The 227,573-nt window shown below is 66.8% G+C and carries 210 protein-coding genes, 6 tRNA genes, 1 other RNA gene, 29 pseudogenes and 1 riboswitch (2 of these 247 running past the window's edge); of the genes and pseudogenes, 106 read left to right on the top strand and 140 right to left on the bottom strand.

Translation table 11 applies throughout. The annotated features are described in order from the left end of the window. Both gatA and gatB read left to right on the top strand, forming a co-directional pair. Positions 1-1,204, top strand: partial view of an Asp-tRNA(Asn)/Glu-tRNA(Gln) amidotransferase subunit GatA gene (gatA, locus tag LXX_RS07085; RefSeq protein ID WP_011186240.1) — the 3' portion only. 344 nt of this gene lie to the left of the window's left edge; the window shows 1,204 of its 1,548 coding nt (coding positions 345-1,548); its start codon lies beyond the left edge, outside the window; the stop codon is at positions 1,202-1,204. After that, complete coding sequence (gene gatB, locus LXX_RS07080; RefSeq protein WP_011186239.1) at positions 1,204-2,703, top strand: Asp-tRNA(Asn)/Glu-tRNA(Gln) amidotransferase subunit GatB; 1,500 nt, start codon at positions 1,204-1,206, stop codon at positions 2,701-2,703. The genes gatA and gatB overlap by 1 nt, the downstream gene beginning before the upstream one ends. A gap of 51 nt (positions 2,704-2,754) precedes the next feature. Here gatB and LXX_RS07075 read toward each other — a convergent pair. Then, positions 2,755-4,450: pseudogene (locus tag LXX_RS07075) on the bottom strand (long-chain-fatty-acid--CoA ligase). A gap of 497 nt (positions 4,451-4,947) precedes the next feature. Between LXX_RS07075 and LXX_RS07070 the strand changes: the two are divergent. Both LXX_RS07070 and LXX_RS15605 read left to right on the top strand, forming a co-directional pair. Continuing rightward, on the top strand, positions 4,948-5,484 hold the full coding sequence (locus LXX_RS07070; RefSeq protein ID WP_041767565.1) for a DUF1697 domain-containing protein: 537 nt from the start codon (positions 4,948-4,950) through the stop codon (positions 5,482-5,484). 130 nt (positions 5,485-5,614) lie between these two features. Continuing rightward, positions 5,615-5,869 carry a hypothetical protein gene (locus LXX_RS15605; RefSeq protein ID WP_011186237.1) on the top strand — a complete coding sequence of 85 codons (255 nt, stop codon included), beginning with the start codon at positions 5,615-5,617 and terminating at the stop codon, positions 5,867-5,869. Between the two features lie 360 nt (positions 5,870-6,229). On the opposite strand, the pseudogene LXX_RS07060 reads toward LXX_RS15605, so the two are convergent. Then, positions 6,230-7,228, bottom strand: a pseudogene (locus tag LXX_RS07060) (IS481-like element ISLxx4 family transposase). Positions 7,229-7,304: 76 nt separating this feature from the next. Beyond that, positions 7,305-8,270: pseudogene (locus LXX_RS07055) on the bottom strand (aldo/keto reductase family protein). Positions 8,271-8,326: 56 nt separating this feature from the next. On the opposite strand from LXX_RS07055, the gene LXX_RS07050 reads away from it, so the two are divergent. Further along, positions 8,327-9,601 (top strand): DNA polymerase IV, encoded by a 1,275-nt coding sequence (locus LXX_RS07050; RefSeq protein WP_041767564.1) that lies wholly within the window; start codon positions 8,327-8,329, stop codon positions 9,599-9,601. 37 nt (positions 9,602-9,638) lie between these two features. On the opposite strand, the gene LXX_RS07045 is transcribed toward LXX_RS07050, so the two are convergent. Beyond that, entirely contained in the window at positions 9,639-10,556 is a 918-nt protein-coding gene (locus tag LXX_RS07045; protein WP_011186234.1) for an endonuclease/exonuclease/phosphatase family protein, read from the bottom strand. Positions 10,557-10,661: 105 nt separating this feature from the next. Here LXX_RS07045 and LXX_RS07040 point away from each other — a divergent pair, with 105 nt between their 5' ends. The 6 genes from LXX_RS07040 (at position 10,662) to LXX_RS07015 (ending at position 14,954) form a co-directional block, all read left to right on the top strand. Further along, positions 10,662-10,955: a spore germination protein GerW family protein gene (locus tag LXX_RS07040; RefSeq protein ID WP_050737881.1), complete on the top strand. Its 294-nt coding sequence runs from the start codon at positions 10,662-10,664 to the stop codon at positions 10,953-10,955. Between the two features lie 69 nt (positions 10,956-11,024). After that, positions 11,025-11,135: riboswitch (TPP riboswitch) on the top strand. A 32-nt stretch (positions 11,136-11,167) separates the two neighbouring features. Continuing rightward, positions 11,168-11,782: an ECF transporter S component gene (locus LXX_RS07035; protein ID WP_011186232.1), complete on the top strand. Its 615-nt coding sequence runs from the start codon at positions 11,168-11,170 to the stop codon at positions 11,780-11,782. 5 nt (positions 11,783-11,787) lie between these two features. Continuing rightward, positions 11,788-13,305, top strand: coding sequence for an ABC transporter ATP-binding protein (locus tag LXX_RS07030; protein ID WP_011186231.1), 1,518 nt, complete (start codon positions 11,788-11,790; stop codon positions 13,303-13,305). Then, positions 13,302-14,081 carry an energy-coupling factor transporter transmembrane component T family protein gene (locus LXX_RS07025; protein WP_041767563.1) on the top strand — a complete coding sequence of 260 codons (780 nt, stop codon included), beginning with the start codon at positions 13,302-13,304 and terminating at the stop codon, positions 14,079-14,081. Before LXX_RS07030 ends, LXX_RS07025 begins: the two co-directional genes overlap by 4 nt. Then, complete coding sequence (locus tag LXX_RS07020; RefSeq protein ID WP_011186229.1) at positions 14,065-14,688, top strand: hypothetical protein; 624 nt, start codon at positions 14,065-14,067, stop codon at positions 14,686-14,688. Before LXX_RS07025 ends, LXX_RS07020 begins: the two co-directional genes overlap by 17 nt. 80 nt (positions 14,689-14,768) lie before the next feature. Further along, positions 14,769-14,954: a hypothetical protein gene (locus LXX_RS07015; protein ID WP_011186228.1), complete on the top strand. Its 186-nt coding sequence runs from the start codon at positions 14,769-14,771 to the stop codon at positions 14,952-14,954. On the opposite strand, the gene LXX_RS07010 is transcribed toward LXX_RS07015, so the two are convergent. The 4 genes from LXX_RS07010 to LXX_RS06995 form a co-directional block, all read right to left on the bottom strand. Further along, positions 14,951-15,304: a metallopeptidase family protein gene (locus LXX_RS07010; RefSeq protein WP_081423114.1), complete on the bottom strand. Its 354-nt coding sequence runs from the start codon at positions 15,302-15,304 to the stop codon at positions 14,951-14,953. The genes LXX_RS07015 and LXX_RS07010 overlap by 4 nt on opposite strands. Further along, on the bottom strand, positions 15,304-15,507 hold the full coding sequence (locus tag LXX_RS07005) for a hypothetical protein (protein ID WP_041767561.1): 204 nt from the start codon (positions 15,505-15,507) through the stop codon (positions 15,304-15,306). Before LXX_RS07005 ends, LXX_RS07010 begins: the two co-directional genes overlap by 1 nt. Before the next feature lie 57 nt (positions 15,508-15,564). Further along, positions 15,565-16,557, bottom strand: a complete 993-nt coding sequence (locus tag LXX_RS07000; protein ID WP_011186226.1) for a hypothetical protein — start codon at positions 16,555-16,557, stop codon at positions 15,565-15,567. A 152-nt stretch (positions 16,558-16,709) separates the two neighbouring features. After that, positions 16,710-16,967, bottom strand: coding sequence for a thioredoxin family protein (locus tag LXX_RS06995; RefSeq protein ID WP_223227610.1), 258 nt, complete (start codon positions 16,965-16,967; stop codon positions 16,710-16,712). Positions 16,968-17,101: 134 nt separating this feature from the next. Here LXX_RS06995 and LXX_RS06990 point away from each other — a divergent pair, with 134 nt between their 5' ends. From LXX_RS06990 to LXX_RS06980, 3 genes are all read left to right on the top strand, one after another. Then, positions 17,102-17,941: an SGNH/GDSL hydrolase family protein gene (locus LXX_RS06990; RefSeq protein WP_041768337.1), complete on the top strand. Its 840-nt coding sequence runs from the start codon at positions 17,102-17,104 to the stop codon at positions 17,939-17,941. A gap of 10 nt (positions 17,942-17,951) precedes the next feature. Continuing rightward, positions 17,952-18,575, top strand: coding sequence for an oligoribonuclease (orn, locus tag LXX_RS06985; RefSeq protein ID WP_011186223.1), 624 nt, complete (start codon positions 17,952-17,954; stop codon positions 18,573-18,575). Between the two features lie 48 nt (positions 18,576-18,623). Continuing rightward, positions 18,624-18,699: transfer RNA gene (locus LXX_RS06980), tRNA-His, on the top strand. Between the two features lie 429 nt (positions 18,700-19,128). Here the strand turns inward: LXX_RS06980 and LXX_RS06970 are convergent. From LXX_RS06970 to LXX_RS16735, 12 genes and pseudogenes are all read right to left on the bottom strand, one after another. Then, positions 19,129-19,473 (bottom strand): histone-like nucleoid-structuring protein Lsr2, encoded by a 345-nt coding sequence (locus tag LXX_RS06970; protein WP_011186222.1) that lies wholly within the window; start codon positions 19,471-19,473, stop codon positions 19,129-19,131. Positions 19,474-20,054: 581 nt separating this feature from the next. Then, positions 20,055-20,921: a hypothetical protein gene (locus LXX_RS06965; protein ID WP_011186221.1), complete on the bottom strand. Its 867-nt coding sequence runs from the start codon at positions 20,919-20,921 to the stop codon at positions 20,055-20,057. A 107-nt stretch (positions 20,922-21,028) separates the two neighbouring features. Next, positions 21,029-22,033 (bottom strand): LacI family DNA-binding transcriptional regulator, encoded by a 1,005-nt coding sequence (locus LXX_RS06960; protein ID WP_011186220.1) that lies wholly within the window; start codon positions 22,031-22,033, stop codon positions 21,029-21,031. Further along, complete coding sequence (locus tag LXX_RS06955; RefSeq protein WP_141692796.1) at positions 22,030-22,704, bottom strand: endonuclease/exonuclease/phosphatase family protein; 675 nt, start codon at positions 22,702-22,704, stop codon at positions 22,030-22,032. The genes LXX_RS06960 and LXX_RS06955 overlap by 4 nt, the downstream gene beginning before the upstream one ends. A gap of 32 nt (positions 22,705-22,736) precedes the next feature. Continuing rightward, positions 22,737-22,898, bottom strand: a complete 162-nt coding sequence (locus LXX_RS14325) for an endonuclease/exonuclease/phosphatase family protein (protein WP_155806803.1) — start codon at positions 22,896-22,898, stop codon at positions 22,737-22,739. Further along, a complete protein-coding gene (locus LXX_RS12695) occupies positions 22,895-23,788 on the bottom strand; it encodes a hypothetical protein (protein ID WP_011186218.1) in 894 nt (297 codons plus the stop codon). The genes LXX_RS14325 and LXX_RS12695 overlap by 4 nt, the downstream gene beginning before the upstream one ends. Beyond that, positions 23,785-25,452 (bottom strand): ABC transporter permease, encoded by a 1,668-nt coding sequence (locus LXX_RS06945; RefSeq protein ID WP_011186217.1) that lies wholly within the window; start codon positions 25,450-25,452, stop codon positions 23,785-23,787. The genes LXX_RS12695 and LXX_RS06945 overlap by 4 nt, the downstream gene beginning before the upstream one ends. An 85-nt stretch (positions 25,453-25,537) precedes the next feature. Then, a complete protein-coding gene (locus LXX_RS16745) occupies positions 25,538-25,738 on the bottom strand; it encodes a TOBE domain-containing protein (RefSeq protein ID WP_370558474.1) in 201 nt (66 codons plus the stop codon). A 376-nt stretch (positions 25,739-26,114) separates the two neighbouring features. Then, positions 26,115-26,537 (bottom strand): annotated as a pseudogene (locus tag LXX_RS16740) (ABC transporter ATP-binding protein); the annotation flags it as partial. 6 nt (positions 26,538-26,543) lie between these two features. After that, positions 26,544-27,611, bottom strand: a complete 1,068-nt coding sequence (locus LXX_RS06935) for an extracellular solute-binding protein (RefSeq protein WP_011186216.1) — start codon at positions 27,609-27,611, stop codon at positions 26,544-26,546. A 293-nt stretch (positions 27,612-27,904) separates the two neighbouring features. Then, positions 27,905-28,654, bottom strand: coding sequence for a helix-turn-helix domain-containing protein (locus LXX_RS06930; protein WP_041767557.1), 750 nt, complete (start codon positions 28,652-28,654; stop codon positions 27,905-27,907). Positions 28,655-28,700: 46 nt separating this feature from the next. Then, positions 28,701-28,763, bottom strand: a pseudogene (locus LXX_RS16735) (hypothetical protein); the annotation flags it as partial. 286 nt (positions 28,764-29,049) lie between these two features. Between LXX_RS16735 and wecB the strand changes: the two are divergent. Next, positions 29,050-30,165: a non-hydrolyzing UDP-N-acetylglucosamine 2-epimerase gene (wecB, locus tag LXX_RS06925; protein ID WP_050737879.1), complete on the top strand. Its 1,116-nt coding sequence runs from the start codon at positions 29,050-29,052 to the stop codon at positions 30,163-30,165. 323 nt (positions 30,166-30,488) lie between these two features. Further along, positions 30,489-31,907 (top strand): glycosyltransferase family 2 protein, encoded by a 1,419-nt coding sequence (locus tag LXX_RS06920; RefSeq protein WP_011186212.1) that lies wholly within the window; start codon positions 30,489-30,491, stop codon positions 31,905-31,907. Positions 31,908-32,089: 182 nt separating this feature from the next. Here LXX_RS06920 and LXX_RS06915 read toward each other — a convergent pair whose 3' ends face one another. The 12 genes and pseudogenes from LXX_RS06915 to LXX_RS06880 all read right to left on the bottom strand — a co-directional run bounded on the left by LXX_RS06915 (position 32,090) and on the right by LXX_RS06880 (position 39,878). Then, positions 32,090-33,268: a hypothetical protein gene (locus LXX_RS06915; protein ID WP_011186211.1), complete on the bottom strand. Its 1,179-nt coding sequence runs from the start codon at positions 33,266-33,268 to the stop codon at positions 32,090-32,092. 147 nt (positions 33,269-33,415) lie between these two features. Further along, positions 33,416-34,723, bottom strand: a complete 1,308-nt coding sequence (locus LXX_RS06910) for a glycosyltransferase family protein (protein ID WP_223227609.1) — start codon at positions 34,721-34,723, stop codon at positions 33,416-33,418. Between the two features lie 38 nt (positions 34,724-34,761). Further along, a complete protein-coding gene (gene xrtR / locus LXX_RS06905) occupies positions 34,762-35,310 on the bottom strand; it encodes an exosortase R (RefSeq protein WP_011186209.1) in 549 nt (182 codons plus the stop codon). Positions 35,311-35,341: 31 nt separating this feature from the next. Then, positions 35,342-35,506 (bottom strand): hypothetical protein, encoded by a 165-nt coding sequence (locus tag LXX_RS15590; RefSeq protein ID WP_176714756.1) that lies wholly within the window; start codon positions 35,504-35,506, stop codon positions 35,342-35,344. An 11-nt stretch (positions 35,507-35,517) separates the two neighbouring features. Then, entirely contained in the window at positions 35,518-35,787 is a 270-nt protein-coding gene (locus tag LXX_RS16730; protein ID WP_370558443.1) for an Ig-like domain-containing protein, read from the bottom strand. An 8-nt stretch (positions 35,788-35,795) separates the two neighbouring features. After that, a pseudogene (locus LXX_RS15585) lies at positions 35,796-36,182 on the bottom strand (hypothetical protein); the annotation flags it as partial. Positions 36,183-36,194: 12 nt separating this feature from the next. Beyond that, a pseudogene (locus LXX_RS16725) lies at positions 36,195-36,338 on the bottom strand (hypothetical protein); the annotation flags it as partial. Positions 36,339-36,350: 12 nt separating this feature from the next. Then, positions 36,351-37,193, bottom strand: a complete 843-nt coding sequence (locus LXX_RS15575; protein ID WP_050737877.1) for an RCC1 domain-containing protein — start codon at positions 37,191-37,193, stop codon at positions 36,351-36,353. Between the two features lie 267 nt (positions 37,194-37,460). Beyond that, on the bottom strand, positions 37,461-38,198 hold the full coding sequence (locus LXX_RS06895) for a hypothetical protein (RefSeq protein WP_041767555.1): 738 nt from the start codon (positions 38,196-38,198) through the stop codon (positions 37,461-37,463). Positions 38,199-38,382: 184 nt separating this feature from the next. After that, positions 38,383-39,048 carry a CPBP family intramembrane glutamic endopeptidase gene (locus LXX_RS13605; protein WP_176714755.1) on the bottom strand — a complete coding sequence of 222 codons (666 nt, stop codon included), beginning with the start codon at positions 39,046-39,048 and terminating at the stop codon, positions 38,383-38,385. A gap of 292 nt (positions 39,049-39,340) precedes the next feature. After that, positions 39,341-39,697, bottom strand: coding sequence for a ribbon-helix-helix protein, CopG family (locus LXX_RS06885; RefSeq protein ID WP_011186206.1), 357 nt, complete (start codon positions 39,695-39,697; stop codon positions 39,341-39,343). Further along, complete coding sequence (locus LXX_RS06880) at positions 39,690-39,878, bottom strand: hypothetical protein (protein WP_011186205.1); 189 nt, start codon at positions 39,876-39,878, stop codon at positions 39,690-39,692. Before LXX_RS06880 ends, LXX_RS06885 begins: the two co-directional genes overlap by 8 nt. Positions 39,879-40,463: 585 nt before the next feature. Here LXX_RS06880 and LXX_RS06875 point away from each other — a divergent pair. Further along, a pseudogene (locus tag LXX_RS06875) lies at positions 40,464-40,895 on the top strand (transposase); the annotation flags it as partial. 110 nt (positions 40,896-41,005) lie between these two features. Here LXX_RS06875 and istB (LXX_RS06870) read toward each other — a convergent pair. From istB (LXX_RS06870) to LXX_RS06855, 4 genes and pseudogenes are all read right to left on the bottom strand, one after another. Next, positions 41,006-41,833: pseudogene (gene istB, locus LXX_RS06870) on the bottom strand (IS21-like element helper ATPase IstB). Then, positions 41,830-43,085: pseudogene (gene istA, locus LXX_RS06865) on the bottom strand (IS21 family transposase). The pseudogenes istB (LXX_RS06870) and istA (LXX_RS06865) overlap by 4 nt, the downstream one beginning before the upstream one ends. A 429-nt stretch (positions 43,086-43,514) precedes the next feature. After that, a complete protein-coding gene (locus tag LXX_RS06860; protein ID WP_011186199.1) occupies positions 43,515-44,705 on the bottom strand; it encodes an ATP-binding protein in 1,191 nt (396 codons plus the stop codon). Positions 44,706-45,626: 921 nt separating this feature from the next. Continuing rightward, entirely contained in the window at positions 45,627-46,514 is an 888-nt protein-coding gene (locus LXX_RS06855) for an SMP-30/gluconolactonase/LRE family protein (RefSeq protein ID WP_141692793.1), read from the bottom strand. 303 nt (positions 46,515-46,817) lie between these two features. Between LXX_RS06855 and LXX_RS16720 the strand changes: the two genes are divergently transcribed. Beyond that, the gene (locus tag LXX_RS16720; protein ID WP_370558442.1) at positions 46,818-46,928 is read left to right on the top strand and encodes a helix-turn-helix domain-containing protein; all 111 of its coding nucleotides are present in this window, start codon (positions 46,818-46,820) and stop codon (positions 46,926-46,928) included. 91 nt (positions 46,929-47,019) lie between these two features. Here the strand turns inward: LXX_RS16720 and LXX_RS16715 are convergent. After that, positions 47,020-47,476, bottom strand: a pseudogene (locus tag LXX_RS16715) (transposase); the annotation flags it as partial. A 621-nt stretch (positions 47,477-48,097) separates the two neighbouring features. Here LXX_RS16715 and istA (LXX_RS06845) point away from each other — a divergent pair. The 3 genes and pseudogenes from istA (LXX_RS06845) to LXX_RS06835 all read left to right on the top strand — a co-directional run. Continuing rightward, the gene (istA, locus tag LXX_RS06845; RefSeq protein WP_041767552.1) at positions 48,098-49,771 is read left to right on the top strand and encodes an IS21-like element ISLxx3 family transposase; all 1,674 of its coding nucleotides are present in this window, start codon (positions 48,098-48,100) and stop codon (positions 49,769-49,771) included. Further along, the gene (istB, locus tag LXX_RS06840) at positions 49,768-50,568 is read left to right on the top strand and encodes an IS21-like element ISLxx3 family helper ATPase IstB (RefSeq protein WP_041767551.1); all 801 of its coding nucleotides are present in this window, start codon (positions 49,768-49,770) and stop codon (positions 50,566-50,568) included. The genes istA (LXX_RS06845) and istB (LXX_RS06840) overlap by 4 nt, the downstream gene beginning before the upstream one ends. A gap of 387 nt (positions 50,569-50,955) precedes the next feature. Then, positions 50,956-51,582, top strand: a pseudogene (locus tag LXX_RS06835) (transposase); the annotation flags it as partial. A gap of 16 nt (positions 51,583-51,598) precedes the next feature. On the opposite strand, the gene LXX_RS06830 reads toward LXX_RS06835, so the two are convergent. From LXX_RS06830 to LXX_RS13580, 3 genes are all read right to left on the bottom strand, one after another. Then, positions 51,599-52,708, bottom strand: coding sequence for an IS110-like element ISLxx2 family transposase (locus LXX_RS06830; RefSeq protein WP_011185382.1), 1,110 nt, complete (start codon positions 52,706-52,708; stop codon positions 51,599-51,601). Positions 52,709-53,332: 624 nt separating this feature from the next. Continuing rightward, positions 53,333-53,566, bottom strand: a complete 234-nt coding sequence (locus LXX_RS13585; RefSeq protein WP_081423054.1) for a hypothetical protein — start codon at positions 53,564-53,566, stop codon at positions 53,333-53,335. Continuing rightward, positions 53,563-53,736: a hypothetical protein gene (locus LXX_RS13580; protein WP_155806802.1), complete on the bottom strand. Its 174-nt coding sequence runs from the start codon at positions 53,734-53,736 to the stop codon at positions 53,563-53,565. Before LXX_RS13580 ends, LXX_RS13585 begins: the two co-directional genes overlap by 4 nt. 508 nt (positions 53,737-54,244) lie before the next feature. Here LXX_RS13580 and LXX_RS16710 point away from each other — a divergent pair. The 6 genes and pseudogenes from LXX_RS16710 (at position 54,245) to LXX_RS16690 (ending at position 56,898) form a co-directional block, all read left to right on the top strand. Beyond that, positions 54,245-54,700, top strand: a complete 456-nt coding sequence (locus LXX_RS16710) for a transposase (protein WP_223227607.1) — start codon at positions 54,245-54,247, stop codon at positions 54,698-54,700. Further along, entirely contained in the window at positions 54,640-55,659 is a 1,020-nt protein-coding gene (locus LXX_RS06815) for an IS30 family transposase (protein WP_223227743.1), read from the top strand. Before LXX_RS16710 ends, LXX_RS06815 begins: the two co-directional genes overlap by 61 nt. A 5-nt stretch (positions 55,660-55,664) precedes the next feature. Then, positions 55,665-55,820: pseudogene (locus LXX_RS16705) on the top strand (hypothetical protein); the annotation flags it as partial. A gap of 49 nt (positions 55,821-55,869) precedes the next feature. Beyond that, positions 55,870-56,100, top strand: a complete 231-nt coding sequence (locus tag LXX_RS16700; RefSeq protein WP_068981818.1) for an ATP-binding protein — start codon at positions 55,870-55,872, stop codon at positions 56,098-56,100. An 85-nt stretch (positions 56,101-56,185) separates the two neighbouring features. Beyond that, a pseudogene (locus tag LXX_RS16695) lies at positions 56,186-56,557 on the top strand (nitrilase-related carbon-nitrogen hydrolase); the annotation flags it as partial. 68 nt (positions 56,558-56,625) lie between these two features. Next, positions 56,626-56,898, top strand: a complete 273-nt coding sequence (locus LXX_RS16690; RefSeq protein ID WP_370558441.1) for a nitrilase-related carbon-nitrogen hydrolase — start codon at positions 56,626-56,628, stop codon at positions 56,896-56,898. Here LXX_RS16690 and LXX_RS06800 read toward each other — a convergent pair. The 9 genes from LXX_RS06800 to LXX_RS06760 all read right to left on the bottom strand — a co-directional run bounded on the left by LXX_RS06800 (position 56,895) and on the right by LXX_RS06760 (position 65,449). Continuing rightward, positions 56,895-57,776 (bottom strand): glycosyltransferase family 2 protein, encoded by an 882-nt coding sequence (locus LXX_RS06800; protein WP_011186194.1) that lies wholly within the window; start codon positions 57,774-57,776, stop codon positions 56,895-56,897. The genes LXX_RS16690 and LXX_RS06800 overlap by 4 nt on opposite strands. Continuing rightward, entirely contained in the window at positions 57,769-58,587 is an 819-nt protein-coding gene (locus tag LXX_RS06795; RefSeq protein ID WP_011186193.1) for a CDP-alcohol phosphatidyltransferase family protein, read from the bottom strand. The genes LXX_RS06800 and LXX_RS06795 overlap by 8 nt, the downstream gene beginning before the upstream one ends. 2 nt (positions 58,588-58,589) lie before the next feature. Beyond that, positions 58,590-59,642 (bottom strand): glycosyltransferase family 2 protein, encoded by a 1,053-nt coding sequence (locus LXX_RS06790; protein ID WP_011186192.1) that lies wholly within the window; start codon positions 59,640-59,642, stop codon positions 58,590-58,592. A 113-nt stretch (positions 59,643-59,755) separates the two neighbouring features. After that, positions 59,756-61,405 carry a S1C family serine protease gene (locus tag LXX_RS06785; RefSeq protein ID WP_011186191.1) on the bottom strand — a complete coding sequence of 550 codons (1,650 nt, stop codon included), beginning with the start codon at positions 61,403-61,405 and terminating at the stop codon, positions 59,756-59,758. 38 nt (positions 61,406-61,443) lie between these two features. Continuing rightward, positions 61,444-62,526, bottom strand: coding sequence for a hypothetical protein (locus LXX_RS14300; protein WP_011186190.1), 1,083 nt, complete (start codon positions 62,524-62,526; stop codon positions 61,444-61,446). Between the two features lie 101 nt (positions 62,527-62,627). Next, entirely contained in the window at positions 62,628-62,879 is a 252-nt protein-coding gene (locus tag LXX_RS06775) for a hypothetical protein (RefSeq protein WP_041767548.1), read from the bottom strand. Positions 62,880-63,084: 205 nt separating this feature from the next. Then, positions 63,085-63,819 carry an ABC transporter ATP-binding protein gene (locus tag LXX_RS06770; RefSeq protein ID WP_011186188.1) on the bottom strand — a complete coding sequence of 245 codons (735 nt, stop codon included), beginning with the start codon at positions 63,817-63,819 and terminating at the stop codon, positions 63,085-63,087. After that, the gene (locus tag LXX_RS06765) at positions 63,819-64,682 is read right to left on the bottom strand and encodes an ABC transporter permease (protein ID WP_041767547.1); all 864 of its coding nucleotides are present in this window, start codon (positions 64,680-64,682) and stop codon (positions 63,819-63,821) included. Before LXX_RS06765 ends, LXX_RS06770 begins: the two co-directional genes overlap by 1 nt. 74 nt (positions 64,683-64,756) lie before the next feature. Then, positions 64,757-65,449 carry an NTP transferase domain-containing protein gene (locus tag LXX_RS06760; protein ID WP_041768316.1) on the bottom strand — a complete coding sequence of 231 codons (693 nt, stop codon included), beginning with the start codon at positions 65,447-65,449 and terminating at the stop codon, positions 64,757-64,759. A 315-nt stretch (positions 65,450-65,764) separates the two neighbouring features. On the opposite strand from LXX_RS06760, the gene LXX_RS06755 reads away from it, so the two are divergent. Genes LXX_RS06755 through LXX_RS06745 form a run of 3 tightly spaced genes read left to right on the top strand, consistent with a single transcriptional unit; the run spans position 65,765 to position 68,604 of the window. Further along, on the top strand, positions 65,765-66,757 hold the full coding sequence (locus LXX_RS06755; RefSeq protein WP_041767546.1) for an ABC transporter ATP-binding protein: 993 nt from the start codon (positions 65,765-65,767) through the stop codon (positions 66,755-66,757). Positions 66,758-66,768: 11 nt separating this feature from the next. Continuing rightward, positions 66,769-68,295 carry a hypothetical protein gene (locus LXX_RS06750; protein WP_011186185.1) on the top strand — a complete coding sequence of 509 codons (1,527 nt, stop codon included), beginning with the start codon at positions 66,769-66,771 and terminating at the stop codon, positions 68,293-68,295. A gap of 30 nt (positions 68,296-68,325) precedes the next feature. Then, complete coding sequence (locus LXX_RS06745; RefSeq protein ID WP_041767545.1) at positions 68,326-68,604, top strand: DUF3039 domain-containing protein; 279 nt, start codon at positions 68,326-68,328, stop codon at positions 68,602-68,604. Positions 68,605-68,611: 7 nt separating this feature from the next. Here LXX_RS06745 and LXX_RS06740 read toward each other — a convergent pair whose 3' ends face one another. Beyond that, on the bottom strand, positions 68,612-69,922 hold the full coding sequence (locus LXX_RS06740) for a nicotinate phosphoribosyltransferase (RefSeq protein WP_011186183.1): 1,311 nt from the start codon (positions 69,920-69,922) through the stop codon (positions 68,612-68,614). Between the two features lie 34 nt (positions 69,923-69,956). Between LXX_RS06740 and murI the strand changes: the two genes are divergently transcribed. From murI to rdgB, 3 genes are read left to right on the top strand one after another with little or no spacing between them, the layout of a single operon-like run. Further along, a complete protein-coding gene (gene murI, locus LXX_RS06735; RefSeq protein ID WP_011186182.1) occupies positions 69,957-70,775 on the top strand; it encodes a glutamate racemase in 819 nt (272 codons plus the stop codon). Positions 70,776-70,817: 42 nt separating this feature from the next. Continuing rightward, the gene (gene rph, locus LXX_RS06730) at positions 70,818-71,573 is read left to right on the top strand and encodes a ribonuclease PH (RefSeq protein WP_011186181.1); all 756 of its coding nucleotides are present in this window, start codon (positions 70,818-70,820) and stop codon (positions 71,571-71,573) included. Continuing rightward, entirely contained in the window at positions 71,573-72,172 is a 600-nt protein-coding gene (rdgB, locus tag LXX_RS06725) for an RdgB/HAM1 family non-canonical purine NTP pyrophosphatase (protein WP_011186180.1), read from the top strand. The genes rph and rdgB overlap by 1 nt, the downstream gene beginning before the upstream one ends. Before the next feature lie 4 nt (positions 72,173-72,176). Here the strand turns inward: rdgB and LXX_RS06720 are convergent, their stop codons facing one another. The 4 genes from LXX_RS06720 to LXX_RS06705 form a co-directional block, all read right to left on the bottom strand. Continuing rightward, positions 72,177-72,890: a DedA family protein gene (locus tag LXX_RS06720; protein WP_050737875.1), complete on the bottom strand. Its 714-nt coding sequence runs from the start codon at positions 72,888-72,890 to the stop codon at positions 72,177-72,179. Between the two features lie 355 nt (positions 72,891-73,245). After that, complete coding sequence (locus LXX_RS06715) at positions 73,246-73,512, bottom strand: hypothetical protein (protein ID WP_050737874.1); 267 nt, start codon at positions 73,510-73,512, stop codon at positions 73,246-73,248. Between the two features lie 81 nt (positions 73,513-73,593). Continuing rightward, positions 73,594-74,577, bottom strand: a complete 984-nt coding sequence (locus tag LXX_RS15555; protein ID WP_176714753.1) for a hypothetical protein — start codon at positions 74,575-74,577, stop codon at positions 73,594-73,596. A 168-nt stretch (positions 74,578-74,745) separates the two neighbouring features. Further along, positions 74,746-74,825: transfer RNA gene (locus tag LXX_RS06705), tRNA-Leu, on the bottom strand. A gap of 103 nt (positions 74,826-74,928) precedes the next feature. Here LXX_RS06705 and prfB point away from each other — a divergent pair. The 8 genes and pseudogenes from prfB to LXX_RS06670 all read left to right on the top strand — a co-directional run bounded on the left by prfB (position 74,929) and on the right by LXX_RS06670 (position 82,188). Further along, on the top strand, positions 74,929-76,047 hold the full coding sequence (prfB, locus tag LXX_RS06700; protein WP_011186176.1) for a peptide chain release factor 2: 1,119 nt from the start codon (positions 74,929-74,931) through the stop codon (positions 76,045-76,047). Between the two features lie 91 nt (positions 76,048-76,138). Beyond that, a complete protein-coding gene (ftsE, locus tag LXX_RS06695) occupies positions 76,139-77,200 on the top strand; it encodes a cell division ATP-binding protein FtsE (RefSeq protein ID WP_011186175.1) in 1,062 nt (353 codons plus the stop codon). Further along, positions 77,197-78,102: a permease-like cell division protein FtsX gene (gene ftsX, locus LXX_RS06690; RefSeq protein WP_011186174.1), complete on the top strand. Its 906-nt coding sequence runs from the start codon at positions 77,197-77,199 to the stop codon at positions 78,100-78,102. Before ftsE ends, ftsX begins: the two co-directional genes overlap by 4 nt. A 73-nt stretch (positions 78,103-78,175) precedes the next feature. Beyond that, the gene (smpB, locus tag LXX_RS06685) at positions 78,176-78,652 is read left to right on the top strand and encodes an SsrA-binding protein SmpB (RefSeq protein WP_011186173.1); all 477 of its coding nucleotides are present in this window, start codon (positions 78,176-78,178) and stop codon (positions 78,650-78,652) included. A 3-nt stretch (positions 78,653-78,655) separates the two neighbouring features. Then, positions 78,656-79,396 carry a tyrosine-protein phosphatase gene (locus LXX_RS06680; RefSeq protein WP_041767543.1) on the top strand — a complete coding sequence of 247 codons (741 nt, stop codon included), beginning with the start codon at positions 78,656-78,658 and terminating at the stop codon, positions 79,394-79,396. A gap of 65 nt (positions 79,397-79,461) precedes the next feature. Further along, entirely contained in the window at positions 79,462-80,091 is a 630-nt protein-coding gene (locus LXX_RS06675; RefSeq protein ID WP_011186171.1) for a DUF5666 domain-containing protein, read from the top strand. Between the two features lie 271 nt (positions 80,092-80,362). Further along, positions 80,363-80,756: a transfer-messenger RNA gene (gene ssrA / locus LXX_RS13565) on the top strand. 433 nt (positions 80,757-81,189) lie between these two features. After that, a pseudogene (locus LXX_RS06670) lies at positions 81,190-82,188 on the top strand (IS481-like element ISLxx4 family transposase). 74 nt (positions 82,189-82,262) lie between these two features. Here the strand turns inward: LXX_RS06670 and LXX_RS13560 are convergent. After that, positions 82,263-82,481 (bottom strand): annotated as a pseudogene (locus tag LXX_RS13560) (transposase); the annotation flags it as partial. Positions 82,482-82,658: 177 nt separating this feature from the next. On the opposite strand from LXX_RS13560, the gene LXX_RS06665 reads away from it, so the two are divergent. Continuing rightward, positions 82,659-84,428 (top strand): DEAD/DEAH box helicase, encoded by a 1,770-nt coding sequence (locus LXX_RS06665; RefSeq protein ID WP_011186169.1) that lies wholly within the window; start codon positions 82,659-82,661, stop codon positions 84,426-84,428. A gap of 10 nt (positions 84,429-84,438) precedes the next feature. On the opposite strand, the gene LXX_RS06660 is transcribed toward LXX_RS06665, so the two are convergent. Both LXX_RS06660 and LXX_RS06655 read right to left on the bottom strand, forming a co-directional pair. Then, on the bottom strand, positions 84,439-85,842 hold the full coding sequence (locus tag LXX_RS06660) for an APC family permease (protein WP_223227606.1): 1,404 nt from the start codon (positions 85,840-85,842) through the stop codon (positions 84,439-84,441). A gap of 117 nt (positions 85,843-85,959) precedes the next feature. After that, entirely contained in the window at positions 85,960-86,982 is a 1,023-nt protein-coding gene (locus LXX_RS06655) for an adenosine deaminase (protein WP_011186167.1), read from the bottom strand. An 80-nt stretch (positions 86,983-87,062) separates the two neighbouring features. Between LXX_RS06655 and LXX_RS16685 the strand changes: the two are divergent. Beyond that, a pseudogene (locus LXX_RS16685) lies at positions 87,063-87,404 on the top strand (DUF2809 domain-containing protein); the annotation flags it as partial. 227 nt (positions 87,405-87,631) lie between these two features. Here LXX_RS16685 and LXX_RS06640 read toward each other — a convergent pair. Further along, the gene (locus tag LXX_RS06640) at positions 87,632-88,873 is read right to left on the bottom strand and encodes an ABC transporter permease (RefSeq protein WP_011186166.1); all 1,242 of its coding nucleotides are present in this window, start codon (positions 88,871-88,873) and stop codon (positions 87,632-87,634) included. Between the two features lies 1 nt (position 88,874). Beyond that, the gene (locus LXX_RS06635; protein ID WP_050737993.1) at positions 88,875-89,750 is read right to left on the bottom strand and encodes an ABC transporter ATP-binding protein; all 876 of its coding nucleotides are present in this window, start codon (positions 89,748-89,750) and stop codon (positions 88,875-88,877) included. A gap of 152 nt (positions 89,751-89,902) precedes the next feature. Between LXX_RS06635 and LXX_RS06630 the strand changes: the two genes are divergently transcribed. Beyond that, positions 89,903-90,271: an ArsR/SmtB family transcription factor gene (locus LXX_RS06630; protein WP_011186164.1), complete on the top strand. Its 369-nt coding sequence runs from the start codon at positions 89,903-89,905 to the stop codon at positions 90,269-90,271. A gap of 6 nt (positions 90,272-90,277) precedes the next feature. Here LXX_RS06630 and LXX_RS06625 read toward each other — a convergent pair whose 3' ends face one another. After that, positions 90,278-91,057, bottom strand: a complete 780-nt coding sequence (locus LXX_RS06625; protein WP_011186163.1) for an inositol monophosphatase family protein — start codon at positions 91,055-91,057, stop codon at positions 90,278-90,280. Between the two features lie 113 nt (positions 91,058-91,170). Between LXX_RS06625 and LXX_RS06620 the strand changes: the two genes are divergently transcribed. From LXX_RS06620 to LXX_RS06610, 3 genes are all read left to right on the top strand, one after another. Then, positions 91,171-91,243: transfer RNA gene (locus LXX_RS06620), tRNA-Lys, on the top strand. 528 nt (positions 91,244-91,771) lie between these two features. After that, entirely contained in the window at positions 91,772-91,975 is a 204-nt protein-coding gene (locus LXX_RS06615) for a hypothetical protein (RefSeq protein ID WP_011186162.1), read from the top strand. After that, entirely contained in the window at positions 91,972-92,568 is a 597-nt protein-coding gene (locus LXX_RS06610; RefSeq protein WP_141692930.1) for a hypothetical protein, read from the top strand. The genes LXX_RS06615 and LXX_RS06610 overlap by 4 nt, the downstream gene beginning before the upstream one ends. 1,032 nt (positions 92,569-93,600) lie before the next feature. Here LXX_RS06610 and LXX_RS15545 read toward each other — a convergent pair. Together LXX_RS15545 and LXX_RS15540 are read right to left on the bottom strand one after the other, a co-directional pair. Continuing rightward, on the bottom strand, positions 93,601-94,131 hold the full coding sequence (locus LXX_RS15545; protein WP_223227759.1) for an AI-2E family transporter: 531 nt from the start codon (positions 94,129-94,131) through the stop codon (positions 93,601-93,603). Between the two features lie 11 nt (positions 94,132-94,142). After that, complete coding sequence (locus tag LXX_RS15540) at positions 94,143-94,712, bottom strand: AI-2E family transporter (protein ID WP_223227605.1); 570 nt, start codon at positions 94,710-94,712, stop codon at positions 94,143-94,145. 242 nt (positions 94,713-94,954) lie between these two features. Here LXX_RS15540 and LXX_RS06595 point away from each other — a divergent pair, with 242 nt between their 5' ends. The 3 genes and pseudogenes from LXX_RS06595 to LXX_RS16675 all read left to right on the top strand — a co-directional run. Then, positions 94,955-96,211 carry an ROK family transcriptional regulator gene (locus LXX_RS06595; RefSeq protein ID WP_050737872.1) on the top strand — a complete coding sequence of 419 codons (1,257 nt, stop codon included), beginning with the start codon at positions 94,955-94,957 and terminating at the stop codon, positions 96,209-96,211. Between the two features lie 79 nt (positions 96,212-96,290). Then, positions 96,291-96,491 carry a hypothetical protein gene (locus LXX_RS16680; RefSeq protein ID WP_370558473.1) on the top strand — a complete coding sequence of 67 codons (201 nt, stop codon included), beginning with the start codon at positions 96,291-96,293 and terminating at the stop codon, positions 96,489-96,491. 31 nt (positions 96,492-96,522) lie between these two features. Further along, positions 96,523-96,702 (top strand): annotated as a pseudogene (locus LXX_RS16675) (Gfo/Idh/MocA family oxidoreductase); the annotation flags it as partial. 355 nt (positions 96,703-97,057) lie between these two features. On the opposite strand, the gene LXX_RS06590 reads toward LXX_RS16675, so the two are convergent. Genes LXX_RS06590 through LXX_RS06580 form a run of 3 tightly spaced genes read right to left on the bottom strand, consistent with a single transcriptional unit; the run spans position 97,058 to position 99,626 of the window. Continuing rightward, on the bottom strand, positions 97,058-97,561 hold the full coding sequence (locus tag LXX_RS06590) for a DUF2017 domain-containing protein (RefSeq protein ID WP_011186159.1): 504 nt from the start codon (positions 97,559-97,561) through the stop codon (positions 97,058-97,060). Beyond that, a complete protein-coding gene (gene clpS, locus LXX_RS06585; protein WP_011186158.1) occupies positions 97,558-97,851 on the bottom strand; it encodes an ATP-dependent Clp protease adapter ClpS in 294 nt (97 codons plus the stop codon). Before clpS ends, LXX_RS06590 begins: the two co-directional genes overlap by 4 nt. Next, positions 97,851-99,626 (bottom strand): glycoside hydrolase family 15 protein, encoded by a 1,776-nt coding sequence (locus LXX_RS06580; RefSeq protein WP_011186157.1) that lies wholly within the window; start codon positions 99,624-99,626, stop codon positions 97,851-97,853. Before LXX_RS06580 ends, clpS begins: the two co-directional genes overlap by 1 nt. A 29-nt stretch (positions 99,627-99,655) precedes the next feature. Here LXX_RS06580 and LXX_RS06575 point away from each other — a divergent pair. Beyond that, positions 99,656-101,037: pseudogene (locus LXX_RS06575) on the top strand (glucose-6-phosphate dehydrogenase). Between the two features lie 32 nt (positions 101,038-101,069). On the opposite strand, the gene LXX_RS06570 reads toward LXX_RS06575, so the two are convergent. Both LXX_RS06570 and LXX_RS06565 read right to left on the bottom strand, forming a co-directional pair. After that, positions 101,070-101,465: a hypothetical protein gene (locus tag LXX_RS06570; RefSeq protein WP_223227604.1), complete on the bottom strand. Its 396-nt coding sequence runs from the start codon at positions 101,463-101,465 to the stop codon at positions 101,070-101,072. A gap of 145 nt (positions 101,466-101,610) precedes the next feature. Further along, positions 101,611-101,799, bottom strand: coding sequence for a hypothetical protein (locus LXX_RS06565; protein ID WP_041767539.1), 189 nt, complete (start codon positions 101,797-101,799; stop codon positions 101,611-101,613). Between the two features lie 91 nt (positions 101,800-101,890). On the opposite strand from LXX_RS06565, the gene LXX_RS06560 reads away from it, so the two are divergent. From LXX_RS06560 to LXX_RS06470, 22 genes and pseudogenes are all read left to right on the top strand, one after another. Beyond that, positions 101,891-103,045, top strand: coding sequence for an SLC13 family permease (locus LXX_RS06560; protein WP_041767538.1), 1,155 nt, complete (start codon positions 101,891-101,893; stop codon positions 103,043-103,045). Positions 103,046-103,136: 91 nt separating this feature from the next. Further along, positions 103,137-103,886, top strand: a complete 750-nt coding sequence (locus LXX_RS06555; RefSeq protein WP_081423103.1) for an SGNH/GDSL hydrolase family protein — start codon at positions 103,137-103,139, stop codon at positions 103,884-103,886. A gap of 468 nt (positions 103,887-104,354) precedes the next feature. Further along, complete coding sequence (otsA, locus tag LXX_RS06550; protein ID WP_011186153.1) at positions 104,355-105,833, top strand: alpha,alpha-trehalose-phosphate synthase (UDP-forming); 1,479 nt, start codon at positions 104,355-104,357, stop codon at positions 105,831-105,833. A 36-nt stretch (positions 105,834-105,869) separates the two neighbouring features. Beyond that, positions 105,870-106,673 (top strand): trehalose-phosphatase, encoded by an 804-nt coding sequence (otsB, locus tag LXX_RS06545; RefSeq protein ID WP_011186152.1) that lies wholly within the window; start codon positions 105,870-105,872, stop codon positions 106,671-106,673. Positions 106,674-106,771: 98 nt separating this feature from the next. Beyond that, on the top strand, positions 106,772-108,466 hold the full coding sequence (gene ilvD, locus LXX_RS06540; RefSeq protein ID WP_011186151.1) for a dihydroxy-acid dehydratase: 1,695 nt from the start codon (positions 106,772-106,774) through the stop codon (positions 108,464-108,466). A gap of 57 nt (positions 108,467-108,523) precedes the next feature. Further along, positions 108,524-110,344 carry an acetolactate synthase large subunit gene (locus LXX_RS06535; protein WP_011186150.1) on the top strand — a complete coding sequence of 607 codons (1,821 nt, stop codon included), beginning with the start codon at positions 108,524-108,526 and terminating at the stop codon, positions 110,342-110,344. A gap of 3 nt (positions 110,345-110,347) precedes the next feature. Next, complete coding sequence (gene ilvN / locus LXX_RS06530; RefSeq protein WP_011186149.1) at positions 110,348-110,857, top strand: acetolactate synthase small subunit; 510 nt, start codon at positions 110,348-110,350, stop codon at positions 110,855-110,857. Positions 110,858-110,920: 63 nt separating this feature from the next. Further along, positions 110,921-111,949 carry a ketol-acid reductoisomerase gene (gene ilvC, locus LXX_RS06525; RefSeq protein ID WP_011186148.1) on the top strand — a complete coding sequence of 343 codons (1,029 nt, stop codon included), beginning with the start codon at positions 110,921-110,923 and terminating at the stop codon, positions 111,947-111,949. After that, positions 111,912-112,539: pseudogene (locus LXX_RS16215) on the top strand (copper homeostasis protein CutC). The gene ilvC and the pseudogene LXX_RS16215 overlap by 38 nt, the downstream one beginning before the upstream one ends. Next, positions 112,439-112,813, top strand: coding sequence for a copper homeostasis protein CutC (locus LXX_RS16210; RefSeq protein ID WP_370558472.1), 375 nt, complete (start codon positions 112,439-112,441; stop codon positions 112,811-112,813). Before LXX_RS16215 ends, LXX_RS16210 begins: the two are co-directional and overlap by 101 nt. Before the next feature lie 111 nt (positions 112,814-112,924). Then, complete coding sequence (gene serA, locus LXX_RS06515) at positions 112,925-114,517, top strand: phosphoglycerate dehydrogenase (protein WP_011186145.1); 1,593 nt, start codon at positions 112,925-112,927, stop codon at positions 114,515-114,517. A gap of 139 nt (positions 114,518-114,656) precedes the next feature. After that, positions 114,657-114,830, top strand: a complete 174-nt coding sequence (locus tag LXX_RS14290; protein ID WP_155806800.1) for a hypothetical protein — start codon at positions 114,657-114,659, stop codon at positions 114,828-114,830. A 59-nt stretch (positions 114,831-114,889) separates the two neighbouring features. Further along, on the top strand, positions 114,890-115,963 hold the full coding sequence (locus LXX_RS06510; protein WP_011186144.1) for a 3-isopropylmalate dehydrogenase: 1,074 nt from the start codon (positions 114,890-114,892) through the stop codon (positions 115,961-115,963). A gap of 22 nt (positions 115,964-115,985) precedes the next feature. Continuing rightward, positions 115,986-117,119: a branched-chain amino acid aminotransferase gene (locus tag LXX_RS06505; protein WP_011186143.1), complete on the top strand. Its 1,134-nt coding sequence runs from the start codon at positions 115,986-115,988 to the stop codon at positions 117,117-117,119. 197 nt (positions 117,120-117,316) lie between these two features. Then, the gene (locus LXX_RS15535; protein WP_011186142.1) at positions 117,317-117,796 is read left to right on the top strand and encodes a ketopantoate reductase family protein; all 480 of its coding nucleotides are present in this window, start codon (positions 117,317-117,319) and stop codon (positions 117,794-117,796) included. 175 nt (positions 117,797-117,971) lie between these two features. After that, the gene (locus LXX_RS15530) at positions 117,972-118,199 is read left to right on the top strand and encodes a ketopantoate reductase family protein (RefSeq protein ID WP_011186141.1); all 228 of its coding nucleotides are present in this window, start codon (positions 117,972-117,974) and stop codon (positions 118,197-118,199) included. Beyond that, complete coding sequence (locus tag LXX_RS06495; protein WP_011186140.1) at positions 118,196-118,981, top strand: fumarylacetoacetate hydrolase family protein; 786 nt, start codon at positions 118,196-118,198, stop codon at positions 118,979-118,981. The genes LXX_RS15530 and LXX_RS06495 overlap by 4 nt, the downstream gene beginning before the upstream one ends. 28 nt (positions 118,982-119,009) lie before the next feature. Then, positions 119,010-120,524 (top strand): glutamate--tRNA ligase, encoded by a 1,515-nt coding sequence (gltX, locus tag LXX_RS06490; RefSeq protein ID WP_041767537.1) that lies wholly within the window; start codon positions 119,010-119,012, stop codon positions 120,522-120,524. A gap of 4 nt (positions 120,525-120,528) precedes the next feature. Then, positions 120,529-121,470 (top strand): NAD(P)/FAD-dependent oxidoreductase, encoded by a 942-nt coding sequence (locus tag LXX_RS06485; RefSeq protein ID WP_011186138.1) that lies wholly within the window; start codon positions 120,529-120,531, stop codon positions 121,468-121,470. 99 nt (positions 121,471-121,569) lie between these two features. Next, a tRNA-Gln gene (locus LXX_RS06480) sits at positions 121,570-121,641 on the top strand. 178 nt (positions 121,642-121,819) lie between these two features. After that, positions 121,820-122,020: a helix-turn-helix domain-containing protein gene (locus tag LXX_RS06475; RefSeq protein WP_011186137.1), complete on the top strand. Its 201-nt coding sequence runs from the start codon at positions 121,820-121,822 to the stop codon at positions 122,018-122,020. Beyond that, the gene (locus LXX_RS06470; protein WP_011186136.1) at positions 122,013-123,221 is read left to right on the top strand and encodes a tyrosine-type recombinase/integrase; all 1,209 of its coding nucleotides are present in this window, start codon (positions 122,013-122,015) and stop codon (positions 123,219-123,221) included. The genes LXX_RS06475 and LXX_RS06470 overlap by 8 nt, the downstream gene beginning before the upstream one ends. Before the next feature lie 408 nt (positions 123,222-123,629). On the opposite strand, the pseudogene LXX_RS06465 reads toward LXX_RS06470, so the two are convergent. Continuing rightward, positions 123,630-124,853, bottom strand: a pseudogene (locus LXX_RS06465) (IS256 family transposase). A 311-nt stretch (positions 124,854-125,164) separates the two neighbouring features. On the opposite strand from LXX_RS06465, the gene LXX_RS06460 reads away from it, so the two are divergent. Further along, complete coding sequence (locus tag LXX_RS06460) at positions 125,165-125,689, top strand: HAD family hydrolase (protein ID WP_223227758.1); 525 nt, start codon at positions 125,165-125,167, stop codon at positions 125,687-125,689. Positions 125,690-125,703: 14 nt separating this feature from the next. On the opposite strand, the gene LXX_RS06455 is transcribed toward LXX_RS06460, so the two are convergent. From LXX_RS06455 to LXX_RS16670, 6 genes and pseudogenes are all read right to left on the bottom strand, one after another. Then, a complete protein-coding gene (locus LXX_RS06455) occupies positions 125,704-126,843 on the bottom strand; it encodes an alpha/beta hydrolase (protein ID WP_011186132.1) in 1,140 nt (379 codons plus the stop codon). Beyond that, positions 126,840-127,388, bottom strand: coding sequence for a hypothetical protein (locus tag LXX_RS06450; RefSeq protein WP_041767536.1), 549 nt, complete (start codon positions 127,386-127,388; stop codon positions 126,840-126,842). Before LXX_RS06450 ends, LXX_RS06455 begins: the two co-directional genes overlap by 4 nt. A 235-nt stretch (positions 127,389-127,623) precedes the next feature. Next, the gene (locus tag LXX_RS14285; protein WP_141692929.1) at positions 127,624-127,848 is read right to left on the bottom strand and encodes a hypothetical protein; all 225 of its coding nucleotides are present in this window, start codon (positions 127,846-127,848) and stop codon (positions 127,624-127,626) included. A gap of 47 nt (positions 127,849-127,895) precedes the next feature. Next, positions 127,896-128,204, bottom strand: a pseudogene (locus LXX_RS06440) (integrase core domain-containing protein); the annotation flags it as partial. A gap of 10 nt (positions 128,205-128,214) precedes the next feature. After that, positions 128,215-129,324 (bottom strand): IS110-like element ISLxx2 family transposase, encoded by a 1,110-nt coding sequence (locus tag LXX_RS06435; protein ID WP_011185382.1) that lies wholly within the window; start codon positions 129,322-129,324, stop codon positions 128,215-128,217. A 289-nt stretch (positions 129,325-129,613) separates the two neighbouring features. Further along, complete coding sequence (locus LXX_RS16670; protein ID WP_223227757.1) at positions 129,614-130,159, bottom strand: IS3 family transposase; 546 nt, start codon at positions 130,157-130,159, stop codon at positions 129,614-129,616. A 614-nt stretch (positions 130,160-130,773) separates the two neighbouring features. On the opposite strand from LXX_RS16670, the pseudogene LXX_RS14855 reads away from it, so the two are divergent. Continuing rightward, a pseudogene (locus LXX_RS14855) lies at positions 130,774-130,911 on the top strand (hypothetical protein); the annotation flags it as partial. 437 nt (positions 130,912-131,348) lie between these two features. Here LXX_RS14855 and LXX_RS06415 read toward each other — a convergent pair. Beyond that, positions 131,349-132,767 carry a hypothetical protein gene (locus tag LXX_RS06415; protein ID WP_011186128.1) on the bottom strand — a complete coding sequence of 473 codons (1,419 nt, stop codon included), beginning with the start codon at positions 132,765-132,767 and terminating at the stop codon, positions 131,349-131,351. A gap of 197 nt (positions 132,768-132,964) precedes the next feature. On the opposite strand from LXX_RS06415, the gene LXX_RS15525 reads away from it, so the two are divergent. Then, positions 132,965-133,186, top strand: coding sequence for a hypothetical protein (locus LXX_RS15525; protein ID WP_223227602.1), 222 nt, complete (start codon positions 132,965-132,967; stop codon positions 133,184-133,186). An 8-nt stretch (positions 133,187-133,194) separates the two neighbouring features. On the opposite strand, the gene LXX_RS16205 is transcribed toward LXX_RS15525, so the two are convergent. From LXX_RS16205 to LXX_RS14850, 7 genes and pseudogenes are all read right to left on the bottom strand, one after another. Further along, positions 133,195-133,743, bottom strand: a complete 549-nt coding sequence (locus tag LXX_RS16205; RefSeq protein ID WP_256031053.1) for a glycosyltransferase family 2 protein — start codon at positions 133,741-133,743, stop codon at positions 133,195-133,197. Positions 133,744-133,849: 106 nt separating this feature from the next. Beyond that, positions 133,850-134,068 (bottom strand): annotated as a pseudogene (locus LXX_RS16200) (glycosyltransferase); the annotation flags it as partial. Positions 134,069-134,185: 117 nt separating this feature from the next. Beyond that, a complete protein-coding gene (locus LXX_RS12680; protein WP_223227756.1) occupies positions 134,186-134,650 on the bottom strand; it encodes an exosortase/archaeosortase family protein in 465 nt (154 codons plus the stop codon). A gap of 161 nt (positions 134,651-134,811) precedes the next feature. Beyond that, positions 134,812-135,305: pseudogene (locus LXX_RS16195) on the bottom strand (UDP-N-acetylglucosamine 2-epimerase). Then, positions 135,271-135,747 (bottom strand): UDP-N-acetylglucosamine 2-epimerase, encoded by a 477-nt coding sequence (locus LXX_RS16190; protein WP_256031079.1) that lies wholly within the window; start codon positions 135,745-135,747, stop codon positions 135,271-135,273. Before LXX_RS16190 ends, LXX_RS16195 begins: the two are co-directional and overlap by 35 nt. A 9-nt stretch (positions 135,748-135,756) precedes the next feature. Then, positions 135,757-135,897, bottom strand: a complete 141-nt coding sequence (locus tag LXX_RS15520; RefSeq protein WP_218060931.1) for a hypothetical protein — start codon at positions 135,895-135,897, stop codon at positions 135,757-135,759. Between the two features lie 405 nt (positions 135,898-136,302). Beyond that, complete coding sequence (locus LXX_RS14850; protein WP_011186126.1) at positions 136,303-136,869, bottom strand: hypothetical protein; 567 nt, start codon at positions 136,867-136,869, stop codon at positions 136,303-136,305. A 298-nt stretch (positions 136,870-137,167) separates the two neighbouring features. On the opposite strand from LXX_RS14850, the gene LXX_RS06395 reads away from it, so the two are divergent. From LXX_RS06395 to LXX_RS14845, 3 genes are all read left to right on the top strand, one after another. Continuing rightward, positions 137,168-137,240, top strand: a tRNA-Arg gene (locus tag LXX_RS06395). Positions 137,241-137,605: 365 nt separating this feature from the next. After that, positions 137,606-138,208: a hypothetical protein gene (locus tag LXX_RS14270; RefSeq protein ID WP_141692926.1), complete on the top strand. Its 603-nt coding sequence runs from the start codon at positions 137,606-137,608 to the stop codon at positions 138,206-138,208. 768 nt (positions 138,209-138,976) lie between these two features. Further along, positions 138,977-139,159 (top strand): hypothetical protein, encoded by a 183-nt coding sequence (locus LXX_RS14845; RefSeq protein ID WP_192807291.1) that lies wholly within the window; start codon positions 138,977-138,979, stop codon positions 139,157-139,159. A gap of 500 nt (positions 139,160-139,659) precedes the next feature. Here the strand turns inward: LXX_RS14845 and LXX_RS12660 are convergent, their stop codons facing one another. Both LXX_RS12660 and LXX_RS06380 read right to left on the bottom strand, forming a co-directional pair. Then, on the bottom strand, positions 139,660-140,301 hold the full coding sequence (locus tag LXX_RS12660; RefSeq protein ID WP_176714824.1) for a hypothetical protein: 642 nt from the start codon (positions 140,299-140,301) through the stop codon (positions 139,660-139,662). 312 nt (positions 140,302-140,613) lie between these two features. Next, positions 140,614-141,918, bottom strand: a complete 1,305-nt coding sequence (locus tag LXX_RS06380) for an MFS transporter (RefSeq protein WP_041768283.1) — start codon at positions 141,916-141,918, stop codon at positions 140,614-140,616. 173 nt (positions 141,919-142,091) lie between these two features. Between LXX_RS06380 and LXX_RS06375 the strand changes: the two genes are divergently transcribed. Both LXX_RS06375 and nadE read left to right on the top strand, forming a co-directional pair. Next, the gene (locus tag LXX_RS06375; RefSeq protein WP_011186122.1) at positions 142,092-142,946 is read left to right on the top strand and encodes a LysR substrate-binding domain-containing protein; all 855 of its coding nucleotides are present in this window, start codon (positions 142,092-142,094) and stop codon (positions 142,944-142,946) included. 37 nt (positions 142,947-142,983) lie between these two features. Next, positions 142,984-143,823 carry an ammonia-dependent NAD(+) synthetase gene (gene nadE / locus LXX_RS06370; RefSeq protein WP_011186121.1) on the top strand — a complete coding sequence of 280 codons (840 nt, stop codon included), beginning with the start codon at positions 142,984-142,986 and terminating at the stop codon, positions 143,821-143,823. Positions 143,824-143,843: 20 nt separating this feature from the next. On the opposite strand, the gene LXX_RS06365 is transcribed toward nadE, so the two are convergent. Next, entirely contained in the window at positions 143,844-144,509 is a 666-nt protein-coding gene (locus LXX_RS06365; protein ID WP_011186120.1) for a hypothetical protein, read from the bottom strand. A 155-nt stretch (positions 144,510-144,664) separates the two neighbouring features. Here LXX_RS06365 and LXX_RS06360 point away from each other — a divergent pair, with 155 nt between their 5' ends. The 6 genes and pseudogenes from LXX_RS06360 to LXX_RS06335 all read left to right on the top strand — a co-directional run bounded on the left by LXX_RS06360 (position 144,665) and on the right by LXX_RS06335 (position 149,098). Then, complete coding sequence (locus tag LXX_RS06360; RefSeq protein ID WP_041767533.1) at positions 144,665-145,333, top strand: glycosyltransferase family 2 protein; 669 nt, start codon at positions 144,665-144,667, stop codon at positions 145,331-145,333. Then, on the top strand, positions 145,294-145,662 hold the full coding sequence (locus LXX_RS06355; RefSeq protein WP_041767532.1) for a hypothetical protein: 369 nt from the start codon (positions 145,294-145,296) through the stop codon (positions 145,660-145,662). The genes LXX_RS06360 and LXX_RS06355 overlap by 40 nt, the downstream gene beginning before the upstream one ends. Before the next feature lie 185 nt (positions 145,663-145,847). Beyond that, the gene (locus LXX_RS06350; RefSeq protein ID WP_011186118.1) at positions 145,848-146,288 is read left to right on the top strand and encodes a single-stranded DNA-binding protein; all 441 of its coding nucleotides are present in this window, start codon (positions 145,848-145,850) and stop codon (positions 146,286-146,288) included. A 10-nt stretch (positions 146,289-146,298) separates the two neighbouring features. After that, complete coding sequence (locus LXX_RS06345; RefSeq protein WP_141692924.1) at positions 146,299-146,790, top strand: DUF6993 domain-containing protein; 492 nt, start codon at positions 146,299-146,301, stop codon at positions 146,788-146,790. 129 nt (positions 146,791-146,919) lie between these two features. Then, complete coding sequence (gene ettA / locus LXX_RS06340; protein WP_041767531.1) at positions 146,920-148,602, top strand: energy-dependent translational throttle protein EttA; 1,683 nt, start codon at positions 146,920-146,922, stop codon at positions 148,600-148,602. A 10-nt stretch (positions 148,603-148,612) separates the two neighbouring features. After that, a pseudogene (locus LXX_RS06335) lies at positions 148,613-149,098 on the top strand (acyl-CoA thioesterase). Positions 149,099-149,120: 22 nt separating this feature from the next. Here LXX_RS06335 and LXX_RS06330 read toward each other — a convergent pair. The 3 genes from LXX_RS06330 to LXX_RS06320 form a co-directional block, all read right to left on the bottom strand. Continuing rightward, complete coding sequence (locus LXX_RS06330) at positions 149,121-149,630, bottom strand: DUF2231 domain-containing protein (RefSeq protein ID WP_011186113.1); 510 nt, start codon at positions 149,628-149,630, stop codon at positions 149,121-149,123. Positions 149,631-149,645: 15 nt separating this feature from the next. After that, positions 149,646-149,927 (bottom strand): Rieske (2Fe-2S) protein, encoded by a 282-nt coding sequence (locus LXX_RS15515; RefSeq protein WP_223227601.1) that lies wholly within the window; start codon positions 149,925-149,927, stop codon positions 149,646-149,648. Positions 149,928-150,390: 463 nt separating this feature from the next. Then, positions 150,391-151,260, bottom strand: a complete 870-nt coding sequence (locus tag LXX_RS06320) for an acyl-CoA thioesterase (RefSeq protein WP_011186112.1) — start codon at positions 151,258-151,260, stop codon at positions 150,391-150,393. 39 nt (positions 151,261-151,299) lie between these two features. Here LXX_RS06320 and LXX_RS06315 point away from each other — a divergent pair, with 39 nt between their 5' ends. After that, a complete protein-coding gene (locus LXX_RS06315) occupies positions 151,300-151,992 on the top strand; it encodes a hypothetical protein (protein ID WP_041767530.1) in 693 nt (230 codons plus the stop codon). Positions 151,993-152,238: 246 nt separating this feature from the next. Here the strand turns inward: LXX_RS06315 and LXX_RS06310 are convergent, their stop codons facing one another. The 6 genes from LXX_RS06310 to aceE form a co-directional block, all read right to left on the bottom strand. Beyond that, positions 152,239-153,474 carry a beta-ketoacyl-[acyl-carrier-protein] synthase family protein gene (locus LXX_RS06310; RefSeq protein ID WP_041767529.1) on the bottom strand — a complete coding sequence of 412 codons (1,236 nt, stop codon included), beginning with the start codon at positions 153,472-153,474 and terminating at the stop codon, positions 152,239-152,241. Between the two features lie 108 nt (positions 153,475-153,582). Next, positions 153,583-153,834, bottom strand: coding sequence for an acyl carrier protein (locus LXX_RS06305; RefSeq protein ID WP_011186109.1), 252 nt, complete (start codon positions 153,832-153,834; stop codon positions 153,583-153,585). 42 nt (positions 153,835-153,876) lie between these two features. After that, complete coding sequence (locus tag LXX_RS06300) at positions 153,877-154,887, bottom strand: beta-ketoacyl-ACP synthase III (RefSeq protein ID WP_011186108.1); 1,011 nt, start codon at positions 154,885-154,887, stop codon at positions 153,877-153,879. An 11-nt stretch (positions 154,888-154,898) separates the two neighbouring features. After that, positions 154,899-155,819, bottom strand: a complete 921-nt coding sequence (locus LXX_RS06295; protein WP_011186107.1) for an ACP S-malonyltransferase — start codon at positions 155,817-155,819, stop codon at positions 154,899-154,901. 85 nt (positions 155,820-155,904) lie between these two features. Further along, a complete protein-coding gene (locus LXX_RS06290) occupies positions 155,905-157,113 on the bottom strand; it encodes a PucR family transcriptional regulator (protein ID WP_011186106.1) in 1,209 nt (402 codons plus the stop codon). A gap of 10 nt (positions 157,114-157,123) precedes the next feature. Continuing rightward, positions 157,124-159,850: a pyruvate dehydrogenase (acetyl-transferring), homodimeric type gene (aceE, locus tag LXX_RS06285; RefSeq protein ID WP_011186105.1), complete on the bottom strand. Its 2,727-nt coding sequence runs from the start codon at positions 159,848-159,850 to the stop codon at positions 157,124-157,126. 212 nt (positions 159,851-160,062) lie between these two features. On the opposite strand from aceE, the gene LXX_RS06280 reads away from it, so the two are divergent. Further along, on the top strand, positions 160,063-160,536 hold the full coding sequence (locus LXX_RS06280; RefSeq protein WP_011186104.1) for a peroxiredoxin: 474 nt from the start codon (positions 160,063-160,065) through the stop codon (positions 160,534-160,536). A 17-nt stretch (positions 160,537-160,553) separates the two neighbouring features. Here LXX_RS06280 and LXX_RS06275 read toward each other — a convergent pair. Beyond that, a tRNA-Val gene (locus LXX_RS06275) sits at positions 160,554-160,626 on the bottom strand. 154 nt (positions 160,627-160,780) lie between these two features. Here LXX_RS06275 and LXX_RS06270 point away from each other — a divergent pair. Further along, positions 160,781-161,200 carry a VOC family protein gene (locus LXX_RS06270; protein WP_041767528.1) on the top strand — a complete coding sequence of 140 codons (420 nt, stop codon included), beginning with the start codon at positions 160,781-160,783 and terminating at the stop codon, positions 161,198-161,200. A 57-nt stretch (positions 161,201-161,257) separates the two neighbouring features. Here the strand turns inward: LXX_RS06270 and LXX_RS06265 are convergent, their stop codons facing one another. The 6 genes from LXX_RS06265 to LXX_RS06245 all read right to left on the bottom strand — a co-directional run bounded on the left by LXX_RS06265 (position 161,258) and on the right by LXX_RS06245 (position 165,697). Next, a complete protein-coding gene (locus tag LXX_RS06265; RefSeq protein ID WP_041767527.1) occupies positions 161,258-162,178 on the bottom strand; it encodes an S-layer homology domain-containing protein in 921 nt (306 codons plus the stop codon). A gap of 12 nt (positions 162,179-162,190) precedes the next feature. Further along, positions 162,191-162,943, bottom strand: a complete 753-nt coding sequence (locus LXX_RS06260) for a hypothetical protein (RefSeq protein ID WP_223227600.1) — start codon at positions 162,941-162,943, stop codon at positions 162,191-162,193. Positions 162,944-164,118: 1,175 nt separating this feature from the next. After that, positions 164,119-164,421, bottom strand: a complete 303-nt coding sequence (locus LXX_RS06255; protein ID WP_041767525.1) for a hypothetical protein — start codon at positions 164,419-164,421, stop codon at positions 164,119-164,121. Positions 164,422-164,578: 157 nt separating this feature from the next. Next, positions 164,579-165,037, bottom strand: a complete 459-nt coding sequence (locus LXX_RS06250; RefSeq protein ID WP_011186100.1) for a hypothetical protein — start codon at positions 165,035-165,037, stop codon at positions 164,579-164,581. Between the two features lie 13 nt (positions 165,038-165,050). After that, on the bottom strand, positions 165,051-165,209 hold the full coding sequence (locus LXX_RS14260) for a hypothetical protein (protein ID WP_155806795.1): 159 nt from the start codon (positions 165,207-165,209) through the stop codon (positions 165,051-165,053). Beyond that, positions 165,206-165,697 carry a hypothetical protein gene (locus LXX_RS06245; RefSeq protein WP_041767524.1) on the bottom strand — a complete coding sequence of 164 codons (492 nt, stop codon included), beginning with the start codon at positions 165,695-165,697 and terminating at the stop codon, positions 165,206-165,208. Before LXX_RS06245 ends, LXX_RS14260 begins: the two co-directional genes overlap by 4 nt. A gap of 180 nt (positions 165,698-165,877) precedes the next feature. Between LXX_RS06245 and LXX_RS06240 the strand changes: the two genes are divergently transcribed. Continuing rightward, entirely contained in the window at positions 165,878-166,270 is a 393-nt protein-coding gene (locus LXX_RS06240; RefSeq protein ID WP_041767523.1) for a DUF3846 domain-containing protein, read from the top strand. 347 nt (positions 166,271-166,617) lie between these two features. Here the strand turns inward: LXX_RS06240 and glgP are convergent. Continuing rightward, positions 166,618-168,256, bottom strand: a pseudogene (gene glgP, locus LXX_RS06235) (alpha-glucan family phosphorylase); the annotation flags it as partial. Positions 168,257-168,312: 56 nt separating this feature from the next. On the opposite strand from glgP, the gene LXX_RS06230 reads away from it, so the two are divergent. Further along, positions 168,313-170,373 (top strand): alpha-1,4-glucan--maltose-1-phosphate maltosyltransferase, encoded by a 2,061-nt coding sequence (locus tag LXX_RS06230; RefSeq protein WP_011186097.1) that lies wholly within the window; start codon positions 168,313-168,315, stop codon positions 170,371-170,373. Further along, positions 170,370-172,571, top strand: coding sequence for a 1,4-alpha-glucan branching protein GlgB (gene glgB, locus LXX_RS06225; RefSeq protein ID WP_011186096.1), 2,202 nt, complete (start codon positions 170,370-170,372; stop codon positions 172,569-172,571). Before LXX_RS06230 ends, glgB begins: the two co-directional genes overlap by 4 nt. Positions 172,572-172,615: 44 nt before the next feature. Here the strand turns inward: glgB and LXX_RS06220 are convergent, their stop codons facing one another. Together LXX_RS06220 and LXX_RS06215 are read right to left on the bottom strand one after the other, a co-directional pair. Further along, positions 172,616-173,569, bottom strand: a complete 954-nt coding sequence (locus LXX_RS06220; protein WP_011186095.1) for a tetratricopeptide repeat protein — start codon at positions 173,567-173,569, stop codon at positions 172,616-172,618. A gap of 23 nt (positions 173,570-173,592) precedes the next feature. Continuing rightward, positions 173,593-175,482 carry a hypothetical protein gene (locus LXX_RS06215; RefSeq protein ID WP_223227599.1) on the bottom strand — a complete coding sequence of 630 codons (1,890 nt, stop codon included), beginning with the start codon at positions 175,480-175,482 and terminating at the stop codon, positions 173,593-173,595. Between the two features lie 140 nt (positions 175,483-175,622). Between LXX_RS06215 and LXX_RS06210 the strand changes: the two genes are divergently transcribed. After that, positions 175,623-177,932: a large Ala/Glu-rich protein gene (locus LXX_RS06210; RefSeq protein WP_011186093.1), complete on the top strand. Its 2,310-nt coding sequence runs from the start codon at positions 175,623-175,625 to the stop codon at positions 177,930-177,932. Between the two features lie 21 nt (positions 177,933-177,953). Then, positions 177,954-178,991 carry an AI-2E family transporter gene (locus LXX_RS06205; protein ID WP_041767521.1) on the top strand — a complete coding sequence of 346 codons (1,038 nt, stop codon included), beginning with the start codon at positions 177,954-177,956 and terminating at the stop codon, positions 178,989-178,991. Between the two features lie 10 nt (positions 178,992-179,001). On the opposite strand, the gene LXX_RS06200 is transcribed toward LXX_RS06205, so the two are convergent. From LXX_RS06200 to LXX_RS06125, 17 genes and pseudogenes are all read right to left on the bottom strand, one after another. Beyond that, positions 179,002-179,733, bottom strand: a complete 732-nt coding sequence (locus LXX_RS06200; protein WP_011186091.1) for an alpha/beta hydrolase — start codon at positions 179,731-179,733, stop codon at positions 179,002-179,004. 15 nt (positions 179,734-179,748) lie between these two features. After that, positions 179,749-180,048: a hypothetical protein gene (locus tag LXX_RS06195; RefSeq protein WP_011186090.1), complete on the bottom strand. Its 300-nt coding sequence runs from the start codon at positions 180,046-180,048 to the stop codon at positions 179,749-179,751. An 18-nt stretch (positions 180,049-180,066) separates the two neighbouring features. Next, positions 180,067-180,780 (bottom strand): lytic transglycosylase domain-containing protein, encoded by a 714-nt coding sequence (locus tag LXX_RS06190; RefSeq protein ID WP_011186089.1) that lies wholly within the window; start codon positions 180,778-180,780, stop codon positions 180,067-180,069. Between the two features lie 71 nt (positions 180,781-180,851). Then, entirely contained in the window at positions 180,852-181,388 is a 537-nt protein-coding gene (locus tag LXX_RS06185) for a DivIVA domain-containing protein (RefSeq protein WP_011186088.1), read from the bottom strand. 12 nt (positions 181,389-181,400) lie between these two features. Then, positions 181,401-182,390 (bottom strand): phosphatidate cytidylyltransferase, encoded by a 990-nt coding sequence (locus tag LXX_RS06180; protein WP_081423101.1) that lies wholly within the window; start codon positions 182,388-182,390, stop codon positions 181,401-181,403. Continuing rightward, positions 182,391-182,945: a ribosome recycling factor gene (frr, locus tag LXX_RS06175; RefSeq protein WP_041768277.1), complete on the bottom strand. Its 555-nt coding sequence runs from the start codon at positions 182,943-182,945 to the stop codon at positions 182,391-182,393. A 50-nt stretch (positions 182,946-182,995) separates the two neighbouring features. Beyond that, complete coding sequence (pyrH, locus tag LXX_RS06170) at positions 182,996-183,709, bottom strand: UMP kinase (RefSeq protein WP_011186085.1); 714 nt, start codon at positions 183,707-183,709, stop codon at positions 182,996-182,998. Positions 183,710-183,822: 113 nt separating this feature from the next. Then, positions 183,823-184,653 carry a translation elongation factor Ts gene (tsf, locus tag LXX_RS06165; RefSeq protein WP_011186084.1) on the bottom strand — a complete coding sequence of 277 codons (831 nt, stop codon included), beginning with the start codon at positions 184,651-184,653 and terminating at the stop codon, positions 183,823-183,825. Between the two features lie 42 nt (positions 184,654-184,695). Further along, positions 184,696-185,592 (bottom strand): 30S ribosomal protein S2, encoded by an 897-nt coding sequence (gene rpsB, locus LXX_RS06160; protein ID WP_011186083.1) that lies wholly within the window; start codon positions 185,590-185,592, stop codon positions 184,696-184,698. Positions 185,593-185,805: 213 nt separating this feature from the next. Beyond that, positions 185,806-186,804: pseudogene (locus tag LXX_RS06155) on the bottom strand (IS481-like element ISLxx4 family transposase). A 76-nt stretch (positions 186,805-186,880) separates the two neighbouring features. Beyond that, entirely contained in the window at positions 186,881-187,165 is a 285-nt protein-coding gene (locus LXX_RS06150; RefSeq protein WP_041767520.1) for an aminotransferase class IV, read from the bottom strand. Then, on the bottom strand, positions 187,162-187,323 hold the full coding sequence (locus tag LXX_RS14255; protein WP_011186082.1) for a hypothetical protein: 162 nt from the start codon (positions 187,321-187,323) through the stop codon (positions 187,162-187,164). Before LXX_RS14255 ends, LXX_RS06150 begins: the two co-directional genes overlap by 4 nt. Positions 187,324-187,345: 22 nt before the next feature. Further along, positions 187,346-188,149, bottom strand: a pseudogene (locus LXX_RS15510) (acetyl-CoA carboxylase biotin carboxylase subunit family protein). 281 nt (positions 188,150-188,430) lie between these two features. Then, a complete protein-coding gene (locus LXX_RS06140; protein WP_011186081.1) occupies positions 188,431-189,708 on the bottom strand; it encodes a DUF6421 family protein in 1,278 nt (425 codons plus the stop codon). Positions 189,709-189,737: 29 nt separating this feature from the next. Further along, entirely contained in the window at positions 189,738-190,169 is a 432-nt protein-coding gene (locus tag LXX_RS06135) for a hypothetical protein (protein WP_011186080.1), read from the bottom strand. A gap of 389 nt (positions 190,170-190,558) precedes the next feature. After that, the gene (gene leuS / locus LXX_RS06130; RefSeq protein WP_370558471.1) at positions 190,559-193,105 is read right to left on the bottom strand and encodes a leucine--tRNA ligase; all 2,547 of its coding nucleotides are present in this window, start codon (positions 193,103-193,105) and stop codon (positions 190,559-190,561) included. Positions 193,106-193,247: 142 nt separating this feature from the next. After that, complete coding sequence (locus LXX_RS06125) at positions 193,248-194,705, bottom strand: anthranilate synthase component I family protein (protein WP_011186078.1); 1,458 nt, start codon at positions 194,703-194,705, stop codon at positions 193,248-193,250. Positions 194,706-194,722: 17 nt separating this feature from the next. On the opposite strand from LXX_RS06125, the gene LXX_RS06120 reads away from it, so the two are divergent. After that, a complete protein-coding gene (locus LXX_RS06120; RefSeq protein ID WP_041767519.1) occupies positions 194,723-195,517 on the top strand; it encodes an aminotransferase class IV in 795 nt (264 codons plus the stop codon). 3 nt (positions 195,518-195,520) lie between these two features. Here LXX_RS06120 and cydC read toward each other — a convergent pair whose 3' ends face one another. Genes cydC through LXX_RS06100 form a run of 4 tightly spaced genes read right to left on the bottom strand, consistent with a single transcriptional unit; the run spans position 195,521 to position 201,307 of the window. Beyond that, complete coding sequence (gene cydC, locus LXX_RS06115) at positions 195,521-197,248, bottom strand: thiol reductant ABC exporter subunit CydC (RefSeq protein ID WP_011186076.1); 1,728 nt, start codon at positions 197,246-197,248, stop codon at positions 195,521-195,523. Then, positions 197,235-198,839, bottom strand: coding sequence for a thiol reductant ABC exporter subunit CydD (gene cydD, locus LXX_RS06110; protein WP_223227737.1), 1,605 nt, complete (start codon positions 198,837-198,839; stop codon positions 197,235-197,237). Before cydD ends, cydC begins: the two co-directional genes overlap by 14 nt. A 22-nt stretch (positions 198,840-198,861) precedes the next feature. Then, positions 198,862-199,881, bottom strand: coding sequence for a cytochrome d ubiquinol oxidase subunit II (gene cydB, locus LXX_RS06105; RefSeq protein ID WP_011186074.1), 1,020 nt, complete (start codon positions 199,879-199,881; stop codon positions 198,862-198,864). Positions 199,882-199,894: 13 nt separating this feature from the next. After that, on the bottom strand, positions 199,895-201,307 hold the full coding sequence (locus tag LXX_RS06100; RefSeq protein ID WP_011186073.1) for a cytochrome ubiquinol oxidase subunit I: 1,413 nt from the start codon (positions 201,305-201,307) through the stop codon (positions 199,895-199,897). A 94-nt stretch (positions 201,308-201,401) separates the two neighbouring features. Here LXX_RS06100 and LXX_RS06095 point away from each other — a divergent pair, with 94 nt between their 5' ends. After that, positions 201,402-201,767, top strand: coding sequence for a BlaI/MecI/CopY family transcriptional regulator (locus LXX_RS06095; RefSeq protein ID WP_011186072.1), 366 nt, complete (start codon positions 201,402-201,404; stop codon positions 201,765-201,767). 4 nt (positions 201,768-201,771) lie between these two features. Beyond that, positions 201,772-202,713, top strand: a complete 942-nt coding sequence (locus LXX_RS06090) for a M56 family metallopeptidase (protein ID WP_011186071.1) — start codon at positions 201,772-201,774, stop codon at positions 202,711-202,713. Between the two features lie 164 nt (positions 202,714-202,877). On the opposite strand, the gene LXX_RS06085 is transcribed toward LXX_RS06090, so the two are convergent. The 5 genes from LXX_RS06085 to LXX_RS06065 form a co-directional block, all read right to left on the bottom strand. Beyond that, the gene (locus LXX_RS06085; protein WP_041767518.1) at positions 202,878-203,801 is read right to left on the bottom strand and encodes an ABC transporter substrate-binding protein; all 924 of its coding nucleotides are present in this window, start codon (positions 203,799-203,801) and stop codon (positions 202,878-202,880) included. 35 nt (positions 203,802-203,836) lie between these two features. Continuing rightward, positions 203,837-204,580, bottom strand: coding sequence for an ABC transporter permease (locus tag LXX_RS06080; protein WP_011186069.1), 744 nt, complete (start codon positions 204,578-204,580; stop codon positions 203,837-203,839). Beyond that, positions 204,577-205,266 carry an ABC transporter permease gene (locus LXX_RS06075; RefSeq protein WP_011186068.1) on the bottom strand — a complete coding sequence of 230 codons (690 nt, stop codon included), beginning with the start codon at positions 205,264-205,266 and terminating at the stop codon, positions 204,577-204,579. Before LXX_RS06075 ends, LXX_RS06080 begins: the two co-directional genes overlap by 4 nt. Beyond that, positions 205,263-206,156: an ABC transporter ATP-binding protein gene (locus tag LXX_RS06070; protein WP_011186067.1), complete on the bottom strand. Its 894-nt coding sequence runs from the start codon at positions 206,154-206,156 to the stop codon at positions 205,263-205,265. The genes LXX_RS06075 and LXX_RS06070 overlap by 4 nt, the downstream gene beginning before the upstream one ends. Before the next feature lie 189 nt (positions 206,157-206,345). Beyond that, positions 206,346-207,002, bottom strand: a complete 657-nt coding sequence (locus tag LXX_RS06065) for a TetR/AcrR family transcriptional regulator (RefSeq protein WP_011186066.1) — start codon at positions 207,000-207,002, stop codon at positions 206,346-206,348. Positions 207,003-207,227: 225 nt separating this feature from the next. Between LXX_RS06065 and LXX_RS06060 the strand changes: the two genes are divergently transcribed. Beyond that, positions 207,228-208,292: an App1 family protein gene (locus LXX_RS06060; protein ID WP_041767517.1), complete on the top strand. Its 1,065-nt coding sequence runs from the start codon at positions 207,228-207,230 to the stop codon at positions 208,290-208,292. Here LXX_RS06060 and LXX_RS14250 read toward each other — a convergent pair. Further along, positions 208,289-208,429 carry a hypothetical protein gene (locus LXX_RS14250; RefSeq protein WP_155806793.1) on the bottom strand — a complete coding sequence of 47 codons (141 nt, stop codon included), beginning with the start codon at positions 208,427-208,429 and terminating at the stop codon, positions 208,289-208,291. The two genes, LXX_RS06060 and LXX_RS14250, sit on opposite strands and share 4 nt — an antisense overlap. A 97-nt stretch (positions 208,430-208,526) precedes the next feature. On the opposite strand from LXX_RS14250, the gene LXX_RS06055 reads away from it, so the two are divergent. Further along, positions 208,527-209,573: an FUSC family protein gene (locus tag LXX_RS06055; RefSeq protein WP_011186064.1), complete on the top strand. Its 1,047-nt coding sequence runs from the start codon at positions 208,527-208,529 to the stop codon at positions 209,571-209,573. Positions 209,574-209,594: 21 nt separating this feature from the next. Here LXX_RS06055 and LXX_RS06050 read toward each other — a convergent pair whose 3' ends face one another. The 5 genes from LXX_RS06050 to LXX_RS06030 form a co-directional block, all read right to left on the bottom strand. After that, positions 209,595-211,367, bottom strand: coding sequence for a proline--tRNA ligase (locus LXX_RS06050; RefSeq protein WP_011186063.1), 1,773 nt, complete (start codon positions 211,365-211,367; stop codon positions 209,595-209,597). Positions 211,368-211,473: 106 nt separating this feature from the next. Then, complete coding sequence (gene ispG / locus LXX_RS06045) at positions 211,474-212,616, bottom strand: flavodoxin-dependent (E)-4-hydroxy-3-methylbut-2-enyl-diphosphate synthase (RefSeq protein WP_041767516.1); 1,143 nt, start codon at positions 212,614-212,616, stop codon at positions 211,474-211,476. Positions 212,617-212,687: 71 nt separating this feature from the next. Further along, positions 212,688-214,019 (bottom strand): M50 family metallopeptidase, encoded by a 1,332-nt coding sequence (locus LXX_RS06040; protein WP_011186061.1) that lies wholly within the window; start codon positions 214,017-214,019, stop codon positions 212,688-212,690. A gap of 73 nt (positions 214,020-214,092) precedes the next feature. Next, the gene (locus LXX_RS06035; protein ID WP_041768270.1) at positions 214,093-215,172 is read right to left on the bottom strand and encodes a 1-deoxy-D-xylulose-5-phosphate reductoisomerase; all 1,080 of its coding nucleotides are present in this window, start codon (positions 215,170-215,172) and stop codon (positions 214,093-214,095) included. A 5-nt stretch (positions 215,173-215,177) separates the two neighbouring features. After that, entirely contained in the window at positions 215,178-216,143 is a 966-nt protein-coding gene (locus LXX_RS06030; protein ID WP_041767515.1) for an FKBP-type peptidyl-prolyl cis-trans isomerase, read from the bottom strand. A 57-nt stretch (positions 216,144-216,200) separates the two neighbouring features. Between LXX_RS06030 and LXX_RS06025 the strand changes: the two genes are divergently transcribed. The 3 genes from LXX_RS06025 to LXX_RS06015 are packed head-to-tail and all read left to right on the top strand — an operon-like array spanning position 216,201 to position 219,207. Beyond that, on the top strand, positions 216,201-217,547 hold the full coding sequence (locus LXX_RS06025; protein WP_081423098.1) for an aminotransferase class III-fold pyridoxal phosphate-dependent enzyme: 1,347 nt from the start codon (positions 216,201-216,203) through the stop codon (positions 217,545-217,547). 9 nt (positions 217,548-217,556) lie between these two features. Next, positions 217,557-218,423, top strand: coding sequence for a hypothetical protein (locus LXX_RS06020; protein ID WP_011186057.1), 867 nt, complete (start codon positions 217,557-217,559; stop codon positions 218,421-218,423). A gap of 13 nt (positions 218,424-218,436) precedes the next feature. Further along, entirely contained in the window at positions 218,437-219,207 is a 771-nt protein-coding gene (locus tag LXX_RS06015; RefSeq protein ID WP_041767514.1) for a lysophospholipid acyltransferase family protein, read from the top strand. 7 nt (positions 219,208-219,214) lie between these two features. Here LXX_RS06015 and LXX_RS06010 read toward each other — a convergent pair whose 3' ends face one another. Further along, positions 219,215-219,688, bottom strand: a complete 474-nt coding sequence (locus tag LXX_RS06010) for an OsmC family protein (protein ID WP_011186055.1) — start codon at positions 219,686-219,688, stop codon at positions 219,215-219,217. Between the two features lie 39 nt (positions 219,689-219,727). Here LXX_RS06010 and gabT point away from each other — a divergent pair, with 39 nt between their 5' ends. From gabT to ald, 3 genes are all read left to right on the top strand, one after another. Beyond that, complete coding sequence (gabT, locus tag LXX_RS06005; protein WP_041767513.1) at positions 219,728-221,083, top strand: 4-aminobutyrate--2-oxoglutarate transaminase; 1,356 nt, start codon at positions 219,728-219,730, stop codon at positions 221,081-221,083. Further along, positions 221,080-222,132, top strand: a complete 1,053-nt coding sequence (locus LXX_RS06000) for an asparaginase (RefSeq protein ID WP_011186053.1) — start codon at positions 221,080-221,082, stop codon at positions 222,130-222,132. Before gabT ends, LXX_RS06000 begins: the two co-directional genes overlap by 4 nt. Before the next feature lie 264 nt (positions 222,133-222,396). Then, positions 222,397-223,512, top strand: a complete 1,116-nt coding sequence (ald, locus tag LXX_RS05995) for an alanine dehydrogenase (protein WP_011186052.1) — start codon at positions 222,397-222,399, stop codon at positions 223,510-223,512. A 51-nt stretch (positions 223,513-223,563) separates the two neighbouring features. Here ald and LXX_RS05990 read toward each other — a convergent pair whose 3' ends face one another. The 3 genes in view from LXX_RS05990 to LXX_RS05980 are tightly spaced (each overlapping or abutting the next) and all read right to left on the bottom strand, a layout consistent with a single transcriptional unit that may run on beyond the window. Continuing rightward, entirely contained in the window at positions 223,564-224,145 is a 582-nt protein-coding gene (locus LXX_RS05990; protein WP_011186051.1) for a hypothetical protein, read from the bottom strand. Continuing rightward, positions 224,142-226,454 carry a transglutaminaseTgpA domain-containing protein gene (locus tag LXX_RS05985; protein WP_011186050.1) on the bottom strand — a complete coding sequence of 771 codons (2,313 nt, stop codon included), beginning with the start codon at positions 226,452-226,454 and terminating at the stop codon, positions 224,142-224,144. Before LXX_RS05985 ends, LXX_RS05990 begins: the two co-directional genes overlap by 4 nt. Further along, positions 226,451-227,573: the 3' portion of a DUF58 domain-containing protein gene (locus tag LXX_RS05980; RefSeq protein WP_041767512.1), read on the bottom strand. It continues 221 nt past the right edge of the window; 1,123 of the gene's 1,344 nt are visible here — the last part of the coding sequence; its start codon lies off the right edge, out of view; its stop codon occupies positions 226,451-226,453. Before LXX_RS05980 ends, LXX_RS05985 begins: the two co-directional genes overlap by 4 nt.

The raw sequence follows: 227,573 nt of genomic DNA, 5'->3' as shown, positions 1-227,573 counted from the left end.
CGATCTGGTGCCGCTCGGCAAGACCAACATGGACGAGTTCGCGATGGGCTCCTCCACTGAGCACTCCGCCTACGGCCCCACCCGCAACCCGTGGGACCTGGAGCGCATCCCGGGCGGCTCCGGCGGCGGTTCGGCCGCGGCCGTCTCGGCGTTCGAGGCGCCGCTCGCCCTCGGCTCCGACACCGGCGGCTCGATCCGCCAGCCCGCCGCGGTCACCGGTTCGGTCGGGGTGAAGCCGACCTACGGCGGCGTGAGCCGCTACGGCGCCATCGCGCTGGCGAGCTCGCTCGATCAGGTGGGTCCGGTCTCCCGCACGGTGCTGGATGCCGGTCTGCTGCACGACGTCATCGCCGGTCACGACGCGCTCGACTCCACCTCGCTGACCGATGTCTGGCCGTCGATGGCCGATGCGGCGCGCGCGGGAGCACGCGAGGGCGCGCTGCGCCGTGTGCGCGTCGGCGTCGTCCGCGAGCTGAACGGCGAGGGCTTCCAGGCGGGCGTCAAGCAGCGCTTCGAGGAGTCCCTGGGCCTGCTGGAAGGCGCCGGGGCGGAGATCGTCGAGGTCTCCGCACCGAGCTTCGAGTACGCTGTCGCCGCCTACTACCTGATCCTGCCCGCCGAAGCCTCCAGCAACCTGGCGCGCTTCGACTCGGTGCGGTTCGGACTGCAGGTCGACCCGGCGGAGGGTCCGGTCACCGTCGAGCGCGTGATGGCGGCCACCCGCGACGCGGGCTTCGGCCCGGAGGTCAAGCGCCGCATCATCTTGGGCACCTACGCGCTCAGTGCGGGCTACTACGACGCGTACTACGGCAGCGCCCAGAAGGTGCGCACGCTCATCCAGCGCGACTTCTCGGCCGCGTTCGAGCGGGTGGATGTGCTGGTCAGCCCGAGCGCGCCGACCACCGCCTTCCGGTTCGGGGAGAAGCTGCACGACCCGATGGCGATGTACCTCAACGACATCACCACCATCCCGGCCAACCTCGCCGGCGTGCCCGGCATGGGCCTGCCGATCGGCCTGGCGCCGGAGGACGGTCTGCCCGTCGGCCTGCAGCTGATGGCCCCGGCGCACGCCGATGCCCGCCTCTACACGATCGGCGCCGCTCTGGAGCGGTTGCTGGAGGAGAAGTGGGGCGGCCCGCTGCTGGCCCAGGCGCCGGATCTGAGCGCCACCGAGATGTTAGCGAGCGAAGAGGGAGCCGTCTGATGGCGAAGGTCGACCTGATGGAGTACGAGCGCGCCCTGGAGCTCTTCGAGCCGGTGCTGGGGTTCGAGGTGCATGTCGAGCTGAACACGAAGACGAAGATGTTCTGCGGCTGCGCCAACGAGTTCGGATCGGGCGCCAACACCAACACCTGCCCGACCTGCCTGGGGCTCCCCGGCGGTCTCCCGCATGTGAACGAGAAAGCGATCGAGTCGAGCATCCGCCTGGGTCTCGCGCTGGGCTGCGACATCGCGGAGTCGAGCCGGTTCGCGCGGAAGAACTACTTCTACCCGGACCTGGCGAAGAACTTCCAGACCTCGCAGTACGACGAGCCGATCGCGCACGACGGCCGGGTGAGCATCGAGCTGGAGAACGGCCGCGAGCTGACCATCGAGATCGAGCGGGCGCACATGGAGGAGGATGCGGGCAAGCTGACCCACATCGGCGGCGCCACCGGCCGCATCCAGGGCGCGGATCACTCCCTCGTCGACTTCAACCGCGGCGGTGTGCCGCTGGTCGAGATCGTCACCAAGATGATCGAGGGCGCGGAGACCGACGCTCCGGAGGTGGGCCGCACCTATGTGCGCGCCATCCGGGACATCGTGAAGGCGCTCGGCGTCTCGAACGCGCGCATGGAGGAGGGAAACGTCCGGTGCGACGCGAACGTGTCGCTCCGCCGCCGCGGTTCGTCGGAGCTGGGCACGCGCACGGAGACCAAGAACGTCAACTCGCTGCGCTCGATCGAGCGGGCGGTGCGCTACGAGATCCAGCGGCAAGCCGCCATCCTGGAGGCCGGTGGCGCGATCGTGCAGGAGACGCGGCACTGGCACGAGGACACCGGCAGCACCTCCGCCGGCCGGCCGAAGTCCGACGCCGACGACTACCGCTACTTCCCGGAGCCGGACCTCGTGCCGGTGGCCCCGAGCCGCGAGTGGATCGAGGAGCTGCGCGGCACGCTCCCCGAGCCCCCTGCGGCGCGCCGCAAGCGGCTGACCGCCGAGTGGGGGTTCACCGCGCTGGAGTTCCAGGATGTCGCGAACGCCGACCTGCTCGACGAGCTGGAGGCCACCATCGCCGCGGGCGCGGCCCCGGCCGCCGCCCGCAAATGGTGGACCGGCGAGATCGCCCGCGTGGCGAACGCCCAGGGCGTTGCGGCCGGGACGCTCGTCGCCCCCGAGCACGTCGCGGAGCTCGCTGGACTGGTCGAAGCGGGCACGCTGACCGACCGGCTGGCACGCCAGGTGCTTGAGGGTGTCATCGCGGGGGAGGGCCGCCCCCAGGAGGTCGTGGACGCGCGCGGTCTCGCGGTCGTCTCGGACGACGGCGCGCTGGTCGCCGCGATCGACGAAGCGCTGGCCGCGCAGCCCGACGTGCTGGCGAAGATCCGCGACGGCAAGGTGCAGGCCGCGGGCGCCGTCATCGGCGCGGTCATGAAGGCGATGAAGGGCCAGGCCGACGCCGCCCGCGTCCGTGAGCTGGTCCTGGAACGGGCGTCACAGTAGCGGAGCGGGGCGTCCCGGCGCTCTCCGGCGGAAAGCAGAGCGCGAGAGCGGTCAGTGCTCGTCCTGCCGGTTCAGCAGTTCCTCGCGCACTTTGCGCCGGATCACCTTCCCGACGATGTTGCGCGGCAGCTCGTCCACCGGGATGACGTGGCGGGGCACCTTGTAGGGTGTCAGGCTGTCGCGGGCGAAAGCGCGGATTGCCTCTTCGTCGAAGGACGCGCCCGCTTCCATGACGACGGCGGCCACGACATCCTCGCCCCTGCGGCGGTGCGAGAGGCCGACGACAGCCACGTCCGCGATGCCCTCGAAGCCGTGGAGGGCGTCTTCGACCTCGGTGGAGGCGATGTTGAAGCCACCGGAGATGATGAGTTCCTTGATCCGGTCCACGATGCTGACGAAGCCGTCCTCGTCTATCGTGACGAGGTCGCCGGTGCGGAACCAGCCGCCTTTGGCGAAGACGCCGGCGGTCTCTTCGGGCTGACGCCAGTAGCCCGAGAACACTTGCGGACCGCGGGCGAGGAGCTCGCCCTCCTCCCCGAACGGCCGGTCGGCGGAGAGATCGTCGGGGTCGGCCACACGGAGCTCCGTGCCGGGAAGGGCTAGACCGACGGTTCCCGCTTTGCGGGTCGCCCCGACGGGGTTCGCCAGGAGGACGGGGGAGCACTCGGAGAGGCCGTATCCCTCCACCAGATAGCCGCCGGTCTTCGACTCCCACAGCTCCACGGTGGTCTGCGGGAGGCTCATGGCGCCGGAGATGGCGATGCCGATTCCGGAGAGTGAGGCTTTGCGCTTCCCGGCGGCCTGAACGAGGCGTTCGTAGATGGGCGGGACGGCCGGGAGGAAGGTGGCGGGACGCTTCTTCACGGCATCCAGCACCAGATCCGGATCGAACGCCGGGAAGAGCACCAGGCGCGAACCCATGCTCATCGCGAAGGTCAGGGAGAGGGTGAGCCCGTAGGCGTGGAACAACGGCAGCGCGGCGAACACGACAGACGTGACGCGCTCGATGGTCGGCACCCAGGCGCGCGCCTACGCCGCGTTCACGGCGAGGTTCAGATGGGTCAGCATGGCGCCCTTTGGCCGCCCCGTCGTGCCGCTCGTGTACTGGATGAGCGCCAGGTCGTCGCGCTCCGGCCGGGGATACGCCGCTTTCAGCCGCCGTGAGGCGGTCAGCGTCTCCCAGCGGACTGTCCCGATCGTCTTCCCCGTCAGCCGCGCGCGCCTTCCGCGCCGCCGGCAGCGGGAGTCGCAGCGCGAACCGCTTCGACGCGGGCATGGCTCGGGTCAGGTCCACAGAGACGACGGTGCCGACGTGGAGGTCCGCCGGGAACTCCTGGACCGTCTTGGCGACTTTATCCCAGACGATGGCGACGGTCGCCCCGTGATCCTCGAACTGGTGGCGCAGCTCGCGCGCTGTGTAGAGCGGGTTGTGATCGACCACCACCGCTCCGAGCCGCAGGACCGCGTAGAAGGCGACGACGTGCTGCGGACAGTTCGGCAGCACGAGCGCCACCCGGTCGCCCTTGCGCACGCCGCGCTGGCGCAACCTCTCCGCGACGCGGGCGATCTGGTCGCCGAGCTCCGCATAGCTGGTCGTCGCGCCGAAGAACTCGAGTGCGACATGTTTGCCGTACGTCGCCACCGACTCATCTATCAGGTGGGCGAGGGAGCCGGCGGGCAGTTCGATGTCGGCGGGCACATCCGGTGCGTAGCCGGCGATCCACGGGCGATCGCTGTAGGTAGTCACAGCCGACAGCCTGATAATTAAGGATGCCCAGGCGGTCCGTGCGGCTGCGGTGCGCCGACCTGCATGCACGGCCTTCTCGATCGGGGCCCCACCGGAGAGGGACTCCCCGCTTCGCCCGGAGGGGATCGCCGCCCTCCCCGGCGGGAGGGGACGTCCTTGTGGTGGGATGCTTGAGTGATGTGGAAGCGTAAGACCGGACGGCCTCGCGACGAGGCACGCACCTATCCCCGTTCCTCCCTGCCCGGTCTCGGCGTCGGCGTTCAGGTGTACGTGCGCGAGCAGGCGCCGCACGCGGACGCCGACTGGGCGGGGGGAGCCGACCGGTGTGATCGTCGCTCCCGGCGATCGCAGCGTGCGGAACGTGTACGGGCCGGTCGACGGGCTCACGACCTGGCTGGTCGCGTTCAGCGAGCCGCAGTGGCGTCGCGACGGGCGCGGCCCGTACGAGAACACGATCCCTCCGGGCTGCTCGTGCCCGCGGAGCCGGCGGAGTAGGCATGCTCGGCGTCGGTCTGGTCCGCGGCATCAATGTCGGCGGGTCCGCCTGTGTGTCCAAAGCGGATCTCGCCGCTGCGTTCGAGGCGGCTGGTTTCGCGGAGGTGGTGACGCTCCTCCAGAGCGGCAATGCCGTGTTCGCGGCCTCCGCGCCGCCGACAGCCCGCCAAGCCGCGGCGGTCACCGCGGCCCTGCGCGCGAGCACCGGAGTGGAGGCCGGGGTCGTGCTTCTCACCGAGAAGCGGTTCCGGTCGCTCGCGGCCGGCAATCCGCTGCTTCCGCTCGGAGACGACGAATCGAAGCTCATGGTGACCGTCCTCGATCACGACCTCCCGGCCGGTCTGGAGGTCCCGGCCGACGATGAGATCGCGCCCGAGGCGGTGCGCCTCGGGCATCGGGCCGTCTACCAGTGGTGTCCGCTCGGGGTGTCGAAGTCGGTGCTCCCGGCGGCGTTCTGGCGCGCGGTCGGTCCGGTCGCCACCGCGCGCAACCAGTGGACGGTGGGCCGCATCCTGAACGAACTCGATCGCCGCGGCTGAACCTTCCCCGGCCACTTCTCCGGACATCGCCCGAAACCCACAATTCTGGCATGTTCCTCGAGGCACTCTTCGATGGCAGGTCACGGAGGATTGCCCTGCCGCTCTGCTGATCGCTCTCGCCCTCCGCGACATGATCGGCCTCGGAGAAGGGTGCGCTTCGGGACTGCCGAGGGTCTCCCTCGTCCCGGCGGTTGTCCCGGCGCTGCCGGACCGCCTTCGCGCGAGCGCGCTGACGACCCGGTCGCTGCTCGAAGGGCAGCGGCTCGCCCTCTTCGACGTGGCCGCCGACCGCCAGCGGCATCTGCCGGCCTCGCTCGTCCAGCCGCCGAACTTCAGTGCGCTCGACCGTGCGATCGAACTCCAGGAGCTGGTGATCATGCACTAGGGCGAAGCCGTGCGCTGGGCGTCCGAGCGCCGCGCAGAGTGTGCTCGCACCTGCCTCGAATGCCCCGCCCGGCGGTCGGCGGACATCGTGGAGGCCGTGCATGGACGCGGGCACGAGCTTCGTCGTCAGGCCGCTTCCTTCCGCTTGGATCTCGCTGTGCTGCCGCTCGCCGAGGAGGTCGTGTGGACCGTCGGACCGAACATCGTCGTTGTCAGCGCGTCCCTGCGCGACGACTCGGCGGCGTTCCGCGACTCGTTTGGACGCTTGTCGCGGCGCTCGTTTAGACGACTCGCGTCGGTGGCGAGACCGTCTTCGCCGGGTCGGTCTCCGCGACATCCCCCACTGCTTCATCGATCCGCGCTAGGTGTGATGTCCAGGGAGGTTGTTGTCGATTCTGCTAATGGGTGGGGCTCTGATGGCGGAGTGGTGCTGGTGATGATTGTAGAAGTGGGGCCAGCCGGGGAGTGCTTCTCGTCGTTCGGCCTCTGAACCATAGAACTGGGCGTAGGCCCAGCCGTCGGCGAGTGTGCGGTGGAAGCGTTTGATCTTCCCGTTGGTCTGTGGTCGGTATGGTCGGGTCTTCTTCGCCCTGATCCCGAGCTCTGTGCAGGCGTCTCGCCAGGCGTAGGACTTGTAGGCGGAGCCGTTGTCCGAGAGGACGAGTTCGACGCTGACATCCCGGTCGGCGAACCAGGCGACAGCACGCCGCAGGACACCGATCGCGGTGTCCGCCTTCTCGTCGGAGCAGATCTCGGCGTAGGCGACGCGGGAGTGGTCGTCGATGATCGTGTAGACGAACACGGTGCCCAACCGTGGCTCGTAGCGGTGGTTCCTGCTCTTCGTGCGGGTGGCGGTCGCTTCCCGGTTGCGTTCGCCCTGGACGCGGCCGACGAATCGTCAGCCGCCGCCGTTGGGGATGTTGCCGAACTTCGTCACGTCGACATGGATCAGCGATCCAGGGTGGTCGTGCTCGTAGCGACGGATCGGCTCGCCCGTGACCCGATCAATGGTGCAGAGCCGGTTGATGCGGCAGCACACCAGGACGGCGTGGACGGTCGAGGCGGGAAGGCCAAGCTCGCCGGCGATCTGCACCGGCCCCAGGCGTCGTCGCCACCTCGCCCGCACGATCCGCTTGAGCACGGGCAACGGCGTCCGCGTTGGCATCGATCGTGGGCGGCTAGACCGGTCGGTCATCCCTCCCGTGCCTTCGGCGCGGAACCTCGCCGCCCATTTCCGCGCGGTAACGGGCGAGACCATAAACATCTTCGCTGCGACGGAGACCAGCCAATGGTCCTCGACGATGAGCCTGGCAAGGCGCAGACGAGCGCGCGGTGTGAGAGCAGCGTTAACGTGGGACACGAAGGCCTCCTGGATCGTGAAGCGGTTGAACTGAACAGCTCCACTTCACAACCGGAGGCCCTCGCCCCTCAACTCCTCACGACCGTATCGCCGAAACAACCCCCCTGGACATCACACCTAGCGCGTCCTCCGGCAGCCGCACCCCAGCGGCTGCCGCGTTCGCGGCGACCTGATCGGGGCGGGACGCTCCGACGATGGCACCGGCCACGTTCGGGTTCTGCAAGACCCAGGCGACGGCGAGCTGCGCCATCGTGACGCCCAGCTCGTCCGCGATCGGGCGCAGGCGCTGCACGCTCGTGAGCACATCGTCCCGCAAGAAGCTCTTGATCGCGCTGGTGCCCCCTTTCTCATCGGAGGCGCGGCTGCCGGCAGGAGGCTGCTCGCCGGGCAGGTACTTGCCGGTGAGCACGCCCTGCACCATCGGCGACCAGACGATCTGCGAGATGCCGAGCTCGGCGGAGGCCGGAACGACCTCCTTCTCGATGACGCGCCAGAGCATCGAGTACTGCGGCTGGTTGGACGATGAGCGGGATGCCGAGCTCCTTCGCCAGCGCGTGCCCCGTGCGCAGCTGCTCCGCCGTCCACTCGCTGACGCCGATGTAGAGCGCCTTGCCAGCCCGGACGATGTCGGCGAACGCCTGCATGGTCTCCTCCAGCGGCGTCTCGTGGTCGTAGCGGTGCGCCTGGTACAGTCGACGTAGTCGGTGCCGAGGCGGACGAGGGAGCCGTCGATGGACTCGAGGATGTGTTTGCGGGAGAGACCGGTGTCGTTCGGCCCCTTGGGACCGGTCGGCCAGTAGACCTTGGTGAAGATCTCCAGGGAGGCGCGGCGCTGACCGGTCAGCGCATCTCCGAGCACCTGCTCTGCCGCAGTGTTGGCGTAGGCGTCGGCGGTGTCGAAGGTCGTGATGTCCGCGTCGAGCGCGGCGCGGACTCACTGCGTCGCGGTGTCGTTTTCCACCTGGGAGCCGTGGGTGAGCCAGTTGCCGTGGACGATTTCCGAGATCTTGAGGCCGCTGTCGCCGAGGTATCTGAATTCCATGGGGATCACGCTACCCGTACGGAGCCGTTGTCGGCCCTTGGTGGCATTCTGGTGGAGTGGGACGAGCGGATGGCAGCGACCGGCAGGTGACGACCGCCGAGATCGACGACGACGACGCCACCATCTTGCACGTCGACATGGACGCCTTCTTCGCTGCGGTCGAACTGCTCGATCGGCCGGACGCGCGCGGGAAGCCCGCGATCGTCGGCCACGCGGGCGGGCGCGGTGTGGTCACGAGCGCGACCTACGAGGCGCGGAAGTTCGGCGTCCGCAGCGCCATGCCGGTCTCACAGGCGCTTCGGCTGTGCCCGACGGCGATCATCCTGCCGCCGCACTACGACAAGTACACGGAGTGCTCGCGCAGAGTGATGGGCATCTTTCACGAGATCACGCCGCTGGTGGAGCCGCTCAGCATCGATGAGGCGTTCCTGGACATCGCCGGCGCCCGCCGTCTGCTCGGTCCGCCTCGGCGCATCGCCGAGCTCATCCGCTCGCGCGTGCGGGAGGAGACCGGGCTCACCTGCTCGGTCGGCGTCGCGGGGACGAAATTCCTGGCGAAGCTCGCTTCCGGCCGCGCCAAACCCGATGGCCTCCTCGTGATCCCGCCCGCTGACGCCATCGCCTATCTGCGGCCGTTGCCGGTCGGCGCGCTGTGGGGCGTCGGCTCGAGCACACAGGCCTCGCTGGAGCGGATGGGGATGCGGACGGTCGCCGATCTCGCCGACGCCCCGCTGCCGGTGCTCGAGCGTGCGGTGGGCAAGGCCTCCGCGCACCGTCTGCACGAACTCGCGAACGGCCGCGACGCGCGGACGATCGTCACGGAGTCGCGTGAGAAGAGCATCGGCCACGAGAACACGTTCCCGGTGGATGTGGACGACCCCGGCGAGCTCCGCCGGGAGCTGCTGCGGCTCTCCGGCCGTGTGGGAGAGCGGCTGCGGAAGCACGGGATGGCCGGCCGCACCGTGGCGATCAAGGTTCGCTTCTCCGACTTCCGCACGCTCTCGCGCTCCCGCACGCTTAAAGAGCCGACCAACGTCGGGCGGCGGCTGTTCGAGGAGGCGTGGGATGTTTTCGAGGCGATCGGCATCCACCTCCGCGAGACGCCGATCCGGCTGATCGGGGTGCGGGCCGAGCAGCTGGCGGACACCGGGGGAGACGCGCTCGCGCTCTGGGACTCGGATGAGGAATGGCGTCAGACCGAGCGCGCCCTCGATGCCGTGAGTGCGCGTTTCGGGCACGGGGCGATCGGACCGGCGTCGCTCGTGCGGCGGACGCAGCAGGCGGAGGAGGCCGAGCGGGAGGGGCGGAACCCGCGCTGGCTGAGCGAGTGAGCCCGGGTCGAGTGTTCCGGCGTGGGCTGCGCGTCCGTCAGCGCAGACCGACGAGGATGCCGCGGTGATCGCTGCCGTTCGCCGGGAGCACGGTGCTGACGGAGACGGTGAGGCCGCGGGTGAGGGCGTGGTCGAGCCGGGCGACGGGGAAAACCGCCGGCCAGCTGAAGCCGAGGCCGAGGCTGCTGTCCGGCTGCTCGTCGAGCTCGGCCAGGAGAGGGCTGAGCGAGTGGTCGGTGCTGGCGGCGTTGAAATCGCCGATGACGAGGAGATGCTCGGCCGTGTCGGCGGCGATCGTGTTCCGCAGTTCGGCCAGCATCCGGTCACGCTCCTGGTGTTCGCCGGGACGCATCGATGCGAGGTGGACGGTGTAGACCCGGGTCGTGGCGCCCGGCGTGGCGACATCGACACGGAGGGCGCGGTTCCAGCCGAGGCCGAGGCTCAGCGGCTCTTCGCCGGTCAGTTCGTATCTGCTCCAGAGACCGACGGTGCCCACGACGATGTGGTGGGGGTAGCGGCCGGCGAGGGCGGATTCGACGGCCGGGCGCGTCGTGGCGTCGAGCTCTTGCAGGGTGATGAGATCGGGAGAGCGCGAAGCGAGGCCCTCCGCGATCGCGGATGCCTGCGGGTTCTGTGCCCGGATGTTCTCACTCACGACCGTGAACCGTGGGGCGCCGCCATTCATCGCCGGCAGCGCAGCGACGCCGAAGGCCGACCACCAGACGGCCATCGCCGCCGCCACGGCCAGCCCGGCGACGAGTGAGAGCCGCAGCAGCGCGACCGCCCCGAGCACGATGAGGAGCGCGCCTCCCCAGGGCAGGAAAGTCTCGACGAGGGATGCCGATCCGGCGATGTCGGGCAGCGTCCTGTGCCACAGCAGCAGAGCGCCGACCGCGAGTGCCGCGATCCCCGTCAGCAGACCGCGCGGGCGGAGGCGGGGAGGGCGGAGGGGCACGGGACGATTATCCCTAGCCGTTCCGTGGAGAAACCGGTGCGAAGGCTGGGTGCGCCGTGAGAACCAGCCTGGCCGCTCGGAGAACCAGCGGGGTACGGTGAGGACATGAACATCTCACTCAAACTCGCGGAGACGTTGAGCTCCTCCGGTGTGAAATCTGTTTACGGGGAGCCGGTCGTGGTGGATGGCACGACGATCGTCCCGGTCGCGGCGGTGAAGTTCGGCTTCGGCGGCTCTGTGGGCGACGACGAGGACGGCCCCGGCCGCTCCGGGGGTGGCGGTGGGGGCGGCGTGGCCGTTCCTTTCGGCGCTTACGTGAGTGATGAGGCCGGAGTGCGGTTCCGGCCGAACCTGATCACTCTGCTGGCGGTCGGCATCCCGTTCGTCTGGGTGGCCTGACACGGATGGTCGCGGGTCATCCGCGCTCTCAAGAAGTAGGGACTCCTCCTTCCGAATCCGACTACACTGGCTTCTGAACACGGGAGTCCGGTGAGCCGGGCTGAGAGGAAGCTTATCCAAGCTTCGACCGTCGAACCTGATCTGGGTCATGCCAGCGCAGGGAGGCTACTCGCGATCCCGTGCCCTCGTTTCTGGAGAGAAGGGGCACGAAAGTGCATGCAACTGTTCCACCCCTCGTAGCCCGCCCGGTGCGCGTCGTCCGCTGGCGGGTCGTCGACATCGTCGTCGCCAGTGTGGTCGCCGTCGCATCCGGTGTCGTCTTCTGGGCCTGGGGCCAGGCCTGGAACCCGTTGTCGGGCCCGGTCACGGCTCTTCTGCCCAGCTTCCAGGGCATCCTGAACGGCCCCTGGCTGTTCGCCGGGGTGCTCGTCGCGCTCATCGTGCGGAAGCCGGGCGCTGCACTCTACGGCGAGGTGGTCGCCGCCGTCGTCTCTATGCTCGTCGGGACGCAGTGGGGTTTCGCGACCCTGTTCTCCGGCGTCGTCCAGGGGCTCGGCGCTGAGATCGTCTTCGCACTGTTCCTCTACGCCAAGTGGACGCTGCCGCCAGCTCTCCTCGCGGGCGCGGGGGCGGGACTCGCCGAGTCGGTGCTCGACCTGTTCTATTCGTATCCCGGGGTGGGGCCGGGCTTCGCCATCGTCTACACGGTCACGACCACGACCTCCGGTGTCGTCGTCGCAGGTCTCGGGTCGTGGGCCCTCGTCCGGGCGCTGGCGAAGACGGGAGCGCTCGACCGGTTCGCGACCGGGCGCGAGGGCCGGGTCTGAGCGCGGTGCCGGAGACGACCCCGGCGAGGCCACCCGCGGTCGCGGTTCGGGCCGACGATTGGGGCTGGCGCTACGCCGGACGGCGCGCCTGGGCGGTGCGCGGTCTGACGCTGAGCGTCGAGCCGGGCGAGCGGGTCCTGCTCCTCGGCGCGTCCGGCGCGGGGAAGTCGACGGTACTCGGGGGGCTCGCTGGCGTGCTGGGCGGCGACGATGACGGCGAAGCGGAGGGCGACCTCCGGCTGGACGGGCGGCTGCCCGCGGCTGCGCACGGACGCGCCGGACTTCTGCTCCAGGACCCGGATGCGCAGGTCATCCTCGCCCGGGTCGGCGACGATGTCGCCTTCGCGTGCGAGAACCTGTGCGTGCCCCCGGCGGACATCTGGCCGCGTGTGAAGCGGGCGCTCGGCGAGGTCGGCCTCGATGTGCCGCTGAGCCATCCCACGGCGGAGCTCTCCGGCGGGCAGAAGCAGCGGCTGGCGCTCGCGGGGCTGCTCGCGATGCGGCCGGGGCTGCTGCTGCTCGACGAGCCGACGGCGAACCTCGATCCCGAAGGGGCGCGGGGGGTTCGGGAGGCCGTCGGCTCGGCCGTCGCTGCGAGCGGGGCGACCCTGATCGTCGTGGAGCACCGCGTGGGCGTCTGGCGGGACCTCGTGGACCGCGTCGTCGTGCTCGCCGCAGACGGCGGGACGCTGGCGGACGGCGTGCCGGACCAGGTGCTGGCGGACACCGCGGGTGAGCTCCGGCGGGCGGGAGTCTGGCTTCCGAGCCAACCGCTGCCCACGGCGCCTGTCGGGGCCGAGGGGGCCGGCCTCCTCACTGCCCGCGACCTCCGGGTCGGACGGGGGCGGGGGGCGACGGGCGGAAAGCGCCGAATCCGGAGGGCCGCCCCGGTCCCGCCGCTGCCGCTGCGCGCCTCCCTCGACATCGCAGAAGGATCGGCGCTCGCGCTCACCGGGCGCACTGGCGCGGGTAAGTCCACCCTCGCGCTCGCGCTCGCCGGCCTGGTGCCACCGCTCGGCGGAACGCTCACCGCTGAGCCCGCCCTCGCGGACGGCGCCGGACCCGACCCGGCATCCTGGCGCTCGGGCCAGCTGCTCACCCGCATCGGCAGCGTCTTCCAGAACCCGGAGCACCAGTTCCTCGTGGCGACGGTCCGCGACGAACTCGCCGCCGGCCCGCGCGCCCTGCGGCTTCCGGATGCGGAGGTCGCCGCCCGCGTTGAGGGCCTGCTGGACAGCCTGGGCCTCGCCCCCCTCGCGGACGCTAACCCGTTCACCCTCTCCGGCGGGCAGAAAAGGCGGCTGTCGGTGGCGACCGCGCTGGCGACACGGCCCCGCATCCTGATGCTGGACGAGCCGACGTTCGGACAGGACGCGAACACCTGGCGTGGACTGGTCGCCACCATCGCCAGGCTGCGCGAGGAGGGGCACGCGGTGGTCGCCGCGACACACGACCTCGACTTCGCGGCGGCGATCGGTGCGGGGGAGCTCCGTGTGGATGCGGCGGCCGGAGCCATCGCATGAGCGTCGCGGAGCCGGTGCGGCAGGGACCGCTCGCAACTCTGAATCCGGTCTCGAAGCTCGGCGCGGCGTTGATCGTGACGACCGTGCTGCTGCTGTCGATCGACCCGGTCTCCGCTGCGGTCGCGCTCGGACTGGAACTGGCGCTGCTGTGCTTCGCGCGCCTCCCGGGTCGCGCAATGTTGCCGCGGCTGGCCCCGTTGCTCATCGCAGCGCCGCTCGCCGGGCTCACAACCGCGCTCTACGGGCGGACCAGCGGGACGGTCTACCTGCACTGGTGGGCGGTGGAGGTGAGCGACGGGTCGCTGCTGCTGGGGATCTCGACGGTGCTGCGCATCCTGGCGATCGGACTGCCTGCGGTGCTCCTGTTCGTCACCATCGATCCGACCGACCTCGCAGACGGGCTCGCTCAAGTGCTGAGACTGCCGGCGCGTTTCGTGCTCGGGGCGCTCGCCGGGCTCCGGTTGGTCGGGCTGTTCGCGGACGACTGGCGTGCCCTGACACTCGCGCGGCGGGCACGCGGAGTGGCCGAATCGGGTGCGGTACGGCGCTTCCTCGGGCAGACCTTCGCCCTGTTCGTGCTGTCGATCCGGCGCGGCGCGAAGCTCGCGACAGCGATGGAGGCGCGCGGCTTCGGAGCCCCCGGACCGCGTACCTGGGCGCGACCGTCCGTGTTCCGTGGGCGGGACGCGGCGGCACTGGCGATCGCAGTGCTCGTCGCGGCCTCGGCGGCCTCGGCGGCGATCGCAGTGGGGAGCTGGAATGTCCTGGGGGGCTGAACGCACGGCAGCCCGGGACACGCTGCTCGCCCGCGTCGCGGCGGCGGCGGATGGCGTCCGCATCCCGGTCGTGCTCATCGACGGCCCGAGCGGTGCGGGAAAGAGCACGCTCGCCGACCTGCTCGTCGCGTGCTGGCCGGGCGGCGAAACCGTGCGCCTCATCCGCATGGACGACCTCTACCCGGGCTGGGGCGGCCTCGACGCCGCGAGCGCCGGTCTCTCCGAGACCCTCCTCGGGCCGCTCGCGCGCACCGGCCGCGGGCGTTGGCGGCGCTGGGACTGGGCCGCAGGGGAGCCCGGCGAGTGGCAGAGTGTCGAGGGGCCGGGGCCGGTCGTGGTCGAGGGGTGCGGCACGCTCGCGCGGCGCAGCGTCCCGTGGGCGCACCTCCGGCTCTGGCTGGACGCGGACGACGCGCTGCGGAAGGAGCGCGCGCTCGACCGCGACGGCGAGACATTCGTGACGCACTGGGATGGCTGGCAGAGAGACTTCGAGCGCTACCTCGCCCGCGAGGACCCCCGCGCCGCCGCCGACTTGCGTCTCGACGTGACCGGCTGGCCGCTCTTTTTCTCTTGCCACCCGCCCGCGGGGACTACGGTGGCGCCATGAGCGAGACACACCCCGACCCGGAGTAAATCGTCGAGTACGCGGACGGCCCGCTGGCCGGCACCGCCGAGCGCCGCTATCTGGTGGGAGGGAAGGCGGATGAGCGCCTCAGTGCGGTCGCCGCGGTCGAGGGGCTGGAGTCCCTGTTCTGGTACGTCGCCGGTGAGGAGCGCACGGTGAACGGCGAGCGCCATGTGATGTACCGTTTCGATGCGGTGGACAGCGACCCGGTGGAGGCGGATCGCGACGACCGGAATCCGGTCTTCTAGGCCCAGCCGAGTTCGTGCAGGCGGTCGTCGTCGATTCCGTAGTAGTGCGCGATCTCATGTACGAGCGTGATGTGGATCTCCTCGCGCAACTCCTCCTCGTCGGCGCAGATCGCGAGCAGTGACTCCCGGTAGAGGATGATGCGGTTCGGCATCTCGCCGAACCCGTAGCGGTCGCGATCGGTCAGTGCGACGCCGTCGTACAGGCCGAGGAGGTCAAGCGTCCCGTCCTCTGGACGGTCGTCGACGACGAACACCACATTGTCGAGTCTGTCGACCATCTCGTCGGGCAGTCGGTCCAGTTCATCGGTGACGAGCGCCTCGAAGGCGTCCTCGTCGAGGTCGAGCGGCATCATCGGGCTCCGGCGACCGCGGTTCGCGCGATGCGTTGCTCCTCCATGCCGCCGTGGCGGAGGCACGACCTGGCCTCGCCGTCCGGGCTGAGCTCCATCCGCTCTCGGAGGCGATTGCAGACGGCGGAGGGGACGCTCTCGGCCACCGGGCGGGTGACGCTGCCCACGAGATGCGTGTCGTGGATGACGAGGCCGGTGCTCACTCGCGTGAGTCTACCGGCCCCGGGTCAGCGCTCTGTTCGACCGGTCAGCGCCAGCGGTCAATACCAGCCGACCGGCTGCGAGTGACCCCATGCCGAGCACGGCGTGCCGTAGCCCCGTTCGATGTAGTGCAGACCCCACTCGATCTGTGTGGTGGCGTTGTCGGCCCAGTCGGAGCCGAAGGCCGCCATCTTGCTGCCCGGGAGGGCCTGCGGGATCCCGGTTGCGCCGCTCGATCCGTTGGACGCTCTGTAGTTCCAGCCGGACTCCTTCTGCCACAGGTCGCTGAGGCACTGGAACTGGGCATCGCCCCAGCCGTAGGCGCCGGCGGCGAGACGGCGGGCCGTGGTCTTCGCGCCCTCCGGGGTGTTCGCGGCGGCCGCTTCTGCGAGACGGTCGGCCTCCGCGCCGGCCGCAGCGAGCGCGGCGCTGGCTGCGTTGGTCCTGTCGATGCTGACACGGAGCTGGGAATCGTCCAGCTTCGTGTAGCCGGTGAGGCTGGCCATCATCGTCTTCGCCGCGCTCGCATCCGCCTTCGCGGCGTTCGCCTGCACGGTCTGCTCGGCGCCCGCGAGAGCGTTCTTGGCTTCGGTTTCGAGCCGGTCGCGCCAGATGCCCTTGTACACCGAGAGCTGTTCGCGGTGCAGCCCGGTCGAGTCGGAGAGTTCGCGGGTGGCTCGTTCGCTCGCCTGCTGCTGTGCGATCGCCGGGGCGATCAGGCTCGTGGAGAGGAGGACAGCCACGGTCCCGGAGACGACTTTGGCGAGAGGGGTGTTGGTCTTGCGGAAGGTGGAACGAAGACTGCTGAGCATAAGCTTCCTGGGTTGGGCTTCCCTGCCCGCCGGTACACGCCCGTTCGGGGCGCGGCACGGCGATGAGCGCTCCCGCGGGAGCGCTCGCTGACAGGCTGGAACCGCACCGGTACGCGCGGAAGCCCCGGCTGACGGGGTCCGTCCGAGGCGCGGCGTGTGGCGCGGGTGCGAGGCACCGGGGTTTCGGGGCGTCGCTCTCCCGGGATGGTTGGGGTGGGGAGGGGCGACGTGGTGCAGCACGGACGGCGATCTCTGCCGTCGGCTGACGACCTTAGGCGCTCATCCTGGACAGAACAGGCACGAACGCTGAGAAGGCCGTGTGCGCAACGGCAAATCCGCTTCGGTCCGGATGCGGAGGGGAGAGGGACCGGATCTCCGGTGCCGGGCGTGCCTCAGACCGCCCTCGCCGCCGCCAGCACCTGCTGCAGCGTTGGGACGCCCTCGGCGTGGAACACCTCCGTGCCATCGGCCGCGTTCACGATCACAGTCGGCGTCGAGCGGATGCCGTCAGCCTCCGCGAGTTCGATCGAGCGAGCCACATCTCGCTCCGTCACCGACAGCCGCGGGGCGATGCGTGCGGCCTCCGCGATGACAGCGCGCGTCCGCGTGCAGGGCTCGCAGAACGCCGAGGTGTACAGAGTGAGAGCCACTCCCGCGGTGACGGAAGGGTCAACGGCCGGTGTCGCATCCACACAGTTCAGTGTACGTCCGGCGAATTCCCGGTGGCCATTGGGGGATGCCCCCACGCCGTCCGATCGCCGCCCGGGCGACCGACAATCGTCTTGTGAGCCGAACCGTTTTCACCCGGTATGTTGCCCTCGGGGACTCGATCACCGAGGGGCTGTGCGATGCGGCGCCTGGTCGGACGGGGAGCTGGCTGGGCTGGGCGGATCGCCTGGCGGGCATCCTCGACGTCGATGCGCGCCTCTCCGGCGGCACGGTCGAGTTCGCCAACCTCGCGGTGCGTGGCCGTCGCATCGGAGACGTGGTCGACGAACAGATCCCTGAGGCCGTGCGGCTGCGTCCCGACCTCGTCTCGGTGCTCATCGGGGGCAACGACCTGATGAGTCCGGCCGCCGACCCAGACGCCCTGGCTGCGAAACTCTCCGATGGGGTGGGTTGGCTTCGCGCGACCGGGGCGACGGTGCTGCTGGCGAACCTCTTCGACCCGCAGTTCGCCTTCTTCTTCAAGCCGTTCCGCGGTCGTGCCGCGGTGTTCAGTGCGAACATCTGGAGTATCGCGCGCGACCACCGCGCGCAGGTGCTCGACATCTGGGGCGTGCGCGAGTTCCAGGACCCCGGGATGTGGGCCGCCGACCGTATGCACTTGAGCGCCCGCGGGAACCGGCTTCTCGCGAGCCGGGTCGCGCAGACCCTGGGCGTCCCCTCCGCGGAGAGCACGGCCACAGACGGGGCCGGGCCGTTCGAGCCCGAACCCGCCGATGTGCCGTTCCGCACCTGGCTGCGCGTCTACGCGCTGCCGTGGGCGGTCCGGCGAGTGCGCCGTGTCTCGCTGGGCGATGGCAGGGGGCCCAAATGGCCGGAACCGCTGCCGGTGGGCGCCCTCCTGCCGCGGAGCCCCGGGTTCGGATCGCCGCCGCAGGCCCTCGGGGGCCCGCACTAGACTCGTCTGTATGGCAACCTCCTCGGATCGACTCGTCTGGATCGACTGCGAGATGACCGGCCTCGACCTGGCGGTCGACGAACTGGTCGAGATCGCAGTGGTCATCACCGATTTCGACTTGAATGTCCTCGATCCGGGGCTGAGCATCGTCATCAAGCCGGATGCCTCCGCACTGGACAATATGAATGACTTCGTCCGCGAGATGCACACCACGTCGGGCCTCATCGAGGAGATCCCCGGCGGCGTCAGCCTCGCGGAAGCGGAGTACGAGGCGCTCGAGTACGTCCTCAGGTTCGCACCGGCTGCCCGCACGGCCCCGCTCGCCGGGAACACCATCGGCACCGACCGGATGTTCCTCGCCAAGTACATGCCGCGCCTGGACACACATCTCCATTACCGCAACGTCGATGTCTCCTCGATCAAGGAGCTGGCTCGCCGCTGGTTCCCCCGCGTCTACTTCAACGCACCCGAGAAGAACGGCGGCCACCGCGCTCTCGCCGACATCCTCGAGTCGGTGCGCGAGCTCGACTACTACCGGAAAGCCGCCTTCGTCGCCGAGCCCGGGCCGACGACGGAGCAGACACAGGCCGCCTCCGCGACCATCGTGGAAAAATGGACCGCCCGAATGGGCTAGACTCGTTGGGTTGCCTCGAACGGGACGAAGAACCGTGCGAGAGACATGGTGGGTATAGCTCAGCTGGTAGAGCGCCTGGTTGTGGTCCAGGAGGTCGCGGGTTCAAGCCCCGTTACTCACCCCATTGCTCATTGTCTGGGCTGAGGTCAGAACGACTCGCACACGGCTGGTCGGCCATCACAGAAGGCGATGGCTGACCAGCCGTTTTGCGTATATATCTCTGGCGCACTTCGCTTCACGGATCGCGCGTTTGAACGGGACGCTAGCAGTCGCTGGGATGGCGAAAACTCGCGTTCGGTTGCCGCGCACACGCAAGCCCGTGCGGTGACCCGTCCGAAAAGCATCCTTTATGGACGTCTGTGCGGCGGTGCCATCCGCCCCCGATGACTCGGAAGCGTTTGGCGGGATTGCTTCCCAGCCGTTTGCGAGCACATATCGGGTCGAGCGCGACACGCTCTTTTTCTCGATCGCAGAGGGCGAAGCGGTGACGGACACAACCGCCGCACAGGAATTGTCGAAAAGGGACCGACCGCCGGCTTGAGCCGGAGTCCTCTCAAGCGTGAGCGGCCTCATAGGCCGCCAGAATCGCAACCGGAATCCGGCCACGGTCCGGCATTGGGGTGCCCTGCTCACGCGCCCACGCTCGAATGGCCGCAAGATCGCGACGTGCGGGCTTCGCGCCGACTGTGGACGAGCCACCGCGCCGGGCACGAGGCTGGGGACGAGCGGCCGCAACATAGGCGGCCAGCGTCTCGCGCAGCGCCGCAGCGTTCGCCGCCGACAGGTCGATTTCGTAGTTCACATTGTCCAGCCCAAACGTCACCGTCTCGCCGCCGCTGTCGCCAAGTTCAGTGCCGTCCAGATCGTCGACAAGCTGATAGATGACTTTCTGTGCCATAAGGATTCCTCTTTCGATTGTCAGTAACGTGTCACAGTGTAGCCAAGAGGGAGAGCTGTGCAATCTGCTTTCGTTCGTGATTGTCGCGTATTTCACTGCGGCGACGGTGAAGGAAGCGAATCGGATTGATCTCGTCAAGCCAAGCTCGGCCGCTCTCTCTTGGGCGGAAACCACGATTCATAGAGACGATGGTTCTCTGCGAGGCGGTCGTCGTCCAGTGTATACTGCCGAATCGCGACGTTGCGCTTTCGAGAAAGCGATGAATCACGTTTCTGTTGATTTCCCGTTGATCGGAGAGTGGACGGAGCGCAACTTTCTGCCTGTCTTTATGCGGGCCATCTGGCCCGCAATTTCGATGTTCACGAACTCTTGTCTCTGCTGAGGGAGGAGGGCGTCAGAACACGCCGGTCCCCGCGTCCCACAGTCTGGGGTCGAGACGGGCAGCGTGAGCGCCGAGCACGGTGGCTCGATCGCGACCCGGGCCTGAAGGATCAAGAGAGCGATCTCCACCGTGCTGCCCCGTTCGGGTACACGATGCTGAGCGAGCACCCCGGCACGGTGGGAACCGGTGGAGCGCTCCTCTACATTCTGTCGGGGTCCAGGTTCAGCTCTGTCCCCTCGAACATCCACCGGCTGGTTCCCGACGAGGGCAGGTCCGGGTTCAACCAGATCAGATACTCCAAGGGGATGCCGAACCAGTCGGCCACATTCCCGGTCAGGTCGGCGGCCGCGACCGTGTACTTCCGTGGCGCCCCGCTGCCGGTGGTCGCGGTAAACACACCGGTCGCGCCCTCCCGTGCCCCGTTGTCCGCCGGCCGCACATTCGATTCGCGCACGGGGACCGAACACTGCACCCGGTTCACGGCCAGCACTTTGTCCGGCCCGAGCTCTTGGGGCACCCCGTCGAAGGACGCGGCGGAGGAATACGTCACGAGCGTCGTCAGATGCGACGGCTGCCCCACGCTCCCGAGCGAAGCGGTGACGCTCCGCGTCGCAGCGGTCGGCCCGCCGAGCGCCTGGTCGCCGACCCCGTGGTAGGTCATCCCGTCACCGACCTGCGGCGGGATCTCAAGCAGCGTGACGGACACCGGCACCGACACCGTCGAGGTGAATCCCGTGTATTCGGCCCTATAGGTGTTGTCCCCGTTCGCCAGCATCCGGTAGCGGAAGTGGATGCTGCCTTTCGGCGATGTGACATCCCCCTCTGCCACGACCGTCCCAGCGGCCACCGATGTGAGCGTCGGTGGTGGAACCGGCGCCGCCGTCGGCTCCGGCGTCCCCTCCGCCCGCGGCGAAGCGCTCTGTTTGTGCGTCGTATGCCGCGTCGGCGTCGGCGTCGTGGCTGTGCCCGCTCCGAACAGGGCGCACCCGCTCAGCATGCCAACGGTCACGACAGCGACCCCTGCCGTTGCGAAGCGCATAGCGTTGCGCTTGTGAGTGTGGTTCATGGTTTCCCTCTGTGAACGACCCTACAGGGGACTGTCTGAGCGTTCGACATTGGCGGTCCCCTGAGCCCCCGCCCGGGCCGATCCGACGACCGTGGAAGGGACCGGGCTCATCGTCTCCGGGCCGCTGCGACCGTGCGCCCGCGGACAAGCTTGCCGGCGAGCCGGTGGTGCTTCAGCGGGAGGTCCGGGTCGTGGTCGCGCTGGATGAGCTCGTCGGCGACGGTTCGGCCGATCGTGACAAGCGGCTGACGCCAGGTGGTCAGGCCGAGGACCTGAGAGGCGATCTGCCCGGTCCCGTCGTAGCTGGTGAGCGAGATGTCCCCGGGTACGTCGACGCCGCGGTCGCTGAGCATCTCCCAGGTCGTCAGCAGGGTGGGGTCGTTCGGGCACATGATCGCCGTGACTCCGGCCAGCGCGGCTTCGAGGGCGTCGGCGGCGGGGGCGTCTGTGTCGTGCGAGAGCGGGATGGGGACCGGCTCGATCCCGAGCGCGGCCAGTTCCTTCCGCATGCGGAGGGTGCGGGTGCCCCGTGTGGTCGAGCGGGCTCTGGACACCGTGACCACGCCCACCCGGCGGTGCCCGTTCTCGGCGAGGAGCTGCGCGAGCCAGCGGGCGCCGCTCCCGTCGTCGGAGACGGAGCCGACGCCGGGGATCCGCAGCGCCGGGCCGGCCAACATGGTGGGAACCGTCGCCGCCGCGGCCTGGATGTCCTCGTCCTGAACCCGGCCTGAGGCGACGATCAGGCCGCGCGGTCGCAGGCCCATGACGGCGTCGAGCGCCCCCGCGGTCGAGCCGCCGCGGGGTGTCGCGGTCGCCACGGCGAGTTCGTAGCCGTGCGCTTCGAGCGTCTCCTGGATCACGGTGATCAGCTCGCCGTAGAACGCGAGCTTCGCGGTGCGGGCGAAGAGCGCGATCGTGCGCGATTCGGACGATTCCAGCCCGTGGGCTCGGATGTCCTTGATGTATCCGATCTCCGCGGCCGCCGCCTCGACGCGGCGGCGCAGTTCCTCCGACACACCGTACTGCCGGAGCAGCGCCCGGCTGGCGGCGGACTTGGAGACGCCGGCGCGCGCGGCGACGTCGAGGATCGAGACCCGCTTCCTCTCCGTCACTCCGGGCTCTCCACCGTGTAGTCCACGACGTGGCCGAGGTGGTCGCTCGGCCACGCGCCGTCCCGGCCGGGGTCGCTGAGCGTCCAGGCGGCGCCCGGGCGCAGTCCCGGCGAGTGGAACTGGTAGTCGAGCGTGTAGTCGAGGTCGCCCGTGCTCCCGGGCAGGAGCGGGGCGGCCTGCTCCGCGTAGGCGCGCGGACCATCGCCGACGAGCGGGTTGCGCTCCAGGATGGTGGCCCCCGACCCGAGCCGCGGCGCGGCGCGCCAGGCATCCGCGAGGCCCCAGCCGATGATCCGCCGGTACTCTAGGCCGTCGGGAAGGAAATTGAGGTCGCCGGTCAGGATGTGTGGCTGTCCCGGCCAGGCGCCGAGCCGCTCCTCGACGGCCGCCAGCTGTTCCAGCCGGATCTCGACGCTCCGGCGGATTCCGTCGTCCCTGACGCCGTCGAGCGGCAGCCGGCCGGCGCCGGCGGCGCGGTAGTCGCGGTCGAGGCCCAGGCGGCCGGCGCGCTCGGTGTTTCGGAGGTGGAGGGAGGTGAACCGCAGGGGCAGGCCGTTGCAGGGGATCGTCGCCGTGGCGAGCCGGCGCTCCGCTCCGCCCAGCGGGTCGGGGAGGTCGATCGTCTCGGCGTCGGCCGGGGCCGTTCGGCTCAGCACGGCGGGTAGCGACACCGTTGGGTCGTCCCCGCCGACGGCGGCGACCGTCAGCCCGAGCGCCTCAGCGAGGGCCCCGCATGCGTCGCGTCCGTCTCCTGGAGGAGCACGATGTCGGGTGCCGCGGCCCGCAGGGCACCGGCCAGAAGCGGGACGCGCTCCAAGCGGTCCCGCCACAGGACGTTCCAGGTCGCCGCACGGATGGTTGTCACGATGGATCCTTTCGTGGTGTTCGCGTGCGCAGGCGTGCGTAGGAGCGGTCATCCGGCGCCGCCGATCCCGAGCGGAGGGCCTTGCCCATCTCCCAGAGCGCTCCAATGCACGCCGGGTCGGTCGCGATGGCCGCGTCGAGCTCGCTCTGGGCGGCGTCGAGCGTCGGGGCGGCGGTCAGGAAGCCGTCGCTGGCGAGAACGACCCAGCACGGATGCGGGACGGGGAAGACCTCGACGAACACGTCCGGCACGCGGGTCCCGTCGAGGACGCCGTAGCCGTAGGGGACGGTCCGGTTGGCGAGCGCCGGCTGCACGGCCAGGAGCGGCCGGGCGGCGGCGAGGCCGGGATCGGCGTCCCTCAGCTGCGCGAGGGACAGCATCCCGTCGGTAAGGTGTGCGCTGTTCACCGCCGCGCGGTACCGGGCCATCGCGACGTCCACGTCCTTCCGGCCGGGATGCTGTTTCCCGTTGATGGCGATGTGGATGTCTCCGACGCGCCAGACTTCGTTGCGCTCGGCGGAGTAGATGGCGGCGACCGCTCCGGCCGGCCCGGTGTGGGCGACGTCGAGCGCGGCGAGCCGGCGGGTGATCGCGGCGCCGGCTTCGTAGGCGGTCGCCCGGGCGGGCAGCGCGCCGATCGCCGCGGCCGCGGTGGCGGCGAACGCGCGGCCGCTCGGCGCCTGCCCCGGTTCGCGGAGGGGGGTCGACATCCCATCGAGCACCGCCACGTGGCGCGGGGTGACGACGATGATGTCCTCGCAGCGGGATGCGTCGCTCTTGCCGCGCACGAACACCTCCGTGAGGCCGGCCGGCGCCCCGCCGCCGGTGACGAGGAGCGCGGTCGTGTCCGTCCCCGGGCTCAGCCAGGGCGGGTCGGTCACGACGCTCACCGTCCCGTCTCCGGCCGGCCGTGGAGCTGCCGGGCTGAGCGGGCGGCCATCCGGTCGGCGAACAGGACCACGACGACGGCCGGGACGGTGCTGATGACGACGTAGCTTGTCGCGATGCCGGCCAGTCCGGGGGCGTCGCTGGCGGCGAGCGAGCCCATCGTCACGCCCAGCGGCTGGTTGTTGACGTTGTAGAGCATCACTGAGACCGTGTACTCCTCGAAGGTCTGGTTGAAGCCGAGTGCGGCGACTTGCAGGAGGACGGGCAGCAGCAGCGGCAGAGAGAGGCGGAGGAAGCGTCGCGCCGATCCCGCGCCGAGGGAGCGACCCGCCTCGTCCAGCGCCGGGTCGATGCCGGTGTAGCTCGCCCGTACGAAGCGGATCGCGGTGGGCAGGAGCATCACGGTGTAGGCGAGCGGGAGGATCCAGTATCCGCCGATGAGAACCTGGCCGCCGACCAGCGGGGTGGCCGTCCCGAAGGCGATGGTGAACCCGAGCGCCAGCACCACGGCGGGCAGGAAGTACGGCAGGAACAGGCTCACCTGGATCGCGTCCGTGAGCGGGCCGGGTCTGCGGTGCAGCAGGTAGGCGAGGACGGTGCCGATGACGCCGGCGGCGGGGATCGCGACCGCGATCATCGCCAGTGAGTTCAGCAACGGCTGTGCGACCGCGGGATTCGAGAACACCTGGACGTAGTTCGCGACCGTCAGGCCGGCGCCGAAGTCGAGGGTCCGAATTGCCGACGCGGGCAGGAGCGACAGGTAGACGGTCGCCACCAGGGGCAGCAGGTTCACGACGGCGAGCAGAGAGGCCACACCGTGCGCTCCCGCCCGCAGGAACGGGTTCCGGATGCGGATTGGCCGGAACGGCTGCGCGAACTTGCTGCCTGCGCGTGCGGAGCGGCGCTCGGCGCGCAGCGCCCAGATCAGCGCGCCGACCGTGATCGCGGAGAGGGCGAGCCCGAGGACCGCCGCCATATCCGGCCGCCCCAGCTTGCTGAGGGCGAGCACCAGCGGCCCGACCATCTGGAAGCCGCCGCCCCCGAGGATGTTCGGCGCGGCGAAGGAGCCCACCGCGCCGGTGAACACCATCAACGTGGTCGCCAGGGGCATCGGGCGCAGCAGCGGCAGGACGACCCGGAACAGCGCGTATCCGGTTCCCCTTACGAGGGAGCGCGCCGCCTCGACCATCGAGAAGTCGATCCGTCGCAGCGCGGGGCGGAGGAAGAGGAAGTGGTAGCCGGTCATCGTGAACGTGTGGACCACGAGCACGGCGGCCATGCCGGAGAACCAGGTTCCGGGCAGCCCGTGGAAGACCCGCTGGAGCACGCCTGTGAGGAGCCCGTTGCTTCCGTAGACGGCGTTGTATCCGGTCACGGCGGACACCGAGCCGAACACCAGAGGAACGGCGAAGGCGAGCGTGAGGAGCCCGCGGCCGCGGAGGCGGACCGCGTCGAGGAGGAACGTCTGGGCGATGCCGAAGATGTTGACGGTCACGACGGAGATCACGGCGACGATGAGCGTGTCCCGGATCGCGGCGAGGACGCGGGCTGAGCCGAACACCTGGGTCAGGGTCTCCGCGAGCATGCCCTGCGCCGGGCTCAGCACGGAGCCGACGACGGCGAGGTTCGGGTAGTACAGGAAGGCGACGACGAACCAGCCGATCACGACCAGCGCCGCGCGCTCCCGCCGATGAGGCCGACGAGCTGGCGGCGCGACCGGTGCGCTCGGACGCCGTGGCCGTCGACGGCGGTCACGCCGCCAGCCATATCGCGTCCTCTCTGTCGAATCCGCAACTCACGGCGTCCCCCGGGGCGAGCGAGCCTCCGGGCGCCGAGCCGGTGAGTCCGGTGAGGGTCGTTCCGTCCACCGTCACGGCGAACCGGAGGAACGGCCCGAGGAAGACCACTTCGGTGATCGTGCCACGCGCGGTGTGCTCGGCGGCGGCGTTCACCCGCAGCCGCTCCGGCCGCAGGTGGAGCCGGTGGCCGGGGACCGGGGCGACGCCGAAGCGTTCCAGGACATTGTCGGCCACGGCGTTCGCGCTTCCCACGAAGTCGCAGACGAAGGGGGTCGCCGGGGGAGTGGTAGACGGTGTGCGGGGTTCCGACCTGCTCGAAGCGGCCGTCCCGCATGACGGCGACCCGGTCCGAGAGGGCGAGAGCCTCCTCCTGATCGTGCGTCACGTACAGAGTCGTGATGCCCAGTTCGCGGTGCATGCTCTGGATCTCGGTGCGCAGGTGCAGCCGCAGTTTCACGTCGAGGTTAGACAGTGGCTCATCCATCAGCAGCAGCGAGGGCTCGGTCGCCAGCACCCGGGCTATGGCGACACGCTGCTGCTGCCCGCCGGACAGCTCCGCCGGCATCGCCTCGGCGAAGGAGGCCAGCCCGGTCGTGTCGAGGGTGTCGGCGACCCGTCGCGAGATCTCCTCTAGCCCGAGGCGTCGTGCGCGGAGGCCGAACTCGACGTTGCCACGCACGGAGAGGTGTGGGAAGAGAGCGTAGTTCTGGAAGACGAAGCCGACTCCGCGGTTCTCGGGGGCGAGGCTGGTCACATCGACGCCGTTCACCTCGATCCGTCCGGAGGCCGCCGGGACGAACCCGGCGACCGTCCGGAGCAGGGTCGACTTGCCGCATCCCGATGAGCCGAGCAGGGTGACGAACTCGCCGCGCTCGATCCGGAGGTCGATGTTCGAGAGCACGGGATCCGCGCCGCCGTACGAGACGGTGAGGCCGGAGAGGGCGATGGTCATGCCCGGTCAGCCCTGCACATCGAGCTGGATCTTCTGCAACCAGTCCGAGAGGCGCTGGGACACCACGCCCCAGTCGATCTTCTGCGGGGTGACCTGGCGCAGTCCCTGCTCGGCCCCGGGGAGCCGCTTGACCGCATCCGGGTTGAGGGGGGTATCGTTCTTCGTCGCGGTGACGAACCCGACCTGGAAGCTGTCGGAGCCGAACCAGTCGATGAACTTGCGGGCCGCGGCTGCGTTCTTCGTGTCCTTGACCATGCCGACGCCGCCGTTGACGAACGGGCTCCCGCCGACGGCGTCGACGATCCTGAGGTCGATGGTGTTGTCGGAGGTGCCGGTTTGAATGCCGCCCAGCCAGCTCACCACGATCGGCTGAACGCCGGACCTCACCTGTGCCCAGTCGAACGGCGCGCCGGCGGCGGTCTGCTTGGCGTTGTGGAGGATCGCGGCGAGCGTGTCCCAGCCTTTCTGCGACACCGTGCCGGTCGTGTGATCGGCGTAGCGCCACAGGATTCCCACGGCTGCCGCCTGGCCCGTCTGGCTGGTGAGGGCCGGGAAGGCGAACTTGTCCTTGTACTCCGGCTTGGCCAGGTCCGTCCAACTGCTCGGCGCCTGGGCCGCCGTCATCGTGGACGCGTTGTAGGCGATCGCGATCGGGGTCTGCGTCAGCAGTGTGAAGTCCTTGCTTCCGGACGCGAAGGCGGACGGGATCTTGCCGGCCCAGTCTGGAGCGAAAGGCTGGAGCACACCCGCCTGGTCGATCCGGTTGAGCTGCGGTGCCCCGAGGACGACGACGACGTCCGCCTGCGGGTTGTTCTTCTCGGCGATGAGGCGGGTGGCGAGATCTCCGCCCGCCCCGTTGACCAGCTTTACGTCCAGGCCGAGGTCCGATTTGGCGTGCTTGGTGATGTAGCCCCCGCGCACGGGGTCGCCCTGCGGCGTGTAGACGACGAGCTTCGTCCCCGCTGAGGAGCCCTCGGCGGAGCCGGGGGCCGGCGAGGTCGCCGAGCATCCGGCGAGGGCGGCGACCGCCGCCGCCACGGCGGTCGCGGTCAGGGCCCGTACAACGAACTTCATGATCTCCCTCTCTTGCCGGACGACGAGCCCGACAGGAGGACGTTCGCCGCGGCATCCGTCTCGGCGGCCAATGCCGGGTGACGGGAGGGTTATCGAACGGGAAACGATCCCCTCGTTTCGGGGACGTTCCCTACGCTGTCGAGGCGGTAGCGGTCGTCCGCGCATTCGATCGGCCGACCGGTGGTGTCGTCGCTCTCCCGCCGCACCCGCAGCAACTCATGACCGCCGGCCCAGAAACACCGTTCATCGGACAGACTCAAAACCGGGGCAGGCTCCCACACGCTCCTGAACGTTCATTTGCAGGCGACCTCGAACAGCTCCCGCCGGCTGGTGAGGCCGGTCTTCTGGAGAGCGTTGTGGAGATGACTCTCGACCGTGCGAACGCTGAGTCCCAGTTTCACTGCGATCTCAGCGTTCGAGCTGGCCCCCGCCAGAAGTGCGATCTCCCGCTCCCGGCGGGAGAGGGACGTGCCGGGAGTGGTCGTAGGCAAGACGGGGATGTCGGAGGGACCGCGAGACTTTCTATTCAGCAGGTCGAAGGCCTTCTTGAGGGGCTCGGCAAAGTCCGGCCGGTTCCGCTCTTGCTGTATCCGGCAGGACAGAGCCATGAGAATGAGTGGCAGGTCCGTGTCCGCCGGATAGTCGATTGCGAGCGCGGTGAGCTTCCCCGGGTCGTCGAATGAGACTCGAAGCAGCCGGATGAAAGCGGACGGGAAACTGCGGCTGGTGATATGAACGATCTCGGTGAGCAGGTCGAGCCCTCCCTGTGTAGGCCAGGTCATGAGAGTGATTCGCACCATGAAGAGCGAGGCGAAGACGGATCCTCCCGTGAGCAGTTCGCGACACAGGCAGAGCAGGGTGTCGATCGCGGCAGGTACGTCTTCGCCAAGCAGGTAGCGGATAGCTTTACCGAGCTCTTCCTGCATGCCAGGAAGCGTCTGCAGGGGAAATTGCAGCGAGTCGGCCTCGGCTAGGAACAGCTCCGCGAGACGGCGTTCGCCCACAAAGAGGAGGCCCCAGCTGGCGGCCCTCGTCAACGTCAAGGCGTTTCTTCCACAGCCGAAGCGTCTCAGCGTTCACACCGAGCTTCCCAGCGACGTGCTTGATCACAGCGTGATCGGTCTTGTGATCAGAGCGAGCCTCACTCAGCATCCGCAGCGCACGCTGACGGAACTCGTCCGGATACGATCCGGGCATAACTCCATCCTCCAAAAGAAAAAACAGAACAAAACCCACGGCGAATCAATCTAAGAGGGCAGGTCACATTTCACCTATCCGTGCAGCAGTCCCGCTTGTTTTTCATAAAGTTCGGTATTATCATGAGGAGATTCGATACCTTGCCTGCGGAAAGAGGAGGTTCAGGTGTAGAAGGGCTGGTCGAGACGGGTGTGAGGTCCCTGTGTGTGATGGTGGATTCGCGAAGGGATTAGGAGTCAGAGTGCGGGTCGCGGTTGTGGTAGGTACCCGACCCGAGATTATCAAGCTTTGCCCGGTCGTCCGCGAGTTGGGAAACCGGGCAATTTTGATCCATTCTGGACAGCACTACGATTCGTTGATGGCGGGGTCCTTCTTTGAAGAATTCGGGATCGGGGCACCTAACTTTATCCTCGAAGGCGTTGGCGGTGAGAATCGCACGAGACAGATCGCGTCAATCATGCAACAGTTGTCTGATATTTTCTCCCAGGAACGCTATGGTGCTGTCATTGTGCAAGGCGACACAAATACTTCTTCCGCAGCTGCCCAGGCCGGAAATTATGCCGGTATACCTGTAGTTCATGTCGAAGCGGGGCTTCGCTCTCACGATCGGGCGATGCCCGAAGAACTCAATCGGCGTGTTGTGGGCGTCCTTGCCGATATCCACTGTGCTGCCACAGCCGTGAACGTCGATAACCTTCTCGCTGAAGAGGTGCCCGCGGAACGGGTCATCCTTACCGGAAATACCATTGTAGAAGCGACGACTTGGTCGCTTTCTCGCCCCGAGCGAGATTTGCCAGTTGACCACCAACTGTTGTCCACCGGTATCCTCGCGACCATCCACCGGCCTGAGAATACCGACAGCCCTGAGGCTCTACGCCGCATTGTCGAGGCACTCATCGGGCTGGACGCTCCGGCTTTCCTCATCGCCCATCCACGCACTCGCGCTGCACTCGCAAGGTATGGGCTGCTCGACATCGCCGAGGACGGCCTCGTCTTGCTGCCCCCCGTCTCCCACAGGCAGATGCTGAGCATGATGGAGATCTCTCGGCTGATCGTCACTGACTCGGGTGGGTTGCAGGAGGAATGCACAGTCGTGAAGACCCCGCTGATCGTCGTGCGCCGATCCACTGAGCGCCCCGAATCAATTACCGCTGGTTTCTCCCAGCTCGTCACCCCTGATCAAGACCTCGCGGGTGCCCTCCGATCCGCGCTGCACTCCTCCGTGCTGTCCCTCGCCGCGCGGCCGTCGCCATATGGCGACGGCCGCGCCAGTGGCCGCATCGCGCGAATCGCGATCAACTTGGCTGACTACGGCCACGTTATTCATCCGGAACAGTTCACGCTCGCCAACGTGTAAGCCCAAGCCGGCGCTTATCGAAGAAATAAGGAGAAAAGAATTTGTATGGAAGCGGTTCGGATGCTGGCATTATCAGTATGGGAATTGTCGGGGGTTCCCTGGCAGCCACGGGCAGCGGAGCATTTATTCCTCTCGTGATCATTGCCTGTGTCGGAATAGTCATGGGTGTGCTGTTGCTTATTCGCAGAGGGATCCTCGCCCGATCTGCCAAGGGTGATCTGCGTTGACCGCTTGAAGCTACTCGTTAACCCACTTTCGGTCGTGGTTCTAGATGACGAATCGGAGCACCATGGCACGCACCCATCGGATGGTGAGAAATTGCGATGGTCACACTGCTGAACGCGTTCACTGCCTGCATGGGTGTGATGTTCTTCTCCTACGTATTTTTTATACTTTTCCCCTTTCTGCAGCACAGAAAGCTCACCCCGGGGAACCCAGCAGCCTTCAGTTTTCATCTCTTCATCCCGTGCCGGGATGAAGAGATGGTTATCGCGACCACTATTGAGCGTGCGCGATGTGATTTTCCGGACGCGCACGTTTGGGTCATCGATGATGACAGTGACGACAACACGGTTACGATCGCTTCCCGCTATGCTGCCGATCCGTTCGTACATATCGTTCGACGCCGTCGACCGGAGGCGCGAACCGGTAAGGGTCATGCGCTGAACGCGGCGTATATGGAACTCAACAACTGGCTTCCCGCGCAGTTCGATAGCGAAAACACCATCGTCACCGTCATCGACGCTGACGGAGAAATGGCCGAAAATGCGCTCCACGTCGTCTCCTCCAAGGAGGTCTTTGGTAATCCGAATATTGGAGCTGCTCAGATCGCGGTCTGGATGAAGAACCGCAATGACGAGGTTCCTTATCCAGGCCGCGGACGTCTCTCCAACATGAGAGCACGGTGGATAATTCGAATGCAGGATATTGAATTCCGTACCGGCAGTGCTGCGATGCAATCTTTACGCGCACGAGCCGGCACCGTCGGACTCGGTGGCAACGGACAGTTCACACGACTGAGCGTTCTCGACGCGATCTCGCTGCGACAGGGCCGACCATGGAACGGGGCACTGCTGGAAGACTACGAGCTTGGATTGCAGGTGTTATTTACCGGATCAAAGATAAAACACGTCTACGACACGCACGTCTCTCAGGAGGCGGTTCCCTCCATTCGACGTTTTCTAACCCAACGGACCCGGTGGGCTCAAGGCAACATCCAATGTGTCCGATACATCCCACAGATCGTGAGGTCACAACACTTTAGTTCAGCTGGTGTTATCGAGACCTGCTATTACCTGGTCCTTCCTTTCCTGCAAATGCTAGGCATGATGGCGTTCCTAACCTTGGCGGGCATCGGTATCTTAGAAACAATTACTACCCCAGGATTGAGCTTACCGTTGCTCGAAAAAATCGAATTCGACGCCTTCCTTTCACTGCTTTTCGCGATCATGCCATTCATCCTTTGGGGTCCCGTCTACAAAATCCGCTGCGAGCCCAAAACTTCAGTGGTGCGCTCGATTCTCTACGGGTTCGGCGTCTGGATATACATCTATTACATCTACATCTCTATTACTCGCGCTTTCCTCCGGATCGCGCTCCGCCGCAACAGCTGGTCCAAAACCCTCCGCAACGAGAAACGCACGTCACCGACCGATCTGACCCCACCAAAAGTAGGCGAGAAAACCTGCCAGGGAAGCTCGGAATTTTTAAAAGTTGGTCGCGCATGTCACCGTCACCGGTGAGGAACATTGTTGCAGGATGTCGCAACGCTCACCGATTCCGAGGGCAGCACGTCACCTTTACCGTATATGCCACCCAGGCCAGCAACCCTCCGTGGACTGTCGATTAACGGTGTGTGGGGTCCGGTGGCTCATGAGTGGATGATGTTGGTCTCCGAGGTCGCAGGCCGTTCCATTCGCTCGGTTCACTGAAGTGATTCCCAGCTGAGCAGGTCAAAGCTCGGGCCGATCGGCACGTTGGCGTTCTGGTATTGCGCCACCCGAGCGATGACGGCGCATGATGCACCGTCGGCGGGACATGCCGGGTCGGTGAACAGTTCCGCGTTGAGTTCCCCGACGGAAAGCCAGGATGTTGCGAAGGCGCGGAGGTTCTGCGACCAGATGATTCGGGAGGAGGCGGTTTGGTTATAGGAGCCTCCGAGAAGCAGGCAGGACCGGGAGAGTCCGTCCTGGACGACCAGCCGCAGCGAGGTGATGGCTGGGGCGGAGGACCGGACCGTCTGGAAGAAGGAGACCATGTTCGCCTGGTAGGTGCCATATTGACCATCTGCTTGAACCTGCGCGAGCGGTTGGTCAAGCGCCGGCGACCACAGATACGCCCCCGACGGTTGAACCGTGTTCAACACGCGTGACAGTGCAGCGAAGTAGGCCACGTATGCTGCGCGGACGACAGCGCTGGCTATGCCGGCCTGATCGTTGCGCATCAGCGTCGGCAGAAACCCCTCCCAACTGATATACCAGTTGATGGTCACGCTCGGATACGCCCACCGGAACACAGTCGCGAGCTGGGCGCTAAGTGCGATGTGTGCGGCGGTGACCGCACTGTCGGTGATGCCCTGAACATACGGGTTCCACCCGGACGTGTTTGCCGAGCTGCACTCCGCCTTCATGGCAGTGATGCCACGTCTGTTGCCACAACTGGGTTCACCGATCGTTCCGACGTAGACGCTTCGGAACGCCGGCGTGGGCCCGCCTGGAAGGAAAGGGGCGACATGGTCGAGCACGCGGCGGGAGAGCTGCGGGGTACTCGTCCCGTCGTCGACGTCGGTCAGGACCAGATCCCGGTTCGGGTTCCCGGCCAAGTAGTCGGCGCGTAAACGGGCGAGGCTGTGATCCAACTCCGGTAGCACGGTGGCGTCATAGTGGGATCGGATGTCGGTTGTCGACACCTGCAGCATCAGCGATAGGTCCGCTGTGCTGTTCGCAGGCTCGGCGGCGGCAGGCTCGGCGGTCATGACGGGGGACTCCATCAGGGCTAGCACGGTAATCACGCAGCATGCGCACCACTGAACACACCGTCCGATGTGAATGGTCTCCATGAACATAGTTTCTCCCGAAATCGCGGTGAAACGATGAATGCTCATCGCTCTTGATAGAGCGGTTCGGGTCCACGATAGCTCACCGGGAAAGGGAGACGCTATTGGATTGTGGGCTCACCGTACACCGGCGAACCGCGGGTGTACGGATGGTGGGGGTAGCCACCGGGTAGGGCGGCGGCCACCCCCGTCTGGTCAGCGTGCGGGCGCGAGCGGTGTCGGGGGTGTGTCGTCGTTTTCGACGGTGCGTTTTGTCTTGTCCCAACCTGTTCGGCCGCGGAGGATGCGCCAGAGAGCACCCCATGCGCAGATAAACGAGAGGTAGTTCATCACTAAGAACGCGTGCCCGAGGACCAGGCACAGCCAGAACGAGGTACGCCGGTCGCGGCGGAAGTAGACGACAGTGGTCATGATCGCCGGGGCGAAAGTGAGCAGGTACCAGAGTGTCACGCCGACGACGAGGGCGACGGGGCCGGTGACGAAAGAGAAGATGCTGCCGGCGCGGATAATGAACAGATACAGGGTGAAGTGGAACAGGATCGACCAGGGCAGGTCGATCAGCCATGGGACGAGCAGGTAGGCGGTGAGCTCGAGAGCGCGCGCGTTGCTGAAGTTGTGGTTGCGCCAGATGTCGGGCAGCCGTTTGCCGGCGGTCATGTGGCCCTGGTACCAGCGTCGACGTTGGACAATCAGCCGGCGCAGGCTTTCTAAGCCTTGTTGGTCGACGGAGGCATCGGGAGTGGTGGTGAGTTTCCAGCCGTCGCTGAGGAGGGTGATCGCCAGGTCGAGGTCTTCGGTGAGGGAGTCTGACCAGGGCTGGTTCTTCAACGCTAGCAGGGCGGAGAGCCGAGTGAACTGGCCGTTTCCGCCGAGGGAGACGGTGCCGGTCTTCGCCCGGCCGAACTGGGTGACGGCCGACATAGCCCAGAACTGAAAGTCTTGGAACCAAGTGAGGAAGTTCGTCGCCCGGTTCCGGATTCGCACCGCGAGTTGGACACCGGCGACCTGGGGGTCTTCGAAGAGAGGGAGGATGTGGCTGAACGCCCCGTTGGAGAGACGCCCGTCGGCGTCCATGACGAGGATGAGTACACGTTCGGGGTTCTCACCGCGCTCGGTGACGAGCTTTTTGATCAGTTCGTACGCCTGGTTGAGGGCCACACCCTTGCCTTGGCGGGCGTTGGGCAGCTCACGGCGGAGCACGATCACCTTCTCTCCGCCCTCTTCACGGGCGATCTGCGCGGTGGTGTCCTCGGAGCCGTCGTCGATCACGATGGTGGTGGTAGTGCGTGTGTTGCCAACGAGGGTGGCGACGGTTCGGCCGATGACGGCTTCTTCGTTCAGGCAGGGGATCATCACGTACACGTCGAAGGTATTCGGTGAGTCCTCGAACGGGTCCGCGTACGCGGTGTTCCCTTGGACGGCGAGCGAGGTCCCGGACTTTTTCAGTTCGTGCATGCCGGCGAACATGGCGGCCAGGTAGTACACCAGCGACAGACAGATCACCAAGGTGGTAATAGAGCTGAGGATCGCGAAGAATGTACTCACAGCGCGGCTCGCCGTCCTCGACGATGTCGGCGGATGACCATAACGAAGAAGAGGAAGAGGATGGACGCCAGCCCGGAGACCATCAGGAAGCTGCCGCCGAGGCTATGCCACCACTGGAACGCGTCGGCACCCCAGTGCGAGAGCACGTAGGCCAGGCCGAGGAGGCGGATCTGGTTGAGCATGGCTAGCAGGATGACGGAGATCGCCGCGGCCACCAGAGTGCGGATCGTGCCGAACCGGGACATTATCAGGAACACGGCAGCCAGCATCAGGATGGGGCCAGCGTAGAGGGCAATCGAGCATTCCGAGGTGATCACCATCCCATACCATCGCCCGGCAACCTGGTAGATGGTGCTCGGGTTGCCGCCGGTAGCGGCGAGGAACGTATCCCCGGCGAAGGTGTGGGCGATCAACCAAGTGGTGACGGCCGCTTCCAACGTGCGGATGGTGTGTTCGTTGAGCATCACCAGCGCACCGATGGTGCCGATTCCGGCAGCGAGCAGCATCTTGGCGATGCATACGAGGACGGCGAGCAGCCGCGACATCAGATCTCCCTACAGATTCGAGGTACGCGGGTTACGCGTCGGCGCGGCTACGTCGCATCGAGGCGGTGCGCAGGGCAAACAGACCTGCAATAACCAGTCCGGCACACACGGCGGTGGTGGCGAAAGTGTCCAGGCCGGTGCGGGCGAGGGTACCGGCGACGACTCCGCCGCCGAGGGGTCCTCCGAAGCTGTACATGATAGTACTCCTTATCCTTGAACCGGCCAGAGAAAGTCAGGACCGTTCAGTGGTGATGCTGCACTGGCGGTGAAGGCAGCCGAGGCGGGGCTTTGGCCGAGTTCTTTAGTCTCTTGAAGGAATGCGTGGATCGGGTATGTTCCCGCTTTTGTAGACGTGAGTTGCACAGCACAGGTCCCATTCGCTGTTGTCGTGCAGGACGACGCGGAAAGGCTCGCGTCAGACGGGCTCTGGAAGGTGACAAGAGCCCCTGACGTGGTCTGCCCCGCCGCGACCTTCACGGTAGCCGTCAGCGTGTACGCGTCCGTTCCGTTCTGGGAAGCGGGTGGCGGTGACCGGCACCCGCCGTGCGGCGCCGGTGGATGACCAGCATCGTCACGGCGGCTCCCAGGCCGAGCGTAATCAGGCCGAGTGCGACACCAGGGTTGATCACGGGCACGTCGAACATATCGGTGTTTGACCCTTGCACTTGCACGGGGGTGGTGGAGGCGGTGGTGGTGCCGTTGCCGAGCTCACCGTCGTTGTTATGTCCCCAGGCCCAGACGGTGCCGTCGGAAGCGAGTGCCAGGCTGTGGTAGCCGCCGGCGGCGATAGCGGTGATGGTTCTCCCGCCAAGCCCTTGCGCTTGCACGGGGGTGGTGGAGGCGGTGGTGGTGCCGTTGCCGAGCTCACCGTCGTTGTTATGTCCTCAGGCCCAGACGGTGCCGTCGGAAGCGAGTGCCAGGCTGTGGTAGCCGCCGGCGGCGATAGCGGTGATGGTTCTCCCGCCAAGCCCTTGCGCTTGCACGGGGGTGGTGGAGGCGGTGGTGGTGCCGTTGCCGAGCTCACCGTCGTTGTTATGTCCTCAGGCCCAGACGGTGCCGTCGGAAGCGAGTGCCAGGCTGTGGTAGCCGCCGGCGGCGATAGCGGTGATGGTTCTCCCGCCAAGCCCTTGCGCTTGCACGGGGGTGGTGGAGGCGGTGGTGGTGCCGTTGCCGAGCTCACCGTCGTTGTTATGTCCCCAGGCCCAGACGGTGCCGTCGGAAGCGAGTGCCAGGCTGTGGTAGCCGCCGGCGGCGATAGCGGTGATGGTTCTCCCGCCAAGCCCTTGCGCTTGCACGGGGGTGGTGGAGGCGGTGGTGGTGCCGTTGCCGAGCTCACCGTCGTTGTTATGTCCCCAGGCCCAGACGGTGCCGTCGGAAGCGAGTGCCAGGCTGTGGTAGCCGCCGGCGGCGATAGCGGTGATGGTTCTCCCGCCAAGCCCTTGCGCTTGCACGGGGGTGGTGGAGGCGGTGGTGGTGCCGTTGCCGAGCTCACCGTCGTTGTTATGTCCCCAGGCCCAGACGGTGCCGTCGGAAGCGAGTGCCAGGCTGTGGTAGCCGCCGGCGGCGATAGCGGTGATGGTTCTCCCGCCAAGCCCTTGCGCTTGCACGGGGGTGGTGGAGGCGGTGGTGGTGCCGTTGCCGAGCTCACCGTCGTTGTTATGTCCCCAGGCCCAGACGGTGCCGTCGGAAGCGAGTGCCAGGCTGTGGTAGCCGCCGGCGGCGATAGCGGTGATGGTCCGTGTGAGGTTAAGTGCGACGCAGGTTCCACCGTGGGTGGTGCCCGTGGCGGGGAGAGGGGTAGGGGTGGTGCAGAAGGTGCTGATGTTCCAGGTGTCACCAGTGTTGTGGGTGGTGGCGGCCCAGGAGACCGCTACGGGCGACACGGTGGCAACGAGGGCGCAAAGACTACCTAGCACCCATGTGAAGATTCTCTTCCACAACCACCACCGTCGGGGAAAAGTGCCTGCGCGCTCTGACGGCATGCCGATAACAGCGTTGAGCGAACAGACATCATTCCCGAACATCAGCAACTCGGCTTATCGCAGAAGTAAGAATTTGTACCAATCGAGACTTCAACAACTTTCCTCCAGAAGGGGCCCAGGCATAACCGCTAGCTCAAGCAACCACGTCACAACATACTAATACTGATTTTATGAAAAACAAACTAATAATACTGACTTTATGAAAAACAAACGGGACTGCTGCCCGGATAGGGGGTCTGTCCCAAGGAGTCGAGAAGGCTTGTGGCAGCGTAAGAGAGCTGAGAGTGAAGGAATGACTCGGGCTCTTCTACCAGCCAGATCGAACTCCGGGATCTGTGCCGGGTTGTCATTGCTGTCTTTGAGAACCACCTTGTCGATAATGGTCTTCTGCCAGCTCGTCTGCTTGCTGTAGGTGATCTCGACTGCGCTTTTCCCTCGGCCTCTGACCACGCCCGCGTTCAAACCGCTGTGCCCGGAGCGCGTGTCGATGGTGCCCTGCGCAACCGGCCGGTCGGGGATGAACACCGGCGACCAGTGATCCCACAGGTCGACGGAGATCGACAATTTTGCGGCGGACAGCCCGTTCGGACTCACCGGCGCATCGCTCCAGGACTGCACGGGAACCGAGTCGTACTCGCCCCGGGCGAAAGCGACCGATGACGCGCTCCCGTCGACGTCGGTGACCTTCACTGTGCCGTACAGATCCGCCCCACTCGACCCGTCGACATAAAGCACCTCGATCTGCCGGACGACGATGAGTGGCTTCAGCACCACAGAAGCCGTCGCTGCCTCGGGCGTGGCACTCGTGGCGACCGAGGCGTGCGCCGGAGGAAACACCATCGCCAGGATCGCGAGGGAGCTGGCGAGCAAGCAGTGTCCGATGGCGACACGGACTACTGCGAACATTGTCTTCCTCACTATTTTTGGTTAGAACGAGATGTTCTTTCCTATGGTATCCACCGGAGGTTCAGTCGGTGGGTTCGTGGTGTACTCACTCGCCGTTGGCGCCTGCTGTTGCGCACCCGCTGACTTCTTCCATCGTCTCGCCGTCGCACTCCACTGGTTTCAAAACCACGAATGTGGATACACCCTAGGCGGTGACAGCGCCTAGGAGGTGAGTAAGAAGCACAGTGATCGGGCCGCCGAGCAGGAAGTTGTTCATCCCGTGCATAAGGAGCACATGCCAGATGTTCCGTGTCCACAGGTAGGCAAGGTTCATCACTAGGCCGGCGCCGGCGAACGTGAGAGTCAAAAGCCACTGACCACCGAAGTTGTTGATGTGGACTGCTCCGAACACCAGAGCGTTCACAACGGTGAGGCCGGCGGCGAGGGCAAACCGGTTCCATACCGGGAATTTCAAGAGCAGGGTGTGTCTGAACGTGAAGTCTTCGATCAGAGCCGTGACGACCGGGTTCAATGACGCGAACAGCAGGACCGCGAACGTCAGCGAAATTCCCTCACTCGGGTCGTTGGTGGCTGCACTATCGCCTACTAGAGGACGGAGCAGAGCACCAAGGACCGTCACGACGACCTTAAACACCACCATCCCAAGTATCACAATGCCGATACTTCGCCAAGGAGCCCTCCAGAACGCACACCAATGCCGAGCAAGCAGCTCCCGGTTAGCGATCACCAAGACCGTAAACAGGACGATTCGTAGCGATGTATCCGAGATCGCCGCCACGGACGTGTCAGCAGTACCTAGGGTCACCAGCCAGCTACCTATGAAAATCCCTGGAACTGCGAGTAACGCCACCCAGTCTCGACCATGCCAATCGAATCTTGTCGGCAAGGGCTCAGCCCGGACTTTGCTCAGGAAACTCCGATCATCATGGCTTCGGCTCTTTACAGAGAGGTTATTTGTACCCATGAAGCCAAATATGACTTATTTACTGTTCGCCTGGCAACAGATCAGTCTGACCCTGACCAAATGTAGGCGCCGCGGCCATCCAACCCGGTCAGAGTTGCTGTTCCGTGATGCGCGTGGGAGCCGCCGCAGGTAGTTCGGTTCAGTAGCGGCATCGGCCCGGACCACCTACGTCGCCAGCTCAGCTGACGAGCTTGCGCTCGAGCAGATACTCGTGGATCGCCTCCCGCACGATTGCGGACTGCTTCTTCCCGCTACGCTTGACGAACTCATCCAGCGCCTCGAAGTCCGTCTGCGGGATCGCACCGCGCACCACTGGAGACGGGCCCTGCGGGTCGTGGCTCACCCGCGGGCGACCCGGCCGCCGCATTGCCGCCTCAATCCCCTCCTCGGACCCGTACTCCCGCAACAGGAACTCCCGGCCGAACCGGGCAGCGTCCTCGCCGGTATGCACTTCACGGGGTGGACCCAGCGGCACATCCGGGTCCGTCAGTCGCGCCGCGAGGGCATCGTAGTCGATCTCGTCCTTCTCAGCCATTGGGGTGCTCCTCTCGATATCGCCCGAACTGGGCGCCCAGCTCCATCACATGGAAGATCTCAGCCTGCTCACCCGTGTCCGGATACTCATGCACCAGGATCTCCACCTCACGTTCGGTCTGCGCGTGCGGGCACCCGATGAACAACACGATCCGCCCACGCGCCGGCTCCTCCGGCAGCACCGAGTAGTTCGGGTGAACATCACGTACACCTAATCCTCGCGCGGGACGCCGTGTTTGAACGCAGAGTCCCACCATACCGGTGCCATAAGCCAAGGCTACCATAAAAAGCCTATTAATTATAGCGGTTTAATTTATCTTATAATCTACCTTATGTCAGGTTGATAACCGGGTGGATCCGCGGAAACTGCGATTCCGGCCTCGCGGTTACTCTCCCCAACCGGCTACATGAGCGTGGACTTAGGGCCGGTCGCTGGCGGTGGCGGGGTGTATGGCCACACAGGCCGCGGCTGGAGCAGAAGAGTCACCGACCCTCAGCAGTCTCACCGCACCGAACCAGACAACCAGATAGAGTAAGGCTTTGCCCTATGCGGTAGAACCAGCACAAAATTAAACCCTGAGAGCCGAGGCTGGTGCTTAGGGTTCTGGGAGTCATCCACTACCCGTCCAAATCCGTGAATTAGCCCGGGGATGATTTGGCACCGTTAGAGTCTTGAGGCCGAGCGGTCCGAACGTGCGACGTGCGGATAGGTGAAGTGTTGAGGCGATGACTTCAGTCAGATGCCACCAACTCGTGCAGCAGTCCCATGCGCGATCAAAGACGTGTGGTCGAACAAGATCGTTGGCTACTCCATCGACACCCGCATGAACTCGTCTCTGGCTCGGGCAGCGATGCGGAACGCGATCGCGCTGCGCTCACCGGACGGCACGATCTGCCACTCCGACAGGGGCGGCCAGTTCCGCGCGAAACGCACCCAGAACCTGCTCACGAACAACGGCCGGGTCAGGTCCATGGGGCGGTCCTATGGGGCCGGGGACAACGCGAGCATGGAGAGCCTTTTCAGCCTGCTTCAGAAGAACGTGCTCGACACCCGACGCTGGGATAGCCGCGAGAACCTCCGCCTCGCGATCGTCACCTGGATCGAGACCAAGTACAACCGCAGGCGTCGGCAACGCGGCCTCGGCAAACTCACCCCCGTCGAGTTTGAGATGATCTACAAGGACGCAGAAGCGGCCTGATCACCCCAAACCCCGCCGTGAAGCATAGCTGCGATACGTTCGGCCGGGTGTGTCAATGCCGAGTGAATTTTCACCCTCTGGTGCTGTTTGAATCTTGACCCCCTTGGGGGTCAGTTTTGCTCGGCGCGGTCTTTGGTGATGAGGTCGCGGCGCCCGTGTGTGCGGTAGGAGTCTCCGCTGAGGGTGAGGACTTCTGAATGGTGAACGAGCCGGTCAATATCGCGGCTGCGACGACGTCATCGCCGAAGGTTTTGCCCCAGCGCCCGAACGGGAGGTTGCTGGTGACCATGATCGATCCCTGCCCGTAACGGGAGGCGACGAGCTGGAAGAACAGGTTCGCGGAGTCGGTGTCGAAGGGGATGTAGCCGATCTCGTCGATGATGATGAGCTTGTAGCGGCGGATCTTCTTCAGTTCCGCTTCGAGCTGTCCCTGGTGGTGAGCGAGAGCAAGGTGGGCGATCCAGTTGTTCGCTGTGTCGAACAGGACCGAGTAGCCGGCGTGCGCGGCCTTGACTCCCAGCCCGATCGCAAGGTGGGTCTTCCCGATCCCGGGAGGTCCGAGCAGGATGACGTTCTCCTGCTTCGCGACGAAGGTCGAGGTGGCCAGGTGGGCTAGCAGGTCTTTGCGGAGGCTGGGGAGGTGGTCGAGGTTGAAGTCCTCATCCGAAAGAGTTCCGAGACGCTTCTCCGTCAGTGTTTTGAGCGCGGGAAAGTGGGCGGTGCGGATTCGCATGGTCGTGCCCGCTGATTCCCGGTCCGCGAGCTGGCGTTCCAGGACCGCGGCGAGGTATTCCTCGTGGGACCAGTTCTCATCCCTGGCGAGGGTGGCGAGGTCTTCCCAGACCCGTCCGATCGATCGTCGGGGTTTTCAGCGCCCGGGTGAGGTAGGCGACCTTGGAGCTGATCTGCTCGCCGGTCTTGGTTGCGGTGGGGGTCATCGTGCTTCTTCCGTGTTGGTGATAGATGTGGGGTCGAAATCGACGCCGAAGAGGGCGTCGTAGTCGGTGAGGGCGCGAATCGCGACGGGGTGCCCGTCCTGATGCCGGCGCGGTGTCTGCGTTCGTTGCGAGTAGAACGTTGCGCGCAGCTGCCCTGCAGTGTGCTTGTGGTCCGGATCGGTGATCACCTGGTGGCGGCCCAGCAGCGTTCGTGCCGGCCGATCACGGTCCCGTTGCTGGCGATCGTGACCGCTTCCCCGGTAGCGACGAGGTCGGTGTTCTTGCCGATGTGGCGAGGATCGGCGGAGTAATCGTTGCCGTCGACGTGGACGTGATAGTCCCGGGCCAGGCGGATCCGGTTCCGCAGGCCCGTCTGCGGCGCCAGGCGCGGCAACGGCAGCATTCCTTGCCTGTCGGTGTCGAGCAGATCGATCGGGCGTGTCCCGGTCGAGCGGACGCGGCGCGTGTTGGCCCGGATCAGCCAGCCGGTCAGCTGCTCGTTGAAGTCCGCCGGTGACGCGAACTGCCGCCCGGGAAGGAACGAGGTCTCCAAGTAGCCGTTGGCGCGTTCGACCATGCCCTTGAACTCCGGATCCCTCGCCGGTGCCAGCAGGATCCTCGTCGCGAGGGTGCCGGCGAACGCCGCCGCCGGGGTCGTGAGTTTGCCCGTCCCGCCGATCGCTGCCTCCCGATCCCAGACCAACGTCTTCGGAACCCGGCCGACCTGTTCGATCAACAACCACATCCCCGCCAGAACGTCCCCGGCCTGCCGCGACGGAATCATCGTCGCCAGGATCGTCCGCGAGAAGCCGAGCGTCATCACCAGCACCGGCAGCACGCGTTCCTGCCCTGGCGCGACGAACACCGGTGTCTCCGGGAACCACAGATCACACTGCGCGATCTCGCCCGGCTGATACGAGGTCCTCTGCACCGGATCGACACCCTGATACTCCGGTCGCAACGCAGAGACCCTGGCGCGGAAGATCGACGCCGAGTGCTGCCACCCGACCCGTTCCGCGATCACCGTCGACGGCATCCTCGGGAACTGGGCCAACAGAGCCCGAATCTGCGGTTCAAACGGATCAACCAACGACCCCGCCGGCGGCCGCTGATACTCCGGCGGCCTGTCTGATCGCAACGCCGCCCGCACCGTGTTCCGCGAGATCCCCAGACGCCGGACTATCTCCTTGATCGGCAAACCCTCGGCTGCATACAACCGACGAATCTCCGCCCAATCTTCCACCGCGATCACCCTCCCAAGAGTGCCGAAAGGGTCAAGATTCAGACGGCACCAGAGGGTGATTATTCACTCGGCAGCGACAATGAGATCCCGGCGGGTGCCGTACGGGATCAGCTGCACACCAAATGCCAGCTCGTGGGCGACAAGCGCCGGCATGTACAGATCGGCGGCGTTCACGTTCTGGGATTCACTGGTTGGTCTTCAACTGTGCGCGGCGGTAGTCGGCTAGAGCGGATTGTGCGGTGTCGGGAAGGGGCTGGGTCTCGGGCCAGTCAGCTGCCACGAGGCCGACCCTGTGGGCGACGCGGACATCGTGGGCGAGAATCTCCCAGCTGGGCGCGCCGATGTGGGGAGCGCACCGATGCGCTCTGGGGGCATCGTCTTCGCCGGAGGCGGGTTGGTTCGTTGTCGGCCGCGGCCGCTGACCTCCCCAATGCCGATTCAGACTTCCGGTTGGCGCCGGATGTAGTCGTCCATGTCAGGAACGGTGAAGGCGACGTAGCCGCGCTCAGGGGCGAAGATGTGGCCGGCCGCGATCAGGTCGCGCCGGGCCACCGACAGATCCGAGGAGCGTCGACGCCCCAGCCGCACCACCAGATCCGCGATCGACGACGGCCTGCCCTCGTCCACGACCATCGCCGCCATGAACTCGCGTTGCGCCGGCGTCGAGCGCTCCCATCGGGACCGGTACAGCCCCTCGTCGACTTCCCGCTGCGCTTTCGCGATGCCGTCCGTTGCCGCCTTGAGCGGGATCCTCGCGCCCGACCGCCCTTCCCAGGAGTAGTGCCCGGCGACCTGGACGAAGTATGGGTATCCGGCCGCGTGCTCGACGACAGCGTCGAGCGCATCATCATTCCAGTACACGCCCTGTGCCCGCGCCGGCACCGTGAACGCGTCCCGGGTGTCCTGCTCGTCCAGCAGCCCGATGAATCGGTAGTCGTAGAGACGCTCTGCGTAGCTGGTCGCATCGGCGAGCACTGCCGGCAGCGACGGCAGGCCGGCGCCGACGAATACCACCGGAACCGGGAACGGATCCTGGCCGAGCTCGTGTAAGGCCACGTTGAGCGTACGCAGGTCCTCGAGCGGCGCATCCTGCAGCTCGTCGATCGCCAGGAGCAAAGCGATCCCGTTCTCCCTCGCGGCCGTCCCGATCGCGGTGAGAACATCCACCAGGTCGGCCGGCAACTCACCCGTGTCGGCGACGCCTCGCTCCGGTTCGATGTTGAACCCGAAGGTCGCGTTGCCCTGGGGATCGAAGCGTAGCTGGAAGCTGGTGAACACCCGCATGGCCCGCTGCACGAAGTCCTGTCCGCGCTCGGTGAGGGTGCGCATGTCTCGAAGTGGTCGGTAGAGCGCCTGAGCGATGGCCTTGCCCAAACTGCGGTCGGGGGTTGCTTCGATCTTGACGATCAACCAGCGCTGTTCGCGTGCACGGAGGACGAACTCGTTGAGCAGCGAAGTCTTCCCCACTCCACGTAGCCCGAAGAGCACCTGAGGCCGCGGGCCCTCTCCAGTCCCGGTCGCCTGAACCAGTGTGGTGTCGAACTGAGCGAGGAGATTTTCTCGGCCGGCAAGTAGCGGAGGGACGCGGCCGGCACCGGGCCGGTATGGGTCGTATGTAGCGTCGCTCATGGCTGTCCTTCCGTCTATGCAAGACTAACTGTTTATAACACAATTCTTTTATACGGCTTTAGACCCTATTAGCCCCGGCGGTGCGTGCGTGGTGGAGTACACGCTCGGACCGCCACATCGAACGGTGCCTCTCGCTGTACGGATGCCGTACGCCTCGGGGCGGCGGCGGATTCTCTCTGGGATTGGCTGCTAGGCTGCGCCGGCGAACTCTCCCTACGCGCGACCACCCACTGGGGCGGCCCCTCTCGCCCGTGATTCACAAGCGTACTGCCTCGTGTTCACGAGCCCTGGAACCCCTTTTTGGTCGAATCAAGGGGTTCCCCGACCATCCCAGGAAAAGCCCCACCCGATGGTCAATTGCGGGCGTCAGTTACTGGAACCCCTAGGAATTCCAGTTCCGGCGGCTTGCTGAAATATTTGTCAAGGGATTGCCCGAAACGGCGACTTCCGACCTCCTTGTGTGCGCGTGGAAGACTCAACGGATCGCAACACCTCACCTGAGACACACCGGGTTCAAATCAATCGGAATCTGGTTCGGGCCTTGTGTAGATTTCCAGCAGCAGAGGCGATCACGGCACCAAAACAGCGGATCGAACCCGCGTCATCCCCCGCCGTGGTCGCGGGCACCCCTAGGCTCTCATCGCCGCCGGGGCCGTCTGGGTCCTGCAACAGCTCGCCGGGGCCGCAGCATCCGCGACCGCAGTCGCTCTTGTTCATCGCCGGCGAAGGGCTCCTCGCCAGTGGAACCCCACTCTTCCTCGGCCGCCTCGCGGTTGATCTCGCTGTTTGGCAAACGGCCACGCACAACGCTCAGCTACTCGCTACAGAGACGTCATGGTGCAACGCCCCCTAGAATCCGTCGTGCTGACGGCGCGGTGGACGCGGTCGGAGAGGTGAGCGGCTGAAGCGCCTGCTACTTCATCAGAAAGGCACGGCGACGTTGTAGATGTAGCGTCCCGTTTGAATCGTCTCGGACGAGCCATCCAGCTTCCATCGGGTGATCCGATTGCCATCGGCGACATAGACATCGGATTCGCTGTTCACCGCAACGGACCCGGCTCCCCCTCGATAGGAGATGGTGGTCGGTGTGAGATCCTTCCCGTCGAGCGACATTGTGTAGACGGCGGGCTTGGGGTCCCCAGGCTTCGGGTTCTTAGTTCCATCGTCGAGTATGACGATCCGACCCCTCGCAGGATCGGCCGCCAGACTCGTCGGACGCGGCAGGTCCGCTCGGAGGACGGTCACGTTTCCGGTTGAATCTATGCGTACGACCTCTCCCGTGGTCGAACGCGTGGCGAGAATGCCCCCGTCATGATCCCGGGCAAGAGAGGTGACTTTGCCGATCGAGGGGACAACCACGGTGAGGTCACCGGCATCACTCAGGCGAAAGAGGCTCCATGCGCCACCTCCGCGCTGTGAGGAGTCGACAAAGTAGATATTCCCAGCGTCGTCTACTGTCAGAGCGCGCGGCGATTCACGATTCGACAGGAGGGTTCGATACTTGCCTCGATCGGAACCATCAGCCGCGACCTCGATGATCCGCCCTTTGCCGGCTTTCCCCCAGGTGGCAGCGACAACGGTGCCACGGTTTGGTGCAAAGGCGAGTTGCGAGACCTCCTGCCACAGATTGCTTGTCAGCGAGACGGGTTCGGCTCCAGGGTCCACCCTCATGATGTGGCTGTTCTCAACCGAGAACACGACACCTTCCGGCAGGGGTTCAGCGTTCGCGGCCGATGAGACCGAGAACGTCAGGGCTATCGCGATAAAGAAAGCGACGATGAATCTCAGTGAGATTTGCACTCGTAACACAGTTCACATCCTTGGAATGTACGTCTCCCACCCCGATTACCCGGGAGGTCCCGGAGATCTTTCGACAGAGCAAATTCGACCCGCCCTGCGGCAAGATCATATCAGGATGGCCACGCTACTCGAATCCCCCTTCCGGGCCGAGGCTTAGGCGCGCTATTGCACACCAGTGTCCGCGCGGTAGGCCCCTAAGCCGTCGTGACCGCCTTGCGGGCGCTCTGATTCCAAACCGCGTTCTCTATCGTTTCACCCTTAAGCAGGCAGAAACCCAAACTCGGGCCACGCCAGGTCAAACTCGCGAGGCAGATGTACGAAGAAATCGGCACCGACGGCAAACGCGCTCACACTGTCCAGCAGATCGCAGAAGAGTTTGGCGTCACCCGCCCAACCATCTACCGACACCTCACCTGCAACTGACCCGACCCCTACATGTCGGTCTGAGACAGCTCTAAGAGTACCGGGCCAACGTGAACGTGAGTCGCATCCTGCGATCTCCACCGTGGCGAGGGACAGTACGATCACGGGATAGAGCCGCATCCAACGGGCGTGAGGACCACTCGGCGAGCTCGCCGGCGACTTTCTCCGTGATTCGGCTAATGGTGTCTTTGGACACTTTCGCTCCGTAGACCTCGTCGAAGTGCGTCGCGATCTCTCCGGATCGTTAAACCTCTCGCGCTGAGGGAGAGAACGATCTGGTCGATCCCGTCCAGCCGCGTTTGGGGACGATGACCGGCTCGAACGACCTGTCACGATCCCTAGGACCTCGATCTGCACGGGACCGATCTCGGTGAACACAGTCTTCGACCTGGTCCTATTCCGCATATTCTCACCCAGCGGGGCTCCGCCATGCTCGTGGCCGAGGTGCTCGCCCAGCTCGGCGTTCAGCGCCGCCTCGAGGACGTTCTTCGTGAGCTGGTTCTCAGCAGTCCTCCCGGTCCGACCAGGCTCACGCCCTGCTCCTTCGCCTGCACGAGCAACCGCTCGGCGAGGGCCTTCTGATCGATGATCTCTCCCATCACAAGATCGATCATCTGGTCGTTCAACAGTTCGGTCGTGTCAGTCACGGCCATCTCCTTTCGAATCAAGCCAAACCCGCACACACCGTTAATCAGACAGTCCCACGGTGAGCGAGCACGCTGCAGGTCAACGTTTCTTGTTGAACGGCGGGGTGATGGCCCGGCAGGTGATGGGGCCTCCGCCCAGCGCTGATCGACTGTCGATGACTCTCTCGTTGTCGAGGAGGATTCGGCACGAGATCTGTGTACAGGGGGCACGGACGCTTTGATCTCAGCCGGTTGCCCGGCCGTCACCTGTGATTCGACCCTCCATTTAGCTTTTCTCGGAGCTCCGATGGTGTTCACGGTTGCCACATCACCCTTCGACACTGACGTGGAATCCTCGCCCCGAGATGGGGCATCGAGGTAGCTGACCTCGTGAAGTGACTATGGCAGCTTGAGTGGAGACCACTGGGACGGCTTGATTCGCTACCACCTTTCGACTTGCCGGGTGATCGTGACGGTTTGATCGGTGCCCACCCCACCGTTGGAGCATCTGGCGTGATGTGATGCCAGCGGTGAAGGGCAGACATGAGGTTGCGGATGGAGTTGTTCGCCAGGATCCGGTGTGATGCGTGGGTCGAGGGTCTCTCGATCCGGGAGCTCTCGCGGCGGCACGGGGTGTCTCGGGAGACGGTGCGGACGGCGTTGTCGCAGGCGGAGCCGTCGCCGAGGAAGGTCCCGGTTCGGGTCGCGTCCCGACTGGAGTCGTTCAAGGCGGCGATCGATTCGATGCTGCTTGAGGACACGACGTCGCCGAAGAAGCAGCGTCACACGGCCCGACGTGTTCTGGCGCGGTTGGCGGAGGAGGACGGCGCGGTCGAGTTGTCGTACTCGACGGTCCGGGATTATGTTCGCCGGCGCCGGCCGGAGATCGATGTTGCCGCCGGTCGACGCTTGGAAGTGTTCGTCCCGCAAGAGCACGCACCTGGCGCTGAGGCGGAAGTCGACTTCGGCGAGGTCTGGGTGATCTTGGCTGGGGTGAAGACGAAGTGCCATATGTTCGCGTTCCGGCTTTCGCACTCGGGGAAGGCGGTTCACCGCGTCTACTCGACCCAGGGGCAGGAAGCATTCCTCGAGGGCCACATCGACGCGTTCGAAACCATCGGCGGGATCCCGTCCAAGCACATCAAGTACGACAACCTCACCGCCGCGGTGACCGCGGTGATCTATGGCAAGGGTCGCCGGCGGGCGGAGAATGATCGCTGGGTGCTCTTTCGTTCCCACTACGGGTTCGACGCGTTCTACTGCCAACCCGGGATCGAGGGAGCACACGAGAAGGGCGGGATCGAGGGCGACGTCGGCCGGTTCCGACGCAACCATCTCTCACCGATGCCGGTCGTGTCCTCGTTGGCGGAGCTGAATGACCGCATCCGGGTTTGGGACGAGGCGGATGACAACCGGCGGATCGCGGACCGGATCCGCACAGTCGGCCAGGACTTCGCCGCTGAGCGGGAACAGCTCGTCTCGTTGCCTTTTGACCGGTTCGATCCCGGCCTGCAGTTGGCGCCGCGAGTTGACCGGTCGAGCCTGATCACCGTCCGGATGGCGAAATACTCCGTCCCCGCCCGCATGATCGGTCGGCCGGTGCGGGTGTCGTTGCAAGCGTCGGAGGTGATCGTGTTCGACGGACGCACCGAGATCGCTCGCCACCCCCGAGTCGCGGCCGCGCATGGGCAGAGCGTGAACCTAGACCATTACCTCGAGGTGCTCCGCGGCAAGCCGGGCGCGCTACCTGGCTCGACCGCACTGGCACAGGCACGCGCCGCGGGGACATTCACCGCTGAGCACGAGGCGTTCTGGGCGGCAGCGCGCAAGACCGACGGGGATGCCACCGCGACCAGAGAACTGATCGATGTGCTCCTCCTGCATCGATCCATGACGGACGCCGACGTGGTCGCCGGGATCGCGGCCGCGCTCACCGTTGGCGCTGTCACCGCGGACGTCGTCGCGGTCGAGGCACGCCGGCACGCCGCTGCGGGTGGTCGCGATTCGAACCGTCATCTCGTTGAACATCCATCCACCCTTGAGCGGCGGGTTGTCAGCCTCACTCAACGTTGGCTTGCCGACCCGACTGCTGTGATCGCTGGCCTGCCGCCGGACAAACGTCCGCTGCCGTCAGTCGCCGGCTATGACGAGCTGTTGACTCGCCGCACACCCCAGTTCCCTGCAGTATCGAATCAGAAGGAAGACACCGGCACATGAGTCCCATTACCACCACCCTCCGACGTCGTCGCGGGTTGACCGAGGAGGCCGCGACCGCGGCCGTCGATCAAGTCTGCCGGCGGCTGCGCCTGCCCACGATCCGCGCCGTCGTCGACGAGGCGGTCAAGGTCGCCGAGAAGGAGCAGCTGTCTTACCAGGGGTTCCTCGCGGAGTTGCTGATGGCCGAGTGCGATGACCGCGACCGCCGCTCTTCCGTCCGCCGCGTCTCTGCCGCCGGCTTCCCGAGAGACAAATGGTTGGGCGATTTCGACTACGACGCGAACCCGAACATCAACCCCGCCACCATCAACCAGCTCGCGACCGGGGAATGGATCCGCAAGAGCCAACCCCTCTGCCTGATCGGGGACTCCGGAACCGGGAAGTCTCACCTGCTGATCGGGCTCGGCACCGCTGCTGCGGAGAAGGGCTACCGGGTCAAATACACGCTCGCCACGAGGCTCGTGAACGAACTCGTCGAGGCCGCCGACGAGAAGCAGTTGGTGCGTACGATCGCCCGTTACGGCCGTGTCGACCTGCTCATCATCGACGAGCTCGGCTACATGGAGCTGGACCGCCGCGGTGCCGAGCTCCTCTTCCAAGTCCTCACCGAGCGTGAGGAGAAGAACTCGATCGCGATCGCCTCCAACGAATCGTTCTCCGGCTGGACCAAGACCTTCACCGACCCCAGACTCTGCGCCGCGATCGTTGACCGCCTCACCTTCAACAGCACCATCATCGAGACCGGCACCGACTCCTACCGTCTCGCGCACACCATGAACCAGCTCCAAACCGTCTAACCAGCCCCGCCAGGTGGTAGTGAATCAAGCCGTCCTAGCGGTAGTCATTCGAGTTGACATAGACACGCAGTACCATTCGCGCACTGGTGAGGTTGCGGAGGATGCCCTCCTGCGGATCCAGGTACGGGTCGGTGAACTCAGCCACGCCGGGTGCGAACGCGGGCCTGCGCACGCGCGACCATACGGCGCGGTTCTACCCGGGGCAGTATGCGTGGCTCACGGAGAAGCGTCTCGGAACTCTTTCGGATAGGGCCTGCATGCTGCACATCCTTCCTGCGGCAACCACCATCACCACAGGTCAAGAGTCACCAGAACCTGGGTCTGTCGGAGTTTTGGTGTGAATGGTCTGACATGCCGGCCTTGTAGGGGGTGGTGGGAAGGGTCGTGATGACCGAGACGATGGATGCCGTGGATGCGGCAATTGAGGATGATGACCGGCCGACGGTTGCGGAGTTTGAGCTGGCGTGGGACTTGGTGCGCCCGGCGCGGGAGCAGGGCGCGTCGATGTCGGCGCCCGGGTTGATGCGCGCGCTGACAAAGAGCGTGCTGGAGACCGTGCTGGATGAGGAGTTCGCCGAGCACCTCGGATACGGCAAGCATGACGTGGCCGGGTATCACACCGGCAACTCCCGTAACGGCACGAGGTCAAAGACCGTGATCACAGACGCGGTCGGCCCGGTTGTGATCGAGGTCCCGAGGGGCCGGGAGGGTTCCTTTGAACCCAAGATTGTCCGTAAGCATCAACGCCGGCTGGGGCAGGTGGACGAGATTATCCTGTCGTTGACTGCCCGCGGGCTGACCACGGGAGAGATTTCCGCCCTCTTCGCCGAGATCTATGGCGCCTCCGTATCGAAGGACACGATCAGCCGGATCACGGACAAGGTGTCCGAGGAGATGACGTCCTGGCTGACTCGTCCGCTGGGATCGGTATACGCGGCGGTGTTCATTTCCTTGATGCTCTGATGGTGAAGGGGCGGCCCCGGGCAGGCCGCGAACCGGCCGTTCTATGCCGCGGATGCTCTCCTAAGAGTCAAGCGGCGATTTTCCTCGGTTTGGTATTCGGGGCGATGTGTTTGATGCCGGGGTTGAGGAGGAAGTAGACCTCGCGGGCGAGGTATCGCTTGAGGCAACGGATGATCTCCATCTTCGAGTGGCCTTCCGCGGTCTTCTTCGCTGCGTAGGCCTTCGTTCTCGGGTCGATCCGGAGCCTGCTGATCACGGCGAGGTGGAGGGCACGGTTGGCTTGCCGGTCGCCACCACGGTTGAGTCGGTGTCGCTGGGTCATTCCGGAGGACGCGGGTAGCGGGGAGACGCCGCAGAGCATCGCGAACGCGGCTTCGGACTTCATGCTCTCGGGGTTGTCGCCTGCGGTGACGAGCATCTGCCCGGCGACTTCGATGCCGATTCCGACGCGTTCGAGTAGCTGGGGGGCGAGGGACTCGACGATGGGGTTGATCAGGTCGTCAAGGTCGACGATCTCGTCGGTGAGCTCGATATAGCGGCGGCCGAACGACTTCAACGCGACCCGGTAGGCGACAACGGGATCGGTCGCGTTCGAGGTGTCAGGACGCCAGGCAGCGAGATGGCGGATCAGCTGCATACGGGTGAGGTTGCGTACCTGGTCACGAACCTCGTCGGGTGCGGCGACGATCGACATCCGCAGCAGCTGCAATGTGTTGCGGCGTTCACGGACCGCCTGGGCTCGCGCAACCCGCAGGATTCTCAGGGCCTCGACCGCGCCGTCCTTGGACTTCGGGATCGTTGTACGGCGCTCGTGCAGTGCGGCGCGGGCGGCATTGATCGCGTCCAGGTCATCGTCTTTCCCTTTCCGGCGTCGGTCTGACCGATCCGGCCGGTCGACCTCGAGGATCGTCACCTCGTTCTTCGCGAGATGCCGGGCGAGGCCAGCGCCGTAGGAGCCCGTCCCTTCGATTCCGATCCGCACCAACGCGCCTTGACTGCGCACCCATGCCAGCAGGGCCCGATAACCCGCGCGAGTCGTGGAGAAGCTGTGGGTTCCGAGGATTGTCCCGGTCTCGTCGACGACCGCGGCGACGTGGATCTCCTTATGGGTGTCGACGCCGGCGAACACCGACGTTCGTGATTGAGGTTGCTTGCCGGTGTCGGGGATGATGGTCATGTCGTGCTCCGATCTGTTCGCATGGGCGGGGAACGGCACCGCGCACCACCAGACCGGCGGACAAGACAGTGATGAGCACCTGTTGGCGCAGGCTCTCCTTAAGTCACTCCGGCGGTGAGGCGTGACGCCTCACCGGATGTTCTCAGGGGACCGACAGATCCGTGGAAAGACAGCAGATGTCGATCGGCGTGAGAGTCAGGAACCCCTGAGAACACGCGGCACCAGCATCCTTGCGCGTCCATCGCTGTGAGGGTCAGGACCCCCGAGAACACCAGCACGAACAGTCTCACTATCTGCGTGCAGGATGCACCCGGTGACGTCACCGCGGCGAGCGACGGCGTTTCGGATGGCGTCGACGGCGAGCTTCGCGGTCATCCGGTCGCTGATGGAGTACCCGACGATGCGGCACGTCCTTGATCGCACAGCAGTACAGCTTGCCTTCGCTCGTCCAATGCTCCGTGATGTCCGTGAGCCACACACGGTTCGGCGAATCAGCGCGGAACTGCCGCTGCACGTGGTCATCGAACACGGGCGGCCCGGCCTTCTTGCCCTTGCCTCGCCTTCGTCGTCGCGCGGACGAGAGGATCCTGGCTTGCGAGCACAGCTTCCACGCCGTCCGCCGGCTCATCCGCCAGCCCGCGCGACGGGCTTCATCGGCCAGGTATTGGTAGCCGACGTCGGGTCGTCGTGGTGAGCGTCGTGCAGGGCGTTGATGCGGTGCGCGCGGAGCACGTCAGCTTCCCGGACAGGGTCGTTGCGCCATCGGTAGTACGGCTGACGGGCGAGCTTCAGAACCCGGCACGACACCGTCACGGGGATTCCCGCGTCGGCGAGCTCGGATACGAGCGGGTATGTCATTTGGGGGAGCCACCTAGTTTCAGGTTCGCCTGCGAAAGATACGCCGCCGCACGGCGAAGGACCTCGTTCTCCTGCTCCAGCAACCGAATCCGTTTCCGCGCCTCCCGCAACTCCGCCGCGTCGTCCGCGGCGACATCGTCACGGAACTCTCTGGGATAAACAGCAGGCATAATGACATCCTCCCCGTTAGCACCCCACAGCACTAACGATCAGTTGTCACCAATTCGCTCCTCACGCCCATGTGTGGTGGTGGAACGACCAGCGCTTCCACGGAGAACTCGACATACGCACCCCGATCGAGGCCGGACAAGCCCACTACACCGAAACCGAATCACCCTTAAGAGCAACCGTTTCTCAAGACTCCCAACAGGAACCAAACCCAGGGCGAATCACACCACCCCTTTACCAGCACCTCCCTCACAAGACACTTCTTGTGAGGGAGGTGCGCTCCACGGTGCCGCCGTAGCATGCGTCCCTTCAGTTACAGGGGGAGGAAAAAGGGGTGAGGCTGAGCGGGCGATGGGAGCGGTGGAGGGCGTGAGGATCGGAGGCGTGAGCAGTCAGGCAGGTGAGTTCTGAGAATATGAGGGAGACAGGAGTGAAAAGAAGCGGTGTCGGGTGCATCTTGGGTTCTAGCGGTTGTTGCAACATCTGGAGTTTCTAGGAGTTGCAAGGACCGTGTCCCGTTTAAGGCGCAGTGCGGGGAAGAGGAAGTACACCCAGGCGGAGCGTGAAGCCTTCTTCGTCATTTTCAAGGAGTCCAGGAGTACGACGATCGCGGCGAGGGAGCTAGGGTTCAACCCCGCGACGTGCGCGCAATGGGTTCGCAAGGCGGGCCTGGCTAGTCACGGCTACACCGGCGGCGGCATGAGCGCGCACCCATGCAAGGACGAGTACCTGGAGCTGCGGAGCAGCGGGCTCTCGCGCCGCGAAGCGGTGGGACGAGTCGGAATCAGCCCGAACACGGGATACCTCTGGGACAGTCGAACGGGCGACGCATTTATCCAGATGGTCGCGTGGTCGATTACAAAGACAGGGTGCCTGTCGTTGTTGATCCTGTTCAGCGGGCGTCGATGCGTTCGCTCGAAGCCGCACTCCACCCACGATTCCTCTCCCTGCAGGAGCGTGAGCTGATCCGGGACCTGACCAGGGCCGGCCTTTCGTTGTGTCGGGTCGCGGCCAAGCTTGGTCGCTCGGTGTCGACGATCAGTCGAGAGATTCGCCGGAATCAGCTTCCTGGAGAGGGCGGCTACCATCCATACGTGGCGCATCGGAAAGCGGCCAGCCGCCGACCGCGACCGAAAGCCACGAGGCTGGTCCGCAATCCGCAGCTGCGCAGTTACGTTCAACGGAAGCTGACGCTACGTTGGTCGCCGGAGCAGATCAGCCGGTCGCTGATCCGCGAGTTCCCCGGCGATGCGGAGATGCGCGTGGCGCACGAGACGATCTATCAAGCCTTCTACGTGCAGGGCCGTGGACAACTCCGCCGCGAGCTCACGATGGTGCTGCGGACCGGCCGGGCCAAGCGGAAACCGCATCGTTCTGGCGCCGCTCGCAGACATCGTTTCGCGGATCCGATGGTAATGATCTCCGACCGTCCCGCCGAAATCGAGGACCGCGCCGTTCCCGGACATTGGGAAGGCGACCTCATCATCGGCGGACACCGCAACAGCGCCATCGGCACCCTCGTGGAACGCTCCACCCGGTTCGTGATGCTGATCCATCTCCCCATCGATCGCACCGCAGAATCCGTCCGGGACGGACTGATCAGCGCCGTCAAGACACTCCCACGCGAACTCCGTCGCTCGATCACCTGGGACCAGGGCTCGGAAATGGCAGCTCACAAGTCGTTCACGATAGCCACCGACATCCCGGTCTACTTCTGCGACCCCGCGAGTCCCTGGCAACGCGGCAGCAACGAGAACACCAACGGACTCCTTCGCCAATACTTCCCCAAGGGAAAGGGAACAGACCTCGCCCGATTCACCGCAACCGACCTGACGAACGTCGCCCACGAGCTCAACACCCGCCCACGCAAAACGCTCGGCTGGGAAACCCCAGCCGAACGCCTCGCTAAACTACTCGCCAGCTAATCGTCGTGTTGCAACAACCACTGAATCCGCCAGTGCCCGACCATCCCATCCAGGTTCTCGGTGACACGGTCCGTCTGGGGCAGGCTGTGGACAACCTCGTCTCGAACGCGCTCAAGACTCCGGCCGGTGGGACGGTCACCGTCGCTCTGCGGGAGACGGGGGAGGAGGTGGTGATCACTGTCACCGACACCGGCATCGGCATCCCCGGCGGTGGAGCTGAGCAGCCTCTCGCAGCGCTTCTTCCGCGCGTCGACGGCGACACGCAACGCGGTTCCGGGGGTGGGCCTCGGGCTCACGATCACGAAGGCGATCGTGACGGCGCACGGCGGTCGTCTCGATATCCAGAGCGAAGAGGTCGGCACCTCGATCAGCCTGCACCTGCCCGCGGAGAAGTCCGCGCCGGCGAAGCAGGCGGCTCCCGAGGTCGAGGCGGCCACGTGAGCGGCGCCGGGGTCGCCGTCGTCCAGTTCGCTCCCACCGACCCGCTCACAACCGGGGAACTGTCGCGGCGCTGCTCGCCGACGCGGTGGAACGAGGAGCGCGGCTCGTCGTCTTCCCCGAGCACTCCTCATACTTCGCGGACCCGCTCGGTCTCTCTTTCGCCGACAACGCCGAACCGCTCGATGGCGATTTCGTCCATTCGCTCGCGGATGCGGCCCGCCGGCACAGGGTGTTCGCCATCGCCGGACTGGTCGAGCGGACGGGGGAGCCTCACAAGTTCTCCAACACGCTCGTCGCCGTCGACCCGTTGGGGGCGACGGTGGCGGTGTACCGCAAACAGCACCTCTACGACGCGTTCGGCTCTTGCGAGTCCGACTGGGTGATCCCGGGAGACCTTGCCCGGCCGGAGACGTTCGACGTTGACGGCCTCCGGGTCGGGATGCAGACCTGCTATGACCTCCGCTTTCCCGAAGTGACCCGCCGCCTCGTGGATGCCGGAGCGCAGCTCGTCGCCCTTCCCGCCCAGTGGTGCGCGGTCCGCTCAAAGAGCAGCACTGGGCCACGCTGCTCGCCGCGCGCGCCATCGAGAACACGATCTACATCGCCGCTGCGGGCCATCCTCCGTCATCCGGTGTCGGCGCCAGCCGGATTGTCGATCCGGTGGGGGTCACGATCGCCGGCATCGGTGAGGAGACCGGCGTCGCCGTCGCGAACGCCTCGCCCGAGCGTCTCGCAGCCGTGCGCGAGAGGAACCCTGCGCTGGAACTGCGGCGCTACCGGGTCGAGCCTGCCGGCTAGACGATCGGCGGCCGGCCGGCGCGCGTCATCCGCCACACAGTCCGCCAGCTCAGGGGCTTCCGCTCGCCGGGATCGGCGCGCCAGCCCTCCGCCCAGCCACCGAACCAGGCACGGAGGACAGCAGGTTTGCGGAACCAGCGCAGCAGCTGGATGCCGGTCCACGAGCCGACGTACAGCGGTACGAGCACCGCGGGCAGGTTCCGCCGTGCGAGCCAGACACGATTGCGCGCGTTGAGCCGGTAGTAGTACGAGTGCCGAGTGGGGGAGACAGCGGGGTGCTCGGCCACCAGGTCGCCGGTGTACCAGACCCGCTTGCCCTGATCCCAGACCTTCCACGCCAGATCGATGCCTTCGTGGGCGTAGAAGAACGGGTCGGCCCAGCCACCGGCGGCGTCGAAGACCGTCCGGGGGAGCAGCACGGCCGCTTCCAGGACGGAGAACACGTTTCCGGACTGCGCGGCGTCGCCCTTGCGGATGCGCGGAATCCAGCGGCGTGGCGCGGGCTTCCCCTCCGGGTCGCGCAGTCGTGGCTGGAGCATTCCGATGCCCGGGTCGGCCCGGATGAGCGCTACCCCGTCGGCCAGGAACGTCGGCTCCGGGAGGGCGGCGTCGTCGTCCAGGAAGAACAGCGTCTCGCCCTCGACCAGCGGCACGCCGCGGTTCCGGCCGGCCGGGATGCCCAGGTTCTCCGGCAGTGCGAGGGTCTTGACGCCCGCTGGCAGCGCGGGCTCCGCGGTCGCCGGGTCCCAGCCGTTCCCGACCACGACGATGTCCGTACACACGCCGGACTGCGCCAGGACGGACTCGACACCACGGCGCAGCTCCACCGGCCGCGTGCCCTGTGTGAGCACCACGACGGCGATCGCCGGGTCAGACACGGACCCGCTTCGACGCCATGATCGTCACGAAGTGCCCGATCAGAGCGAGCAGGGCGAGCGGAACCAGGGCGGAGAGGAGGATGCGGTCCGCCAGCACCGGCCCGATGACGAGCCCGGCGATCGCGGACACGAAGATGAGCATGGTCAGCTCGACCGAGTGGTACAGACGGTGGAATGGCACGAAGCGTGCCGCCCGCCGCAGCCTGGCGATGAGGCCGTGGGTCGGCGCGTACTCGAATTGCGTTTCCGTGAGTTTCGGCAGCCCGGCGTTGGCGCGCGCGACGCGCACCATGTCGTTGAGCGCCTTGTTCAGCACGACGATCAGCGCGAGCAGCGTGCCGAGGGTGGTCCAGAGGAAGTCCGCCGGCGTCTCGAAGGGGTAGCCCGCCGCGCGGATGCCGAGAGCGATCGCGATCAGCGTCTCGGTGGAGTAGTGCCCGACATTGTCGAGGAAGACGCCTGCGGGTGAGGAGGTCCCGCGCCAGCGGGCCACCTCGCCGTCGCAGCAGTCCACCAGCATCTGTGCCTGGCCGAGCACGAGGGCGAGGGCGGCGCCGCCGATGCCCGGGATGAGCAGGCTCGCGGCGGTCGCCCAGCCGGTGAGGATCATCAGGCCGGTCACGCCGTTGGCCGAGATCGAGGTCCTCAGCAGCGACCAGGTTAGGTAGGGCGAGAGGTTCCGCAGGTAGAGGGAGGCCGTCCAGTGTTCGGCGTTGCGGCGGCCGCGGACCTCGGGCGGCTGTGCGACCGCCCGGAGCTGGGCGATCGAAGACGGCCGTGCGGGTCGCGCGCCGGAACCGGGTGCTGACATGCCTACCTTCCCGTGTGGGCCGTGATGTTGCGGGTGAGCGACAGGTATCCGAGGATGAAGCCGATCCCCCAGCTGAAATGGATGCAGGGCAAGACTACGAGAAACCAGAGCAGGGACAAAAAACCGTCCCTGCGGCCCCAGAGCAGGGCTGACACCACGACGAGGACGAGGTAGGTCTCCGGGACGGCCAGCCCCCACAACAGCCAGGGTGTGCCGCCGAGCGCCGCCTGGACGACGCCGCCGATCCCGAGCAGCACGCCCAGAGCGAAGCCGAGCACCATCACCGGCGGGGCGAAGTAGCGGAGGCCGTTCGACGCGGGGAAGCGCCGCGCCAGTTCGCCGCGCCAAACACCCGTGGAGAAGAACTGCCGTGCGAGGCGATACAGGTTCGGCCGGGGACGGTAGGTGACCTTGAGACGCGGTGTGAACCACACCGTGCCGCCGCTGTGCCGCAGCCGCCGGTTGAGTTCCCAGTCCTGCCCTCGCTTGATCTCCTCATCGAACAGCCCGACCTCCAGAAGCCGGTCGCGGCGGAACACACCGAGGTAAACGGTCTCCGCCGCGCCTGCTTCGCCGCCGACGTGCAGCTTGGTGCCGCCGAGGCCGACGCGGCTGCCATACGCCCGGGCGACGGCACGCTCGAACGGGGTGGTGCCCTGGGCATCCATCAGACCGCCCACATTGTCCGCGCCCGTCTCCAGGATGGTCTCGACAGCGATGCGGGCGTAGTCCGTGGGGAGCACGCTGTGGGCGTCGACGCGGACCACGATTGGATAGTGCGACTCGCGGATGGCGAGGTTCAGCCCGGCCGGCGTCGAACCGGCCTCGTTGCCGACCACGCGGATGCGGGAGTCGACAGCGGCCAGCTCCTCGACCAGTTCGGTCGTCCCGTCGATGCTCGGGCCGAGCGCGATGGTGACCTCGAACGGGCCGGTGTAGTCCTGGGCGAGCAGACTGTCCACAGCGGCCCGGACGTGGGTGGCTTCGTTGAGCACAGGAATCACATAGGAGACACCGGGGAGGGTTCTCGTGCTGTCGTGCTGCATTCGGTCCATTCATCGTTCTCGGTCGGCTGTGAGTTTATCAGCGGGCCCCGTGCGAACGCCTGGCGGACGTGCGAAAGCCGCCCGGCGCGACGGGCGCCGGGCGGCTTTCTTGCGGGCGGGACTCAGCTGGCCGGGAGCGAGCCGACGGTCACCGAGGTGGTTTTGGTCTGACCGTCGCGGATGTAGGTGAGGTCTGCGCTCGCCCCGGCCGCCAGCGCCCGGACCTGAGCGGTCAGGTCGGTGGCGCCGGTGATCGGCACACCGTTGAAGTTGACGATCACATCGCCGGCCTTCAGACCGGCGGAGGCCGCCGCGCCGCCGCTCGTGATCTCCTTGATCTGTGCGCCGACCGTGGCCGCTTTGCTGTCGGAGCTCGCGTCGGCGACGGAGGCGCCGAGCAGACCGTGTGTGGCCGAGCTTTTGTGGATGATCTCGTTGGAGACGCGCTTCGCCAGGTTGGACGTGATGGAGAAGCCGACGCCGATGCTGCCGGACTGGCTGCTGTTGCTGCTGCCCCCGGCGTTCGCGATGGCGACGTTCACGCCGATCAGCTGGCCCTTGCTGTTGAGCAGTGCCCCGCCCGAGTTGCCTGGGTTGATCGATGCGTCGGTTTGGATGACCGGCAGCGCGATCGTGCTGGTGCTCTTGGACTGCTGTTGCGACGAGTCGCCGCCCTGTCCGGGAAAGTCGAAGTTGAACGGGCTCCTCTGGCTGCTGCCGTTGCCGCCGTCGCTCTCGGTGGACTTCGGCGCGGCCGAGGAGGCGATGCTGATGGAGCGGTTGAGCGCTGAGACGATGCCGTCTGTCACGGTGCCGGAGAGACCGAGCGGAGCGCCGATCGCGATCGTGGTGTCGCCGACGTTGAGTTTGCTGGAGTCGGCCCACTCGATCGGCGTCATCCCGCTGGCTCCGTCGAGCTTGATCACGGCCAGGTCGGTCGTCGGGTCGGTCCCGACGATCTTCGCGGTGTAGATTTTGCCGTTGTTGTCGGTGACGGTGACGTTCACGTCGGAGGCCTGGCCATCGAGCGTGATGACGTGGGTGTTGGTCAGCACGTACCCGTCCGCGGACAGGACGATGCCGGAGCCGGTGCCGCCCTCGTTCGACGAACTGACCGAGATGGTCACGACGCTCGGGGTCGCTTTGGCGGCCGCCGCGGTGATCGTCGTGGCGTTGTTGGTGTCGTTTACCGTGATGTTCTGCGGTCCGGAGACCGTCTTGATAGTGGCGTTGTTCGAGGTCGCCGCGTACAGGCCGATGCCGGCTCCCGCTCCGGCGACACCCCCGATCAGCGCTCCGATGGCGAGTGTCGCGATGATGAAGCCGGTGCTGTCACGTTTGCTCTCGGGCTTCGGAGCCGTGTGCGCTCCGGGGACGCCGGGTGCGGCGGCGTAGCCGTGCTGGTGGCTGTGGGGGGCCGGGGCGTATGGCTGGGCAGGCTGCCCGAAAGCGCCATCGCCGTAGTCGGCCTGCTGCGTAGGGGGCTGCTGCCCGGGGATCTGCTGTGCGGTCGGCTGCGGAGACGCCGCGGGGTCCGTGGCTGGGGTCTGCTGGGCCTTCGGCGCAGTCCAGGCCGCAGTGGCGGCGGTGGGCTGAGCTGGAGCCGCCGCTGCCGGGGGCGTCGCCGTCTGCGCAACCGTCTCGGCTGCTGGTATCGGCGTTGCGGCCTCTGGCGTCGCTGCGGGGCTGTGAGCGCCCGTTTCCACGACCGCCTCGGCATCGGCGTCGTGCTGTCCCTTCGCGGGCTCCGGAGTGATCGGGGTGTCGGTCATGGTGAGCTGCTCCTTCCAAGCAAGGACAGCTTGGAATGTCAACCTGAGTGTTCTATTTGCGAGTCCTGTGGGCGACCTTCCGCCTCCCGATGACTCTCCATAACATCGTGAACGAACCCGGTGCGAACGGCCCATGTCATGCGGTCGACCGCATGCGAGAGAGGCGTGCCGGCCACCGGCGGAGGGTGGCCGGCGCTCGTGGTCTGCGCGGCCGGGCGCGATCGCTCCCGGGCAGGGCGGCTCGGATATCGCTCCGGACTCGGCGGCGGTTCGAGGGTGGGCGCTTCCTTGCGCGACGGCACGGCCGCGCGCAGCACCCGTCCGGCGCGCAGAACACCGCCGCCGGCCGCAGCTCCCAGGCGCCGGACCGCTCCCGGAGCGTCGCCGGGTGACAGCGCCGCCGGGATCTCCGCCGGAGGAGGACCGAAGGCCAGTCGGGAGTTCGCCACGACACGGCGGCCCAGGATGTGGTTTCCGGTCCCGCCGATCACCGCACCGATCCCGAACGGAATGGCCTTCCCCACGAGAGACGCCCCGCCGCGGAGGGCGAACTGTCGGATGAAAGCGCTGCGCAGCCGATCCACCAGGGGGCCGACGACGATCTGCGGCAGGGCCGAGGTCACGAGCTCTCCCCAGTATGCGCTGCGCGCCGCTCCCTCTCCTGTCAGCTGACCGCCGAACTGCCGCACGAGGTCCGAACCCTCGCGTCCGAGCATCATCGTCAGCACGAGGGCCCGCGCCCGGGATGGATCGCCGACGGCGATGCCGTGCAACTCGCTCAGCGACTGGGCATAGAGGGCGGTCGACTCGAGGAAGCCCGCGGTCTCGAGCCCCGAGAGCGCCAGCGTGACGCCCGTGCCGATCGCCGGGATGACAGCGGTCGCTCCGACAGCCGCTCCGCCGGACGTGACGGCGGCCAGGTAGCGCCGTTCTAGCATCCTGGCCAGCTCTACGGCCGTGGCGTCCGGGTGCCGTCGGCGCAGCGCTCGCAGATGGGCCACGGCCGCAGGGCGCTGGATGGCGAGGAACCGGTCGAGTGCTGTGTCGAGTGCGTGCGGAGTGTCGCCGCCGCGAGGCGGTCCGCCTGTGACCGAGACGAGGGGTAACTGCGTGCGGGCCATCTCCCGAGTTTATGCTCGCCGCGCGCTCAGCCGAACCCCGAGCCGAGCGTCGGGCCCGCCGCACTCCTCCGCAGAGGCGGGCCCGCCCCGCTCGATCGTCCTCAGAAACTGATCTGCCAGAGGTACTCGCGGCCGTCCGGCGGAAACCAGCGCACGACGAGGACGGTGTCCCGCTCGGGATGACCGCCGCTGACGCTCGCCCGGACGGCCTCGCCCGGCCGGATGGAGGTAGGGGCGCTGACTCGCAGAGAAGCGTTGCCCGCGATGCTTACGGTCACACCGCGCAACTCCTCGCGGCTCGTGTTGACGATCCGGTAGTGCGGCGCGCCGCTCCGGTCAACGGACCAGGGCACGCGGTACGCGATCGTGCGAGGCCGAGGCGGTGGAAGAGGGTCCCGAAGATTCCGAAGGTGTCTCATACCGAGCAAACTAAGAGCCCACTCCGACACCCCCGCCCCGTTTTCGGGCATATAAGCCCGAACTGTGGACAACTCGCCAGATTTCTTTTCTGTGGAGGACTTTCCTTGTCGCCATAAAAGCGGTTTGATCAGGGATTCTCTAGACTTCGTAGTCCCGGTTGTACAGCTCCAGAACCTCGTCGATCGGTCCGTCCAGAATCAGCTTTCCTTTGTCCAGATACAGTCCGCGTGTGCAGAAGCGCCGCAGGTCTTTCTCATTGTGCGAGACGAAGAACAGGGTCCGTCCGCCGGCGAGGAGCTCTTCGATCCGGCGATAGCACTTCTCGCGGAAGCCGCGGTCGCCGACGGCCAGCACCTCGTCCACGAGCAAGACCGGCTCCTCGAGCTGCGAGATGACCGAGAACGCGATGCGCACTTTCATCCCGCTCGACAGATGCTTGTATGGCGTGTCTACGAAGTTGCCGATCTCGGCGAAGCCGATGATCTCATCGAAGCGCGCGTCGATCTCGGCGCGCGACATCCCGTGCAGGCCCGCGGTCAGGTAGACGTTGTCGCGCACGGTGAGGTCGTCGACGAACCCGCCGGTGATCTCGATGAGCGGGGCGACCCCCTCGCCGACCGTCACCCGCCCCTCATCGGGGAGCAGGACGCCCGCCACGAGCTTCAGAAGCGTCGACTTCCCCTGGCTGTTGCGGCCGACCACGCCGATCGACTCGCCGGCGTCGACCCGGAAAGCGACGCCGCGCAGCGCCCAGAAGTCGTCCGGCCGCACACGACGTTGGTGCGAGCCGAACAAGTCCTTGAACGACCGGCGTCCACCGCGGTTGCGGCGGAATCGGACCCCGAGCCCGGTGACGTCGATGACACTGCCCATCAGATCTCCTTCAGCACATCGCGCTCGTAGCGTTTGAACACCAGCCAGCCCACGATGAGGAACACCACCGACATCCCGGCGCTCATGCCCACCAGATACCAATCGAGTTCGCCGGCGAAGAAGGTGGCCCGGTAGAGGCTGAAGATGCCGGTGAGGGGGTTGAACCCTGACCAGAAGTGCAGCGAGAAGACGGTGTCGCTCCCTGCGTCCGGGTGCTCGGCGAGGTACGAGGCGCACTTCCTGGCGGCTATGCCGGTTCCGCATCCGCCCGGCAGATCGCGCGCGCTGTAGATGATCGGCGAGGCATAGAAGAGGAACCGCAGCCCGAGCTTCACGACGCGCTCCAGATCGCGGAAGAGCACGACCAGTGGGGCGACCAGCAGACCGACGCCGATGGTGAGCACCGACTGGATGACGACGGCGAGCGGAAAAAGCAGGGCGTCGATGTTCGCTCTCGCGCCCGTCGCGATCGCGAAGATCCCGAGCACCGGGAGGGAGAGCAGGAATTCGATCCCTTTGGAAGCGACGATCCGGTTGACCCAGATCGTTCGCGGGATCATCGTCGAGCGGATGAGCTTGGCTTCGCGCAGAAAGGCCCGTGTGCTGTCGGAGACGGCCCCGTTGAACCACATCCACGGAAGCAGCGCCGCCAGCAGGAAGACGATGTACGGGTCCTCGCCGACGCCGCGGTGAAAGATCACCGTGAAGACGAACCAATAGATTGCGCTCATCACGAGCGGGTCCAGGATCGACCACACATAGCCGAGCGCGCTGGTGGAGTAGCGGACTCTCAGATCGCGCTTGGTCAGTAGCCACAGCGAGTGCCGGTACCGCGTGAAGCGGGAACGCCGCACGGGGCGCATGTCAGCGGTTGTTCTGGTCACGAAAACCCATCGTCTTGATCGAGGCCGTGCGCGAGATCACACGGCGGCTTCGACTATACGAAAAGATTCGCGCGCTCCAGGTCCTCCTGGAAGTCGACCTCGACCGCGTACAGGTCGGAGATGTCCACCGGTTCGACCAGCAGGCGGTCTTGCTCGATGGACAACTCGATGCCGCGCTCGAAGTAGTCCTGGTCTCCGACGCGCTGCAACTGGCGCAGCAGGCCGGCCTTGTCCTTGGCGGAGATGTAGTTGATGCCAACCGCCTCGCCGAGGCCGCCCTTGACGGTCTTGGACAGCTCGTGGATGTAGCCCTCCGGGCCGGTGGTGTATTTGACCTCCTCGTCGGCGACGGACGAGGTGTTGACCGTCACGAAGGTCTGGGCGCGGCTCACCATAGCCGCGCCGCGGACGAGGACGGCCGGGTCGAACACGACGTCGCCGTTCATCCAGAGAACGCCGCCGGGGCCCGACGCCTGCAGGGCGCGCATGAGGCTCTTGGAGGTGTTGGTCTGGTCGTACTGTTCGTTGTAGACGAACTGCGCGTCCGGGAAGGCTTCGATGATGTGCTCGAGCTTGTAGCCGACGACGATCGTGACCGTGACGTCCCTGCCGAAGGCGGCGTGGATGTTGTCGAACTGCTGCTGCATGATCGTGCGGCCGTCGCTCAGCTCGGTCAGAGGCTTCGGAAGGCTCCGGCCGAGGCGGCTGCCCATACCGGCCGCGAGGATCACTACCTGGGTCGTCACAATCATCTCCTTGAATCCGCGCGATGAACCGGCGCGGCTGGTGGCTGGCATTCGCGTCGATCCGGGGAGTTCACCCGGAGTTCGCGCGCTGTGTACATGTCGACAATTCCGTTACGCCTCCGTTATGGTACCGGTGGCCCATCAAGCGGTGGCAGAGGTTACGCCAGGTCGTTGTGGGGTCGTTATGTTCCTCACAGGATTTTCCTAGGCAGGTATTCGCGGTTCCAGGCTGCGTGCGAGGACATGCGCCGTGTGCTGAGTTGGTACGGTTGCGAGGTGAGTTTCGAGCGCGTGAGCGACACGAGGGGGGAGCGCATGGCCGAGGCCAGGACCGAACAGCCCGCGGCCGAGCCGCTGGATACGAAGTCTGCCGGTGCGAGCGCCGGCCATGCACCGCAGAAGAGAACTGCCTCCAAGACGGCGGCTGCCGTCGCCGGTGCGAGCGCCCGGACAACGGCCTCGCGGAAACGGAGCGCTCCGAAGAGCCCGGCCGCGCCCCGCACCAAAAAGAATACCGATGCTGTCGCTCCTGCGGCGCCGGACCGGCTCCTGACGGTGCTCACCCTCAACGGGCTCCGGAAACGCTACGGTTCGACTGTCGCCGTGGACGATGTCAGCCTCGAGGTGCGCGAGGGCTCCTTCTTCGGCATCGTCGGACCGAACGGCGCGGGTAAGACGACGACGCTCTCCATGATCACCGGTCTGCTCCGTCCCGATGCCGGGAGTGTCGTGGTACGCGGAGTGGATGTCTGGGCCGAGCAGGTGCGCGCCAAACACGTCATCGGCGTCCTGCCCGACAAGCTCCGGCTCTTCGACCGGCTGACAGGGGCCCAGTTCCTGCACTACGCCGGCACCCTGCGCGGGCTGAACGCGAAGACCGTCCGCTCCCGCACCGCCGACCTCGCCGCCGCTTTCGGCATCGAGGACGCCCTCGGCCGCCTTGTGGCCGACTACTCCGCCGGGATGACGAAGAAGATCGCCCTGGCGGCTGCGATGATCCACTCACCGCTCCTGCTCGTCCTGGACGAGCCGTTCGAGTCCGTCGACCCGGTCTCGGCCGCGAACGTCATCGACATTCTGCAGCGCTACACGGACGCGGGCGGCGCGGTGGTGCTCTCCAGCCACGGGATGGATATGATTCAGCGCGTCTGCGACAGCGTCGCGATCATCGTGGGCGGACGGGTGCTCGCCGCGGGCACGATCGACGAGGTGCGCGGGGAGCAGACGCTCGAAGAGCGCTTCGTGGAACTCGCGGGCGGGCGCAAGGCGGCGGAGGGCATGGAGTGGTTGCACAGTTTCTCCGAGTGAAGCTCGCCCTGATGGGGAATGCCTTCCGGCGTAGCCCCTGGCAGGTGTCTGGCCTCGTCCTCGGTCTTCTGTACGGTCTTGTCTTCGCGGTCGCCGTCGTGGCGGCTCTGGTCGGCGCCCGGACGCTTCCGGATGCGGCCGGTGTCCACGGTCTCCTCGTCGTCGCCGGGTCGATTGTCGTGCTCGGGTTCGTGCTCCTGCCCCTGCTTTTCGGTCTGGACGACGCTCTCGTTCCGCAGAAGTTCGCTCTGTTCGGCCTCCCGGCCCGGACGGTGGCTCTCGGTCTGCTGCTCTCCGGGCTCATCGGTGTGCCGGGGTTCGTGCTCATCGTGTGCGGGTTGGCGACCGTCGTGACCTGGTCGCGCGACGCCGGTTCGACGAGCCTCGTGCTGGTGTGCGCCGCCGTCATCGTGCTGACCTGCGTGCTGGCGTCCCGCGTCGCGGCGGCGGCGTTTCCGTCCGCCCTCCGCCCGCGCGGGGTGAAGGCGATCGGGGTTCTGCTGCTCGCCCTGCTCCCGCCGGCCGCCCTGCTGCTGGTCGTCGCCGGGGGGCGCGACCTCCTCGGCGCTGTGAACGGCCTCAGCGGCTGGCTGCAGTGGACGCCGCTGGGAGCGGTGTGGAGCGCTCCCGGTTCAGCGGCCTCCGGAGACATCGGCGCGGCGCTGTTCCAGCTGCTCATTGCGCTCGCCACGCTGGTCGCGCTCTGGTTCGGCTGGCTGGCGCTGGTGGGCCGTGCCCTGACCGCGCCGGCGCGGCAGCCGGAGGCCCGCGACGAGGGGGGTCTCGGCTGGTTCGCGCGCATCCCCGGCGGCGCCACCGCTGCCATCGCTGCCCGCTCGATGACCTACTGGGGCCGGGATGCGCGCTATTGGGTCGCACTGCTCATCGTCCCCGTGTTCCCTGCGATCGCCGCCGTCGCCCTCCTCCTTGCCGGTCTGCCACCGCACTACGTCTCGCTTGTGCCGCTGCCGCTGCTCTGCCTGTTCCTCGGCTGGACCGGCCACAACGATGTCGCTTTCGACAGCACGGCGGTCTGGCTGCACATCGCCTCCGGCACCCGGGGCTTCGCCGACCGGCTCGGCCGGACGCTCCCTGTGGCCGCAGTCGGTGTCCCGGTCGTCGCCATCGGCTCGCTCATCACCGCGGCCGCCTACGGAGACGGGGCTATCCTCCCCGCCGTCGCGGCCCTGAGCGGCGCCCTCCTCGTCGTTGGGCTGGGGCTCTCGAGCGTCACTTCGGTTCTGTTCCCCTACCCGGCCACCCGGCCGGGAGACAGTGCGTTCACGCAGCCGCAGCACTCCGGTGCGTCGGACGCGCTCATCCAAGCGCTCAGCCTGTGCGCGGTGCTCGTGCTCTCCTCGCCGGTGCTCGTGTTCCTGGTGCTCGGCATCCTCATCGGCCCGTTCTGGTTCGGGGTCGCGCCGGTGGCGGCCGCGCTCATCGGCTTCGTGACTCTGTTCGGCGGCGTGTGGCTGGGTGGGCGCGCGTTCGACCGGCGTGGCCCGGAGCTCATGGCGTTCGCTCAGCGCAGTGACTGAGCCCGCTCGCGACCGGCCTACACTGGGGGGATGGACCACGCCAGCATCTCCGAACCCGGCGGCATGCCGTCTGGCGGCGGCGCCACGACCCTCGATCGCGAGCTGGAGGAACTCACCCAGAGCATCGAGCCCGGCGACCATGAGCGCTTCTCGCACTACGTGAAGAAAGAGCAGATCCTCGAGTCGGCGATGACCGGGAAGCCGGTCAAAGCGCTGTGCGGCAAAATGTGGACACCGGGCCGCGACCCAGAGAAATTCCCGGTCTGCCCGTCCTGCAGGGAGATCTACGAGAAGCTGCGAGACGAGTGACGGGCTCTCACTCGAAGATCGTCGGCAGCGCCGGGTCGCCACGGCTCAGGCGGAAAGCGTGATCCGGAAGTTCCCGCACTGCCATCGCCCGGTGGCTCCGGGCGCGGCGCACACCCTCTGCGCCCAGATGCTCGCGATGCACCTCCCCGTTGGTGACCAGCGGCACCAGTAGAGCCCGCCCGCTGCCGTCCGGGACGTCCCCCTCCTTCACGAGGTGGATCGCCTCGGCGAGGGCCCGCCCGGACGCGTCCACCCGCCGCACCGGGTGCTTCCTCCCGCCGACGCTCGCCTTGCTGTCCGACTTCTTGGCCACCGGGGTCCACTCGCCGTCGCCGTTCTGGCTGCGGTGGGCGACGAGCTTGTAGACCATCCCGGACGCGGGGGAGCCGGAGCCGGTGACGACCGAGGTCCCGACACCGTACGAGTCGACCGGGGACGCTGAGAGCGCCGCGATCGTGAACTCGTCGAGGTCGTTGGTGACCGTGATGCGTGTGCTCGTCGCACCGAGCGAATCCAGCTGTTCCCGCACCTGGCGGACGAGGGCCGGCAGATCGCCCGAGTCGAGCCGCACGGCCCCGAGCCGGGTGCCCGCCACGCGCACGGCCGTTTCGATCCCCCGCTCGACGTCGAAGGTGTCGACCAGCAGTGTCGTCCCGGAGCCGAGCGCGGCGATCTGGGCGCGGAAAGCGTCCTCTTCGCTGTCGTGCAGGAGGGTGAAGGCGTGTGCGGCCGTCCCCATCGTCGGCACGCCCCACGATCGGCCGGCCTCCAGGTTCGAGGTCGCTCCGAAACCGGCGATGTAGGCGGCCCGGGCGGCGGCGACGGCGCTGCGCTCGCCGGTGCGGCGCGATCCCATCTCGGCGACCGGGCGGCCACCGGCCGCCGTGACCATGCGAGAGGCCGCGGAAGCCACAGCCGAGTCGTAGTTGACGATGCTGAGGATCAGGGTTTCGAGGATGACCCCTTCGGCGAACGGCGCCTCTACGATCAGGAACGGTGACCCGGGAAAGAACACCTCGCCCTCGCGGTATCCCCGGATTGTGCCAGAGAAGCGGTACCCGGCGAGCCAATCGACCGTCTCCGGGCGCACGATCGCGTTCTCGCGCAGATAGTCGAGCTCCTCGTCGTGGAAGCGGAACTCCCGCAGCAGTCCAAGGAGGCGTCCCGTCCCGGCGAGGACGCCATAGCGCCGTCCCGGCGGCAGACGCCGTGTGAACGCCTCGAAGACGCACTCGCGGTCGTGGGTGCCCGCCAGCAGCGCGGCATCCACCATGGTGAGTTCGTAGCGGTCGGTCAGGAGCGCGGAGGACTCGGTCACTGCTCAACCCTAGCGACGGGTAGGCTGGACTGCTGTGACGGATGCGCCGATTGGGATCTTCGACTCGGGTGTCGGCGGCCTGACCGTCGCCCGGGCGATCCGCGACCAGCTGCCGAATGAGTCGATCCTCTATGTGGGCGACACCACTCACTCGCCCTATGGGCCCAAGCCGATCGCCGATGTGCGCCGATATTCGCTTGAGGTGCTCGACCTCCTCGTAGAGCAGGGCGTCAAGCTGCTCGTCATCGCCTGCAACACTGCCTCCTCCGCCGTGCTGAGGGACGCACGCGAGCGCTACGCGGTCCCGGTGGTGGAGGTCATCCAGCCGGCCGTGCGGCGCGCTGTGGCTGCGACCCGCACCGGACGTGTCGGCGTGATCGGGACCGTGGGAACCATTGCTTCCCGTGCCTACGAGGATGCCTTCGCAGCCGCGCCCGACCTGCGTCTCTTCCCGCGGGCGTGCCCGCGGTTCGTGGAGTTCGTGGAGACCGGCGTCACGAGCGGCGATGAGGTCCTGCGCGTCGCCGCCGAGTACCTTCAGCCGCTCCGAGACGCCGATGTGGACACCCTCGTCCTCGGCTGCACTCACTATCCGTTCCTCGAAGGCGCCATCTCCTACGTTATGGGGGAGGGCGTCTCGCTCGTCTCCAGCGACATCGAGACCGCGAAGGATGTGTACCGCATCCTCGTCAGCGGGGGGTTCGAGCGTCACGATTCCGCGCCGCCCACGGTCCGCTATGAGGCGACCGGCCTCGATGCCGAACACTTCCTGCGCCTCGCTCACCGGTTCATCGGCCCGGAGGTCTCCCAGGTCGACCTGGTGCAGACGGGCGTGATCGACCTGTCGCTCTGAGCGCGCTTCCGCGCCGTCCGCCCACACCCAAGGAGAGTCACCGTGACCGACACCATCCGCGCCGACGGGCGCACCGCCGACCAGCTGCGACCGGTCACCATCGAGCGCGCCTGGAATCGGAAGGCGGAGGGCTCCGCCCTCGTCTCCTTCGGTGGCACGCGCGTGCTGTGTACGGCCTCGTTCACCAACGGCGTCCCGCGCTGGATGTCGGGCAAAGGCCGCGGTTGGGTCACTGCCGAGTACGCTATGCTCCCGCGTTCGACCAACGATCGCATGGATCGGGAGTCGGTTAAGGGCCGCATCGGTGGGCGCACGCACGAGATCAGCCGGCTGATCGGACGCAGCCTCCGCGCGGTGGTGGACATGAAGGCGCTCGGCGAGAACACGATCGTGCTCGACTGCGATGTCCTCCAGGCCGACGGCGGCACGCGCACCGCCGCGATCACCGGCGCTTATGTCGCGCTCGCCGACGCGCTCGAGTGGGGCCGCGAGCACCGTTTCATCGGGCAGAAGGCAGCCCCTCTCCTCGACTCGGTCTCGGCGGTCTCCGTCGGCATCGTCGACGGCTCCCCGATGCTCGACCTCGCCTACACCGAGGATGTCCGCGCCGAGACCGACATGAATGTCGTCGTCACTGGCCGTGGCCTGTTCGTGGAGGTGCAGGGCACCGCCGAGGGCGCACCGTTCGACCGCAGCGAGCTGAACGGCCTTCTCGATCTGGCGCTCGCCGGCACGACGGCGCTGGTCGCTGTCCAGTCCGCCGCTCTCGCCGCCCCGGCGCCGGGGTGCGAGGGCTGATGGTCCGCGTCGTCCTCGCCACCCACAACCGGAACAAGGCGCTCGAGTTCCAGCAGATTTTGGGGGATGCCGTCCCCGGCCTCCAGATCGTCGGCTATGACGGTCCCGAGCCGGTCGAGGACGGCATCACCTTCGAGCAGAACGCGCTCATCAAGGCGCGCGCCGCCGCCGAGCGCACCGGGATGATCGCGCTCGCCGATGATTCCGGCATCTGCGTCGACGCGATGGGCGGCGCTCCGGGCATCTTCTCCGCGCGCTGGGCGGGGCGCCACGGTGACGCACAGGCCAATCTGCGGCTCCTCCTCGATCAGCTCGCCGATCTGCCGGACTCCTCCCGTGCCGCGCACTTCACCGCCACGCTCGCACTGGTCACACCGGAGGGCGAAACGACCGTCGTGGAGGGTGTCTGGCCCGGCCGGATCGCCCGCGAGGCCCGCGGTGGCCACGGTCACGGCTACGACCCGATCTTCCTCCCCGACGGCCACGACGTGACCGCGGCGGAGCTGGGGCCGGAGGCGAAGAACGCGGAGAGCCATCGGGCCCGCGCGTTCGCGGCGATCGTGCCGGTGCTGCGAGCGCTGAGCCGGCCCGGGAACTGACCGTTCAGGCGTCCGGCGTCGGCTGTGTGGACGCCGCCGTTTTGGCCTGTTCCTCCTCGGCCAGGCGCTTCTTCTTGGCTTTGCGTATCGTCTGGACGTAGTGGAAGAGCGTGGGGATGAGCGTGATGACGACCGCGCCGATCAGGATGATGTCGATGTACTTCGAGACGAACGTGGCGACGGGCGGGATGTATCCGATGAGGTACCCGAACAGTGTGAGACCCGCGCCCCAGATCAGCGCTCCGATCGCGTTGTAGAGCGAGTACTTCTTGTAGCTCATGTGGCCGACGCCGGCGGCGACCGGCGCGAAGGTGCGCACGATCGGGACGAACCGGGCGACGATGATGGCCAGGGCGCCGAAGCGGTCGAAGAAGAGGTTCGTGCGGCGCACGTTCTCCATGCTGAACAGGCCGCTCTCCTTGCGCTCGAACACGCGTGGTCCAGCCTTGTGGCCGATCAGATAGCCGACCTCGCCGCCGAGGAAGGCCGACATGGCGATGAAGAGGAAAACCCACCAGATATCGACGCCGAAGACCTGCGAGGTGTTGGTGAGCAGCCCCGAGATCACCAGCAGCGTGTCGCCCGGGAGCAGGAAGCCGATCAGGAGCCCGGTCTCGGAGAACACGATCCCGCAGACGACCAGGAGAGCCCACGGCCCCGCGGCGGAGATGATCGTCTCGGGTTTGAGCCAGGGGATGAGATCAGCGTGATGGATCAAAACTCTCCAGGGTGGGATTCGGGTGGCTGTGCCCGAGTTTAGTGGGCCGAAGCTGCGCGAAGCGTGCGAATGCCGCCCCGTGGGGAAAGATCGTCCTGCAGTCTGACGGCGGCCGGCCGGGGGCGCCCCAACCGGGGGAAACTGTATCCTCGGTCGTTGCTGTGAAATCGATGATTTTTCGCGGAAGTATGGTCGATCAGGGTGTGGTCGAATCTAGTCGAGTTGTGTCTCGAACCGATGTTCGTGGTCCCGTGGTGACGCCGATTGCGACGGTTGCAACCCCTGTCGAACCGGAGGGGCTTGCGTAAGATCGCTGCGGATCTTGGGTTCGGCCACTCGGTCGTGTGGCGGGCGCTCAAGCGTGAAGATGTCGAGCTTCGGGCGAGGGGCCGACGGAGTGGGCTTCCCGATGTGTGCGGATGGGTCCCATGATCAAGAACTTCAGTCCGTTCCAGATCAGCAGCAGGAAGAGCAAGTAGAGCGCTTTGCTCCATCCGTGTTCGATGAGCGTGGCACACATGGCTGCCGCGAAGATGTGGATACCGCCGAGGAGCATCGCGGGAACTGCCCACTTGAGTCCGCGCCGGGTGCGTATCTTGTCGAGGAGGATGTTCGTCGGCATCTTTTCTCGGTCACGGTAAGCGGGTCGCACAGCATGAGTGACATCGCCCCGCTGAGCGACCCTCCTACCGGTCGTCGGTCCTTATTCTGAGACGACAGTCAGGCTGAGCGAGGTTTCCTCGCCCTGACCCTTCAGTACCAGTTCGTGCGCCCCCAGGGCAATCGGATTGGTCACCGACCAGTTGCCCTGCGCATCCGCCCACGCGTCCCCGAACATCTGCGGCGAGTTCTTCAAGGTGATGATCACCACGGAGCCGGGGCGAGCCGTGCCGCTGATGGTGATTTCCGGTCCGACGACCGTTGCGCCATCGACCAGGTTGGTCACGACGAGGGTCTGGCCCGGCTTCGCGACCGGGGGCTTGGATTTGTCTGGCACCGTCACGCTGAAGGTGACTGGTTCCGTCATCGAGTCCAGTCCGTTCGGGGTCCAGGTCATTCCCAGGGCCCACAGCTGGTGCTGGCCGGTGGTGAACGGGAGTTCCGCGGGGGTTGTCAAGGACCAGTTGCCGCGATCGTCGGCGATTTCAGACCCGTAGTAGATTCCTCCTGCCCATGGCGACGAACCCTTTCCGATCGCCACTTCTGTGCCCGGCTTCGCCGTGCCGGTGATCGTGAGCTGAGGCCTGGTGATCGTTGCGCCGTTTGTCGGGCTGGTTACGGTGAAGGCCACTTGTGAGCCCTGGGCCGATGACGCCGAGCCTGTCTTTACTTGTGGCGATGACGCGGCTTGAGCGGGCAACGCCAAGCTGAGGCTGCCTCCGGTGAGAGCGAGAAAGAGTGTGCTAGCCAGCAGTCTGCGACGTGTGTTCGACATGATCCTCCTAATGAAAGTTCCTGATTCAGGACCAGGGCGCGGCGGCAGTGGTTCTGCCGTCGCACTGACGAATGTAGTGAAGCGATCGATGGGGCACATCGACCATTCGGTCGAGATGCGGATCGGCCAGAAGCAAATCAATGCCGCCTGATTGCCGCTCAATGACAGGGGCAGTTTCAACCCACCAAAGAGGACCTCCTCGTCGGAACCGAACCTAAGCAGCTCCACTCCAACGCACGAGGTCTTCACCACCCCTCAACGACTACAGCGAATCGTCACACCGACTCAACCAGTCTCTGGGCAGTACATCGAGACGAAGCCGTCGCCTGGGCACACGCGAAGACCACCCCGAGTACAGGAAGCGATGTTGTAACCCGAGAGCTGTTTCTTCGGTCCCGGGTGACAACAGCCATCGTTACGTGCGGGAGAAGGGACTCGAACCCTCACGCCGAAGCACAGGAACCTAAATCCTGCGTGTCTGCCAGTTTCACCACTCCCGCGGCGCGCGCTGGGCGCGGCTACGACACTAGTGCATCCACCCCGTGGCCGCCCCGGACCGGGTTCGCCACCGGGTTCCGGCCCCCCGGGTAGGCTGTGTACGCCATGATTGAACTCGACCTCACCGCGCAGATCGCCGAGCTGCGCTCCACCCTCGCCGACATCACCGCTGTTGTGGACGTCGACAAGCTCCGCGCTGCCATCGCCGACCTCAGTGAGCGGGCGGGAGCGCCGGACCTCTGGGACGACCCCGTGAACGCGCAGAAGGTCACCAGCGCGCTCAGCCATCGCCAGTCCGAGCTCGCCCGCATCACGGCGATCCAGCAGCGCCTCGACGACCTGGAAGTGCTCGTCGAGCTTGCCAACGAGGGCGACGATGAGGAATCCGCCGCTGAGGCCCGCGCCGAACTCGAAGCCCTGCAGAAGGCGCTCGGCGATCTCGAAGTGCAGACGCTGCTGAGTGGCGAGTATGACGAGCGCGCCGCCATCGTCACCATCCGCTCTGGCGCCGGAGGCGACGACGCCACCGATTTCGCCGAGATGCTGCTGCGGATGTACCTGCGCTGGGCCGAGCAGCACAAGTACCCGGTCACGGTCATGGACACGTCTTACGCGGAGGGCGCGGGCATCAAGTCCGCGACCTTCGAGGTCGATATGCCCTACGCTTTCGGCACGCTCTCGGTCGAAGCGGGCACCCATCGCCTGGCTCGCATCAGCCCGTTCGGGTCGGCCGACAAGCGTCAGACGTCGTTCGCGGCGGTTGAGGTCATCCCGCTGATGGAAGAGGCCAATCAGGTGGACGTCCCCGAGGGCGACATCCGTGTTGATGTCTTCCGGTCTTCCGGTCCGGGCGGTCAATCGGTCAACACGACCGATTCGGCCGTGCGCCTCACCCACCTCCCGACCGGCATCGTGGTGTCGATGCAGAACGAGAAGTCGCAGATCCAGAACCGGGCCGCGGCGATGCGCGTGCTCCAGACCCGTCTGCTCCTGCTTCAGAAGGAGGAGGAAGCGGCCAAGAAGAAAGAGCTCGCCGGGAACATCACCGCGAGCTGGGGCGACCAGATGCGCTCCTACTTTCTGTACGGTCAGCAGCTGGTCAAGGATCTCCGCACCGGGTATGAGTCGGGCAACCCGGCGACCGTTTTCGACGGCGACCTCGACGGCTTCATAGCCGCGGGCATCCGCTGGCGCGCGGGGAGCAAAGCGGAGGCTCAGGGGTAGCGACGCTGGCGCGCAGCGCACTGTCAGGCTTCCGGTCTGTGGGCATGTCGCACTGTTGGATTCGGCGCTGGATGTCTAGTCTCTAAAAGTCATGATCCGCTTCGAACACTTATCCAAGCAGTATCCGGGCACCTCGCGCCCGGCGCTGGGTGGCATCACTCTCGAGGTGTTGCGCGGCGATTTCGTCTTCCTCGTCGGAGCCTCCGGGTCGGGCAAGTCGAGCTGCCTCCGCCTGATCCTCAAAGAGGAACGCCCCACCAAGGGCCGCATTCATGTGCTGGGGCAGGACCTCGGGGCGATCTCTTCGCACAAGGTGCCGTACTTCCGCCGCAACATCGGCGTGGTCTTCCAGGACTTCCGGCTGCTGCCGAACAAGACGGTCTTCCAGAACGTCGCCTTCACACTCCAGGTGATCGGAAAATCCCGGGGCTTCATTCAGGAGGCGGTGCCTGACGTGCTCACGATGGTGGGCCTTGAGAGCAAAGCCCAGCGTCTGCCGCACGAGCTCTCCGGCGGCGAGCAGCAGCGTGTGGCGATCGCGCGGGCCGTCGTCAACAAACCGCAGATCCTCCTCGCGGACGAGCCGACGGGGAATCTCGATCCGGCGACCAGCGCCGGGATCATGGCCGTTCTCGAACGCATCAACGCCGGCGGGACGACCGTGCTGATGGCCACCCACGAGGCCGCCATCGTCGACCAGATGAAGCGGCGTGTGATTGAGCTCGTCGGCGGTCAGATCGTCCGCGACGAGCGTCACGGCGGCTACGGCGTGACCGCGAGCATCCCGCTGCCCCGGATGGACGAGGCGCCCGGACGGCACGCGGTCCAGCAGGATGCCCCGGTGGCGGCTGCGGTCCCCTCCCTGTCCCCGCCGATGACACGGCCGCACACCCCGCTCTCGAACCCGCAGGCGCCGGTCACCGTTTCGCAGACCAGACCTCAGCCGGCGCCACCAGCGTCACCGCTCGCCGCGCCGCGGGCTGCTGCCGGGGAACGTCAGCCGGCTCCACCAGCCCCGCTCGCGACGGCTCCGACGTCCGCAGCGTCTGAGGACCTGCCCGAGCACCTCAACTTCACCGCCAACCTCGACCTCCGGGGTCTGCGCGAGAATCCGGACGGCGACAGCGCGCAGAAGGTGGGACCCACGAAATGAGATTCGGGCTCATCTGGTCGGAGGTCGGCAATGGCCTCCGGCGGAATCTCTCCATGGTGTTCTCCGTCATCCTGGTCACCTTCATCTCGCTGACTTTCGTCGGCACCGGCGCGCTTCTGCAACTGCAGATCGGCCAGATGAAGACGTACTGGTACGACCGCGCCCAGGTCGCCGTCTACATGTGTACGGGGACGGACAACTGCCAGGCTGGTGCGGCGACAGACCAGACCATCGCCGCCGTCAAGAAGCAGCTGGAGTCCCCGGAGCTCGCCCCGTACATCCAGAAGTTCTACTACCAGGATCAGAGACAGGGCTACGAGCAGTTCAAAGAGCAGTTCAAGGGGAACCAGATCGCCGACTACGTCACGCCGGAGATGATCCCGCAGACGTTCTGGGTGAACCTCAAGAACCCGAACCAGTCGGACGTGCTCACCGAGACCCTCTCCGGGGCGGCGGGCGTGCAGAGCGTCGTCGACCAGCGCAGCTACCTCGACCAGATCTTCAACATCCTGGGCGCGGCGAGCACGACAGCGCTGGTGATTGCCGCCCTCATGCTCGTGGCTGCTGTGCTGCTCATCGCGACCACGATCCGGCTGTCCGCGTTCTCGCGTCGGCGGGAGATCGGGATCATGCGGCTCGTTGGCGCGTCGAATCGTTTCATCCAGACGCCGTTCATCATCGAGGGTGTCGCGGCGGCGCTCATCGGGGCGCTGCTGGCCGCCGGCGTTCTGGTCCTCATCGTGCAGGTTTTCGTGCGGGGACCGCTGCAGTCCCAGATCCCGTCGATCAACTTCGTTTCGATGGCGCAGGCCTGGCCGGTCGTCCCGCTCATCGTCCTCATCGGAGTGGCGCTGGCCGCCGCTTCCGCGAATTTCGCCATCAAGCGCTACCTGCGCGTCTGAGGCGGATAGACTGGTCCGCTGCCCGTGCGCTCTACGCGGGCGCATCTCCGCCCTCGAAACGTCAGGAGCAGCCGTGGCCAAGGAACGTGGTCAGAAAGTCGTGGCCACCAATCGCCGGGCGCGTCACGACTACACCATCGAAGACACCTATGAGGCTGGGCTCGTGCTGACCGGAACCGAGGTGAAGTCGCTGAGACTCGGGAGGGCGTCGCTGGTCGACGGCTATGCGTTCGTCGACGGCGGCGAGGCGTGGCTCGACGCGGTCCACATCCCGGAGTACGCCGACGGAACCTGGAACAACCACGCGCCGCGCCGCAAGCGGAAACTGCTCCTCCACAAGGCGCAGATCCTCAAGATCGAGAGCAAGGTGAAGCAAGGCGGGTACACGATCGTCCCGCTCCAGATCTATTTCAACGATGGCCGGGCGAAGGTCGAGATCGGTGTCGCGAAAGGCAAGCGCGAGTATGACAAACGGCAGGCCCTGCGCGAGCGGCAGGACAACAGGGAAGCGCAGCGGGCGATGGCCAGCAGGAAGCACCTGGGGGAGTAGAGCATGAGCACGGCGGCGGAGCGCATTCCGGTCAACGGCACTCACAACTTCCGCGACGTGGGCGGCTACCCCAGCGAGGGCGGCGTTGTGCGCAGCGGCAGACTCTTCCGCTCCGATGGCCTCGCCCGCCTCGGCGAGGCGGGTAAGGCATCGCTGCGCGAGTTCGGTGTCCGGGTCGTGATCGACCTGCGCGACGATTTCGAGGTCTCTCTGATGCCCGACGACCTGGACGGGCTCGCTGTCGAGGTCCTCCGCCTTCCGGTGTTCGAGGGCTCGGGTGCGTCGCAGTCGGCCCTCGGCGCGACGCTGGCCGACCTCTACGAGAAGATCCTGCTGGACCACGGGGACGTCCTCGCCACCGCGCTGCGCGAGATCGCCGGTGCCGGCGACGGGGCCATCGTCGTCCACTGCACTGCGGGCAAGGACAGGACCGGCATCGTCGTCGCTCTCGCCCTGCTGTCCGTCGGTGTGGACCGCGCGACGGTCGTCGCCGACTACGCACGAACGGAGGCGAACCTCGACGGACCCTGGCTCGAGGGGATGCTGGCTCTCGCCAGCAGCTACGGCGTCGAGGTCACACCCGAACTGCGCGTCATCATGGCCGGGAGTCCGCCGGAGGCCCTCGAGGGCGCACTCGATCTGATCGAGCAGCGCTACGGCAGCGTCCGCGCCTACCTGCTGCACGCGGGGCTGGACGAGATCGAGCTGGCGGTGTTGCGTTCCGTTTTGGTAGAGCCGACCTGATTCTCACATCGAAGTCATAACAGGCTTTCAGCCCGGTTGCGGCTAAATGAGGTGACCTTGTGGATATGGATGACGCCCAGCCCACCGGACCGTTGCCTGGACAGCAGTCCGCTCCGCCGGCCGAGGGTCCGGTTCCGCCCGGCGCTGTGCCATCGAACGCCGCTTCGTCCAGTGCCACCCTCGCGGAGCCTTTCTACAAACGGCACGGACTCGCTTTTGCGATTTCGACGTTTGCTCTGGGCGCCGTGGTGGTTTTCGGGCTGGCCGGGGCTGGGGCGTTCGCCGTCGGCACCATGATCTTCCACAATGCTCATGCCGTCCACGAGAACGACGGGCGGCTGGCCGGTCCGCTCCTGCCCGGCTGGCAGGGCAACGGCAACGGCAACGGCAACGGCAACGGAGAGCAGATTCCACGCGTCGGGGGCGTTGTGTGGGCCACGGTGAGCAGCATCTCCGGCGACACCTGGAAGGTCGAGACGCTCAGCGGGGAGACTCTGACAGTCACGACCACGTCGTCCACCAAGTACGGTGTCTCGGGACAGCCCACGGACGTATCTGGTTTCGCGAAGGGCGATGAGGTGATCGTCGTGGGCAAGCGCAGCGGCGGCGTCGTGGCGGCCACCCGCATCCTGAAAGTCGACCTCTTGCCCCAGCACCAGTCGGCCACGCCCAGGCCGATCGAGCCGAGCCGCTGATCCCGCAGCCCTTCTCGATCCACCCGTCAGGATGCGGCGAAGCGGAATGCATCTGGACCGCGCGATCTCGCTCGGATCGGCGCTGAGTCACTCCACCGGCAGATGTCGGATAAGGCCCCCGCTCGGCGATGCTGATAGTCTCCGTTGTCCACCGATCGCTCATAGAGCAGTGGATCTGGCGGTGTTGTAGAATGAGGTACTCGCCACGACAGTGGCAAGCACCTCGAAAACTCAACAGCGCGACGACGACCCGGCCTTCTGGCCGAAGCATGGGGATGATCGGTTTCGACATTGTCTGCGTGAGTATGAGAAGCGGGTCGAGGACGCATGGTTATCTCGTTAACGATCCATGCAAAAAATAAGTGCCAATTCCAAGAGCACTGTCTCGGCCAAGGCCGACTTCGCCCTCGCGGCGTAAGTTCACCTCAGCCATCTGAAGAGGCCGTCAGACCGGGAACTGTTCTCTACCCGGAGCCTGGCGTCAGTGAGAGAACTCGCTTCTGCGTTGAGTATCAGGGCGCAGAGGGACTTCAACTGATACTAGGCCCGCCGGAACAGGTGCCAGCGACACGTTCCGGGGCCGAGAAAGCGACACACTGGCTACGCCCGTAGAAGGCATATGACCACAGCAGTGGACGGGGGTTCGATTCCCCCCATCTCCACCATCGGCCGTCGTCGCGCGTTGAGAGAAAAAACCTCGTTCGACCGGGGTTTTTTGCCGCGCATGACAACCACGTCACCTGAGCCAAAGCGCCCGGCATCTGCACGTATGGCGATCCTCGCGACGACGATTCGGTCTCGTTTCTGGACTGATTTTGGGTGTTCTCGCGACTGTGGTCGCTGTGGGTTGTTCGAGGCTGCGAATAAGCACTCTTCTGTAGAGGTGCCATTTCTTATCACCATCAACGTTGTCGATGACGCGATACGTGCGGAATCTGGTGCTGGTCTGATTCTTCCAGCGCTAGCGGCGACTCGGTCTAGGTGTGATGTCCAGGGGGGTTGTTTCGGCGATACGGTCGTGAGGAGTTGAGGGGCGAGGGCCTCCGGTTGTGAAGTGGAGCTGTTCAGTTCAACCGCTTCACGATCCAGGAGGCCTTCGTGTCCCACGTTAACGCTGCTCTCACACCGCGCGCTCGTCTGCGCCTTGCCAGGCTCATCGTCGAGGACCATTGGCTGGTCTCCGTCGCAGCGAAGATGTTTATGGTCTCGCCCGTTACCGCGCGGAAATGGGCGGCGAGGTTCCGCGCCGAAGGCACGGGAGGGATGACCGACCGGTCTAGCCGCCCACGATCGATGCCAACGCGGACGCCGTTGCCCGTGCTCAAGCGGATCGTGCGGGCGAGGTGGCGACGACGCCTGGGGCCGGTGCAGATCGCCGGCGAGCTTGGCCTTCCCGCCTCGACCGTCCACGCCGTCCTGGTGTGCTGCCGCATCAACCGGCTCTGCACCATTGATCGGGTCACGGGCGAGCCGATCCGTCGCTACGAGCACGACCACCCTGGATCGCTGATCCATGTCGACGTGACGAAGTTCGGCAACATCCCCGACGGCGGCGGCTGACGATTCGTCGGCCGCGTCCAGGGCGAACGCAACCGGGAAGCGACCGCCACCCGCACGAAGAGCAGGAACCACCGCTACGAGCCACGGTTGGGCACCGTGTTCGTCTACACGATCATCGACGACCACTCCCGCGTCGCCTACGCCGAGATCTGCTCCGACGAGAAGGCGGACACCGCGATCGGTGTCCTGCGGCGTGCTGTCGCCTGGTTCGCCGACCGGGATGTCAGCGTCGAACTCGTCCTCTCGGACAACGGCTCCGCCTACAAGTCCTACGCCTGGCGAGACGCCTGCACAGAGCTCGGGATCAGGGCGAAGAAGACCCGACCATACCGACCACAGACCAACGGGAAGATCGAACGCTTCCACCGCACACTCGCCGACGGCTGGGCCTACGCCCGGTTCTATGGTTCAGAGGCCGAACGACGAGAAGCACTCCCCGGCTGGCCCCACTTCTACAATCATCACCAGCACCACTCCGCCATCAGAGCCCCACCCATTAGCAGAATCGACAACAACCTCCCTGGACATCACACCTAGTTGGGGTGGTGTTAGGAGCAGTGATCGGTCTTGTGGTGTGGGTACTCCGCCGCCGCTGACACTTGCCGGACAAGTTCGCATCGCAGTACGGCGCGCTTCGCCGCGCGCAGTTCCGCGGACTCCGAGAACGCGACATCTGGCCGACGCCCATTGCCGATATCGTCTTGACGGATCCAGTTCGACAACGTGAGGGGATGGATACCAAGTTCGACAGCGGTCTGTTTGGCCTGCTTACCAGCACGAACGAGCGCGACCGCTCGAGCACGGAACTCCTGCGGATATGGACGGGGCATGATGACAAGCCTCCCGGATCAGGCCACCAGTTAGCCACCGAAACGGGAACCCTTTTCGTATCCAGGACATCCTCAGCCAGCGAGGCTGTCGCAGGAACCTCCGCCGGGCTTCTGCGTCCTCGGCCCAGCGTCACCCGTCTCACCCCATCCCCCTCCAGGGGCTACCGTTGAAGGATGATGATGCCTGCAACCGGGAGCGGCGAGGCGGAGACCGCCGCCGACGCACTGACCTTCGCCGATCTCGGTCTGGACCGGGCTGTGCTCGCCGTCCTGAAGGATGTCGGCTACGAGACGCCGTCCGCCATCCAGGCGGCGACGATCCCGCTGCTGCTCGAGGGGAGGGACGTGGTCGGGCTCGCCCAGACCGGGACCGGGAAGACGGCGGCCTTCGCCCTTCCCATCCTGTCCCGCCTCGACCTGTCGCAGAAGAGCCCGCAGGCGCTCGTGCTCGCCCCCACCCGCGAGCTGGCGCTGCAGGTGGCGGAGGCGTTCGAGAGCTATGCGACGCATCTGAAAGGCGTTCATCTGCTGCCGGTGTACGGCGGCCAGGGTTACGGAGTGCAGCTCTCCGCGCTGCGCCGAGGCGTGCATATCGTGGTGGGCACGCCCGGCCGCATCATGGATCACCTCGACAAGGGGACGCTCGACCTCTCCGGGCTCAAGCACCTCGTGCTCGACGAAGCGGACGAGATGCTGAAGATGGGTTTCGCCGAGGACGTGGAGAAGATTCTCGCCGACACGCCCGATGACAAGCAGGTCGCGCTGTTCTCCGCCACGATGCCGGCGCAGATCCGCCGCATTTCGAAGAAGTACCTGCACGATCCCGAAGAGGTCACCGTCAAGGCCAGGACGACGACGTCGGCCAACACAACGCAGCGCTATCTCGTCGTTTCGTACTCGCAGAAGGTTGACGCGCTCACCCGCATCCTCGAGGTCGAGAACTTCGAGGCGATGATCGTCTTCGTCCGGACGAAGAACGAGACGGAGACGCTCGCGGAGCGGCTCCGGGCCCGCGGTTACTCGGCGGCGGCGATCAGCGGCGACGTCGCGCAGGCCCAGCGGGAGCGCACGGTCGGCCAGCTGAAATCGGGCAAGCTCGACATCCTGGTGGCCACGGACGTGGCGGCGCGCGGGCTCGACGTCGACCGCATCAGCCATGTCGTCAACTTCGACATCCCCGTGGACACCGAATCGTATGTGCATCGCATCGGACGGACCGGCCGCGCCGGGCGCAGCGGCGCGGCGATCAGCTTCGTCACCACGCGTGAGCGCCGGCTCCTCACCGCCATCGAGAAAGCCACCCGTCAGCCGTTGACCCCGATGCCGCTCCCGAGCGTCGACGACGTCAACGTCACCCGCCTCGCCCGCTTCGACGACGCGATCACGTCCGCCCTCGCCCAGCAGGACCGCATCTCGCGGTTCCGCGACATCATCGCCCACTACGTGGCCCATCATGACGTGCCCGAGGCGGATGTGGCGGCTGCGCTCGCTGTCGTCGCCCAGGGCGAGGAGCCACTGCTGCTCTCCGCCGACGATGCGCTCACCCAGCGCATCGAGCGGGACGCACGCGACGACCGGCTGGCCCGGGCCGGTCGTGACGACCGTGGCCGGGGCGAGCGCCCGGTGCGCCGCGATCGCGGCTACAGGCCGATGGCACCCTATCGCATCGAGGTCGGCAAACGGCAGCGGGTGGAACCGCGCCAGATCGTCGGAGCGCTCGCGAACGAGGGCGGGCTGAGCCGCGACGACTTCGGCCACATCCGGATCATGCCCGACTTCTCGATCGTGGAGTTGCCGGCGGATCTCCCCGGTGACACCCTCGCGCGGCTGACCGGAACGCGCATCAGCGGCAAGCTGATCGAACTGCGGCCGGACCGCGGCGCGGGAGCGCGGCGCAAACCGGACGAACGCGGGGAACGTCCGCCGCGCAAGCCGCGGCGTCGCTGACCAGCCCGGTTCAGTCCTTCGCGATGGCCTTGTTGAAGCCGGTCACCGGCTGGTTCTCGTCGAAGGCGGTGACGGGGCGGCGGAAGCCGCGGGTGAGCACCACCAGGTAGACGAAGCCGATCGCGGCCCAGACCAGGCCACCGACAAGCGCGTCCACGTGCAGGTTCGCCCACAGGACGCCGGTCAGCACCATGCCGACACCGGGCAGCGCGATGAATGTGACGATATCCTTCGCCGTGCGCCGGCGGCCCTTCTGGATCGCGAACCAGGCGATGACCGAAACGTTGACGAAGGTGAACGCGATCAGCGCGCCGAAGTTGATGAACGCGGCAATCAGCTTCAGTGTGAAAGCGGCAGCGAGCAGGCTGATGAGGCCGACCAGAACGATGTTGAACGTGGGGGTGTGTGTCTTCGGGTCGATGTGGCCGAAGAGACGCCGTGGGAGGACGTTGTTGCGCCCCATCACGAGGAGCATTCGGGACACGGAGGCGTGCGAGGCGAGTCCGGAGGCCAGCGTTGCGCAGAAGCCGGCCGCGGTCAGCGCGGCCTGGAGCACAGGGCCGCCGACCTGGAAGCCGATCTGCGGCAGTGTGCTGTCCTCGATCGCCTCGACGGGGAACGCCGATGAGGAAGGGAACCGCAGCTGGGTGATGTAGGCGGCGACCAGGAAGATCGCTCCTCCGGTGACGACCGTGAACAGGATCGCGCGCGGCATGATCGCCGGCGACGTCGCCTCTTCCGCGTACATGGTCACCGCGTCGAAGCCGATGAAGGAGAAGCACACGATCGTGGCGCCCGTCAGGACAGCGCCTATCGTGACGCTGTCGTGGAGGAACGGGTGCAGAGAGGCGACGGTTCCCGCTGCCTCGCCCTGCGCCAGCTGGGCGATGACGAGGACGACGAACACTGCGATGACGACGATCGAGAACACGAGCAGGAGCATGTTGAGATTCGAGGTGCCACGCATGGTCAGGAAGATGATCGAGGTGACGACGGCGCAGTAGACGACCACCCAGATCCAGCCGGGGACACCGGGGAACAGGGCCTCCAGGTAGCTGCGGATGATGAGGCAGTTGACCATCGGCAGGAGCATGTAGTCGATGAGCGAGGTCCAGCCGACCATGAAGCCGACGTTCGGGTGGACGGATTCGCGAACATAGGTGTAGGCCGAGCCGACGCTCGGGAGGGCGCCGGCCATCTTCCCGTAGCTGACAGCGGTGAGCATCATCACGGTCAGGGCGATCAGATACGTGGACGGAACCACATCGTTCGTTTCCCGCGACACCATGCCGAAGGTGTCGAACACCACGGTTGGCGTCATATAGCCGAGTCCGAGGCCGACGATGGCCCAGAGTCCGAGAGTGCGCTTCAGAGTCCCGTTTCGGGGTGTCGATGGCGCTGAGGTGCTCGACAAGGTCTCTCCTTCGGGAGCGGTTCGGGGCCGCTGGAGGCTCATTATGCCAGGCGGCCGGGTGTCAGCGGTGGGAGGCCCGCGGGGCGAGGACGGCACCGGCGCCGGCCGGCGATCCGGTCATCCGCGCCATGCCTCCACCGCGTCCAGCAGCTCGGTCCGGCGCTCCTTCGTCGCGAAAGACGCCTCAATCGAGGTGCGGGCGAAGCGTTTTGCCTGGTCGGCGGTGACGCCGAGCGCGTCACGCACAGCGAGATAGTTGTCACCGATGTAGCCGCCGAAGTACGCGGGGTCGTCCGAGTTGACGGTGACGCGCACACCGGCCTCGTCCAGGCGCAGCAGTGGGTGTCCGGCGAGGTCGGCAACGGTGCGCAGCCGCACGTTCGAGAGAGGGCACACCGTGAGCGGTGTGCCCTCCGCCGCGAGCCGGTGCAGCAGCTCCGTGTCCTCCACAGCGCGGATACCGTGGTCGATCCGTTCGACGCCCAGCAGATCGAGCGTCTGGTGGATGTAGGCGGGCGGGCCCTCCTCGCCCGCGTGCGCGACGGCGCGCAGGCCGGCGTCGCGGGCGCGGGCGAACACCCCGGCGAACAGTTCCGGCGGGTAGCCGACCTCGGCCGAGTCGAGACCGACGCCGAGCAGCGGCTCCGGGCGAGTCAGCGCGGCGCTGAGCACGGCGTCCGCGGACTCGACCGGCTGGTCGCGCAGAAAGCAGAGGATCAGGCCGCCTGTGATGTCGAGGTCGCGCCCGGCCTCCGACAGCGCCCCTCCGATGCCGTCCACGACTGCCTCGATCGGGACGCCGCGGGCCAGATGCGCCTGCGGGTCGAAGAACAGCTCGGCGTGCCGTACGCCCTGGGACGCAGCCCTGCGCAGGTAGCGGCGGGTCAGCTCGGCGAAGTCCTCCTCCGTGCGCAGCACCTCCATGGTCGCGTAGTAGAGGTCGAGGAAGGACTGCAGATCGTGGAAGTCGTACTGCGCCGCGAGCTCGGCGACGGAACCGTAGGGGAGGGCAACACCGCCCCGGCCGGCGAGTTCGAAGGCCAGCTCCGGTTCGAGGGCGCCCTCAATGTGGAGGTGGAGTTCGGCCTTGGGGAGCGAGAGGAGGGCGGCGTCGGAGGGCGGCGCTGGCTGTGCGGTCATGCTTCCGATCCTCCCACCGGGTGAGGCTTCTCCGTCATCGGGAGGACGCGAGCGTTCGCGTGGATCGGTAGCGTCGGAGGATGATCGCCCCTGCTCACCGCCGTGCCGCCGCTCGAAGCCGCACCGTGCTCCTCGCCGTCGCGGTCTCGACCGTCGCGGTCGGTCTCCTCCTCCACTTCGCCACCGCTAGCGCGGCGGGCGCGTTCGCCGCCGATGCTGTCTACGCGGTCCTGCTCTTCGCCCTCCTCGCTCTGGTCGTCCCCCGTTGGTCTGCGCTCCGCATCGCCGCTGTGGCTTTCGCCGCCTGCGCGGCGATCGAATTCGCGCAGCTCACAGGCGTCCCCGCCTGGCTCTCGACGGCGATCCCCGGCGCGGCGCTTGTCTTCGGCACGACGTTCCAGGTCACGGACCTGATCGCTTACGCTTTCGGCGCGGCGCTCGCCGCCGCCGTGGACGGCAGGCTCGGGAAGCGCGCAGCAGGGGCCCCTGAGCTCTGCGGCGGAATCTTACCCGTGTATGCCCCGCCGCGCCCGCCAGCGGAACACCGAGCCGATGACGGGTCGCACCGCGGTGGAGGCGAGCCGGGTCAGACGCTCTCACGCACGGCTGCGGGAGATGTCGTGGCGCTGGCCGGAGACGGCGACAGGGTTCATGTTCCGGCCGGGGCCCGATCGGTGCGGCGGCCGAGCACCTCCCGGATCTTCACCTTGTTCGAGTACTCGATCGATCCGTACCGGAAGAGCCGCACCGCGAGACGCATCACGACCGCGGCGAGCACGAATAGCTCGACGACGATGATGATCGACTGCCACAGCGGAAGGGAGCCGAAAGCGTTCAGGAGGAGTGCGGTGATCGGCGCTGTGAAAGGGAAGTAGGCGAGGATCTGCACGATCGGAGACTGCGGCGAGCTGATCGCGAAACCGAACGAGTACAGCGGGATGACCACGGCGAAGATCATCACGGAGAACACCGGCGCCGCATCCTTCGCGGTTGGCATCACCGCCCCGACGGCCACCAGCGTTCCCGTGAAGAGCGTGAACCCGCCGATCAGGATCAGCGCGCCCACGACCATCTTCTGCGGATCGAACACGAGCCCGCTCAGATCGACGTTCGGGATATTGAGCTGGTCGCGGAAGAACAGGTATCCCACCAGCAGGGGCAGGGCGAACACCGCTATCTGGATGAGCCCGATCGCAAACAGCGAGATGACCTTGCCGATCAGGAGGTTCGTCGGGTTGATCGTCGTCAGGATCATCTCTGTGACGCGGTTTTCTTTCTCCTCCAGCGTCGAGTTGAGCATCTGGTTGCCGAGGAAGACGATGACGATGAAGAACGCCGCGAGGAAGAGGAGGGCGGGCAGGATAGCCTCGAACCCGGGTGCGATCTCGCCATCTTTGAACGTCGTGGTCGTTGTGCTCACACCGCCGCGCAGCACGGCGGCGCTTATCGGATCGGCCAGCCGCTTTTCCACGCTGGCCGACAGGAGCGACTGCGCGACAGCGGCGTACTTGTTGTTTTCCAGCAGGCCGACATCGGTCCCCCACACCCTGACCTTCTGCGTGGCCGGATCGGCAGGGTAGTCGATGTAGGCCGCGGTGCTGCCAGACTGAGCCTTCTCGACGCCCTCCGCGCTGTTTGGAATCTCCTGGCCGCCGTACTCGCGGGCGAGCGCAGGGTCCACGAGCCCGGATGCGTCGCTGTAGAGGAAGTCGAAGCGGGCGTTCTTCTGCTGGTCTGCGGTGTTCGCGGTCGCTGCGTTGGAGGCTATGACGAGAGCCACGAGCCCGAACACGAGGATCGGCACGATGAGCGTGACCGCCCAGAACTGGCGTTTGGAGATCGTTCGCAGGAACTCGAACGCGATGACGGTGGACAGATTGTGGCGGGCCATGTCAGTTCTCCTCGCGGCTGTCGGCGCCATAGACCTCGACGAAGATGTCATCGAGCGATTTGCGGGTGGGGGCGAAGCGGGTGACGCGGACTCCCGCGTCCAGCAGTCCGTTCAGGATGCCGGCCGTGTCCGCATCGTTCGCGACCTCCAGCTCCGCGTGGCCGGCGGCGTCTGCGGCGATCCGGTAGGCGGGGGAGTCCGGAACGGCCCCGTCGTGGTCGACGTGGATGATCGTCCCGCCGAACTGCTCCTGCACCTCCTCGACGGTGCCGTACGCCCGTGAGACACCGTCCTTCAGCAGGATGACGCGGTCGCAGAGCCGTTCCACTTCTTCCATCTGGTGCGTGACCATCATCACCGTGGAGCCGGCGCGTTTCTGGTCGTCGATGATGTCCATGAGCAGGCGGCGGTTCACCGGGTCGAAGCCCTTGGTCGGCTCGTCCAGGATGAGGAGTTTCGGCTGGTTCATGATTGTCACGCCGAGCTGCACCTTCTGCTGCTGGCCGCCGGAGAGCTTGTCGAGCCGGATTTTCTCCTTCTCGCCGAGGCCGACGCGCTCCAGGTACTCGCGCGACCAGCGGCGAGCGTACTCCCGGCCGAGCCCCTTGAGCCTGCCGAAGTAGACCATGACGTCGATCACGGACTCCTTCTTGTAGAGGCCGCGTTCTTCGGGGAGGTAGCCCAGCCGCTCGCCCGCCTCGGGGGCGAACGGCTTGCCGTCGATGTGGAGGACGCCCGCGGTTGGCTGGTAGATGCCGAGCAGCGCGCGGATGGTGGTCGTCTTGCCCGAGCCGTTGCTGCCCAGGAAGCCGAAGGTCTCACCGCGGGCAATGTCGAAGGAGAGGTCGCGGATCACCGTCGTGCGCCCGAAGTCCATCCGGAAGTTGGCGATGTGGACGAGGGAGCTGGCGCTGGAGGCGGGGGCGGCTGTACTCACTCAACCGAGCCTAGGAGACGGAGCGGGTTGTGTCAGGCTATCGCGCAGCCTATTGTGATGAATAAATATTTTGATAAAGGAACTGATTGACTATGAAAGCCGAAACCGGTCTGGACGATCGGCTCGACCGGGCCTTCCAGGCTCTCGCCGACCCGGTCCGCCGAGCGATGATCGGCCGCCTCAGCCGGGGGCCGGCCACCGTGAACGAACTCGCCGAGCCGTTCACGATCAGCACGCAAGCGGTCTCCCGCCACATCCAGGTGCTTCAACAGGCCGGACTCGTCACGCGCAGCCGGGACGCCCAGCGCCGGCCCGCACACCTCGCCCCGGACGCCCTCGAGGAGCTGACTGGGTGGATAGACCGCTGCCGCCTCATCCACGAGCGGTGTTTCCGCTCGCTCGACACTGTCGCTGAGGCGAAGAGCGGCGGGGGACCGGAGGAGACACTCAGGAGCGAGTGATGCCCCCTACGCCAGGGCCTCGAGCAGGGCGGGGTGCAGCAGCCCGTTGGTGGCCAGCGAAGAGCCGTTCCCCGGCCCGGGGGCGCCTGTCACCGAGGTGAAGGCGCCGCCGGCTTCCTCCACGATCGGGATCAGTGCCGCCAGGTCGTACGTCTTCACGTCGAACTCGGCCACCGCGTCCAGCACACCCTCGGCGAGCAGCATGTAGGACCACATATCCCCGTACGCTCGATCGCGCCAAACCCGGCGGGAGAGCGCAATGATCTTGTCCAGGTAGCCGGCCCGGTCCCACTGCTGGATGCTCTGGAAGCTCAGCGACGCGTGCTCCAGATCAGAGACGCCGGAGACCCGCAGACGCCGCGGCTCGGAGCTGTCGGCATCCACCGTCCACGCGCCCGCACCGGCCGCCGCCCACCAGCGCTTCCCGAGGGCGGGTGAGCTGACGACGCCGACGACCGGCTCGCCGTCGATCGCGAGGGCGATGAGAGTGCCCCACACCGGCACTCCCCGAAGGTAGTTGGATGTCCCGTCGATCGGGTCGATGATCCACTGCCGGGCCGTGTCGCCCGCGCTGCCGAACTCCTCGCCCAGGATGCCATCGCCCTGCCGCTCCGCCGCCAGCGCGTCCCGCAGCGCCCGTTCGACCGCGAGATCGGCCTCGGTGACGAAGCTGTGGTCCGGCTTCGTGTCGACGTGCAGGTCGCGCACACTGTAGTGCCCGGAGGAGAAAGCGTCGGCGGTGTCCGCGAGGCGGAGGGCGAGAGCCAGGTCGTCGTCGAGGTTCACGCACTGAGCCTAGCGGTGGCGGGCTGAGACACGCCCGGGCGCCGAGTCCCGATTGGCGGACGGTGCTGGGCGGATGCTAACGTTGGACCTCGGTCCGGACCTTTGGACCGAATGCGCCTCTAGCTCAATCGGCAGAGCAATTGACTCTTAATCAATGGGTTCAGGGTTCAAGTCCCTGGGGGCGCACCGATAAAAAGTCCGGTCAGATGTTAAATCTGACCGGACTTTTTGTGTTGTCGGGTGACGCCGCGTGGCGCAAACCCACGGAATAAACCTCTTGTGCTGTCGCAGTTCCGCTCCGGTTTGGCCGCCCAGGCGGATGCAGGCTCGGATGCTTCCCATAGTCGGTCCGCTTTCATGGTTCCTGTTTGGTCGCGCGTACGCGGGCCGTCGTCAGAGTGTCTCACCAGACTGAACCGGCTCCCACGTCACGTAAAGAAGTCCCCGCTTGGATGTCCTATCTGGGTCTGCTCTTATCGGTGGCGCGAACCGCACTCACGTTGCCTTCCATTTCGTGCCCCTTGGTCGCTCGTGCCCCGTGGCCGCTTCGTTTTTTGGGTGCGCCGAGGACCCATCGAGACGCTCCGGCGCTAGCATTCGAGGATGACTTCTCGGCACTCGGACCTCGCGCCGTACTTCGAGAGGGCGCTCTCCATCGAACTCGCCGCATATTGAGAGATATCCGATGTCCCCGTTGCTGAGGTAGCGAAGCAGGTGGGTGCTGCTCGTGGGCTCGCTTTCCATATCTTCAATGGCAAGCGCCAGCCGGAGGCCGTCGAGCTGAGGGGAATCTGCGAGGCGCTCGGCGTCGACCTGGAAGAGATCCTCGCCGCTGTGCGCATCCGGGCTGGGCGGCTTCTCCACGCAGACAAAGCGCGTGCCGCGGAAATGGACCGACGAGCGAAGGACATCTTTTGACCAGAACCAGCACCAGCACGCCCATGAGTCGCGGCGAGCGGGTCGGACATATCCTCTCGGAAGCACTCGGTCCAGCGCCGCTGCTCACGATTGCCTTCGTGGAGGCTCGTCTCCAGGTCGGGTCGGCCGCGGGATGGTGGGCCCTGCTCCCCATCCTGGGTGTTGCGGTGCTCCCCTATCTGGCGATGATCTGGCTCGCGCATCGCGGACGGGTGTCTGACCGTTTCGTGGGGAAGCGGTCTCAGCGGCTCCCGATCCTTCTCGGCGCGCTCGTCGTCGTCGCGGTGATCGTGATCCTTCTCGCTGCTGAAGCGCCGTGGGAGGCTACCTCCCTCACAATCGCTTCTGCGGTCGGGCTCGTCGTGGTCATGGCAGTGAATGTCGTTTGGAAGATGTCTATCCATATGGCCATTGCTGCGTTCCTGTGGGCGTACCAGCTAACCGTCCTGCCGGGCTGGTTGGTTGTTCTTCTCGTTCTCGCGGTCGTCGCGCTTGGGTGGGCCAGGATCGCGGCGCGCGCCCACACGCTCGCGCAGGTCATCGCCGGGTGCGGTGCCGGTCTCGCGGTCTTCGGCGTGTACATGCTTCTCTGAGCACGCGGCAATCACCCACGATGCGACCGCAGACACCCTGACGAGTGCGAGAGAACCGTAGCTGAGCGCATCGAGCACGCCCATGAAGGTCGCCGCTGCGCTGGGGTTCGGGAATGAGAGCACCTGCATAGGTGCCGCCACGCCGATCCCGGCCATCGCAAGCGCAACACCGTCACGATCCGCGCGAGTACGGACCGCCACGGTGTCACGATCGCACCTATGAGGGCGGGGGCAAGGGCCACCGCTATGGCCGGTAGGGCAGGAGCGTCGGCGCGACTGCTGTCACTACCGCTGCCAGACCGGCCATCGTTTTCTTCACGGTGGTCGCCTCATCTGCCCTGCCGTAGCGTCGGGGCCTTGCCGTTCGATTCTGACGAGGCTCAACCCGTCGCCGTCGTCCCGGTGACAACGGCGACGGGTGGAGACAGATCATCGCCCAGGCCGTCCGAGTCTGAGCACTGCGCGCGCGGCGGAGGACCAATCTCGGTTAAGGAAGACCCGGCCGGCGTTCACGTGAGAGGATGTGGCCGCACGAACGACCTCCGCGTCAGTCGTGCTTGTCGGAAACACGGCCCCGACCTCCCATCCGTCAATGTAGACGGTCACGACGAACATGCCGTTTTCCAGACGTTTCGGCACCAGGGTCGCTTCGAAGAATCCCGAGTGGACACCGGCCGCGTCCAGGAGATTCTCGCGCGCAGGCACTCGCTCGGTGGAGGGATGCAGTTCTGTTCTCAAGAGTGCTCCGCGCCAGTGCCTTTTCACCATGGAACCGCACCATACACACCGGCTCAAGGCGTGACCAGACCGGCGACCCGGTTGAATCGCCGATGCGACGTCTTCGTGTCGCGGCGCGTTCGCTCACTCCGCGTCCGCCTCATCCGTGGGCCGTGCGTCGCCCCTGTGTTTGCGTGGGTGCGTCTCGATGGTTGATCTTCGTGGGGGCGCGGCCTTCTCCGATCACGGGCGCCGGTCGGGGCTGAACAAGGGGGTCGGCTGAACAAGGGGGTTGTACACGCCGGGCGCCCGTTTCTACGTCCGTTCTTTCCGCCGCATGACGACCTCTTTGATGATGAGCATGACGCCCGCCGAGATCGGGATGGCGACGAGCGCTCCGGGCAGGCCGAACAGCGTCGAGCCGGCGAGGGCCGAGATGAGCACGATGGAACCCGGGACCTGCACGGCCTTGCCCATCACCCGGGGCGTCAGGATGTATGCCTCGAGTTGCATGTAGATCAGCATCAGAACCAGAACGACGATGCCGCTGACGGGGGAGTGGATGAAGGCCAGCGCCGACATAGCGATGGTGGTCAGCACGGTTCCGATGATCGGGATGAGGGTGATGAAGAAGGCGGCCAGGGCGATGAGGAAAGCGCCGGGGACGCCCGTGGCGATGAGCAGGAGGAGGCTGTAGACGGCGTTGAAGAAAGCGAGGACGACCATGCCGCTCAGGTACTTGCCGAAGTTCTTCAGGATGCGCTCGGCGTAGCTCTCGAACTCTTCGCGGTGGGAGCGGCTGACCAGACGGTACAGCGACTGCTTGGTCGCGTCGTAGGAGGCGATGAAGTAGATCGTCAGGATGGCGATGAAAAAGCCGGTGGTGAAGCGTTCAGCACCGAGATTCCCAGCCCGAGGAGACCGCTTCCGACGCTGGCCCAGGTTTGCGGGTTCTTCGCCTGGTCGGCGATCCAGGTGAGCGTCTGGCCGAGGACGCCGTTGCTCGTGGTGTTCGCACTGTCGAACCAGCCCTCTGAGCGCAGCCTCGCGATCTCGTGCGGGACGACCGTGCCGAGGAAGCCGATTTGCTCGACGATGAGGGGGACGACCACCCAGACGATCGCGACGAGGGCGGCGACGATCAGCAGGATGACCGTCACGATCGCCCACGCCCGCTTCATCCCTCGCCGCTGGAACCACCGGATCAGCGGATCGAGGCCGACGGTCGCGAACATCGCGAGGAACACGGAGAAGATGATCGAGCGCAGGCCGTAGAGCATCGCGCCGGTGACCGCGGCCCCGAGTGCGCCGAGGGTGAGAAGGTAGCCGAACAGCAGCGGACTGCGCTTGATCAGTGGCGCGTCCGCGCGGGAGGCCGATTCGGCGGGTGTGGGCGTGGGGTGGGCCGGGGGCCGGATGAATCGCATGGAGCGCACCTTTCTCGTCGGTCCGCTTTCCGGCGCACCTCTTGCGCCGAGCGTAAGGCGGGGTGTCGGCGGGGACAAGGTGACACGCGCCCCGGCAGCCGGGCCGGATGCTCCCGGATCTAATACGCAAGCGGTCTTGTTTGTAATGCACACAGACTTGACCGCTTTCTTTCTCCCGTGCTCTACTGAGCGCAGCCAATTAAAAAAGTTTGTTTCTTTGTAAAGGGCAGAATGAGGTCCCGATGGTGTCCGGTAAGAGCGAGGTGCGAAAGGTGAACACCAGTGTCGCGCGCGTCGCGGTCGCCCTGCGGGACGGGGGGTGGGCCACGGTCGCCCGGCTGGCTGAGCGCACCGGGCTGTCCCGCCCCACGGTGGAGACGGTGCTGCCATTCCTCCGGGAGGAGGGGCTGATCGGGATGGTCGATGAGTACACTCCGGGCGGACGTGGTGCGGGCCGGCCGGCACGGATCTTCAAGTTCGTAGCCGACGCGGGATATCTGGTCGGTGTCGACGTCGGAATCCACCGCAGCCGCGTCGTCGTGGCGGAGCTCGACGGCCGGGTGGTTGGCTGGCACGAGCGCGATGTGGACGGGACGTTCGGGGGAGCGGAGCGGCTCGACGGGGTGAAAGACGCCGTGCGGGACTGCTTCGCCGCCGCGGGACTTGACCTCCGGCGATTGCGGCAGCGCTCCGGGATGGCGGTGGCGGTCTCCGGAATGGTCGGTACGGACGGTCGGCTCGTCGTCTCGCGGAACTTCCCCGATTGGGAGGGCGTGGACATCGCCGGGCACCTGCGCGACGAGTTCGGCTGCCCTGTCGCCATCGAGAACGACATGCGGCTCGCGGCCCTGGCCGAGCACCGGATGGGTGCGGCACGGCTCGTGGACGATGTCGCCTATTTCTTCGCCGGGCACCGGATTTCGATGGGGCTCATCATCGATGGCAAGCTGCGTCGCGGCCGGCACAGCGCGGCGGGTGAGATCGGCGAGATCGTCTTCTCGATGCAGGTGGACGAGTCCGGGCAGCTCCGCTGGGAGACGGCGTCGACGGCCGAAGAGGTTTTCCGGCTCGCGGTCGGCGGGGACCAGCGGGCGCGGGAGGAGATCGAGCGCTTCGTCGGCGGCCTCGCCACCGGTGTCGCGACGGTCACGATGGCCGTCGATCCGGATGTGGTCGTGGTCGGCGGCGGTCTGTCGCGCGCCGGTGAGGCGCTGCTTGCGCCGCTGAGAGCGGCCGTGATGCGGGAGATCAGCCTGCCCATCCGTCCGTCGATCATCCAATCGGAGCTGGCCGCCGAGGCGGTCGTTCTGGGGGCCCTCGTGCTCGCGGCCGCCGAGACGACGCAACGGCTCTTCCCGGCCCGCCGGCTGCTGGAGCCGGAGATCGATGTGGCGGGGTCGCACCTGCTCGCGGCTCGGCTGGGCCGGCCGGTCGCGGCGGAGGTAGACGACGGCTCCGGAGGGTTCCTCCACCGCACCCACGAAGGGATGGCGTCATGACACGGAGACGGCCGCTGCGCCTTGCGGTGATCCGAGCGAGGCCGCCCGTGAGCGAGCCGCGGAGCGGTTCGGCTCGCCGCTGATCTTCTCCGGCCATCGTGAGTTCATCGCCGCTGTGGCGTCCGGAGCGGCGGGTGCGGTGGACGCTGTCTTCGTCACCTCGCCCGATCACGCCCACGCCGAGGTCGCGGGCGATCTGTTCCGTGCGGGCATCGCGGTGTATCTAGCCGCTCGCGATCGACTTCGCGGACGCCGATGCCATCCTGGCCGCCGTCGCTGAGACCGGGACCCGGCTCTATGTCGGGCACAATATGCGGCACATGGCTGTCGTGCGGACGATGCGCGACATCATCCGGCGTGGGGAGATCGGCGAGGTCAAGGCGGTCTGGTGCCGCCACTTCGTCGGGAACGGCGGCGACTACTACTTCAAGGACTGGCACGCCGAGCGGGCGAAGTCGAACGGGTTGCTCTTGCAGAAGGGCGCGCACGATATCGACGTCATCCACTGGCTCGCCGGCGGCTATACGGAACTCGTCACCGGGATGGGCGGTCTGACCGTGTACGGCGGCATCCCGAGGAGGAGAGCCGAGCTCGCTGTTGCCGCGAGCAGAGTGATCCGCTTCATTGCGTTCCTTCGTGAGTCCGACCGGCGTAATACTAAACTGGCTTTAAAGAAACCTAGACGCGAAGCCCGGATCTGTCAACCGGTCTTCCCCACCTCGGCCGCCGGCGCCCGTCTCCGACGCGCGACGGACGGCGAGGTGCGGATGTCGATGAGGGGGGAGAGAGTCGCGAGGATGCCGGTGAGAGCTCCTTCCTCAGCTCCCGGCTGTCAGCCCGGGACCATCAGCGCGTCGAGCGCAGCGCCAGCACCAGCGACTCCTGCACTCCGGCGAGCCAGTCGTAGACGGCCCGCCGGAAGGCGGAGTCCGCGTCGTGGATGTCGCCCTCGTCGCCGTCCTGCACGATCCCGAGCCGTGCCGCGAGCACGAGCCGGATGTCCGTCAGCGTGCGCAGCCAGGCAGCGGCCTGCGGCGCGTCGAGACGGACCTCGATCGCGCCGGACCCGCCGCCCAGCGTCTCCATCACCACTTGCGCAGTGAGCGCCTTCCGCTCCGCGAGCCCACCGGCCGTGAAGCGCCGGAACTCCGCGGACGCCTCCGCATCGCCCGAATAAGCGTCCGGCAGCAGGCGGATGAACGCCGGGTCCTCCCGCGGATCGCCCGCGCCGCTCGCCGCGTCCACGGCGAGTTCAGCCGTCTCCGCGGCGAGCCGGGCCAGGATCTCCGCTTCGTCCGGCTCGAACCGGGCGCGCAGCGTTCCGTCCCGTGTCCGGCGGAACGGCCTCACGAGTCCGCCTTCGTCAGGGTCGCCCAGAGCCCGAAGCCATGCATCGCCTCGACATGCCGTTCCATCTCCTCGCGGGTGCCGGTCGCGACGCCGGCTTTGCCCTCGGTGTGGACGAGCAGCATCAGCCGTTCGGCCTCCCGCGCCGGGTAGACGAAGTAGCTTTCGAAGACGTAGGTCACATACGACATCAGGTTGACCGGGTCGTTCCACACGATCGTCACCCACGGCTCTCCGAGCCTCAGCCGGGCCTCGAGCCCGGTGTCCCGCTCCGGCCGGGCGAGCGCGGCCATCAGGCGCTCAGCTCCGCGATCGCGTCCGCCGCCCGCACGAGCGCGAGGTGCGTGAGCGCTTGCGGCGTGTTACCCGCCTGCGAACGGCGTGTCATGTTGTACTCCTCGGACAGCATCCCGACATCGTTGGCGAGGCCCAGCAGCCGGTCCATCAGCGCCTTCGCGTCGTCGGCCCGGCGCGAGCGCGCGTACTGCTCGACCAGCCAGAACGAGCACGCGAGGAAGGGGTTCTCTCCCGGCGGCAGCCCGTCCACGCCGCCTTCGGTCCGGTAGCGCAGCAGCAGCCCCTCGTGCATCAGATCTTGCTCGATCGCGTGGACGGTGCCGAGCATCCGCGGGTCCTCGGCGTCGCAGTAGCAGACCTGTGGGAGGACGAGGAGCGAGGCGTCCACCCGATCGCTGCCGAAGCACTGCACGTAGGCGCCACGCTCCTCGTCGAAGCCGTTCGCCTCCAGATCCGCACGGATCTCGTCGCGCAGGCGCTTCCAGCGAGCGACCGGCCCGCTCAGCCCGTACTCCTCCACGCCGCGGACCGCGCAGTTGAACGCCGCCCAGACGAGCGCTCGAGAGTGCGTGAACACCTGCGGCTCCCCGCGGATCTCCCAGATGCCGTGGTCGGGGTTCCGCCAATGCTCCTCGAGGTAGCGCATCAGCGCGCGCTGCAGCGCCCAGGAGAACCGCGTCTCTTCGACCCCGGCCGCGCGGCCGCGATCCAGCGCGATCATCACTTCGCCGATCACATCCGCCTGGAACTGTGTCGAGGCGTCGTTTCCGACTCGCACCGGATGCGCGCCCCGATAGCCCGGCAGACTGTCGATCTCCCGCTCGGCGAGGTCGCGCTCGCCGCCGAGCCCGTACATGATCTGCACGTCGCCCGGGTCGCCGGCGACCGCTCGGAGCAGCCAGTCCCGCCAGAGACCCACGTAGTCGTGGTACCCGTGCGAGAGCAGAACCGCGATCGTCAGGGAGGCGTCCCGCAGCCACACATAGCGATAGTCCCAGTTCCGCTCGCCGCCGAAGCTCTCCGGGAGCGATGTCGTCGCCGCGGCCACGATGCCGCCGGTGTCCAGGTGGGTGAGCGCGCGCAGCAGGATGAGCGAGCGCACGACCTCGTCGCGATAGGGACCGTCGTGATCGCAGCCGGCCGCCCACTCGGTCCACCACGACCGGGTGTGCGTGAGCGCCTCCTCGACGTCCGGCGCGTCCGGCGCAGCGCGGTGGGAGGGGAACCACGTCATCGACAGATCGACCGTCTGCCCCGCCTCGACTGTGAACCGGCTCTTGTGCGCGTGGTCGCTCGGCCGCAGCGCCGAGCCGCGGAACACCAGGCCGTCGGGACCGGCGACCGCGACGAGTGCGTTCGGCTTCGCCGTCTTGTCCTGGCGCACCCACGGCACAGCCGTGGCGTACCCGAACCGGATGCGCAGATCCTCCCGCATCTCCACCGTGCCCCGGATGCCACGCACCCGCCGCACCACATCCGCCCGGTGATCGCCCATCGGCATGGCGTCGACGACCTCCACCTCGCCGGTCGCTGTGCGCCAGCGGGTGACCAGTGTCATTGTGTCGCCCGCATAATGTCGCGTGTTCGTCGCCTCCGGATCGGACGGCGCGAGCAGCCAGCGGCCGTGGTCCTCCGTGCCGAGCAGGGCCCCGAACGCCGAACCCGAGTCGTAGCGGGGCAGGCACAGCCAGTCGATGCTGCCGTCCCTGCCGACGAGCGCTCCGGTGAAGCAGTCACTGATCAGGGCGTAATCCTCGATGGGGAGCGACATATCCCCAGTATGGCCGTACTCTGAGGGGCATGGCGCAGTCCGTGGGCACTCTGGTGATTCTCGGAGCGAGCGGCGATCTGTCGTCCAGGCTTCTTCTGCCCGCCATCGGCCAGCTGCTCACGAACCATCCCGAGCGCCGCTTCCGGCTGATCGGGTCGGGCGTCGAGGAATAGACCACCGCGCACTGGCGGTCGGTGGTCCGCGCGTCGTTCGCGACCTCTCAGGCGGAGGGCGCTGCGGTGGACGCTCTCCTCTCGGACACGATGTGCCTCTCCGCCGATGTCACCGACCCCGGTGACCTGGGCCGCGTCCTCGCCGCCTGCGAGGGTGCCCCCGCTCTGTACTTCGCGCTTCCTCCGTCGATCATGGCCAGGGCTTGCGCGGCGCTGGGGACGATCGACCGGCCCGCGGGGCTGACCCTCGCACTGGAGAAGCCGTTCGGCACGGACCGACGCAGCGCCGTCGCGCTCAACAAGCTGCTGGCGACGCTGGCGCCGGAGGAGCGCATCCACCGGATCGACCACTTCCTCGGCCGCTCCACAGTGCTCAATCTCATCGGGCTGCGCTTCGCCAACAGCATCCTGGAGCCACTGTGGAACGGCGATCACATCGAGCGCGTCGATATCGTGTACGACGAGACGCTGGGACTCGAGGACCGTGCCCGTTACTATGACAACGCCGGGGCCCTGGTCGACATGATCCAGAGCCACTTGCTTCAAGTCATGGCCGTGCTGGCCATGGAGCCACCCTCCACCCTGGGCGCTGTGGACGTCCGCGAGGCCAAGGCGGCTGTCATCCGGGCCACTCGGGTGTGGGGCGGCCGTCCGAAGGAGTCGAGCCGCCGCGCGCGCTACACCGCCGGCGCGGTCGAGGGTCGCGAACTCCCTTCCTATTCCAGGGAGCCGGGCGTCGACCCGGCCCGCGGCACCGAGACGAGACGCTCGCCGAGGTGACGGTCCAGATCGACACCTGGCGCTGGGCCGGCGTGCCGTTCACTCTCCGCTCGGGCAAAGCGCTTGGCACGCGCCGGCGGGAGATCGTGGTCACCTTCAAACCGGCGCGGCGCATCCCGGCCGGGCTGACGGGCACCACGGAGCCGGCCAAGCTCCGCATCATGCTCGCGCCCGATTCGATGTCCCTGGAGCTCAACGTCAACGGCCCAGGCGACCCGCGCGAGGTCGAGCGCGTCGCGCTGACCGCGGACTTCGGGGCTGGCCAGTTGCAGGCATATGGCGAAGTCGTCGAGGGCATCCTCGACGGGGACCCGCCGCTCTCGGTCGGAGCACACACGTCGGTGGAGTGCTGGCGCATCGTGGCTCCCGTGCTGACGGCGTGGGGCAAGGGCGAAGTTCCCTTGCAGACCTACCGCGCGGGCTCCGGCGGTCCGGGGTCCTGGCGGCCGGTCGGCTGAGCCGGGGGACCGGGTGAGGCGGGCTGAGCGGGCTACGCTGCGGGGCGCTCCTGGACAGCCGGGATCTCCCCGGTGACCGGTTTGCGCAGATCGGTCCACACCGTGATCGGCGCGGGCTCCCACGTCATCGCGGCGAACTCCTCTTCGGCGGCTTCCGCTCCCGCGGCGATCACCGGCACGGGTTCTGTGGGCGCGCGGTGCTGCGGCTCGGCGGTCTCGCCTGTTTCCAGCCGGGTGCGAGCTTCGACGATCGCCGCGGTGATGCCGACCGCGACAGACTGGGAGAGCACCGAGTGGAAGACGGTGTCGGTGTCGTCGGCGCCCCGGCGGACGACCGTCCACTCGCCCTTCTCGCCGATCAGCTCGGAGACCTTGCTGTGTACGAGCGCGAGGATTTGTGCGTCTGTCAGCTGGGGGACCGGCGCCACTGGCTTACGAATGGCGACGTGGCTCCTACGACCAAACATCACACGACCCCTTCCCGGTTCTCCTGTCGGGACAAGTCTCCCGGCGGAAGGATCGCAGAGCGTGCGGACACGCCGTACGATCAGCGGAATCGTGCTGATTTCTGCGCTAGTCGCGCAGTTTGGCCTCCCGGGAGTCCTTCACAACGGTTCCGATGGCGATGGCGAGGGTGATCGCGGAACTGATCCACATGAGCGGGACGCGCCAGTCGCGGGCCCCCCTCCTGGTCGACTGGATCGTCGTGAACAGGCCGATCGCCGCGCTGACGACGGCTCCGTTGAAGATGAACTTGCGCATGCGCGTCCTTTCCCTCGTCGTTAGCGTACGCTTCCGTGGGGCGACTGTATCGGCGGAGTCCGCGAACGTTCAGGGGCAGGAGAGGGGCCGGATGCGAACCGGGATCGTGGGTGCCGCGCTGGCTGTGCTGGGCGGCATCGCTGTCGCGACGGGACTGCTGCCGCTGGCCGACGCCGTGGTGCTCTGGGACCGGGTGTGGCCCATCCTGCTCTTCGTCGTCGCGATCACCATCGTGACCGAACTCGCCGCGGAGGCGGGCGTCTTCACCGCCGTCGCGCAGCAGACCGCGCGCTGGGGACGCGGACGGGCCTGGGCGCTCTGGCTGCTGGTGGTGCTGGTGGCGGCGCTCAGCACAGTCTTCCTGTCGCTTGACACCACCGCTGTGCTTCTGACGCCCGTCGTGATAGTCCTCGCACGACATGCTGGGCTCGACCCCCTGCCGTTTGCGCTGACGACCGTGTGGATGGCGAACGCCGGTTCGCTGCTGCTCCCGGTCTCCAACCTGACCAACCTCCTCGCCCAGCACGCGATGGGGAACCCGTCGCCTGTCCAGTTCGCCACGCTTCTGCTCATCCCGGCGCCGGTCGCGATGACCGTGCCGATGGTTGTGGTCTTCATCCTCTCCCGCCGCTCGCTCCTCGTCCGCTACGAGACCGGAGAGGTGGAGACCATCGCGGACCCCGTGCTGTTCTGGATCAGCGCAGGCGTCGTCGTTGCGCTCATCCCGATGCTCGTCTCCGGGCTCCCGGTGTGGCTGCCGACGTGCGCCGCAGCGGTGCTGCTGGCGGCGGTCTTCCTGGTCCGCAACCGCTCGGCGCTGCGCTTCGGACTGGTGCCCTGGCAACTCCTCCTGCTCGCGGCGGGGCTATTCCTGTTCATTGAGGCACTGCAGGCGAACGGGCTCGGGACGCTGCTGGCGCGAGTCTCCGGCGACGGCGATTCCCCGCTGGCCCTGCTGCGGCTCTCGCTGACCGGCATGGTCGGTGCGAACGCGATCGACAACCTCCCGGCCTACCTCGCGCTGGAGCCGGTCGCCGGTTCCCCCGTGCGGCTGGCAGCGCTGCTCATCGGCGTGAACGCGGGGCCACTCATCACGCCCTGGGCCTCGCTCGCCACCCTCCTCTGGCATCAGCGGCTGACGTCGTTCGGCGCCGGGATTTCGTGGTGGCGCTATGCGCTGCTCGGCGCGATGGTGGCCCCGGTCACTGTCGTGCTCGCCACGCTCGCTCTCGCTGCCACCGGCTGAGGCCGGCCTGGGGTGCTCAGCGTGCTCCTGCCGGCCCTCGCAGAACGGTCGGGCAGAGAACTTCCGAGACTCCCGCGGTAGCGTGTGAGTGATGCGAAACGGAGCCTTTTCCACTGTCCTCGCCGCTCTCTTCGCGGCCTTGGCGCTGCCTCTGGTGTCCGCCTGCTCCGCAAAGAACGAGTCCGCGGCCCCCGCACCGGCGCCGTCAGCGCGCACGGCCGCTCCCGCACCCTCACCTGACGCCTTTTTTCAGAAACCGCTCACGGCAGTCACCCGCTACGTCGCGCTCGGCGATTCGTTCGCGGCCGGGATGGGTGGCGGCATCGAATACGGCAAGTGCCGGAGGAGCCCGAAGAGCTACCCGGAGATCTTCGCGCGCGACACCGGCGTCGACCTCGTCGTCAACGCCGCCTGCGCGGGGGCCACGACCAGGGATCTGCTGAAGAACCAGCTCATCGCCCTCGACGATCGCACCGAACTCGTCACGCTGAGCATCGGCGGCAATGACCTCGGGGTCGCCGAGGCAGCCTCCAACGCGCGCATCGTCGTGACGGGCTACGCCCTCCTGTACGACAACTCGGACCAGAAGGCTGCGGACTTCGAGATGGCGACGGCCGTCAACGCCGCCGTTCTCGGCCTCAACCAGACCATCAGCGACGCCGTGGAGAAGCAGAACGCGGCCGGACTCCCCCTGGCCTACATCGGAGTGGACTTCACCGGGCATGGAATCGGCTCCGGGACGCCGTGGATCAGCCGGAGCGGGCCAGCCGCCTTCCACCCGACCGTCGACGGGTACGGCGAGTACGCGCGCGAACTGGTCTGGCTGCTCGGGCGCGCGTAGACACCCACACCGTCTTCGCGTCCAGCTCGGCCGCCAGCTGCGCCAAACGCTTACGTTTCACCCGCTGGTCGCATCCCCAGACGAAGTGTGTGAGTGGCAGGACGGGGTATGACGCTGAGCGCCGGGATGCCGAACCGCTCCGGCAGTACGCTCAGCCCCGCTGCCGACCGGGTGCTCTCGTCGCGTGCGACCATCACGTCGACCCGTCGAAGCCGAGTTCGGCCGCGACGCGAAAAGCCTCCGCGACGCCGTGCGGAGAGACGCCGGCCGTGCTCATGCCGATGCGCATCACGGCCCCACTCGAACCACCCGGATGTGAACTTCTCATGACCGGACGGCGACCGATCCCGTGTACTTCCCGCACGCGCTGGTACTGTGACGGATATCCGCTGCCATGTCGCGTCCCGAGGGAGTTGACAGACCATTAACCTGTCCCCGGTCAAGAAACCGTCCGCCAGCTATGACCTCGTGATCGTCTCGAACCGGTTGCCCGTCGACCGTGTGGTGGACGAAACAGGCGAATCGAGCTGGCGCCCGTCGCCCGGCGGCCTGGTCGCCGCCCTGAAGCCGGTCATGAGGGCGGAGGACGGCGTCTGGATCGGCTGGGCCGGTGTCGCCGGAGAGGAGGTCGAGCCGTTCGAGGTGGACGGCATCGCCATCCTGCCGGTGCCGCTGAGCGAACAGGACCTGCAAGAGTATTACGAAGGCTTCTCCAACGACACGCTCTGGCCGCTCTACCACGATGTGATCGCACCGCCGAGCTACCACCGCGAATGGTGGGAGACGTACGTCGCGGTCAACCGCCGGTTCGCGGCCGCCGCCGCCGCGGTCGCAGCGAAAGGCGCGGTCGTGTGGGTACACGACTACCAGCTTCAGCTCGTCCCCGAGATGCTGCGGGAGTCGCGTCCGGACCTTGTCATCGGATTCTTCAACCACATCCCGTTCCCGCCCTATGGCATCTACTCGCAGCTGCCCTGGCGTCGTCAGATCATCGACGGGCTGCTGGGTGCGGATGTCGTCGGCTTCCAGCGCGTCGCCGACGCCAGCAACTTCTCGCGTGCCGTCCGCCGGCTGAAGGGCTACGAGACGCGCGGGCCGATCATCGATGTGCCGATCGAGAGCGACGACCCCGAGGCCGGATCGCACCGTCACGTCACGGCCAACCGCCACGGCGGGCTCGTCCGGACGGTCCTCGCGCGCGCATTCCCGATCTCGATCGACGTCGAGCAGTACCAGGAACTCGCCCGCCGCCCGGAGATCCGGGCCAGGGCCGCTGCGATCCGCGAGGAGCTCGGCAACCCCGAGACGATCATGCTGGGTGTCGACCGCCTCGACTACACGAAGGGGATCGGCCACCGCCTCAAGGCGTTCGGCGAGTTGCTTCGCGACGGTCGGCTCGATGTCGAGAAAGCGACCCTCGTGCAGGTCGCGAGTCCCAGCCGCGAACGGGTCGAGACCTACCGCCAGCTCCGTGACGAGATCGAGCTGACGGTCGGCCGGATCAACGGCGATTACTCCACCCTCGGTCACACCGCCGTCGCCTATCTCCATCACGGCTATCCGCGTGAGGAGATGGTCGCGCTCTACCTCGCGGCCGATGTCATGCTCGTCACGGCGCTGCGCGATGGAATGAACCTGGTCGCCAAGGAATACGTCGCCACCCGTGTGGACGAGGACGGCGTGCTCATTCTCAGCGAGTTCGCCGGCGCGTCCGATGAGCTGCGCCAGGCGCTCCTCATCAACCCGCACGACATCGAGGGGCTCAAGGACGCCATCGCGCAGGCCGTCGAGATGCCGCGTCGCGACCGCACCCGCCGGATGCGCGCCCTCCGCAAGAAGGTGCTCACCAACGATGTCGCGCGCTGGTCCGCGTCCTTCCTCGACGCGCTGATCCGCCGTGCGCATGGCGACCACCCGCTGCAGAATTCGCCGGTCAACCGGCGCTGACCCGCGTTCCCCACCCTGAACTCCACCGGAAGAAGCATGACCAGCACCGCATCCCCCCAGCCGTCCACCTCCGCCGACCTCGCCGCCGCGGTGAGCGCGCTTGCGGGCACCGAGCGCCTGCTGGTCGCGCTCGACTTCGACGGGACGCTCGCGCCGTTCGTGGACATTCCGAAGGCTGCCCGCGCCCTCCCCGAGGCGAAGGCGGCGCTCGATCGATTGGAGCAGATGCCGGGCACCCGGGTTGCCTATGTCTCCGGACGGCCGCTGTCGAGCCTCGAGACGGTCACCGAGGCAGATGGAGACGCGCTCCTCATCGGCTCCCACGGCGTCGAGATCCGTTTCGGCCGTGAGGGTGTCTCCCTCGACCTCGCCACCGAGGAGCGGGCGGCTCTCGATCGCCTGGGCGAGGTCCTCGGCGCTCTGGTGCAGAGCGTTCCCGGCACGCGGCTGGAAGTGAAACCCGTGGGCTTTGGCGTGCATTACCGACTGCTGGAGGGTGAGGGAGCCGAGGACGTCGTGGCCCGTGCCCGTGCTGCGGCCGCGTCCGTCAGCAGCGATCTCACCATCCGCGACGGCAAGGACATTATCGAGTTCTCGGTGTGGGACGCCGACAAAGGCGATGGCATCGACCGGTTGCGCGAGTACACGAAGGCGACGGCTGTGCTCTTCGCCGGGGACGACGTGACGGATGAAGACGGCTTCCGCGTCCTTGTGCCGGGGCGGGGCGATGTCGGCGTCAAGGTCGGACCAGGTGAGACGACGGCGCAGTACCGCGTGGCGGATGAGCGCGCGATCGCCGCTCTGCTGACACTGCTGTCGGAGGCGCGCGCCGCCCGCTGAGGCGTCGCGATTCCTCCACAGACGGGCTCACGGTGCCTGTTCTCCACCGATCCGGCCATATGGACGAGGCAGCATCCAAACAGTCTTAGAGTTGTCCCATGCCTCAGATCGATTGGAAACCGCGTTCGCGCGTTGTCACGGACGGGATCGAAGCCACCACGAGCCGCGGGATGCTCCGTGCGGTCGGCATGGGGGACGCCGACTGGGAGAAGCCGCAGATCGGCATCGCCTCGTCCTGGAACGAGATCACGCCGTGCAACCTCTCGCTCGACCGGCTGGCCCAGGGCGCCAAAGAAGGCGTCCACTCCGGTGGCGGTTATCCGCTGCAATTCGGTACCGTCTCGGTCTCCGACGGTATCTCGATGGGGCACGAGGGAATGCACTTCTCGCTCGTCTCCCGTGAGGTCATCGCCGACTCGGTCGAGACGGTCATGATGGCCGAGCGGCTCGACGGCACCGTCCTCCTCGCCGGCTGCGACAAATCGCTGCCGGGCATGCTGATGGCCGCGGCCCGTCTCGACCTCTCCGCGATCTTCCTCTACGCGGGCTCCATCGCGCCCGGCTGGGTCAAACTCAGCGACGGCACCGAGAAGGACGTCACGATCATCGACTCGTTCGAGGCTGTCGGTGCGTGCAAGGCCGGCAAGATGAGCGAGGAGGACCTCAAACGCATCGAGTGCGCCATAGCCCCGGGTGAAGGAGCCTGCGGCGGCATGTACACCGCGAACACCATGGCGTCCGTCGCCGAGGCACTCGGGATGAGCCTGCCCGGCTCGGCTGCGCCGCCCTCGGCCGACCGGCGGCGCGACTCCTTCGCCCACCGCTCCGGCGAGGCTGTTGTCTCCCTGCTGAAGCAGGGCATCACGGCTCGCGACATCCTCACCAAGAAGGCGTTCGAGAACGCCATCGCGGTGGCGATGGCCTTCGGCGGGTCGACGAACGTCGTGCTTCACCTGCTCGCCATCGCGCGCGAGGCCGAGGTTGACCTCACCATCGACGATTTCAACCGCATCGGCGAGACGGTTCCGCACATCGGCGATCTCAAACCGTTCGGCACGTACGTCATGAACGACGTCGACCGTCACGGTGGTGTCCCGGTCGTCATGAAGGCGCTCCTGGACGCGGGCCTGCTGCACGGGGACTGCCTCACCGTGACCGGCAAGACCGTCGCGGAGAACCTGGCGGAGATCGACCCGCCCGCACCGGACGGCACCGTCCTGCGCTCGCTGGACAACCCCATCCACCCGACAGGGGGGCTCACAATCCTCAAGGGCACGCTCGCTCCGGAGGGCGCCGTTGTCAAGACGGCTGGTTTCGACGCCGAGGTGTTCGAGGGCCCAGCGCGCGTGTTCGAGCGCGAGCGCGCCGCTATGGACGCTCTCACCGCGGGCCGGATCAACGCCGGCGATGTGGTCGTCATCTGCTACGAAGGGCCGAAGGGCGGTCCCGGGATGCGCGAGATGCTCGCGATCACCGCCACCATCAAGGGTGCAGGCCTCGGCAAGGATGTACTACTCTTGACGGACGGGCGATTCTCAGGCGGCACAACCGGCCTGTGCATCGGCCACATAGCACCCGAAGCGGTGGACGCTGGTCCCATCGCATTCGTGCGCGATGGTGATTTGATACGGGTCGATATCGCGGCTCGCTCCCTCGACCTACTGGTCGACGAGTCAGAGCTGACCGCCCGCCGGGACGGCTGGGCGCCTCTTCCTCCGCGCTATACCCGTGGCGTTCTCGCGAAGTACTCCAAGCTCGTTCGCTCCGCTGCGGAGGGTGCGGTCACCGGGTAGTCCTTCGCCCCACTCCAGCACTATCAACCATCACGTACGCAAGGGACCGATGAAGGCATGTCCTCGGATGCGAACCACACGACCGCGTCGCCCAGCACGGTGGCGCTCTCCGCGTCGACCGGCACAGCGGCGCCCGAACAACTGACCGGCTCCGAGTCGGTCGTCCGCACCCTCGAGCTCCTCGGCGTCACCGATGTCTTCGGACTCCCCGGCGGCGCCATCCTGCCGATCTACGACGCGATCATGGACTCGGACACGATCCGTCACATCCTGGTCCGGCACGAACAGGGCGGTGGCCACGCGGCCGAAGGGTACGCTGCCGCCTCGAACAAGGTCGGCGTCGCAATGGCGACCTCCGGCCCCGGTGCGACGAACCTCGTCACGGCGATCATGGACGCCCACATGGACTCGGTTCCGGTGGTGTTCATCACCGGCCAGGTCTTCTCCACGCTGATGGGCACGGACGCCTTCCAGGAGGCGGACATCGTCGGCATCACCATGCCGATCACCAAGCACTCCTTCCTCGTCAAGAGCGCCGAGGAGATCCCGGTGACGATCGCGGCGGCGTACCACATCGCCGGCACCGGCCGTCCCGGCCCGGTGCTGGTCGACATCACCAAAGACGCCCAGCAGAGCAGAGCACCGTTCGTGTGGCCGCTTAAGGTCGACCTGCCGGGCTACCGGCCGGTCACCAAGGCACATGGCAAACAGATCCTCGCGGCGGCGCAGCTGCTTGCCGAGGCCAAGAAGCCCATCCTGTACGTGGGCGGGGGCGTCATCCGCTCACGCGCCTCGCAGGAGCTGCTCGAGCTCGCCGAGACCACCGGCTTGCCGGTCACGACCACGCTCATGGCCCGCGGGGCCTTCCCCGACACTCATGCGCAGCATCTGGGGATGCCGGGGATGCACGGGACGGTCCCGGCCGTCCTCGCCCTGCAGGAGTCGGATCTCATCGTGTCGCTCGGCGCGCGGTTCGACGACCGTGTGACCGGCAAAACCAGCCTGTTCGCTCCTCACGCGAAGATCGTCCACGTCGACGTCGACCCCGCCGAGATCTCCAAGATCCGCGTCGCCGACGTCCCCATCGTCGGCGACGCCAAAGAGGTCATCGTCGGTCTGACCGTGGCCTACCGGGACGTCGCTAAGGACGGCGAACCCGACCTCGCCGAGTGGTGGACCTACCTGAACGGCCTCCGTGAGGAGTTCCCCCTCGGGTTCACGCCCACCAGCGACGGCCTCCTGGCCCCGCAGCACATCATCCAGCGCATCGGCGAGCTGACGGGACCGGAGGCGATCTACGCCGCCGGTGTCGGCCAGCACCAGATGTGGGCCGCGCAGTTCATCAAGTACGAGCGTCCCAACTCGTGGCTGAACTCGGGCGGCGCGGGCACCATGGGCTACTCCGTGCCTGCCGCGATGGGAGCGAAGGTCGCCCAGCCCGACTGCGTCGTGTGGGCGATCGACGGCGACGGTTGCTTCCAGATGACCAACCAGGAGCTCGCCACCTGCACGATCAACGACATCCCGATCAAAGTGGCGATCATCAACAACTCGTCGCTCGGGATGGTGCGGCAGTGGCAGACGCTGTTCTACGACGGCCGCTACTCCAACACCGACCTCAACACCGGGCACGACACTGTGCGGGTCCCTGATTTCGTGACTCTGGCCGAGGCGTACGGCGCTCTCGGCATCCGCGTCACGAAAGAAGACGAGGTGGACGACGCCATCAGGCTCGCCCTCGAGACGAACGACCGCCCGGTCGTCATCGACTTCGTCGTCAGCGCCGACGCGATGGTGTGGCCGATGGTCCCTCAGGGCGTCAGCAACAGCTATGTCCAGTACGCCCGCGACCACAGCCCGTCCTTCGGAGAGGAGTGACCGATGAGCACCCACGTTCTGAGCCTCCTCGTGGAGGACAAACCGGGCTTGCTGACCCGTGTCGCCGGCCTGTTCGCCCGGCGCGGCTTCAACATTCACTCGCTCGCGGTGGGCACGAGCGAGGTCGACGGCCTCTCGCGCATCACCGTCGTGGTGGATGTGGACGAGCTGCCGCTCGAACAGGTCACCAAACAGCTCAACAAGCTCATCAACGTCATCAAAATTGTGGAGCTGGAACCGGCGCAATCGGTGCAGCGGGAGCATCTGCTCATCAAGGTGCGTGTCGACAACTCCACCCGCTCTCAGGTGCTGGAGGCGGTCACCCTCTTCCGTGCCCGCGTCGTCGATGTCGCCACCGACGCGCTCGTGATCGAGGTCACCGGCGACAGCGGCAAGACCCAGGCGCTGCTCAAGGTGCTCGAACCGTACGGGATCAAGGAGATGGCGCAGTCCGGCCTCCTCGCGATCGGCCGTGGCGGGAAGTCCATCACCGAGCGCGTCTACAAAAACTGACCCGCCCTCCGGCGGCGAAAGAACTGACACGTCGAACCACACTCACAAAGGAGAACCCAACAAGTGGCTGAGATCTACTACGACAACGACGCTGACCTCTCGATCATCCAGGGCAAGAAGGTCGCCGTCATCGGCTACGGCTCGCAGGGTCACGCGCACGCGCAGAACCTCCGCGACTCGGGCGTCGAGGTCGTCATCGGCCTCAAAGACGGCTCGAAGTCCACGCCAAAGGCCGAAGAGGCGGGCTTCCGCGTCCTCAGCGCCGCCGAGGCTGCCCAGTGGGCCGATGTCGTCGTCATCCTCGCACCAGACCAGGTGCAGCGCACCCTCTACGCGGACGACATCCGGGCGAACCTCGAAGCGGGCAATGCGCTCGTCTTCGGGCACGGCTTCAACATCCGCTTCGGTTACATCGAGGCGCCCGAGGGTGTCGACGTGATCATGGTCGCTCCGAAAGGCCCCGGCCACACCGTGCGCCGCGAGTACGAGGCAGGCCGCGGCGTCCCCGTCATCGTCGCCGTCGAGAAGGATGCGACCGGTGCCGCCTGGCCACTCGTCCTCTCCTACGCCAAGGGCATCGGCGGACTGCGCGCCGGCGGCATCAAGACCACCTTCACCGAGGAGACCGAGACCGACCTGTTCGGCGAGCAGGCCGTGCTCTGCGGAGGCGTCTCGCAGCTCGTCCAGTACGGTTTCGAGACCCTGACTGAGGCCGGCTACCAGCCCCAGGTCGCCTACTTCGAGGTGCTGCACGAGCTCAAGCTCATCGTCGACCTCATGTGGGAGGGCGGCATCGCCAAGCAGCGCTGGAGTGTCTCCGACACCGCCGAGTACGGCGACTACGTCTCGGGACCGCGCGTGATCGGCCCGCATGTCAAGGAGAACATGAAGGCAGTGCTCTCCGATATCCAGGACGGCACCTTCGCGAAGCGCTTCATCGCCGACCAGGACGCGGGCGCGCCCGAGTTCCTGGCCCTGCGCGTCAAGGGCGAGCAGCACCCGATCGAGGCCACCGGCCGCGAACTGCGCAAGCTGTTTGCCTGGAACGCCTCGAATGACGATGACTACGTGGACGGCGAGGTCGCGCGCTGAGCGCACGCTTCCCATCAGCCGGGGGTGCCGCACCGAGCGGTGCGGCACCCCCGGTCATATCAGCGGCCCTGTCGTTTCAGCGATCCTGTCAGGTCAGAGCCTTTCGCCGTTCGGGAGTGATCAGTCCATGAGCACAGCCGCCCTCGAGATCGCTGTCCAGGATGCCGCGGGTGTTCGCATTGCCCTCGCCGGGGGCGCTGACCGGGTGGAATTGTGTACAGCCCTCGCCCTCTGCGGGTCTCGTCCGGATAGCGGGGGCGGAGGCGCTCGAGCGAGGCCGCGAGGGTTTCGTCCACGTCCTCGTCCGTCCGCGTGGCGGCGGCTTCGTCTACGACGCCGCCGAGGTGCAGACGACGGAGGCCGACATCCGCTTCGCCCGTGAGGCCGGCGCCGGCGGCGTCATTGGCGCGCTCGACGGGGAGGGGTGTGTCGACACGGCCGCCGTCGCCCGGTTCGTGGCGGCGGCAGACGGCATCGACGTGACGTTTCATCGCGCGATCGTCCGCGGTCGCCGACCCGCTGGCGACCGCGGACGATCTCGTTGCGCTCGGGGCGACCCGCATCCTCACCTCGGGTGGCGCTTCGGCTAGCGTCGGGGGCGTCGATTCGCTCCGGGCGCTGGCCCAGCGGGTCTCCGGCCGGCTGCAGGTCATGGCCGGTGGAGGTGTGCGCGTCGAGGACATCCCGGCCCTCCTTGCTGCGGGCGTAGACGCGGTGCATCTCTCCGCTCGCCGCACGGTGCAGGGCGCGCCGAGCGGCCCCGGCGGAGGCGCGGACGCCTACGACATCACCGACCCGGTCGTCGTGCGCGGTGCGGCGGACGCCTTACGGCAGGGACGGCAGGGGGACTCGGGTCGTCGCTGACGGCCCACGTAACCGGGCGAAAGGTCCCTTCCGCGTCCCGCTAGAGTTGAAACGCGCACCGCCGTCCGCTGCGCTTCTCCTCCCAGCCAGCCCCTCCTCTGAAGGAACACTGTGACAAAGCCGGTCGTGCTGATCGCCGAAGAACTCTCGCCCGCCACCGTTGACGCCCTCGGGCCAGACTTCGAGATCCGCGACGTCGACGGGACAGACCGGTCCGCGCTGCTCTCCGCCGTGGTCGACGCCGACGCGATTCTGGTGCGGTCGGCGACGAAGGTGGACGCGGAGGTCATCGGCGCTGCGCCGAAGCTCAGGGTCATCGCGCGCGCGGGGGTCGGCCTCGACAACGTCGACATCAAGACCGCGACTAGCGCTGGTGTGATGGTCGTCAACGCGCCGACCTCGAACATCATCTCGGCGGCGGAGCTGACGGTCGGGCACATCCTGAGTCTCGCGCGCCACATCCCGGCCGCGCACAGCGCACTGGCGCAGGGGCAGTGGAAGCGCTCGAAGTACACCGGCGTGGAGCTGTACGAGAAGACAGTCGGCATCATCGGGCTCGGCCGGATCGGTTCCCTCATCACTGCTCGACTGCAAGCGTTCGGGGTCAAGGTGATCGCGTTCGACCCCTACGTGACGAGCGCGCGGGCACAGCAGCTCGGCGTCCAGCTGGTGAGTCTGGACGAGTTGCTCGCCGAGTCGGATTTCGTCACCATCCACATGCCGAAGACGCCGGAGACGACCGGCATGATCTCGGACGATCAGCTCGCGCAGATGAAGCCGACCGCGTTCCTCGTCAATGTCGCGCGCGGCGGCCTGATCGACGAGGACGCGCTGCACCGCGCCCTCGCCTCGCAGAGCATCGCGGGCGCCGGCCTCGACGTGTTCGTGAGCGAGCCGCCGACGGACTCGCCGCTGCTCGGTCTCGAGAACGTGATCGTCACGCCGCATCTCGGGGCGTCGACGGGCGAGGCGCAGGAGAAGGCGGGCGTCTCGGTCGCGAAGTCGGTGCGCCTTGCGCTCTCGGGCGAGCTGGTGCCGGACGCGGTCAACGTCGCGGGCGGGATCATCGACCCGTACGTGCGTCCGGGCATCCCGCTCGTGGAGAAGCTCGGCCAGGTGTTCTCGGGGCTGGCGCACAGCCCGGTCACGAGTGTCGACGTCGAGGTCCGCGGCGAAATCGTGGAATTCGACGTCAGTGTGCTGAAGCTCGCCGCGCTCAAGGGCATCTTCACGAACGTCGTCTCCGAGACGGTCTCCTATGTGAACGCACCCCTCCTCGCCGACCAGCGCGGCATCGAGGTGCGCCTCCTCACCGACTCGGTGAGCGAGGAGTACCGCAACCTGATCACGATCCGCGGGGCGCTGAGCGACGGCACGCAGCTCTCGGTCTCCGGCACCTTGACCGGAACCAAGCAAATCGAGAAGGTCGTTGAGATCAACGGCTATGACGTGGAGGTGCCGATCGCCGAGCACCTGATCGTCATGGTCTACGACGACCGCCCCGGCATCGTCGCGGTGTACGGCCGCGAGTTCGGCGAGGCGAAGATCAACATCGCCGGCATGCAGATCGCCCGGACCTCGGCCGGCGGAAAGGCGCTCAGCGTGCTGACCGTCGATTCGTCCGTCCCCGAGGGGCTGCTCGAGAAGGTGCGCGTCGCGATCGACGCCGACCTGCTCCAGGAGATCGACATCACCGAGTCGTGAGCTCTGCGGCCGTGTCGTGATCTCTGGGCAGCGGACCGGGAGAGCAGTCCGCCCGCTGGCGGCGGGGCGCTCTCGTCCTGGACGCACTCATGGCCGTCCAGGCTGAGGATGAGACGGCTCCCGGACGCGCGCGGCGGGGTTGTCTCCGTTGCTGGGGGCCGCCCGCCTCCTGCCACCCGCTTCCGGCCTCCTGCTGAAGGCGTCGCTCGCCTCGGTGCGGCACGTGTTCGACAGGGGGATCGCGACCACGGCCTCTCGGCGTCGCCTTGACGTTCGCTACGACGGCGCTGACCGTGGCGACGCCGATCCGTGACAGGGAGCGGCGCTAGTGTTGACCCGTACTGTCCGCCCACCGATCAGCGTAGGAGCGTCATGAGCAGAACCGTCCAACTCGTCGTCATCCCCGGGGACGGGATCGGACCGGAGGTGATCGCGGAGGCGGTCAAGGCGCTCGATGCGGTCACGGCCGGGAGTGGGCTGGCGTTCCAGAAGACGTATTTCTCGCTCGGCGCCGACCGCTACCTCGCCACCGGAGATGTGCTGACCGACGACGATCTCGCGGCCATCCGGGGACACGACGCCATCCTGCTCGGGGCGGTCGGCGGTCGGCCGGGCGATCCACGCCTTGCGGGTGCGAACGTCGAGCGCGGGCTGCTGCTGAGGCTCCGGTTCTCGCTCGACCACTACGTGAATCTGCGGCCGACCACGCTGTTCCCCGGTATCGCCAGCCCGCTCGCCGCCCCCGGCGAGGTCGACTTCGTCGTCGTGCGCGAAGGCACGGAGGGGCAGTACGTCGGCAACGGCGGAGCCATCCGGCCGGGGACGCCGCACGAGGTCGCCAACGAGGTGTCCGTGAACACCGCCTACGGCGTCGAGCGCGTCGTTCGCTACGCTTTCGAGCAGGCCGGGCAGCGGCGGAAGAAGCTGACGCTCGTACACAAGACGAATGTGCTGACCTTCGCGGGCAGCCTGTGGAAGCGGATCGTGGATGCCCTGGCCGCCGAGCATCCCGAGGTGGCTGTGGACTACCTTCACGTCGACGCAGCGACGATCTTCCTCGTCACCGATCCTGCTAGATTCGATGTGATCGTCACGGACAACCTCTTCGGCGACATTCTCACCGACCTCGCCGCCGCGATCAGCGGCGGCATCGGACTGGCCGCCTCGGGCAACATTAACCCCGTGGGTGAGTTCCCGAGCATGTTCGAGCCTGTTCACGGATCGGCTCCCGACATCGCCGGCGAGCAGAGAGCCGACCCCACCGCCGCGATCCTGTCCGTCGCGCTCCTGCTCCGCCATCTCGGCGAGCGGCCTCTGGCGGAGCGCGTCGAGCGGGCGGTGACCACCGACCTCGCCGCCCGCAGCGGCCAGATGGCCACCGCAAGCCAGACGCGCACGACGAGCCAGATCGGCGACGCGATCGCTGCCCTGGCGGCACAGAATTGACGTATTCCAGCAGAGGACTCCCATGAACGCTTCGACCAGCATCTCCCTCACCAGCGGCCCCACCGAGACTTCCGGCCTGCTCTGGAACGTCGCCAGGAACGAGGCGGCGCGCACCGCTGCTGAGCGCGCGGAGATCCTCGCGGACCCCGGTTTCGGCAACTACTTCACCGATCACATGGTCGATCTGTGCTGGTCCGCGAAGGGCGGCTGGCACCGGCCGCGCGTCTCCCCTTACGGACCCATCCCGCTCGACCCGTCTGCCGCTGTGCTGCACTACGCTCAGGAGATCTTCGAGGGGCTGAAGGCGTACCGCCACGAGGACGGTTCGATCTGGAGCTTCCGACCGGAGGCCAATGCGGCCCGCATGCAGCGTTCGTCCTACCGGCTCGCGCTGCCCCAGCTGCCAGTCGAGCACTTCCTCGACTCGCTCAAGCAGCTCATCGCGGTCGACGGCGACTGGGTTCCGGATACGGAGGAGACGAGCCTGTACCTGCGGCCGTTCATGTTCGCCAAAGAAGCCTTCCTGGGGGTGCGCCCGGCGAACAAGGTGGCGTATTACCTGATCGCGAGCCCGGCGGCAGCCTACTTCCCGTCCGGTGTCGCTCCGGTTTCCATCTGGCTCTCCGATCGCTGGTCGCGTGCTGGGAAAGGCGGAACCGGAGCGGCGAAGACCGGCGGCAACTACGCATCGAGTCTCTTGCCGCAAGCCGAAGCGCACGAGCACGGGTGCGCCCAGGTGCTTTTCCTCGATTCGGTGGAGTCTACGTACATCGAGGAGCTCGGCGGGATGAACGTGGTGCTCGTGTACAAGGACGGCACCCTCGTGACCCCCGACTCCGACAGCATCCTCGAAGGCATCACCCTCGACTCGGTGCTCCAGCTCGCCCGCGACCGCGGCCACCGGGTGGAGCGCCGGCGCGTGACCATCGGCGAATGGCGGGACGGTGTGGAGTCCGGCGACATCGTCGAGGTGTTCGCCTGCGGCACAGCCGCCGTCATCACCCCGATCGGCGAACTCAAGTCGGACACGTTCGCGGTCGGCGACATCACCGCAGCGCCGGGTGCGCTCACCCTGTCTCTGCGCAAGGAACTGACCGACATCCAGTACGGCCGCGAGCGCGACCGCCACGGCTGGATGTACCGCCTCGATGCCTGAGCCCGCACCGCTTCCGCACCGCAGCCGAGAATGGAGGACAGGCCCCACTCGCCCGGACGTCCTCCGTTCTCTGCCTCTCGCCCCTGCCGCCTCGGTAGCTCCTCCTCTCCGCTCCCGGAGATCGGCTGTCCTCACCCGCGGCGAGCGTGAATGCGCGGCTTCGACAGCGACGAGCGGGAACTGACTACCATCGGGGCATGAGCGAGAACGTGTTCGCCGTCGTCGGCCCCGGCGCCGTCGGCGGGCTGTTCGCCTGGCTGCTGAGCAGGGCCGGTCACGAGGTGGTGGCGGTGGGGAGGCCCGAGACGGTCGCCGCCATCCGCGACGAGGGGATCGCGCTGCGCAGCGCGACTTTCGGCGTCGGCGTCGAACGGGTCGCGGCGGCGACCGAGGTGCCGGAGGGGGCGAGCGTGATCCTCGCGACCAAGGCTTACGGGCTCGCGGACGTGCTGCCCGTGATCGCGGCCGGCCGGCCGTCGGAGGTGGTGTCGTTCCTCAACGGGGTCGAGCACCGGGAGATGCTCCGGGAGGCGCTGCCGGGGGGGGGGGGGGGGGGGGCGTCACCGGCGCTTCGGTCGCGGTGTCGGCGCTGCGAGTGTCGCGGACCGTCATCGACCATCGCAGCCCTTTCACGACTGTTGAGGTTGCGGAAGACGCCGGAGGCTTCGCACCGGTGATGGCGCTCGCCACCACCGGTCCGAAAGTGCGGGCCGGCGGCGCCGAGGCCGAGGTACTGTGGCGGAAATTCCGTCTGCTCGGCGCGCTCGCGCTGCTCACCTCCTTCTGGCGTCAGCCCGCCGGTCCAGCCCTGACCGAGGATCAGGAGCTGACGAGGCGGTCATCGCGGAGATCGTGGCCTGCTCGGCTGCCGAGGGCATCCCGGCCTCCGCGCACGACCTCCTGGGTGCGCTGCATAGCGTGCCCGGCGGTATGCGGACTTCGCTGCAGGAGGACCTTGCGGCCGGCCGTCCCAGCGAACTCGACGCCATCGGCGGGGCGCTGCTCCGAGCCGGGGCGCGGCACGGCTTTCCGACCCCGGCCCTCGCCCGGATCGTCGTGACGCTAGGCTCGAACGCGTGAAGATCGCACGGTTCAGCCACACCCGCACCGACCAGACCACCGCATCCATCGACTACGGCATCGTGGACGAGGACGCGATCGTTGTCCTCTCCGGCGATCCGATGTTCGCGGGTTTTGACACGACCGGCGAACGCGTGCCGCGCGGGAGGGTCGGTTCGCTGCTGGCGCCGGTCATACCGCGCTCCAAAGTGGTCGCGGTGGGCAAGAACTACCGCGAGCACGCGGCCGAAATGGGCGCAGAGGCCCCGGTCGAGCCGCTGTTGTTCCTCAAGCCGAACACGGCTGTGATCGGGCTGGGCGAAGCTATCGTCCTCCCGCCGCAGTCCGAGCGCGTCGACTACGAAGGCGAGCTGGCGGTCGTGATCGGCAAGATCGCCCGGAATGTCGCCGAAGAGGACGCAGCCGGTCACATCTTCGGCTACACCGTTGCGAACGATGTGACGGCTCGTGACCTGCAGCAGAGAGATGGCCAGTGGACGCGCGCCAAGGGCTTCGACACTTTCTGCCCGCTCGGGCCGGTCATCGAGACCGAGCTCGATCCGGAGGCGTCCCTGCGCACGCGCGTTAACGGCGAACTGAGACAGGAGGCGCGGATCTCGGAGATGGTGCATGGCATCCCAGCGATCGTCGCCTACGCTTCGAGCGTGTTCACATTGCTGCCGGGGGATGTCATTCTCACCGGCACACCGTCCGAGGTCGGACAGCTGCACGCGGGCGACACCGTCGAGGTCGAGGTTTCCGGTGTCGGGTCGCTCGTGAATCCGGTGTGGGCGGCCAAGTAGAGCGCCGCGCCGATAGGATTGCCGAGGTATGTCTGACACTCTGCACCCCTCTTCCACTGCGACCGGAGTGGATGTCCGCGTCCGGTTCTGCCCGTCGCCCACCGGCACGCCGCACGTCGGCATGATCCGCACCGCCCTGTTCAACTGGGCGTACGCCCGGCACACCGGTGGCAAGTTCCTCTTCCGCATCGAGGACACGGATGCGGCGCGTGACAGCGAGGAGAGCTACGGCCAGATCATCGACGCGCTGCGCTGGCTGCGACTCGACTGGGACGAGGGGGTCGAGGTCGGTGGCCCGCACGCGCCCTACCGGCAGTCGCAGCGCTCCAGCATCTACCGCGAGCTGATCGAGAAGCTGACGGCGAGCGGCCACATCTACGAGAGCTTCGCGACGGGCGAGGAGGTCGAGGCGCACAATATCGCGCTCGGCCGCGACCCGAAGCTCGGCTACGACAACTTTGAGCGCGATCTCACCGACGCCCAGAAGGCCGCTCACCGCGCTGAGGGGCGCGAGCCGGCGCTGCGCTTGCGCGTGCCGGACGAGGACCTCAGCTTCGACGACCTCGTGCGTGGGGAGATCACCTTCTCAGCCGGTTCGTTCAGCGACTTCGTCGTGGTGCGGCCGAACCGGCAGCCCCTCTACACCTTCGTGAATCCGGTGGACGACGCGCTCATGGGCGTCACACATGTGCTCCGCGGGGAGGACCTGCTCTCCTCGACTCCGCGGCAGATCGCGCTCTACCACGCGCTCATCGAGACAGGCGTGACCACCTTCGTCCCGCGTTTCGGGCACCTGCCGTACGTCATGGGCGAGGGGAACAAGAAGCTCTCCAAACGCGATCCGGAGTCGAACCTCTTCCACCACCGCGACCGCGGGTTCATCCCGGAAGGGCTTGTCAACTATCTGACGCTGCTCGGCTGGTCGCTCAGCCATGACCGCGATGTGTTCTCGATCGACGAGATGGTCGCGGCGTTCGATGTCGGGGACGTCAACCCGAACCCGGCGCGCTTCGATCAGAAGAAAGCGGAGTCGATCAACGGCGACCACATCCGCTTGCTGGAGGTCGGTGACTTCGCGGAGCGGACCATCCCGTACCTCGTCGCCGCGGGCGTGCTGACCGAGCCGATCACCGAGACCCAGCGCGCAGTGCTCGCCGAGGCCGCACCGCTCGTCCAGGAGCGCGTGCAACTGCTCGGCGAGACCCCCGGGATGCTCGGCTTCCTCTTCGCCGAGGCCGCCTCCGTGACGATTGAGGATGACGCCCGCGCCTCGCTGCCCGCCAACGCGGGCGAAGCGCTCGCCGCCTCAATCGGCGCCCTGGAGCTGGTTCCCGAGGCGGAGTGGGCGCATGAGGCCATTGAGGCCACCCTGCGTGACGCACTCGTGGAGACGCTGGGGTTCAAACCGCGTATCGCCTTCGGCCCGCTACGTGTCGCCCTCTCCGGGCGCCGTGTCTCGCCGCCCCTCTTCGAGTCCATGGCGATCCTGGGCAAGGCCGAGACCCTCGCGCGTCTTGTCCGGCTCTCGGCGGCACTCGGGTAACGCCGTGACGACGGCCGGCTTTGAAGTCATCGTTGTGGGCGGCGGCCCAGCCGGCCTGAGCGCCGCGCTGAACCTCGCCCGGGCACGCCGTCGCGTTCTGGTCGTGGACGGCAACCGTCCCCGCCACGCTGCTACCCTGCAGGCGCACGGCTTTCTGACTCGCGACGGCGTCCCCCCCTCCGAATTGCGCCGGCTCGGCCGCGAGGAGGTCGACAGCTACGCGAACGCCGTCATCGCCTTCGCCCAGGTCGATGCGATCGAGGTGGAGGGCGGTGGCTACCGTGTGCGCGGACGGGGCGTGAGCGGCGCTCCCGATGTCGACGCCTGGGCCGAGGACGTCGTGCTCGCGACCGGGCTCGTGGAGACTCTGCCCGGCATCGTGAACCTGCGAGCCTTCTACGGAACCCAACTGCACAGCTGCGTCGAATGCGACGCGTTCGAGAAGGCCGGCGAGCCGCTGGCGCTGATCGGCGAGACACCCGATCTGGCCGAGCGGGCGCTGCTCCTCAGTCAGTGGACCGACGATCTCCTTGTGCTCACCAACGGCGTCGCCCGGATCGGTGAGGTCGAGGAGCGCGCCCTCGCCCGGCTTGGCATCGCTATCGAGCGGTGTCCCATCGCGGAAGTCACGGGGGAGAGGGGCGTCATGACCGGTCTGCGCCTGGCGGATGGATCGTTCATCGACCGCGCCGCCGGATTCGTGCGCTCGGTGTGGACACCGTCGCTGGCCTTCCTCGACGGTCTCGAATTGGACCGCGGCCCCGATGGCTGCCTGCTGACGGATGCCCAGGGGCGTACATCGCTCCCCGGTATCTACGCGGCGGGCGAGACGACTGCACCCGGCCCCCAGCAGCTTGTGATCGCGGCCGGATCGGGGGCGGTGGTCGCCGCCGCGGTGAACCGCGACCTCATCGGGATCGCTGTCGGCGACGCCCGCATGCTGTAGGGCACAATGTGACGCGCGCGGACTGTCCGGCTGTTTTTGGGAAGGGCGCACCGATAGGCTAAAGTTGATTCTTGTGCCCGGGTGAGAGCCCGAAGCCGGTGGGGTATGGTGTAATTGGCAACACGGCTGATTCTGGTTCAGTTGTTCTTGGTTCGAGTCCAGGTACCCCAGCAGTGAATCGCTAGAATTCTCTAGGAAGTCCAGCTTCCTCCTCACTCCGCAGAGTGGCCCGTTGAGGCCGTTGGTGACCAGAAACCCGCGTAGAGCGCGTTTCACGGTCGTTTCCGTTGGCGAGGTACGCACTCGACCCGGCACGTTCGCGCCGGTACGGGTTACGCACCTATCCGTCATGGAAGCTGTTGCGCATGTCGAGGTCGAGCCCGCGTTCCTGACCCAGGCCGAGGTTGCGGTGCTTCTGGGTGTGCCGGAGCGCACGCTGGAGGGGTGGCGGCTGACGAAGTCTGGCCCGCCGTGGTTGAAGTTCGGGCGGCACGTCAAGTACGACCGTGTGGACGTGCTCGTCTGGGCGCGGGAGCAGCGTCGTGGCTAGGCCGAAGATCGCCGCAGGCGAGGTTGGTCAGGTTCAGGCGACACCGCTCGCGAACGGGAAGTGGCGTGCGCGAGCCCGGATGCGCAACGACGCGGGGGAGTTGGTACAGCTCCGCGCCGAAGGCGCGACCGAGGCAGCCGCCCGTGAGGAGCTGTTGGCGCGTGCGAAGGCGCTGACGACGCACACGAAGGCTATCGTCACCGACACCTCGACCATCGCGGAGGTAGCGGAAGCGTGGCTGCCCACGATCCGGGTGCGGGCCGAGAACGGCACGCTCTCGTGGTCAACGTACGAGAACTACGAAACCACCGTCCGCCTCACCCTCGTTCCCGTCTGTGGTGGGGTCCGGCTGGACGCCCTCACGGCCGGACGCTGTGACCGGATCATCCAGAACCTCCTCAGCGACCGGGGCGTCTCTGCGGCGCGAAAGGCACGGTCGGTACTGTCTCTGATTTGCGGGTTCGTCGTGCGGGACGACGCGATGTTGACAAATCCCGTTCGGGACGTGACCCGGTTGCCGCCGGAGAAGAAGACCGCCATGCTCACTCCGGAGCAGGTACCCGCGATCCGCGAACTCATGACCCGCTGGCGAGAAGATTCAGGGATGGGGCCGCGCCCGAACTGGCGCGCACTCGTGGACGGCATGGACATCATGCTCGGCACCTCCGCCCGGGTGGGGGAGTGCATCGACCTGCGCCGCTGCGACGTTGAGATGACGACCGCACAGCCGACGATCCTGATCGACGGCACGGTCATCCAGAACAAGGAGCAGGGCATCCGCCGCAAGGACGCCCCCAAGTGGACCCGCCAGCGCCGCTGCGTCGCCCTCCCGGCCCTCGCTGCCGAGGCGGTGCGTCATCGTCTCGCGCTCGCGGAGAAGGGGCCGGAAGCGCTGCTGTTCCCCACGAAGACGGGCAAGCCCATGAGCGTGTCCAACTACAAGCGACTGCTGCGCTCGTTCAACGACGACAACCGCGATGCACTCATCCGGCTCGGCGTGGATGTAGACGAATACTCCACCCACATCTACCGGCGCACGACCGCGACCCTTGTAGAGCGTGCGGCCGGGATCACCATCGCCTCGCGCCTGCTCGGGCACGCGAACGAGCAGATCACCCGCACGTCCTACGTGGTGACGGTGGAGCAGGTTGATCCGGTGACCGTGGACATTCTCGACAGCATCCTCGGGCCGAACGTCTGAACCGAGCAGGTTCGCATCGGCTGCGGTAGTGCCAAATTGGCAACACTGCAGCCTTCGCCTGGTGGTGCCGATTCGGCACAACCAGGGTCTCTCTTATGGTGGTGGCGATTCGCCACCACCCCGAGCCCCGTGCCTGTAGAGACTATGGGGTTGTGCTGCGTCAGCAGAACGGCATGTTCTGTCATCTGCACCTCCCGGGTCTACTGTCCTCAGACAGGTCTCAACGCCACGCATGCGCGCAAAGCTTCGCGCCCGTCACGAGATAGGTGTGCAGCCAATACCCCGAAAACGGGCGAGATTGGCCATTTTCGCCGATATTCGGAGGCGACTAACAGGTAGGGCCGCGCGCCGGGTGACGTCCCGTTTCGTGGTGGAGTTTCTCAACACTGTGTGGGTCAGCTGTTCTGATTATGCCGCGGTGAGTTCGGGGATGGTCACCTCTTCGGGTTCGGTGAGTAGGAGCGCTATGGAGTGCTCTGGGAAGTAGCGGTGGTCGGCGCCTTCCCATTCGTCGTGTTATTCGATGAGGACGTGTCCGGCCAGGCGCAGCAGCGCGGCGGGGTTCGGGAACGTGCCGACGACATCGGTGCGGCGTTTGATCTCCTTGTTGACGCGCTCCAACGGGTTCGTCGACCAGATCTGACGCCAGTGCTGGAACGGGAACTGGCAGAACGCGAGGAGATCGTCCTGTGCGTCTTCGAGCATGTCGGCGACTTTCGGGTGCGACCGGGTCAGCATGCGGACGACCTCGTGGAACTGGGTGAACACGTGCTCCGTGTCGGGCTGCGCGAAGATCGTGCGGATGATCGACGCGACGATCGGGCCCGCTGTCTTCGGGACCGCGATGAGCACGTTCCGCATGAAATGGACCCGGCAGCGCTGCCAGCTGGCGCCGGCGAACACGGTCTGGATCGCGGCGGTCAGTCCGGTGTGTGCGTCATTGATCACGAGCTTCACTCCACCCAGACCGCGCGCCTTGAGGGAGCGAAGGAACGTCGTCCAGAACGGCTGCGACTCAGTCTCCCCGACCTCGAAGCCGAGCACTTCCCGCCGCCCGTCGGCGGCGACGCCGACCGCGACGCCGACCGCCTGGGAGACGACGCGGCGGCCGACACGGGCTTTGCAGTAGGTCGCTTCCAGAAACACATACGGGTAGGTGGTGTCCGCCAGGGGGCGGTCACGGAACGCGGCGACGTCCTCGTCGAGATTCGCGCAGATCCGCGACACCTCGGACTTCGAGATGCTCGTGTCCGCGCCGAGCGCTTTCACCAGATCGTCGACCTTCCTCGTGCTCACGCCGTGGACGTAGGCCTCCATCACGACCGCGAACAACGCCTGATCGACCCGGCGGCGCCACTCCAGCAGCGAGGGGAAGAACGACCCGGTCCGCAGCTTCGGGATCCGCAGGTCGAGATCCCCTGCGGTCGTCGTGAGTGTTCGCGGACGGGAGCCGTTGCGCTACGTCACTCGATCCGGGGTGCGTTCGAACGGGGAAGCGCCGATGAACGCGGTCGCTTCCGCGTCGATCAGCTCCTGGTAGAGCGTTTCGGTCGCGACCCGGACCCGGTCGGTGACGTCGGTGAGTTTCAGTTCCCCGAGATGGTCGAGGAGGGCAGACTGATCAAGAGCCATCGTGCGTTGTGTCCTTTGTGAGTAGCTTTAGCCGGTTCTCACTGACCATCGCACGATGGCTCACCAACGTCTACGACGCCGGCGACCCAGCCAGAACCCCCACCACTCCACGGGACGTCACCCTTTTGCCCTTTTGTCATCGAAGTCGGTCGTGTCGGCGTGAGCGTTTCATCCGTGGGAGTATGGCCGTCTATGTTCCGCGGTGTATTGCTTGATTTTGATGACACGATCCTGGCCACGACCGTTGCGCAGCGACCGATACTCGATGCCGAGTTGAGGCGGTGGGGGTAAGCGACGCTGACATCAGCGCGATGCACGCGCGGTGGGGGAGCCCGCTTCGGGAGCTTGTCGCGCCGATGATCTCCGAGGATGCGTATCCGCGGTTCGTCGAAGGGCTGATGGAGCTGCTGTCATCGACCCCTCCGAGTGCCTGCGCGGGCGCAGCGGAGTTTCTGCAATCGGCTCGTTCTCGGGGGCTGCCGGTCGTGATCGTGACCTCGAACGAGTCGGCGCTTGCCGGGCGGGACCTTCAGACGCTCGGTCTGGCAGGTCTCGTGGATGCCGTCTTCGGCTCGGACGTGACGGCGTTCCACAAGCCCGATCCACGGGTCTTCGATGAGGCAGCGGCGCTGCTGTCCTCAAAGTGGGGAGTGGACATCGGCGACTGCATCTATGTCGGAGACAGCTTGACCGATCACGCCTCCGCTCAGGGACTCTGCGCGTTCGGCGCGGTCACCAGCGGTGCCACGACCCGCACGCAATTCCTCGAAGCGGATGTGCCCGACCACTGGGTCCACGACTCGCTGCACTCGCTGTCACAGAACCTCTATCGCTGACCCGGCTGGTGAGTTCACGGGAGAATCTTGTGCTCGTGCAGCCAAGACGAGATCGTGCGGTCGAATCGTTCCGGTGACGCGTTCCACTCGAGCTGGTGGGGGACAGGTTCGAGGATCTCCAAGGTCGCGAAATCGGGGTTCGCGTCGATGAAGCGCTGGGTCAACGCGATCGGGATGTCGGTGTCTCCGTCGGAGTGGATGGTAAGTGTCGGCACCTGAAGGCGGTCCGGTGTCGACCAGTCGAGCGCGTCGAAGTCGATCGGTTCCGACAGCTTGGACCACCGGCTCAACGGTGGGGTGGCGAGCGCCACCGGCACGAGGCGGGCGATCGGTGCGGGCAGTCCGGCGTCGCGGGCGGCTCCGGTGACCGTGGCCCTCATGTCCGTGGCTGGTGAGGCCAAGACGATGCCGGAGATGAGCGCACGGTGGCGTGAGCGTTCGGAGAGGAGCAGAGCGATGGAGCCGCCCATCGACCAGCCGAAGAGGATAATGCGGCGGGCGCCGTGGGCGACGGCGTAGTCCAGTGCGGCTTCGACATCCCTCCATTCCCGTTGTCCGAGGTAGCAGGGGCGGTCGCCGTCGCCGAGGTTGTCGCTGTCGCCGTAATACGACGGGACGAGTGATCTCATGCCGAGTTGGAGCGCGACGGGGACGGTGCGCAGGGCGGAGAAGCGTGAGGTTCGGATCCCATGGACGTGGATGGCCCAGGTATCCGCATTCTCGGGGCCGGGGAAGAGCCAGGCGGGCGCAGCACCGTCCTCGGTCGGTATCTCGACCTCCTCGACATCAACGTGGACATCCTCGGCGCGGCCGAAAGCATGCCCGGACCACCGTCCGCGGGTCATCATCTCGGCACCGTGTCCGGTGGTGTGGACGATCTCCCGCTCGACCACACCGGCGATCTCGTCCAGTCGGGTGACCGATCCGACGCGGAGGTGCCCGGTGTTGTGCCAGAGCCCGTGTTGACCGGGTGCCTGTGTGGTCGGGGTGAGCGGCAGCGTGATGTGCGTGCCCGCCTCGTTGACCTTCGCGTCGACGAGCTTCGCCGGTCGGGGCATGACGACCCGCCTGCCGAGGTAGGCGAGCCCGGCGCAGGCTACCCCGGCCACTGCAGCCACCGCGATCCCGGCGCTCACGAGTGGAATCGCGTTCATCGAATCTCCTTGTCTTGTTGGGAAGAAAAGCTTTCGTTCGGGTCTCGGTCGTTGCCTGCGGCGGAATCGATACGGTCCTGGCCGAGCTTACGGGCGAACGCCCCCTCGATCCGCTCAACCGTAGCTGCCCCGCGTGGCGTCAGGGTGAGGTCGTTGAAGACTTCGAGGTCGCGGATGCGGACGATGCTGTTGTAAGTGTCGACCACGGGTTCGGCGGATCTGAGCGCGGCGATCAAGCCGACATCCACAGTGTTGCCTTCTGCGCGTCCGACGATCAGCGTCATCTGGGCTGAGCGTAGACGCCACAGGGGGTCCAGGCGCTTCAATGCTCGGCGTGTGAAGACAAGGAAGAAACCCGAAGCCAGGAGCAGGACGCCGAGATAGAAGAATATCGTGAATGCTACCCAGAAGGGTGTTCGGGATTCGAGATCGCCGATCAGGAAATGGGAGAACGTCATGTAGGTGGCATCTGACGTCATCGCGATGATGACAGCGACATAGCCAACCTTGTAGAGCCGGCAAGAATGCCGAGCCTCGGCGAGCACGGATGGTTCGCAAGGAAACAGCAGCGATCACGAGGATGCCCATCAGATATACGGTCATACAGAGCCAGCACGCGGTTTGAGTGATCCGCTCTATGACGAAATCCTGCGAAGTTCCGCCTCGATCCTTGATCGCGAAGAACAGGATCGTGACGGTTGCGACAAGCATCACGGGAAAGGTGACTGCGATTCGAGATGACGTCTGGCGCGTCAACTGTTCCATCGCGCGCAACATGCATCAGAACGCGCATGTTGCGGATATCGCTTCCGCAAGTGCCCAGTTGTTGTCTCCCGCCAGCAGTGCGTCGATCGCGTTCAGTGGCACAACGAACCCCAAGGTCAAAAGGCCTGTGATCGCATAGCCGGAAGCGAGCCAAGCGGGTCGTCCGCGTGTACTATGCACCATTGATGGAGCGCGGAACGCGAACAGCGTGGCGACGATAATGAGCGCGATCGTCGACATCGCCTGCATCTATCGGGCGTGAGGAACGATTTGGTGACAGGTTGGGTTTAGGCCGCGAGTGTTCGTGGCGTTAGGGGTAGCTTGGCTTCGAACTCGATGGGCTTCAACCCGCCGAGGGTGTCTTGGCTTCGCTGCCGGTGGTATTTCCGCTCGATCCAGAGCACGATCGCCAGGTGCAGTTCCTGACGGGTCGCCCATCGGCGCTGGTTGAGGACGTTGGTTTGCAGCAGCGACCAGAACGACTCCATGGCGGCGTTGTCGCCAGCGGCGCCGACACGTCCCATCGAGCCGACCAGGCCATGGTGGGCCAGCGTCCGGAGGGCTTTCCGGCTTCGGAATTGGCTGCCGCGGATGCTCTCCTAAGAGTCAAGCGGCGATTTTCCTCGGTTTGGTATTCGGGGCGATGTGTTTGATGCCGGGGTTGAGGAGGAAGTAGACCTCGCGGGCGAGGTATCGCTTGAGGCAACGGATGATCTCCATCTTCGAGTGGCCTTCCGCGGTCTTCTTCGCTGCGTAGGCCTTCGTTCTCGGGTCGATCCGGAGCCTGCTGATCACGGCGAGGTGGAGGGCACGGTTGGCTTGCCGGTCGCCACCACGGTTGAGTCGGTGTCGCTGGGTCATTCCGGAGGACGCGGGTAGCGGGGAGACGCCGCAGAGCATCGCGAACGCGGCTTCGGACTTCATGCTCTCGGGGTTGTCGCCTGCGGTGACGAGCATCTGCCCGGCGACTTCGATGCCGATTCCGACGCGTTCGAGTAGCTGGGGGGCGAGGGACTCGACGATGGGGTTGATCAGGTCGTCAAGGTCGACGATCTCGTCGGTGAGCTCGATATAGCGGCGGCCGAACGACTTCAACGCGACCCGGTAGGCGACAACGGGATCGGTCGCGTTCGAGGTGTCAGGACGCCAGGCAGCGAGATGGCGGATCAGCTGCATACGGGTGAGGTTGCGTACCTGGTCACGAACCTCGTCGGGTGCGGCGACGATCGACATCCGCAGCAGCTGCAATGTGTTGCGGCGTTCACGGACCGCCTGGGCTCGCGCAACCCGCAGGATTCTCAGGGCCTCGACCGCGCCGTCCTTGGACTTCGGGATCGTTGTACGGCGCTCGTGCAGTGCGGCGCGGGCGGCATTGATCGCGTCCAGGTCATCGTCTTTCCCTTTCCGGCGTCGGTCTGACCGATCCGGCCGGTCGACCTCGAGGATCGTCACCTCGTTCTTCGCGAGATGCCGGGCGAGGCCAGCGCCGTAGGAGCCCGTCCCTTCGATTCCGATCCGCACCAACGCGCCTTGACTGCGCACCCATGCCAGCAGGGCCCGATAACCCGCGCGAGTCGTGGAGAAGCTGTGGGTTCCGAGGATTGTCCCGGTCTCGTCGACGACCGCGGCGACGTGGATCTCCTTATGGGTGTCGACGCCGGCGAACACCGACGTTCGTGATTGAGGTTGCTTGCCGGTGTCGGGGATGATGGTCATGTCGTGCTCCGATCTGTTCGCATGGGCGGGGAACGGCACCGCGCACCACCAGACCGGCGGACAAGACAGTGATGAGCACCTGTTGGCGCAGGCTCTCCTTAAGTCACTCCGGCGGTGAGGCGTGACGCCTCACCGGATGTTCTCAGGGGACCGACAGATCCGTGGAAAGACAGCAGATGTCGATCGGCGTGAGAGTCAGGAACCCCTGAGAACACGCGGCACCAGCATCCTTGCGCGTCCATCGCTGTGAGGGTCAGGACCCCCGAGAACACCAGCACGAACAGTCTCACTATCTGCGTGATGGACGAGCCTGTCGAGGTTCCCGTCCGCGGCCCACGCGGCCATGTTCAGTGCTTGGAGCGGCAAGATATCGGCTTTGAGTGTCGAGGCGACGTTCCACCCGACGATGCGACGGGAGAACACGTCGGTGACGAACGCGACATAGGCGAACCCGGACCACGTCCGTAACATATGTCACGTCGGCGACCCAGAGCGTGCGGGGCGCGTCTGCGGTGAACTGTCGCTGCACGAGATCCTTGGGCTTCTCGTCCGTCGGGTCGGGTTTCGTGGTGAAGACTTTCTTCGACCGTTTCACCCCGCGAACACCCGCGATCCGCATGAGCCTGCCGGTCTGATCGCGTCCGATCACCCAGCCCTGCCGGCGCAGTAATGCGTGCATCTTCCGGACTCCGTAGACGCCGTAGTTCTCCGCATGCAGCCGCACGATCTGCGGGATGAGCAGCTCGTCCCGCAGCTGCCGCGCAGACGCCGGGAGCGCTTTCGCGGCCCGGTATCCGCGGGCGGTACAGAGGAACCCCACCTCGGCTTGCCGCATCACACGGCAGACGAGCTCGACCCCGAAACGATCACGCATCTTGTCGACGAACGCGATCATCTCGACGAGGGGCGGCCGAGCTCGGTCGCGAAAAACACGCTCGCAGACCGGAGGATCTCGTTCGCCTTCTCCAACTCCGCGACCTGCTTCTTCAAACGCTTGATCTCCGCCTGCGCCTCACTCGAGGCCCCGGCTGGCGGCCCTCGTCAACGTCAAGGCGTTTCTTCCACAGCCGAAGCGTCTCAGCGTTCACACCGAGCTTCCCAGCGACGTGCTTGATCACAGCGTGATCGGTCTTGTGATCAGAGCGAGCCTCACTCAGCATCCGCAGCGCACGCTGACGGAACTCGTCCGGATACGATCCGGGCATAACTCCATCCTCCAAAAGAAAAAAACAGAACAAAACCCAGAGCGAATCAAGGTACACCGGTCTGCTTGCCCCGATAACGATCGTTTGCGGGACGGCTCGGTCGACGTCGGCGCCGACGTCGACACGCCGACGATTCCCGTCCCGAAACCCAGACCCGAAACCGATTCGGCCCGAAACATTCGATAGACCGTTTTCGGGATGCGCGGTCGAATGGAATCGAGAGCCCGCGAGAAGGGAGCCCATCATGCAGACGTTTGACGTCGAGGACCGTTGGCCCGAGCTGTTCGTGCAGCTCGACGACGTGCAGCGGAACGCGGTGCGCCAGTCTCTCGCGTCCGCATGGCACGAGGGTTGGGAGCCCAACCGTGAGGACGTCGAGAACCTGACCGACGAGGCCCGTGGTGCGATCGACGGCGAGGAGTACATGCGCCGCGTGCGCCAGGCCGTTGAGGAACGCCCCACCGTGCAGAAGAGCTTTATAGAGGCCGGCTTCGATGGGGCTGGGCGCTCCGTAGGCAAGGGCCTGATCGATGATCTTGAGTGCCTCCCTCCACCGACCGGAATCGAGGAGGGCGAGCACGCGAACGTACGAATGCAGCAGGATCGCGCTGTGGTCCAGCAGGGCCAGCGCTTCGTCGAGCGACTCTTGGCTGGCGGACAGCGCCGCCGGGGTGTCGCCGCGGCCGAAGCGGACGAGGGAACGGACGAAGCTACGGCACCGGTTGACGACGTGCAAGCGCGACGAGGGGATACTCTCGGCCCATGCGTGGGCTTCGTCGAAATGACCCGCGACCAGATTGGCGTACGCGTAGGTTGCGATCAGCAGATCAGACCCTGGTATCGCGAAGGTCTACTTGTCACCCTCTCGAAGCGATCCGTTACCGGCTGCGGTCCCACCATGATGAGCTCGAAAAAGATCCTTAGGGTCTCGGTCCACTCCGTATACAGGCTCAGGAAATTTGCCAGATCGGGCCCCTCGGCGGCGACCGACGGGCACTCGTACCGGACGGTCTGAGCCCAGGTCATCCGGAGGAACTCGTAGTCGAAAGCCTCGGCCGCGTCGACTGCCGTCTCGAGTTGGGTCTGCTCGAACACTCCGCGGATAACGTGGTCGCTTGTCGGGGAGCGCATCAGCACGCCCAGGTAGTCCAGCGCGCGTGTGACCGTGGGCTCTCGCTGCCAGTCGAGCTGCGTCGCGAGGGCGGCGCGCTGCATGTTGTTGCGATGTGCCTGGACGGAAGAGAAGACAGAATCAAAGGCGCCCAGGGCACCCGCTGGGGAAACCGGCTCGCCCTTCTCGATGCGTGCCGACTCTCCGGCAGTGCTGCCGAAGTAGTCGTACAGAGCAGGCGGCTGGAGCCCATAGGCCGCAGTCTCACGCATACCGTACACAGTGAGGAACCCCATCGCCTTCAGCTGTCGCAGGATGGGAAGCGGAGGCAGGGCACATGCCTTTTTTCCAGATCGATGTGCGAAAGCGAGGTCTTCGAGCGCTTCGAGTTCGTTCAGACCGAGCGGTGTCATCGCAGATTCAAGCCACGCCTCCGCGAGGGGGCTCCAGAGATTCGAAGCCCTCATAGACCATCTGCCGTTCGACAACGTGATGAGTTCCGCTAACCGGGCTCCGTTGGAGAGCGCGAGAATGAGCCCGGTGATACCCCCGGACTTCGTATAGATTTGGGAGATGATCTCCAGGCTCGGTGCCCCTCCGAGACTCTCCTGCACGAGGAGGACCGTGGCCGCATAATTGATCGGACGAAGTTCGACCCGCAGACCGGGGTGCAAGGTGTAATTGATTTTCGCGCTTTTGAGGGCGTGAAATCCGCGTGACTGGGAGAAAACTGTGGGTGTGGCGGTGCGCTGCAGCACCGCCTGCAAAACGCTCAGCGTTGGACCGTCCATGAAATCGATTCCGTCGAGAACGACGACGCGGCGCTGGTGAGCGATGAGATCATCAGAGATCACGTCAATGATACCGCCCACAGTGCGCGTTGCGTTGCGCGTTGCGTTCGGAGTGCCCGGGAAGATCCCCGCTTCATAGAACGGAAAGAAATCGATGTCCACGGCGTAGGACCTGCCGTTGAAACGAATGACCGCGTATCCCTCGGCCTCAAGCTGTTTCACCAACCGGCTGAGAACGGTGCTCGCCCCCATCCCCGAAGTCGCCAGGATTTGAGCGGAGCGCCCATCGCGTACGGCCTGAGTCAGGATATTCAACTCATTTTTGAATAAGAACATGGCGACATTTCGGAGAAACCGATCGTATTCAGCTTTTTTAGTAGTCTTTTGCGATGGGGCTGGCTGTGAGGTTCTCTTCGTTTCTGCAGGTTTTCAACCATCCATTTCGTCGTGTTGCGATGCGTCAGAAAGCGCGGCATAGGGTGATGTAGATCTGGCCGACATATACCCAGTGTCCGATTCCGTAGAGAGCGGCGGTGGGCCAGGAGATGGGCTTGTCGCAGCGGATCTTGTACAGCAAACCCCATATCGCGAAGGGGCTGACACCCACTATGCAGATGAGAATGCAGAATTCCACCGCGTTCACGGCGGAGAAGGTCGACGAGGTGAGGTGTTGGAACGCCGGCGCCGTGCTCAGAATGAGGAAAGTCGCCCATACCAGCATGCCCAGCATCTGCATGAACGGGAGGAGGAGGTAGTAGCAGCTCTAGAGAACGCCTGCGGACTGGAAACGTGGTGATCGAATGATCTGATGGATGTATTTCAGGCATTGGATGTTTCCCTGGGTCCATCTGGTGCGCTGGGTCAGCAAACGCCGCAGTGAGGGCAGCGCTTCCTGCGAGACATGCGTCTCGTCGATGTGTCGGATCTTGTAGCCGGCGAGGATAACGTGCACACCAAGTTCATAGTCCTCCAATAAGGAACCGTGCCAGGGCTCGCCATATCGCTGATCGATAACATCGAGGGCGGAAAGCCGGGTGAACTGGCCGTTGCCACCCAGGCTCACCGTGCCGGTGCGTCCACGAAAGGCTTGCATGCCAACGATGACGGACCGAAACTCCAGATCCTGCATTCGGATGAGGTACCGGGCGAAAGCATTGCGCACTCGGCCGGCTTGGGGAAGCGGGCGGGTGTCTGTTCGGTTCTTCATCCACACCGAGATCTGAACTGCGCCGACGCAATCGTCGCCGAAGGCGTTGTCGCCACTCACCGCAGCGAATGCGTTCCGGGCCATCACGCCGTCCGCATCGAGCACGCACACGATGACGGTCGGTAGACGAAGGGAGCCATGCGTCCAGCAGACGGTAGGCGGCGTTCAGCGCGGCTCCTTTTCCGAGACGGGCGGCGGGGCGGCGGCGAGCGACCACATGCACCTGGGGGTGCTTGATCGCCCACCTTTGCGCGATCGCGAGGGTGTCGTCATCGCTATCGTCATCAATGACCCAGATGTGTACATCAGGGAAGGTTTTGCGTGCTCGTTCAATCGTCGTGCCGATCACGGCGCCTTCGTCTCGGCAGGGGATGCACAGATGCCATTGGAAGGTCCCGGCGTCTCCAGGTCTCTCCCGATTAAGCCGCATGAAAGAGAACGAGATAAGGATGACGTAGGAGAGTAAGGTCACGACAAGAAACGTGGAGACGCTGCCCAACGCAAGAGTCATCAGAGCGGACCCGTCACGTGCGAGCGCTCGTCTTCGTCACGGCCAAGACCGTCTCCGTTCGGGCGTTGGTGCGGCCTCTCTGCGCCGGGTGGTGACACCGACGAGAACGAGGAGCGCCGCCACAAAGCCAGCCAACCCGATCACGGTGCCGACGATCTCATAGCCGTTGTGCGCCCACGAGACAGTGAACGCCACAACGGTGAGCAAGCGCACCTGGTTGGCGACCAGGATGATCGGCGCGGTTGCTGCTGTACCGAGACACCAGCAAGTCCACTGCACTCGGGGGAACTGCAGGATGATGACTGAAACAATCAGCAAGGGCAGGCCCATCAGGGCCACGGAGCATTCTGGGGTGACCTGGAATCCGATGATTCCTGTGGAGCCAATCGGCACGAAGTAGACGTCGCGACGTGAGAACGAGGTTCCCCCCGTCCACGGACGCAGTAGCATCGTCGTCAGCTGCGCCTCCCACGACTGAATCTCGTCAAGGTGCGTCGCCATCACCAGGCAAGCCAGCGTTCCCACCCCGAGGACGAGGGCACGGACGAAACGGTCGAGGGTCCTCTTCTTGTGTTGGCGGGTTCGCATCCGATGGTCCTGACGCGGGATTTGGTTTGGCGGGCGGTTACCGTGCGGAGTGGGCGCGGGCAGCTCGAAGAGGTTCATCCCTTCGCCAGTTCGAGGGCGAGATCGGCGATCCGGGCACTAGCTGTTCCGTCTCCATAAGGGGAGGGCGTCTCGCGCAGGCGCTTGGTGAGCTCGGTGTCGGCGAGCATGCTCTGTGCCGTTTCTGCGATATCCAGTGAAGTCGTCACCAGCCGTGCGAACCCGGCATCCATCGACTCGGGCCGTTCCGTGGAACGTCGCACCACGACCAGCAGCTTCTTCAGCACAGTACACTCCTCTTGGAGGACGCCGAAGTCCGAGACCAGCAGCCGCGCATGAGATGCCAGTCGCAGGAACTGGCCGTAATCACCGAGGGAATCACGCGGATGCCGACGAGTTCCTCATCGAGCCGGAACCTCTTGATCGCCGCGCGAGTGCGTGGGTGCGCAACGAACAGCACCTCCGAATCGATCTGCCGAAGACCACGCAGTACCCGGGCAAGTGCGTCGGCGCTGTCAGTGTTCTCCGGCCGGTGAATGGTCGCGAGCACGTAGTTGTCTTGCGGTGAAACGACATCCTGGCGGTCCTTGGTTTCCGGAGAGCGGCCGAGGGTTGTGCATAACGGTCTCCACTACGGTGTTTCCTGTCAGAGAGATGTTCGTTGAGGGAATGCCCTCGTTCTGAAAGTTCTGCACGTTCAGGAGCGTCGGAGCGCAATGTCGATCGGCCAGGGCATCGGCGATGATGCGGTTGGACTCCTCCGGCATGTCACGGTCGCGGGAACGCAAGCCCGCTTCTACGTGTATCACCGGTATACCGAGGTAGCTTGCCGCTTGAACGGCCGCATTCACGATGTTGGTGTCTCCCTGCACGATGACGGCATCGGGGTGGTCGATCATGAACTCGTGGGTGAGGGCGATCGTCATCGATCCGATCTGATCGCCGCGCGAGCGAACGGGCGGCTGCACCAGCGAAACCTGCGGGGGTTGCAGTTCGAACTGCTAAAGTAGCTGCCCGAACAGCTCACGGTCGTAATGCTGGCCACTATGCACGACCCAGGCGTGCGGGCCCAGCTTCTTGATGAGCAATGCAAGCTTCACGATCTCGGGTCGGGTTCCGACCACAACGGCGATCCGGCTCATAGGTATTCCTTTCGACGACGGTGCTGGCCAGCGATCCAGCACGGTGGTGTGAGTGCGGGACACCGAACTCCGAGCCAGGGGGACGCCGAGCAGGCCTGACGTTCAGCGGTGGGCGCGGAGAGTACCAAGCGCCGGTGATGTCCCTGTCGCGCAGGCCACCCGTGCTCTCGTGATCAGAGAGTCCTGTCTCTGCGGGAAAGGAGGTCGCGGAGTGCGATCGACCGTGGCCTGCGCGTCAACGGCGTCTGGCGTGTGCTGGCTGGAGGTGCGAAGAAGATCTCCAGCACCCGTCTCTCATTCGCCAAGGAAGACGTGCTCCCCGCAGAAGGCTGTCAATGGATCCAGCGAAGATCGGAGCATTGTCCCGACCCTTGGTGGTGTCCGGTCAGGAGGATCGGGATCCTATCAAGGGCGAAGACTATGTGTGTAAGCGGGAGATCCACGACGAAAGCGCCAGCCTCTCGACCGCGCCCGACAGAGCCACACCAGACCGGCCACAGTCGCGGCCAACCCCACGAAGATCGGTGAACACCAGGACACCAACGGAGTCGGGATCGGAGCTGGTTCGACGGTGACAGAACGGTAAATGTAACCGTCTGTGTTCCAGGTTTTTTCCCATCGCACCGTGAAAGTCTGTTTGTCGACAGGGACGTTCGTGAAGGTGATCGACCATTGACCGGAGGGTTCGGTCGTCACGCTCCTCCCGGTTGGCAAACCGAACTGGTCTTTCGGGTAATAACTGGGCAATACGGTGATGGGAGAACTGCTTGGTCCGGTTCCACTCAGTGTGACTGTTGTCCCCACGGTGGCGCCCTCAGCAGGCGAATCCACCGTGACATCGCTTGTCACCGATCCGGCCGTGAGAATCGAACCGCTGGATTTGGTCGCGCCACCGATCTTTGAGGCTGCGATGTCACTGGTGCTCGCGGCGGCCGCCATAGGAATTGCGACGACGAGGGAGAACGTTGCCATCGATTGTCACGATGCTGCGAGTCAAAACGTTGCGAAACTTCATGAGCAGTAGCGTCCCTGTGGCAGCCTCGATTTCAGCACCCGGATGGATGGAACTCAGTACATCGAGCAGCACAAAACCGCACCAGGTTGGAGCCTGCCCCGAGTGGCGGGGCAGAAAGGTGCGTCCGATGAACGCTTACGTGCTCCCAAGTGAGGACCGCATCCGCTCGGCGATGGACAGCTTCCCCGCATCCTCGTCCCGCTTCGCGGTCGGCTGGCTGGAGAGAGGACGCTGACCGCCTAGACTAAATCGGTCGCCCCTATAGCTCAATGGATAGAGCAACGGCCTTCTAATCCGTAGGTTGCAGGTTCGAGTCCTGCTGGGGGCACCCCATGAGAGGCAGCGCCTCGTCTGTCGGTGGATGCACGATCAGCGCCATAAACAAGCGAGTCCTCGCTCTCGCGTTCGTGGGGGTGCTCGCGCGGGCGGCCGTCGTATCCCTTGGTGGAGAGGTCTACCACGCGCCGTAGCTAAGCCGGGCCTGCATCCTTCCCTGTCGCCCGAAACGGAGGACTTGTCGCCCCGGCTGGGACGGTTCGAACTGGTCCTCCAAGAAACTTGGGGTTTTCCTTCTTGCAGTGGGGGTGGTGGGGTGGGATATTCAGCGCATCGGAGTCGGCTGGCCGGCGTTCTGGTTCTTTTGGGGAAGGAGTTCTTATATTGCATGGGTTAAGGAGGGGGCGGGTTGCTCTCGTGGCTGTGGCCGTGTTTCTCGCGGTTGCGGGAGTGTGCGGCGTGTCCGCTGCGATGGTTTCGGGTGCGCAGGCGAGCACCGTTCGTCACTCAGTTACGGATGATCAGTCTGATGATAATTTTTCTTTTGACCTTCCTGGCACGGTGACGGGCAAAGTCGTCGATACCGCGGGTGTTCCTGCGAACCTTTTACATGGTGTCGGGAATGCGATGGGCTCTACTGAGGTAGGAGGATCTGTTCTCAGTACCTTTGAGACAGCAGATGGTATGCAGACGCTGATTAGCGTGCCATCAGCAAACGCTCCGCAGGAGTATCGATTCCAGGTGGCGCTTCCGGCAGGTATTAAGGCCGCGGGTTTCCGGGACGGTGGCATCGCTTTCGTTGACGACAATGCCAGTGCGGTCGGCGCGTTGCGGCCCCCCTGGGCGTTCGACGCGAGGGGGGCCGCCGTCAAGACGTTCTTCCGAGCGGACGGTCAGGTAGCAGTTCTGAGCCTGAGGGTCACCCCAGACATGGTCTTCCCTGTTGTTGCAGGCATTGATGAGGCTGTGCAGGAAGACGTGAATCATTCCCAGCCCATTGATCCTGGGACGGGATTGTGACTGTTCTCATGCGGAATAATGTCTTTCTGAGCCGGGTTTTCAGCGGGTCTTGGTCCGCATCTCGGCAACAGTCTTCGGAACTCACTGGGCGTTCTTCCGACCATTCGGGGCGGGCTCGAGGTCGGGTTTTGAAGACGGTGACGACGATGGCTTTGGTGGCGGTTTTGGTTCTCTCCTCCGCGCTGTCCGCTTCCGCGATTGAGCCGCAACGTCAGTACACCCCTGTGATGGGGGGGGGGGGGGGGGAACAGCGTTGATTTTCCCCCAGGGAAATAATCGGAATCATCTATGTACGGCAGGTTTTGTGGTGAAGAAGAGGGGTTTCTTCGCGAACATCACCGCTTACCGGCGGGCGATCCGCTATGTGGTCACCGCGGGTCACTGCGGCAACATGGGCGACATCGTGAGGGTGGGAGGGACCAATACCGGTGAGGTTGTCTGGAAGTTGTCGATATCCGATCTGCTGCTCATCCGTGTTTTGCCAGTGGTTCGTGAGAGTGTTCATTGCACCGCCCCGTCGGCTGGCATCCACTGCAACTTTATTTTGCGCTCTGAACCGCGCGCTGTGGGACGGGTGTTGACAGACACTCTCCGAGTGCGTGGGCTTGGGGGCCGTTCCCATCACTGATTTCCGAGACGGAGCCCCCCGCGGGAGTGGAGGATTTCTGCACCAGCGGCGCTTGGACGGGTGTGAACTGTACCTGGAGGATTGCGGGGATTCCCGACGGCGAGATCCGGGAAGCCGGTGAGCACGGGGCCAGGACAACGGTGAATCAGCAAATTGAAGATGGTGATTCAGGAGAACCGGTTTATAAAGACGGTATTGTTTATGGAGTTGTTGGTTCGAATCTTGTGGACGATGAGACTCATGAGGTAACCATGACTTATATCAGTGCGGGGCAGTTTATGCTCGAAACCAATAGCGGCTATTATCTGGCTCCGCCTGACTGATAGGGCCAGCGAAGAGTGCTCATGATGCGTTTTTGTGAGGAAAGTGCTCTCGTATCTTCAGCTCTAGCCTGATACCGAAGTGTCGGATTCTGAGACAAAGTTCTCTTCTGTGTATCCCATTGGCGGTCGCGGGTACGGACTGTCCCGTAGTCACGACCGCCAATGTTCTGGCCCAGTCTGAGGGGATGCCGCCATTTTCGCTCTCCAGACAGCAAACCCCTGCCCCGCCCGGCACAACCGGAAGCTGTGCCGGGCGGGGCAGGTTTGTCCTGGGCTTGGCAGATTCGGTTTTAGCCAGCCTTCCGGTCGCCGCCGTTCTTATGCGGGAGGTGGTCGAGGGGGAGGGCCGCTTCTCGCCGGTCGCCTCGATATCGTCCGTGTGGACGATGCCGTCAGACCCGAGAGAATCCAGATCGGTCGGAGCGCGCTTGGAGGAGCAGTAAGGAGTTCGAGTTCGGAATCGCGATGAAAACCCGTTCTGACGCGGACCGTCGACGTGTTTAGGGGGCTTTGGTTTTGTGGGTTGCTTGCTGTTGCACGGCGATACGGTGTTCGGCGTCGAGGCGGGCTGTGAACCGGACCAGGTAGACAGGGTTCGTGGACAGCAGGAGGGTGTTGTTTTGGGCTTTGAACCCGGGCGGGTTGGCCACGTCGGCTTTCAGACTGATGCTGGTGCCTTCAGCGGAGGCTGACCAGTTAGTTGATCCTTCGAAGCCGATGCCTTGCCCGGCGAGTACGCCGCCTTTGGTGTGACTGATTTGGTGGGTTTCGGATTGCCCGATAGCGAATGAAGATGACCATTCGGGTGTGGTGGCGTTTGCTTCGAGGATGCGTTTTTCGTGGACACCGGCTGCTTGGGACCGGTCAAGGGTGCCTTGGACGAAGACGCCGGGGCGGCGGATGAGGGCGATGATCGCCTGGTTGAGTTCGTCGTCGTCGTACCCGAACATGTTCAGCCGGAACGCGAGGGTCTCGGCTTGCAGGATGTTGAGGAGGATGCTGTGGATGTCATCACGGCCGACGAAGAATAGGTAGTGGTCACCGTACCCGGGTTGCAGGGTGCCTTCGGGGGTGAATTGGCCGAATTGGGCCAGACGTGGATCGTCCATGAACTTTTCCATCACATGGTTGAAGGCTCCCAATGTGTGGAGGCTTCCAATTTTGGGCATAATTATCCAGTGCGCGCCTATTATAGCGGAGAGATGTGACAGTGGTGTGATTTCTTTTTCCGCGTGTCAGGCTGAGGCGGTGCCGGTGTTCTCGGCGGGGGCGCATCCGGTGGCGTGGGCGAGTTGGCGGGGTGTAACACCCCGGTGATCGGGTCGGGGATCGGGGTGGACAGCTTCCCGCTTGTTCTCCAAGGTGAGTGCCCGTGTGATGCCTGCTCTCTCCGCTGAGCTACGGGGGTGCGTCGTCCACGATACCGTGGCCGCGCCGGCCGCCCGTCTGGGGCGCTACAGCGTCGCGCCGGCTTTGCCCGCCCGGGTCACGATCGCCACCACTGGCATCCGTCCGCTCCGCCGGAGCCGGAGCCGGAGGTTCGTTCGCCGAGCGATCAGCAGTCCCACCACGATCGCGGTCGCCGCGGGCACCAGGCCGGAGAACGCCATCGCGCTGTGCGGTCCGAACGCTTCCACGATCCACCCCATCAGCGGCCCGTCGAGAGCTTGCCCGCCGAGCAGGACGAGGATGTAGAGCGAGATCGCCCGCCCGCGGATCTGGACGTTCGACGACATCTGCACGAGCGAGTTCGCTGCCGTGATGAACAGCAGGTTCCCCACGCCGATGCCCACTAGCAGGATGCTGAACGCGACCTCGTCCGGAGCGAAGCCCGCGAGCGCCTGCACGATGCCGAGCGCCGCCGCTGTGCCGATGACCATCGAGAGCCGCACCGAGGTCCGGCGGGTGGAAGAGAGCGCGCCGGCCAGCGCGCCGGCCGCGACGAGGGCGTTGAAGATCCCGTAGCCCTGGGCTCCTGCGTCGAAGACGTCGTTCGCGTACGCCGCGAGGAACACCGGCATGTTGAACGCGAAGACCGCGAGCACCGCGACCATGACGACGGTCCAGAAGATCACGGGCTTGCGCCGCACGTAGCGGATGCCTTCCGCCAGCTGCCCCTTCCCGCGGGGCGCAGCGGGGGAGCGGTGCAACTCGCCCTTCCTCAGGGTGAACAGCGCGGCTACGACCGTGAGGCAGGCGACCGCGTTGATCGCGAACGACCAGCCGCCGCCGACCGCCGTGATCAGGAGGCCCGCCAGCGCCGGGCCGATGAGCCCGCCGAGCTGGAAGATCGAGGAGTTGAGGCTGATCGCGTTGCGCAGGTGGCGCGGGCCGACGAGTTCGTTGACGAACACCTGCCGTGCCGGGTTGTCGACCACGGTCACGAGTCCGAGTGCGAAAGAGATGAGGTACACATGCCAGACCTCGACCCTGCCGCTGAGGGTCAGGGCGGCGAGGAGGGCCGCGAGCGCCGCCGAGGCGGACTGCGTGACGATGAGGAGCCGCTGCTTCGAATGCCGGTCTGCGATCACGCCGCCCCAGAGCCCGAACAGAAGCATCGGGGCGAATTGCATGAAGACCGTGATGCCGACGGCCGCGACGCTCCCGGAGAGCTGGAGGACGAGCCAGTCCATCGCGATCCGCTGCATCCACGCCGCCGTGTTGGCGACCAGATTGCCGGCGGTGAATCTCCGGTAGTTGGGGACTCGCAGCGAGGCGAACGTCTCGCGCCACGGCGGGCGGGCGCTGAGGGCGGGCATGGGACCGGTGGGCGGGGCCGCCGCGGCGGTGGAGTTCGTCACGAGTGTCTTTCTTGCGTTCCTGGTTCCGTATGGACATGCGTTGAGTTCTGACTTCCAACCTAAGAAATCCGCGATATTGTTGCAGCGAATTCAACCTATAACTCCCATTGATTTTCTGAATGGATGGTGAGATGTTCGATCCGGTCCTCCTTCGCACCTTCCTGGCCGTCGCCGATCTGCGCAGCTTCACGCGCGCGGCGGGCCGGCTTGGGATCAGCCAGCCGACGGTCAGCCAGCATGTCCGCCGCCTGGAAGAAGCGGCCAAACGGCAGCTCGTCGCGCGGGACACGCGCGAGGTCCGGCTGACGGACAACGGGGATGCGATGGCCGGTTTCGCCCGCACTATCTTGGCCGCGCATGCCGAGGCCGATCGCTATTTCAGCGGTTCGGCGATGCGCGGCCGGTTGCGGTTCGGCGCCGCCGACGATCTGGCGATCACGACGCTGCCTCGCATCCTTCGCCATTTCCGGCAGCAGAACCCGCAGGTCAACCTGGAGCTGACCGTGGACCAGTCGGTTCCGCTGCACCGCCGCCTGAAAGCCGGCCAGCTCGATCTCATCTTCATCAAGCAGAACCCCGGCACGACCGAGGGAACCGTCGTCGCGACGGACGAGCTGGTGTGGATGGGTCAGGAGAAGACCGCGCTGGAACCCGGGCAGCCGATCCCCTTGATCGTCTACCAGGGACCGAGCCTCAGCCGTCAGATCACCATCGACGCGCTGGAGTCGGCCGGGCGCACCTGGCGGATCACCTGCAACACACGTGAGGTGAACGGCGTGCTCGCGGCCGTGCGCGCGGGTCTGGGAGTGGTGGTCTTCCCCCGCTCGCTGATCCCGACCGACCTCATCAAAGTCACCAACCGCTTCGAGCTCCCGGAGCTCGGCCACGTCGACTTCACGCTGCTGTCGAATCCCTCCGCCGCGCGCGAGCCGGTGCATGCCCTCACCACTGCCATCCTCGCCCGAGCCGTCACCCGCGTCCTCTGACCGCGCTCGCGGGCCAGCGAGGGGCTACTCTGGCCCCATGCGCGATCTCCAGGCCAGAATCATCCACGAGCTGAATGTCAGAGCGACCATCGACCCCGCCGCCGAAGTGGTCGAGCGGGTGGATTTCCTCGTCCGGTACGTCAGAGCGGCCGGGGCCTCCGGCTTCGTGCTCGGCGTCAGCGGCGGACAGGATTCGTCGCTGGCTGGCCGGCTCTGCCAACTGGCCGTCGAGCGGCTGGCTGAGCAGGGCGTGGCGGCGGAGTTCATCGCGGTCCGGCTGCCCTATGCCGTGCAGAACGACGAAGACGACGCGCAGCTCGCCCTCAGCTTCATCCGCCCCGAGCGTACGGTCGCCGTCAACATCCAGCGGGGGGTCGAGGGCGTCGGGAACGAATACCGGGATGCGTTGGGCGAGGATATGACCGACTTCGCCAAGGGCAATGTGAAAGCCCGCGTCCGCATGGTCGCCCAGTACGCCATCGCCGGTCAGCGTCGCCTGCTCGTCGTCGGAACCGACCACGCCGCCGAGGCCGTCACCGGTTTCTACACGAAGTACGGTGACGGTGGAGCGGACCTGCTTCCCCTGAGCGGGCTCAGCAAGCGCCAGGGCCGCGCCCTGTTGCAGCATCTCGGCGCCCCGGCGCGCCTCTACGAGAAGGCCCCGACCGCGGACCTCCTCGACCAGAGCCCCGGTCAGACGGACGAGGCCAATCTGGGCCTCCGCTACAGCGACATCGACGACTTTCTCGAAGGAAAGGATGTCGCCGAGAAGGTCGCTATCGCAATCGAGGCCCGGTACCTCGCGACCGAGCACAAGCGGCGCGTCCCGGCGAGCATGTTCGACGACTGGTGGACCGGTGGCGGCTTCGGCCGATGAACGCAGCGCCCGGCCACCGCTTATGCCGCGGGCTGGTCCCGTTGCGGCGTCGGCGCGGTGTCGCCCTTGTCACTCGATGCCGCCGCCGTGAACGGGGCGGCCGGTGCGGTCGCGGTGCTCGCGTACAGATCGTGGTGCTGCTGGGCGACCCAGGCATCCTGTTTCGCCATCAGAGATTGCTCGGTCTGGACCGTATCGAAACGCCAGCGTTCGAGGTCGCTCTGGAAAATCTTGCGCGCACGGCCCGGTTTGTTCTGCCACTCGATGAGCCGGTCGCGGAATTCGGCGATCGCCGGGTCGAGCTGGTAGCCGAACGTGGCCGAGGCCCGCTTCATCTCGGCCAGCTGGTGCGCGGACCAGTTCGCAGCGACGCTCGCGCCTTTCAGCGGGAGCAGACGGACCAGGATGTCCGCCTGGCCGACGGCGCGGTCGGAGAGCACCTGCTCGCCCGGCGTCAGCGAATTCCACACCGACGCTTCGGTGGCCGCGTCGATCAGCGCTGCGATGGCGCTCGCCTTCTGCTGGCGGTCGGTCTGGCGGAGGAGTCCTTTGAGAGCGCTGCGGCCGATCCACGCGGCCAGCAGTCCGGAGACGGTCAGCGTGATCGCGAGGACTGCGGCAGAGAAGATCGCCGGCCGAGCGGCCGGGGAGAGAAGCCAAGCGACGAAGTCATTCCACCAGTGCATGCCGCGATGCTAACCTCGCCGCGGATGTCTGTCCGGCAGCTCGACCGCTGTGTCGCACATCCGTTCTCGATTTACAAAAGACGCGCCGAATCTGAAATATTCATGGCTACCCGCTAGCGGGTGAGCACGACCCTCGTCCGCAGGCAGGAGCCGCTATGACTTTCCTCGCCCGTCGCCCCGATGTGACCATCGCCATCCCGATGTACTGTGCCGGTCATTACCTCGAACAGTGTTTGCGCAGCATCGCCGTCCAGACTTCGGGCACCCGGGGGATAGAGGTCCTCTGCGTGGACGACGGCTCTCCCGACGACACCGTCGAGATCGCAACGCGCCTGATGACGGAGCTCGGCCTCCGCGGCGAGGTCTGGAGTCACCCGCACACTGGCACTCCCGCGGCCGCGCGCAACGAAGGTCTCGACGCCGCGAAGGGCCGGTACCTCTACTTCGTCGATGTGGACGACTATCTCGGCCCGGATGCGATCCGCTCGATGCTCTCCCTGGGCCGCCGGGGACGCGCGGACATCATCGCCGGCAAATACGTCGGCGTCGGACGGGGCGCGCCGCAGCACATGTTCCGGGAGACTCGCGCGCGCACGGACCTCACGCGGACCTCCGTCCTCGACTCAATGAGCGTCCTGAAGATGTACCGCACCGGCTACGCCCGCTCGCTCGGCTACCGCTTCAATCCGGACCTCGTCATGGCCGAGGACCATCCGTTCGCGATGGCGGCGTATGTGCGGACGGATCGCATCTCTATCCAGGCGTCGACCGACTGTTCTACTGGGTGCGTCACACCTCGCCGCACGGCGCCGCTCAGCACCTGACCGGCCATGTGCATCCGGTGGACTCCTTCTACGCGTACTTCTCCGAGGTTTTCGAGGTGCTGCGGGACACGCCTTCGGCGAGTCGGTCCCGGGCGCGCTACGCCCACCGGAAGTACTGGAATCGCCTGTTTTCGTTCGACATCCCGACCGAGATGCGGCGCAAACGGGATGCAGCCGGCCGGCGCGCGTCGATCACCAAGGCCCGATCGATCATGCAAGAGAACGGTGGCGAGGAGACCGAGGGGCTCTCGGCGAAAGCCTTGACGATGCAGGCAGCGCTGCAGCGGGGGGATGTGGCGTCGGTGGAGCTGGCGGCCCGGCCGGACTGATCCGTTCCGGGTGGCCGATCCGTCACACGATGCCTTGCCCCTGACCCGGGTCGCCTCTGCGTCCTCCCCAGCCGGACCGAATCCGCCTCTTCTCCACAGACCTTCGCTCGCCCCCGCGTGGAGCGTGGTCTCGGGCCAGTCTGGAGTCAGCACCCGCACCGAGCGGCTGCCGGAGGAGGAACGCAATGACCGATAACCTGGCCGTCCGCGGAATCGTCGCGACGGAGCCGAGGCACCTGACGTCGGAGGGCGGCATCCCGATCACGAGTTTCCGGCTCGTGAGCACGCGCCGGCGCTTCAATCGCAAGACATCCTCCTGGAAAGACCGCGAGAGCAATTGGTACACGGTGTCGGCGTTCCGCCGGCTTGCGGTGAGCGCGGCTGCGTGCGTGGCGAAAGGCGATCCGGAGGTCGTGTGCGGGAGGCTCAGCATCCGCGAGTGGATGGGCGAGAAGCACGGCGTGACGGTGGAGATCGAGGCGGACGCGATTGGGCACGATCTGGCTTGGGGGAGGAGCGTGTTCTCGCGGACGGTGGTGGAGCTGTCCCTGGACGGCGGGAGAGCGGAGAGAGCCTCTCCGTCTCCGGAGGGCATTCCCGTCGATTCCCCAGGCGCCGGCCCTTAGGATGCGAGATATGACGCGCCCGATCGCTCTCACCCGGACCGCCATCGTTTCGGCTTCGCTCGCTCTGGGGCTCTCCGTGCTCCTCGCTGGCTGCGCCCCGCAGCCGGCTTCCCCGGCGGGATCGGTGGGCCAGGCCCAGGGCGCCACCCCCGTGCCGAGCGCCGCGCCCACGCTTGTCCCCGGTGGAACAGCGGAACAGAACCTGCCGTTCTTCGACCACATCAACCGCGCGACCCTGGCGGCGAATCCCGAGGCGAAGGGGCGCGATTTCATCGATGCGCTCGTCGCCGCCGGTTTCGCGAAGGCGGACATGCAGGTCACCGTGGACACGACGACGATCGGCCTCAAGGCGAACTCCATCCAGTTCTCGGTCAAGCTGGGCGACTCATGCCTGATCGGACAGAACGGAGCCGATGCCGGCGGGTACAACAGCACGGTCGCGGCGCCCATCCCGCCGACCGGGGCCTGCTTGGTCGGGCAGACTCGCGCGATCGACTGGTAGGCGTGATCGCCGGGTGAGCGCGATCCGCCCCCACGAGGGATCGGCCGGCGTCCGAGCGTACTCGGTATCCTCGTACGGAGCTTAGACACGAATCCGTTCGTGCCCAGGAACAGGAGTTGAGGGAGAAGAGTGGCCGAATACATTTACTCGATGGTGCGCGCGCGCAAGGCGGTCGGCGACAAAGTGATCCTCGACGATGTCACGATGGCTTTCCTGCCCGGGGCCAAGATCGGCGTCGTCGGGCCCAACGGTGCCGGTAAGTCCACGATCCTGAAGATCATGGCCGGGCTTGACACACCCTCCAACGGCGAAGCGAAGCTCACGCCCGGGTACTCGGTCGGCATCCTCATGCAGGAGCCGGAACTGGACGAGAACAAGACGGTCCTGGAGAACGTTCAGGAGGGTGTCGGCGAGATCAAGGGCAAGATCGACCGCTTCAACGAGATTTCGGGGCTGCTGGCAGACCCCGACGCCGACTTCGACACACTGCTGGACGAGATGGGCACACTCCAGGAGCAGATCGACGCCGCCGACGCGTGGGACCTCGACTCCCAGCTCGAGCAGGCGATGGATGCGTTGCGCTGCCCGCCGGGGGACTGGCCGGTGAACACCCTCTCCGGCGGTGAGAAGCGCCGCGTCGCACTCTGCAAGCTCCTCCTCCAGAAGCCCGACCTTCTCCTCCTCGACGAGCCTACTAACCACCTGGACGCCGAGAGCGTCCTGTGGCTGGAACAGCACCTGGCGAAGTACCACGGCGCCGTTCTCGCTGTGACCCACGACCGGTACTTCCTCGACCACGTGGCCGAGTGGATCGCCGAGGTCGACAGCGGCCACCTGTATCCGTACGAGGGCAACTACTCCACCTACCTCGAGAAGAAGCGGGAGCGCCTGGAGGTTCAGGGCAAGAAGGACGCGAAGCTCGCCAAGCGGTTGTCCGAAGAGCTCGACTGGGTCCGCAGCAACGCGAAGGGCCGTCAGGCCAAGTCCAAGGCCCGTCTGGCCCGGTACGAGGAGATGGAGGCGGAGGCCGAGCGCACCCGGAAGCTCGACTTCGAGGAGATCCAGATCCCGCCGGGACCGCGTCTCGGCCAGATCGTGATCGATGCGAAGAACCTGCGGAAGGGCTTCGGCGAGCGCGTTTTGATCGACGGGCTGACTTTCACTCTCCCGCGCAACGGCATTGTCGGCGTCATCGGCCCGAACGGTGTCGGAAAGACGACACTGTTCAAGACGATCGTCGGGCTGGAGCCGCTCGATGGCGGTGAGCTCAAGGTCGGCGAGACCGTGCAGATCTCTTACGTCGACCAGACCCGCGGCGGCATCGACCCGAACAAGAACGTCTGGGAGGTCGTCTCCGACGGTCTCGACTACATCCAGGTCGGCAAGACCGAGGTGCCCTCACGCGCCTATGTCTCCACCTTCGGGTTCAAGGGACCGGACCAGCAGAAGAAGTCTGGCGTCCTCTCCGGTGGTGAGCGCAACCGCCTCAATCTGGCGCTGACGCTCAAACAGGGCGGCAACCTCCTCCTCCTCGACGAGCCGACGAACGACCTGGATGTCGAGACGCTGTCGAGCCTGGAAAACGCACTGCTCGAGTTCCCCGGCTGCGCGGTGGTCATCACCCACGACCGGTGGTTCCTCGACCGGATCGCGACCCACATCCTCGCCTACGAAGGCACCGAGGAGAACCCGGCCGACTGGCACTGGTTCGAGGGGAACTTCGAGGCGTACGAGGAGAACAAGATCCAGCGCCTCGGCCCGGACGCGACCAAGCCCCACCGTTCCGCGTATCGCAAACTCACCCGTGACTGAGACGACCGGGATGCGACTGCACGTTCCGATCAAACTCCGCTGGAGCGACCTCGACGCCTATGGTCATGTCAACAACGCCGAGATGCTGCGCCTCCTCGAGCAGGCGCGCATCGAGGCGTTCTGGCTGACCGAGGACCAGACCGGCAGCGGCTAGGCAGTCGGGGGATCGACCGCCATCCTCGACGGCCGGCCGGGGGCGGACACGCTCACGCTGATCGCACGGCAGGAGATCGAGTACCTCGCGCCCCTCCCGTACCTGCGTCAGTCGCTGGACGTTCAGCTCTGGCTCGGCCGTCTGGGCGGTGCGAGCCTCGATGTCTGCTACGAGGTCTGGTCGCCGGAGGGCGTGGAGCCGCGGACGCTGTTCTCGCGTGCCGTGACCACGATCGTGCTGGTGGAGACGGCCAGCCAACGCCCGCGGCGGATCGACGACCGCGAGCGCGCGGAGCGGACGCCCTACCTGGGCGAGCCCGTCGCGTTCACCGAGCGCGGCTGACCGGCCCGCCGGTCCTGTCCGCTCAGGGCGTCGGCGTGGCCGGTAGCGGTGTCGGGCTGAACGAGTTCTCCCAGATTGCCCGCGAACCGGCCTCGCCGATCAGGATCATCTCCACCGTCGAGCCGATCGCGAGTCCGAGCGCGATCGCGGCGAGCACCACGGTCGCCGCCCGGCGCACGGCCACCGGGGGTCGTCTCGGCGAGCCCTCCCGGTCGAAGAAGGAGAACCACGACCATTGCACGGCGGCGAACACGAACACTGCGATGACACACGGGTAGAGCATCCGTCCGAGCGCCGCGTGCTGTTCGATCAGCGGTGTCGACGGCACACGCTTCTGAAGCCACTCGCCGGCGTCTGTGACGATCGGCACCAGGACCATGTTGAGCAGGGCGAGTAGCGGTGTCACGATGCCCAGTCGGCGCCGGGCGGCCGGCCAGATCGGCACGAGAACAGTGCAGATCGCAGCCAGCGGCACGAGCACGACAACGAAATGGACCAGAAGCGGGTGCAGGGGGAGCCCGTTGATTTCCACGCCGTGACCTCCTGACTAGGCGGTGACCGTGACCGTGTCGCCCGAAACGGACGCCGTGAGCTTCTTGATGGGATCGCGTGCCGGTCCTCTCAGGGCATCGCCGGTGCTGGCGTCGAAGCGCGAGCCATGGCACGGGCAATCGAATTCTTTGCCCTTGGGGGCGACCGTGCAGCCCTGGTGGGTGCAGACCGCGCTGAACGCGATCACGTTCCCGGCGGTCGGCTGCGAGACGACGACCGGTGTGGAGCCGATGGAGGCGGACACCGCGCCCCCGACCGGGATGGCGGACAGCGCCACCGTGGTCGTTCCGCCAGAGCCTCCCGTTCCTTTCGTTTCTCCGGAACCGGAACCCGATCCCGAGTCGCCTTCTGTGGTTCCGGTGGTGCAGGCGGCGAGCAGGAGCGTGCCCGCGCCGGCAGCGGTTGCGCCGCCGATCTACATGAGGGCGCGGCGAATGAACGGAGTCGAGTCGGACATGGTGTTCCCTTCGGCATATGGAATGTCGTTCTTACCGTATCCACAGCAGCTCTCCCGGAAAGGTTCATCCGGTGTGTATGAACCTTTTCATAGCCGATTCCGTGAGAATCAGGAGGGGCGGGAATATGAGGTCGTACCGAGCGCGCTGAGCGCCGACCTCGTTCTGACGAGTGAGACCTGGGCGCCCATATCGATTCGCGTTGCCGTTGCACCCGCCCGGTGGCGACGGCCGCACCTGGACCGATGGCCAGATCGTGCTGCTACGCAGCGCGATCGAGTGAGATCACTCGATCGCCACCCGGATCGTCGCCTCCTGGGCGACGCTCGCCACGAGCCGTCCATCGCGGCTGTAGATCCGCCCGAGGGCGAGTCCGCGACCGCCGCTGGCGCTCGGTGACTCCTGCGCGTACAGCAGCCACTCGTCCACACGCGCTGGCCGGTGCCACCACATCGCGTGGTCGAGGCTCGCGGCCTTGAGGCCGGGCGTCGCCCAGGCGATGCCGTGGCGGCGCAGGATCGACTCCATGATCGTGTAGTCGCTGGCGTAGGCCAGCGCGGCCGTGTGCAGCGTCGGGTCGTCCGGCAGGTCGCCGACCGCGCGGAACCACACTGCTTGGTGCGCGACGTGCTCGCCTTCGACGCTCAGGTACACCGGCGAGGTGATGTGACGGGTGTCGAATGGACGCTGGCTGCTCCAGTACTGGGCGACCGGGTGCTGCGTCTCCTCCAGCGTTTCGGCCGAGCCCGGCAGCGTCTCGGGATCAGGCACCCCCTCGGGCATCCCGACCTGGTGCTCCAGACCGGCGTCCTCGGTCTGGAAGGACGCGATCATCGACAGGATGGGCAGCCCGTTCTGGTGTGCCTGCGTGCGCCGCGTCGAGAACGAGCGGCCGTCGTGGATGCGGTCCACGGAGAAGGTGATCGGCAAGCCGACGTCGCCCGGACGCAGGAAGTAGCCGTGCATCGAGTGGATGGGGCGTTCGCCGGAGACGGTCCGGCTCGCCGCCACGATCGACTGCGCGAGCACCTGACCGCCGAAGACACGTCCACGCGGCATCCACTGCGAGAGCCCGGTGAAGACATCCTCGTTGGTGCGGGCGCCGGCGTCCGTCAGATCGAGTGCGGCCAGCAGGGATGCGAGGCGCTCGGTCACTGTTCCTCCGTCCGGTTTCTCTAGTAGCTTAGAGGGCAGATGAGCCAGTCGTTTTCTCTCCAAGACAGCCTCGCCGCCCTCGACCTGCAGACCTATCTGTCGCGGGCCGCCCGTGTCGAGGAGGGTTCTGCGCGTCTGATCGCGGGATCGGGTGTGCTCGCGGTGTACACCGCGAGCCTCTACCCCCGCGGGCTGCTCGACCAGACTCCGACCGTGCTGGGCCTGCGCACGTTCGTCACTGCTCCGGAGGTGTCCTTCGACGCGGTCGTGCCGATCCGTTCCCTCCTCGACCGGGTCGCGCGCGTGGGCGAAGCTGCGGACGCGGCGGGTGCGGACGGAACGGGTGAGCCCATAGAAATCCAATTGCCCCTGGAAGTGTCCACCGTCACCTGGGTGGGGATCTCCCCGCCCCGCGGCGGCTGGCGCAAAGTCGGTGAGACGAGCGCTGCCTTGCTGGCGGAGACCGCCCGTGCCGGTATCGCCGAGGTCGCGGACGCGCTCCCGCCGGGCACGGGCGAGTCGCTGGTTCAGCGGGTCCGCGCCGAGGTGTGGGGCCGCGAGATCAAAGGACTCGAGTACGTGCCCGCTGGCGCCGCGTTCGCCGCGGAGAGCCTTGGTTTCCTCGCCGTCGACGAGGAGGTCAGCATCCTGGAGACCGGCCCCTGGACCCGGCTTAGCACCAAGCGCGGTCACACCCTTATCCGTCGCCAGGCTTGGACCCTGCGCCTCTGACCCGCCCTCCTGCGCCGACGAGACCGGAGGACATCCCGCCGGTCGTGAGCTGAACCTCCGGGACTTGGACTGAGATGTTCACTTCTGGCTCTTGGGGGTCGTTCGTTTGGATGGGTGTAGTTCGTTAACTTGCTGCGTGACCCGCTACGACCTCACTTGGCCAGTCCAACAAACCGAGCCAGGTCAGCTCGGCCGGGAACTCCTCCCTTTCTCGCGTTTCCGATCTGAGGGGAATGTCCAGTGCGCTCAGACCGAGCGGATGGCGACGACGGCGTTGTGGCCGCCGAAGCCGAACGAGTTGCTGATGGCGAGCTGCGGACCGTTGCCGAGCGGCTGGGACTCGCCCGAGACCTGCAACGGGATGGCCGGGTCCATCTCCGTGATGTTGATCGTCGGCGGGGCGATGCGATCGCGCAGCGCGAGGACGGTGAACACAGCTTCCAGCGCACCGGTTCCGCCGAGCAAATGGCCCGTTGACGCTTTGGTGGCGGAGACCGGGACACTGTGGACGCGGTCGCCGAAGACCTCGCGCAGAGCCACATACTCCGACGGGTCGCCGACCGGCGTGCTCGTCGCGTGCGCATTGATGTGCGTCACCTCATCGGGCGAGGCGCCCGCCTGCTCCAGCGCCATCCGCACAGCCCGGCTGGCGCCGCGGCCCTCGGGGTCGTTCGCGGTGATGTGGTACGAATCCGCCGTTACACCGCCGCCGACGACTTCCGCGTAGATACGGGCGCCGCGGGCGAACGCATGCTTCTCGGTCTCGAGCACGAGGCTCGCCGCGCCCTCGCCCATCACGAAGCCGTCCCGGTCGATACTATAGGGCCGGGAAGCGGTGGCGGGGTCGTCGTTGCGGCGCGAGAGGGCCTGCATGGAGGCGAACGACGCGAGCGTGATCGGGTGGATGGCCGACTCGCTGCCGCCGGTGATCACGATGTCGGCCAGCCCGGCCTGCAAGTGCTCGTAAGCGTTGACGAGCGACTCGGTGCTCGACGCGCAGGCGGAAGCGACGGTGCGGGCGAACGCGCGCGCCTCGAAGTGCATGGAGACGGCGGCTGCGGCCGCATTCGGCATGAGCATCGGGACGGTCATCGGCAGAACACGGCGTGGCCCGCGCTCGCGCAGCGTGTCCCAGGCGTCCAGCAGGGTCCACACGCCGCCGATGCCCGTGGCGTAGTCGACGCCGAGGCGTTCCGGGGCCACCCGGGGGGAGCCCGCATCGGCCCAGGCCTCCATCGCGGAGACCAGCGCAAACTGGCTGGAAGGGTCCAGCCGCTTCGCGACCGGGCGCTCGAGCACGGCGGACGGCCGTACCTTGGCTTCGGCGGCGAAGGTGATCGGCAGTTCCAGCTCGGTGACCCAGTCGTGGGTGAGCGAACGGGCTCCGGACTCGCCGGCCAGCAGCGCGGCCCAGCTTTCCGGAGCGGTGCCACCGAGCGGCGAGGACGCTCCGAGCCCGGTGATCACGATCTTCTTGGTCATAACGGCAACTCCGTGTAGTAGGAACATCGGCGCATCGCAAGCGCCGCCGCCCGCGCGGGCGGAGCGGTGTCACGCCGCCCGCGCGAGAGAAGTTTCTTCTTGCGGCGCTTAGGCGTCCTGCGCCTTGACGATGAACTCGACGGCGTCGCCAACGGTCTTGAGGTTCTTGACCTCCTCGTCCGGGATCTTGACGTCGAACTTGTCCTCGGCATTGACCACGATGGTCATCATCGAGATGGAGTCGATGTCGAGGTCGTCGGTAAACGACTTGTCCAACTCAACCGTTTCGGTCGCGATTCCAGTCTCGTCGTTGATGAGCTCGGCCAGGCCGGTAAGAACTTCTTCGGTGGACAATGCCATAATGTTTTCTCCTTGAGGGATGTCGTTTGACCGTGGAACAGTCTAGGGCAGCACGACGACCTGGGCGCCGAACACCAGACCGGCGCCGAAGCCGATCTGCAGCGCAAGGCCGCCGGAGAGCTCCGGGTTCTCCTGGAGCAAGCGGTGGGTGGCCAGCGGGATGGATGCGGCCGACGTGTTGCCTGTGGTCTCGATGTCGCGGGCGATGGCGACCGTCTCCGGCAGCTTCAGCTGCTTGGCGAACTCGTCGACGATGCGCATGTTCGCCTGGTGCGGGATGAAGGCGGCCAGGTGCTCGGGAGCGACCCCCGCCGCGTCCAGAGCCTGTTTGGCCACCTTCGCCATCTCCCAGACGGCCCACCGGAACACGGCCTGCCCGTCCTGGCGCAGTGTCGGCCACGGCTTCTCGCCGTCGCGGAACTCGGTGAGCGTGCTGCCCATCCCGACCGCTCTGGCCTTCGACCCGTCGGAGCCCCAGATCGTCTTCGAGATGCCCGGGTACTCGCTCGGGCCTATGACGACAGCGCCCGCACCATCGCCGAGCAGGAAGGAGATGGTGCGGTCGGTGGGGTCCACGACGTCCGAGAGCTTCTCGGCGCCGACCACCAGCGCATAGTGCGCGACACCGGTGCGGATGAGCGCGTCGGCCTGGGCGATGCCGTAGGCGTACCCGGCGCAGGCCGCGTTCATATCGTATGCGGCCGCGGGGTTCGCGCCGACCCGGTCGGCGAGCACAGCGGCCAGCGACGGCGTCTGCTGAGGGTTCGAGATCGTCGCGACGATGACGGCGTCGATCAGCTTCGGGTCGACACCCGACTTCTCGATGGCCTCGGTCGCGGCCTCGGTGGCGAGATCGACGGCGGTCAGCCCGCGGCTAGCGCGGGTGCGCGTGACGATGCCGGTGCGCTGCCGGATCCACTCATCCGAGGAGTCGATCGGGCCGACCAGGTCGTCGTTTGGAACCACGAGGTCGCCGCGCGCGGCGCCGATCGACAGGATGCGGGTGTGCTGCGGGCCGTGCGACTGCTGCAGCGTGGGGCGGTTCTGGGTCATCCGGGTCTCTCCTAGGCAGCCTGATCGATGAGGTCGAACGCGGCAGGCAGGTCCTCCGGCGTCTTGATGGCGACGGAGGGCACGCCCTTCAGGTCGCGCTTCGCGAGCCCGGTGAGCGCACCGGCGGGGGACAGCTCGATCAGGCCGGTCACCCCGGCCTCCTGGAACGCTTGCATAGTGAGGTCCCACCGCACCGGCGAGGAGATCTGTCCGACCAGCAGCCGGAGGAACTCGGCGCCGTCCGCGACCTCCGAGCCGTCCTTGTTCGTCCAGAGGCGCAGCGTCGGGTCACCCGTGGTCAGTGTCGCCGCGAACTGCTCCAGCACGGGGACAGCGGAGGCCATGTACCGAGTGTGGAAAGCGCCCGCGACCCGCAGCGGGATGACCCGGGCGCGCGCCGGCGGCTCCGCAGCGAGCGTGGCCAGGGCGTCGAGTGGTCCGGCGACCACGATCTGCCCCGCACCGTTGTTGTTGGCGGGGGAGAGGCCCAGCTCGTCGAGCTTCGCGAACAGCTCGGCCTCATCGGCTCCGATGACGGCGCTCATCCCGGTGGGCGAGGCCGCGGCGGCGCGCGCCATCGCGGCTCCGCGCTCGCGGACGAACGCCACAGCGTCGGTCTCCGACAGCACTCCGGCCCCGGCGGCGGCGGTCAGCTCGCCGACCGAGTGGCCCGCGATGCCGCCGATCTTCTCGCGGCGGCCATCGGCCAGCAGCGCCGAAAGCGTCAGCAGACCGGCCGACACGATGAGTGGCTGCGCCACCGCAGTGTTCCGAATGGTCTCCTCGTCACTCACCGTCCCGTGTGCGACGAGGTCTATCCCCACCGCGTCGGAGATGCCGGTGAGCTGATCGCGGAACGGCGCTTCGGTGAGCCAGGGATCCAGGAAGCCGGGGGTTTGAGAGCCCTGACCCGGGCACAGGATGACAATCACGAGTTTCAGTCTGCCAATCTTCCGCCGCGCGGATGTGTCCGATAAATCCAAAGTATTATCGAAGGCTTTGTGGGAGTCTGCAAAATCAGGCGCGACGCGGCCCGTCCGGCTCGTTGATCGAGCCCACGATGAGCGCGGCCTGCAAGATGAGAGCCTCACGCGCACCGGTGGCGTCCCAGCCGATCACTTCGGAGACACGCTTCAGCCGGTAGCGCACGGTGTTCGGATGCACGAACAGCTCCCGCGCCGTCGCCTCCAGCGACCGGCCGTTGTCGAGGTAGCACCACAGTGTGGTGAGCAGTTCGGTCGAATAGTCCTGCAGCGGCCGGTAGACACGGCTGATGAGCGTCACGCGGGCAAGGCCGTCGCCGGCGAATGCACGCTCGGGGAGCAGATCGTTGGCATGCACCGGGCGGGGGCAGTTGCGCCAGGCTTTGGCCACGGCGAAACCGGCGAGGGCGGCCTTCGCGCTCTTGGAGGCGTCCACCAGGCTCGGGACTTCGTGGCCGAGCACGAGGTGCCCGGAGCCGAAGCCCGGCTCCAACTGCTGCGCGATGTCCATGAAGGAGACCGCGGGAGCGGTGCCAATGGCTTCCTCCGGAGCGCTGTCGCTCGGCCAGGCACGGCCGATGACGAGCACGAGCCGGCTGCCCTGCACCCCGATCAGTACATCGGCGGACATGTGCCGGGCCGTTCTCCGCAGCTGGTCGACATCCAGCAGCTTCGGTGCGGTTCCGACGAGGACGCTCACCTCGCCGTGGCCGTTCCAGCCGAGCGCGGCGATGCGGCTGGGCAGCTCATCGTCGTACTCACCGGTGAGGATGCTGTCGACGACGAGCGCCTCCAGGCGCGCGTCCCACAGTCCTCTGGCCTCGGCAGCGCGGGCGTAGACGTCCGCGGCGGCGAAGGCGATCTCCCGCGAGTAGAGCAGGATCGAGTCCTTCAACGGTTCGTCGTTGGAACTCTTGACGCGCTCTTCGACCACCTCGACGGTGATCTTGATCAGCTGGAGCGTCTGCTGCAGGCTGACGCTTCGGAGCAGCTCGCGAGGAGCCGCCCCGAAGACGTCGGCCGCGATCCACGGTGTCGAACGCGGGTCGTCGAACCACGAGATGAACGAGGAGATGCCGGCCTGAGCCACCAGGCCGACCGCGCTGCGGCGGCCGGGGGGCATGTCCCGGTACCAGGGGAGCGTGTCCTCCAGGCGCTTCAGCGTTGTCGTGGCGAGTTCGCCCGAGATTTTGCGCAGCCACGCAAGGGTCTCGGACGTTGTCCTCTCCGGTCTCGTCGGCACGGGCCCGGGGTCAGGCGTCGCCGCCCGCGGTGCCGGTGGTGCCCGCGTTCACATCGTGCAGGAGGTACTTCTCGATCGCCCAGGCCGGGGCGTTCGGGTCCACCTTCCCCTGGGCCGCGAGCAGCTCCAGAGTGCGGACGACGAGCGAGGGGCCGTCAATCTTGAAGAACCGGCGGGCGGCGGCGCGCGTGTCCGAGAAGCCGAAGCCGTCGGCTCCCAGCGTTGCGTACTCGCCGGGGACGAACGGCCGGATCTTGTCGGGGACAGCATGCATATAGTCGGTGACCGCGACGAATGGACCTTCGGCGCCCTCAAGTTTGCGGGTGACGTAAGGCACCTGCTTCTCCTGCTGCGGGTGCAGGAAGTTGTGCTCCTCCGCTTTGAGGCCGTCGCGGCGCAGTTCGCCCCACGACGTGACGCTCCACACATCAGCGGACACGCCCCAGTCCTGCTGGAGGAGGTGCTGGGCCTCCAGAGCCCACGGCACGGAGACGCCCGAGGCGAGCAGCTGGGCCTTGGGACCACCGCCCTCGCCCTCGCTGAGCTTGTGGATGCCGCGGACGATGCCGTCCACATCCACATTCTCCGGCTCGGCGGGCTGGACGATCGGCTCGTTGTAGACCGTCAGGTAGTACATGACGTTCGGTTCGGGGTGGGACTTGCCGTACATCCGCTCGAGGCCGGAGCGGACGATGTGGCCGATCTCATAGCCGTAGGCGGGATCGTAGGAGACGACGGCGGGGTTCGTGTTCGAGAGCACGAGGGAGTGGCCATCGGCGTGCTGCAGACCCTCGCCGGTCAGCGTGGTGCGCCCGGCGGTCGCGCCGATCATGAAGCCGCGGGCCATCTGATCGCCCGCTGCCCAGATCGCGTCGCCGGTGCGCTGGAAGCCGAACATCGAGTAGAACACGTAGACCGGGATGAGCGGCTCGCCCTGGGTCGCGTACGACGTTCCCACGTTGGTGAACGCGGCCAGCGCACCGGCCTCGTTGATGCCGACGTGGATGATCTGCCCCTGCGGGCTCTCCTTGTACGCCAGCAGCAGCTCGCGGTCGACCGACGTGTAGTGCTGGCCGTTCGGGTTGTAGATCTTCGCATTCGGGAAGAACGCGTCCATCCCGAAGGTGCGGGCCTCGTCCGGGATGATCGGGACGATGCGGTGGCCGAAGTCCTTCGCGCGCAGCAGATCTTTCAGCAGCCGGACGAACGCCATCGTGGTGGCGATCTCCTGCGTGCCGGAGCCCTTCTTGGCGATCGCGTAGGCCGAGTCGTCCGGCAGGCTGACCTGCGTGTACGTCGCCCGGCGCTCGGGCAGGTAGCCGCCGAGCGCGCGACGGCGCTCGTGCAGGTACTGGATGGCCTCGTCCTGCGGCCCCGGGTTGTAGTACGGCGGCAGGTACGGGTTCTCTTCCAGCTGCGCGTCGGTGACCGGGATGCGCATCGCGTCGCGGAACGTCTTGAGGTTGTCCAGCGTCATCTTCTTCATCTGGTGGGTCGCGTTGCGGCCCTCGAACGACGGACCGAGTCCGTAGCCCTTGATGGTCTTGGCGATGATGACGGTGGGCTGGCCCTTGTGCTCGACGGCCGCCTTGAAGGCCGCGTAGACCTTGCGGTAGTCGTGGCCGCCGCGCTTGAGGTTCCAGACCTCGTCGTCGCTGAAGTCCTTCACGAGTTCCAGCGTGCGCGGGTCGCGACCGAAGAAGTTCTCGCGCACATAGGCGCCGTTCTCGGTCTTGTAGGTCTGGTAGTCGCCGTCGGGCGTCTGGTTCATGAGGTTGACCAGGGCGCCGTCGGCGTCCCGCGCGAGCAGGTCGTCCCACTCGCGGCCCCAGATGACCTTGATGACGTTCCAGCCCGCACCGCGGAAGTAGCTCTCGAGCTCCTGGATGATCTTGCCGTTGCCGCGCACCGGGCCGTCGAGGCGCTGGAGGTTGGCGTTGATGACGAAGGTCAGGTTGTCGAGCTGCTCGTTCGCGGCTACCTGCAGCTGACCGCGCGACTCGACCTCGTCCACCTCGCCGTCGCCGAGGAAGGCCCAGACGTGCTGGTCGGACGCATCCTTGATGCCGCGGTTGGTGAGGTACTTGTTGAGCTGCGCCTGGTAGATCGCGTTGATCGGCCCCAGGCCCATCGACACGGTCGGGAACTGCCAGAACTCCGGCATGAGCCGCGGGTGCGGGTAGGAGGAGAGCCCGCCGCCGGCGTGCGACTTCTCCTGGCGGAACCCGTCGAGCTGGTCGGCGCTCAGACGGCCTTCCAGGAAGGCACGGGCGTAGGTTCCGGGGGAGGCGTGGCCCTGGACGAAGATCTGGTCTCCGCCGCCCGGGTGGTCCTGGCCGCGGAAGAAGTGGTTGAAGCCCACCTCGTAGAGCGCCGCGCTGGACGCGTACGTGGAGATGTGACCGCCGACGGCGATGCCGGGACGCTGCGCGCGGTGCACCAGGATGGCCGCGTTCCAGCGAATCCACGCTCGGTAGCGGCGCTCGATGTCCTCGTCGCCGGGGAAGTCCGGCTCGTTCTCGGGGGAGATGGTGTTGATGTAGTCGGTGGTCGGCACCATCGGCACACCGAGGTGCAGTTCCTTCGAGCGCTTCAGCAGGCTGAGCATGATCTCGCGAGCCCGCTCATGGCCGTGTGCCGCAACCAGTGCGTCGAGGGATTCCTGCCACTCGGCAGTCTCCTCCGGGTCCGAATCGATGTTACTCATCGAGTACGGGTCCTGGTCGTTTACAGTCACCCTCGACCTCTTTCTTGTGTCGGATGGATCGTGGAAGGCGCGCATCCTCTATCGGATTGCGACAAAGCGGGCACCATCGCTCAGCCTAGCCGCATCTCGAAGCGGACGGTGACCGTCGCTGTGTTGGCGTCCGCGGAATGGGGGTCTATGCTATGTCCTCGTGTTCCCGCGGGAGACCGTACGCCGCAGGACTGAAAGGACAGCTGCACGATATGGCTCTGGAGAACGACACCCAGGCTCCCGACTTCGAACTGCCGAACCAGCACGGCCAGGCCGTCCGCCTCAGCGACTTCCGGGGCAGAAAGGCGGTCACGATCGTCTTCTTCCCGCTCGCGTTCTCGGGAACCTGCACCGGCGAACTGTGCGAACTGCGCGACAATCTCGCCCTCTTCGAGGATCACCGAGTCGAGCTTCTCGCCGTCTCGGTCGACTCCAAGTTCACCCTGCGCGCGTGGGAGGAGCACGAAGGCTACGGCTTCAGCCTCCTTGCCGACTTCTGGCCACACGGCGGGATCGCCAAGGAGTATGGCGTCTTCCTGCCGGAGAAAGGCTTCGCGAACCGCGCGACCTTCGTCATCGACGAGAGCGGCATCATCCGCGCCTCTTTCATCACCGCCCCCGGCCGAGCGCGTTCGATCGACACCTACCGCACGGCCCTGGACCTCCTGCCCGCACACGTCGGCTGACAGCGAGCGGCGCACGGTGGGCCTTGCCGGGTTCGAACCGACGACATCCACGGTGTAAACGTGGCGCTCTACCAGCTGAGCTAAAGGCCCGTGATCTCGCTCAGCCTACCGAACTTGATGCTGTGCGAGCGGCGATGACACTCTGACCGGCAGGCGCCCCAGCCTCTCCCGCGTCCGCGCTTCCAGGGCTACGCTGGGCGAGGCCGGACACACAGGCCGAGAACACGATGAAGGAGAGTTCCTCATGCCGTCCATCCTGAACCCCTACCTCAATTTCCGCACTCAGGCCCGGGAGGCGCTCGATTTCTACCAGTCCGTCTTCGGCGGGGCTCTGCAGACCAGTACGTTCGCCGAGTTCGGGATGAGCCAGGACCCGGCCGATGCGGACCTCGTCATGCATGGGCAGCTCACGACGGACGCCGGTTTCACGATCATGGCCGCCGATGTCCCCTCGCACATGGAGCTGAGGGAGGGATCGCAGATCTCGGTGTCGATCAGCGGTGACGACCACGACCAGCTCGCCGGTTATTACACCAAGCTTGCCGCGGGCGGAACGGTGCTCGAACCGCTTTCGACGGCGCCGTGGGGCGACAACTTCGGGATGCTCGCCGACCGGTTCGGCATCCAGTGGCTGGTGAACATCGAGAGTTCGCCGCAGGTTTGAGCGCGTTCGCGCTCGTGCCTCAGGCGGCGTAGGTTCGCCCCCGGACCCCTGGACGTACTATTTGGCCAGCTCGATTCGGTACAGGATCGTCGCGAACTCTTCCCGCGTCGCCGGCTTAGACGGAGAGAAATGCGATCCCGGGTCATTCAGCAGTCCGTTGGTGCGGATCCAGTTGATGGGGACGGAGAACTTGTGACTCAGCGGAACATCCACCCAGGTGTCCTTGCGAGGCGCAACGAGCCTTTTGTGGTTATAGGCGCGATACACGAATGCCGACAGCGCTTCGCGGGACACCGGATCGTTGGGTCGGTACTGTTTCCCGCCGCTCACGGCCCACCCGGTCGAGGTGCCTGAGGTGTACATCCAGGCGATCTGCTTGTAGAACTTGTGCGTTGTCGGGACATCCAGGAACGGCGATTTCGCCGGGGCCGTGTAGGCCGCAGGAGCACTTGCCCGATACATGAATGCCGCAACGTCCGCTCGGCTCAGAGTGCCCTTCGGGGCGAAGACCCTCCCCGAAGACGTGGCCGTTCCCGTTGTGATGCCGGCCCGGTAGAGCCACTCGATGGACAAATACGTGTTCGCCGCGGAGAGGCTGACGGGCACGTCCTTGAACGGCGATGCCGAACGATTCGCAGACGAGTACACCGTGCCGTTCACGGTAACGGCAGAGACGCCATTGACCTTCACGATCGGACTCCAATAGTCCTTGATGGGGGAGACCTTGTTCGCTTTCGCTGCGGTCTCGTCCGAGAAAGAAGGTCTATACACCCTGATCTGATATTCCCCGGCAGACAATCGGGCCGATTGGTAGGTGGTCGAGGTCGGATAGTCCACGAGGAAAATGCCGTCCGGAAGCAAGAACATTCTGCCGTCGAGCTTCATGTAGACCTGAACGCGGTTCGTCCGCCAATTTCTGACCTCGGGAGCCGTATCCCGGGAGCATTTGATGACGGATTTCGGTGCGACGACCGGCACCGTCGCCGCTACCTATACCTTCATCCCTGCTGCGACGGTGTAAGACAGCTTTCCGTTCACGGTGAGCGGCTGAAGGGAGTAGTTCCAGTTCTCGTCGGCCGTCAAAAGGACGAACCAGTATTTACCGGCCGGAAGACCCTGAAGGCTGAAGTCTGAGGATCCGAACCAGCGCTTGTTGGCTTCGTTGTACGCGTACACCCATCCGGCATAGCTACTGGGGAGCTTCTGCCCGGCTGCGGTGGTCACGTCGAAATGCACACGAGACGTCGGAACAACAGCTTTGACGATTCCCGTCACATCCCGCGAGGTAGCGTCGAAGATGGGCGAGGTGAAGACATCGGCGATGTTCTCGGGCTTCGTTCCCGGTGGGGAGAAGTAGTAGATCTTGTACTGCCCGGCTGGAACGGTCGCCGACCACTCTCCCGTCGAGGGATTCGGAACGATGAACTTCTCCACGCGCACGTCGGTTCCGACCACTCTGTTCACGGAGACCGTGATGTTGCTCAACCAGGCCCCGAATCCCGCGGGAACAGTCACCTTCCCGGAAATCGTCCGCGACACGACCGGATCGGCAAGAGGGACGGGGACGGCACGAGCGCCCGGGCTCGGTGTCTCTGGAGAAGCATCGGGCGCCTCGATGGGATGAAGCGCGATATCGAGCTCCTCCCGATCCGCTGAACGCGCGTCGACGGTCTGGCCCTCGGGATTCTGCTCGCTCGTTCCGTAGATTCCGCCACTCAGCCGCTCGGAGGAGGGTCCCGTCACGGTCACCTCGACACGGTAGATTCCCGCAACCAAATCGATCTGATATCGACCGGTCTCGGAAGGAATCGCGACTCCAGCGGGCGCGCCGTCGGCAGCCCGAGCCTCCACCGTCACATCGCCAGCGCTCCAGGCGCGCACTCCTTCCGGCAGGGAAATGGTCCCGCTGATGGTGTGCAGGCTGAGGGGTTCATCGGCGTGCGCGGGTGACGCCGCTGCGAGCACTCTTGGCAGGCGAACCGAGCCAAGGCTTCCAACGGACATGTGTCTTTCTCCTCCAGACGCGGCCCTCGAACTCATCGCGATCGACCGCCATGGCATGCCAGCGTCTCGACTCATATTATCCATATCACAACGTGTTCACGTCTGGTGGGAATGCGCCGGTGGCAAGGGCTCCCGTATGTTGACGCTAGAAGACAGGGTTTGAGGAGTGCCACAGCAGGATCACACGGTGAGGTTGCTCTGGTGGGGTCGGTAGAGTGTGATGTGCGCCGGTCGAGTTCTTGGGCGAGACGAGCGCGGGCGCGGCGGCAGTAGCGCCACAAGTCTGGCTGTCTGCAATCACTTCGGCGGGGGAGTCGTCATCCAATTGTGGCTTCATCCCGGGGAACACCATCCGCGGCCTCGTCGAAGACGATCGAGTCAGCCGATCGGGATGCCGTTGCTTCACCTTTGCCAGGAACGGGCGTTGCTGCGTCCCGGTCGGCGCATCCCGCTGGTGGAGTCAAGACCGCTGGCTGGTGGAGTCAAGACCGCTGGAAGGGAAGGCGATCACTATGCTCGCCGCCGCCGTCGTCGTACCAGACGAAATCGACGGACCGGACGAGTTCACGCTGTGCGGTCGGAAGTTCTCTTCTGTAATCTGTAACTTGCAAGAAGACTGTCCCAGCCTCATTCATCGAGCACATGCGCGTATGCGAGCGAGGAGATGAAACCCCCAATCCTCAAGTGGAAGCTCTCCGATGCGGCGGAAGTCTGTAGCATCGAGAAACTCGGTCACGCTGGTATAGGCGTCGATCAGTGAGCCGGTTCGTCCAAGTCGCGCGATGGGAACTTGAAACGGCGGTGGGAGCCGCTCACTAGGTTTCCGGTGGCGGTGGGGAACAAGCCATCTGCAAGTTCCGTCAAAAAACCCGTTACAACCTGACATAATGTGCATTATCAGCAGTTTTGTTGGCTTAATTTAGTGGAACCGATCTGGACATCCTCGACCGACAAGCAGGAGCTTGCCGGTCAGGCGGGCGACATCGCCCGCTGACGGCCGCCCCGATCCCAGCGAGCATCCCCTGCAGCAGCGTCATCGACCCGGCCACCGAGTAGACCGCGCCAGTCATCAGCGCGCCGCCCGGCAGCAGCGGCGCGATCGCCTCCAGCGTCGGCAGCCGACGCTCGTCGAGGCGAGTGCCCTGCATCGCGCGGATCCGCGCCTGCAGCTCGAGCACCCGCTCCCCCGCGTCGACCACGGCCGCCGCCTGACCCATCCCGGTTCCCCTTCCACGCTTGGTCGTCGTACCATCGAACATATGTTCGATAATCGGAGGTGTCTATGATCGCGCAGACCACCGATCAGCTGGAGCCGATCGCGCTCTGGCTGGACTCCCACGACGTCCCCGCGCGCATCGTCTCGCGCGGCATCCGCTACCAGGTCACGGACACCCTGACCCCGCTGGTCGAGGACGTCCCCGACGTCGACCTTACCCATCCCGCCAGGCACGTGACGGGGTGGCAGTTCCAGGCGACCAGCTGCGACAGCTGCCAGACCTCGACGCCGCCGCGGCGCTTGGCGCGCGACGCCGCGACCGTGACGGGCGTGGCCAGCACCCGGGACGACGGATGCCGGATGTCTCGGCGCCACACGCCTACCGAGGTCACGGCGAGCAGCAGCACCGCGGCCACCGGTGCCAGGGCCACGGCCGGCACGACGGGGATGCCGAACAGCATCAGCGCGATCGTCAGTTCCGCAGCGAGCACGACGATCGCCACGACGGCGACGAGCTTCCGGGATCTCCACGTTGCCCGCGCGCCCGCCCACGCCAGTGACCAGGCCGCCGAGCTCGGCGCGTCCGGGATCTGGAAGGTCCACGTCGTCAGCTGCACCGGCGAGCCGTTCCTAGGCGCGTGCTTTCTTGATCGCGGCGGTGGTGAACTCGTCGAGCTCCTTGCCGGTGATCTCCTCGCCCCAGCCGGCGCGCGCCATTGTCACCACCATCAGGTCGCCGACCGCGGTGTAGCGGAAGTCCATGCTGCTCGTCACGTAGCCGGAGGTCACCTCCGTGGTGAAGCTGAACCCGCCGTCGCCGGCGGTCGGTCGGCACCGTTGATCGTTGTCGACGGCGTCTTGCCCTCGCACTTGGCCGCCGCGGCGCGCATCTTCGCAGCGACGTCCTTGGAGCCGGGGACCTTCCCGAGCTGCTCGCTCATCACGGAGGATCCGCGGGTGAACATCGCGGAACGGCTGTAGGGCAGCTTCTCCGTGTCGAGGCCGAGCGCGGTGGAGAAGTTGCCCGCGCACACGCCGCCGCTCGAGTTCTTATCCTTCGACGTCTCCGCGCTCGTGTCCGTGTACGCGCTCCACCCGCCCGTCGTGATGTCCCCCACGGTCAGCAGCTTCGTGTTGAGCTTCGCACGCTCCTCCGGCGTCAGCGCGGGCGCGCAGCCGGCGAGCACGGCGAGGAGCGCCACGGCCAACGCGGAGGCGAGGAGTCGAGCAGCAGGCTTCATGAACAGCATACCTTCGAGAGCCAGCGACAGCATCACAGGTGAGCATATCCAAGATTCCAGATAGGGTGTCCGGCTGGGCCGGCCTGTGCTGGCGCCGAGATGGCGGGTCGCGGCCGCCGCCCCATCGAGGGGCGCCGTCCGCGAGCAGCGGCTGTGGAGGTCGGCAGCTGCGGGATCCCGCGGCGAGCTCCTGAAGTAGAACGGAAGGGAGAGCACATGCTTTCAGAGATTCTCATCGACCCGCACGGGGGCATCAGCAACGTCTGGTGCAGCTTCACATCGGAGGGCCAGCGGCAGGACTGGATGCGCGGCCACATCGGCGCTGACCTCTACGGGTTCATCAGCCTGCCGGAGGACATCGACGTGTGGGTGGACGACGAAGGGCTCTACCGCGGTGCGCCCGTCAACGTCGAGCTGACGCGGATGATCGACAAGCACCGCCCAACGACGCCGATCCACGGCAACGGGCTTATCCTCGGCGTCAACCAGGACGGCGATGTCGTCTCTCTGACCCTGGACCAGCAAGCCAGCGTCGTCGCCTGGTGGCGCTCCGTCACCACGAACGGCACCGACCCGGACGCGCTGCGCCCGCGCATGGCGCTCGTCTAACCCCTCACCCATGAAAAAGGTCCGGGGATCGAAACACGGCTAATGCTTCGATCCCCGGACCAGAAATAGACACCGAAAGGCTATCAGAAATGGCACGCAAGACCAGCAAGTTGTTTTGGCGGTGGACTGGGGCCAGACCTGGCCTCTATCCGACATCATGTGGGACGAGGACGAACGCCCGGACTGGTCGAACCTGCTGCCTTCGGAAGTGTTGGAGCGCCTGCGCGCGTGGGCTCGTTATTTCAACAAGAACGCCGATTTGGACTCCGCGAGCTTTGGCAGTGAGGAGTCTCGGAAGTGGTTCGACCTGGAGGGAGTGGCCCTGCTCAACCTGCTTCAGGACACGGTCGGCCACCTCTATCGGCTCTATCGGCGGGATGCGATTTGCCGGCGATCACGAACTGCACCGGCCGCTCGGCGTGGAGCAGGATGTTCCTCAGCCGCTCGGGGTCGTGCAGCATGAGTGTCAGGCGCTTGTAAGTCGGGACGCGGCGGGCGAAACCGATCGTGAGGACGTCCGGGTCGAGCAGGCCGGCCATCCACGCCGGTGCGGCACCGCCCGGATTCTGTTCCTCCCAGGCGGCGGCAAGGCGGCGGCGGGCGTCCTGTACGAGCTGCCCGCGCATCCGGCCGCGGACACCCCAGAGATCGGAGTCGCTCAGCGCGCCCGCGTTCGCCCAGTCGGCGTGCGTGGTGTCGTCGACGCCGAGCTTCTCCACGGCGAGCGCGCGGAGCATCGGGTCCGTCCAGGTGGGCGCATGGACGCCGTTGGTGATCGAGTCGATCGGAACCTCCTGGTTGTCGAAGCCCGGGTAGAGGCCGGCGAACATCTTGCGGCTGACCTCGCCATGCAATCGCGACACCCCGTTCGCGTGCTGGCCGAGGCGCAGGCCCATCACCGCCATGTTGAACACATCGGGCGAACCTCCCGGATAGTCCTCGGCGCCAAGCGCGAGAATCCGCTGGGCGTCGAGCCCGGGCAGCAGGGGGGCCGAAAAGAAGCGCTCCACCAGCGTCCGGTCGAACCGGTCGATGCCCGCCGGAACGGGCGTGTGGGTGGTGAACACGGTCCCAGCGCGAACGACCTGCAGGGCCTCATCGAAGCCCAGCCCCTCGCCGACGAGGTCCGAGATGCGCTCGAGACCGAGGAAGCCGGCGTGCCCCTCATTCGTGTGGAACACATCCGCCTCTGCCGCACCGGTCAGCTCCGTCCACGCTTTCACTGCGCGCACCCCGCCGATCCCGAGCAGCAGCTCCTGCAAAAGCCGGTGCTCGCCACTGCCGCCGTAGAGCCGGTCGGTGACCGAACGCAGGCTCTCCGCGTTCTCCGGGATGTCGGTGTCGAGCAGCAGCAACCGCACGCGCCCGACCGCGGCCTGCCACACGCGGTCGTGCAGCTCGCCGTCCGGCAGGGCCAGCGTGATCTGCGCCGGCGTGCCGTCCGGGTTCCGCAGCACGCTCAGGGGCAGCCCATCGGGGTCGAGCACGGGATAGCGCTCCAGCTGCCAGCCGTCCGCGGTGATTGCCTCTATAGAACAGCCCGACGCCGACAAGCGGCACGCCGAGATCGCTGGCCGCCTTGAGGTGGTCCCCGGCGAGGATGCCGAGGCCGCCCGAGTACTGCGGCAGCGCAGCGGCGATGCCGAACTCGGGCGAGAAATAGGCGATCGTCTTCGGCGCCGGCTCCCCCAGCGATTGATACCAGCGCGGGTCGCGGAGGTACGTACGCAGATCGTCGCGGATGCGCTCTGCCCCGTCGACGTAGTCCGGGTCCTCCCCCAGCTCCGCCAGTCTCGCCGGGGCGACCGAAGCGAGCAGAGCGATCGGATCGTGCCCCACCTGCTGCCAGAGCTCCGGCGCGATCCGGGCGAACAGCTCCCTGGTGGGCTCGTGCCAGGACCAGCGCAGGTTGCCGGCGATTTCCTCGAGCGCGGAGAGAGTTTCGGGGAGGACAGCTCGGACGGTGATTCTACGGATGGCCTTCACTTGGACGAGCATAAGGGAGTCGCCTGGTGGAGAGGCTATGAGTGTACGGTCGGGGTGTGGCAAAGAGCGCAGCGACCAGACCAGAGGACCCCGCGGCTCCCGGCTACGAGCCCCGCCTCCCCCGCATCCCGATCCTGGGGCTGCGGCCCCAGGTCGACGAAGGTCACTGGGCCGCCACGGCCTTCAGCGGCGAGGTCGTCCCGTTCAGGGCCACGGCTTTCCGCGAGGGCCACGACCGCATCGGCGTCGACCTGCTGCTCCTCGACCCCATCGGCGAGCAGACCGAGCACCGCATGCACGCCGTCGCGCCCGGCACCGACCGCTGGGAGGTCGAGGTCCTGTTGCGGCAGGAGGGGCTCTGGCAGTACCGCGTGCAGGCCTACGACGACGAATACGCGACCTGGCGGCACAATGCGGAGGTGAAAATACGCGCCGGGATCGATGTCGAGCTCATGCTGCGCACGGGTCACGATGTGCTGGTCCGCGCGGCGGCTGACAGACACCGCAGCACCGCCGAGCGCCGGCGCCTCTCGGAGGCCGCCACTGCGGTGGCGGATGCGGCGAAGCCGGTGGATGAGCGTTTCGCCGCAACCACGGATGACCGGATCGGCCGCATCCTGGCCGAGCGCCCGCTCATCGCGCTCCCCTCGCTCTCGGCCACCCGCACGGTCCTGGTCGAACGTGCCCGGGCCGGCGTCGGAAGCTGGTATGAGTTCTTCCCCCGCTCCGAAGGCGCCAGGAAGCTGTCCAATGGCTCCTGGCGCTCCGGCACGTTCCGGACCGCGGCCAAACGGCTGCCCGAGATCGCCGCGATGGGCTTCGATGTCGTCTACCTGCCGCCCATCCACCCGATCGGCCGCACGTTCCGCAAAGGCCCCAACAACACCCTCGATGCCGGAGCGGCCGACCCCGGATCCCCCTGGGCCATCGGCTCCGCAGACGGCGGCCACGACGCCATCCATCCCGAACTCGGAACGGAGAAAGACTTCGTTCAGTTCCTCGGTAAGGCCAAGCAGGTGGGACTCGAGGTGGCACTGGACCTGGCGCTGCAGGCGTCCCCCGACCACCCGTGGGTGACAGAGCACCCAGAGTGGTTCACGACACTCCCGGACGGCACCATCGCCTACGCGGAGAACCCGCCGAAAAAGTACCAGGACATCTATCCCCTCAACTTCGACAACGACGACGAGGGACTTCGCGCCGAGATCCTCCGCATCGTCCACCACTGGATGTCGCTTGGCGTCCGCATCTTCCGCGTCGACAACCCGCACACCAAGCCGCTGCGCTTCTGGGAGTGGCTGATCCACACCATCAATGCCACCGACCCGGATGTCGTCTTCCTGGCGGAGGCGTTCACCCGCCCGGCGGTGCTGCAAACCCTCGCGAAGGCGGGCTTCCAGCAGTCGTACTTCACCTGGCGGAACACCAAGGCGGAACTGGAAGAGTTCTTCACCGGGCTCGCCACCGAGACAGCCGACTTCCTGCGCCCGAACCTCTTCGTGAACACGCCGGACATCCTGACCGAGTACCTGCAGTTCGGCGGTCCCGCGGCGTTCAAGATCCGCGCCGCCCTCGCCGCCACCGTCGCGCCCACCTGGGGGGTCTACTCCGGCTTCGAACTGTACGAGAATGTCGTCCGGGGCGGCGCCGAAGAGTACATCGACAATGAGAAGTACGAATTCCGGCCGCGCGACTACACCCGGGCGCAAACGCTCGGCCGCTCGCTAGCGCCCTATCTGACCATGCTCAACCGGGCGCGCAGCGAGCACCCCGCCCTCCGCCAGCTGCGGAACCTGCGGGTGCATTGGAGCGACGACGACGCGGTGCTCGTCTACTCCAAGCATCTGCCGGGCGCGTTCACCCGCAGCAACCGGCCCGACACCGTGATCGTGGTCGCCAATGTCGATCCGCACTCGGTGCGGGAGACGAATGTTCACCTGGATGTCGAAGCCCTCGGCCTCCCCGCCGGCTCACCGTTCGAGGTCAAAGACATCGTGACGGGACAGCGCTGGACCTGGGGCACCGACAACTACGTCCGCCTCGACGCTTTCACCGAGCCCGTCCATATCCTCGTCGCGAAGCCGCTGGACGCCCGAACGACGGAGCCAGCCCGATGACCCCCCTCCCCGAGCGAGCCGCCGCCCTGCCCGGGATCGACGACGCCGTGCTGCACGCCGTCGCCACCGGCAGCTATCACGATCCGCACTCCGTGCTCGGCCAGCACCAGGTGGCCGCCGCCGGGATTGCCGACCCGGTCACGGTCATCCGCACCCTGCGCCCACTGGCCGAAGCCGTGTTCGCCGTACTGCCGACCGGGGCGTACCTCGAGCTGGCGCACCTCGCGCACGGCATCTGGCAGGGTGTGGACATCGCCGGCCCCGGTGCGTACGAGATCGAGGCCCGCTACGCCGACGGCAGCGCCTGGTCCGCCGACGACCCCTACCGTTTCCTGCCGACCATCGGCGAGCTCGACCTCCACCTCATCCGCGAGGGCCGCCACGAGCGGCTCTGGACGGCGCTTGGCGCCCGGTTGCGCGACCTCGGCGGCGTCACGGGCACAGCTTTCACTGTGTGGGCGCCCCACGCTCGGGCCGTCCGTGTCGTCGGGGACTTCAACGGCTGGGACGGAACGCTGCACTCCCTGCGCAACATGGGCTCCTCCGGAGTGTGGGAGTTGTTCGTCCCCGGGGTCGGCGAAGGCGCGATCTACAAGTTCGACCTGCTCGCGCAGTCCGGCGATTGGGTGCGCAAGATCGACCCGATGGCGCAGCTGGCCGAGACCCCGCCGGACACAGCCTCCCGCATCGCCGTCAGCCGGCACGAGTGGCAGGACGGCGAGTGGATGCGCCGCCGCGCGGCCAGCGATCCGCACACCGGTCCGATGTCGATCTACGAACTCCACTTCGGCAGCTGGCGTCCGGACCTCGGCTACCGCGAGGCGGCCGACCAGCTCATCGACTACCTCGGCGCCCTCGGCTACACGCACGTCGAGTTCCTGCCGCTCGCCGAACATCCCTTCGGCGGCTCCTGGGGATACCAAGTCACCGGATACTACGCGCCGACGAGCCGCTTCGGGAGCCCCGACGATCTCAAGTACCTCATCGACCGCCTGCACCGCGCAGGAATCGGGGTACTGCTCGACTGGGTTCCCGGCCACTTCCCCAAAGACGATTGGGCGCTCGCCCGCTTCGACGGCCAGCCGCTCTACGAGCACGCCGACCCGCGACGCGGCGAGCACGCCGACTGGGGCACCTACGTCTTCGACTACGGCAACTCGCAGGTGCGAAACTTCCTCGTCGCCAACGCGCTCTACTGGCTCGAGGAGTTCCACATCGACGGTCTGCGGGTGGATGCCGTCGCGTCGATGCTCTACCTCGACTACTCCCGGGACGCCGACGGATGGGAGCCCAACATCCACGGCGGGCGGGAGAACCTCGAAGCGATCGCCTTCCTGCAGGAGGTCACCGCGACCGCCTACAAGCGGAACCCCGGCACGATCGTGATCGCGGAGGAGTCCACGAGCTACCCTGGCGTCACGGCTCCCACCTCCTCCGGCGGTCTGGGCTTCGGCCTCAAGTGGAACATGGGGTGGATGCACGACTCGCTCCAGTACATCCGCGAGGACCCCCTGTATCGGAGCTGGCACCACAGCAGGATCACGTTCTCGTTCGTGTACGCGTGGAGCGAGAGTTTCCTCCTGCCGATCAGCCACGACGAAGTCGTTCACGGGAAAGGGTCGCTCCTCGGCAAGATGCCCGGCGACCACTGGCAGCAGCTCGCGAACATGCGCGCCTACCTGGCGTTCATGTGGGCGCACCCGGGCAAGCAACTGCTCTTCATGGGCCAGGAGTTCGGCCAGCCCTCCGAGTGGAGCGAGGAGCGCGGCCTCGACTGGTGGATACTCGATCAGCCCGCCCACCGCGGCCTGTGGAACCTCGTCTGCGAGCTGAACGCCGTCTACCGCGGCGCCCCCGCACTCTGGGCCCACGACAACGACCCCTCTGGTTTCGAGTGGCTGGACGGATCGGACGCGGCCGGCAACGTCCTGGCTTTTCTGCGGAAGGATGGGCGCGGAGAGCCCATCGCGGTCATCCTGAACTTCTCGGGCGCCCCGCACACGGAGTACCGGGTGGGACTGCCTTTCGCGGGCGGCTGGGAGGAACTGCTCAACACGGACGCGGACGTGTTCGGCGGCTCCGGAGTCGGCAATTTCGGCGGGGTGACCGCGGTGGAGGAGCCGTGGATGGGAAGTCCGGCCTCGGCGGTGTTGACGCTGCCGCCGCTCGGAGCGCTCTTTCTCAAGACCGGGCGCTGAATAAGACCCGGCAGCCGTTCGCCGCTGGCCCCGGGGAGTGGACGTCAGTACAGCAGCGATGCCAGCCGAGCCCGGGCCTTCGCGACGCGCGGGTCCTCCACGCCGACGATCTCGAAGTAGTCCAGGATGCGCGTGCGCACCGCTTCCTTGCCCGCCGCGTCCAGTGTCGGGAACAGGGAGAGCAGCCGGTCGAAGGCGTCTTCGATGCGGCCGCCCGAGAGATCCAGGTCGGCCACCGCGAGCTGCGCGTCCGGGTCGGACGGTTCGTTCGCCCCGGCCGTGCGAATGTCCTCCATCGTCTTGCCGACGAGGCGCGAGAGCAGGCCGACCTGGGCGAGCCCGGCCACCGCCATCGCGTCCCGCGGGTCCTGCGCGATCGCCGTCTTGTACTCGGCGATGGCCGTCTCGTAGTCGCCGCGATCGATCGCCTCGGAGGCCGCCGCGTGGTGCGGGGGTAGCGGCTCGGGATCCGGCTCCGTGGCCGGAGCGTCGGACGGGGCCGCACCGGTCTCGACGGCCGCTGCGACGGTCACGCCGTTCTGCGCGGCGAGCGCCAGGAGCTGTCCGAACACATCCTTGATCTGCTCCTCCGGCAGCGCCCCGGCAAACAGCTGCACCGGGCGTCCCGCGACGATCGCCGCAACGGTCGGCACGGACTGAGCCTGGAAAGCCTGGGCGAGCTGCGGGTTGGCGTCCACATCGACCTTCACGAGCACGAGCCGCCCACCGAACTCTGCGATCACCCGGTCGAGGACCGGAACAAGCTCGCTGGCCGGTTCGCTCCACTCCGCGACGAGTTCGACGACGACCGGAATGCGCGCCGACAGCTGAAGGAAGTCATCGATGTTCGCATCGGTGCCCTCGAAGAACAGGCTCGGCAGGGCGATCTCCTCGCCGATCGCTGTGGGGCCAGCCTCACCCGGCGCCGGCCGGTTCACGAGTGCGCTGAGGTCGACGGCGCCGCGGAGATTCGTCGGAGTGGGCGGGATCTGGTTCATGGGTTAAAACAATACGCTGAGCGCTACGGCACCTGGGCGGCGGAGATGAGGCCCTGAGCGAATCCGAGCAAGCGGATCTTCTCCTTCGATCCGGCCGCCGGCACGGAGAACGCCAGCTGGTAGCCGTAGGTGGACTGGATGGCGGTGTTCGAGGCGGTGACGCCCGAGAGCGCGGCAACGGTCGGACCGGCGATGACCTGAGCCCCGGCCTCGAGCACCCGGTGTAGCTGGACCTCTTCGGGATCGACCCACACGATCGCGCCGGAGTCGTTGGTGGCCATCGAGATGACCGGGCCCTTGCCCTGCTGACTCGTCCACGCCAGAGAGGAGGTGTTGCCGGCCTCCTTCTGGAGTTTGGCCGTCTCCTGCTGCTTCCAGGCCTGGCCGACCTGCTGGAGGAGTTTGTCGTCCGCCAGGTCGAAGCTCTCCGCCCATTTGCTCGAGGCGCCGTTCAGGAGGATGTCGCCGTAAGCCGCGCCCACCTGGTCCGGGCTCACCTTCAGCAGCTTCGAGTCCGGTGGGACGACCGCCGCCCCGATGCTCGCCGGGGCGAGGTTCGGAACCTTCACGTTCGGCTCGAGCGTGATCGCGTACTGAACCAGGTAGTTATCGCGGGGCGTCTCCTGCACCAGGGCCAGGGCGATCGGGGCTTGCGCCTTCCCATCGGCGGCGGCCGGCATCCTCACCACAGCGTTGACCGTCCGCGGCCAAGTGTCGGTCGCCTGCGGCAAGGCCAGCTCGATCGGGCCGTCCGGAATGGCGGATGGCACCGGCTCATCCGCTTTTTTCACCCTGATAGTGTAGTTCGCCTGTCGCAGTTGCAGCGCCGGCCCGGCGAAACGGGTCTTGGCGAGGGGGAGGTCCGCCGTGGAGTCGGCTTTGGCCGCGACCGCGGAGATGCGGCTCAGGATGCGCTTCAGCTGCGGCTCCGTGACCGCCGGGGGGAGCTGATCGACCGGTTTGGCCGTTCTGGTCGCACTCGGTGTCGGAATGTCGGTCGTGTCCGCGAACGCCCCGCCGCCGACCGCACCGAGAGCGAGCGCCCCGGCCAGCGCAGCCGGGAGGACCACCCGCGAGCGGCGGTTCGAGCGGCGGCCACGGGAGCTCTCGAAGGAAGGGGGCGACGAGATCGGCTTGTACGTCGGGGTCTTCGGAAGTTTGGGCATCTTGGGTCCGCTCTTGCGGCGCGGGCCGCGCGACTTCCGGTGGGCGTAGAGAGCCCACAGGTAGAGCACGATCCCGATCACCAGCAGCACGAGGCCGCCGATGATGAGCGGGAACGCCCACGGCGTGCTGGTGTCGACCGGCCAGGTGACGAGGATCTTATTGGGAGCCGGCTTCGCGCCGTCCGCCGCGACGATGACGCTCATACCGGGGGGGAGGTTCATACGCGTGGTCTGGGCGTTCGCTCCGTCGGACTCCTCCAGCCACAGATCGGAGCCGGCTGGATTCGGGCCGGGCGTCGCTGAGGCGACGGAACCGGACGCAGCGCCCGCCGGGGTCGGAGCGGGCGATGAGCGCTCCGCGCCGGCGACCGCGGGCGTGACCGTCTTCGTCGTCAGCCGGCCCGTGGCCGTGTCATATCCGATGGCGACATACTTCTGATCTCCGAGCCAGACTTCCACATCGGCTGTGCGCCCGTAGGCGACGACCTGGGAGGCAGGGTCCTTCGCACCCGAGACGGAGAGCGTCTGCTGCCCGGGGTGCGCGTTCAGTACCGCGCTGTTGAGCACGATGTAACGGGCATCACCTGAGACCGTTGCTGTCGCCGTGAGCTGTGAAGGGGGCACGAAGATCGTGCGCTGGGCGATGCCGGCGGCGATCATGACGGCAGCGATCACGAACGCGACGATGGCGAATACGAAACGCAAACAGAACTCCTCGTGTGCCCGGACGGGGAACGGAACAGTCACAGAAAGATACCGGAGCACCCTGAAAGGCGTCTAACCGTCCCCTTGCACGCTACCGCAAGTCCCGTGCGCGTATCCTACCGACGGTATGATGTCTCCGGCGTGCGTTGCCCGCACCCCACAGACCCTTCAGGAGTAACACAGTGGCCACCGACGAATCGGACTTCACGCAGGTCTTCCGCGGTTACGACAAGGACGAAGTCGACAAGACCGTCCAGGACCTGCGCGGCGAGCTCATCAAGTCGAACACCAAGAGCGCCGATCAGTCCAAGGAGATCAAGCGTCTCCAACTGCGCATCGAGGAGCTGAACGCCGAGATCGAAGAGGTCGGCAGCCCCACCTACTCAGGGCTCGGCACCAAGCTGGAGAACACCCTCCGCGTCGCCGAGGAGCAGTCCACTCGTCTCATCGCGCAGGCCGACATCGACGCCGAGAAGCTGCGCGCCGGCGTCGCCGCCGAGGTCGAGAAGGTCAAGCGGTCCGCGGCCCAGCAGGCCGAGCGCATGCTGGCCGACGCTCAGGCGCGCGCGGCGACGCTGCTCGAGGACGCCCAGATCGAGTCCAACGATCTGCTCACCAAGACGCGCACCAGCAAAGAGACGTTGCTCACCGATGCCATGCGCGAGGCAGCCGCGATCCGCGGCGCCGTGGCGACGGAGGCCGCGGAGCTGCGTGCGACCAGCAAACGCGAGGCTGCGGCCGTCCGTGCCGAAGCCGACCGGGAGGCGGCCGAGCTGAAGGCGGTCGCCTCCCGCGAAGCGGCCGCCGCGCGCGCCGAGGCGGCCGACCTCGAGCGGACCATCGTCTCCCGGCGCGGCGAGCTGGAGAAGGCCCTCGCCGACGACCGCCCCGCCTTCGAGCGCGAGACCGCTCAAACGCTTCTGGAGCTCGAGCGCCATGTCGCCGAGACGAACGACTCCCTCGCCGCCGAACAGACCCGGGTCCGCGACAGGCTCACTGCCGACGCCGCGCAGGCCCGCGCCGATCTGGCCGCCGAGGTCGAGATGCAGCGTGCCGACCTCGCCGCGAAAGCAGCACAGACCCGAGCCGATCTCGCCAACGAGGACGCCACCACCCGCCAGGCTCTCGCCACGGAGGTGGAGCAGACCCGGAAGGCGCTGGCCGCCGAGGTCGAGCAGACGAAAGGCGCGCTCATCGCCGAGGTCGAGCAGACCCGCGCCCGCCTCGCCGAGGAAGTCATCACCGCGCGCGCAGAACTGGCCGAAGAGCTGGAGAACACCCGGGCAGAACTCGCGGAGGAAGTCACCACCACGAAGTCCGCGCTCGACCACGAAGTCACCCGCGCCAAGTCCGCCCTCGCCGAAGAGCTGTCCCGCGAGCGCAGCACCCTCACCGCGGAGGTGACCACCACACAGGCACGTCTCGCGGCCGAGGTCGATGAGACCCGCTCCGCGCTCAACGCCGAGGTGAGCACCACCCGTTCGGCTCTTGCCGCCGAAGTCGAGCAGACCAAGTCCCGGCTGAAGGCCGAGGTCGAGCAGGCCAGGTCGGCGCTGGAGGCCGAGCTCAGCGGCACCAAGTCGCGGCTCGCCGCCGACATCGAGCAGACCGCCGCCAAACTCGCCGCCGATCGCGAGGAGAGCCGCTCGGCGCTCGCGGAAGAGACAGAGCGCACCCGCGCCACCCTCGCAGAGGATATCCGCCGCACCGCCGTGGAGCTGGAGAACCAGCGCGCCACCACAGCGAACGAGCTGGCGGACGACATCGAGCAGCAGCGCCTCGAACTGGCCCGCGAGGCCGAGCAGACCCGCATCTCGCTCGCCGACGAGACCGAGCGGGCCCGCGTCGCCCTCGAACGCGACAGCGCGCAAGCTCGAGCCGAACTCGCCCGTGAGATCGCTGCGGGCACGACCGCGCTCAACGCCCAGCTCGCCGAGCGCCAGGCCGCTTTCGACCAGGAAGCCGCGGCCGCACGCGCCGCTCTGGACGCCGAACTGGTGACCCTGCGCACGACAACGCTCGAAGAGGTCGACCGGCACACGCGGGAGGTCGAGCAGGCCCGGATCGACCTCGAGGTCGAACTGCGCGCCCGCCGCGACGAAGCCGAGAAAGAGCACCTCAGCCGCCATCAAGAGGCCGTCGCCCAGACGCAGAAGTACCTGGATGAGGCGAATGTCCAGCTCGCGGAGGCGGTCAAGCGCACCGCGCAGGCCCGCGCCGAGGCCGAAGCCCATGAGTCGGAGGCTCGTGAGACGGTCAAGTCGGCCCGAAAAGAGGCCGAGCAGACCGCCGCTGACATCGTCCACGACGCCGAAGAGCGCGCTGCTTCTCTGATCGGAGATGCCGAAGAGCGGACGCAACGCCTGGTCTCCGACGCCGAAGAACGTCTGTCGCAGATTAGGATCGAGCGCGAAGCCGTCGCCGGCTATTTCGAGAACCTGCGAGGGATGCTGCAGCAGGCGGATCACGTCAGCGCAGTCCGGCAGGACTAGCAAGCCAGAAGGGACGCATCAGTGAAGATCCAGAACCCATTCCGCGTCGGTCTCATCGGGGCTCTCGGGGTAGGGCTCGGGATACTCATCCTGACCTCCATCGTCAGCCTCGCGACGATCATCACCTACATCGGTGCCGCGCTTTTCCTCGCGCTCGGCATCGAGCCGCTCATCGTCTTCCTCGAGCGCCGCAAGGTTCCGCGCTGGCTCGCGCTGATCACCACCCTGGTGATCGTGATCGGAGCTTTCGTCGGCCTGATCTGGGCGATCGTCCCGGTCGCCGTCGGCCAGGCAACTCAGCTGGTTCAGAACACCGTCTCCTGGGTGAGCAACGGTGACGCCGAGAAGTGGTTCCTCACGCTGCAGCACCAGTTCCCGACGATCGTCAACCAGCAGAACATCGACGCTGTGACCCAGTGGCTGCAGCAGAACCTCCCCGACATCACCTCCAAAGTCCTGCAGACCGGCATCGGGATCGTCCAGGGCGCCTTCGGCGTGGTCATCGTCATCATCCTGACGATCTACTTCACCGCTTCCCTGCCGTCGATCAAGCGCGCGGGATACCAGCTTGTGCCGGCCTCCCGTCGCTCCCGGTTCGCGGACATCGGCGACCAGATCACCGATTCCGTCGGCAAGTACGTGATGGGTCAGGTCGTGCTCGCACTCGTCAACGGCGTGCTCTCCACGATCTTCCTGAGCGTCATCGGCGCCAAGTTCCCGATTCTGCTCGCGTCGATCGCCTTCTTCTTCTCGCTGATCCCGCTGGTCGGAACGATCACCGGCTCGGTCATCATCGTGTTCGTCTGCCTCTTCTCCGGACCGCCGACCGCGATCGCCGCCGCTGTCTACTACATCGTCTACATGCAGGTCGAGGCGTACGTCCTCAGCCCGCGCATCATGAACCGGGCAGTCTCGGTCCCGGGCGCGGTCGTCGTCGTGGCCGCTCTCGCCGGCGGCACGCTGCTCGGCATCCTCGGTGCGCTCGTCGCCATCCCGTTCGCAGCCGCCATCCTGCTGATCATCAAGCAGGTCCTGGTCCCGCGCCAGAACGAGCTCTGACCGCGTAAGGCTACGGAGCCGGCGGCCAGTGCGTCGGCAGCGGAACCGCCGCCGGGTTGAGGCGTGCCACGACCTCATCGAGCACACGCCGGGTCTGGTTCTCCCCCACCCAGAGGTGCTTGCCGCCTGCGACCGCCACCAGCTCGATCTGCGGCAGCGGACGAAACCGCTCCGCCGCCTCGGCGGGTCGCAGATAATCGTCATGCTCCGGGATGAGCGCCACGATCGGCCGCTGGTCCCCCGCCCAGGCCGCCAAGTGCTCCGGTTTGGCACGGTGCAGCGGTGGCGAGAGCAGGATGACGCCCTCCACCGGACAGTCACGGCCGTGCAGGAGAGCGAGTTCCGTCCCGAACGACCAGCCGAGCAACCACGGATGCGGAAGCCCGCGCTCGGCGACGAACGTCATCGCCGCCTCCATGTCGTACCGCTCCTCGATCCCGTCCCCGAACTCACCCTGGCTGCGCCCTCGGGGCGAGGAGGTCCCCCGCGTGTTGAACCGCAGCACGGCGATGTCCGCGAGAGCAGGCAAGCGACAGGCCGCCTTGCGCAGGATGTGTGAGTCCATGAACCCGCCCGCGGTGGGCAGCGGGTGCAGGGTGACGAGAGTCGCGAGCGGGTCCCGCTCCAGTGGGCTCGCCAGCTCGCCCAGGAGCGTCAACCCATCGCGGGTGCGCAGTTCGATGTCCTCGCGCCGTGCCGGCAGCTCGACGCCGCCACGGATCTCGACAGGGGCCGTTGTCACTTGCTCTCCTCTGCGTCACACGGCTCGCCAGCACGAGATGTGCCAGTGCCGACGGGCGGCCAGGTCGGCCGCGTCTCCCAGCACACCGTCTGCGCGCCACGCCACGATGTGCGCCACACCGGGCACGATCCCACGGCCGCATCCGGGGCAGCTGTAGTTCTTCTGCGCTTGAGCGGCCGACACCGGCTGCACGTTCCACTCCGTGCCGCGCCGTGTCTCGATACGCCGCCAGCCGGCGAGCAACCGGTCCAGACCGGTCTCCTCGTCCTCGTGACCGCCGCCGGAACGACGACGAGAAGGCCTGCTGCGGGACATTCCCCCAGTCTAAAGCGCTCAGTACCAGCCGTTGGACTGGGAGTGGCTCCACGCGCCGCAGGGGTTTCCGTAGCGGCCGGAGATATAGCCGAGCCCCCAGGTGATCTGCGTGGCGGCGTTCGTCTGCCAGTCCGGCCCGGCCGAAGCCATCTTGCTGCCGGGGAGGGCTTGCGGGATGCCATACGCGCCGCTTCCGCTGTTGTGGGCGTACACGTTCCAGTGGGATTCCCTGTTCCACAGGGAGACGAGGCAGGCATACTGGTCGTCGCCCATCCCCCGCGCCTGGAGCATCTGGTACGCGATGGCCTGGGCGGAGCCCGGGTCCGGGGAACCAACGGCGGGAGCGCTGCTCGACCCGGCGGAAGACGGCTTCTGCACCGCGGTGGCAACGGGAGTAGGAGCCGGTTCCGGTTTCGGTTTTGACTTGACCCCGACCGCGTCGCGTGTGACGGTCAGACCCTGCGCGTCCGGAGCGGTCAGGCTCTGCACGGGAGCGTCGCCATAGCGCGACGTCTGGCCGATCGCCCGCAGTGTGTCGGCGTACGCGGGCGAGGCGGCCGAGCCCGAGTACGGGTCAACGACGTTGACGAGGGCGAAGCCGACCGCTGCGGTGAAGGCAAAGCTCCAGACCGCCGTGCGCGAACGGATGTGTGGACGCTGAGAACGCTTAAAAGCGAAACCGACCGGATTGGCCGGGTTCAGCGGAACGATCTCGGTTGTCTCTGTACCCACGATGACAACACCATAACGAAGAAGTCCTGACTTTCCAAGAACCCATGCCCATCCTCAGAGAACAGCCAGACTCAGCGGACAGCCAGCATCACATCGGTGACGCTGTCCAAGAGGAGGTCGACCTGGGCTTCGCGGTAGCCGCCGCGCTGCTCGCGGAACGTCACCGTCCTCACTTCCTCGATGCTCATCGGACGTCCTTCCTGGAAGTACTTCACCAGGCGCGCAGAGAACCGGTCCACATCCTGCCGGTTGTACCCGAGAGCGATAAAGCTCATCCGCTGGAAGCGGCGGCCCAGCGGCCGCTCGAGCCGGTCGATGATGACCTGCGCGGTGGCGCGCGCCTCCTTATACCAGACCGCATCGCCCTTCGCAGCGCGCGCATTCTCGCGCTCACGGGCAGCGAACGCGTCCTCCAAACGTTCCAGAGCCGCATCGACATGCGGGGGGGAATAGCCGCCCTTCCTCATGGGGAACGCTGTTCGGCGGATCTCCTGTGCGGTCAGTCCGGTGACGCCATCGTAGGCGTGCCGGGCCGATGCGAGGAAGTCGTCGACCTCGTCGATGTCGTATCCGAGCTGCTTCTTGGGGCTCCGGGGAAAGGTGCTCACCGGTCCATTCTGTCAGGAGAAGATGAGGAAGAGACCATAAGCCGCCGCCGCCGAGGGCAGGATGCTGTCCAGACGATCCAGGAACCCCCCGTGGCCCGGCAGCCACGAACTCATGTCCTTAATGCCGAGATCCCGCTTGACGAGAGACTCTGCGAGGTCTCCGGAAGTCGCTGTGAGGAGCATCACGAGACCGAAGACGATCCCGAACCACCAGGTCTGCCCGAGCATGAAGACCGACACCAGGACGCCCGCGGCCACCGCGGTGACGCCCGCGCCGGCGAACCCCTCCCAGGTCTTCTTCGGGCTGATCGTCGGCGCCATCGGATGCCGGCCCCAGGTCAGACCGCTCACGTAGGCTCCGGTGTCCACCGCCACGACGAGGATGACGAACCCGAGCACCCACCACTCGCCGTGGTCCTGCGCGAGCAGCAGAATGGCGTAGCTGGCCAGCAGCGACACGTACATCTGCACGAAGACGCTCCAGGTGAGATCCTGGACGAGTTCACCACCGCCGCGCCCCGCCGCGCCGGCGAAAGCTTCCTCGGCGAGTCGGCAGACGATGACCAGGGCCACGCCCGCGGCGAGGGAGACCAGCTGCCCGCCCGCGTTCAGGAAAAACGACGCCGGGACGATCGCGACGGCGCCGATCACTGTCGGGATGCGTGGCACCCGCCGGCCCGCGCCCCGGAGCGCCTGTGTCAGCTCGAAAGCGGCGAAACCCGCCATCGTCACATCGAAGACGAGAAAGAGCTCCTTGATGAAGATCAGGCTCACCACAACGAGCCCGCTGACCACCAGGCCAATCAGGATCGCGAGGATGAGATTGCGGCCGGTGCGCTGCTCGATCTTCTCACTCGTAGCGTCCAGCCGCGCCTTGCGAGCCTGCACCTGCCGCTCGAAATCGGCACGGGTCGCCTGCACCTGGGCGCGGATCTCCTCGCGCGAGAGCGCTTTTCCTCGTCTGCCCTTTGCCGGTGTGCCGGTGCCGCTCCCCTCGCTCATTCAGACCTCGAGGAGTTCGGCTTCCTTGCGCTTGAGGGCTTCGTCGACGAGGTCGACGTTCGTCCGGGTGAGGGCCTCCAGCTCCTTCTCCCCCCGCGCGACCTCGTCGTCCCCAACCTCGCCCTTCAGAGCGTCCAGTTCGTCCTTCGCCCTCCGGCGGATGTTGCGGATCGCAACCTTGGCGTCCTCCCCCTTGCCGCGGACGATCTTCACGAACTCCTTGCGGCGGTCCTCGGTAAGCTCCGGAAGGGTGACGCGCACGATCTCGCCGTCGTTGCCGACGTTGGCCGACATGCTCGGCATGGTGACGATCGCCCTCTCGATCTCCTTGAGCGCGCCCTTGTCGTACGGGGTGACGATCAGGACGCGGGCCTCGGGGTTCTGCAAACCGGCCAGCTGCGCGAGCGGCGTCGGCGAGCCATAGTAGTCGACCAGCACCTTCTGGAAGAGAGCCGGGTTCGCGCGGCCAGCGCTCACGGTGCCGAAATCCTCCTTCGCCGCCTCGAGGGTCTTGCTCATACGCTGGCTGGCGTCGGAAATCACATCCGCGATCACGGTCACTCCTTCAGATCGGTGAATCGTTGTCTAGTCTAGGGCTCGCATGCTCAGCCGAGGAGCGTGCCGATCTCGGCGCCCAGCAGGGCGGCGGTGACGTTGCCAGCGGGCTCCATGCCGAAGATGCGCATCGGCATGCCATTGTCCATGCACAGGCTGAGCGCCGTCGAGTCGACAGCCTTGAGGTTCTGCTTCAGCGCTTCCTGGTGGCTGATCTGGTCGATCTTGCGGGCATCCGGGTTCGTGCGGGGGTCGTCGTCGTACATCCCATCGACGCCGTTCTTGGCGACGAGAACCACATCGGCTATGATCTCCAGAGCACGCTGGGCGGCGACGGTGTCCGTGGAGAAATAGGGCAATCCGGCACCGGCGCCGAAGATCACGATGCGACCCTTCTCCAGGTGCCGCTCGGCACGGAGCGGGATGTAAGGCTCGGCGACCTGAATCATCTCGATGGCCGACTGCACGCGCGTCTCCGCGCCGGCCTGCTCGAGAAAGTCCTGGAGGGCGAGAGAGTTCATGACGGTGCCCAGCATCCCCATGTAGTCGGCACGCCCACGGTCCATTCCGCGCTGCGACAGTTCGGCGCCGCGGAAGAAATTACCGCCGCCGACGACGATCGCGATCTCGACGTCCGTGGCCGCCTGGGCGATCTCACGCGCGATTCCACTGACGATGTCGGGGTTGACTCCGAGCTGGCCGCCGCCGAACGCCTCACCCGAAAGTTTGAGAAGGACCCTTCGCCTCTTGTCTGCCATCGTCATACCTGTCTCGAAGTCCTTCCGTGTGTTCCATCAAACCTCATGCGCGCGTCGAGTGCGCCCACAGAAAAGGAGTCCGGATCGTACGACACGATCCGGACTCCTTCGCAACATGTTTAGGCGCCGACCTTGAACCGGGCAAACCCGGACACGGTCAGACCCGAGTCCTTCAGCACCTGGCTGATGGTGAGCTTGTTGTCGCGGGCGTACTCCTGTTCGAGCAGGGCCACCTGCTTGAAGAAGGCGCCGAGACGGCCCTCGATGATCTTCGGGAGGGCTGCCTCCGGCTTGCCCTCGCTGCGCGAGATCTCCTTGACGATGCGACGCTCGCTCTCGACCTCCTCCGCCGGGACGTCCTCACGGGTGAGGTGCGCCGGGTTGGCGAATGAGATGTGCTGAGCGATCGACCGCGCGGTCTCCGTGTCGTCGCCGGCGTAGCCGACCACGACACCGACCTGGGGCGGCAGATCTTTGGAGGTCTTGTGCAGGTAGATCGCGACGTGCTCGCCGTTCACGACGGCGACACGGCGCAGCTCGATCTTCTCGCCCAGGATCGCGGCCTCGTCACCGATGAACTCGGCGACAGTCTGCGACCCGGCGGGAGCGGCCAGCGCCTCCTCGATAGTGGTGGAGCCGGCCGCGGCGATCGCGTCGAGCACCGTGTCCGAGAGGGCGACGAACTTCTCGCCCTTCGCGACGAAATCGGTCTCGCACGCGAGTTCGATCATCGTGGCGGTGCCGTTGGCGTTCTCCTTAGCGGCGACGAGCCCCTCACTGGTGGAGCGGTCGGCACGTTTGGCGTTGCCTTTCGCGCCCTTCAGGCGCAGGATCTCGGTGGCCTTCTCGAGGTCGCCACCGGCCTCCTCGAGGGCCTTCTTAGTGTCGACCATGCCCGTGCCGAGCTGTTCGCGCAGGGCCTTGATGTCAGCGATGCTGATGTTTGCCATGTTCGTAACTGGAACCTTCTGACTCGAAGATGAATGGTGGGGTTACTCGGCCGGAGTCTCGGCGACCGCGTCGGCAGCTGCTTCGCCCTCGGCGACGACGGCGGCGGAGTCCGCCTTGGCCTCGGCGAGGTCGGCGTCCGCTGCCTTCTCGGTCTCGGCGCTGGCCTGGACCTCGGCGGCGGGCTGAGCGAGGAGCTCCTGCTCCCACTCGGCGAGCGGCTCAGCCGCCTCCACTCCCTCTTCCGGCTTCTGGTGACGCTGGATGAGGCCCTCGGCCGCCGCGTCGGCGACGATGTGGGTCAGCAGCGAGACGGAGCGGATCGCGTCGTCGTTGCCCGGGATCGGGTACTGCACCTCGTCGGGGTCGCAGTTCGTATCGAGGATGGCGATGACCGGAATCCCCAGCTTCTTCGCCTCGTCGATCGCGAGGTGCTCCTTCTTCGTGTCGACCACCCAGAGCGCGCTCGGCGTCTTCGACAGGTTGCGGATGCCGCCGAGCGACTTGTGCAGCTTGTCCAGCTCGCGTTTCTTGATCAGCAGCTCTTTCTTGGTGAAGCCGCTGGTGGTGCCCTCGAAGTCGAGTTCCTCGAGCTCCTTCATGCGGGCGAGGCGTTTGGAGACGGTCTGGAAGTTGGTCAGCAGACCGCCCAGCCAGCGCTGGTTGACGTAGGGCTGACCGACGCGGGTCGCCTGCTCGGCGATCGCCTGCTGCGCCTGCTTCTTGGTTCCCACGAACAGGATGGTGCCGCCGTGAGCGACAGTCTCGCGCACGAAGTCGTAGGTCTTATCGATGTAGGTCAGCGACTGCTGGAGGTCGATGATGTAGCTGCCCGAGCGCTCGGTGAGGATGAAGCGCTTCATCTTCGGGTTCCAGCGACGGGTCTGGTGTCCAAAGTGGACGCCGCTGTCGAGCAGCTGGCGCATGGTGACGACGGCCATTTGCCGTTCTCCTTCTGTTGGCGGTTGATCGGGACGGCCCACGGCCGTCCGTTCCTGGTGCCCCGCGCTCCCCGCTCCCCCCGAATCCGGCACGGAGACCGTGCTGGCTGAGAGGAGACCGGCGGTGGAGCGCCCGCCCTCACGAGAGGGTTGCGGGCACGCGTAGTCACTCCGGCGAGCAGAGTGCATCAGAGAGTCTAGCAGGAACCGTCGCTAGGTGTGATGTCCAGGGAGGTTGTTGTCGATTCTGCTAATGGGTGGGGCTCTGATGGCGGAGTGGTGCTGGTGATGATTGTAGAAGTGGGGCCAGCCGGGGAGTGCTTCTCGTCGTTCGGCCTCTGAACCATAGAACCGGGCGTAGGCCCAGCCGTCGGCGAGTGTGCGGTGGAAGCGTTCGATCTTCCCGTTGGTCTGTGGTCGGTATGGTCGGGTCTTCTTCGCCCTGATCCCGAGCTCTGTGCAGGCGTCTCGCCAGGCGTAGGACTTGTAGGCGGAGCCGTTGTCCGAGAGGACGAGTTCGACGCTGACATCCCGGTCGGCGAACCAGGCGACAGCACGCCGCAGGACACCGATCGCGGTGTCCGCCTTCTCGTCGGAGCAGATCTCGGCGTAGGCGACGCGGGAGTGGTCGTCGATGATCGTGTAGACGAACACGGTGCCCAACCGTGGCTCGTAGCGGTGGTTCCTGCTCTTCGTGCGGGTGGCGGTCGCTTCCCGGTTGCGTTCGCCCTGGACGCGGCCGACGAATCGTCAGCCGCCGCCGTTGGGGATGTTGCCGAACTTCGTCACGTCGACATGGATCAGCGATCCAGGGTGGTCGTGCTCGTAGCGACGGATCGGCTCGCCCGTGACCCGATCAATGGTGCAGAGCCGGTTGATGCGGCAGCACACCAGGACGGCGTGGACGGTCGAGGCGGGAAGGCCAAGCTCGCCGGCGATCTGCACCGGCCCCAGGCGTCGTCGCCACCTCGCCCGCACGATCCGCTTGAGCACGGGCAACGGCGTCCGCGTTGGCATCGATCGTGGGCGGCTAGACCGGTCGGTCATCCCTCCCGTGCCTTCGGCGCGGAACCTCGCCGCCCATTTCCGCGCGGTAACGGGCGAGACCATAAACATCTTCGCTGCGACGGAGACCAGCCAATGGTCCTCGACGATGAGCCTGGCAAGGCGCAGACGAGCGCGCGGTGTGAGAGCAGCGTTAACGTGGGACACGAAGGCCTCCTGGATCGTGAAGCGGTTGAACTGAACAGCTCCACTTCACAACCGGAGGCCCTCGCCCCTCAACTCCTCACGACCGTATCGCCGAAACAACCCCCCTGGACATCACACCTAGGTAGTCTCTCGTCTCCTCGCAGATCAGTTCCACACTCAGGGGGAGCTTGAACCTCAGGTGCGCAGCGGACGCAGCGAGCCGTTCAGCGTGCCGTTGGAGCTCGAACGGCACGCCGTCATAGGCCCTTATGCCCTCGTACACGGCTCCGGCGTAGTGAAGCGCATGCGTCATGACCGGAAGGACGCCCTCCTCGCGCGGGACGATCCTCCCGTCGACCCACACCTCGGTAATGGGGATCATTCGTAGACCACCTCGATCTCCCGGTCCAGCAGCTCATGGAACCCGATCAGCTCCTCGTAGGCGGCGTGCGCCGAGAGGACGAAGGCGGGGTACCCGGTGAAATCCGGATACGGCCGCACAACGTCGCCGGGGTGCATCATCTGAATCACCGAGATCACCGAGGGATGCCCCCTAAGCTTCTCAAGACCGCGGATCTCGCGGATTACGCCGCTTCCGCGGCAGGGGACTGATGTAGTTCCCCGCAGCGTTCACATACCCGGGCGCCGGGGCTCCGAACGAGCCTGGGCGGCGTCCGAGCGCCACAGCGAACGCCTCGGCGAAGAAGTCCACGCCCGTCGCGGACTCGACGATGGCGTGCGACACTCCAGAGCCGCCGACCCGTGCGCCGATCTCCAGGATGTACGGGACGCCGTCGGAGTCGAGCCGGAGCTCCGTGTGCGTCGGCCCATTCTCCACGTCCAGAGCACGATGCGCCCTCTCGACCGTCCGGCGGACCTGATCCTCCTGGTCTTCCGTCAGCCCGGAGGGAACCTGGTATATGGACTCCTCGAAGTACGGTCCTTACGATCGTTCGGAATTGCCCTTGTAACCGACCGTGAGAACGCGGATGTGACCGCCGAACGATATCGACTCCACCGCGTACTCGGGACCTCCGACGTACTCCTCGATGACGACGTCCCGTGTGTGTACGCCCACGTCCAGCATCGCCGCGACCGCGCGCTGGCTGGCGTCGGCGAGCTGCTCGTATCGGTCGACCCTCTGGACTCCCGCGCTGGAGAAGCCTCTGGACGGCTTGACGACGACGGGAAGCCGCAGCTCTCGCGCCGCACGGAGCAGGCGCTCATCGACGGGACCCGAGACAAACCCCGGAACCGGCAGCCCGTTCTCGGCCAGCGCCACCCTGGTCGCCCCCTTGTCTCGAAGACGAGCGATGACAGCGGAATCGAGCCCGATCAGCCCGCACCGTGCAGCCGCCTCGTTCACAGCGAGCAGAGAAGCCTCGTGGACTCCGAGGATACCCTGGGCACTGTACCGCTCGATCACCGCCACGAGGAAATCGGCGAACCCCGCGTCCTCGGGACCATTCGACCAGACCTCAACCCCGGCGATCGGGCCGGGCTCGCCAGCGCGCCACAGGTCCACTTCCTCGGCCCGGGACACGATGACCAGGCCGACGCCCGCATGTTCCGCGCTCCTGACGGCGTCATCCAGCTGACGCCGCGGATGCACGAGGACGACAACCTCGCCGTGGGCGCGGCGGCCGCTCACGCTGCGGCCAGTTCGGAGAAGGCCAGCGGCGGCCGCTCTTCGAACAGCTCGACATGCGTGCGCAAAAGGCGCTGCTCCTGGTTCAGTGCGAACTTGTCCTTCGGGTCCTCGCCCTCAGCCAGGTGGCGCCGCACCATCTGCGTGGCGTTCGCCCGGTACTCGTCCGGGGTCGTGGAGCGGTGCTCGAGCGCCTCGATCTCGGCCACGAGCGTCTCGAGAGCGTCGATCGCGCACCCCTGGTCGATCGCGACCAGCCCGTCCTCAAGGCGGAGCGCTTCCTTCTCCAACAGGTACGAGAACAGGAAGAAGCCGGTTCCCGCGTCGAAGTTCCTCTCGGGTCGCGGCTCGAGGGGGTATCGGAAGATGCGCTCCAGGACGATCATCGTGAACAGCTCATCGATGAAGGGGACGTCGCCGTTGCGGGCCATGAGAATGAGCTTGACGTCCACTTTGATCTCCTCGAGGACGCCGATGTACCAGTGCATCTTCAGGACAGCGTTGTCGGCCATCGACCAAGGCCCCGTGAAGTGGGCGTGGACGCGGTCGTGGAGGTATCCCCAGAGGCTGCGGACCTGGTAGCTGAGGTACGGGTCGAGCCGAGCGGAGCTGTCCAGCCCCTGACCGGGAGCGAGAAGGCTGTTGGCGTTCTCTGCTGTGATCGTCCCGTGGATGTCATAGAACTTGCTGAAGAAGAACACGGCGTAGTGCTGGCGCTCGATCTTGTTGAGGGCGGCGACGCTCTCGGGGAAGAATACCAGGCAGTTCCCGAGTGCGAAGCCCTCCGGGCCGGCGAGCAGGATGACGTCCATATGCACGTCGTTCTGATGAGGGTACTTCTCCTCGACAGCGACGAGCAGCTGCGACTGATGGTGCTGCACGAAGAAGAGCTCCAGGCGCACACCGGAAGGCGTCGTGCTGTTGGTCGCGCGGGTCACGCCGACGAAGAGGGCGCTCTCCCCGTTTCCGACTCGACGGAACGCATCGCGCACCCGGTCGAAGTGCGGCTTCGCGTCCAGGCTGTGCGCGAGCCAGTCGTCGACGTCCGCGCTGAAAGCATCCGCCTTATCCTCGCGGCCCATGTCGCGGTACGTCTCGGCGACGGCGTCCCGGATAGCGGTGAGGAGCGCGACGTCGTGATCGGCCGGCTCGACGATGCTGCCGGTCGCCGTCTGACGGAGTCGGAACTCGTCCACGAGCGGAACGATCTCCTCCCGGATGCGCGCCGCGCGCTCCTCATGCTCGGATCGCACCATGCAGGCCAGGGTTGTGCTCATGTTCTTCTCCTCGTCTCACTGTGTCGATATCAGTTGTGTCGTGATGACGGGGCCGCGTGCAGCGTGAACGGCATATCCACGGGTCCGTGGTCCTCGATCGTGACCAGTCCGTATCGCTCGGCCGCCGCCGATGTCGTGATGCACGCGTCCGTGCGCCCTTCTGCGCAGTCCGACGCGGCCTGCGATTTACTGGTGCTGGGCGTCCACTGGGCGGACTTCGGAACCAGCGACTGCGGTGCCGGGTGGGCCGCATAGGTGACGATGTCATCCGGGTCGGTGCCCGGACGGGTAGCCGAGATCATCGAGTGCGTCGGCATGAGGAAGGCGTCGACGATCGTCAGAGTGCCGAGGTTCTGGAAGACCACGTTGTGAAGCGCGGGGTACGCTGCGCATGCCATGACTGCTTCGCCCGGGTTGTCGAGCGCGGCTACGGCGTCTTCGACAGTGTTGTGCAGCTCCACGCTGCCTTCGATGCCCGCATGCTGAAGCCATTTCCCAGGATGCTGCTTCCAGGTTCGATCCCTCCGGGCCGAGCGTATGCACTTTTCGAATCGCGATCTGTTTCTTTACTTTCACTATCCCCCGACTTTCTTCATTGTAAAAAATATGAAACACATCATAGTCACTATAGATGCCGGGCATCGCGCCGCGCTCCTGCGCCATGATCGTTCCGAGCGGAGCAGCCCGTTTGAGACGGGGAGCTTTCCTGCCTTCTCCGGGGTCGACGGAGACGATTCGCTCGGTGTCGCATCCCCCGTCAGGGAGACCGCACGCCGACGAGCCGCGGGAGCGGAGTTCGTGGACAAGACCCGGGACGGTCCCCGTGCTGAGGACCGCGACCGGGCCGTCCTCAGCTGCGAGAGCGGGTGGCGATGTTGACCAGTTTCGGCGCGCGCACGATCACGGTGACGATCTCGCGGTCGCCGACACTGCGGAGGACAGCCTCGGAGGAACGGGCGAGCGCCTCCAGCTCGTCGACGGAGATCTTCGGCGAGACCTCGACGCGGTCACGGACCTTGCCGTCCACCTGGACGATCGCCGTCACCGCCTCCTCGATCAGCAGTGTCGGGTCGGGCTTACGCCACGGGACGAGTGAGACGGAGGGCTCGTAGCCCAGCCGCGCCCACATGTCCTCCGCCGTGTACGGGGCGAACAGATTCAGCGCCATCGTTGTGACCTCCGCCGCCTCCCGCACGGCGCGATCGGCGGGTCCGGCCCCACTGTCGATCGTCTTGCGGGTGGCGTTCACCAGCTCCATCAACCGGGCGACGACGACATTGAACTTGAACGCCTCCACCAGCCCGGGTGTGTCGGCGAGGAAACGGTGGGTCACCCGGCGAAGGGCAGGGTCGCCGCTCTTCCAGACCACATCGGGGGCGCTGGTCACATCGTGGGCGACGCGCCACGCGCGGGCCAAGAACTTGGCGCTGCCCGACGGGGAGACGTCGGCCCAGTCGATGTCGTCCTCCGGCGGTCCGGCGAACGACATGGTCAGGCGCACAGCGTCGACGCCGTGCGCGTCGAGCTGATCCGACAGCTTGACCAGATTTCCGCGGGATTTGCTCATGGCGGAACCGTCCATCAACACCATGCCCTGATTCAGCAGCACGGTGAAGGGCTCGGTGAAGCTGACGAAGCCCTGATCGAACAGCACCTTTGTGATGAAGCGCGAGTACAGCAGATGCAGGATGGCGTGCGTCACGCCGCCGACGTACTGGTCGACCGGCGCCCATTTCTCCGCTTCGCGCGGGTCGAAGGCCCGGGTGTCGTCGTTCGGGTTCAGGAAGCGCAGAAAATACCATGAGCTGTCCACGAAGGTGTCCATCGTGTCCGTGTCCCGCTGGGCGGGTCCGCCGCAGGAGAAGCAGGAGACGTTGACCCAATCGGAGGCTGCGCCCAGCGGGCTCCTCCCCTTCGGTTGCAGGTCCAGTCCCTCGGCCGGTGGCAGCAGCACCGGCAGCTCCGACTCGGGAACGGGCACTTCGCCGCACGCCTCGCAGTGAACGATCGGGATCGGGGTGCCCCAGTACCGCTGGCGCGAGATGAGCCAGTCGCGCAGCCGGAAATTCTTCGCCGGGGCGCCCAATCCCGAGCCCTGCAACGCCTCGGTGACGCGACGGATGGCATTGGATTTGCTCAGGCCGTCGAATGGTCCCGAGTTGATGAGGCGTCCTTCGCCGGTCAGGGCTTGGCCGGTCTCGGCCGGGCTCTCCAGCGGCGCGCTCTCGGGCAGGAGGGGTTCGCCCGTCTGCGGGTCGGTCTTGATGACCGGTACGGCACCGGTCGCCGGCTGGGTCGTGTCCACGACCACGCGCACCGGCAGGTCGAAGGCTCGCGCAAAGTCCAGATCGCGCTGATCGTGAGCGGGCACGGCCATGATCGCGCCGTGGCCGTAGTCGCTCAGCACATAGTCGGCGGCCCAGATCGGGATGCTCTCTCCCGTGAGCGGATTGACAGCGTGCCGCTCCAGGAAGACGCCGGTCTTCTCGCGCTCGGTGCTCAGGCGGTCCATCTCGGTGGTGCCGCGCACCGCCGCCAGATACTCCTCGAAGCGCTGCTTCACCTCGGGACGGGCGTCCTCGGCCAGTTCCGCCGCCAGCTCGGAGTCCGGGGCGACCACCATGAAAGTGACCCCGTACAGCGTGTCCGGACGGGTCGTGTAGACAGCGACCGGCTCCTCGCGACCCTCGATGGCGAACTGGACGTCCGCGCCGGTGGAACGGCCGATCCAGTTGCGCTGCATCAAGATCACCTTTGCCGGCCAGGCTCCCTCCAGCTGGTTCAGGTCGTCCAGCAGGCGGTCCGCGTAGTCGGTGATGCGAAAGTACCACTGGGTCAGCTTCTTTTTGGTGACCAGGTTGTCGCAGCGCTCACAGCGGCCGTTCACGACCTGCTCATTGGCCAGCACGGTCTGGTCGAAGGGGCACCAGTTGACCTGCGACGCCTTCCGGTAGGCCAGACCCTTCTCGTACAGCTTCAGGAACAGCCACTGGTTCCACTTGTAGTAGGACGGGTCGCAGGTCTGCAGGACGCGATCCCAGTCGAAGCTCGGCGCGTAGCGGCGCATGGACGCCTTTTGCTGCGCGATGTTGTCGTAGGTCCAGCCGCGCGGGTCCAGACCGCGCTTGATCGCAGCGTTCTCCGCGGGCAGCCCGAAGGCGTCCCAGCCGATCGGGTGCAGAACGCTGAAGCCCTGATGCCGCCAGTAGCGCGCGATCACATCGCCCAGCGCGTACGCCTCGGCGTGGCCCATGTGCAGGTCGCCGGAGGGGTACGGGAACATGTCGAGCACATACTTGCGAGGACGATTGTCCTCGGGGTCGTCGGTCGCGAACGGCTTGAGCTTCTCCCAGACAGGGAGCCACTTGGCCTGGATCTGCGCGAAGTCGTAGTGTATGGCGGTCTTGCCGGCGGCGGCCGCGGCCGTTCCTGTGTCGTGCTGGTGTGCCACTGAACTCTCTCTCGATGGCGACGCGCCCGGATGCCGGATGCGCGCGGCGTGAAGACGTCGGGTGTTTCGGGCCCGAGCTTCCAGAGTACTAAACGTTCGGCAGGTCCTGTCCGTTCCCGGCGCCGTCCAGGCCAGCCGCACGCAAGAGCGCCGCCGCCTTCACGCCGACCTCCGCGAGCTCTTCGTCGGGCACCGAAAGCGCGGTGATCCCGCCACCGGAGCCGATGGTGGCGACGGAGCCGCGGAACTGGACACTGCGGATCACCATCGCGAGGTCGGCCGAACCGTCGGCCGCGAGGGCGCCGAAACACCCCGCGTAGACACCGCGCGGACCCTGCTCGAGACGGTTCAGGATGCGCATGGCGCTCAGTTTCGGCGCACCGGTCATCGAGCCGGCGGGGAAACAGGCGGCCAGAGCGTCCAGCACGCCCTGGCCGTCGCGGAGGCGTCCCTCGACCGTGCTGACGAGCTGGTGGACCTGGGCGTACGACTCGACGGCGAGAAGGTGCCGCACCTCCACCGAACCGGTCTCGCACACCCGAGCGAGATCGTTCCGCATGAGATCCACGATCATGACATTCTCGGCACGCTCCTTCTCGCTGGCTTCGAGCTCGGCTCGCAGGCGGCGGTCCTCGGCGGGCGTCGTTCCGCGCGGCCGGGTGCCCTTGATCGGCTTGGTTCGCACCCGTCCATCGGGCTCGACCCGGAGAAACTGCTCGGGCGACGAGCTGACGAGGGTTTCGCCGCCAATACGGAGGAAACCTGCGTGGGGTGCGGGGCTTTCCCGGCGCAGCCGCAGGTGGACGGCAAGCGGGTCGGCGGACGTCTGGGCGGTTGCGGTGTTCGTCAGGCAGAGCTGGTAGGCATCCCCGGCGTGGATGGCGGACTGACAGGCGTCGAGGAGGGCGCGGTAGGCCGCCGGTCCATACCGCCAGCCGGCTTGGGCGCGCGGGCCGGGCAGCGGGTGGGCCGCGAGGTGCCGCGCGGCCGAGCCGGCGGCGGCCGGAGCGGTGAGGGCGGCGGCGGTCGCGCGGAGCCAGGGAGGAGCGGAGGAGGCCGGTGCGGAGTCCGACGCTCCTCCCGCCGATGATTCGCCGCCTGCTGGCTCAGGGTCCGCCCCGCCGTCGCGAGCGTCCACGAGCGTCACCCGCCCGGTGTCGTGATCGAACACGATCAGCCGGTCCGCCCAGACGAACGCCGCGTCCTGTCCCTCGCCCGGCGCGTGCGGAAGCCCGAGATCCGCCGCGCCCGCCTCATAGCCGAGCCAGCCGATCCAGCCGAGCGGGTAGCCTGCGGTGTCCGCGCGACCGGTCGCCCGCAGCACCTCGACGATGCTGCCGGTGCGGGTCTCCCCGTCGACGGTCACCGTCCCGTCCGCCACGGACGCCGTCGCGACGCGCGTCCCGGTGCCGATGACGCTCATGCCCGCTGCGGCGTCCGGGCCCGAATCGAGCCAGACGGCATCGCCTGCGGGGTAAAGCGCTGCGAAGGCGTCGGCTGGGTCGACGGGGGCGTTGAGGTGGTGCACACGGGGTGGGAGGAGCACGGGACTAGCCTAGGCGAATGGCTGCGACCGACATCATGTTCGATTGGTCCGCTGGCGCGCTGGTGACACGTGACGATGGCGACACCGGCAGGACCGCACTCCTGGTCGCCGACTCCTTCCTCGTGGCGGAGGGACGGGCTCTCGCACTCGGCCTGCACCGCGAACGATTCGCCGGCTCCGCGGCACGGCAGGGGTTCCGCGACGGCCCGGAGCTGAACGCCTTCTGGGACGCCGCGGTCGAGACGCTGCCCGCGGCAGGCGGCTGGTTCCCGCGCTTCGAGCTGGCCCGGGTGGGCGGGGCGCTGCGGCTCCGGTTCCGGTTGCGGACGGCGCCGCCGCTCGGCGCCGAGCTGGTGGTCGCGACGGCGATCGGGGACCCCCGCACCGAACCGGATGTCAAAGGGCCCGACATCGAACGGCTCGGCGCGCTGCGGCAGGCGGCGCAGCGGCGCGGCGCGCAGGAGGCGGTCATCCTGGCGGACGGCGCTGTGTGCGACGGGGTGACGACGGCGCTGCTGTGGTGGCGGGAGGGGACGTTGTTCGCTCCCCCGCTCTCCCTGGCGCGCGTGGACAGCGTGGCGGCCCGGACCGTCCGCGGCATCGCGGCGGCGATGCGCGTCCCGGTCGTCGAAGCGGCCGTGTGCCCGGCGGCTCTGGAGGGCGCGGCGCTCTGGGCGGTGAACGCTCTGCACGGCATTCGTGAAGTCACAGCGTGGGTGGACGGGCCGGCTCTCGGACGCGACGCCGAGCGCACCCTGGCCTGGCGAGCGCGGTTCGCGGCGCTGGCGCGCCCGATCGGCGGCGCGCGCTGACAGCTAGCTGTCGAGCACCACCCCGCCGGCCATCCGGAGCTTCCTTGTCACGAGTGCCGGGGGCACCTCGCTGTGCGAGATCAGCAACACGGTCCGGCCGTCCTCTGCGGCCGTGCTCAGGATGTCGTGGACGATCTGCGAGCCGACGGCGGCGTCCACATTGGCGGTCGGCTCGTCCACGATCAGCACCGGGAAGTCCGCCAGCAGCGCCCGGGCCAGCGCGATCCGCTGGGCCTGGCCGCCGGAGACGAGCGCGCCGCGCTCCCCCATCGGCGTGCCGAGTCCCCCGCGCTCACGCGCCCATTCGCCGAGGCGAACCCGTTCCAGCACGGCCAGCAGTTCCTCGTCCGTCGCGGTCTCGCGCGCGAACAGCAGATTCTGGCGCAGGTCGGCGTCGAAGAGATGGGGACGCTGCTCGCACAGCCCCACGATCGCGCGAACGTCGTCCTGGCGGACCGAGCACACGTCTACGCCGTCGATGGTGTATTGGCCGTCGAGGTCGATGAGGCGGGTGAGCGCGTGCGCGAGCGCGGTCTTGCCCGCGCCGGTCGCCCCGCTCAAAAGCACCCGCTCTCCGGGTTCGAGGGTGAGCTCCACACCGCGGAGCACCGGCGCGGATGCGCCCGGCCAGTGAGCGCTCGCCCGGGAGAGACACAGCTGCGGGACACCCCTGCAGACGAGAGACACCGCATCGGCGGCATCGACGGGGATGCCGGCGGGGAGCGCGTCGGGGGCCGTCGCCGCGATGCGCTCGGCGCTTGTGCGGACACGTCGCCACGCACCGAGGGCGAGTGGGAGGGCGCCGAACGCTTCGAAGACCGCGAGCGGCAGCAGCGCGAGGACAGCGAGCGTCGGCCCGTCTAGGCGTCCGGCCGAGAGGGCGGGGACACCGGCCGCGAGCCCGAGCGCGGTCGCTACACCCGCAAACAGCGACACCGCGCCCGCTGTCAGGCCGAGCCCGGTCGCGCGACGGCGGACGACACGGATCAGCTCCGCGCTCGCGATGCTCACTCGCTTCTGCGCGGCCGGCAGCGCCCCATAGGCGATCAGCGTGTCGAGACTGCGGACGAGATCCAGGATGCTGTCGGCCAGGCTCGCCCGGAGCAGGGCGATCCGGCGCTCCGCGCTGCCCGCTGCCCAGCGGTTCACCAACGCGCCGACCAGGAAGGCGGCGGCGAGCGTCGCCACGAGTGCGAGCCCAGCCCCGGAGAGCAGCCAGAAGGCGGCGGCGACGCTCAGCAGGACGACCAGTACGGCCGTGATGAGCGGCTGCACCACACGGAGCGTGTAGTCCTGCAGATCGTCCACATCGTCAGCGAAGCGCGCCAGCAGGTCCCCGCCGCCCGCTTCGCCCAGCCCGTGACCCGCTCTCCCCAGACCATCGGGGGCGAGAGGGACCAGGCGGGCGAACATGTCCGCACGCACACCACCGAGCCGGCGGAACGCCGCGTCATGGCCGGCCAGCCGTTCGAGGTAGCGGAAGAACGCGCGGCCGAGCGCGAACGCCCGCACCCCGACCGCCGCCGCCGAGAGGTACATCAGGGCCGGTTGCTCGGCGGCGCGGGCGATCAGCCACGCGGAGACGGCAAGGAGGGCGACAGCGCTGCCGCCGCTGAGCGCGCCGAACGCGATCGCCACCGCGAGCCGGCGGCCCGGAGGCAGTGCGAGGCGCAGAATGCGGCGGATGTCCGCGCGGGATGGCGTGCGCTGCTCCGGGTCAGCGACAGACATCGACGGCCTCCCCCGGTCCCAGCACGAGGTCGGCCGCGTGTGCCAGAGCCTTCCGGTGACTCACGATGAGCACGGCCACGCCGTCTGCCGCGAACCGGCGCAGCGTGTACACGAGGCGCTGCTCGGTGCCGGCGTCGAGCGCGGAGGTCGGCTCGTCCAGCAGCAGCACCGGGAGCAAGCGCGTGCGCAACCGGTAGAGCGCGCGGGCGATGGCGACGCGCTGGGCTTGCCCGCCGGAGAGCCCGGCTCCGCCGGGCCCGACGATCAGCTCCGGGTCGAGCTCGTCCGCCGCCGCGTCGGCGAGCGCCCGGGCGATCGCGTCCGGGTCCGCCACCGGTGCTCCGAGCGCGACGTTCTCCGTGATCGTCCCGGCGAAGAGCCCCGGAAGCTGACTCGCCCACGCGATGCCGTCCCTCCGTCCCGCAGCGTCTGCTCGCCCGGCCACAGCGATCGAGCCGCTGTGCGGGACGAAACCGAGCGCCGCGGCCAGAAGACTCGACTTGCCCGCGCCGCTCGGTGCGCTCAGCACGGCCAGCGTGCCCGGCTGCACAAGGGCGGAGAACGGGCCGATGACCGTCCGGCCCTCGTAGGCCACGCTGACTTCCCGGAATTCCAGACCGGCGACGGGCGAGCCGGATGGCGCTTCGCCCCCGGTCTCCCGCGTCGCATCGAGGATCGCGAAGGCAGCGGCGGCCGCTTCGATCCCCTCTGTCGCCGCGTGGTAGCTGGCGCCGACATTCCGCAGCGGCAGGTACGCCTCCGGGGCGAGAAGCAGCACGAACAGCCCCGTCGAGAGGTCGAGCGAACCGTCGAGGAGCCGCAGGCCGATCGTCACGGCGATGAGGGCGACGGAGAGACTGGCGGCCAGCTCGAGGACGAAGCCCGAGAGGAACGACATGCGCAGAACGCGCATGGTCCGCTCGCGGTACTCATCCGAGACTGTCAGGATGCGGCCGGTCTGCCTGTGCTGACGGCCGAAGAGTTTGAGGGTCGAGAGCCCCTCGACGACCTCGAGGAATCCGCGGGAGAGCCGGGACAGCGCATCCCACTGCTTCTTCTGCGCGGCCTGCGTCGCCCAGCCGACGAGCACCATGAAGATCGGGACGAGCGGGAGCGTGCAGACGAGGACGATGCCGCTCGTGAGGTCCTGCCAGCCGATCACGAACACCAGGGTTGGAGTCGCGATGACGGTGAGGATGAGCTGCGGGAGGTATTTGGCGAAGTAACCGTCGAGCGCCTCCATCCCCCGCCCGGCGATGAGGGCGACATCCGCGCTGTTGCGCCCGGCCACCCCTCCCGGTCCCTGCTCGCCGACGGCAGTCATGAGCCTGTCTCGCAGCTGTCCGACGACCGTCGCGCCCCCTCGCGTGGAGGCGGCTTCGGACAGCCAGAGCAGAGCGGCGCGGCCGATCACCGCCAGCGCGAGCGTCGCGAAGAGCGGGCTGAGCTCCGCGGTCGGCGCTCCCGCGATGGCGCGGACGACGAGCTGGGTGACCAGCCAGGCGAACGCCACAGCAGCGATGGTCTGCGCCAGCGCGAGGAGACCGCCCACGGTGAGGGCCGTGCGCGCCGCGGAGGCGTAGCGGAGCAAGCGGGGATCGAGGGGACGCACGCTACACGGCCACCGGTTCCGACGGCTCTTCCGGGATGTGAGCCCGGCTGACGCGCTTGCGGAAGATCCAGTAGGTCCAGCCCTGGTAGAGCAGGACGAGCGGCAGCGAGAACGCAGCGACCCACGTCATGACGGTGAGCGTTGCGTCGGTGCTGGAGGCGTTGGCGATCGTGAGGCTGTTCTCCGGGTTCGGCGCCGATGGCAGAACGTTCGGGAACAGCGCGGTGAACAGCGCGGTGACGGCCAGCGCGATCGTCAGTGCCATGAAGGCGAACGACCAGCCCTCGGCCCCGCGGAGAGTGAACAGCCAGGAGGCGATGAGGGCGACGGCGGCGAGCGCGGCGACGATCACGAACACCACCGAGAAGTGGGCGATCGCTGTCCAGATCAGGAACGCTGCCGCGACCGCGATGGTGAGGGCGCCGGAGGTCACGGCCAGTCTGCGCGCCCGCTCCCGGATGTCCCCCTCGGTCTTCAGCGAGATGAAGACGGCGCCGTGGGTGAAGAAGAGCAGCAGGGTGGTCAGGCCGCCGAGCAGCCCGTAGATATTGAGGAGGTCGAACAGGGTGCCCGTGTAGTTGTGGCCGGCGTCCAGCGCGACACCCTGGACGATGTTCGCGAAGGCCACGCCCCAGAGCAGGGCGGGGACGGCCGAGCCGACCACGATCATCCCGTCAAACCACCTCTTCCAGCGGCTGCCGGGGCGCTGGTGCCGGTACTCGAAGGAGACACCGCGCAGGATGAGCGCGAGCAGGATGAGCAGCAGCGCCAGGTAGAAGCCGCTGAACAGCGACGCGTACCACTCGGGAAAAGCGGCGAACAAAGCCGCGCCGGCGACGATCAGCCAGGTCTCGTTCAGGTCCCAGACCGGGCCGATGGTGTTGATCATGACGCGGCGGTCCACCTCGTCGCTGCCGAGGAAGGGCAGCGCCATCCCGACACCGAAGTCGAAGCCGTCGAGCACGAAGTAGCCGACGAAGAAGAAGGCGACGATGAGGAACCAGAGAACGGCGAGATCCATTGTGCTTCTTCTCCTAGTAGACCGTCGCGACCGGGACGTGCCGACCCTCGTCGTCGAGGTGGTCTTCGGCGGGGGCGGGTCCCTTCTGGGCCGCGCGTTTGATGAGGGTGAACTCGACCACGGTGAGGGCGCCGTAGACCGCGGTGAAGGCCAGAAGCGAGAGGAGGACGTCCAGGCCGGTCGTGCCGGTCGAGACCCCGTCCGCCGTCTTCATCAGGCTGAAGACGATCCACGGCTGCCGGCCCATCTCGGTGAAGACCCAGCCGACGACCATCGCCAGGAGGGAGAGCGGCATCGCCCAGATGGCGATCTTCCACTGCCACACATGCTGCGGCGTCCGGCCCTTCCTGGTCAGCCACAGGCCGGCGACTGCGACCAGCGCATGCAGCATCCCGAGGCCGATCATCCAGCGGAACGACCAGTAGGTGATCCAGACGATCGGGGTGTAGTCGCCCGGTCCGTAGAGCTGTGCGTACTGCGCCTGAAGGTCATCGATGCCCTCGACCGTTCCGTCCAGTGTGTGCGTGGAGAGGAACGACAGCAGGTACGGCACGCGGATGCTGAACAGCTCATGCACGCCGTCCGGTGTCCCGAGCGTGAAAATGGAGAACGATGCGTCCGCGCCCGTCGAGGTTTTGTACAGCGCCTCCGCCGCCGCCATCTTCATGGGCTGCGTCTGCACCATAGCGAGGCCCAGCTGGTCGCCGGAGATCACGGTGCTGATGCTCGCGCCGACCATCAGCCACAGACCGGCTTTGAGCGCCGGCCGCATCGACTCGAGGTGCTGGTTGCGGGAGAGGTGCCAGGCGGCGACCGAGATGATCAGACCGGCGGAGACCATGAACGTGCCGAAGATGGTGTGCGGGAAGGCCGCGAGGGCGACTTTGTTGGTCAGCACCGCGCCGATGTCCGTCAGCTCCGCCCGGCCACGGGACTCGTTGAGGTGGTAGCCGACCGGATTCTGCATGAAGGCGTTGGCCGCGATGATGAAATAGGCGGAGAGGATGGTGCCGGCGGCGGTCACCCAGACCGTGGCGAGGTGCAGACCCTTCGGCAGTTTGTCCCAGCCGAAGATCCAGAGGCCGATGAAGGTCGCTTCGAGGAAGAAAGCGAGCAGACCCTCCAGGGCGAGCGGGGCGCCGAAGATGTCGCCGACGAAGCGCGAGTAGTCGGACCAGTTCATCCCGAACTGGAACTCCTGCACGATGCCGGTCACCACTCCCATCGCGAAGTTGATGAGGAAGAGCTTCCCGAAGAAGTGGGTCAATTGCAGGTAGTGGACTTTGCCCGTGCGATACCAGGCGGTCTGGAACACGGCGACGACCGTCACGAGGCCGATGGTGAGCGGCACGAACAGGAAATGGTAGATGGTGGTGAGACCGAACTGCCACCGCGAGAGCAAGAGCGGGTCGAGCCATTCGTTCACAGGGGCTTCCTTTCAGACGAATTCTACAGACTGTAGAATTCGATCTTATACAGATTGTAGAACACTCGTCGGCTCTTCGCATTACGCTGGGTCCGTGACAAACCTCGGAGAACTGGAGCGGGCCGTCATGGAGGCCCTGTGGAGCAACGGCGTCCCGGTCACCGCCAACGAATTGCGCGACAAACTGGCGGCGAACCGGGAGCGGGGGAAGACCCCGGCGCTCACGACCGTGCTCACGGTCCTCTCCCGTCTGGAGCAGAAGGGTTTCGTGAAGCGGGACCGCCAGGCGCGCCCACACCTCTATGACGCGAGCCTGAGCCGGGCCAACCATGTCGCCGATCTGATGCACGAGGTGCTCGAATCCTCATCGGACCGCACCGAGGCACTCGCTTTCTTCGTGGGATCGGTGGACGAGTCGGAAGCCCAGGTCCTCCGACGACTGCTCGCCGCACGCGGCTGAAGCCGTGAACGCCGACATCTCGGCCATCGTCCTCGGCCTCCTCGCCGTGGCGCTCGCCTGGCCGGCTCCGGCCCTTCTGTCGCGCGCGACGTGGCCGGCTGCGGCCCCCGTCCTGGCGCTCGCACTCTGGCAGTCGATCGCCCTGGCCGGCGGGATCTCCATGATCGGCTCCCTGCTACTGGCGGGGATCGAGCCGTTCGGCGACGACCTGTGGAGCAGGATCGCCCGGGCGGCTTCCTGCGCCTTCCACGGTCCGTTGCCCGCCCGAGTGAGCCTCACGCACGCTTTCGCGCTGAGCGCAGGCCTGCTGATCACGGCGCAGCTGCTGCTGAGCCTCGCCCTCACTGCCGTTCGCAGCCGCAATCAGCGGCAGCGGCACCGTGAGCTCCTGCGCCTGCTGAGCTCACCGCTGCCGGACGCGCCGCGCACGCGCATCATCGACCACCCCGCGCCGGCGGCCTACTGCCTGCCCGGTGCGCCCAGCGTCACCGTGCTGTCGGAGGGCATGGTGGCGCTGCTCAGCCCGGAACAGCTCGAAGCGGTGATCGCTCACGAAGAGGCGCACCTGCGCCAGAAACATCACCTCCTCCTCGACGCCTTCCGCTCCTGGAAGCGCGCCCTTCCCTGGTTCCCCATCGCGACCCGCGCCCTGGACGCAGTGGCCCTGCTGGTGGAGATGCTCGCCGACGACACCGCGCGACGCCACTCCAGGAACGAGACGCTGGCCGGCGCGATCCGGATCGTCGACGAGACCGGAACCGCGGGAACCGTGCTCGGCGCGCCGAAAGACCCGCGCACACCCGAACAGCGGCGTTCTGCTCTCGCCGCCCGGGAAGAGCGCCTGACGTCCGGCCGCCAGAGGATCGGAACCGGTGTCCGCCTGCTCGTGGTCGCCACCACCGTCTTGCTGGTCGTCGTGCCGCCGGGGATCGTCCTCGCCAGCTGAACCAGCCTCCCCCGGCGCACACATTGCTCAGCGGCGGGCAGCTGGCCTGAAAGCACTACGCACGCGAGCGTCGGCGAACGCGCAGAGCCGCTTCCCCGTGCGAGGTTCACCCGGCCGACGGCGACCCTGTCGCCCGAGCCGCCGCCGGCCGAGTCGGAGATCCGCTACTTGATCGAGTGCTCCGACAGCCACTTCTTAGCGACAGCTTCGGGCTGCGTCTTGTTCGTGCCCTGGTTCTCGCCGTTCATCGCGATGAGGTCATCGGTGATGAGTTCGGCCGAGACCTTGTTGAGCACCTCCTTGACCGTGGCGGAGGCTTTCTTGGCGCTGATCAGCGGCACGATGTTCTGCGCGGCGATCAGATTCTTCGGGTCCTTCAAGGTGACGAAGTCGTTGTCTTTGATGGCCGGTGTGGCCGTGTAGATATTGGCCAGCTGGACATCGCCGTTCTTCAGCGCCGCCACCGTAAGCGGACCGCCGGAGTCGCTGATCGGCTTGAGGGTCGCTGTGACCCCATAGGCCGATTTGAGACCCAGGATGCCGTAGGGACGCGTCTCGAACTCCGGGTTGGCCCCGACCGCGAGCGGCTCGGTGACCTTCTTCAGATCGTCGAGGCTGGTCACGCCGTACTTGTCCGAGAACTCCTTGGTGACGTTGTAGGAGTCGGCGTCTTGCGCCTTCGCCTGATCGAGTGCCTCGAAGCCCTCCGGCACAGCGTCCTTCAGCGCAGCGTAGACATCGTCGCTCGACGTCGCCGTGCTGTTCTTGTCGTAGAACTGCAGCAGATTGCCGCTGTACTCCGGGAGAAGGTCGATCGACCCGTCCTGGAGCGCCTTCAGATAGACATCGCGCTGGCCAATGCTCGGCTTGTACGCGACCTTCACCCCGTTGGCCGCGAGAGCCTGACCGTAGATCCGCATGAGGATCTCGGACTCGCCGAACGCCGCCGAACCGATGGTGACGGTGCCACTGGAGGAGGAGCCGGAGCTGAACGCCCCGCCGCCCCCGGCGGAGCACGCGCTGAGCGCGAGGAGTGCGCCGGCAGCGAGCACGCCCGCCGCCGCGCGGGCTCTCTTGGATGCGAACATGTGATTACCTCTCTTTGGACGGTGGCGCATGCGGTTCAGGGGGTCTGCTGCCGTCTCGCTGCGACGATGCCGAACGCTCGCGCCGGGTCCTTCCCCCGGTCGGTCCGGGCCTTTCCGGCGGCGACGCCCCGCGGGACGACGATTCTCTGGGTGAGGGCGAACAGCCCGTCGACCACGAGGGCGAGCGCGACCACGATGATCGAGCCCCCCAGCATCTCGGGATAGTTCTGCACGGCGAGGCCATCGAACAGGAACCGGCCGAGGCCGCCGACAGGCAGGATCGCCGCGACCGTCCAAGTCGCGATCACCTGCAGCGCCCCGGCCCGGATGCCGCCGAGCACCAGCGGAAGGGAGAGCGGCAGTTCGACCTTCGAGAAGATCTGCCACTCCGTCATGCCGACGGCGCGCGCGGCGTCGATGGTCCGCCGATCCACCGCCTGCAGACCCGAATAGGCGCCGGCAAGGAGTGGAGGGATGGCCAGCACAGTGAGGGCGATCAGCGGCGGCACGATTGAGATATTGGCAGTGAGGAGCGCCAGGTACACGACGAGGCCGAGCGTCGGCAGCGCCCGGAGCGCGCCGGAAAACCCGACAGCGACTCCCCGCAGCCGGCCGGTGTGCCCGATCAGGAAACCGATGGGCAGCGCGATCGCGCCGGAGAGGAGCAGCGTCAGCAGCGAATACAGGATGTGCTCGCCGGCCCGGGTGGGGATGCCGCGGGGACCCGCCGTGTTCGCGGGGTCGAACAGCCAGCCGAAGGCGGCGATGAAGTCGGTCATGCGCCGACCACCGCCTTCATCGCGGACGAGCGGTCCAGACGGCCGCTGCGCCGATCGAACCGCGACCAGGGCAGCAGCAGCCGGCCGAGCAGAACCAGCACGACGTCGAACACCAGCGCGACGACCATGATCCCCACGATTCCGACGAGCACTTCATCGTTGTACGAACGGTTGAGGCCGTCGGTGAAGAGCTGACCGAGATTCGGAACGCCGAGCAGCGCGCCGACGCTGACCAGGCTGACCGTGGAGACCGACACGACGCGAAGCCCCGCCAGGAGCACCGGTCCGGCGAGCGGGAGTTCCACGGACCAGAACCGGCGCCAGGCGGAGAATCCGACCGCCGTCGCGGACTGCACGACCTCCCCGGGCACGGAGGCGAGCGCGTCGGCGGTCGTGCGCACCATCAGCGCGACGGCGTAGACGCTCAACGCGACCACAACGTTCAGCGGGGACAGGATCTTGGTGCCGATCAGAGCCGGCATCGCGAAGAAGAGCGGGAGCGACGGGATGGCGTACAGCAGGCCGCCGATCGTCAGCAGCACGGGACGGCTCATCCGGTAGCGGTTCGCGATCCAGCCGATCGGCAGCGAGAGAAGGAAGCCTGCCACGATCGGAATGGCGCTGAGCCAGACGTGGGAGAGTGTGAGGCTCCAGACCTGGCCGAGGTTCGGCCACAAGAAGCTCACGTCGAATCCTCACCCTGCGCTGCAGCACCCGCGACCGGAACGGCCGCGGCCCTCGTCTCACCCGCGGCACTCGGGTCGAGGCCGCTCAGCACCCCCGCCGCGCGGCCCTCACTGTCCACGAGAACGGACCCGGCGGGGGTCCGCTCGATGCGCAGCACGCGTTTGCCGCGATCGGCGCCGAAGAAGGACGCGACGAACTCGTCCGCAGGCGAGGCGAGGATCTCCGCCGGGGCCCCTCTCTGCGCGACGATGCCGCCTTTCTGGAAGATGACGACCTGATCGCCGAGCCGGAATGCCTCGTCGATGTCGTGTGTGACGAACACGACGGTCTTCCCGAGGTCTCGTTGCAGCCGCAACAGTTCGTTCTGCAGGTCCTCGCGGACGATCGGGTCCACCGCTCCGAAAGGTTCGTCCATCAGCAGAATGTTCGGGTCGGCGGCGAGCCCGCGGGCGACGCCCACACGCTGCTGCTGTCCGCCGGAGAGCTGAGCAGGGTAGCGGTCGGCGAGCGAACGCTCCAGCCCGACGGTCTCCATCAGTTCCAGCGCGCGGGCGCGCGCGGCCATCCGCCTCTCGCCGAGCAGCAGTGGGACGGTGGCGATGTTGTCCACGACCTTCCGGTGCGGCAGCAGGCCGGAATTCTGCATGACGTAGCCGATGCTCCGCCGCAGCTGGACCGGCTTCAGCCGTTCCACGCCCTCGCCGTCGATCTCGACCGTGCCGCTCGTGGGGTCCACCATCCGATTGATCATGCGCAGGATTGTGGTCTTACCGCTGCCGGAGGACCCCACCAGCACGGTGATCCGCCGGGACGGGACGACCAGCGAGAAATCGTCGACGGCCACGGTCCCGTCTGGGAAACGCTTCGTCACCGAGCGAAACTCGATCATGAGTCGAAGGCTTTCGGTCGGCTGAGAGACGCTCGTGTGGCTTTGCAGTACGGAACCATCCTCCCCAGCCAAACAGCGTTTCTCCGAATACTCAACGAATGACAACGAAATATGGCGGAAATCGCCGGCCCCTGCGCACGCCCCGGCAGCGCCGGCCGGCCGGTGGTGGCCGGCGCGCAACGAAAGGCGTCACTCCTCCGGCGAATAGCGGCGCTCCAGGTACTCGCGGGCGACCGTCCGCGCCTCGACGATGAAACGTTCGTCCCCGGCGAGATCGTCCTGGAAGGCGCGCGTGACCAGCGCGTCTATCATCTCCACCACGACCTCCAGGCGGAATGTGAGCTCGTCGCCGGCGGGCAGCCCATACTCGTCCGAGAGGATCTCGGCGAATTGCGCGGCGAACGAGACCTCGTGGGCCGATTCCTCGCCCGGCGCGCCCGCGCGCTCGGCGTCGGCCAAGCAGATGATGCGGAAGCCCAGCTCGGAGCGGAACATCCCGACGAAGGCATCGATCGCGCACTCCACCGCGTCCCACCAGCGCTCCGGGCCATCGGTGTGAATGCCTTTTACGACCGCGTGGCGGTAGCGCAGGAGCGCACGATCGCGCAGCGCCTGCAAGAGAACGATGCGGTCGGGGAAGTACCGATATACGGTCCCGATCGACGCACCGGCGCGCTCGGCGACCATCGCTGTGGTGAGCCGGTCGAAGCCGATCTCATCCACCACATCGGCAGCGGCGTCCAGGAGGGCGTCCACCCGCGCAGCGCTGCGCTCCTGGACCGGCTCCGTGCGAACGAGCGGTGCTCCGACGCTGTTCTGACCGGCGACCAGGTCGTTGATGGGCACGCGGGTACTCCTTACTGCGGTCTGGACAATGCGGCGATACCGTTCCTCAGCCCAGGCGAGACCGTCGTGTCGCTCACCGTCGCGATTTTATGGGGGGAAATCTCACTTTTGCTCGGGAAAACCGCGAAACCGCCCCAGACCGGATCCCCCAGATCGGGGGATGCGGCGAGGCATTTCCCGCACTCCATGAGAAGTTCCAGCACTCCGTGAGAAACTGAAGCACCTATGTCTCCCACCTCCAGCAAGCGCGTCGGCGTCGAGCCCATCATGCACCGCGCGGCCCGCATCGAGGATGCGTTCCACGAGTTCCGGGCCCGCCGTGCCCGGAAACGCGGCTTCCTCGCGACGGTCGTGCCGTACACAGGCTATGGCTCCTCGGCCTGGGTCCGCATCCTGGGCCGCGTCGTCCTCGCCCGGGAGCCGCGCCCGGACAGCCGGGCCGAGCGCAAACACCGCAAGCGCGAAGAGTCCATCCGCGGCTGGCGCTCCTTCGTCAGCGTCCCGATCGGGGATGTCCCGGTCACGATCGAGATCGAAGGCGACCGTCACGAGGTCCCCCCCGATCGCGGTGGCGTGATCGACACCGTCCTCCCGGTGCAGCTGACCCCGGGCTGGCACACCGTGCGGCTCTCGACGCCCGAATCGGGCCGCGCGTTCGAAGCGCCGGTGTACATCGTCGATCCGGCGGCCACGTTCGGAATCATCTCCGATGTGGACGACACCGTCATGGTCACGGCGCTCCCCCGACCACTGCTGGCCGCCTGGAACACCTTCGTCCTCGACGAGCACGCCCGTGTTCCGACGCCCGGCATGTCGGTGCTGCTGGAGCGCCTGGCGGCGGCGCGTCCCGGAGCACCCGTCGTGTACCTCTCGACCGGCGCCTGGAACGTCGCACCGACGCTGACCCGCTTCCTCTCCCGGAACCTCTTCCCCGCCGGCCCGCTGCTCCTGACCGATTGGGGGCCGACGCACGATCGCTGGTTCCGCAGCGGCCGGGAGCACAAGCGCACCAGCCTCGCCCGGCTCGCCGAGGAGTTCCCCGGGCTCAAGTGGCTCCTGGTCGGGGACGACGGGCAGCACGACGAACAGCTCTACGGTGAATTCACCTCCGCGCATCCGGACAATGTGGCAGCGGTCGCCATCCGGCAGCTCTCCAATAGCGAAGCCGTGCTCGCTGGCGGGCGCTCGAAGGCAGAGAAGCACAGCGAGTTCTCCGGCGCTCCCTGGGTCTACGCCCCCGACGGCGCCGGTCTGAGCGACCAGCTGAAGGATCTGGGCCTCCTCCCCTAGCCCTGCCCGGAAGCGGCCAGGGCCGGCTTCCCGCTCCGCTGCTTGCACGGCCACGACCCGGCGACGATCGCGGACCCGGGGCCGGTCGAGGGGCGGGCGCGGAAATCGGGCGGCCGGTGCGGAGGAAAGCCGCTCACGACGCTTGGACCACTCCCGGCGCGCAGCAGACCGCCCCCGCGGGAGAGGCACACGCCGATGCCGCGGCTGGGCCCCGCGGACAGTTACCCTGGAACCGTGGCTGCCAAGTTCCCGGTCAAGATCGCGCTTCCGGCGAGCATCCGGGCAACGACGAGGATCCCCTTCCTCCAAATCGTCAAGACCGCCGTCGCGATGCTCATCGCCTGGATCATCGCCCGTCTCCTGCTGCCCGACGAGCTCCCGGTCTTCGCGGCGATCGCTGCGCTTCTCGTCGTGCAGCCGAGTGTCAACCAGTCACTCGGTCGGGCGATCGAACGCTCCCTCGGCGTCATCGTCGGTGTGATGGTCGCCTTTGTGATCGTGATCGCATTCGGAACCAACAGCTGGATCGTCCTGCTGGCCGTCGTCGCTTCCCTCCTGCTGGCGTGGTCGCTGAAGCTGACGCCGGGCAGCGCTAACCAGGTGCCGATCAGCGCGATGCTCGTGCTCTCTCTGGGGGCGACGAACGCCGACTACGCCTGGGCGCGCATCGTGGAGACGATCCTCGGCGCGGCGATCGGCGTCATCGTCAACATCACCGTCGTTCCACCGGTGCAGACCGGCCCGGCCCGCGCCGCCGTGCTCGGGCTCGGGAATGAGATCGCGGCCACACTCGACCGGCTCGCGATGGCGCTCACCTCGCCGCAGACGCCGGGAGAGCGAAACGCGCTCCTCATCGAAGCGCGCCTGCTCCGGCCGATGGAGAAGAAAGCGGAGGCGGCTCTGACCGCCGCTGAGGAGAGCCTGACGCTGAACCCACGGCAAACGAAGCACCGCCGGGTGCTCACCCACGACGAGGCGCTCTTCGGGCGTCTGAAACCGCTTATCGCCCGGTCGCTCGGGATGACGCGCGCTTTCCACGACCACTACGACGACAGCCTCCTGACAGAGCCGACCATGACCGCCATCGCCGAGGAGCTCCGCCGGGCGGCGCACGACCTGCGGCTGCTGGCTCGCGACCCGGACGCCGCGACCGCGGGCATACCGGTGTTGACCGCCCCGCTCGTCATCAAAACGCCGGACCCCGAGCACTGGGTGCTGCTCGGCTCGCTCATGGCGGACCTGGGCCGCATCCGCTCGGAAATCACCGGCGACGATTCCTGAGCCGCCGCCGGTGTCGCCGTTTTACGATGACGTGGTGAGAGCCGCGACGGCCTCGCTCAAAGGAAGCGTCGTGTGGTTGCCCCCGCGACGGTCCCACAGCTCGACCTCGCCCTGGGCCGCACCGCGGCCGACCACGAGAACACGCGGGACGCCGATCAGCTCGGCGTCGCCGAACTTCACGCCGGGCGAGACCTTGGGGCGGTCGTCGTACAGCACGTCCAGACCCACAGCCTCGAGCTGCGCGACCGCTTGCTCCGCGACATCGAAGGCGACCTGCTCGCGGCCCGCGGCGACGACATGCACGTCGAAGGGAGCCACCGCCTCCGGCCAGACCAGACCCTTGTCGTCGTTGTTCTCCTCGGCGATGATCGCCAGGATGCGGGTGACGCCGATGCCGTACGACCCCATGGTCACGGTGACCAGCTTGCCGTTCTCGTCCAGCACAGTGAGCCCGAGAGCGTCCGCGTACTTGCGGCCGAGCTGGAACACATGGCCGATCTCCATGCCGCGCGCGAGCTCGACAGGGCCGGAGCCGTCCGGTGCGGGGTCGCCCGCTTTCACCTCGGCGACCTCGACCGTGCCGTCCCAGTCGAAGTCGCGGCCGGCGACCAGGCCGAAGACATGTTTTCCGGGGAGGTTCGCCCCGGTGATCCATCCGGAACCGTCCACCACCCGCAGGTCGACGAGGAATCGGAGGCCGGTGGCGGCCTCCTCGCCCAGAACGGGACCCCCGGCCGACCAGGGACCGATGTAGCCCTTGACGAGGCCGGGGTTCGCCGCGAAGTCGTCCTCGGTGGCGGCCTCCACCCCGGCCGGCGCGAACGCCACTTCGGCGCGTTTGAGATCGACCTCGCGATCGCCGGGCAGACCGACGACGACCAGCTCACGCGTGCCGTCGAGGTGGGTGAGCGCCAGCACGACGTTCTTGAGCGTGTCGGCAGCAGTCCAGACGCGGCCGTCCGGGCGCGGGCTCTGCTCGTTCGCGACCTCCACGAGTGCCTGAATGGTGGGAGCGTTCGGCGTGTCGTGTACCTCTGGCGATGGCAGGCCCTCGAACGGGCGGGCGGGCGGCGCGACCGTGGTGAACGCTTCCACGTTCGCCGCGTAGCCGCCGGCCGAGCGGACGAAGGTGTCCTCGCCGATGGGAGTGGGGTGCAAGAACTCCTCGCTGCGCGAACCGCCCATCGCGCCCGCGTCCGCCTGCACGATCACGAAATCGAGCCCGAGCCGGGCGAAGATGCGCTCGTAGGCGTCGCGCTGGGCCTGGTAGCTGACGTCGAGCCCGGCATCCGTCGCGTCGAACGAATACGCATCCTTCATGGTGAACTCGCGGCCGCGCAGGAGGCCGGCACGCGGCCGGGCCTCGTCGCGGTACTTGTCCTGGATCTGGAAGATGGTCAGCGGCAGGTCTTTGTAGGAGGAGTACAGGTCCTTCACCAGCAGCGTGAAAGCCTCCTCGTGCGTCGGCGCGAGGAGGTAGTCAGCGCCCTTGCGGTCTTTCAGATGGAACAGCGCGTCGCCATACTCCTCCCAGCGGCCGGTGATCTCGTACGGCTCGCGTGGCAGCAGCGCCGGGAAGTGGACCTCGTGTGCCCCGGCGGCGGCCAGCTCCTCCCGGATGATCCTCTCGATCTTCGCCTTAACCCGCAGCCCCAGCGGCAGCCAGGCAAAGACACCCGGAGCCTGACGCCGGATGTAGCCGGCGCGGACCAGCAGCCTGTGGCTGGTGACTTCCGCATCGGCCGGGTCTTCGCGGAGAGTGCGGAGGAAGTAGTTCGTGAGGCGAGTAGGCACCCCTCCATGGTAGTGCCGCCCCGCGCTCGCTCCCGCCCGCCCATCGCTTCCTCGTTTCTTCAGACGACACACCGAGGTGAGGCCGGAACAAGTGAGGAGACGGCGATCAGCGGCCGACGGTGACGGTGGGTTTGCCGGACGGGGAGGGTGCGCCGGCGTCGGCCATGTCTTCGGCGATGCGGGTGGCCTCCGCGATGAGGGTGGCGACGATCTCGGACTCGGGGACGGTCTTGATGACCTCGCCCTTGACGAAGATCTGGCCCTTGCCGTTGCCGCTCGCCACGCCGAGGTCGGCCTCGCGCGCCTCGCCGGGGCCGTTCACGACGCAGCCCATGACCGCCACGCGCAACGGCACGCTCATACCTTCGAAGCCGCTCGTCACATCCTCCGCCAGCTTGTACACGTCCACCTGCGCCCGGCCGCAGCTCGGGCAGGACACGATCTCCAGCTTCCGCTCGCGCAGGTTGAGCGATTGCAGAATCTGCAGACCCACCTTCACCTCCTCAGCCGGCGGCGCCGACAGGGACACGCGGATGGTGTCGCCGATGCCCTCGCCCAGCAGAATGCCGAAGGCGGTGGCCGACTTGATAGTGCCCTGGAACGCGGGGCCCGCCTCGGTCACCCCGAGGTGCAGCGGCCAGTCGCCCCGCTCGGCGAGCATCCGGTACGCCTTGACCATCACGATCGGGTCGTTGTGCTTGACGGAGATCTTGAAGTCGTGGAAGTCGTGCTCCTCGAACAGGCTCGCCTCCCAAACCGCGGACTCTACGAGCGCCTCGGCCGTCGGTTTGCCGTACTTCTCCAGCAGGCGGCGGTCGAGCGAGCCCGCATTGACGCCGATCCGCAGCGAGACGTCCGCCGCTTTGGCGCGGCGGGCGATCTCCCCCACCTGATCGTCGAACTTGCGGATGTTGCCGGGATTCACGCGTACGGCCGCGCAGCCGGCGTCGATCGCCGCATACACGTAGTTGGGCTGGAAGTGGATGTCGGCGATAACCGGGATCTGGCTCTTCTTCGCGATGATCGGCAGGACCTCGGCGTCGTCCCGGTTCGGGACAGCGACGCGGACGATGTCGCAGCCGCAGGCCGTGAGCTCGGCGATCTGCTGCAGTGTCGCGTTGATGTTGGTGGTCGGGGTCGTCGTCATCGACTGGACGCTGACCGGGGCGTCGCCGCCGACCAGGACCTTTCCGACACGGATCTGACGGGATGTGCGACGGGGTGCGAGGGTCTCGGGGACCTTGGGCATCCCCAGATTGATTGCTGCCACCCGACAATCCTACGCGCGCGGGCGTCGCCGCGATGTGAACCGGCTGGGCGTCAGCCGAAGAGCTTAACCGGCTTGACGATGTCCGCATACATCAGCAAGACGGTCATCCCGCCCAGTACGATCGCGACCGCGAAGGTGAGCGGCATCAGCTTGGCCATGTCGACCGGCCCCGGGTCGCGCCGCCGGAACAGCCTCGCCCAGGAGCGGCGGATGCCCTCCCACAGCGCACCGGCGATGTGGCCACCGTCCAGCGGGAGGAGCGGGATGAGGTTGAAGACGAACAGCGCAACGTTGAGGGAGGCCAGAATCCCGAGCATGGAGTAGACCTTGTCGATGACCGGGACGCCGTCGAGCGCGGTCAGCTCTCCGGCCGCCCGTCCGATTCCCACGACGCTCATCGGGCCGTTGGGGTCGCGTTCCGCCGCGCCGAAAGCGGCGTTCCAGACCGCGACCATACGCTCGGGGAGGTTGATGACGACGCCCGTCACGGCGGCCATCTGCGCGCCGACCGCTGGCAGCACGGCCGTCACCGGCTGCCGCACGAGCTGCTGCGCCGCTCCGATCCCCAGGAAGCCGACGGTGAGAGTCTGGACGCTGCCATCCGTGTTCTTGACGACCTGCCCACTCGCGTCGGTCTTGGCCACCGTGTTCGTCTTCGGCGTCACGATGACCGTGCGCTGCGCCCCGTCGCGACTCAGGACGACCGAGAGCGGGCGCTCCGCCGACTCGCGGATGATCGCGGTCGACTGCGCCCAGCTCGTGATTTTCTCGCCGTCGATACTGACGATCGTGTCACCGGGTTTCAGCCCCGCCGCCGCAGCCGGGCCCTGCACGGCGTTCTCCGGGCAGGTCTTCGCGGTGCTGGCCGCCGGGAGCACGCACTGGCTCACGGTGCCGATCGTCGTGGAGTTCTGCGGGGCGCCGAAGCCCATGAGCAGCACCCCGAACAGCACCACGGCGATCAGGAGGTTCATGAACGGCCCGCTGAACATGATGACGATCCGCTTCCACACCGGCAGCCGGTAGAAGGTCCGCTCCTCCTCGCCGACCTTCACCGTCTCGGCGCTCGCGACGCGCGCATCCTGCACCATCGTCTGCATGAAGCCGGTGGTCGCATTCCGTCCGGCGCCGCCCTCCTTACCGGGCGGGAACATCCCGATCATCGAGATGTAGCCGCCCAGCGGGATGGCTTTCAGACCGTACTCCGTCTCCCCGCGCCGGACGGAGAAGAGCGTCTTGCCGAAGCCGACCATATATTGCGTCACCTTGACGCCGAACAGCTTTGCGGGGACCAGATGCCCAACCTCGTGCAGCGCGATGGACGCGGCGAGGCCGATCAGGACGACGACGACGCCAAGGATGAACAGGAGCACGGAATCCACGGAGCAAGGGTAGCCGGGCTCGGCTTGGAACCAGCCCGGAAGCGCATGTGCGAGGTCTCAGCGCTGCTGCGCGCTATCGGCCCAGCATCCTGTCCGCCGCCGACCGCGCCCAGCCTTCCGCCTCCGCGAGGCCCTCCCGCGTCAGCTCAGCCTGGGGCTCGTGCGCGTCGACCACGCGCTCCACCGTGTCCACGATGTCGAGATAGCCGATCGCCCCGGCGTGGAACGCTGCCACCGCCTGTTCGTTGGCCGCGTTGAAGACGGCCGGGTAGGTCCCGCCCGCCACACCCACGCACTTCGCGAGGGCGACGGCCGGGAAGGCTTCGCCGTCCAGCGGCTCGAAGGTCCAGGTGTGAGCGCGTGTCCAGTCGAGCGGGAGACCGGTCCCCGGCACGCGGTCCGGCCAGCCGAGGCCGAGGGAGATCGGGAGACGCATGTCCGGCGGCGAGGCTTGTGCGATCGTGGAGCCGTCGACGAACTCGACCATCGAGTGGACCACGGATTGCGGATGCACGGTCACCTCGATGCGGTCGTAGGGCACACCGAACAGCAGATGCGCCTCGATCACCTCCAGGCCCTTGTTGACGAGTGTCGAGGAGTTGGTCGTCACAACCAGACCCATGTCCCAGGTGGGGTGGGCGAGCGCCTCGGCCGGGGTGACCTGGCGCAGCGACTCGCGCGAGCGGCCACGGAAGGGGCCGCCTGAGGCCGTCAGAACGAGCCGGCTGACTTCCCCCGCCGCCCCAGAACGCAGCGCCTGTGCGAGAGCGGAGTGCTCCGAGTCGACCGGGATGAGCTGCCCCGGCGCGGCGGCCCGTTTGACGAGTTCGCCGCCGACGATCAGCGACTCCTTGTTGGCCAGGGCCAGCGTCCGGCCTGACTCGAGTGCGGCGAGGGTCGGGCCGAGACCGACCGAACCGGTGATGCCGTTGAGCACGACATCCGCGTCGACGGAGCGGACGAGCCGCTCTGAGTCCCCGGCGCCCAGTGCGGTCTCCCGCACGCCGAATCGCTCGGCCTGCTCGGCGAGCTGGCCGGCACTGCTGCCGGCCGTCAGCCCGACGACCTGGAACCGGTCCGGATTGGCCGCGACGACCTCGAGCGCCTGCATGCCGATGGAGCCGGTGGAGCCGAGGATGACGACGCGGCGCACGGACATCAGCGGGTCGTTCCGAGGATGTCGATGACGAAGACCATCGTGTCGGTGGCGGTGATCTTCCCCGAGCCCTTCTCCCCGTAGCCGTCAGCGGGCGGGATGATCGCGATGACCTGCGAGCCGACGGTCTGGCCCTCCAGAGCATTCTGGAATCCCTTCACCACACCGGTGGTCTTGAGCGGGGCCGGCGCCCCTCGGCTCCAGCTGGAATCGAACATCTCCCCGTTGCGCCACAGCACGCCCTTATACTGCACGGTCACGGTGTCCCCCGGAAGGACCGTCTCCCCGGAGCCCTGTTTGAGCTGCGCGATGCGGGTCTCGGTGGGCGGATCGGCCTTCGGGATGGTGATCGACGGCTCGCCGTCCTTGGCGAGCTTCACGGTCGGGAAGCCCGCGGGCGGGGTCACCGGCTTGCCGTCGGCGCGGGTCGGCGGGATGCCGATGAGGTCGGCGACGAGGACGACCGGGTCTTTCTCCTTCATGCCGAGCTGCGAGTAGGCGGAGCCGAAGGCGTCTTCGGCGGTGGTGGTGACGACGGCGCGCGAGCCCACGCTGAGGCACTCGAGCGCGCGGACGAAACCGGGCAGAAGAGCGGAGCCCGTGAGCTGGGCGGTGAGGGCACTGCTGCCCGCGAAGCCCTCCGGTGCGGCGAGCTCCTTGCCGGTTTCGCCGTTGTAGGCGGCGAGGCCGACGGTGGCTGTGGCGCCCGGTGCCGCCTTCGCTCCCTTGCCCTCGATCACGACGCTCCGCTCAGCATCCGACATCCTGAGTGGAGTGGTGAAGGCGACCGTCGGTGTCTGGCCGAACTCACCGGTGACCTTCACCGATTTCGAGGCGCTACCGGCCTTCGTGTTCTGGCAGGAGGCGCTGGCGGAGGTGGCGGACGGGGCCGGCGAGCCCGAGCCGCTGCACGCGGCGAGGCCGGCGACGATCAGGACTGCGGTGGTAACGGAGAGGATTTTGCGCACAAATAGCCATACTGCCGTATTTTCCTCAGCTCTCGCTAAAGAGAATCGCACCCTACGATGAGACGCATGACTCGCGAGTTCTCTGTGCCCCAGTCCCGCCGCATCGTCACCGAACTGCCGGGCCCGCGCTCGGTGGAGTTGCAGCGTCGCCGCGAAGCGTCGGTGAGCCGCGGAGCGGGGACACTCGCGAATATCTACATGGAGTCCGGCTCCGGCGCGATCCTGGTGGATGTGGACGGCAACCGGCTCATCGACCTGGGCTGCGGCATCGGCGTCACGACCATCGGCCACGCACACCCGGCGGTCGCCGCCGCGGCCGCCGAGCAGGCGGCCAAGCTCACGCACACGCTCTTCACGGTCACGCCGTACGAGAACTACGTGCGCGTCGCCGAGAAACTCGCGGAAATCACACCGGGCGACGTCGAGAAGCGCAGCATTCTGGTCAACTCAGGCGCGGAGGCGGTCGAGAACGCGGTGAAGATCGCTCGCAAACACACCGGCCGGCGCGCGATCGCGACCCTTGACCACGCCTTCCACGGGCGCACCAACCTGACGATGGCGATGACCTACCGGCCGTGGCCGGAGCGGGCCGGGATGGGGCCGTTCCCCGGCGAGATCTACAGCCTCCCGCTCAGCTACCCGTTCCGCGACCCGGAGGGGATGATCGGGGAGGAGGCCGCGGAACGCGCGATCGACTACATCAACACGCACATCGGGGCCACCGAGCTGGCCGCTCTGTTCGTGGAGCCGATTCAGGGCGACGGCGGCATCGTCATCCCGGCGCCCGGCTACTTCAAGCGCCTCAGCGAGTTCTGCTCCGAGAACGGCATCGTGTTCGTCGCTGACGAGATCCAGGCCGGCATCGGCCGCACCGGCACCTGGTACGCCATCGAGCACCACGGGGTCGTCCCCGACCTCATCACGACGGCGAAGGGCATCGCGGGCGGCTTCCCGCTCGCGGCCGTCACCGGACGCGCTGAGATCATGGACGCCGTTCAGCCCGGCGGGATCGGCGGCACCTTCGGCGGCAATCCGGTCTCCACTGCGGCGGCCCTCGCCGTCTTCGAGGTCGTCGAGAGAGAAAACCTCCTCGACGAGGCGAAGCGCGTCGAGCGCGCGCTCTGGGCGCGCATCGGCGACTGGGCTGAGCGCTTCCCGGTGGTCGGCGAGGTGCGCGGCAAGGGCGCGATGTTCGGGATCGAACTTGTCGTGCCCGGCACGAAGAAGCCGAACCCGGAGGCGCTGAGAGCCGTGCTGGCCCACGCGACGGGCAACGGCGTCATCCCGCTCGACGCGGGCAGCTGGGACAGCGTTCTGCGTTTGCTGCCGTCGGTCGTGATCAGCGAGGAGCTGATCGACGATGCGGCGACCGTCATCGAAGCGGCGCTCGAGCGGCTCGGCTGAGGGGTGCGGGTGGTGTGCCTTCGCCCGCGCTCTGTCGCCGCAGGCGCCCTGGCCGCGGTGGCGCTCGCGGTCTTCGGCGCTCTGCCGCTCGCCCCCGCTTCGGCCGCGACCGCACCGTCCTTCGACCCGGGCGACATCATCAGCGACGACAGCTTCTTCAACCCGGACGCGATGACCGCGGCCCAAATCCAAGGATTCCTCGACCACCTGGACTGCCGGCCCAAGGACGACTCGCCCTGCCCGGCGGACTACCGGATAGACACTCCCGACACCAAAGCGTCGGCCGGGCGCTGCGCCGCGCTGCAGAGCGAGAGGAGAGAGCGCGCAAGCAGCATCGTCGCCCGGGTGGCCAAGGCCTGCACGATCAGCCCGCGCGTACTGCTGGCGCTGCTGCAGAAAGAGCAGTCGCTGCTCACAGCGCCGAGCGCCTCCGGATACCAGAAGGCCACCGGGTACGCGTGCCCGGACACCGCCGCGTGCGACGAGCGCTACTTCGGCTTCTACAATCAGGTGTACCGGGCGGCGTGGCAGTTCCGCGAGTACGCTGCGCATCCGGGCGATTGGCGCTACCGGATCGACCGCAACGACATCCAGTACCATCCGCACCGCTCGTGCGGTTCGCACACCGTCCGGATACTCAATCAGGCCACCGCGAATCTGTACAACTACACGCCATACCAGCCGAACGCCGAGACGCTCGCCCACCCGAACGGACCGGCCGGCGACTGCTCTGTCTACGGCAACCTGAACTTCTCGCGCCTCTACAACCGCTGGTTCGGCGACCCGCTCGCGGTGCGCTACCGGGGCTTCGTGGAACCGTGTCTCGTCTACACAGGCGGAGAGGGCTGTCCGCTGCCGAGCGGGTTCCGGTTCTGAGCGGCGCATACCTATGACGGCATGCACCCGCGATTACGCTCGACGGGTGACCCAGAACGAGTTGCGGCGACCCGGCTTCCTCTATTTCGCCGGCCGGTGGATCGTCGCACCGCTGGCAAAAATCGTCTACCGTCCGCGAGTGGTCGGACGTCGCAACGTCCCGCGACACGGCAAAGTCATCCTCGCGAGCAACCATCTGTCGTTCATCGACTCTATCGTCATCCCGATGACGTCGCCGCGGCGTGTGCAGTTCCTCGCCAAGTCGCACTACTTCGAGGGCGCCGGTTTCCGGGGGCGCGTCAGCCGCAGCTTCTTCACCGCCATCGGCGCGATCGGCGTCGAGCGCGGCGCAGGCCAGGCGGCGCAGGAGGCGCTGGAGCAATCGCGCCGCATCATCGACACGGGCGCGGCCTTCGCGGTCTACCCTGAGGGCACCCGGTCCCTGGACGGCCGGCTCTACAAGGGCCGCACCGGCATCGGCTGGCTCGCGCTGACAACCGGCGCGACCGTCGTCCCGGTCGGCCTGAGCGGCACGGAGAAGATGCAGCCCGTCGGCGCGAAGTTCCCGCGCGTCCACCGCGTGACCGTGTCGTTCGGCGAGCCGATCGACGTCAGCCGCTACGGCTCGGCCGGCTCTGGACGCGCACGGCGTCAGGCGACCGATGAGATCATGGCGGCCATCCACGCGCTCACCGGCCAAGAGCTCGCGGGCGTCTACAATGAGTCCCCGCCCGCGACGACCATGGAACGTATCAAGCGGGCGCTGCGGCCTGAGCGACTGTAGAACCCGCTCAGACGAGGACGAGCGTCTCCGGTTCGTGCCGCACCGGGAAGTTCACGTTCGCCACGATGAAGCACTTCTCCGCTGACTGGCGATGCAGAGAGTTCGACAGCTCGGTCTGCGCGGGATCCGCGATCGTCACCTTCGGCTGCAGGGTCGCTCTGGTGAAGTGGCCTCCGCCGTTGCCGGTCTGAGCCATGACGCCGGTCGCGGCGTCCGTGTAGCCGACGACGACCAGCCCGGTCCGGGCTGCCTCAGCGAGGTAGCTCAGCATGTGGCACTGGCTGAGCGCCGCGAGGAGCAGCTCCTCGGGGTTCCAGCGGTCGGTGTCTCCGAAGAACGCGCGATCGGCCGACCCCTCCAGGGAGCGCTTGCCGACTGCGCTAACGGTGTGGTCGCGGCCGTAGTCCTTGTACCCGCTGGTGCCGGTCCCGCGGTTGCCCGTCCACTGGACGTCCACAGCGTATCGATGCTCGAGCTTCATGGCGACGATTATTCCACCGCGATTAGACTCGGACTCATCATGACTGAGACCCCGAGCGCGCCCGGCCACTCCGTGGCGCAAGAACGCCGCATCGTCACCGCCATCCCCGGCCCGAAGTCGCAGGAGCTGCACCAGCGCCGTCTCGCCGTCGTGCCGAGCGGTGTCTCCTCGGCGCTCCCGGTGTACATCGCCCGCGCGAACGGCGCGGTCCTGGTCGATGTCGACGGCAACCAGTTCGTGGACTTCGGCGCCGGCATCGGCGTGACCACGATTGGCCACACGGACAGCGCGGTCGTCGCTGCCGCCACCGAACAGGTGCAGGACGTCATCCACACGCTCTTCACGATCACGCCCTACGAGGAGTACGTGCGTGTCGCGGAGCTGCTCGCCGAGCACACCCCCGGCGACCACGCCAAGAAGACGGTGCTCGTGAACTCCGGCGCGGAAGCCGTCGAAAACGGCGTCAAGATCGCCCGCAAGCACACCGGCCGCCGCGCCGTCGCCACGCTCGACCACGCTTACCACGGCCGGACGAACCTGACGATGGCGATGAACTACAAGGCCATGCCGTACGCGAGCGGCTTCGGGCCGCTCGCCGGCGACGTCTACCACGCCCCCGGCTCCTACCCCTACCGCGACGGCCTCAGCGGCGCCGAGGCGGCCTCGCGCACGATCGCCTATCTCGAAAAAGTCGTCGGCGCGAGCGACCTGGCCTGTCTCGTGGCCGAGCCGATCCAGGGCGAAGGCGGCTTCATCGTGCCGGCCGACGACTACCTGCCGGCCCTCCAGACCTGGTGCACCGCGAACGGCGTCGTGTTCATCGCCGACGAGATCCAGAGCGGGATGGCGCGCACCGGCGCCTACTACGCCAGCGAGCACTTCGGATTTGTCCCCGACCTGGTGCTGAGCGCCAAAGGCATCGCGGGCGGCCTGCCGCTCGCCGCAGTGACCGGCCGCGCCGAGATCATGGACTCCGCCCAGCCCGGCGGCCTGGGCGGCACCTTCGGCGGCAATCCGGTCGCTGCGGCCGCCGCGATCGCCGTCTTCGACCAGATCGAGAAGAACGATCTCCTCGCGGAGGGCAAGCGCATCGAGAACGCCCTGAAGCCCGCACTGCTCGCCCTCCAGGAGAAGTACGACATCATCGGCGAGGTCCGCGGTATCGGCGCGATGATCGCGATCGAACTGGTGAAGCCGGGAACGGCGCAGACGAGCAAGGAGCCAAACCCGGAGGCCGTCAGCGCGGTCGTCGCGTACGCGGCGCAGCACGGCATCCTGTTCCTCACCGCCGGCACCTGGGGCAATGTGCTCCGGTTCCTGCCGAGCCTCGCCGTCTCGGACGAGCTCATCGCAGACGCCGTCTCCGTGATCGACGACGCCCTCGAGACGCTGTGAGCCCGGAGAGCGCCCAGCCCCCTGCGGTGTTCCGGGCCGACGAAGCCGCGGAGCTCGCCGTGGTCGAGCGCAGCGGTTTCGTGGAGTCCCGGCACCTCGGCTCGGCCGTGGTACTCGGGGCTGAGAGCGGCATCGTGCGCTCGCTCGGCGCTCCGGAGCGCCCGGTCTTCCCGCGCTCGTCGATGAAGCCATTCCAGGCTGTCGGGGTGATGAGCGCCGGAGCGCCGCTGAAGGGCCCGAGCGCCGTTCTTGCGACCGCAAGCCACAGCGCCACACCAGCGCACCTCTCCGTCGTGCGGGGTCTGCTCGCGCAGGCGAGGCTGACCGAAGACGCTTTGCTGTGCCCCGCCGACGGGCCGCTCGACGCACACGCCCGCGACGAGGCCGTCCGCGCGGGGCTGCCCAAGCAGGCGATCTTCATGAACTGCTCCGGCAAGCACGCGGCGATGCTGCTCGCCTGCCGGATCAATGACTGGCCGTTCGAGAGCTACCTCGACCCGCAGCATCCGCTGCAAATCCGCATCCGGGACACGGTCGAGCGGCTTACCGGCGAGAAGATCACCGCGACCGGAATCGACGGCTGCGGCGCTCCGGTGCATGCGATGTCGCTGGTGGCGCTCGCCCGCGGAATCCAGCGGATCGGCACCGCGTCGGAGGGCTCGCCGTTCGCTCTCTTCAAGAACGCCGCGTCGCTGCGGTCGGCGGTGCTCGCGGACGGCTGGGCTATCGACGGACCGGGGCGCGCGAACACCGTCGTCATCGACGAACTCGGGATCTTCGCGAAAGGGGGCGCCGAGGGAGTGATGGTCATGGTCGCGCCGAACGGTGTCACCGTCGCGCTGAAGATCCTCGACGGGAGCCTGCGCGCGGCCTCCATCGTCGCACTGACTCTTCTGGCCGACGCGGGCGCGATCGAGCGATCGGCGGTCGAGGCGATCACACCGAAGCTCGATCTCGCCGTGTTCGGCGGCGGGCAGCCGGTGGGCGCAATCCGCGCAGCGAGGGAGGGTCGCAGCGGGACGGCGCTCCGGCAGCGCCCCTCCGCGTGACCGCCCGGCGGGCTGGTCTCCCTCGCCAGATGCGGTGATCCGCACGCGCCAGCGCCCGAATGGCGTCTGGCCGAACGACCCGGCGACGCGGAAAACGCACCCGCAGCCGGTCACCAGAGCATTCGCTCACGGGAACCGTGGAAATCAACCCTTTGGATTGAATCAGATGACGGAATCGGCATGAAAAATTCTGATTTATATCGAAATCATCTGTCAACCAGGCTAGGGTGAGACCGAACATCACGTCGAAGTGTGAGGAACACCATGAAGGTCACGATCCCCCGCGAGATCAAGAACAACGAGTTCCGGGTGGCGATCACCCCGGCCGGTGTGCATGATCTGGTCGGCGCCGGGCACGAGGTCTATGTGGAGATGGGCGCCGGGGCCGGTTCCTCCATCCCCGACGAGTTCTATGCGGCCTCGGGCGCGACACTCCTGCCGGACGCTGCGGCGACCTGGGCGGCCGGTGACCTCATCCTGAAAGTCAAAGAGCCGGTCGCGAGCGAGTACGGCCACTTCCGCGAGGGCCTGGTGCTGTTCGCCTATCTGCATCTCGCCGCCGACGAAGCGCTCACCCGCGCGCTCATCGCCTCCGGCATGACCGCCATCGGCTACGAGACCGTGCAGCTGCCGAACCGTTCCCTGCCGTTGCTCGCACCGATGAGCGAGGTCGCAGGGCGGCTCGCGCCCATCGTGGGGGCGAACACTATGCTCAAGCCAAACGGCGGGCCGGGTCTGCTGGTCCCGGGTGTGCCGGGGACGCATCCCGCCGTCGTGACGGTGCTCGGCGGCGGCGTGGCCGGCACGAACGCGATCTCGGTGGCCGTCGGACTGGGCGCAGACGTCACCGTCCTCGACACGAACATCGTGCGCCTCCGCGAACTCGAAGCCCTGTACGCCGGACGCATCAAAACCATCGCGTCCAACAGCTTCGAGATCGACAGGGCTGTCGTAGCCTCCGACCTCGCCATCGGCTCGGTGCTCGTGCCCGGTGCGAAGGCCCCGACGCTCGTCAGCGACGACCTCGTCTCGCGGATGAAGCCGGGCAGCGTCCTCGTGGACATCGCGGTCGACCAGGGCGGATGCTTCGCCGGCTCCCACCCGACCACCCACGCCGCCCCGACGTTCACCGTTCACCAGTCGGTTTTCTACTGCGTTGCCAATATGCCGGGCGCCGTGCCGCACACCTCCACATATGCCCTCACTAACGCGACCCTGCCCTACGCCCGCTCGATCGCGAACCGCGGCTGGGCAGAAGCACTCCGCGATGACGCCTCGCTGGCCCTCGGTCTGAACGTCCACGCCGGCCAGGTCACGAACCGCGGCGTCGCCGAAGCCCACGGCCTCCCCGAGAGCGAGATCGCCGCCGCGCTCGCGTAGCGCCTCCCCCGCCCCGCCCTTTTCGGCGAAGAAGGGGCGGCAGCGCCGGAATCAGCTCACGTCGAACCACTGGTCGCCGATGTCGACGCGAGTGCCGCGGGAGACACGGTAGCGGCGGCCGGCTTCGCACTGGCGTGCGGTGGAGCCGAGGGGACGGGCGACAGTGCCATTGCCGGAGTAGCGCTCGCAGATCCAGAGGTCGGCGCCCTCGAGACCGAACTGGAGATGGGTTTTGGACACGCTACGCGTCGGGTCCGAGAGGACGACGAGCTGATCGACCCTCTCACCGGGCCGGACGATGGGGCGGCGGCCCAGGAGCCCGCTGCCTCGCACGACGACGCTCTCTCCGGTCGAGAAGCTGAGCGTGTACGGGCGGGCCGCGGCCGGTGGGGCTTCCTCCACCGGGACCGCGGGCATGGCCTCGGTCGGAGGGAAGCCATCGTCGCCGGGCTCAGGACAGGGGAACGGACCGGCGACGGCGGGCTTCGGGAGAGGCTGCACGATCGAGGTGTCCGAGGGGCGCTGGTCCGCGGCCTCCGGGGCACGCAGGCGCGACGCGGTGAGCGAGCTCCCGCAGTTCCCGCAGAACAGTGTCCCCTCGGTGAGCTCCGCTTCACACACCCGGCACGTCATCGCTCGCTCTTCCTCTCTGCGCTCCTTCCACGGTAACCGAGGGAGCGGAGCGAGACCGCCGCCAGCAGCCGTTTCCAGCGCGTGTCGCGCTTCTCCAGCTGCCGCCGGAGGTCGTCGACGGCCTTCCAGACGCTGTCCGCCTCCTGCGAGGTCAACGGGAGCGGACTGAACACCGCGCGGTCGGCGACGTTCGCGAGAGCGGCAGCCCGGGAACCGCCGACCGCCGTCGCGAATTCGACACGGGTGGCCGACGGCAGCCGCTCATAGCCGTGGTCCACAGCGGCGTCTGCGAATTCGCGCCATCCGCCGACGATCCGCTCGACCGCTGTCGGAGCCCGCCGGCGGAGCGCCCGTCGCCGCCACTTGGCCGCGATCACGGCGAGGAACGGTGCGGTGAAAACAGCCACCGCGAGCAGCGACCAGCCGGCGATCGTCAGGATGCCGCGCAGCCCCTCCAGCGACGGTTTCAGCGACGGTGGTGGGCTCGGGTCGACCTGCGCCTGGGGCGGCTCGTCGTTCTGCCGCGGGCTCTCGTCCACCGGCGGCTGAACGTTCGTCTGCGGGCGGGAGATTTCGGTTGGCCGATTGGGCTCCTTCTGCGGGACGGGGCGGACGGGCGGGGTGGGGTCCGCACTCACCCAGCCCTCCGCCGTCTGCACCTCGATCCACGCGGAGATGTCGGACCCGGTGAAGGTGACCGCGTCGCCCGAGCCTTTGGGGGCCACGAAACCGACCACGACGCGGGCGGGGAAGCCCAGTTGCCGGGCCAGGAGCGCCGCCGTCACCGAGTACTGTTCCTGGTCGCCCAGCATCGGGACATCGGTCAGCAGTTCCGCGATCCGGTCCGCTCCGTGACCGGATCGGCTCGCGGGTTCGCTGGCGTCGATACCGTGCGAGAGATAGCCGTCGCGTGCGATACCGCGCAGAGCGGCAGCGAGTCCCGGCCCCGCGCCGGACACGCCGTCGGTGTACTTCTGAAGGAGCGCGTGCAGTTGGTCGGGCACCACGGCCGGGCGTGGCACGGTGTCCGGTCCTGGCTGCGCCCTTTCCAGCTGGGTCGCCGTGAGCAGGGGCTTTTCGACGGATTCGGCGCTGTAGGTGTCGCCGCTCTGGAGCATGACGGTGGACGCACCGGTCCCGGTCACAGTGTTGTAAGAGAAGGCACCAGAGAGCCGGTTCGCATCCTGGCCGAGGAAGGCGATCTGCTCCAGCTGCCCGGTTCCCGGGACCCACGGGCCACGGTAACCATGCACCGTGACCGTGATTCTCGCGGCGGTTCCGTTCACACCGGACTGGTCCAGCCGGTACGGGACCCGTGTGAAGGCCCCGGAGGCGCTCGTCGCAGCGCCACTGCCCACCGAGTAGACGACGCCATCGTATGTGTCGAGCGTCGCGATGCGCAGCCGCCGGTCGGCGGGGAGCCCGGTCACGCTCAGCATCGGCGCACGGGCCTTCGCCGGCTCCAGATAGGAGCGGAAACCGCTCAGCGGACTCGGGTACGCCCGCGGGTCGAAGGGCTGTTCCGTGAAGCTGCGGACGACCTGCCGCTCGGCCTGCGGGGGGAGAAGCGCTGTCGCGGCTACGCCGATGACGGCCACCCCGCCGAACATGATGGCGGCCCCTGTCACGGTGATGGCCGCCGTCGAGCGACGCTCACGCGGTGTCTCCACGATGAGCCCGCTCCGTTCGCGCAGCGTGCCGACAGCCGCGGCGCGGCGTCGGAGCCGGATGGCGATGTTCCAGACGAGCAGCAGCCCGAACAGCGCGAGGACGAGCCAGAGCGGGACCGGCGCAACCGCAGAGCCGAGTGCGATGCCGCCGACCAGGACCGCGACCGGCGGGAGCGCCGCCAGCTCCGGCGTCTTCGATCGCAGCGCGATCGTCAGCGTCACCGCGCTCCCCAGCAGCACGAGGATGAACGCGGGCACGAGCAGAGCCTGATAGGAGCCGACCGGGAGCGAAATGGTGACAAGCTGCTTCCAGCTCAGCCAGGTTCCCCGCACCAGATCCAGGAATCCGGGGAGGGTCGGCAGCGGCCCCCCGGCGTTCGTTTCCGCGGGGACGGCGAGCGGGACTCCCCCGGCGAGGAAGGCCCCCACGATGAGCGCCGTCAGCGCGATGCTCGGAACCCGGAACACCGCACCCACGACCGCGATCGCACACCCCAGGACCACCGTGACGACCAGCATGACGACGAACGCAGCCGACTGGTACACCGGCCAGAACGACCACGCGGCGAGACTCACCGCCGCCAGCGCGAAGACGGTGTCGGCAGCAGCCGCACGACCGCTCGCGCGTGGGGCGCTCACGTCGCGAGCCGTTTCGCGAGACTTCGCTGGAGGTCCTCCAGGTAGCCGATCCTGAGGACGCTGAGATCCGCCACGCGCCGCAGCGACGGAACCGTGCCCGCACCGCAGACGATCGCCACCACCTCCATCCCGAGCGGAAAGTGGGCCGCGGCAGCCCGTAGCTGCGCAGAGCCGAGCGTGGAACCGCAGAGGAGGAAGACGAGGGAGGACCCGGCCGCGTCCCCGGCGGCGACCTGAGCCAGCCCAGGCAGGCGCAGCGCGGACTTGGTCGGCTCCACGCCCGCGAGATCGTCCAGCAGAGAGCTGCGCCCGACCGTGCTGATGCGGCGAGCGCCGATCAGCGTCCGCTTCGCGAAGCCGAGCGTCTCTGCGCTGGCGACGACCGAGACCGTCCGCGAATCGAGCAGAGCCCGCACGCCGAGCGAGCCGGTGGCGCTCACGGCGAGTTCGAACTCCTCCTCGTTCGCGTAGTCGGCCGCCGACAGGCTCAGGGCCACCAGCAGGTGGCTGCGCCGGGTCTCCTCGAATTGACGGACCATATAGTTGCCGGTCTTGGCTGTGCTCTTCCAGTGGATGGTGCGGCGCTCATCCCCCGGCAAGTACTCCCGCAGAGCGTGGAAGGCGACATGGCTGGCCGTCAGATCGCGGGTCGGCGCTCCTTCCAGGTCGCGCACGAGCCCGGTGCTCATGCTCGGGATGGCGACGATGCGCGGATGCACGAAGAGATCGAGCGAGTCCGCCCACACCAGCTCGCGCCGGAGCAGTCCGACCGGGTCGGCGCGCACGGTCCGCGCCGGGCCGATTGGGACAATCCCGCGGCGGGTCGTCGGGACGACAAAGACCTCCGTGTGCTCCTCCCCCGCCGCCAGCGCGGGCGAGGCGAACTCCGTCAGCCCCGGGCCAACCGGCACCTCAACGCGGATACCGGACAGCCGGCGGCGCACCGGGTTCTGCACGGTGACCTGGACCGGCGCCCGGTCTGCCACGACGACGCGGTGGGCGGGCAGCCGCAGGGAGACGTCAGACGCGATCCGGCCGACGAGGGAGAGACAGGCGGTGGTCAAGAGAGCGACCGCTGTCCAGCCCGCGGCCACCGCCTCCACCCAGCCGAACAGGTAA

The sequence above is a fragment of the Leifsonia xyli subsp. xyli str. CTCB07 genome, from assembly GCF_000007665.1.
Taxonomy (GTDB): domain Bacteria; phylum Actinomycetota; class Actinomycetes; order Actinomycetales; family Microbacteriaceae; genus Leifsonia; species Leifsonia xyli_C.
The sequence above is the reverse complement of the archived record's forward strand: the minus strand, read 5'-3'. Positions and strand labels throughout refer to the sequence as shown.

What these genes read in the sequence shown, in the direction of transcription:
- LXX_RS06150 (WP_041767520.1), bottom strand. Translation starts at nt 187,165, where the DNA reads ATGATCCCCATTACCGAGGTGTGGGTCGACGGGAGGATCGTCCCGCGC.
- LXX_RS06665 (WP_011186169.1), top strand. Translation starts at nt 82,659, where the DNA reads ATGATGCCTGCAACCGGGAGCGGCGAGGCGGAGACCGCCGCCGACGCA.
- LXX_RS06460 (WP_223227758.1), top strand. Translation starts at nt 125,165, where the DNA reads ATGCACGCGCGGTGGGGGAGCCCGCTTCGGGAGCTTGTCGCGCCGATG.
- LXX_RS06790 (WP_011186192.1), bottom strand. Translation starts at nt 59,642, where the DNA reads ATGGACCGAATGCAGCACGACAGCACGAGAACCCTCCCCGGTGTCTCC.
- LXX_RS06270 (WP_041767528.1), top strand. Translation starts at nt 160,781, where the DNA reads ATGCCGTCCATCCTGAACCCCTACCTCAATTTCCGCACTCAGGCCCGG.
- LXX_RS06380 (WP_041768283.1), bottom strand. Translation starts at nt 141,918, where the DNA reads ATGCCCGCCCTCAGCGCCCGCCCGCCGTGGCGCGAGACGTTCGCCTCG.
- LXX_RS16720 (WP_370558442.1), top strand. Translation starts at nt 46,818, where the DNA reads ATGTACGAAGAAATCGGCACCGACGGCAAACGCGCTCACACTGTCCAG.
- LXX_RS06010 (WP_011186055.1), bottom strand. Translation starts at nt 219,688, where the DNA reads ATGAAGCTCGAGCATCGATACGCTGTGGACGTCCAGTGGACGGGCAAC.
- LXX_RS06080 (WP_011186069.1), bottom strand. Translation starts at nt 204,580, where the DNA reads ATGACCGACTTCATCGCCGCCTTCGGCTGGCTGTTCGACCCCGCGAAC.
- LXX_RS06180 (WP_081423101.1), bottom strand. Translation starts at nt 182,390, where the DNA reads ATGAGCGAGGGGAGCGGCACCGGCACACCGGCAAAGGGCAGACGAGGA.
- LXX_RS06920 (WP_011186212.1), top strand. Translation starts at nt 30,489, where the DNA reads ATGGTCACACTGCTGAACGCGTTCACTGCCTGCATGGGTGTGATGTTC.
- LXX_RS06555 (WP_081423103.1), top strand. Translation starts at nt 103,137, where the DNA reads ATGCGAAACGGAGCCTTTTCCACTGTCCTCGCCGCTCTCTTCGCGGCC.
- LXX_RS06770 (WP_011186188.1), bottom strand. Translation starts at nt 63,819, where the DNA reads ATGGGCAGTGTCATCGACGTCACCGGGCTCGGGGTCCGATTCCGCCGC.
- LXX_RS14850 (WP_011186126.1), bottom strand. Translation starts at nt 136,869, where the DNA reads ATGGCAACGTTCTCCCTCGTCGTCGCAATTCCTATGGCGGCCGCCGCG.
- rdgB (WP_011186180.1), top strand. Translation starts at nt 71,573, where the DNA reads ATGGTCCGCGTCGTCCTCGCCACCCACAACCGGAACAAGGCGCTCGAG.
- orn (WP_011186223.1), top strand. Translation starts at nt 17,952, where the DNA reads ATGGCAACCTCCTCGGATCGACTCGTCTGGATCGACTGCGAGATGACC.
- LXX_RS14285 (WP_141692929.1), bottom strand. Translation starts at nt 127,848, where the DNA reads ATGTCGACGATCGCGCTCATTATCGTCGCCACGCTGTTCGCGTTCCGC.
- LXX_RS06375 (WP_011186122.1), top strand. Translation starts at nt 142,092, where the DNA reads ATGTTCGATCCGGTCCTCCTTCGCACCTTCCTGGCCGTCGCCGATCTG.
- LXX_RS06750 (WP_011186185.1), top strand. Translation starts at nt 66,769, where the DNA reads ATGGGGAATGCCTTCCGGCGTAGCCCCTGGCAGGTGTCTGGCCTCGTC.
- LXX_RS06365 (WP_011186120.1), bottom strand. Translation starts at nt 144,509, where the DNA reads ATGCACTGGTGGAATGACTTCGTCGCTTGGCTTCTCTCCCCGGCCGCT.
- nadE (WP_011186121.1), top strand. Translation starts at nt 142,984, where the DNA reads ATGCGCGATCTCCAGGCCAGAATCATCCACGAGCTGAATGTCAGAGCG.
- ftsE (WP_011186175.1), top strand. Translation starts at nt 76,139, where the DNA reads ATGATCCGCTTCGAACACTTATCCAAGCAGTATCCGGGCACCTCGCGC.
- LXX_RS06580 (WP_011186157.1), bottom strand. Translation starts at nt 99,626, where the DNA reads ATGTCGCTCCCCATCGAGGATTACGCCCTGATCAGTGACTGCTTCACC.
- LXX_RS06025 (WP_081423098.1), top strand. Translation starts at nt 216,201, where the DNA reads ATGAGACGCATGACTCGCGAGTTCTCTGTGCCCCAGTCCCGCCGCATC.
- LXX_RS15535 (WP_011186142.1), top strand. Translation starts at nt 117,317, where the DNA reads ATGAGCGAGAACGTGTTCGCCGTCGTCGGCCCCGGCGCCGTCGGCGGG.
- LXX_RS06240 (WP_041767523.1), top strand. Translation starts at nt 165,878, where the DNA reads ATGCTTTCAGAGATTCTCATCGACCCGCACGGGGGCATCAGCAACGTC.
- LXX_RS15605 (WP_011186237.1), top strand. Translation starts at nt 5,615, where the DNA reads ATGATCGGCCTCGGAGAAGGGTGCGCTTCGGGACTGCCGAGGGTCTCC.
- LXX_RS06830 (WP_011185382.1), bottom strand. Translation starts at nt 52,708, where the DNA reads ATGACCATCATCCCCGACACCGGCAAGCAACCTCAATCACGAACGTCG.
- LXX_RS07025 (WP_041767563.1), top strand. Translation starts at nt 13,302, where the DNA reads ATGAGCGTCGCGGAGCCGGTGCGGCAGGGACCGCTCGCAACTCTGAAT.
- LXX_RS06640 (WP_011186166.1), bottom strand. Translation starts at nt 88,873, where the DNA reads ATGGCCCGCCACAATCTGTCCACCGTCATCGCGTTCGAGTTCCTGCGA.
- LXX_RS06915 (WP_011186211.1), bottom strand. Translation starts at nt 33,268, where the DNA reads ATGAGCATTCATCGTTTCACCGCGATTTCGGGAGAAACTATGTTCATG.
- LXX_RS12680 (WP_223227756.1), bottom strand. Translation starts at nt 134,650, where the DNA reads ATGGCGACGCACCTTGACGAGATTCAGTCGTGGGAGGCGCAGCTGACG.
- LXX_RS06860 (WP_011186199.1), bottom strand. Translation starts at nt 44,705, where the DNA reads ATGAGCGACGCTACATACGACCCATACCGGCCCGGTGCCGGCCGCGTC.
- LXX_RS06255 (WP_041767525.1), bottom strand. Translation starts at nt 164,421, where the DNA reads ATGGGTCAGGCGGCGGCCGTGGTCGACGCGGGGGAGCGGGTGCTCGAG.
- LXX_RS06360 (WP_041767533.1), top strand. Translation starts at nt 144,665, where the DNA reads ATGACTTTCCTCGCCCGTCGCCCCGATGTGACCATCGCCATCCCGATG.
- LXX_RS16670 (WP_223227757.1), bottom strand. Translation starts at nt 130,159, where the DNA reads ATGCGGCAAGCCGAGGTGGGGTTCCTCTGTACCGCCCGCGGATACCGG.
- LXX_RS06565 (WP_041767539.1), bottom strand. Translation starts at nt 101,799, where the DNA reads ATGCGCAAGTTCATCTTCAACGGAGCCGTCGTCAGCGCGGCGATCGGC.
- LXX_RS06630 (WP_011186164.1), top strand. Translation starts at nt 89,903, where the DNA reads ATGAAAGCCGAAACCGGTCTGGACGATCGGCTCGACCGGGCCTTCCAG.
- LXX_RS15540 (WP_223227605.1), bottom strand. Translation starts at nt 94,712, where the DNA reads ATGCGATTCATCCGGCCCCCGGCCCACCCCACGCCCACACCCGCCGAA.
- LXX_RS06505 (WP_011186143.1), top strand. Translation starts at nt 115,986, where the DNA reads ATGAACGCTTCGACCAGCATCTCCCTCACCAGCGGCCCCACCGAGACT.
- LXX_RS07020 (WP_011186229.1), top strand. Translation starts at nt 14,065, where the DNA reads ATGTCCTGGGGGGCTGAACGCACGGCAGCCCGGGACACGCTGCTCGCC.
- LXX_RS06965 (WP_011186221.1), bottom strand. Translation starts at nt 20,921, where the DNA reads ATGAACCACACTCACAAGCGCAACGCTATGCGCTTCGCAACGGCAGGG.
- LXX_RS06765 (WP_041767547.1), bottom strand. Translation starts at nt 64,682, where the DNA reads ATGCGCCCCGTGCGGCGTTCCCGCTTCACGCGGTACCGGCACTCGCTG.
- LXX_RS06060 (WP_041767517.1), top strand. Translation starts at nt 207,228, where the DNA reads ATGTCTCCCACCTCCAGCAAGCGCGTCGGCGTCGAGCCCATCATGCAC.
- ilvD (WP_011186151.1), top strand. Translation starts at nt 106,772, where the DNA reads ATGCCTCAGATCGATTGGAAACCGCGTTCGCGCGTTGTCACGGACGGG.
- LXX_RS06455 (WP_011186132.1), bottom strand. Translation starts at nt 126,843, where the DNA reads ATGAACGCGATTCCACTCGTGAGCGCCGGGATCGCGGTGGCTGCAGTG.
- LXX_RS06070 (WP_011186067.1), bottom strand. Translation starts at nt 206,156, where the DNA reads ATGATCGAGTTTCGCTCGGTGACGAAGCGTTTCCCAGACGGGACCGTG.
- rpsB (WP_011186083.1), bottom strand. Translation starts at nt 185,592, where the DNA reads ATGGCCGTCGTCACCATGCGCCAGCTGCTCGACAGCGGCGTCCACTTT.
- LXX_RS06300 (WP_011186108.1), bottom strand. Translation starts at nt 154,887, where the DNA reads ATGACCCAGAACCGCCCCACGCTGCAGCAGTCGCACGGCCCGCAGCAC.
- LXX_RS06675 (WP_011186171.1), top strand. Translation starts at nt 79,462, where the DNA reads ATGGATGACGCCCAGCCCACCGGACCGTTGCCTGGACAGCAGTCCGCT.
- LXX_RS06140 (WP_011186081.1), bottom strand. Translation starts at nt 189,708, where the DNA reads ATGAGCACAACCCTGGCCTGCATGGTGCGATCCGAGCATGAGGAGCGC.
- pyrH (WP_011186085.1), bottom strand. Translation starts at nt 183,709, where the DNA reads ATGACGATGGCAGACAAGAGGCGAAGGGTCCTTCTCAAACTTTCGGGT.
- LXX_RS06315 (WP_041767530.1), top strand. Translation starts at nt 151,300, where the DNA reads ATGAGCCAGTCGTTTTCTCTCCAAGACAGCCTCGCCGCCCTCGACCTG.
- LXX_RS06970 (WP_011186222.1), bottom strand. Translation starts at nt 19,473, where the DNA reads ATGGCACAGAAAGTCATCTATCAGCTTGTCGACGATCTGGACGGCACT.
- LXX_RS06435 (WP_011185382.1), bottom strand. Translation starts at nt 129,324, where the DNA reads ATGACCATCATCCCCGACACCGGCAAGCAACCTCAATCACGAACGTCG.
- prfB (WP_011186176.1), top strand. Translation starts at nt 74,929, where the DNA reads ATGATTGAACTCGACCTCACCGCGCAGATCGCCGAGCTGCGCTCCACC.
- clpS (WP_011186158.1), bottom strand. Translation starts at nt 97,851, where the DNA reads ATGGCCGCGCTCGCCCGGCCGGAGCGGGACACCGGGCTCGAGGCCCGG.
- LXX_RS06595 (WP_050737872.1), top strand. Translation starts at nt 94,955, where the DNA reads ATGGTGTCCGGTAAGAGCGAGGTGCGAAAGGTGAACACCAGTGTCGCG.
- LXX_RS06085 (WP_041767518.1), bottom strand. Translation starts at nt 203,801, where the DNA reads ATGTTCGCATCCAAGAGAGCCCGCGCGGCGGCGGGCGTGCTCGCTGCC.
- LXX_RS05990 (WP_011186051.1), bottom strand. Translation starts at nt 224,145, where the DNA reads ATGACGTGCCGGGTGTGTGAAGCGGAGCTCACCGAGGGGACACTGTTC.
- ald (WP_011186052.1), top strand. Translation starts at nt 222,397, where the DNA reads ATGAAGGTCACGATCCCCCGCGAGATCAAGAACAACGAGTTCCGGGTG.
- glgB (WP_011186096.1), top strand. Translation starts at nt 170,370, where the DNA reads ATGACCCCCCTCCCCGAGCGAGCCGCCGCCCTGCCCGGGATCGACGAC.
- LXX_RS06280 (WP_011186104.1), top strand. Translation starts at nt 160,063, where the DNA reads ATGGCTCTGGAGAACGACACCCAGGCTCCCGACTTCGAACTGCCGAAC.
- LXX_RS15590 (WP_176714756.1), bottom strand. Translation starts at nt 35,506, where the DNA reads ATGTACAGCTTCGGAGGACCCCTCGGCGGCGGAGTCGTCGCCGGTACC.
- cydB (WP_011186074.1), bottom strand. Translation starts at nt 199,881, where the DNA reads ATGGATCTCGCCGTTCTCTGGTTCCTCATCGTCGCCTTCTTCTTCGTC.
- LXX_RS06310 (WP_041767529.1), bottom strand. Translation starts at nt 153,474, where the DNA reads ATGACCAAGAAGATCGTGATCACCGGGCTCGGAGCGTCCTCGCCGCTC.
- cydC (WP_011186076.1), bottom strand. Translation starts at nt 197,248, where the DNA reads ATGTCTGTCGCTGACCCGGAGCAGCGCACGCCATCCCGCGCGGACATC.
- LXX_RS07040 (WP_050737881.1), top strand. Translation starts at nt 10,662, where the DNA reads ATGAACATCTCACTCAAACTCGCGGAGACGTTGAGCTCCTCCGGTGTG.
- tsf (WP_011186084.1), bottom strand. Translation starts at nt 184,653, where the DNA reads ATGGCAAACATCAGCATCGCTGACATCAAGGCCCTGCGCGAACAGCTC.
- LXX_RS06715 (WP_050737874.1), bottom strand. Translation starts at nt 73,512, where the DNA reads ATGCCGACGAACATCCTCCTCGACAAGATACGCACCCGGCGCGGACTC.
- LXX_RS06755 (WP_041767546.1), top strand. Translation starts at nt 65,765, where the DNA reads ATGGCCGAGGCCAGGACCGAACAGCCCGCGGCCGAGCCGCTGGATACG.
- LXX_RS13585 (WP_081423054.1), bottom strand. Translation starts at nt 53,566, where the DNA reads ATGACATACCCGCTCGTATCCGAGCTCGCCGACGCGGGAATCCCCGTG.
- ispG (WP_041767516.1), bottom strand. Translation starts at nt 212,616, where the DNA reads ATGCCCAAGGTCCCCGAGACCCTCGCACCCCGTCGCACATCCCGTCAG.
- LXX_RS06795 (WP_011186193.1), bottom strand. Translation starts at nt 58,587, where the DNA reads ATGTCAGCACCCGGTTCCGGCGCGCGACCCGCACGGCCGTCTTCGATC.
- LXX_RS06885 (WP_011186206.1), bottom strand. Translation starts at nt 39,697, where the DNA reads ATGGCTGAGAAGGACGAGATCGACTACGATGCCCTCGCGGCGCGACTG.
- LXX_RS06475 (WP_011186137.1), top strand. Translation starts at nt 121,820, where the DNA reads ATGGAAGCTGTTGCGCATGTCGAGGTCGAGCCCGCGTTCCTGACCCAG.
- LXX_RS06680 (WP_041767543.1), top strand. Translation starts at nt 78,656, where the DNA reads ATGAGCACGGCGGCGGAGCGCATTCCGGTCAACGGCACTCACAACTTC.
- LXX_RS06015 (WP_041767514.1), top strand. Translation starts at nt 218,437, where the DNA reads ATGACGGCATGCACCCGCGATTACGCTCGACGGGTGACCCAGAACGAG.
- ilvN (WP_011186149.1), top strand. Translation starts at nt 110,348, where the DNA reads ATGAGCACCCACGTTCTGAGCCTCCTCGTGGAGGACAAACCGGGCTTG.
- otsB (WP_011186152.1), top strand. Translation starts at nt 105,870, where the DNA reads ATGACCAGCACCGCATCCCCCCAGCCGTCCACCTCCGCCGACCTCGCC.
- xrtR (WP_011186209.1), bottom strand. Translation starts at nt 35,310, where the DNA reads ATGTCGCGGCTGCTCGCCGTCCTCGTATGCATCGCCAAGATGCTGCTC.
- LXX_RS06535 (WP_011186150.1), top strand. Translation starts at nt 108,524, where the DNA reads ATGTCCTCGGATGCGAACCACACGACCGCGTCGCCCAGCACGGTGGCG.
- LXX_RS06895 (WP_041767555.1), bottom strand. Translation starts at nt 38,198, where the DNA reads ATGTTCGCAGTAGTCCGTGTCGCCATCGGACACTGCTTGCTCGCCAGC.
- LXX_RS06635 (WP_050737993.1), bottom strand. Translation starts at nt 89,750, where the DNA reads ATGGACTTCGGGCGCACGACGGTGATCCGCGACCTCTCCTTCGACATT.
- LXX_RS07070 (WP_041767565.1), top strand. Translation starts at nt 4,948, where the DNA reads ATGCTCGGCGTCGGTCTGGTCCGCGGCATCAATGTCGGCGGGTCCGCC.
- gatB (WP_011186239.1), top strand. Translation starts at nt 1,204, where the DNA reads ATGGCGAAGGTCGACCTGATGGAGTACGAGCGCGCCCTGGAGCTCTTC.
- LXX_RS06415 (WP_011186128.1), bottom strand. Translation starts at nt 132,767, where the DNA reads ATGTTCTTATTCAAAAATGAGTTGAATATCCTGACTCAGGCCGTACGC.
- LXX_RS06220 (WP_011186095.1), bottom strand. Translation starts at nt 173,569, where the DNA reads ATGAACCAGATCCCGCCCACTCCGACGAATCTCCGCGGCGCCGTCGAC.
- LXX_RS07010 (WP_081423114.1), bottom strand. Translation starts at nt 15,304, where the DNA reads ATGCCGCTCGACCTCGACGAGGACGCCTTCGAGGCGCTCGTCACCGAT.
- LXX_RS06745 (WP_041767545.1), top strand. Translation starts at nt 68,326, where the DNA reads ATGGACCACGCCAGCATCTCCGAACCCGGCGGCATGCCGTCTGGCGGC.
- gabT (WP_041767513.1), top strand. Translation starts at nt 219,728, where the DNA reads ATGACTGAGACCCCGAGCGCGCCCGGCCACTCCGTGGCGCAAGAACGC.
- istA (WP_041767552.1), top strand. Translation starts at nt 48,098, where the DNA reads ATGAGGTTGCGGATGGAGTTGTTCGCCAGGATCCGGTGTGATGCGTGG.
- LXX_RS14300 (WP_011186190.1), bottom strand. Translation starts at nt 62,526, where the DNA reads ATGGCCCGCACGCAGTTACCCCTCGTCTCGGTCACAGGCGGACCGCCT.
- LXX_RS06510 (WP_011186144.1), top strand. Translation starts at nt 114,890, where the DNA reads ATGAGCAGAACCGTCCAACTCGTCGTCATCCCCGGGGACGGGATCGGA.
- LXX_RS15520 (WP_218060931.1), bottom strand. Translation starts at nt 135,897, where the DNA reads ATGAGCCGGATCGCCGTTGTGGTCGGAACCCGACCCGAGATCGTGAAG.
- LXX_RS06195 (WP_011186090.1), bottom strand. Translation starts at nt 180,048, where the DNA reads ATGTCCCGCAGCAGGCCTTCTCGTCGTCGTTCCGGCGGCGGTCACGAG.
- LXX_RS06120 (WP_041767519.1), top strand. Translation starts at nt 194,723, where the DNA reads ATGGCTGCGACCGACATCATGTTCGATTGGTCCGCTGGCGCGCTGGTG.
- LXX_RS06655 (WP_011186167.1), bottom strand. Translation starts at nt 86,982, where the DNA reads ATGACCGCACAGCCAGCGCCGCCCTCCGACGCCGCCCTCCTCTCGCTC.
- LXX_RS06815 (WP_223227743.1), top strand. Translation starts at nt 54,640, where the DNA reads ATGCGTTCGCTCGAAGCCGCACTCCACCCACGATTCCTCTCCCTGCAG.
- gltX (WP_041767537.1), top strand. Translation starts at nt 119,010, where the DNA reads ATGTCTGACACTCTGCACCCCTCTTCCACTGCGACCGGAGTGGATGTC.
- LXX_RS06305 (WP_011186109.1), bottom strand. Translation starts at nt 153,834, where the DNA reads ATGGCATTGTCCACCGAAGAAGTTCTTACCGGCCTGGCCGAGCTCATC.
- LXX_RS06350 (WP_011186118.1), top strand. Translation starts at nt 145,848, where the DNA reads ATGACCGATAACCTGGCCGTCCGCGGAATCGTCGCGACGGAGCCGAGG.
- LXX_RS06785 (WP_011186191.1), bottom strand. Translation starts at nt 61,405, where the DNA reads ATGACCGACACCCCGATCACTCCGGAGCCCGCGAAGGGACAGCACGAC.
- LXX_RS06935 (WP_011186216.1), bottom strand. Translation starts at nt 27,611, where the DNA reads ATGAAGTTCGTTGTACGGGCCCTGACCGCGACCGCCGTGGCGGCGGCG.
- istB (WP_041767551.1), top strand. Translation starts at nt 49,768, where the DNA reads ATGAGTCCCATTACCACCACCCTCCGACGTCGTCGCGGGTTGACCGAG.
- ftsX (WP_011186174.1), top strand. Translation starts at nt 77,197, where the DNA reads ATGAGATTCGGGCTCATCTGGTCGGAGGTCGGCAATGGCCTCCGGCGG.
- LXX_RS06560 (WP_041767538.1), top strand. Translation starts at nt 101,891, where the DNA reads ATGCGAACCGGGATCGTGGGTGCCGCGCTGGCTGTGCTGGGCGGCATC.
- LXX_RS06345 (WP_141692924.1), top strand. Translation starts at nt 146,299, where the DNA reads ATGACGCGCCCGATCGCTCTCACCCGGACCGCCATCGTTTCGGCTTCG.
- LXX_RS13580 (WP_155806802.1), bottom strand. Translation starts at nt 53,736, where the DNA reads ATGCCTGCTGTTTATCCCAGAGAGTTCCGTGACGATGTCGCCGCGGAC.